Raw genomic sequence first — 201,785 nt, 5'->3', positions numbered from 1 at the left:
AATCCCCCAAGGCTCAAAACCCCGGAAACAAACAAGCATTCAGCTCATCTTCTTGATTTTCTTAGAACGAAAGACTTCGTCGCCAGCAGCGCCGCCGCCCTCGTTCAGTGAGCGGACTTATAAGAGAACCTCACCAAACAAGTCAACACACCAAATTCGAAAAAATAAAGAAATGTGATATCTGCATGATTCTAAAAGGAAATTTGAGAATTATCGTATAATTTAACGACTTTTAACGGTTTTCCGTCTTTGACCGTCAAGCTTGATGGGCCTTCCCCTATATAGGGTCTCCATATCGCAATAACAGGAACGAAGGCCTTGCGGATATCAGTCGGAAGACGGGCTGAAGCGGGCGACCAGCGCATGCGCATTTCCGGGATAGGTGAAGCGCACATGGGTAACTGCGCCCGAATTGCTCCAGGTGCGGCGCTCCACGACAAGACACGCCTGCCTGTCCGAAATACCGAGCAGGCGCGCGATCTCCTTCGACGGTGTTTCGGCGCTGATCCGGTGTTCGGCAGTGCTCCAGGGAACATGGCCGAGCAGCCAGGGGCCTGGCGCAATTTCGGTAAAGTCGGTTTCAGCCGCTTCCGGCACGGCCGTCAAATTGATGAGGCGCTGTTCGACACAGAATTCGCGCGCACCGGCAAAATGGATGCAGAGAACGTCGAGCAATGGCGTGCCGACGGAAACGTCGAGCCGCTCACGATCCGTGCTTTCTGCACTGCGCCTTTTGCGCGCCAGAATTTTGAAGCCATAATCGAGGCCAAGGGATTCGACCTCGGCTCCGATATCGTGAATTTGAAGAACGGCGGACTGAATCTGCGGCTGGCGCACGAAACTGCCGGATTTCTTCCGGCGTTCGATCAAACCGGCCTTGACGAGCTGACCCATGACCTTGTTCACGGTCATGCGTGAACAATGATATTGATCGGCTAGGTCGACCTCGAAAGGCAGCCGGTGTCCCGGCGGCCATTCTCCTGAAACGATCCGCCCCTCGATCTCGCTGAGGATACGCTGGTGCAGGGTCTGCCCGGCTGATGCTTTCGTCACGTCCGCAATGCCTTTCCCCGCTGACTTTTTCCTGTTACCGCCGCGCCCATATCAGCTATCGAGAAGTTCAGCCATGACCTTGTTGAAACGGTCGGATATTTCGCGGCGATGGATATGCCGGCCGGCCTGCACGCGCTTTTTGCCGCGCATCCAAACGGAATCGACGGAAACGCCGCCCGCGAATATCCACTGATCGAGAATCTGCGATATCGGAAGATAGGATACGGCGGAAATATCGAGAGCGACGAAATCGGCGCTTTTTCCTTTTTCCAGACCGTTTCGCGACGCCAGAGCCCTGCCGCCGCCCTCGAGCGCCTGCCGGAAGAGTTTTTCTCCCGTGGAGCGGCCGGCATCGGCGATGACATTGCGTACCCGATGCGAGAGACGTTGCGAATATTCGAGCGTTCGCAATTCTTCCGGCACGGAAATCAGAATGTTGGAATCGGATCCGACGCCATAATGGCCGCCCTCAGCAAGAAACGCCGGAGCCGGGAAGATGCCGTCGCCGAGATTGGCTTCGGTGATCGGGCAAAGGCCGGCAACGGCGCCGCTTTTTGCCATGCCGCGCGTTTCGGTTTCCGCCATATGTGTCGCATGGATGAGGCACCAGCGGCCATCGACCGGCGCGTTCTCAAGCAGCCATTCCACAGGTCTCGCGCCGGAAAAGGCAAGCGAATCTTCCACTTCTTTCGTCTGTTCCGCCACATGAATATGGATCGGCCCGCCTTTTGCCAGCGGCTCGATGGCTGACAGCTCTTCCGCGGTGACCGCACGCAGACTGTGCGGCGCTATGCCGAGGGTGGCGCCCGGCAGCCCGTCCACCACGGCCTGCGCGCCCTGCATCAGCTTTCCGTAACTGTCGAGCGAATGGATGAAGCGCTTCTGCCCGTCGATCGGCGCCTGGCCGCCGAAACCGGAATGAGCATAAAAGACCGGCAGTAATGTGAGGCCGATACCCGTCTGCGAGGCGGCTGCGCCGATACGCTCGGCCATTTCGGCGATATTGCCATAATGCGAGCCATCCCTGTCATTATGCAGATAGTGAAATTCGCCGACCCGTCCAAAACCGGCCTCGAGCATTTCCATATAAAGCTGGGCGGCAACCGCTTCGACATGGTCGGGCGTCATGGAGAGCGCGAACTTATACATGACGGTGCGCCAGCTCCAGAAACTGTCTTCGCCCGGGCCGCGGATTTCGGCAAGCCCCGCCATGGCCCGCTGAAAGGCATGGCTGTGGAGATTGGGCATGGCTGGAACGATGAGGGCATGCCGCTCATCCTGCGATTGCGGGGAAACACCGGTTTCGACGGATGAAATACTGCCCTCGTCGCAGACGATGCGGACATCCTTCGCCCATCCGCCCGCCAGAAGCGCTGCGCCCGCGTGAATTGCCTTCATGCCACCCTCTCCTTTGGTTTTATCCGGCAAGGCCATTTCAAACACGAAATTGCAGCTTGCCAAGCCGATTATTATGTATATACATTTAACTCACAAAGGAAAGGCGAAAAGCAAATGCCAGGCAACGAATCTGCAAACGGAACGGCGACGGGGAACGCCACGGCTTTGTGGCGCAACGCCCGGCTGGCAACCTTCAATCCCGCCATGGAAAGCATCGGCGCCATCGAAAATGCCGCCATTGCCGTGCGTAACGGCCGCATCGCCTTTGCCGGCCCGGAAAGCGATCTGCCTGCCGATCTCTCGAGGGCCGATGAGACGACCGATTGCGCCGGCCGCTGGATCACCCCAGCCTTGATCGACTGCCACACCCATCTTGTTTTCGGCGGCAACCGCGCCATGGAATTCGAGATGCGGCTGAATGGGGCGACCTATGAAGAGATCGCCAAAGCGGGCGGCGGCATTGTCTCTTCGGTGCGCGACACGCGCGCGCTTTCGGAAGATGTTTTGGTGGCGCAGGCTTTGCCGCGTCTCGACACGCTTCTTTCCGAAGGCGTTTCCACGGTCGAAATCAAATCCGGTTACGGTCTTGATATTGAAACCGAGCTGAAGATGCTGCGCGTCGCCCGCAGGCTCGAGACATTGCGGCCGGTGCGTATCGTCACCAGCTATCTCGCCGCGCATGCCACACCTGCAGACTATAAGGGGCGCAACGCCGATTATATTGGCGATGTCGTCCTACCGGGGCTGGAAAAAGCCCATGCGGAAGGCTTGGCGGATGCGGTTGACGGTTTTTGCGAAGGCATCGCCTTTTCCGTCGAGGAGATCGACCGGGTTTTCAAGACTGCGAAACAGTGCGGCCTTCCGGTCAAGCTGCATGCCGAGCAGCTTTCCAATCTTGGCGGCTCCGCGCTCGCGGCATCCCATAACGCCCTTTCGGCCGATCACCTCGAATATCTTGATGAGGCCGGTGCGAAGGCGCTGGCGAAAGCAGGAACCGTGGCAGTGCTTCTTCCCGGCGCTTTCTACGCGCTCAGGGAAAAACAATTGCCGCCAGTGCAGGCCCTGCGCGACGCCGGGGCCGACATGGCGCTGGCAACGGACTGCAACCCCGGCACTTCGCCGCTCACCTCCCTGCTGCTGACCATGAATATGGGCGCAACGCTTTTCCGCATGACCGTTGAAGAGTGCCTGACGGCGACGACACGCAACGCGGCAAAGGCGCTCGGCCTGCTTGCCGAAACCGGCACGCTGGAGGCTGGAAAATCCGCTGATTTTACCATCTGGGACATCGAGCGCCCCGCCGAGCTCGTCTACCGCATCGGCTTCAACCCGCTCCATGCCCGTATTTTCAAGGGACAGAAGGTTTCCTCATGACCATGAAGACCATCACGCTTCACCCCGGCAATGTGACCTTAGCCGATCTCGCCGAGATATACTGGGAGAACGGCAGCGCCAAACTCGACCGGAGCTTCGATAAAGGCATTGAAAAGGCGGCAGCCCGCATCGCTGAGATCGCTGCCGGCAATGCGCCGGTCTATGGTATCAATACCGGTTTCGGCAAACTCGCTTCCATAAAGATCGATGCGGCGGATGTGGCGACGCTGCAGCGCAATCTCATCCTGTCGCATTGCTGCGGGGTGGGCGCACCGCTTCCTGAAAATATCGTGCGGCTGATCATGGCGCTGAAGCTGGTGTCGCTCGGCCGCGGCGCGTCCGGCGTGCGGCTGGAACTGGTGCGGCTGATCGAAGCCATGCTGGAGAAGGGCGTCATCCCCGTCATTCCCGAAAAGGGTTCGGTTGGGGCTTCCGGCGATCTTGCGCCGCTCGCCCATATGGCGGCTGTGATGATGGGCGAAGGCGAGGCCTTTTATGAGGGCACACTTCTTCCCGCCGGCACGGCGCTGGCAAAGGCCGGACTGACCCCGGTGGTGCTTGCCGCCAAGGAAGGGCTGGCGCTGATCAACGGCACACAGACCTCAACGGCGCTGGCGCTTGCCGGCCTTTTCCGCGCCCATCGTGCGGCGCAGGCTGCGCTGATTACCGGTGCGCTTTCCACGGATGCCGCCATGGGGTCTTCCGCGCCTTTCCATCCCGATATTCACAGCCTGCGCGGCCATAAGGGCCAGATCGACGCAGGAGCGGCGCTTCGTAATCTGCTGGAGGGTTCGGAAATCCGCGTCAGCCATATCGAGGGCGATGAGCGGGTGCAGGATCCCTACTGCATTCGCTGCCAGCCGCAGGTGGATGGCGCCTGCCTCGATCTTCTGCGGCAGGTGGCCCGCACGCTGGAAATCGAAGCCAACGCCGTGACCGACAATCCGCTGGTGCTATCAGACAATTCCGTCGTCTCCGGCGGCAATTTCCACGCCGAACCGGTGGCCTTTGCCGCCGACCAGACGGCGCTCGCCATCTGCGAGATCGGTGCAATCGCCCAGCGCCGCGTGGCGCTGCTGGTCGATCCGGCGCTTTCTTATGGCTTGCCGGCCTTTCTTTCCAAAAAGCCGGGCCTGAATTCCGGCCTGATGATCGCCGAAGTCACCTCCGCCGCGCTGATGAGCGAGAACAAGCAGATGGCGCATCCGGCCTCGGTGGACTCCACACCGACTTCAGCCAATCAGGAAGACCATGTATCCATGGCCTGCCATGGTGCGCGTCGTCTGTTGCCGATGACAGACAATCTTTTTGCCATTCTCGGTATCGAAGCGCTTTCATCCGTGCAGGGTGTGGAGCTGCGCGGGCCGCTGAAGACGAGCCCCGAACTGCAAAAAGCGATTGCGGCATTGCGCGCGACGGTCCCTTCGCTGGAGGAAGACCGTTATATGGCGCCGGACCTGAAGGCTGCGGCGGAATTGATTGCCTCCGGCGCGCTGGTCGCGGCAATTTCGGACGGCATTCTGCCGAAGCTGGAGGTTTGAGATGCGTGCCCTCGACGTCAAGGAAGGTTCATCGCCGATCATTCTCGGCCTGCCCCACACCGGCACGGATGTGCCGGCGGATATATGGCAACGTCTGAACGACAACGGCAAGATTCTCGCCGATACGGACTGGCATATCCATGAGCTCTATGCCGGCCTTCTCGAGAATGCGACAACCGTAAGGGCGACCTTCCACCGCTATGTGATCGACGCCAACCGCGACCCGGCCGGGATGAGCCTTTATCCGGGCCAGAACACAACCGCGCTTGTTCCGCAGACCGATTTCGACGGCGAGTCGATCTGGAATGAAGGACAGGAACCCACCGAGGACGACATTGCCTACCGTCTGGAAAATTTCCACGCGCCCTATCACGCGGCCCTCGCCACGGAAATCGAGCGGGTGAAATCCATCCACGGCATCGCCATTCTCTATGATTGCCATTCGATCCGTTCGCATATCCCCTTCCTGTTCGAGGGCAAGCTGCCGGACTTCAACATCGGCACGGATATGGGCAAGACCTGCGATCCGGCCATCGAAAAGATCGCCGTCGAGGTGACCGCCGCGGCGCAGGGTTACGACAGCATTCTGAACGGCCGTTTCAAGGGCGGCTGGACGACGCGCCATTACGGAAAACCGCAAAGCGACGTGCATGCCATTCAGATGGAACTGGCGCAGTCCACCCATCTTCAAACCGAGCACCCGCCTTTTGCCTACGACACGGGTAAAGCCGAACGGCTTCGCGCCCATCTCAAGACCATTCTCACGCGCATGGAAAAATTTGCGCTCGATACGAAACGATAAGGGGAAAACACATGAACAATCCACGCCACAATATCCGCGATGTCCGCTCGCCGCAGGGCACTGACCTCAATGCCAAAAGCTGGATGACAGAAGCGCCGCTACGCATGCTGATGAACAATCTCGATCCCGACGTGGCCGAGCGCCCGCATGAGCTGGTGGTTTATGGCGGCATCGGCCGCGCCGCCCGCACCTGGGACGATTTCGACCGCATCGTCGCAACGTTGAAGGATCTGAACGAGGATGAAACCCTCGTCGTGCAGTCCGGCAAGCCAGTCGGCGTGTTCCGCACCCACAAGGATGCGCCGCGCGTCCTCATCGCCAATTCCAACCTGGTGCCGCATTGGGCGAACTGGGATCATTTCAACGAGCTGGATAAGAAGGGCCTTGCGATGTACGGCCAGATGACGGCCGGTTCGTGGATCTACATCGGCACGCAGGGCATCGTGCAGGGCACCTATGAAACCTTTGTCGAGGCTGGCCGCCAGCATTACGACGGCAACCTGAACGGCAAGTGGATTCTCACCGGCGGTCTCGGCGGCATGGGTGGCGCGCAGCCGCTCGCCGCCGTCATGGCCGGCGCCTGCTGCCTCGCGGTCGAATGCGACGAGACCCGCGTCGATTTCCGCCTGCGTACCCGTTACGTCGATGCGAAGGCGCATACGCTCGATGAGGCGCTGGCGCTGATCGACCAATGGACAAAGGCGGGTGAGGCAAAATCCGTCGGCCTGATCGGCAATGCCGCGGAAATCTTCCCGGAACTTGTCCGCCGCGGCGTCCGCCCCGATATCGTCACCGACCAGACCTCGGCGCACGATCCCATCCATGGCTATCTTCCCGCCGGCTGGACCGTTGCCGAATGGCGCGCCAAGCAGGAAAGCGACCCGAAAGCCGTTGCCGCTGCCGCACGCGCCTCCATGAAGGTGCATGTGCAGGCCATGGTCGATTTCTGGAACGCCGGCGTTCCGACGCTCGACTACGGCAACAATATCCGCCAGGTCGCCAAGGATGAGGGGCTGGAAAACGCCTTCGCTTTCCCCGGTTTCGTTCCGGCCTATATTCGCCCGCTTTTTTGCCGTGGAATCGGCCCGTTCCGCTGGGCGGCGCTTTCCGGCGATCCGGAAGATATCTACAAGACCGACGCCAAGGTGAAGGAGCTGCTGCCTGATAACAAGCACCTGCACAACTGGCTGGACATGGCGCGTGAGCGCATCGCATTCCAGGGCCTGCCGGCGCGCATCTGCTGGGTCGGCCTTGGTGACCGTCACCGTCTCGGCCTCGCCTTCAACGAAATGGTCAAGAACGGCGAGTTGAAGGCGCCAATCGTCATCGGTCGCGACCACCTGGATTCCGGCTCCGTCGCCTCGCCCAACCGCGAGACCGAAGCCATGAAGGATGGCTCGGATGCCGTTTCTGACTGGCCGCTCCTCAACGCGCTCCTCAACACCGCATCCGGGGCGACATGGGTTTCGCTGCATCACGGCGGCGGCGTCGGCATGGGCTTCTCGCAGCATTCGGGCATGGTCATCTGCGCCGATGGCACCGACGATGCCGCGCGCCGGCTGGAGCGCGTGCTCTGGAACGATCCGGCAACCGGCGTCATGCGTCATGCCGACGCCGGTTACGACATCGCCGTCGAATGCGCCAAGGAGCAGGGACTGCGCCTGCCCGGCATTCTCGGCAATTGATTGTTGTGCCGCGCGGTCCATCGCCGCGCGGCCTCCCCTTCCGCCAACCAAGCCGGGCGGGTAATATCCAACCCGCTCATCCGTCTGAAACTTTCGAGTCGATTTTCTCGTTGTTACTGTCGCTCAGGCATAACGGTTCATTTTTCGCGCCGACGATAACGCGGCGAGCTTTGATGGAGTGCGGACGACAGCATGGCACCACGGCGTATCTCATTCGGCCTTTCCCTTTTGATTGGTGCAATTTTTCCCGCTTTTTCTTTCGCCGCCGCTCCAGCCTCCGAAGCCCAAAAGGCTGCTCCGGTGAGAATCGATGTCGGCGGATACAAACTCAACAGCCTGTTGATTGAACCGCAGAAACAGGCAGACCTGCCGCCGATCGTTTTCCTGCACGGCGCAAGCGCAAGTCTTTATGATCCGCTGTTTTCCTTTGCGGATAAACTCGCTGGCCGCGCAAGACTGCTGTTCATAGACAGGCCGGGCCATGGTGGCTCCGACATTGGCGGCAAGGAGAATATCCTGCCGGATGGGCAGGCCGATGCCGTGGCTCAGTTGATGAGAAAGCGCGGCATCCACAAGGCCATCATCGTCGGCCACTCCTTTGGCGGCGCCATCACCGCGGCATTCGCGCTTCGTCACCCCGAGATGGTGTCGGGCCTGGTGTTTCTTTCTCCCGCGGTTTATCCTTGGCCTGGCGGCATTGCCTGGTATTACACAGCGGCAAGCGCCCCGGTAACCGGCCCGCTTTTTTCCACCTTCGTCGCGCCGCCCGCGGGTCTCCTCGCACTCGATCAGGCGACGCGTGGTGTTTTTGCGCCCAATAATCGTCCCCGTGAATATGTGGAAGCGACACGCGCATGGGCCGCATTGAGACCGCAGGCTTTTCGCCATAACGCGCAGGAAGTTGCCGCGCTGAATGCATGGGCGCGGAGCGCCTCGCCAAGTTACTCCGAAATCAAGGCGCCGACCATCATCATAACCGGCGACACGGACAATGTTGTTTCACCGGAAATTCATTCTCGCCAGCTTGCACGCACTATCGACGGATCGACATTGATCGTTGTGAAAAATCTCGGGCACAAGTCTGACTATGTCGCGCGTGATCTTGTCGTCGAGGCGATAGAGAAACTCGCCGGGAAAAAAGCTGATCTCCACGCGGCGCAAAAACAGCTTGAACGGCGTATAGCCAGCGACGGCAAATAGCGCCACCCTATCCAGCCGAATACACAGGGAATGCAAAAGATGAGATACCTACCAAAGGGCACCTACACATCCATGCCCTGGAAAAACGGCGGCGGCGTAACGACCGAGATCATCGTTCATCCCGCAAACGCCTCGATGGCGGATTTCGACTGGCGCATCAGCATGGCGGATGTTGCGCAAGATGGGCCCTTTTCCATATTTGACGGGATTGACCGCACCCTCTGCATCCTTGAGGGGAACGGCATGAGCCTCAGTATTGACGCATGCGAGCCCGTTTCGTTGACGATGGAAAGCGATCCCTTGCCCTTCGCTGCCGATGTTTCCGTATACGCCGTTCTGGGGAATGGTCCCATTGTCGATCTCAATGTCATGTCCCGTCGCAAACACTATGCGCACCGCGTCGAGAGACATCGCGGCGCGCTCACCGTTCACTCAACGGTGTCAACGGCGACGGTAATTTTTGCCGCTGATCCCGTCAGCGTCTCATCAGGCGGCAGAAACGTGAATTTGCAGCGACGCGACAGCCTCCTTCTGGAGCCAGGCACCGGATTCGCCATAGAGGGCGTTGAAAAGGATGCTCGTTTCTTCGTTGTGTCGTTTGATCAGGTGTGAAGCTGCCTCACCTCAATCCAGCCCCAGCGGATCGGCCACCCGCGGCCAAAGCTCAAGGCTCGCCTTCCGATAGGGCGTTCTTGCCGGATCGGTCGGATAGGATGTCGGGGCAGCAATATAAACGATCTCGGATGCGACCGGCGCAAACCCCGCATGGAAATGGTTGGTGGACTTGACCAGCAATACGTCTTTTTTTGCAAAATCGATGCCGAGATTGGAAAAGATATCCGGCTCATAAGTTTGTGTGCGGCTGGTAATGAGGATGATATCGATCTGCGTACCGAGCGGCCGGACGACAGCGGCACGGCCGAGCGTGACGCGGCTGTTGCGGAAACTCTGCCAGCCAGCCTCGGCCGTGCGCATTACTTTGATGCGGAAATCGAGCGGCTCGCCGCCTTCAGGGCTGGATTTGCCGCCGATGCGCAGATCGATCTCGGCCCCCTCGCCCGCCGCGTGACAGAAAGACACCGCAATCGGGTCCCAGATCGTCGCGACAGCGATTTTGTCCATGCCGCGCTCCACCATGCGCCGCAGAATATGGGTGGCGTCGCCGGCGACACCGCCGCCCGGATTGTCCCAGATATCCGATACGACGACCGGCCTGTCCGGATTATTGCTGCGAATGGCAAGAACCTGGTCGAGACCGGATTCCGTATCCAGCATCGGCATGGCGGTCGACTTGCGCATGGCATAAAGCTCATGGCCGAGCTTTTGGGCCAGCACATCGCCCTTTGCCCTGTCATTATCCGTCACGACAACGATGCGCGTTCCCATATCCGGCACGTCACCCGCCATGAAGCCGTGAATAACGGAAATCGACAGGATGCCATCCTTGCCTTCCAACGCCTTCAGCCGGTCGACGTAAGAGCGCATCGGTTCACGGCTGGTGGGATAAATGGTGATCATACGGCAATCGAAAGTGGAGATGACCGGCTTTATCTCCCCCCGAAGCGTGCGCAGCGCCATTTCCACCACATGCTCGCCGCGCTCTTCGAAATCCGTATGCGGAAACTCCAGAAACGTCGCCATAATATCGAGATTTTTGACCCGAAGCGCCGTCAGATGGCTGTGCGGATCGAATTCCGCCGCGATAAGTACATCCGGTCCGACTAATGCGCGGACCCGGGACAGGAAGTCCCCTTCCGGATCGTCATAACCCTGCGCCACCATGGCGCCGTGCAGACCGAGCACCACCGCATCGACCGGCAAGGCGGCGGTGAGTTCGGCGAGAATTGTATCCCGCAGCGTTTCATAGGTCTGGCGCTGGATAAGGCCGGCCGGTTCGGCCCAACAGGAGGTTCCCTCTATTACCGTGAACCCTTCCACCCTGCCGCGACGGCGCAAGATCGGCACTGGCGACGAGCAAAGCGTCGGCGTTTCTGGATGCTCGCCCGGCCCGGCATAAAAAGCCGCGCGAAAAGCATCCATATCCGTCGGGACAGGTGAAAACGTGTTGGTTTCGGTGGCGAGTGACGCCGTGAAGATGCGCATGTCTCTAGGTTCTCGTTACCGCAATCTGCCCATTGGCAGCTTTACCTCAGAATTTAATTAGCCGGGTAATTTACCAGACCGTGCCGCGCGCCGCGACCTGCTCAACCCGCGTCACGACGCCGTTTCGATGGAAGACCATCCTGTCGAAAAGATTGCTGACGACGCAGGTGTGGTTCGGGACAACCTTGACCATGTCGCCGACTTCAGGCCGGCCCGAGGCGCAGCCGGATAGATCGACAACCGCGTGTTCTTCCGAAAGCGAGGTAATTTTCGCACCTTCGTAGCTTTCAAGCAGCCCGTAATCGCTAAAACCCAGGAGATCCGAAGTCAGGGCCTTGGAACCGCAATCCAGCACGGCACGATCGGCTGTCGGTCGCGATACGACGGTGGCGAGAATATGCATGGCGAGATCGCCCGCCGTGCAATGTCCGGCGCGCAGCATGGCGCGATCATTATAGACATAGGTGCCGGCCCGGTGTTCGGTGGCGGAAGGAACCAGATGGGCGGCGTAAAAATCGGGAGAACCACCGCTGGACCGCACCGGACAACCCATGCCCTTTTCCGCCAGCAATGCCATCGTCTCGCGAAGAAAGTTTTCCACCGTCACGGCTCCGCCCGGTGCGGGATAGGTCAAAATGCCCCTGAATGTGAGGCCCGGTGCCGCGACGATTTGTTCCGCAAGCGCCAATGCCGCTTCCGGGGTCTGCACACCGCAGCGCTTGCCGCCCGTATCGCATTCGACCAGAACGGCGAGCGGTCTTTCCGGATCAAATGTAGCCGCAAGACCGGCAATCGTCACGGCGCTGTCGGCCACGACACTCAGCCTACCGATGCGCGCATTCAACACCTTCAGCCGCGAAAGCTTTGCTGCACCGAGAATATTATAGGTGATCAGAATGTCATCAAAACCGGCATCCGCAAAAACCTCCGCCTCACTGACTTTCTGGCAATTAATGCCGATGGCGCCGGCCTGAAGCTGTTGTTTGGCGACAGCGGGTATCTTGTGCGTCTTGATATGCGGCCGAAAGGCCTTGCCGTGATCATCCAGATAAGATTGCGCCCTGAGGATATTGGCGGCGAGCCTGTCCTCGTCGATGACAGGCATCGGCGTCGAAATCGCATTGAGGGGTGTGCCCGCATCAGGCCAGGGATAGGTCATCATCTACTCTCAAACATCGGCAAATTGGGCTTCATGCCAGCGGCTTATAGGCGATAACGTCCATTTCCACCTTGGCATCGACCATCAGCGGCGATTGCACAGTAGAGCGTGCCGGCGGATGATCGATGAAATATTTCTGGAAGACAGCGTTGAAGCTCGAGAAATCCCGGGCATCGTCCAGCCAGACATTGACCTTGACCACATCGGCCAGCGAACAATCGGCAAGCGCCAGAACATCCTTGATATTCGCAACCACCTGCTCGGTCTGTGCCACGATCCCGCCATTCACCACTTCGCCATCGACGGTTGGCACCTGCCCGGAAACATAAACGAAATCGCCGGCCCGGACGGCCTTGGCAAATGGCCGCCGCTGTCCGCCAGCTTGATTATCCGCCGTCTCATATCGTATCAGTTTCGTCTTTTGCATGAGTCCTCGCAAATAATTTTCATAATTCCAGAAATTTTTACGACACGTAGCCGATTTTATGATGCATTTCCATAATTAATGTAAATAATTTAACAATCGCGCACATTGCGCGCGAAATCCGCTGCCGTGCTTACCGCCGATACGTTATAGGGCAATGTATCGCTGATGGTCGATATATGGCGTGATTCATGGGGAATTGCATCATGTGCCCCCGTGGGCATTCGCACTGCGTTCCACTCGTAAAATTCGACATCCATGGAATTTCCAGCACATTATTCAGAAAGCAAGTTTGCCGCGGCTAACCTCTTAGGAGAGGTACTAGACACGTCTCGCTTCGGCTGGCCCCTCAACGAGCTCACCCCCTTGCGGAAAGCCGATCGTTCGGTGTCACTCTGTCCGTGATCTCTTGCGCGATCCTCTGCGCCTGAACACGAATATCCGGAACGGCAGTAATCTCCCAGAAGCGGCCCGGCGTCAGCGCACCGGTGGCGAAAAGACCGGGCCAGCTTCGTCCGTCCGGCCGCAGCAAACGAGACGGGCCATCAACTTCCACTCCAAGCCCCAAGGGATCGAGCAAAACAACACCGTCGCCGCGCATCGCTTCAAGAAGCCGCGAACGGCCAATGCCGGCCCGCTCCATTCCGGTACAATTGACGACCCAATCGACCTGCAGCTCCTTCAATATCTGCGTATGCCTGCGGCGGTAACGCACGGCGATCCCCTCCTCCGTTTCTTCTATGGAGCGAAGCTAACCCGCATGAAGTTCAACAACGCCATCTGAAAGCAACGTCACGAAAGCGGCAGACACTTCAGGTGAAATACGGTGCCGGTGGATATTCCACCACGGCAAGGCATGCCGAAGGAACCGGCTGCGCTCCGCCGGTGTAAGACGTTGCCAAAGTGATTGAGTTTGCGGCCGCAAGCCATCCATGACGGTACGCCACGGCGCCCCATCGCGCACCTGATTTCGCAGAGAGTGCAGCAACCCGCTGATCTCCATCGAGCCTTCAGGTAAATTCGGCTCCGCGGGCGGTGACGGCGGGCTGACATGCGGATGCGAAACCAGGCCACGACCCTTGATGTCCTTTTCCCCTCAGAGTCAAAACCTGATCGATCATCGTCAGGCCCGACCCCAGGATGCAGATACGATCCCCGGCTTTGATTTTGGACAACCATCCCGACTGCCAGCAGTGGCCTATGACACGTTGGGGCGCCTCTTCTTCCCTTGCGACAGTTTGCACCGGCAAACTCGCAGCGCCGACACCGAGACACAGAACGACATTCAGCGCGCGCAGCTGCTCACCATTGTCAAGTGTAAACGAGAATCCGCCCGTGCCATCCGGCCGACAGGCCGAAGCCTTGGCCCGAACGAAGTCCACCCGGGCTCGTTGCTCCCTATTTCTAAGCAAGCCAGCCAGCCTGTCACGAAGATAAAGACCATAGTCACCGCGTGAGGCGAACAGCAGGGGATTGTCAGCGATCCCGTTTTCCGCCAACCAATCGACAAAGTCATCAGCCCTGTCAGGGAAGGCACTCATTCGCCCGGCCGGTACATTCAGACGATGAAAGGGCAGTTCGGCGCGATAGGCGGTGCCGCGCCCGAAACCCGACCCGACGAGAGCGGCATCATAGGACATTCACTCCTCCAACCGGCGACAGCTTGAACAGTCAGACGACGGGTGTCGAACCCAACGATACTCTGGTCAACGAGTAGAGATTAACAGATGCGAATGCCTACCCTTCACTTTCTGGCGCCGCGATCATCAGAGACGTGGAAGGTCAGACTTAAGAAGTTAGCCGCGGCAAACTTCCGAACTGGGCGTAGATTTCGCATGCCAAAGACGTGATCAACGCCCGTCAATATGACCTCCAGGAAGAAGTTAGCCGCGGCTAACCGTCAAACCGTCACAAAAACCAAATGTGATTCTTCCACAATGCTTTAGCGGCACTTTCCAACCTGAGAAAAAAGCCTATTGCGCCGAAAAGAGAATCGGCGCTTATATCTCAGTTGCGGAAAAAACCGCCTTTTTCGAAAAAAACCGCTACTGCAATTTCGAGCGAAAGAAGACCGATGACACAGAGTGCCGATTTAAGACGTGCCGCAGGAGCACCCGACCTGACGAGTCTTATACAACAGCATTCGGCTGCGTTGTCAGCCCAATTGCAGGCTCATAATGCAAATACATTTTCACCGCACACCGAAAAGAGCATGCGCCATTTTTCGCCGGCAGAAACCGCACGGTTGATTGGCATCGGCGAGGCCTATCTTCGCCAGATCGCCGCCGAGCGTCCGGAGCTGGATGCGGCGCAGGCTTCCGGTCGTCGATCCTATTCCGTCGAGGACATGGACGAGATCAGAAAATTTCTCGATCAGGGCGCGCGTGGCTCGCGGCGTTATCTGCCGCATCGCCGTGACGGCGAAGAATTGCAGGTCATCGCTGTCATGAACTTCAAGGGCGGCTCGGGAAAAACAACGACATCGGCGCATCTGGCGCAATATCTCGCGCTGCGTGGTTACCGGGTGCTTGCCATCGATCTTGATCCGCAGGCCAGTCTTTCCGCCCTCTTCGGTCATCAGCCGGAGATCGATGTCGGTCCGAATGAAACGCTTTATGGCGCGATCCGTTACGACGATGAACGTCGGCCGATCGCTGAGATCGTTCGTGGCACCTATATTCCCAATCTCCACATCGTACCCGGCAATCTGGAGCTTATGGAATTCGAACACGACACGCCCCGCGCTTTGATGCGTCGCGCACCTGGCGATACGTTGTTCTTTGCCCGCATTGGCCAGGCGATAGCCCAGGCACAGAATTTCTATGACGTCGTGGTCATCGATTGCCCGCCGCAGCTTGGTTACCTCACGCTTTCAGCGCTGACGGCCGCCACTTCGGTTCTCGTCACTGTTCATCCGCAAATGCTTGATGTCATGTCGATGAACCAGTTCCTTGCCATGACCGGCGATCTCCTGGCGGAAATCGGCCGGGCAGGGGCGCGGTCCGACTATAACTGGATGCGTTACCTCATCACCCGTTTTGAACCGAGCGATGGACCGCAGAACCAGATGGTCGCGTTCCTGCGTTCTATTTTCGGTGAAAATGTCCTCATCCACCCGATGCTGAAGAGCACGGCCGTCTCGGATGCCGGACTGACCAACCAGACACTTTTCGAAGTGGAAAGAACCCAGTTCACCCGGTCCACCTATGACCGTGCGCTGGAAGCCATGAACAACGTAAACGCTGAAATCGAAGGACTGATTAAAAAAGCGTGGGGTAGGGCAGCATGAGCAGAAAACAAATATTCGCCAATCTCGGTACGCCGGGAGCCGAAAGCAACGAGACTGCCGCCGAGCGGTCGCGTCCGCGTATCCGGCCTATTCTCGGTTCTCCGGAACTCGTGACGGATGTTCTGAATTCCCCGGTCGGCATGATTGGCCAGTCGCTCAACGAAGTATCCGAACGCGCCAAGCGCGCAGAAGAGATCGAAAAGCAGCTCGCTGAAGGTCTTACGATCGTTTCGCTCAGCCCTGCCGATATCGATCCCTCTTTCATACCGGATCGCATGCCGGCCTCTGAAGAGGCGGATGCAGGCCTGGTGGAGGCCATTCGTGAACAGGGCCAGCAGGTTCCCATTCTGGTGCGCCCGCATCCCGAATTCCCCGGCCGTTATCAGGTCGCCTTCGGTCATCGTCGCCTGCGCGCCGTCTCCAGCCTCGGTATTCCCGTCAAGGCGGTCGTTCGCGATCTTAGTGACGAGCAGCTCGTCGTTGCCCAGGGACAGGAAAACAACGAGCGCCGTGACCTCACCTATATCGAAAAGGCGCGTTTTGCCCAGAAACTGCAGATGCGGTTTCCCCGCGATACGATCATGGCCGCCATGTCGCTGCACAAGGGCGATCTTTCCAACATGCTGTCCGTTGTCGGCCGCATTCCCGAGGATCTCGTCGACCTGATTGGCCCGGCCCCGACTATCGGCCGTCGTAACTGGATGGATCTTGCCGATCAGCTTTCCTCCTCGCAAGTCAAGGAAGCAGCCCGCGCATACGTCAAGGACCCACTGGTTGCCGCCCTGCCATCGGAAGAACGTTTCAAGTCGCTTCTGGATTTTCTGAAACCCAAGGCGCAACCCAAAAGGACCGGGGTCTGGTCATCGCAGACCGGCGGCCGGCTGGCGAAGGTAGTCGAAAGCGACCGCAAGCTGGATATCTCTATCGACAAGAACGAAGCCCCGGAATTTGCCGAGTTCGTTCTGGAACATCTTCAGACGCTGTTTGCCGAATACCGGTCCAAGCAGTGATTTTTAACTCGAACGACTAACAGGAGACGCATCACAAAAGAAAAAAGCCCCCGAACGTTGCCGCGCGGAAGCCTTTCTTTGATTTAAGCACCCGAAGAATCTCATTTCCGCGAATCATAGTCAAGAGTCTTGGCATCGAATTTTTCGGTGAGCGATTTTCTTTTGCCTTGTGAAAGGTGAAAGACATGGACAGCACATGTGTAACGACGCCCTTTGGGCGGCGAGCGATGTCGTTTGGCGTCCTCGCAACCCAGTTCGCCGCGCAGAAAAACAAGAAAATCGAAGCGGTCGACAAATGGAAACTCTATCGTTCGGTCTGTGAAGCCAGGCCATTGCTCGGCGTGACTGATCGATCGCTTGCGGTCCTGAACGCGCTTTTGAGCTTTTATCCGAAAAACGAGCTTTCCAGCGAAGCCGGATTGGTCGTCTTCCCGTCGAATACGCAATTATCACTCAGGGCCCATGGCATGGCCGAGCAGACATTGCGCCGGCATCTCTCGGCTCTTGTCGAGGCCGGGCTTATCATTCGCAAGGACAGCCCGAACGGAAAACGATACGCCCGCAAGCACAGGGGAGGGGAAATCAGCGAGGCTTACGGTTTTTCGCTGGCGCCGCTTCTTGCCCGCAAAGCGGAAATCGAGGAGCTGGCCGAACGCATCGTCAGCGAGCGGCTCGATCTTCAGCGGCTTCGTGAAAACATCAGCCTTTGCCGCCGCGATATCCAGAAACTCTGCGAAATGATTGCCGCAAGCGGTAAACTCGAAACCTCCGAAGGATTTCAGACCCGCTACAACGCCATTGCCCGCTCTCTCGGCCGCAACTCCAAGCCCGCGGAACTTCGGGAAATCGCCGGATTTTTGGCCTCTTTACGCGCGGAAGTGACCAACTATCTGGAAAATATTGAAAAACCGGAAAAAATGGGCGGCAATGACTGCCAAAATGAGCGCCTCATAAAGAATTCAGAATCCGAATCTATATCTGAACGGCAAGATTTGCGCGAACCGGCAACCGTTGCACCTGCCCGCACGGCAAGCAACCAGCCGGCATATGCGGCACCAGTCAGTGCCAAAGCGTTGCCGCAGTCAGCAGAACCTGTTCTTCATAAGCAATTTTTTGTTCCTGATATTGTTTTGGTTTTGAAGGCTTGCCCGGATATCTCGCTCTATGCCCCAGGCGGCGCAGTTACCGGATGGCGCGATCTCGAAGTGGCGACTTCGGTCATCAAAACCATGTTCAACATCAGCCAGTCGGCGTATCAGGATGCGCTTGCCACGTTCGGTCGACAGGGAACGGCAGCCATTCTCGCCTGCCTTTTGCAGAAAGCGGACCAGATAAGCTCGCTTGGCGGATATCTGCGTAATCTCACCCGCAAGGCGCAGGAAGGCGGCTTCGATGTAAAGACCATGCTTCTGGCGCAGTTGCGAGGGCGTAAGGACACCATGGAGGCGAACATGCTTTTGTGAGCTAACACGGGCCTCGGGAAATGGTCATCGCTTGCGAAAAAAGCAGACGGAAGATACATTAACGCCGTTCCCGCAGGTAGAAAGAGATTCGCACGAGGCTGCTGTAACGATCAATGCAGCTGGTGGATTTCTATGGTTAATGCAAGGTAATGAAAACTAAGTTCCATTTAGCTTTCGTTTGCGTTTTTCCGTGATTGGTTTCAATCCCTTGAGTCGAGGGCGTTTTTCGTCGAAATTGCGACGAGAAGAGCGGAAAAGTGCAATCTGTATGCGCGGAGCATATGGCGAACAGGCGAGTGGCACTGCATATAGCAGGGCATGGTCCATCTGACGTAGATGGTCTGTCAACAGACAAAGACACGTCCCCGAGACAGTGAAGTTGAACTTTCTGCAAGGTCCTGCGTTTGCGCTTCATTGCTTGAACGGATGGCTGATCTGATGAATTTTCCGGACGACATGGAACTGGCTGTCGCTCTTTATATGGCGGACAACGCCTTGCCGCGGGAAAGGGCTATCGAAAAGCTCCTACGGGCGGAGTTCGAAAACACCGGCCATCTGCCCGGCGACGAAGCGCGGCCGCCGGAGATCGTCGGTGGGCAACCGAGTGCCGAGTATGTTCAATACAGCTCCTACCTCGATGGGGATAACTGAAGAGCGGCGGAACCAAAGCTGGCGAGGGCTGTTTATGGCGCAGATAATTGACGCCAGGATATATGTCCCATGTTTCCAAGATCATTTGTTTTCTCAGCCGCACTCGCCGCGATGACAGGCCTGCCGGCGATTGCCCAGCCTCTCGAGGTCAGCACGCTTGCGGTTTCCGGCGCCGACCGGATTTCAGTGTCGCCGAACCCTACCGCCCCGCACTACATTACCGACGTGTCCGGGAAGAAAGTCCGTCTGGTTGGGCCACGCTTTTATCCTGACAGTGCGCGGGCGCTGGAATTTCCCGGCCGAAGGTCTAACCCGGCTGTATCGGACAGCGAAGAGGCTTTGTCGCAACAGTGAGGATGCGTGGTGACAGAACCGGTCGCGACGATCGACATCTGGCGGCGGAGGTGGAATGAGAACCAGGGGTGAACTTCAAGGTGGCATATCAGATGCGAAAAGCTGGATAAGGCAAGAGGGTCAGGACGCCGACACGGCCAGTTTCCCCGAACTGTTCTTCGATCTGGTCTTTGTTTTCGCGCTGATCCAGCTTTCCCACGCGCTGGCCAAGGATTTTGGGCCAACGGCGGCGCTTGAGGCCGGCATCCTGATATTGTCGCTCTGGTGGCTGTGGATACACACCACCTGGATCACAAACTTGCTGAACACGGAAAAGGAGCCAATCAGGATCCTGCTTTTCGTGCTGATGTTCGGCGGCGTTCTGCTGGCCATTGCGCTGCCGGAGGCATTTGCGGAACAGGGCCTCGTCTTCGCCCTGATCTACAGCGCAATGCAGGTCGGCCGAAGCCTGTTCGCCCTTTATGCGTTCAGGGGCGAAGACCGGCAGTCTTTTCTGGTCTTCGTGCGTGTGACGATCTGGCTTGCGGTTTCCAGCCTGTTCTGGCTGGCCGGAGGGCTCGCCGATCTGACGGACCGCATTCTCCTGTGGGGTATCGCACTTGCAATTGAATATGCCGGCCCCGCCTGCCGTTATGTCGTGCCGGGTGTAGCCTCGAGCGACGAGGACCGGCTGCATCTTTCCGGCGAGCATCTGGCGGAGCGATGTGCGCTCTTCGTCATCATCTGTCTTGGGGAAACGATCCTCACCACCGGGCGCACGGCAACCGAATATATGAATTCCGGCCTGACATTCATCGTCTTCTGCTCCGCTTTCATCAGTACCGTGGCGATGTGGTGGATTTATTTCCATCATGGGCAGGAAGAGGCCTCAAGGAAAGCCGAGAACGCTGAAGAAAAGACGAAGATCGCCCATAATCTTTTTAACTATGGGCATTTGCCAATCGTTGCCGGTATCATCCTGACGGCGGTGGGTGAGGATTTCAGCCTCTCCCACCCGCGAGAAGGCGCGACAATGCGGGAGGCGATCGCCATTCTCGGCGGTCCTGTCCTGTTTCTGGCCGGCAATATCGGCGTCAAGATCGCCGCCGCCTATCAGCGACCGGTCTCGCATTTTGCCGGCGTGACGGCGCTCTGCCTGCTTTTGCCGGTGCCGGGCATTCCGCTTTTCGCGTTGCAACTGGCGAGCATGGGCGTTCTTCTGCTTGTGGCGCTTTGGGAATACCTGGCGCTGGAAAGGGCGGTCGCCAATGCTTGATCGCTGATCAGGCGTTGACGAGATCGCGCGCCCTGTCGTTCCAGAGCCGAAGGCTGCGGGCATAGGCTTCCTCGAAGGACAGAGCCATATCGTTGACCAGCATCAGCGCGATGGCCGTTGTGGAGATGATGATGGTTTCCGCCCTTTCGTCCTTTGCGGCGCCCGTCCACACCGCCCGCCAATATTCGAAGGTTGTGAACATGGTCGGCATTTCAGCGGGCGGCGTCTCACGTGCGGGAACGATGAATTCCATATCCTTGCCCTTCGAAAGACCGAAAATCCGAGTGCTGCGAAACGGTGTGAATTGCGCGAAATCCCGCGTGTTGCTGAGAATGGCGAGGTTTTCCATTGAAAGCAGCCGTGCCGTGTCCCGATGAAGTTCCTGGTAGGAGGGGCGAGCGACACCGATGATCGTGCTTCTGGCGCGAAGCGGATTGAGAAGATGCACGACCGTATTGAGCGGCAGGCGCATCTCCAGAATGCCGTGGAGGCCGAGCAGGCTTTGAAACTGCAGGGACAGTCCGCCAATTGGAAGGTAGGCGATGCGTTCTGAAGCTGTGGCTTTCGCCGCCTGCGAAAGCGACCGGCAGAGGGGAATGCCGCAGGCCTGCGCTGCAAGTTCAAGCTTGCCGCCGTTTTCCCCCTGCCCCACATGCCCGTGCAGCAGGACGCTGTATCCCGCCATGGCGACAAGACGGGCGGAGTGGAGAAACCATGGCGCATCACGATGTTTCGGTGACATATAAGCGGGCCAGTCGAGGTCCACCGATGCAGGACCTTGCTGATCCCTTTTTATATGTCTCCACATGGCGTCGATAAAACCGGCCAGCTCCGCCGCGGTTACGCCGCGATACTGCATGGTGGCGAGCAGCGCGCCTATCTGTATCGGATCGGCATCGCCATCGAGAATGATCGAGAGTGCATCCATCGCTTCCACCTGGCTGAGCGGGCGGCTGTTGCCGATGCCCATCGCCGAGGTTGCGATATATTTGGCGAGCCTCTGCTGCGGATCGGCATTGTGGCCAATGCGCGCGAGACGGTCGGCGATGTTTTCCGGTGTCGGCTGACCTTCCAGAAGAACGCTGGGGCGAAGCGAAAGCGGCGGCGCCTTCATCAGTACGGGCCGCTCCCAACCGCTTGCACTGGCGCTGGCCGGGGCGGCGGGTTTTTCCTGCGAATAGTCCATAAGATTCTCGGCCTCCGCTGCCAGCGACCGGATGCGCAGGCGCATGCTTTCGGCAAAGGGGGTGGGACGAAGGCCCTGACCGGTGCGCAGAAAAAGCTGGTCGCCATATATGTCGCGCAGCTGCTGCAATATCCGGCTCATGGAAGATGTCGGCAGTTCCATGCCCGCCGCAGCACGGCTGACGCTGCCTTCTCTTAACAAAGCATCAAAAGCGACAAGTAGTTTCAGCTGCCCAAGCCTGTCGGGTTTTGTTGTGGAGGCCCGTTCATCTTTTCTCTTGCCGGTTGTCATCTTGCGATTTTTTACTCCCCCGCTCGTTCGTGGAGCCCTTTTTGCAATTTCTAGAATTTAGAATTGTTCGAAAACAAACGCATTGCGCCTGAACTCCCTCCTAAATAAGTGGGGTTAAATTCTCAAGTTAAATGCGGGGGCATAACATGGAATTGAAGTACCGCGGCCGCGAGAAGTCCGCGACGATAATAAAGGCCGGTCTTTCGGCAGCAATGGCTGGAACGGCGCTTTGCATCGCTCTTCCATCTTTTGCGCAGCAGGCGCCTGAAGGAAGCACGGTTCTCGAGCAGATTGTCGTCACCGCATCCGGTTTCGAGCAGAATGTGAAAGATGCGCCGGCCAGCATCACGGTTGTGACGCGTGAAGATCTTGAAAAGGGATCCTATCGCGATCTGACCGATGCCCTGCGCGAAGTTCAGGGCGTGTCCGTCACCGGCATTGCCAATGAAAAAGATATTTTCATTCGCGGATTGCCCGGCGCCTACACGCTGGTTCTGGTTGACGGCAAGCGGCAGAGCACGCGCGACGCCCGCACCAACGGCAATTCCGGCTTCGAACAGAGTTTCGTACCGCCGGTTTCGGCGATCGAGCGTATCGAAGTGGTGCGCGGGCCGATGTCCTCGCTCTATGGTTCGGACGCTATGGGCGGTGTCATCAACATCATCACCCGCAAGGTGGGAGATGTCTGGTCAGGTTCCGTCACCACCGAAGGCACGGTTCAGCAGCATTCCAAATTCGGCAATAGCGGCCAGGTCTCCTGGTATGCCAACGGACCGATACTTAAGGACCGGCTCGGTCTACAGCTTTGGGGCAGGGGCTTCACGCGTGGCGAAGACCGTATTCTGAGCGGCACCACGGGCGCCAAGGAATATGATTTCAACGGACGCCTGACATTCACGCCGAATGAAGATCACGACATCTATCTCGAAGGCGGCAAGACGCGGCTGCGCCGCAGCGCCGAGCCCGGCGATACGCTGGCGGCGACGGACGCCAACGGCACATACAATACCAATACGCGTGACCATTGGTCATTGTCGCATACCGGCCGCTGGGGGCCGACCACATCCGAATTCTCGTTCCAGCAGGAATGGGCGGAGCGTACCAACTTCACCAGAAATATCCGCACCGGCCGGGTGACCGAAAACCCGCGCTCGCCGGAAGTGCGCAACACCGTTCTCGATGGCAAGTTCACGACGCCGTTCGAATTGTTCGGCAACCACACGCTGGTGACAGGCGGACAATATTTCGAGGCGCGGCTGACGGACCAGAACCCGGGACGCCGCACCGGCCGCGACGAAACATTTTCGGCGACGCAATGGGCGCTCTTCCTCGAGGATGAATGGCGCATTGTCGATAATTTCGCGCTGACGGGCGGTCTTCGTCTCGATAATCACGAAAAATACGGCAATCATTTCAGCCCGCGTCTTTATGGCGTCTGGAGCGCGACAGAAGAGCTGACCATCAAGGGCGGCGTTTCCACCGGTTTCCGGGCGCCGGAAATCCGCCAGATCGCGCCGGGTTATGCCTATACGACGGGTGGCGGCGGTTGCAGCTATGGCCCCAGCGGCACCTGCGGCGTCATCATTGGCGACCCTAACCTCGAAGCGGAAAAGAGCACGAGCTATGAAGTGGCCGCGCTTTGGGACAATGGCGACGTCGCTCTCGGCGCCACCTATTTCTACACCGATTTCAAGGACAAGATTTCCAATGCGCTGGTGCTCAATCCGGATGGAACGCCGGCCCGCTGGAGCGAAGACCGCAACTATCGTCTCTGGTACAATTACAACATCGACGATGCGGTCATTCAGGGTGTGGAACTGACGGCGACCTGGTATGCAACGCCGGACCTGACGCTGCGCGGCAACTATACCTATACGCATTCCGAACAGAAAACCGGCGATTATGAAGGCTTCCCGCTGGCGCGCACACCGGAACATATGGCTAATCTGCGCGGCGACTGGGTAACCCCAATCGATGGTCTGGAAGCCTGGGCCTCGCTGAATTACCACGGATCGGAAATCAATGCCGGCCCGCGCATCGGCACCAACGGCACGCCGGTAACGATCAACGGCAAGGCCGGGCGTAAATATGACGCCTACACCACGCTGGATATCGGGGCGAAATATGCGGTCGCCGAAAATGTCGATCTCAAGGCCGCCATTTATAATGTCTTCGACAAGGATGTCGGCACCGACGATTTCAGCACCGTCATGGAAGGCCGCCGTTTCTGGATCAGCATGACAGCTAAGTTCTGATCCGTCGCCACATTCACGAAAATTGCAGGCGCCTTTGGGCGCCTCTTTTTTTGGGCTATCGCCTATTGACCTCAACTATGGTTGAGGAGTTATACCGGCTGCTCTTCACTATGTTTCCGTGTTTTCCGAGCGGAAATCGTTACGGAAGCAGGAGCCAGAATGGAAAATACCGTATTCAAGCACAGCCTGACGGTTGGGGAGGTTGCCCGCCGCAGCGGCATCGCCGTGTCCACCATCCATTTTTATGAGGCGAAAGGATTGATCGAGGGCTGGCGAACCGCCGGTAACCAGCGCCGTTATCATCGCGCTGTTCTGAGACGCATCGCCATCATCCGCATCGCGCAGCGCGCCGGGATACAGCTCAGCATTATCAGGGACGCGATGGCTGATCTGCCGCAGGATCGGGTGGCGACGACGGCCGATTGGCGCAGGTTCTCCCAATCGTGGCGGGAAATGCTGCAGCTTCGCATCAATAGCCTGATCATGCTGCGCGATCAGCTTACCGGCTGTATCGGTTGCGGGTGTCTTTCGCTGGATGATTGTCCGTTGCGCAATCCGAACGATGTTCTGGCCGATGACGGCGCAGGTCCGCGCCGCCTCGTTTCTGCGGAATGAACGGGATTTCCGGACCGGAACGGCTGAGCCTCACTCGGAATCGGCTGCAACCCAGACACTGACGCTGCCGCCATTGGTGGGAAAGACGCCCTTCCCGCTCTCATCGAGGGTAATCCGTTCTTCACGGTGCCCGAGAAAGTCGCGCCAGACCGCCCTGGCGTGATCGGGGCCGAGATCGATCTGCTTTTCCGCCGGCTCACCATTCGACATTATCACCACGCAGCCCGGCGCATCGGCGGTGCCGTGGCGGATAAAGGCGACGCAGCTGGCATCGTCGAAAATATCCGTCTGGGCTCCGTTGGCGAAACGGCTGCGGGCCTCTATGAGCTTCGGCAGGCATTCAATGGCGGGCATATCGATCTTATACTCGTTGCCGTCATTGCCGGTGTCGGTGTAGCTCGTGCCGAACAGATCGGGATAAAAGACGCAGGGCACCCCATCTTCGCGCAGCAGGATGATCGCATAGGCAAGAGGTTTGAACCAGGGTTCCACTGGCGCTTCCAGCGATTGCAACGGCTGTGTGTCGTGATTGTCGACCAGCGTAACGGCGTGGTCGGGAACGGCGGAGACAAGCGAGCCATCGAAGATGCCGCGCATATCGAAATCGCCGCCCTGTTTCGAGGCGTCGTGGAAGCTGTGGTGAAGGGCCACATCGAAAAGCATCAGCTGCTTGTCGACGAGTTCGAGATAGCTTTTCAGCGCCTCGAGATCAGGGTGCCAATATTCCGCCACGACGAAAAGATCGGGATCGACCGTTTCGCGCATATGGCCGACCCAGTCGCGAAAGAACCAGGCCGGGATATGTTTTGCGGCATCCAGTCGGAATCCATCCACCTGCACCTGCTCGGAAAGCCAGCGGCCCCAATATTTGAGTTCCTCGTAAACCGCCCGGTTTCTGAACTCGACATCCGCGCCAATCAGATAATCGAAATTGCCGTTTTCCTGATCGACTTCCTCATTCCATTCCCCATCGCCATATTCATTGACGAGGCGGAATATCCCGTCTTCAGTCGGCTCTTCGATGTGGTCGACACCGCTGAAGCACTTCAGGTCCCAGACGAATTTGGAATGTTGGCCGTTGCGGCCGGGAAAGGTGAAACGCGTATAGGCCAGCGCCTGAAAGTCTTCATCGTCGATCTCAGTACGGTCTTCGGGATTGACGCGGCGAACCCGCACCTTTTCCTTTTCATCCGCACCCATCTTCTGATTGAGAACCACGTCATGAATGACGCGGATGCCATTCTCTTTCAGGGTCTTGCCCGCGTGCTCAAGGGCGCCACGGTCACCATACTTTGTCGCGACCGTGCCCTTCTGGTCGAATTCGCCAAGGTCGAAGAGATCGTAGGTATCGTAACCCACCGAATAACCGCCGGCGGCACCCTTGTAAGCGGGCGGCAGCCAAACGTCGGTGATACCCATTTTCGCAAGGCTTTCGGCCTTTTCCGTCACCTCGCTCCATAACTTCCCTCCGTCCGGATAATACCAATGGAAGAATTGAAGCAAGGTGCGTCCGGCCATATTTCCCTCACGATGGTTAGCAGGTCGCGCCATAAACGGCCCGGCGGCGAAAGGGTTCCGCCGCCGGTGCCGCGCGATCTGCGATTGTGAGGCCGATGGTCCGCCCGTATATTAGCCGGCTATATCGAGAAGGGCAGCGCCCGCCGGCAGATAGTCGCCTTCCTTAACGATCAGACGGACTTTGCCGGCCATGGGGGCGACAATCTGCGTCTCCATCTTCATGGCTTCCATGACGGCGAGAAGATCGCCTTGCGAAACCGTGTCACCGTCTTTTACCTTGAAGGACTGCAAAGTGCCGGAAACCGGGGCGGTGATTTCGCCTTCCTTTTCCTTGGCGGCGGCGGTGCCGCCGGGAACAGCTGCGCTGTTGCCGCTAACCGCACCGAGGCTGGAGAGCAGCAGGCTGGGCAGACCGACCGATACACGTTTGCCGTCGATTTCCAGGAAAGTGCGGGTGACGGAGGGATCGTCGGCCGGTGCCGGGCGCTCCATGGCATCCGGCATGGCGGCGAAATCAGTCTCGATCCAGCGGGTGTGAACCTTGAAACCGTCAGTGCCGATGAAGTCTGCGGTCTCGATTGCGGCGCGATGGAAGGGCAGCACCGTGGCGATGCCTTCGATACGGAATTCCCTAAGCGCGCGGCGGGCGCGGCGCAGGACCTGATCGCGGTCGGCACCCGTGACGATCAGCTTTGCCATCAGCGAGTCGAACACACCAGGCACGCTGGAGCCGCTGACGACGCCGCTATCCATGCGAATGCCGGGACCGGATGGCGCGTCGAAAACCGAAATAGAACCGGGTGTCGGCAGGAAACCCCGGCCGGGATCTTCGGCATTGATGCGGAATTCCATCGAGTGTCCACGCGGTTCCGGCGTTTCGAGTACCCGCAGCTTATGGCCTTCGGCAATACGGAACTGCTCGATGACGAGATCGATGCCGGTGGTTTCTTCGGTAACGGGATGTTCCACCTGAAGCCGCGTATTGACCTCAAGGAAGGAAATCGTGCCATCGACGCCGAGCAGGAATTCGACGGTGCCGGCACCGGAATAACCGGCGGCGGCGCAGATAGCCTTGGCGGCCGTATGGATTTTCTGCCGCTGTTCGTCGGACAGGAAGGGGGCGGGAGCCTCCTCGATCAGCTTCTGGTTCCGGCGCTGCAACGAGCAGTCGCGGGTGCCGAGCACCAGCACATTGCCGTGCTTGTCAGCGATAACCTGCGCTTCGATATGACGCGGCCGGTCGAGAAATCGTTCTAGAAAGCACTCACCGCGGCCGAAGGCGGCGGTCGCCTCGCGCACGGCGGATTCGTAGAGATCGGCGATCTCTTCCATCTTCCACGCGACTTTCAGGCCGCGTCCACCGCCGCCATGGGCCGCCTTGATCGCGACGGGCAAGCCGTGCTTTTCGGCAAAAGCCGTGACTTCGACAGCGGATGCGACCGGGCCGTCGCTGCCGGCGACCAGCGGCGCGCCGACGCCGGTGGCGATGCGCCGCGCCTCGACCTTGTCGCCCAGCGCCTCGATGACGTGCGGATCGGGGCCGATCCAGATGAGACCGGCATCGAGAACGGCACGCGCAAATTCGGCGCGCTCGGACAGGAAACCGTAACCGGGATGCACGGCATCCGCACCGGCGCGTTTGGCAATCGCGATCAGCTTGGCCATATCGAGATAGGTCTCGGCAGGACGTATTCCCTCCAGCGCATAGGCTTCATCCGCCAGCCGGACGAAAAGCGCGTCCTGATCGGGATCGGCATAAACGGCGACCGATTGCAGGCCGTAATCGCGACAGGCGCGGATGATGCGCACCGCGATCTCGCCGCGATTGGCAATCAGCACTTTTTTCATCGCTTTTCTCCTCGGAATTATGCGTTTGTAGCCGCGATTTCGGCAAAGGGGCCGATCGGGCGGAATTTGATTTTGGCGTTGACGGGGATTTGCCCGGCAAGATCGAGATGATATTCCGCCACTGCACCGATGACGGGATAACCGCCGGTCAGAGGGTGATCGGCAAGGAAAAGAACCGGCTGGCCGCTGTGGGGAATCTGGATCGCGCCCGTTGCCGTGCCTTCGCTCGGCAATTCGGCGCTGTCCTTGCGTTCCACCGGCACGTCGCCGGCAAGGCGAATGCCGACGCGGTTCGACTGCGGCGTGACCTGCCAGAGCTGGCCGGTCAGGGTCTCGATACCCTTCTGCGTGAACCAGTCGGTGCGAGGGCCGAGAACAATGTCCAGCGTGACGACCTCACCCGTTGCCGGCGGTTCGAAGGCCGGAACCTCGTCGATCGATACGCTGGAAAGGCTGGTCTTCTCGCCCTTAAGCGAAAGGATGGCGCCTGCCCCCACCGGCTCCGGACCGACGACAGCCAATGTATCGGTCGCAAAACTGCCGAGCACCGGCTCGACATCGAAGCCGCCGCGCACCGCAAGATAACAGCGCATGCCCTTCGGCGGCTGCCCGAAGGTCACCACATCACCGGGTTCGAGTGACACCGGGCTATTGGCCTTGGCCGCGAAGCTGCGATCTGCCGTGGTAATCGTGACGGGGCAGGGCGCACCGGCAATACCAATGACGGTACGGCTCGTGCTTTTAAAGGAAAAGCCGCCGAGCGTCAGTTCGAGACACGACGTATTGGCGGTGTTACCGACGATGCGGTTTGCAGCGTTGAATGCACCACGATCCAGCGCACCGGAGGCCGAAACGCCCTGCCCGGTCTGGCCGAAACGGCCTAGATCCTGGAAGATGGCGGGCATGGGCGCGGCAAGCACTTCGAAATGCGGGCCGTCCTTTTTCGGTTCTTTTTTCTGAGGTACCGGTGCCGGAACATCGACCGTTCTGCCGGCCTTGTCCATGTCGAAGAAACGCACCCGGTACCCCGGCTGGAACAGCGCGCCGGGATCACGGTCTATATCCCACATCTTCACCGGCGTCGTGCCGATGATCTGCCAGCCGCCGGGGCTGTTTTGCGGATAGACGCCGCTGAAGGCGCCGGCCAGCGCCACGGAGCCTGCCGGAATACGGGTGCGCGGGCTTTGCCGGCGCGGCACATGCAGGGCCGGGTCGCCACCGACCAGATAACCGAAGCCGGGGGCGAAGCCGCAGAAGGCCACGGTGAACTCGCTTTGGGTATGGCGGCGGATGACTTCTTCGATGCTCATGCCGGTCAATTCGGCAACATCGGCGAGGTCCTCGCCATTATAGTGGACGGGAATTTCCACGAGATTGTCCGAAGGCGCGATTTTTGCGGAAAGATCGCGGCTTGCCAGCCGCGCGGCTAGCGCTTCGACGCCGATCGTTTCGGGGCGGAAACGGATCATCAATGTGCGGGCAGCCGGCACCGTTTCTTCGATACCTTCGACCGGATCGTTCTGAAGCGAGGCGAAAAGCGCCAGCGTTTCATCGAGATCGGCAAGTTCGACAAGAATAGTGGTGAGGCTGACGGGGAGAAAACGCATCATATCCTCACGCGTGATAGGCAGTGTCGGGAATGTCGGTGATGAACATGTGTCCCGGCGCATGGGTAATCGCAAAGGGCACGCCTGATGCCATCACGGCGGCCTGGGGTGTGACACCGCAGGCCCAGAACACCGGAACTTCGCCCGGCTCGATCCGCACCGCATCACCGAAATCAGGCTTTGAAAGATCGGTAATGCCGATCTCTTCGGGTGCGCCGACATGCACGGGCGACCCGTGTACGGCGGGAAAACGTCCCGAAATTGTTGCGGCATCGGCCACGCGCGACGCCGGGATCGGCCGCATGGAAACGACCATATTGCCCTTCAGCCGACCGGCCGGACGGCAGGGGCGGTTGGTGAGATACATCGGCACATTGCTCTTGTCGGTCATGTGGCGGATTTCGATGCCCGCTTCCACCATCGGCGTTTCGAAGGTGAAGCTGCAGCCGATCAGGAAGGCGACGAGATCGTCACGCTCCGCCCAGGCGGCGGTGGCGTCGGCCGTTTCCTCGACAAGCTTGCCGTCCCGCCAGATGCGGTAGAGCGGCAGGTCGGTTCTCAGATCGGCGCCGGGCGCCAGAAGCGTGGTGGGCGAACCGGGATCGGAGACATCCAGCACCGGGCAGGGTTTGGGATTGCGCTGCGCATAAAGCAAAAAATCGAAGGCCCAGTCGCGCGGCAGCACGATCATGTTCGCCTGTGTGAAGCCGGGTGCAATGCCGGAAGTTGGGGCGACGAGGCCGTCACGATAGGTCGCACGGGCCTTTCGTGCGGCGTCGGCGTTCGTGTGGTTGAGATAGGATGTCGGTATCGTCATCGGCTATCCTTTCAGAGACTGGATGCAAAAGAGCGGATGTCGATGCCATCAGCCTCGAAACGGCGGCGGATTTCCTGGGCGATCGCGACCGCACCGGGACTGTCGCCATGCACACAGATGGATTGCGCCTCGATTTTTATGACGCTGCCATCGATTGCCTCCAACGTGCCTTCGCGGGCAAGCTGCACCATGCGGTCGGCGATTTTTGCCGCGTCGTGCAGCACGGCCCCGGCTTCGCGGCGGGAGACGAGCTGGCCTTGAGGCGTATAGGCGCGGTCGGCAAAGGCTTCGGCAACGACGGCAAGACCGGATTTGCGGGCGAGATCGAGGATGGGCGCGTTGGCAAGGCCCATCAGCACCAGTGAAGGATCGATGGCCTTGATGCCGTCGATGACGGCCTGTCCCTGTTTTGCGTCATTGGCGATGCGGTTATAGAGCGCGCCATGCGGCTTGACGTAACGCACCGTGGTGCCGGCAGCGGCGGCAACACCCTTCAGCGCGCCGATCTGGTAGATGACATCGGCAATCAGTTCTTCCGAGGTGGCGTCCAGATCGCGGCGGCCGAAGCCGACGCGGTCCGGATAGGACACATGAGCGCCGACGACCACGCCTTTTTCCGCAGCGGCCTTGACGGTGCGGTAGATGCCGGCAGGGTCGCCGGCATGAAATCCGCAGGCAATGTTGGCGCTGGAAACGATGGCGAGCATCGCCTCATCATCTCCCATGCGCCACGCGCCGTAACTTTCGCCAAGATCGCTGTTGAGATCGATAGCGGCCATGTTTGCCTCCCTTTAGAGCATTTCCAGCAAAAGTGCGTAGCGGTTTTGCGTCCGGAAAATGCGTAAAAACAGATATGTAGAGCGTTTCCGCTTTTCTCCGAAATGCGGAAACGCTCCAGTTTATTACAGGCCGAGCAGGCCGAAGATGGTGCCAGCAGACTTGTAGCCCATGTACCATGTCAATGCGCAGGTCAGAACGCCAAGCCCGAGCAGGATGCGCGAGTAACGATGGCCGCCCATCAGGTCTTCGCGTTTCCACGCGGCAAACAGGAAGATGCTAAGGCCGATGGGCAGGATGAGGCCGTTCAGGCCGCCGACGAAGACCAGCATGGCGGCAGGCGGCGTGGTGATCAGCAGGTAGCAGACGAGCGAAACGGCGATGAAAATAATCGTCGCTATGTTACGGGCACGTTCGCTCATGTCCTGCTTGAAGACGGGCAGGAACGATACGGAGGTGTAGGCTGCGCCGATGACGCTGGTGATGGCCGCTGCCCAGAAGATGATGCCGAAGAGCCGGAAGCCGAGATCGCCCGCAGCCGACCGGAAAGCCTGTGCGGCAGGGTTGGCGGCCTGGCCGGACGTATCGATGATGACGCCGCTGGCGACGACGCCGAGAATGGCGAGGAACAGCACATAGCGCATGATGCCGGTGACGGCGATGCCGGTCAGCGCGGCGCGGTTGACGACAGGCAGGTTTTCAATGCCGACCATTCCCCGGTCCAGCAACCGGTGTGCGCCGGAATAGGTGATGTAGCCGCCCACGGTGCCGCCGACGATGGTGGTGATGGTCGCGAAATTGATCGTATCGGGCAAGAAGGTCTGGCGGAAGGCGTCACCCACCGGCGGTGCCGAAACGAACGCCACATAGAGCGTCAGCACGATCATCATGAGGCCGGCGAAGATAATGAACCGGTCGACTGCCAGCCCTGCACGCTTGGAAACGAAGATGGCGATGGAGAATATCGCGCTGATGGCGCCGCCGATTTTCGGGTCCAGCCCGAAAATGGCATTGAGACCAAGGCCGGTGCCGCCGATATTGCCGATGTTGAAGAACAGGCCACCGATGATGACGAGGATGGCCAGGAAATAACCGGCGCCGGGAATGGCGGCATTGGCGATATCGGATGCGCGCATACGCGTCAGCGTCACAATGCGCCAGATGTTGAGCTGGACGACGAAGTCGATGAGGATGGAGGCAAGAATGCCGAAAGCGAAGGCCGCGCCCAGCTGCGTGGTGAATGTCGCCGTCTGCGTGATGAAGCCCGGACCGATGGCGGATGTCGCCATCAGGAAAATCGCTCCCAGAAGAGATGCGCGTTTTGACATTTTTAGGTCGGCAGTCGGGGTGAGCTTTTTCTGCTCCATGGATTTTCTCCGCTCCTATCGCTATCCGCCCCTCGCGGATGCTTTATGGCAAGAGTTTGTCGTGTTCCGTGAAATTGTCAATATTGTTCAACAATAAATAATAATCGTTCTCTCATTTTGTCTATTTGTTGGACGTTATGCGCATGAATTCACCACGTTTTTTTCGTGCTTTGCTAATGCTTTGTGCTATGGGCAGAACATAGCCGTGTCTGAACATGCCTGTCACGGAATTCCCGATGCTGCATTGCTCTTCAGAAAGGAGCGCTATGACGGAAACGATAGAGGGTCTGCCGCTTGCGGATCGATTGGCAAAGGGTATTCGCACCCTGCTGATATCTGGTGAGCTGGCGCCGGGGCAGCGCCTTTCCGAGGCAGCCTTCAGCGAACGTTTCGACGTCTCCCGCAATTCGTTGCGTGAAGCCTTCCGGCTTTTGACCAAGGACGGGCTATTGCGCCATGAAGCCAATCGCGGTGTCTTCGTTGCCGTGCCCACCATGTCTTCGGTGATCGATATCTACCGGGTGCGGCGCATGGTGGAATGTGGCGCGTTGCGTCAGGCCTGGCACAAGCACCCCGCGATCAAGACGATGCGGGCAGCGGTCGAGGACGCCAAGGTCAAGCGTGAAGATGCCGACTGGCTGGGTGTTGGAAGCGCCAACATGAAATTCCACGCTGCGGTCGTCGATCTTCTCGACAGTGCCCGTCTCAGCGATTTTTACGAGCGTATCGCCGCCGAGCTCAGGCTTTGCTTCGGTTTGCTGAAAGATCCCGAACAGCTTCATTCCCCCTTTGTGGACATGAACAGCAAGATCCTGTCGCTGATGGAAGAAGGCAAGGCGCAACAAGCCGGTGAGGAGATGGAAATCTATCTCAATCTGTCCGAGCGTACGGTTCTGAAGGCGCTTGAACGCGCCGTCGAACACGCTTCCTGACATGACGGGCGGCAGGGGAGGAAACGACCCTTGCCGCTCCCGCCATTTTTTGCATCCGCAGCCGATTGCCAAGTTTGCTGCGCTGCGTCATCAATGACGACATGACGCTTCGCGACCTGACCATTCTCGTTATCGACGAAAACGCGATCCGCGCCTCCATCATCGAGGAGGGGCTACGCGAGGCGGGCTATTATCGCGTCACGGTCATCCATGAGGTGAATGGGGTGGCACGCACCATCGAGACGCTGCAGCCCGACGTCATTTTCATCGATCTGGAAAATCCCAATCGTGACATGATGGAGCATCTGTTCCAGCTCACCCGCACGGTTGGCCGGCCGATCGCCATGTTTGTCGATCGTTCCGACACGGCGTCCATCGAGGCGGCCGTCGAGGCGGGCGTTTCCGCCTATGTGGTGGACGGGCTGAAGAAGGAGCGGGTCAAGCCCATTCTCGATATGGCAGTCAGCCGCTTTAATGCTTTCAGCCGTCTGCAACGGGAACTTGCCGACGCCAAGTCGGCGCTTGAGGAACGCAAGGTCATCGAGCGCGCCAAGGGCATCCTGATGAAGATGCGTGGTCTTTCCGAAGAGGAGGCGTTTGCGCTTTTGCGCCAGACGGCAATGAACGAGAAAAAGAAGATTTCCGAGATCGCGCAAAGCGTGGTCACCGCGGCCGGTCTGTTGATGTGACGAACCGCCGGTCGGACAGTCAAGGAGTGCATGATATGGCGGCACCGGAAAAAACGGCCGGATCACACAGTGGAATAACGCAAGCCCAGGGCGCACCCGCAGTCGTCGGCAGCGACCGGCAGAAAATCCTGCGTGCCGGCTTTATTCCGCTTGTCGACGCATCCGTCCTGATTGCTGCGGCCGAATTCGGTTTCGCCGAACGCGAAGGCCTTTCGCTCGATCTCGTCAAGGATGTTTCCTGGGCGAATGTGCGCGACCGGCTGGCGTTTCGGCAATTCGATATCGCCCACATGCTGTCGCCGATGCCGGTCGCCTCCATGCTCGGGCTCGGCTCCAACCCGTCGCCGACGATCACGCCCTTTTCACTCGGACGGGGCGGCAATGCGATCACGCTCTCGACCCGGCTTTTTGAGCGGATGAAGGCTTTGACCGGGCTTTCCGAAACGGCGGGAGCGCTGGAAAACGCCGAGGCGTTGAAGCGGGTGCTCGATGATATGCGCGCCCGCGGCGAGCCGCCGCCGACGCTCGGCATGACCTATCCGTTTTCATCGCATAATTACGAATTTCGCTATTGGCTGGCCGCTGGCGGTATTCATCCCGATCATGATGTGAAGCTTGTGGTGGTTCCGCCGCCATTGACCTCGGATGCGCTCGCTGCCGGAGCCATTGACGGTTTCTGCGTCGGTGCGCCATGGAACATCGTCGCCGCCGAGCGTGGTGTCGGCCGGATCGTTGCCGCCAAGCAGGATCTGTGGCCTTCCGCACCGGAAAAGGTCATTGGCATGCGACCCGAATGGGCGGAAAACCAGCAGGAAACGGTTGGCCGGCTGCTGGCGGCGCTCGATGCCGCCGCGCGCTGGTGTGATGTTGCGGGAAATCACGATGATCTGAGCCGGGTGCTTGCTGATCCCCGCTATATCGGCGCACCGGAAGGCATCATCCGCCGTGTGCTTGCCGGTGAGTTCAGCATCGACAGCCAGGGCAACCGCCGGGTGATCGACAATTATTTCATCTTCCACGGCCGTCACGCCAATTATCCGCGCCAGAGCCAGGCATTGTGGATTTACAGCCAGATGATCCGCTGGGGGCAGGCCGAGTTTTCACAGGCAGGTGTGGAGGCCGCCCTGTCTGCCTATCGGCCGGATATTTATAGGGCGGCGCTGGGCGATGCCAATGCGCCTGATGATGCCGATATCCGCATCGAAGGGCAGGAGGCTGGCGACCGTTTTGTGGACGGCTTCGTTTTCGATCCCGCTGACATTACAGGGTATGTGAATGGTTTTGCCGTGCGCAGTTCGGCCCCTGTTTCCACCTCCCAAGGCGAAGCCTGAGAGCAGTTCAGCCGGGCTAGCTGCGCAAATTTCAAGCGCGGAATTTCTCCAGTTGCGCAAACGATAGACAAAATTGCGGCTGGTTAAAATTTAATCGTTTGACGAGACTTCCGAAATTCTGTTTTATTTACAATAATATAGCTTCCATATAGAAAACTGGCACGCCTCTTGCGTCTCTTTGTTTGCACCGGTCAACGGCGATCGGGGCGAGCAGGGCGCGGCATAGGCGCTTTCAAAGACATAGACGTCGCAAGGTTTTGCTGCCCGGAACACCTCCCGTTCCGCAGGCGCAAACACCGAGCGGCGTTTTTTTATTTTCAGGTTTTTTCGCAAGCGAAAACGTCACCCGCAAAGGTGGCCTAATAAGGGGAACATGCGAATGAAAGAGATAGTCTCCGGCGCTGTCAGCCGCCGCACGATATTGAAGACGACAGCCGCCGTCGCCCTCGTCAGCGCCGTGCGCGCGGCCTTTCCTTCCGGTGCTTTCGCAGCCACCGCTGAGCCCGAGGTGAAAGGCGCGAAAATAGGGTTCATCGCGCTGACCGATGCCGCCCCGCTCATCGTTGCGGCAGAAAAGGGCCTCTTCGCCAAACACGGCATGCCGGATGTCGAGGTTCTGAAACAGGCCTCCTGGGGTGCGACGCGCGACAATCTCGTGCTCGGCGGCGCATCGAACGGCATTGACGGCGCGCATATCCTGACACCCATGCCCTATCTCATGCATACCGGCAGGGTGACCCAGAATAATGTGCCGGTGCCGATGGCCATCCTCGCCCGCCTCAACCTCGACAGCCAGGGCATTTCCGCCGCCAGGGAATATGCCGAAACCGGCGTTCAACTGGATGCTTCCAAGTTAAAGGCGGCTTTTGAGAAAAAGAAGGCCGAGGGCAAGGAAATCAAGGCCGCCATGACCTTCCCCGGCGGCACGCATGATCTGTGGCTTCGCTATTGGCTTGCCGCCGGCGGCATCGACCCGGACAAGGACGTCTCCACCATTGTCGTTCCGCCGCCGCAGATGGTCGCCAATATGAAGGTCGGCAATATGGACGTCTTCTGTGTGGGCGAACCCTGGAACGAGCAGCTCGTCAATCAGGGCATCGGTTTCACCGCCTGTACCACCGGCGAACTCTGGAAGGGCCATCCGGAAAAGGCGCTCGGCATGCGCGCCGACTGGGTGGAAAAGAACCCTAACGCCACCAAGGCGCTGCTGATGGCCGTCATGGAGGCGCAGCAATGGTGCGATGAAATGGCGAACAAGGAGGAAATGTCCGCCATCCTCGGCAAACGCCAATGGTTTAACGTGCCACCGAAGGACGTTCTCGGTCGCCTCAAGGGCAATATCAATTACGGCAACGGCCGCGTGCTCGAAAATACCGGCCTGCAGATGAAGTTCTGGCAGGACCACACCTCCTATCCCTTCCGCAGCCATGACAGCTGGTTCATCGCGGAGAACATCCGCTGGGGCAAATTCGCGCCCGATACGGATGTGAAGGCGCTGGTCGCGAAGGTCAACCGCGAGGATATCTGGCGCGAGGCGGCCAAGGATCTCGGTGTTGCCGATCTTCCCGCCTCCACCTCGCGCGGCAAGGAAACCTTCTTCGACGGCAAGGTCTTCGATCCTGAAAACCCGTCGGCCTATCTCGAAAGCCTGTCCATCAAGGCGGCCTCCTGAGGAGGAGAGCCGGGTGCCGCTCCTCATCCGCCAGCAGTGCCACCCAACCGGCGCCGCTGAAGACCGGATGAGGGGCGAGCCCAGACCGCAACCGAAATCAAGAGGGAACGCCCATGTCCGCATTGGCCCGTAAATTCAACGAAGAGCCGCATCAGCCGGTAGCGCAGAAGGCAAATATCGTGTCGCTTGCGCCGAAACAGTCACCGCGCATCGATCTGCGCAAATGGAGTGCGGCGGCGGCCCGCAACACCATACCGCCATTCCTCGTACTCGCCATTCTGCTCGGTGTCTGGCAGCTTCTCTGTTCCGCGCCGGGCGCATCGCTGCCGCCGCCAAGCCAGGTCTTCGAGGAAAGCTACGATCTCATCGTATCGCCGTTCTTCGAGAACGGATCGCAGGATATCGGCCTTGGCTGGCGTGTGCTGGTATCGCTGGAGCGCGTGGCTTACGGTTTCGGCCTTGCGGCGATCGCCGGCATCATTCTCGGTGCCGTCATCGGCCAGTCGGTCTGGGCCATGCGTGGTCTCGACCCGATCTTTCAGGTGCTGCGCACCGTGCCGCCGCTTGCCTGGCTGCCGCTGTCGCTGGCCGCTTTTCAGGACAGCAACCCATCGGCCATTTTCGTGATCTTCATCACCTCCATCTGGCCTGTCATCATCAACACGGCGGTCGGCGTGCGCAACATTCCGCAGGACTACCGCAACGTGGCGCAGGTGCTGCGGCTCAACCAGCTGGAATTTTTCTTCAAGATCATGCTGCCTTCGGCGGCGCCCTATATCTTCACCGGCCTGCGTATCGGCATCGGCCTTTCGTGGCTCGCCATCGTTGCGGCTGAAATGCTGACCGGCGGCGTCGGCATCGGTTTCTTCATCTGGGATGCGTGGAACTCCTCGCGCCTGCCCGACATCATCGTGGCGCTGGCTTACATCGGCGTTGTCGGCTTCATGCTCGACAAGCTGGTGGCTGCTCTCGGCAAGGTCATCACCCGCGGCGCTGCGGCTAATTGAGAGGGCCAAAATTATGAATGTTTATCTGAAGCTCGATCACATCGACAAATATTTCGACAAGGGCGGCGCACGCGCCGAGGTGTTGAAAGGCATCAACCTCACCATCGGCAAAGGCGAATTCGTCTCGGTCATCGGCCATTCCGGCTGTGGCAAGTCCACCATGCTGAACCTCATCGCCGGGCTGACGAAAGTCTCCGCCGGTGCGGTGCTTCTCGAAAACCGGGAGGTCAACGAGCCCGGTCCGGAACGCGCTGTCGTGTTCCAGAACCACAGCCTGCTGCCCTGGCTTTCAGTCTATGAAAACGTCAATCTCGCCGTGGAGAAAGTATTCCGCAACACCAAGACACGGGCCGAGCGGCACGACTGGGTCATGCGCAATCTCGATCTCGTGCAGATGGCCCACGCAAAAGACAAGAAACCGTCTGAAATTTCCGGCGGCATGAAGCAGCGCGTCGGCATCGCACGGGCGCTCGCCATGGAGCCAAAAATCCTGCTACTGGACGAGCCTTTCGGAGCGCTCGACGCGCTGACCCGCGCCCATCTTCAAGACGCGGTGATGGAAATCCACGCGCGGCTCGGCAACACCATGGTCATGATCACCCATGATGTCGACGAGGCGGTGCTGCTCTCCGACCGTATCGTGATGATGACCAACGGTCCCGCCGCCCATATCGGCGAAGTGCTGGACGTGCCGCTGGCACGCCCGCGCAACCGCATCGAGCTCGCCTCCGACAAGACCTATCTCAAATGCCGCGAGGCCGTTCTGAAATTCCTTTACGAACGTCACCGCTTCATCGAAGCTGCGGAGTAACGACCATGACGCAAAAACTCGTCATCATCGGCAATGGCATGGCGCCGGGGCGCATGCTGGAGAACCTGTTCGACACCGCCCCCGGCCTTTACGACGTCACTATTTTCAACGCCGAGCCGCGCGTCAATTACGACCGCATCATGCTCTCGCCGGTTCTTTCAGGCGAAAAGAGCTATGAGGATATCGTCATTCATGATGACGAATGGTATGCGGCCCATAATGTGACGCTGCATAAGGGCGCTAAGGTCACCGGCATCGATCGTGGCAAGAAGACCGTCACCAGCGAAAACGGCATCACGGCCTCCTACGACAAGCTGGTGATCGCCACCGGCTCTCTGCCCTTCATCATTCCCGTTCCCGGCCATCAATTGCCGGGCGTGCTTGCCTATCGCGATCTCGACGACGTCACGAAAATGCTGGAAATCGCCGAGGGGAAAGGCCGCGCCATCGTCATCGGCGCCGGCCTTCTCGGGCTGGAAGCGGCCTATGGCCTCAAGCGTCAGGGCATGGATGTCACCGTCATCCATCTGATGCCGACGATCATGGAACGCCAGCTCGATCCGGCAGCGGCCTATCTTCTGGAAAAGGCGCTCAATGAGCGCGGCATCGACATCATCACCAAGGCCAACACCAAATGCATTCTGGGTGAAGACAAGGTCGAAGGCATAGAGCTGGAAGACGGCCGTGTTATCAAGGGCGATATGGTGGTGATGGCGGTCGGCATCCGTCCCGCCTCCGGTCTCGCAAAGGAAGCCGGCATCGCCGTCAATCGCGGCATCGTCGTGGATGACGGCATGATGACCTCGGATGCCTCGATCTACGCGCTCGGCGAATGCGCCGAACATCGCGGCATCTGCTACGGGCTGGTTGCACCGCTTTACGAATCGGCGCGGGTGCTGGCCGACCGGCTTCGCGGCGGTTCGGCCGAATATCACGGCTCCGTCACCAATACGAAGCTGAAGGTCACCGGCATCAACCTGTTTTCCGCCGGCGATTTCGCCGAAGGTGACGACCGCGAGGAAATCGTGCTGCGCGATGCCACGGCCGGTGTCTACAAGCGCCTGATCCTCAAGGACAACCGCATCATCGGCGCGGTTCTTTACGGCGAGACGGCGGACGGATCATGGTTCTTCGACCTGATGAAGAAATCCACCGACATTTCCGCCATGCGCGAAACCCTGATCTTCGGCCAGGCCTATCAGGGAGGGTCGCCGCTGGACCCTATGGCGGCCGTTGCAGCCTTGCCGGATGATGCGGAAATCTGCGGCTGCAACGGCGTGTGCAAGGGCAAGATCACCACGGCCATCACCTCCAAGGGGCTGACATCGCTCGACGATGTGCGCGCCCACACCAAGGCGTCCGCCTCCTGCGGCAATTGCACCGGCCTTGTCGAGCAGCTGATGACGCTGACGCTCGGCGACAGCTACAACCCCGCCGCCGTGCAGCCCATGTGCAAATGCACGGATCTCGGCCATGACGATGTGCGCCGGCTCATTGAGGCCAAGGGTCTGAAGACCATTCCCGCCGTGATGCAGGAACTGGAATGGAAGACCTCCTGCGGCTGCGCCAAGTGCCGGCCGGCGCTTAATTATTACCTCGTCTGCGACTTCCCGGACGAATATGCCGATGATTACCAGTCGCGCTACATCAATGAGCGCGTTCACGCCAATATCCAGAAGGACGGCACCTATTCCGTCGTGCCGCGCATGTGGGGCGGCGTCACCTCCTCCTCTGAGCTTAGGGCGATTGCCGATGTGGTCGACAAGTTCGATATCCCTATGGTGAAGGTAACGGGCGGCCAGCGTATCGACCTGCTCGGCATCGAGAAGGAGGATCTGCCCGCCGTCTGGGCCGATCTCGGCAAGGCCGGCTTCATTTCCGGTCAGGCCTACGCCAAGGGCTTGCGCACGGTAAAAACCTGTGTCGGTCAGCAATGGTGCCGTTTCGGCACGCAGGATTCGACCGGGCTCGGCATCCGCATCGAAAAATTCATGTGGGGCTCGTGGACGCCCGCCAAGCTGAAGCTTGCCGTTTCCGGCTGTCCGCGCAACTGCGCGGAGGCCACCTGCAAGGATATCGGCGTCATCTGCGTCGATTCCGGTTTTGAAATCCACTTCGCCGGTGCTGCGGGTCTCGATATCAAGGGCACGGAAGTTCTGGGTCTCGTCCATACCGAGGACGAGGCGCTGGAACATATCGTCGCGCTGACGCAGATGTATCGCGAACAGGCGCGCTATCTCGAGCGTATCTACAAATGGGCCAAGCGCATCGGTTACGACGAGGTGCGCCGCCAAATCATGGAGGATGCTGACAAGCGCCGGGCCTATTTCGAGCGCTTCGTCTTCAGTCAAAAATTCGCGCAGGTCGATCCCTGGTCGGAGCGTGTCTCCGGCCGCGACAAGCATGAGTTCAGGCCCATGGCGGCGATCGGTTTCAGCGAGGCGGCGGAGTGAGAACGATGGACAGCAACTGGATCGATATTGGCGATATCTCCGACATCCCGCTGCGCGGCGCGCGGTGCGTGAAGACACCGATGGGCAAGATCGCCGTGTTCCGCACGGCGGAAAATCAGGTCTTCGCGATCGAGGACCATTGCCCGCACAAGGGCGGGCCGCTCTCCCAGGGCATCGTGCACGGGGCTTCGGTGACGTGTCCGCTGCACAATTGGGTGATTTCGCTGGAAACCGGCAAGGCGTTGGGGGCGGATGAAGGGGAGGTACGGACGATTCCGGTGCGTAATCTGGATGGGCGGCTTTCTATTGCGCTTGAGACCCTGATGATCGCGGCGGAGTGAATGGAGATGGCGGCGAAGATACCCCCCTCTGCCCTGCCGGGCATCTCCCCCTCAAGGGGGGAGATCAACTGTGGCGCGGACGCCGATTCACAGCTTGCGATGTCGCCTGCAGCTATCAAGCGGGGAGCCATCCGCTTGTCGATCTCCCCCCTTGAGGGGGAGATGTCCGGCAGGACAGAGGGGGGTAAACGCCACGCGCCGAGAGGGCAAATAAGAGGGCAAAACCATGCCCGTTGAAACCAAAACCACCTGTCCCTATTGCGGCGTCGGCTGCGGCGTCATCGCCACCGTTGCCGATGACGGCGTCGTTTCCGTCAAAGGCGATCCGGACCACCTCGCCAATTTCGGTCGCCTGTGCTCTAAAGGTTCTGCTCTGGCCGAAACCATCGATCTCGACGGCCGCCTGCTTTACCCTGAAATCGCCGGCCGGCGGGCGGCATGGGGCGAGGCGCTCGATCTCGTCGCGTCCCGTTTTTTCGACGCCATTGCCGAACACGGCCCGGATTCGGTCGCCTTTTACGTCTCCGGCCAATTGCTGACGGAAGATTATTACCTGGCGAACAAGCTGATGAAGGGTTTCATCGGCTCGGCCAATATCGATACCAATTCAAGGCTCTGCATGTCGTCCTCCGTCGCCGGCCATCGCCGCGCCTTCGGCGCCGATACGGTGCCGGGCACCTACGAGGATATGGAGCTTGCCGATCTGGTGATCCTCACCGGTTCCAACCTCGCCTGGTGCCATCCCGTTCTTTATCAAAGGCTGGCGGCGGCGAAGGCGGCGCGGCCGGGGATGAAAGTCGTCGTCATCGATCCGCGCCGGACGATGAGCGCCGATATTGCCGATATGCACCTTGCCATCCGCCCCGATGGGGACGTGGCGCTGTTTACCGGCCTGCTGGCGCATCTTTTCGCCAGCAGCGCAATAGACCGCGGTTACGTTGAAAGCCATACGGCCGGTTTCGAGGCTGCCACGCAGGCCGCAAGTGAGCATAGCTTGCCGGAAATTGCCGAGGCCACCGGCCTGACCATCGCCGAACTGATATCCTTTTACGAATTGTTCGAGCGCACGGAAAAAACCGTCACCTGCTACAGCCAGGGCGTCAACCAGTCTGAAAGCGGCACCGACAAGGTCAACGCCATCATCAATTGCCATCTCGCCACCGGCCGCATCGGCCGGCCGGGCATGGGGCCATTTTCGCTGACCGGCCAGCCGAACGCCATGGGCGGGCGAGAGGTGGGCGGGCTTGCCAATATGCTGGCCGCCCATATGGCTATCGAAAGCGCCGAGGATCGCGGCCGTGTCCAGCGCTTCTGGGGATCGCCCGTCATCGCGCAAAAGCCTGGCCTGAAGGCGGTGGACATGTTCCGGGCGGTGGCGGACGGTCGCATCAAGGCGCTATGGATTATGGCTACCAACCCAGTCGTATCCATGCCGGATGCCGGTGCCGTCGAGACGGCGATAAAGGCCTGTCCTTTTGTCGTCGTCTCCGATGTCATGGCGAGTACCGACACGGCTCGCCATGCGCATGTGCTTCTGCCATCGCTCGGCTGGGGGGAAAAGGACGGGACCGTCACCAACTCCGAGCGCCGCATTTCTCGCCAGCGCGGCTTTCTGCCTGTGCCTGGCCAAGCCAGGGCCGACTGGTGGCAGATGGCGGAAGTGGGCCGGCGCATGGGCTTCGGCGCGGCCTTCGCTTTTCGTCAGCCATCGGAAATTTTTGCCGAACACGCGGCTCTTTCCGCTTTCGAAAATGCCGGTAGCCGTGATTTCGATATCGGCGGGATCGACCGGGATGGCTACGACGGGATGACTCCCTTCCAATGGCCGAAAGCCGAGGCCGGCAAGGCCGAGGTGACGCGCTTTTTCGCGAACGGCCGGTTTTATCATGAAGATGGCAAGGCAAGGCTGATCGCCACCGCCTTGCCGCAGACAGACAGGACATCGGCGGACTATCCGCTGACGCTGAATACCGGGCGCGTTCGCGACCAATGGCACACGATGACCCGCACCGGCAAAAGCGCCCGCCTCACCGCCCATATCGCCGAGCCTTTCGCCGAGTTTCACCCGCGCGATGCGCAGGCGCTGGGAATAGAAAGTGCTGATCTGGTGGAGCTGGAAAGCCCGCATGGCAAGGTGCTGCTGCGGGTGCTGGTGAGCGAAAGACAGGCGCGCGGCTCGGTCTTCGCGCCGATGCACTGGAACGATCAGTTTGCCGCGCGCGGGCGCATCGATACGGTCGTAGCGCCGGTGACGGATCCGCATTCCGGCCAGCCCGCTTCGAAGAATGTGGGCGTCCAGGCAAGACGTTTCGAGGCGAGCGCCTATGGTTTCGCCATCTGCCGCAGCCGACCGGATGCGCCGGGTTGCGCCTACTGGGCCGTCGCCAAGGCAGACGGTGGCTATCGCATGGAACTTGCCTTCGCGGAAGCGCCTGAAGACTGGACGCTCTGGGCGCGTCAGGTTTTCGGCATCGATGTCCGGATCGAGCCGCTGGGCTATAGCGACCGGCAGACGGGTGATCTGCGCCTTGCCTTTTTCGACGGCGATACGCTGCTTGCGGCGCTGTTCATCGCTCGGGAGCCTGTGGCGGTTGCCCGCAACTGGGCGATATCGCAGCTTTCCGAACGTCATGAGGATTTGCGCATGCGTTTTGCGCTGGTCGCCGGGCGACCGGGGGCGGGGCGGGCCGATCCGGGCGCAACTGTCTGCTCGTGCTTTAATGTCGGGGTGAATCAGATCACGTCCGCCATTCGTAATGGTTGTCACAGCGTCGAAGCCATCGGCAAAGCGCTGAATGCCGGAACCAATTGCGGCTCCTGCCGCGCCGAAATCAGGGGGATCATCGATGGATGCCTTAAAACCGCAGCGGAATGAACCGGCCCGCATGGAAAGACTGGCCAAGCTGCCGGTCTTCTGGGGGCTTGAGGGCAAGCGTGTGGTTCTGGCGGGCGGATCGGACGCGGCCGCCTGGAAGGCAGAACTGCTGCTTGCCTGCGGGGCGGAATTGCATCTTTATTGCGAGGCAAGCGAGCTTTCGGAAAGCTTTGCAGCGCTTGTCGCGAAAAGCCAGATGCTGATGTGGGATGACCGTCCGTGGGGTCCGGATATCTTCGAGGGCGCGGAACTGGCGCTGGCCGATTGCGAAACCGATGCGGAAGCCAAAAGATTTTACCATGCCGCGCGCGCGGCCGGCGTGCCCGTCAATGTCATCGACAAGCCGGAATTCTGCCAGTTCCAGTTCGGCTCCATCGTCAATCGCTCACCGGTGGTGGTGTCGATTTCAACCGATGGTGCAGCCCCCATTCTGGCGCAGGCCATCCGCCGGCGCATCGAGACATTACTGCCGCTTTCGCTGAAGGACTGGGGCGCGCTTGCCCAGACAATCCGCGAGCGCGTCAATCTGCGGCTCGCTCCCGGCGCGTCGCGGCGTTATTTCTGGGAAAAATTCGTCGATCGGGCCTTCACCGAAAGGCTGGATGAGGGCAGCGAGGAACGGCTGCTTGCGGATATCGGAATGCAGGCTGCGCGGGCAGGATTGGGGCGCGGCCTTGTGACGCTTGTGGGCGCAGGACCGGGCGATGCCGAACTGCTGACGCTGAAAGCGGTGCGCGCTTTGCAGGCGGCCGATGTCATACTGTTCGACGATCTCGTTTCAGCCGAGGTGCTTGAACTGGCGCGACGGGAGGCGAAGCGCATGCTGGTCGGCAAGCGCGGCGGCCGGGAAAGTTGCCGGCAGGAAGACATCAATGACATGATGATCCGCCTCGCCAAGGCCGGCAAACGGGTGGTGCGGTTGAAATCCGGCGATCCGATGATTTTCGGGCGCGCCGGCGAGGAGATCGCCGCGCTGGAAGCCGAAAATATCCCGGTCGAGATTGTGCCCGGCATCACTGCCGCAAGTGCGATGGCCTCGCGTCTGGGTGTTTCCCTGACCCATCGCGACCATGCGCAGTCGGTACGCTTCATCACCGGCCATTCCCGGCAGGGCAAGCTGCCGGAGAATATCGACTGGCAATCCCTGTCAAACCCTTCCGTGACCACGGTTTTTTACATGGGCGGGCGAACCGCAGCCAGCATAGAGGCCTGCCTGCTCGCTCACGGCATGCCCGCTTCAACGCCCGTTGCGGTCATGATTTCCGTCAGCCGGGCGAATGAGCAGCGATGGTGCGGCCCCCTGATGGAACTCGGTGCCGCCGTCAAGAGACTGGGCGTGAACGAACCTGTGCTGATCGGTATCGGCGATGTATTTGCTGTCGCCTCCTCGGCAATGTCCCGCTCCAACCTGTTGATTGAGAAAGTCGGCTAAATAATATCGTCAAGTGGCTTCAAGCCCTGCCTGCGGAACCGCATTTCGCTGTTTTGATACCGCCACCATCGCTACTGCAAAACCGTCCCTTGACATTGGTTTTTCGTTCGCTCTTCAATAAAACGAAAAAATTGAAAGAGGAGGGAGGGTGAAATGCTGCTCACACCGCGTCAGGAGGAAATCGTTGCGCTGGCGAAGGCCAATGGGCGGGTGCTGGTCGATGAGCTGGCGGCGCGGTTTTCGGTGACACCCCAGACGATCCGCAAGGACTTGAACGATCTCTGCGATACGCGGGTTCTGACCCGCATCCATGGCGGCGCGCTTTTTCCAAGCGGCAACGAAAACGTCAAATACGAGGCGCGTCGGGCGATAGCCTCTTCCGAAAAGCAGGCGATCGGTGCCGCCGCCGCCGCCCTCATCCCCAACAACTCGTCACTTTTCATCAATATCGGCACGACGACCGAAGCCGTGGGCGAAGCGCTGGCGGATCATCACGAGTTGATGGTCATTACCAACAACATCAATGTTGCCAACAGGTTGAGGGTCTTCCCCGGTATCGAGGTGGTGATTGCCGGCGGTGTCGTGCGCGGTTCCGATGGCGGTATCGTCGGCGAGGCGGCGGTGGATTTCATTCGCCAGTTCAAGGTGGATTTCGCCGTCATCGGCGTTTCGGCCATCGATGAGGACGGCGCCTTGCTGGATTTTGACTTTCGTGAGGTGAAGGTCGCGCAGGCAATCATCTCCAATGCGCGCCATGTCATTCTCGTGTCGGATTCGCTCAAATTCGAGCGCACGGCTCCGGTTCGTATCGGCCATCTTTCCCAGGTGCATACTTTCATCACCGATCATTGTCCGGTGGATTCGATCCGGTCCATCTGTGCCGATCATGACGTCCGGTTGATCGAAACCGAGATGCGCGAGTCCTGATCGGGACGATCTATCAATTTCGTTTGACATTCGTTTTGTCTTCGAATTAGATGTTCGTGCTTTCAATATGTCGATGGGGAGAGCGTCGATGAAAGCGCGGGAGGATTCATGTCTGACGAGGCAATTCACGATATTTTCGTGATCGGCGGCGGTATCAATGGCTGCGGCATCGCGCGTGATGCCGTCGGCAGAGGTTATTCCGTCGCACTTGCGGAAATGAACGATTTTGCCTCCGGCACGTCTTCCGCCGCTACCAAGCTCATACATGGCGGTTTGCGTTATCTCGAACATTACGAGTTTCGTCTCGTGCGCGAAGCGCTGATGGAGCGTGAGGTGCTGTGGGCTATGGCGCCGCACATCATCTGGCCCATGCGCTTCGTACTGCCGTTCCAGAAGGGCGGGGTGCGCCCGGCCTGGCTCGTGCGTCTCGGGCTATTTCTGTACGACCATCTCGGCGGCCGCAAGCTTCTGCCTGCGACCCGCTCGCTCGATCTGCGCCGCGATCCCGCCGGGAAACCTTTGAAACCGATTTTTGCCCGCGCCTTCGAATATTCGGATGGCTGGGTGGACGATGCCCGCCTGGTGGTGCTGAATGCCCGCGACGCTGCCAATCGCGGCGCGCTCATCCTCAACCGCACGCAGGTGTTTTCAGCCCGGCGCGAAGGCGCCTTCTGGCGAGTCGAAACGAAAAATGCGGCCGGAGAGGCCAAGACCTACCGGGCGCGCATGCTGGTGAATGCCGCGGGTCCCTGGGTGGACAAGGTGTTGTCCTCGGCATTCGGCAAAAACAATGTCCATAATGTCCGCCTGGTGCAGGGCAGCCACATCATCGTGCGCAAGAAATTTTCCGATCCGCGTGCGTATTTTTTCCAGAATCCGGACGGGCGGATCATCTTCGCCATTCCCTATGAACAGGACTTTACGCTGATCGGCACGACGGATCGCGACTATACCGCCGACCCCCGGGCTGTTAAGATCAGCGACGAGGAGATCAGCTATCTTTGCAATGCGGCGAGCGAATATTTCGCTGAACCGGTGAAGCCTGAGGATATCGTCTGGACCTATTCCGGCGTGCGCCCGCTATTCGATGACGGGGCATCGAAGGCGCAGGAAGCGACCCGCGATTATGTGCTGAAAACCGAAGGGGCGGAAGGCGGAGCGCCGCTTCTCAATATTTTCGGCGGCAAGCTCACCACCTATCGGCGGCTTGCCGAACATGCTCTTGAAAAAATCGGCGATGCGCTGGGTGAAAAGGGCGCGCCTTGGACGGCGGGCTCACATCTGCCGGGTGGGAATTTCGGCGCGGAGGCCTACAACGCGGAGGTTTCGGCGCTGCGGTCGCGTTACCCCTTTCTTAAAGAGCGTCATGCGGAGCGGCTTGTGCGCTGCTACGGAACGGATGCGGCGGTACTGATCGGCGATGCCACAGAGGCGGCGGCGCTGGGGCGGTATTTCGGCGGTACGCTCTACGAAGCTGAGGTTCGCTGGCTGATGGCGCAGGAATGGGCGCTGACGGCCGAGGATATTCTGTGGCGCCGCACCAAGCAGGGCCTCTTTTTTACCCCGGAAGAGGTGCGTGCGCTGGAGGATTATGTCGAAGACATTGCAGGTGGGCGCTTAAGGGCAATCTGACGATCCGGATAAAAGCGGAGGAGGCTTTGGATCACCATGCTTGAATTGCGAAACGTCTCGAAGATGGTTGGCGGTGAATATCATATTCACCCGACCGATCTGACGTTGCAGCGCGGAAGCCTGAACGTCCTGCTTGGACCGACACTTTCGGGCAAGACGACGCTGATGCGGCTGATGGCCGGGCTGGACAAGCCGAGCGCCGGCTCGATCTTTTTCAATGGCGAAGACGTAACGGGTTTTCCGGTGCAGAAGCGCAACGTCGCCATGGTCTATCAGCAGTTCATCAACTATCCGGCGCTCAGCGTTTATGAAAACATCGCCTCGCCCATGCGCGTTGCCGGCAAGGACCAGTCGACCATCGACAGGGAAGTGAGGAAAGCCGCCGAGCTTTTGAAGCTGACGCCCTATCTAGACCGTACGCCACTCAATCTTTCCGGCGGCCAGCAGCAGCGCACAGCACTCGCCCGCGCCATCGTCAAAAACGCCAATCTGGTGCTGCTTGATGAGCCGCTGGCCAATCTCGATTACAAGCTGCGCGAAGAGCTGCGCGAGGAGCTGCCGCGCATCTTCGCCGAATCCGGCGCCATTTTCGTTTATGCCACCACCGAACCTTCCGAGGCGCTGCTTTTGGGCGGCAATACCGCAACGCTCAACGAGGGCAGGGTAACGCAGTTCAGCCACACCATCGAGGTTTACCGGCGCCCGGTGGATATCGTCACCGCCGAAATTTTTGCGGACCCGCCGCTCAATACCATCGAGGTCGTCAAGGCGGGCGGCGCATTCACCCGTGCCGACCAGGCGGTAATTGCGGTGCCCGCGCATCTTGCCGCCGTGCCGGATGGACCTTTGACCATCGCTTTCCAGCCGCATCATCTTTTCCCGCAAGCGAAGGGCGAGGCCCGCCAGTCGATCCGGGCGCGGACGCTGATTTCGGAAATCGCCGGATCGGAAAGCTTCGTGCATGTAGAATTTTCGGGCCGGCGCTGGGTCATGCTGGCGCATGGCATTCACGACATCGAGCCGGACAGGGACATAGAACTGTTTCTCGATACAAAACACCTGATGGCCTTTGACGCGAATGGCCGCGCCATCGGCAAAGCGGCTTGAGGGAGATCGATCATGGCACGCATCACGCTCGATCACATCCGCCACGCTTATAACGCAAAGGCGCAGGCTGCCGGCGACTATGCGCTGAAGGAAGTCCACCATGAATGGGAAGACGGCGGGGCCTACGCGCTGCTGGGGCCTTCCGGCTGCGGCAAGACCACGCTGCTCAACATCATTTCCGGGCTGCTGCGCCCCTCCGAAGGCCGCATCGCTTTTGACGGAACCGACGTGACGGATTTCGCCACGGAAGACCGCAATATTGCGCAGGTGTTCCAGTTCCCGGTCGTTTACGACACGATGACGGTCTACGACAATCTGGCCTTTCCGCTGCGCAACCGGCATGTGCCGGAAGCCGAAGTCGACCGCCGGGTGCGGGAAATCCTGGAAATGACCGATCTTTCCGGCATGGCCAAACGCCATGCGCGTGGTCTGACGGCGGATCAGAAACAGAAGATTTCGCTGGCGCGCGGGCTGGTGCGGTCCGATGTCAACGCGATCCTCTTCGATGAGCCGTTGACGGTCATCGATCCGCACATGAAATGGGTGTTGCGCTCGCAGCTGAAGCGGTTGCACCGGCAATCCGGTTTCACCATGGTCTATGTGACCCACGACCAGACCGAAGCGCTGACCTTCGCCGACAAGGTTGTGGTCATGTATGACGGGCAGATCGTCCAGATCGGCACGCCGGCTGAGCTCTTCGAGCGGCCGGGCCATACATTCGTCGGTTATTTCATCGGCTCGCCCGGCATGAACGTGCTGCCCGCCAGTATCGCCGGCGCGACCGCAATGGTCGGCGGCCTCGACGTACCGCTGGCCGGTGCGCCAAAGGTTGAGGGAGGGCAACGCATCGAGATCGGCATCCGTCCAGAATTTGTCCGGCTGGAACGGGGCGGCATGCCCATCATTGTCGACAAGGTCGAGGATATCGGCCGGCAGAAGATCGTGCGCGCCCGGTTTGCCGGACAAAAGCTTGCGATTGTCGTTGCCGAAGACGAGGAAATCCCGGCTGAAGCGGGCGTTCGCTTCGATCCGGCCGCCATTGGCGTCTTCGCCGATTCCTGGCGTGTAAAGATGGGGGCCTGACCATGGAAAAGAGCTGGAACAACAAGGCATGGTTCATGGTGCTGCCGGTGCTGGTGCTGGTCGCCTTTTCCGCCGTCATTCCGCTGATGACCGTCGTGAATTATTCGGTGCAGGATACGTTCGGCAATAACCAGTTCTTCTGGGCGGGAACGCAATGGTTCGAGGACATTCTCCGTTCCGCCCGTTTCTGGGATGCGTTGGGCCGCAACCTTTTGTTTTCCTGCATTATTCTGGCGATTGAAATTCCGCTCGGCATCTTCATCGCGCTCAAGATGCCGAAATCCGGCATCGGCGTGCCCGTCTGCCTTGTCACCATGGCGCTGCCGCTGCTGGTGCCGTGGAATGTCGTCGGCACGATCTGGCAGGTTTTCGGCCGCAGCGATATCGGTCTGCTCGGCTATTACGCCAATCAACTCGGGCTCGATTACAACTATGTCAACGATCCGGTCGATGCGTGGATCACCGTGGTCATCATGGATGTCTGGCACTGGACGAGCCTTGTCGTGCTTCTGTGTTACGCCAGTCTCGTCTCCATTCCGGACGCCTATTATCAGGCGGCAAGGATCGATGGCGCGTCGCGTTTTGCGGTGTTCCGGTACATCCAGCTGCCGAAGATGAAGCGGGTACTGCTGATCGCCTTCCTGCTTCGTTTCATGGACAGTTTCATGATCTATACCGAGCCTTTCGTCGTCACCGGCGGCGGCCCGGGCAATTCCACGACCTTCCTGTCGATAGATCTCGTTAAGGTTGCGCTCGGCCAGTTTGACCTCGGGCCGGCGGCAGCCATGTCGCTGATCTACTTCCTCATCATCCTGCTGCTGTCTTGGGTGTTCTACACCGTCATGACCAGCCACGACGCGGAGACTTGAGACATGAGCGCCTCGAATGTCACCACAAGCGTGGAGCGCAACGGCATCGGCAGTTCGCCGGTGAGAGCGAATGCGACGGGGCGATCCGGACTTGCCGTCAATGCGCGGCGTCGCCGCCATGGGCCGTCGCGTTTTTCCTGGCTGGTCCCGACGATCTATATCCTGCTGCTGCTTGTTCCGATCTACTGGCTCGTCAATATGAGCTTCAAGACGAACACGGAAATCGTCTCGTCCATGACGCTTTATCCGCATGAGCCGACGTTGCAGAACTACCGGACGATCTTTACCGATTCGTCCTGGTATTCGGGCTATATCAATTCAATCATCTATGTCGTGATGAACATGGTGATTTCGGTCGCGGCTGCGCTGCCGGCGGCCTACGCCTTCTCGCGTTATCGTTTTCTGGGCGACAAGCACCTGTTCTTCTGGCTTTTGACCAACCGCATGGCGCCGCCCGCCGTCTTCGCGCTGCCCTTCTTCCAGCTGTATTCGGCTTTCGGGCTGATCGATACGCATATAGCCGTGGCGCTGGCGCATTGCCTGTTCAACGTGCCGCTGGCGGTGTGGATTCTCGAAGGCTTCATGTCCGGCGTGCCGAAGGAAATCGACGAGACCGCCTATATTGACGGCTACTCCTTCCCGAAATTCTTCGTGAAGATTTTCATGCCGCTCATCGCTTCCGGCATTGGTGTCGCCTGCTTCTTCAGCTTCATGTTCTCGTGGGTCGAGCTTCTGATCGCCCGCACGCTGACGACGACGGACGCAAAACCGATCGCTGCGACCATGACACGCACCGTTTCGGCCGCCGGTATGGACTGGGGCTTGCTTGCCGCCGCCGGCGTGCTGACGCTGATCCCCGGCGCGCTGGTGATCTGGTTCGTGCGCAATTATATCGCCAAGGGCTTTGCGCTCGGGAGGGTTTGACCATGATGAAGATGCCCGATTTTACCTGGATGGCGTGGACTTGGCAGACGGGTGCGTTTTTCGGCGCTATCGCCGTGCTGCTCGTCGGCATGTGGGTGTGGGAGCAACTCTCGCCCGGCGGCAATCCCCGCTTCGGCCTGTTGCGCTTCGAGACCACGCGGGGCGACAGGTTGTTCATCTCGCTGCTCGGCAGCGCCTTCATTCATCTCGCATGGCTCGGGCTGGTCGGCCCGAACCTGTGGTGGGCTCTCGCTCTATCCTTGGTCTACGCCATCGGCGTTTTCCGTTTTGTCTAGAGCAGGAAACGGTGCGGCGGAGGAAAACCGCACCCGTAGACTTCATGCAATCGCAAACCCTTGGGAGGACTGATATGCGACGGCATTTGATGACGACGACGGCGGCCATGCTGCTGGCAATGACGGGTTCCGCTTTCGCCGGAATGGAGGAAGCAAAGCAGTTTCTGGATAAGGAAATCGGCGACATGTCGTCCCTTTCCCGTGCGGATCAGGAAAAGGAGCTGCAATGGTTTGTCGATGCCGCGAAACCTTTTGCGGGCATGGAAATCAAGGTCGTTTCGGAATCTCTGACGACCCATGAATATGAATCCAAGGTTCTGGCCCCGGCCTTCACCGCCATTACCGGCATCAAGGTCACGCACGACCTGATCCAGGAGGGTGACGTTGTCGAAAAAATCCAGACCCAGATGCAGACCGGCCAAAACCTTTATGACGGCTGGGTCAACGATAGCGACCTCATCGGCACCCATTGGCGCTACCAGCAGGTGCGCAACCTGACCGACTTCATGGCCAATGAAGGCAAGGACGTCACCAATCCCGGTCTCGACCTTAAGGACTTCATCGGCAGCGCCTTTACGACGGCGCCGGACAAGAAGCTCTACCAGCTTCCGGATCAGCAGTTCGCGAACCTCTACTGGTTCCGTTACGACTGGTTCAACGATGAAAAGAACAAGGCCGATTTCAAGGCTAAATACGGGTATGACCTCGGCGTGCCGGTCAACTGGTCGGCCTATGAGGATATTGCCGAATTCTTCACCGGCCGGGATGTCGACGGCAAGAAGGTCTTCGGCCATATGGACTATGGCAAGAAGGACCCGTCGCTCGGCTGGCGCTTCACAGATGCCTGGCTTTCCATGGCCGGCAACGGCGACAAGGGCCTGCCGAATGGTCTGCCCGTCGATGAATGGGGCATCAAGGTCAACGACAAGTCGCAGCCGGTCGGCTCCTGCGTGGCGCGCGGCGGCGATACCAACGGTCCGGCTTCGGTCTACTCCATCGAGAAATATCTTGAATGGCTGAAGAAATATGCGCCGCCGGAGGCGCAGGGCATGACCTTCTCCGAATCCGGTCCGGTGCCGGCGCAGGGCAATATCGCCCAGCAGATCTTCTGGTATACGGCGTTTACCGCCGATATGGCCAAACCCGGCCTGCCGGTCGTGAACGAGGACGGTTCGCCGAAATGGCGTGTCGCACCTTCGCCACATGGCGTCTACTGGAAGGACGGCATGAAACTCGGTTATCAGGATGTGGGTTCGTGGACGCTGATGAAATCCACCCCCGACGACCGCGCCAAGGCCGCCTGGCTCTACGCGCAGTTCGTGACCTCCAAGACCGTGGATGTGAAGAAGAGCCACGTGGGCCTGACCTTCATTCGCGACACCACCATCCACCACAAGAGCTTCACGGACCGGGCCTCCAAGCTCGGCGGTCTCATCGAGTTCTATCGTTCGCCGGCCCGCGTGCAATGGTCGCCGACCGGCACCAACGTTCCGGATTATCCGAAGCTGGCGCAATTGTGGTGGCAGGCGATCGGGGATGCTTCGTCGGGTGCGAAAACCGCGCAGGCCGCGATGGACTCTCTCTGCGCTGAGCAGGAAAAGGTCATGAGCCGTCTGGAACGCGCTGGCGTGCAGGGCGATATCGGCCCGAAGCTGGCGGAAGAGCACGATATCGAATACTGGAACAAGGATGCCGTTTCGAAGGGCAATCTGGCGCCGCAGCTGAAGATAGCCGACGAAAAGGAAAAACCGGTCACCGTCAATTACGACGAACTGGTCAAAAGCTGGCAGAAGTGATTTCTGCGTAAAATCTGAAACCGGGGCGGCTTGCCGCCCCGGTCATTGCGTCTGAAAGGGAGTGGCATGATGGGCGGTTATATTCTGGCGATCGATCAGGGAACGACATCGACACGGTCGATGGTCTTTGATCGCGACATGCGGGTCATCGGTGTCGGGCAGCGAGAATTTCCGCAACATTTCCCGGCCTCGGGCTGGGTTGAACACGATGCCGAGGATATCTGGAGAAGCGTGCTCGAAACCATTCGGCTGGCGCTTGCCGATGCCGGCATCGCCGCCTCCGATATCGAGGCGATCGGCATTACCAACCAGCGCGAAACGACGGTACTGTGGGACAGGAACACGGGCGAGGCCGTGCATCGGGCCGTGGTCTGGCAGGATCGGCGCGCCGCGCCCATCTGCGAGGATCTAAAACGCCGGGGACTTGAGCCGCTGTTTTCGAAAAAGACCGGCCTGTTGCTCGATCCCTATTTTTCCGGCACGAAGCTGAAATGGCTTCTGGACAGCGTCAGCGGTCTTCGCGAAAAAGCCGTGAAGGGAGAAATCTGCTTCGGCACTGTCGACAGTTTCCTGATTTATCGCCTGACTGGCGGCCGCCGCCATGTCACCGACGCCACCAATGCCTCGCGGACGCTGATCTACAATATCGAAGAAAATACATGGGACGATGAGCTTCTGTCGATCCTCGACATTCCCAGCGCCATGCTGCCGGAAGTGCTGGATTGCGCCGCCGATTTCGGCGTGACCGACAAGTCGCTGCTGGGCGCGGAAATTCCGATCCTGGGTGTGGCCGGCGACCAGCAGGCAGCCGTCATCGGCAATGCCTGCTTCGAGCCGGGCATGATGAAATCCACCTACGGCACGGGCTGCTTTGCGCTCCTTAATACCGGCACGGATCGCGTCGCCTCGACCAACCGGCTGCTGACGACCATCGCTTACCGTCTCGACGGTGTCACCACCTATGCGCTGGAAGGCTCCATTTTCATTGCCGGTGCCGCCGTGCAATGGCTGCGCGATGAGCTTGGTTTCATCTCGGTCGCTTCCGAGGTTAGCGCACTTGCGGAAAAGGCCGACGCCCATCAGCGTGTCTATCTGGTTCCGGCCTTCACCGGTCTTGGCGCGCCCTATTGGGACGCGGAGGCCCGTGGCGCGATTTTCGGGCTGACGCGTGGCACCGGTCCAGCGGAATTCGCCCGCGCGGCGCTGGAAAGCGTCGCCTATCAGACCTTCGACCTGCTGGACGCCATGCGCAAGGACTGGGCGGGAGACAACGGCAAGACAGTGCTCCGGGTCGATGGCGGCATGGTCGCTTCGGATTGGACTATGCAGCGGCTGGCGGATATTCTTGCGGCACCGGTCGATCGGCCGGTTTTTCTGGAAACAACCATTCTTGGAGCGGCCTGGCTTGCCGCCTCACGCGCCGGCATCTGGCCGGACCGCAAGGCCTTCGCCGAGCATTGGCGGCGTGATCGCCGTTTCAGCCCCGCAATGGAAGAGGCCGAAAGGAAAGACGCCATTGCCGGCTGGCGCGATAGCGTCGGTCGCTGCCTGTCGCGACGGGAGAATTGAACAGGCTACACGAAACTGCCGGGTGCGATGCTCTTGCTGGAAACGAGATCGGAAAGCGCGCGCACCAGCTTCGCATCCGCGCCCTTGCTTGGTTGAAGCACGAATTCCACGTCCTCCAGCGGCGGTAGCACGCCTGAGGTAATTTCCTTCAGGCCTGCCGGTGCCATGCTGCGCGGCTGCACCAGAATGCCCATGCCCGCCCTTGCTGCCGCGGTCAGCCCGCTGAGACTGCCGCAGGTGCAGACGATCCGCCACGCGAGGCCGGCCCGGTGGAGCGCATCCTGCGCCGCCTTTCGGGTGATGCTCGGCGGCGGAAAGGCAATCAGCGGCAGCGCATCCGGCTGGTTCAGCATCCGCTCCGGGTCGCGCGCCAGCCACACGAGCGGTTCGCGGTAGAGAAAGTGCCCGAGCTTGTCGCCAAGACGGCGTTTGGCGAGCACCACATCCAGTTCACCATTGTCCTGCATCTGGTAAAGCACGCCGCTCAGCGAAACCGTCAGTTCCAGATCTACGAGGGGATAAAGGCGGATGAACTCTTCCAGAATGGCGGTTAGCCGGCTGGCGACAAAATCTTCCGACACACCAAGCCGCAGCCGTCCGCGCAGACGGTTCTCGCTGAAGAGTGAGGAGACCTTGCTGTCGATATCAAGCATATTGCGGGCATAACCCAGCAGCGCCTCACCTTCACCCGTCAGTTTTACCTGATGGGTGCTGCGCGCGATCAGCCGGCGGCCAAGTGCGGTCTCAAGCCTTTGAATATGCTGGCTGACGGTGGACTGGCCAATCCCCAGCCGTTCGGCCGCCAGCGTGAAGCTGCCGGTCTGGTGAAGCATCACGAAGCTGGCAAGATGTTGAAGGTTCAGCATTATCCTGAATCGCGATAACTGTTAATCTTTGCATCGGAATTCATGATGAGCGATAGTAACGCGCGTTTCAAGCAAAACCGATGCCGGAAAGACCTCCCATGACCCGCTTCCTACCTGATCGCTTCACCATGATGCTGGTGGCCACCGTACTTTTGGCTTCCATTTTGCCGATCAGCGGTGAGCCGGCGGAGTATTTCGGGCTGGCGACAAAACTCGCGATAGCGTTGCTGTTTTTCCTCCACGGCGCGCGGCTTTCCCGGGATGTGGTGATTGCCGGTATCCTGCACTGGCGCCTGCATCTGGCGATCCTTCTCGTGACCTTCGGCCTGTTCCCGCTGCTCGGCGTGGCGATCGGTTTCATTCCCGAGAATATTCTGCCTGCCCCGCTTTATATGGGCATGTTGTTCCTCTGCGTGTTGCCATCCACCGTGCAGTCCTCCATTGCCTTCACCTCCATGGCGGGCGGAAACGTGCCGGCGGCAATTTGTTCTGCCTCCGCTTCGAATATTTTCGGCATGTTCCTCACCCCGCTGCTGGTTGGCCTGCTGTTTACGGTGGGCGGCCATGGCGGTGGATTTTCGCTGGATGCGTTTCTGCAAATCTTTCTGCAACTGCTTCTGCCCTTTATCGTCGGTCAGGTTTTGCAGCCGTGGATCGGCGACTGGATCAGGGCGCGCAAGAAATTGCTGGCGCCGGTCGATCGCGGCTCCATCCTTATGGTCGTTTATCTCGCTTTTTCCGATGCGGTTATCGAAGGCATCTGGCACACATTTTCGCTCAGGGATATTGGCGTGGTCATCGTCATCAATATCCTGCTGCTGGCGCTTGTTCTGTGCGTGACGATGTTCGGCAGCCGTTTGCTGGGTTTCGACAAGGCCGATGAAATCACCATCACCTTCTGCGGTTCGAAAAAGAGCCTCGCCAGCGGCGTGCCCATGGCGGGCGCCATCTTCGCCGGCCAGAGCATCGGCGCGATCGTCCTGCCAATCATGCTTTTTCATCAGATTCAGCTGATGGTCTGCGCGGTTCTGGCTCAGCGTTACGCGCGCAAGGCCCATGAAAAAGCGGCGATGCCGGAACCGGTTGCCACGGAAGGTGCGGCTGCTTCCAGCCGCTGACGCGAGGGTTCTCCGCAAATAAAACGGCCCCATGAAGGGGCCGTTCGTTTTGCATGAAGGAAAGCTTAGTTGACCTGAGCCGGCGAAATCTGGGCTTCTATGGTCTTCGGCGCATCTGCGCTGTCGGACGAGATCGCAATGCGGCGCGGCTTCATGGCTTCCGGAATATTGCGGACGAGGTCGATGTGGAGCAGGCCGTTCTTCAGGGAAGCGGTCTGGACTTCGACGTGATCGGCAAGCTGGAAGCGACGCTCGAAAGCGCGCGTGGCGATACCGCGATAAAGAAACTCGCCTTCCGTGGATTTCTCATCCGCGGATTTCTCGGCTTTTACAGTCAGCGCATTGGCGCGGGATTCGATGCTGAGTTCGTTCTCATCGAAACCAGCGACGGCCATGGTGATGCGATAGGTGTTCTCGCCGGTCCGCTCGATATTGTAGGGCGGATAGGACTGGGCCTGCTCGGGCTGGCCGAGGCCGTCAAGCATCGAGAAAAGACGGTCGAAGCCGACGGTGGAACGATAGAGGGGGGAAAAATCAACGTGACGCATGGTGTCCTCCTTAAGAAGCGACTGTTTGCGGTTAAGCCCGGCATCCCGTTCTGGCGACGGCCGGACATGTGGCGCGGTCCCGTTCTGGCGACCGCATGAATGAGATGGGAATGGCTTGCCGCCGCGTCAAGGGGGCGTGAAAAGGCGAAAGCAACATGAACCATGGCTGAACGTCAGGTTCCGGCATCGTTCAGTTTGAGAGCCATAAAACATCGGTCATCGGAGACATTCTCCGTGGACAGAAGCAATAACGTCCCTTCTTCTTCTGTCTTATTCGCCGGAACCGCGACTGCTTTAACCGACGGTTCCGGCAATTTTTTCTTTGACCTTCCCGCGCCGCCGACCTATCCCGAAGAGGCAGAAAAGCCGGAAAAGACCGATGATCGAAGCCACATTGCGCGCCAGCGAAGACAACCCGGTTCCCGACAACCATACCGTCGGATATTTTACCGGCTATCGCGGCAAACAGCTTCGCTATGCGATCTTTCGCGCCAGCCGCCAGGTGGCCCGCGGAACCGTGGTTCTGCTGCATGGCAGGAACGAATGTATCGAGAAATATTTCGAAACGGTGAGCGATCTCACCGCCATGGGTTTCTGGGTTGCGACCTTCGATACGCGCGGGCAGGGCGGTTCCGAAAGATTGCTGAAAAAACCGGGCGCCGGGCATGTGCGAAGGTTCTCCGACTACCAGCGTGATATCGGCCTTTTTCTCGAACAGGTGGTGTTGCCGGATACGCGGCTGCCGTTCTTCATGATCGCGCATTCCACCGGCGCGCTTGCAGCGCTTGCCGCCGCGCCCGGCCTGTCGAACCGGATCGACCGTCTGGCGCTTTGCTCGCCCTTCATCGAGCTGGACAGCCAGCAATCCGTCCCCTCATCCGTCATTCGGGTGGTGGCGACGGCTCTAAGTCTCGTTGGCCTCGGGCGGGTTCAGCTCGGCAAGGATCAGCGCGAGCGGGATTTTGACGGCAATCCGCTCACCTCGGACTCCAGACGTTTTGCAAGAAATCTCTCGCTGCACAGGCAGTTTCCGGAGCTTTTCATCGGTGCGCCGACGGCGCGCTGGGTCTATGAGGCGCTGAAGACCATGGGACGGGTGGTCACTCAGGACCATCTGACGAATATCACCATTCCGACCCTCATTCTGGCGCCGATGCTGGATACCATTACGCCCTACAAGGCACAGGAAGAACTCTCACGAAATTTCCGGGCAGCGCAGCTTCTTCCGATCACCGGTGCGCGCCACGAATTGCTGCATGAGCGCGATGTTTTCCGCAAACAGGCGCTGGCGGCCATCGACGCCTTTTTCGCGCCGGAGTGATGGCCGCTTAAGCGGGCTGCCTAGAGTTTCGAGAGAATGGCAAGAGCTTCTTCGTGCACGGCCTTGGAGCCGGCCGCCAGAATGCGCCCGCCATTTTCCGGACGCCCGCCATCCCAGGTCGTCATGATGCCGCCGGCCTGCTCGATCACAGGGATCAACGCGCCGACATCATAGGGCTTCAAGCCGGATTCGATCACCAAATCGACGTGGCCGGCCGCAAGCAGGCAATAGGCGTAACAATCCACGCCGTAGCGGAAAAGGCGGACCTGATCCTGTACTTTTTCGTAGAAGGGCTTTTCTTCCGCAGTAAAGATGTGGGGTGTCGTAGTGAACAGCACGGCGTCCGATAGCGACGCACAGTCGCGCGTGTGGATTTTCCGCTCGCCATCCGGCCCGAAATACCAGGCCGCTTCGCCATCGGCGAAATAACGCTCCTTCGTGAAAGGCTGGTCCATCATGCCCATGGTGGCGCGGCCGGCGGACTGGAAACCGATCAGCGTGCCCCAGACAGGCACGCCGGAAATGAAGGCGCGTGTGCCGTCAATCGGGTCTATGACCCAGATGTGATCGCGGTCGAGACCAATATTGCCGTGTTCTTCGCCCAGAATGCCATGCTGCGGAAAACGCTGTTCGATAAGCGCGCGAATAGCTGTTTCTGCCGCCTGATCGCCTTCTGTCACCGGATCATAGCCGCCATCCTGCTTGTTGGTGACGGCAATGCCCGTGCGAAAGCGGGGGAGCGTTTCTGCGCTGGCGGCATCGGCAAGTTTGAAGAAGAAATCCCGGTCGGGCAGCATGCGAAACCTCATTGCCTGGATATTTGGTCTGAATTTTGTGGGGCAATGCATAGACCGGAATCACATCCGCCGTCCACTCATACGAATGGCGGTACCGGTGTTTCCATATTTTCAGCATAAGCCTAAAAAATATGCACATAAAAAAATGATTGACAATTGTGCAATTACTACGTAGCGTGATCCTGCAGTCTTTGACTGTAAATACCCTCCTTGGGTGTTTCCTCCCTAGACTTGACCGCGCCAAGGCGCGGTTTTTTTTGTCCGGCGGGCCGCCAGACGATACGGGATAAAAATTGAAATAGCGGATGATTCGCGCTGCTATTCGGCAGCGAGCGACGTTTCTATCGCGTATTCGGAAACGAAGGCGCCGAGCTGGCGCATGAAGATTTCAAGCGACGCCTGAATGGCGGGAAAATCGGCTTTTTTCAAAAGCGTTTTTTCATCCACGTAAAGCGCTCGGTTGACCTCGATCTGCAGTGCATGGAGAGAGCGGATTGGCCGGCCGTAATGTTCGGTGATGAAGCCGCCGGCATAGGGTTTGTTGCAGACCGCGACGAAACCCAGTTCCTCGAGAAAATGCAGCGCGGCGCGGGAGACTTCCTGGGATGCGCTGGTGCCATAGCGATCGCCGATGATCACATCCGGCCTCAGATTCGAGCCGGCGACGCGAATATTGCCCGGCATGGAATGGCAGTCAATCAGCACCGCCATTCCGAAATTGGCGTGGGTGCGTGAAAGCAGGCGGCGCAGACAGGCATGATAGGGCTTGTAAATCGTCTCGATCCGCGAAAGCGCCTCGTCGACGGGCAGGCGGTGGGCATAGATGTCCATATTCTCGGCGACGATGCGCGGCACTGTGCCCAGGCCGCCGGCGACCCGCATGGAGCCGATATTGGCGTAAGGCGGGAGCGTGCCGTCGAACATGCGGGGATCGAGTTCGTAGGGCTCGCGATTGACGTCCAGATAGGCGCGCGGGAAATTCGCTTTAAGAAGCGGCGCGCCGATCTCCGGCGCCGCCGCGAACAACTCGTCGACGAAGTGATCTTCGGAGCGGCGGATCTCATGCGAATCGAGCCTTGCCGATTCCAAGAAGGAGATGGGGTAGCAGCGGCCGCTATGGGGGGAATTATAGACGAATGGCAGGGTCTGAACGGCAGGTTCCGTTACTTCGAAGAGTTCATATTCACCCGTTACCCAGTCCATTCAGTGCCATTTACCATGTCGCAAACAATCGGGATGTTCATGTTGCCAGTTACGGTGCGGCAAGTCCATACTATCGCCCAAGCAGCGCTATACCGATTCACGTGTTCACAGGATATTTACCGTGAAAATCCTATAATCGGGCTAGGGTATCCCAAACATTGAGTAGTTACGGTCACTTATGATGAATCAGAAAATTCTTCTCGCTGAAGACGACAATGATATGCGCCGCTTTCTCGTCAAGGCGCTGGAAAAAGCCGGTTACAAGGTTTCTTCCTTCGACAATGGCGCCAGCGCCTACGACCGGCTTCGCGAAGAGCCTTTCTCGCTTCTGCTGACTGATATCGTCATGCCCGAAATGGACGGCATCGAGCTGGCGCGGCGCGCCACCGAACTCGACCCGGACCTGAAGGTGATGTTCATCACCGGCTTCGCAGCCGTCGCGCTGAATGCCGATTCGAAGGCTCCGAAGGATGCCAAGGTGCTTTCCAAGCCGTTCCATCTGCGCGATCTCGTGGATGAAGTGAACAAACTCCTTGTGGCGTAAGGCCTCTCAAAAAACCTTCACAAAACCGAAAAAAAGCAGTTGACGCATGAACCGGTTTTGTGGTCTATCCGCCGCCACGGAGGGCGTGTAGCTCAGCGGGAGAGCACTACGTTGACATCGTAGGGGTCACAGGTTCAATCCCTGTCACGCCCACCATCCGAATTTTGATATCATTGAGAAATCCCCTTCTGGGGATTTTTCATTTTTAGCGACTGACACGCTTCTGACACGTGAACTAGCCTTGGAACAGTGTAGGTCACAAGCCAAGCGACTCGAAATAAGCGTCTATGGCCATTCGACCTGCGCTCGAGTAATCCGGCGCGAGAAGCTTTGTCTGGCGTGCGACCGACAATTTGTGCCCGCGGTCGATCATTTCTTTGCGCCCAGCAATCCTGCCTTGCCGAGCGCACCGGATAAAAATCGTTCTCCAGTGTCCGTTCGCCGATCTCCGTGCAAACGCATTTTGTCACATGGCGTGCAGCGTTTTGACGTCGACGGTTGGACCCGCCGGTTCTGCTTTGGCTTCATCGCCGAAAACGCCTGTCGCCCCCTCGAGGAGCTGGTCTTTCCACTGTTTGATCTGGTTGGCATGCACGTCAAACTGCTGCGATAATTCCACCAGAGTCTGCTCGCCGCGGATCGTAGCGAGCGCCACCTTTGCCTTGAGAGCCAGGCTTTGGTTCCGGCGCGGTCGTCTCCTCGTGGTATCTCCTGTTCCTGGCATCTAAGCCGAAGTCAGGCAGAAATTCCACTTATTCTAGCGGTGCAGATTTCCCGAGCCATGTGTGGACGGCCCCGTTTTTGCAAGTGGAAAAAGTAAGTTTCGATGCGGTCGGGTGCAGCCATGTGTCAGGCCTCGACCTGCGGCGCACATGTGGCCGCGGGCCTTGATGAAGTCCGCAGATTGGATCCCAATCACCTCTATGCGCACGAAGCGCTTGGCTCGAAAGGGTTGTCCCAATCCCCGGTTCGACCGGTGCGTCATCAATACTCAGTCCTCATGCAAACCACTTCGAGAAGATATGCCTCCAATGTGGATAGGTATTACGCAACCGCCGCTGCGTAGGATTGCTTCCGGATCAGCAAGGCCCAGACGATGCTCGAGGCGCCCCGAGTGGAATAGCAACATTTGCTCCTCGGGATTTGCGGGACCGGTCCTTGTCAACCTCAGCACGCATTTCATCAGCTGTGGTCTTGTGTCCCTGTCGGCCTCGGATGCGATCGCGCGATGAAAGCTACAATATTTTCCTAATCAGCGCGGCTCAGTGAAATAGCGCCGGCGATCCGTCATCGAATTCCAGGCGTCTAACAACGTCCCCGCCGTCCAGCCTGGAACATATTGGGAACATACACCTGTTTGCAAGTTAAGTTTTTTATCATTGAAATCAAGGGCTCCACTTACAGATGTGATGGTCGCGGGTTCGATTCCAATCAAGACCGCTTACCTCGTAATCGCTCCGCCGTCGTTAACACTCACGGAACACACGTGTGTTGATCAGAGTCGAAGTCCGACGAGGGAGGTTGATTTACGTGGGATGAGGGTCGGAGCTGACAAGCGAATGCGGTCATCTGCAGATGCGGCACCGTGTGTCAGCAAGTCGAGTGCATTAGAGGCGATTTGTTCGAAAGGTACACGCACCGTTGTCAGTGAGGTCGGCAGATGACTGACGATTGGAATGTCGTTATAGCCAACTATTGACACATCATCCGGAACTGAAAGACCCAGGCGCGATAAGCTTGATAGGGCGCCAATTGCCGTATTGTCGTTGACGGCAAAAATCGCCGATGGCCTGTCTTTCAGCCGCATCAACGTTTCGCCTGCGTGCGCTCCTGCATCTATTCCGAAGGTTGAGGGTACGATCCAATCCGGGTGCACGGCGAGGCCAGCCTCGTCAAAGGCCTGGCGATAACCTTCGAGGCGCCGGCGGGCACTGGAGGCATAGGACGGGCCGGCAATCACTCCGATCTTACGATGCCCAAGATCGAGCAAATGTCGTGTCGCCAGATAGCCCCCTAGCCGATCGTCACCTATGGCCGAGAGATTTCTGCCATCGGTACGCAAGGCCAGTACAAAGGGAATGCCCCTCTCCACCAACGTATCTGCAAAATCGTCGCCCTCCCGCGCCGTCGAAAGGATCAGGCCGTCTACGCCCCGCTTCAAAAGCGATTCGGCGGCGAGACGATCTGCACCGGGCTGGTCGTCTGTCGTCGCTACGATAGCAAAACGGCCATTTCGGCTGCATGCTTTGGTCAGCGCTTCGTAAAGCATGGCCATGACGGTATCCGTCAGTCGCGGCACGATGACCCCGATTGTCTGCGTGCTCCCACGCCGCAAACTTGCGGCGGACACATCGCGTACGTAGCCCATGTCTTCTGCAATTTTTCGCACCCGGCGCGCTGTGTCGTTGTCCGAGCGCGGCAGCCGTTCGTCGAGTATGCGCGATACTGTGGACTTCGATACCCCCGCGGCCAATGCGACATCGATTATTGTCACCCGCGTCTGTCGGCTCGTCTCGTCCGTCTTTGTCTCAAAGTCGCTCATTACTGGCACCAATCAATATTCTGCACCGTGATCATGCACCAAAATGGGGATTGACTCCAACATATTCGGAAACGATAGTGGGAACGTTCCCGATAACGATCCCAACGCTGCTTTAGTAGTGGCAGCGAGCACAACAGGAGGAGATGTTCGATGCAAGCAATGGATTTGAGAGGTCTGAGCCCCGCTCCGGTAACCGTTTTCACCCGCGACGGTGAAGTCGACTACGCGGCCAATGCTCGCCTGGCCAAGTGGTTGGTCAGCATGGATGGCGTGAAGAGCCTAGTCATTCTTGGTCACGCTGGGGAGGGCACTTTCCTGACCGAGGAAGAGCGCCTGAAGCTCGTCAGAACCTACGTCGAAGCCGTCGATGGCGCGGTTCCGATTATCGCCGGCATTACTGGCGAAGGCACGAAGGTTGCAGCCGAAGAGGCAAAGAAGTGCAAGGCTGCTGGCGCAACCGGCGCGCTGGTCTATCCCAATCACGGTTGGCTGCGCTTCGGCTTCCAGAAAGGCGCGCCGCAGGATCGCTATAAGGCGATCTGGCAGGAATCCGGGCTTCAGTGCATCCTGTTCCAGTATCCGGATGCGACCAGGGCAAGCTACGACCTGGATACTCAGCTTGCGATCGCTACGCAGGATGGCGTTGTCGCGACCAAAAACGGCGTGCGCAATATGAAACGGTGGTACGTCGAGATTCCTGAGCTCAAGAAGGCAAATTCGAACCTTCAGATCCTCAGCTGCCATGACGAGTGGCTGCTTCCCACTATGTTCGATGTCGACGGTCTGCTTGTTGGATATGGCAACATCGCTCCAGAGCTTCTCATCGACCTGATTGCAGCCGGCAAGGCACAGGATTATTCCCGTGCTCGCGAAATCTTCGAGCGTCTGTTGCCAATCACTCGTGCCGTCTACCACCGCGGTTCGCATATGGAAGGCACCGTTGCACTCAAGCTCGGCCTCGTGCATCGCGGCGTGCTCGACCATGCAACGATCCGCGAGCCGCTGAAGAACCTGGGCGAAAAAGCGGAAGCTGAGATCTTCGCCGCGTTTGAAGCTGCCGGAATCGGTCGAGCCAAGGACTTGATCGCCGCCGAATAAGCACGCGGCCCCGTGCTCCTGGCGACGCGGGGCCAGTTCGCCCGTATTTGATGCAGGATCGACGCACAGCGTGAAGGAGCTGTATCAAGTTGGATGTCACGCCACCGCACGTTTCGGGAGGACGAAGTGTGTATGTGGCTCGAGGAGGAGGACACGCCTGTGCGTGAGCAAAATGATTCCGTGCTGCCGGCCATGCGCGCCGCAGCTGTCGAGAATTCGAAACCGTCTGCCTTGACCTGGAGCAAACGCCTGGCCCTTATAGGTCCGGCTTTCGTTGCTGGCGCCTGGCAGTTTGGTCCCGGCAATCTGACTTCGGCCGTGGAGGCTGGCAGCGCCTATGGCTATTCACTGATCTGGGTAATCGTCTTGTCGACGATCTTGATGATCGCCTTCACCGACATGAGCGTGCGTATCGGTATCATCGCCCGCGGCTCTATAATTCAAACGATCAAGGACACGTTGGGCAAGCCCGTCGGTGTGCTGGCCGGTATCAGTGTCTTTTTCATTACTCTTTGCTTTTCCGTCGGAAATGCCGCGGGTTCAGGTCTTGCGCTCTCCATGCTTTTTGGGGGCTCATCGATCCTGTGGACGCTCGTTTGCAGCTTTGCCGTCGGGTTCATCCTGCTGATGCGCAACGTATACAGCGTTGTGGAGCGCATCCTGCTTGCTCTCGTCGCGATGATGGCAATTGGCTTTGTCTGCAGTGCCATCCTCGCACGACCCGATTGGGTCGCCAGCGCGACCGGTGTCCTTCCAAGCTTCCCCCCAGGCGCCCAACTCCTGATTATCGCCCTTGTAGGAACAAACTTCTCCATCAATGCGGCGTTTTTCACCAGCTACGCTACGCGTGCCAAGGGGACGCGCGCCGACCAGTACCGGGACTCGACGGTCACTGACACGCTCCCGGGCATTATTGCGCCCGGCATAATGACCTGCCTCGTGATCATGGTCGCGGCCGCTGTGCTCGGCCATACGGGGGAGCGTGTGCAGACACTGATGCAGCTTGCCAATGTGTTTCAACCGTTGGCGGGGTCCGTCGGCAGCACGCTCTTTGTCCTTGGCTTCTTCGCCGCCGCCTTCTCGTCCATGCTCGCCAATTCAACCGCGGGCGGGACGCTACTCTCCGATGGCGTTGGTTGGGGCGGTTCGTTCGATGCCCTGCGGACGAAAATTCTGGTCGGATGCGTACTCGCCTTCGGCGCTCTGGTGGTCGTGCTTGCACCCGGGTCACGTGTCCAGTTGATTATCTTCGCCCAGGCAATGACGGTATTGGTGGCACCGTTCCTGGCGGGCCTGCTGATGATCATCTCCAATCGTCGGGAGATGGGCACGCTGCGCAACAAGCCTTTTCAGAACGTGCTCGGCGTCTGCGGTTTTCTGTCCATCCTGGCTGCAAGCGGACTTCTCATCTACAAGCTGTCGGGCATGCTTGGCAGTTGAAGGCGTCAACTGGTTCACTACATGCACGGGGTTGAGCCCCGTGCATGTTCACACTTATCAGCCTTCGGTGTCTGCTCCGAATTGTAGGCGTTGGATCTCATCCGCTTGTTCTTGATTACCGAGTTTTTGATCTGTCGGCGACTGCGTCGATTGCGACGAATTTTTAGATTGTCGTAGGCGCGCGAGAAAACTGCGGTGCCCCGCGTTTGTCTCCGTTCAAGACGGAGAACTGCTATTTCGGTGGCCGGGCTAACGTCCGCGACATCGCTAGATCAGGCGCTGCGGCGCAGCACCGCCCAGGGCTGGACGACGACACGCTACGCTTCTTAACGGCCCTCGATGGGGCGATGTCACGGTAACGCCTTGTGAGGAGCGGTTGCGATAGACGCACATGCATGAACACCTCGCCAGTCAGCTACAAGCGCCATCGCTCAACCGGGCTGATATCGCCGAGATCATGACCATAAAGCGAGCGCGCCTGGTGCGAGCTTGTCCTTGAAATATCATTCCTGCAACCGATAGCGCCGCTCAATGCGGCGCAGGATATTAAAGCTGGCAACGGAGCGGGGGCACGCGCTCCCCCTGCATCCAGGATAGCAGCGTCTTGCTATCGAATGTCTCATCCAGATGAACAATAGCGCGGTGGAGCTGCCAATATGTGTCACCGAAACGACGCATATGGTATCTCAATGCGTCCTGAAAGCTCGCCGGATCATTTGTCGCTTCAAATAGTGCTTCCGGGAAAGGGCCTTATTGCTTTTGGTGCAGGCCCGCGCTGTGTCGACGCAGACCGGGTAAAGGCACCGTCGGTTGCCGCGCATTGCGGCTTCCTGGTTGAGGATGCAGAAGCTGCCTTCCTGGCGGGCGCCATTTTGCCCGAGCTAACTGTCGACTTTGGCGGTCGTCGTTCTTCGGCTGTTGGTGGTGCGCCGAGCCAGCGGATGATTGCATCCAAGCCTGGCCGGAGCTGCTTTTTCAGTTCTGCCGTCAGCTGGGCTTCGATCCCACGGGCCTGACTGATCATCGTCCAGTCGATATGGCCATTCAGAAGCGGTGGCGATGTGCGGGGACCTCTTTTCTCGCCTGATCGATGAAGCGGGGCCTCATCGACTTCCCTCCTTGGCGAAAAAAGCCGTCGCCTTCTTCAGAATATCCCGCTCCTGACGCAAAATCTCATTCTCCCGCCGCAGCCGTTTGAGTTCAGCCGCCTTATCTTCATCGCCTTCACGACGTCCGGGATCATCCATAGCCACATCCCCGCTTCGGCTAAGCCATCGCGTCAGTGTCGACAGCCCGATTCCAAGATCATCAGCTATCTCGCGCCGCGTACGCCCGTTCGTTTCGGCCGCGCGAACAGCCTCACGCTCGTATTCTTTCGTAAAGGCCACTTTCTTCGTCATAACGGTTTCCTTTCAAGTCAAGAAAACCTCTCCACTTTTCCGAAGCAAGTCCATCGTGAAGCCGCGCGCCTCGACTGGAGAGCGACCTGTAGTGATTGCCACAGACGCCGAGTCAGTAAGGACGCGTATTAGTCATTATTGTTTGGAATGTTGAGCAGGTGTCCGCAGGCCTTGCAATGGACCGCGTCAACCTCGTGCCTTTGCAGTCCGCATTTTCCGCACGGAAAGAGTACCTTGCGGGGGCGCACGATCGACTGCGCCAACCTGACGAAGAGAGAAATACCGACAATCATCGTAACCACGGAGGTCAGTTTTCCGAGAGGTCCAGGAAGCGTAATGTCGCCGAAACCTGTCGTCGTCATCGTCGCGACTGTAAAGTAAAGGGCGTCGATGAAGCCGACTAAACCGCTCTGGTGATAGAAGAAGGTCGTGTAGACAAATCCTGTCACCATGAACAGGAAGACGAGGAAGTTAAGTGATGCGCGCGCAACGTCCTTGTAGTGATGGCAACCGAGCCGTTTCAGGATGACGGCGAAGAGCGGGCTTTCGCCCACGGCCCAGAGACGCATCGCCCTCAGGAAAGCAAAATTGAAAAGCGCGTTTGGAAACAACAACGTGGCAAGAATAACAAGATCAATCCAAGTCATCGGCCTCTTGAGGAGCGCGCCTAAAGAGCCAGTCGCGAATGCGCGTGCGAACAGTTCGGCAAGTATCCACACCGCGATCATGTAATCAATGATCAGATAGGAAGGCCCGCTGCGCAAAAATGGCCCGAAAATGAAGAACGAGATGATGCTGACATCGATAACAGCAAGCACAGCTTGCCAACGAAGTGCCCATGTGTCGCGCCCGCGCTCGATACGACGCAACTTCATCTGCAAGATTTCGAGACGAGACGAGACGGACCTTCTGGTTTTTGTCGTGAATATCATTTCTAACGGATAGGCGCGAGTGAAGACCGGGTCAATGCCAAGCAAAAGGCGCGTCATGCGGCAAGGCGGCAACCTTATTGAGGAAGAATATGGAGCCAAATCGTCGTTTCCGCATTCTCCAACAGCGGAAGATGTACAGTCTGTGATGATCTTTTGCCGAAACTTGGGGTAAAATCAAAGAGCATATTTAAAATCCATCTGCTCATACGCATAAGGGAAGGCCATTGCAGCTATGAAATCGTTCATCATCAATCCGCCGGTGTTCTACGGGTCGGTGATTGTCATCACCTTGTTCGTCGCCATCGGTATCGTGCTCCCCGGCCAGGCGGAAGCACTTTTTGGTATCATTCAAGGTTCCATTCTCGGCGCTTTCGGCTGGTTCTACCTGCTTTCTGTCGGCGTATTTCTGGCGGCGATGCTGCTATTGTGTTTCGGCAGGTTTGGCCAGCTCAAACTGGGACCGGACGATTCAGTTCCCGATTTCCGTTTCCTGTCGTGGATTGCGATGTTGTTTGCCGCCGGGATGGGCATCGGTCTCATGTTCTATGCCGTTGGCGAACCGATGACCCACTATATGGCGCCGCCGACCGCCGAACCGAAAAGCGTGGCGGCAATGCGCGAAGCGATGACTGTGACTTTCTTTCACTGGGGCATACACGCCTGGGCGATTTACGCCGTCGTTGGCTTGTCGCTCGCCTATTTCGGTTACCGCTACAACCTTCCGCTGACAGTTCGCTCAGGCTTGTATCCATTGTTGAAGAACAGGATCAACGGCCCGATCGGACACGCGGTCGACATTTTTGCGATTGTCGGCACCATGTTCGGCATTGCGACATCGCTAGGGGTCGGCGTCGCGCAGATCAATGCCGGCCTCAACCACCTTGTCGGCTTGCCGATCAGCACCAGCGTACAGCTTGTCCTGATTGTCGTGGTGACCGGTATGGCCACCATCTCGGTTGTGACAGGCCTGGATAAAGGCGTGAGAATATTATCGGAGACCAATCTGGTTGTCGCCGTACTGCTCATGCTTTTCGTGCTGATCGCCGGACCGACGACACAGCTCTTCCGGGACTTCGTGCAGAATCTCGGCCTCTATCTCGATACGATCGTCCTGCGAACCTTCAACATTTACGCCTACGAGCCCACGCCCTGGATCGATTCGTGGACGCTGTTTTATTGGGCCTGGTGGATTTCCTGGTCGCCGTTCGTGGGAATGTTCATCGCGCGGATATCTCGCGGAAGAACCGTGCGCGAATTTGTTGCTGCCGTGCTGTTCATCCCGGCCGGTTTTACATTCTTCTGGATGACGGTTTTCGGCAACACGGCAATGTTCATTGATACAGGTGTAGCCGCGGGCGCTCTGGGCGCCGCCATCTCGAACGACGTTTCCGTAGGCCTTTTCCGCTTCTTCGAATATTTGCCTCTTTCTGGCGTCACTTCGACACTGGCGGTTCTGCTGGTCTCCATATTCTTCATCACTTCGGCTGATTCCGGGGCGCTCGTGGTGGATTCCATCGCCGCTGGCGGTGAAACGGAAACGACAACGGGCCAGCGGATTTTTTGGTGTTCGATGGAGGGGCTCGTTGCCGCATGCCTGCTGATGGCGGGTGGTCTCACCGCGTTGCAGTCCGCAACCGTCGCCAGCGCATTGCCTTTTACCGTGGTAATGCTGGCCTTGGTCGTGTCGCTGTATCTTGGAATGCAGCAGGATTTAGCGCAGCGTGAGGTGCACAGCAGCCGAAACGTTGGGCCCGCGGAGCCCGCTTCTGGTCAGACCTGGCAACGAAGGCTCGCTCTGATGCTGAGCACCACGACGGAGAGAGAAGTTGCGATCTTCATCGATGACAAGGTCGCACCCGCGCTTGACAAGGTTGCTGCCGAACTTCAGTCGCGCGGGAGGCCGACGGAGGTAGATCGGGAGGGAGCCGGCGTTGTCACCCTTCGATCTCCTGCGTCTGACGTCCGTGACTTTATCTATGGTGTATCGGTCCAGAAACATCGGGTTGCAAGCTTCACCACCATCCGCGCAGGCGAGGCAGAGTTTCGATACGAAGCGAGAACCTTTTTCTCCAGCGGCAATAGCGGTTACGATCTGATGGGCATGTCGCAGGATCAGATCATCAGCGATGTCTTGATTCAATTTGAACGCTACCTGCATCTGGTCAACTCGCCGGAGTTTCAGCTCGTCCATGGCGCGCCGGAACACACGGCATAATGTTCGGATTGCACGAGTTTTGACCACCCGGCACAAGCGACGGTCCGGGTGGTCGCTTTTGAAGGGAGCTGGCGAGTGATGAAGTCAAAGTGGCGGTGGTGGCTGGGCCAGATCGTTCGACGGATATGGTTCAGGGCAACGCTTTTTTCCATGGCTGGTGTCGTGACTGCTCTGCTTGCCGTCGCGCTTTCGCCTTACATCCCGCAAGAACTGCCAACAAAAATAGGCGCGGACGCCGTTGACAAGATTCTCGGTATTATTGCCTCCAGCATGTTGACGGTAACGACTTTCTCATTGAGCACAATGGTTTCCGCCTATTCCGCGGCCACCACCAACGTCACGCCGCGAGCCACGAAACTGGTCATGGAAGACAGTACGACACAGAATGTGCTGGCTACCTTCGTGGGCTCCTTCCTGTTCAGTCTGGTCGGAATAATTGCGCTTACGACAGGTGCATACGGGGATCGCGGACGCCTCATCCTTTTTGTGGTCACCATCGGCGTGATCGTTCTCATTATCGTCACGCTGCTGCGCTGGATTGATCATCTTTCGCGACTTGGGCGAGTGACCGAAACCACGGAGCGGGTTGAACGGACAACGATTGAAGCACTGACGGCATGGGTGGAGACGCCAAATCTCGGCGGTCACAGATTGCTTGAGGGTGACCCGAGATTAGGGGAGCCCAATACGCCCATTCACCAGAACGAGGTTGGCTACGTTCAACACGTCGATGCGACACTTCTCTCCGAGATCGCCGAGGAGTTCGATTTTGACATTTTCATTGTCGCGATAGCGGGCAAGCTGGTTGCACCCAACACTCCGCTGGCCTGGGTTAACGGTGAGGTTCATGACAATGTTTACGAGCGTATCGCCTCGGCTTTTACTATTGGTAATGTCAGGTCGTTCGATCAGGATCCTCGCTTCGGGGCTGCGGTTTTGTCTGAAATTGCCTCCAGAGCGCTTTCACCGGCTATCAACGATCCCGGCACTGCGATTGATGTGATCTCCCGAGCGATACGCGTGCTGTCCGTCTGGGATTTGCAGGACAGCAAAACAAAGGTGGTGCATCCTCGGCTCTTCGTTACCCCAATTCGACTTGAAGACCTGTTTGATGACCTCTTCTTGCCCATCGCCCGAGACGGGGCGTCCATCATCGAAGTCGGGCTTCGATTACAGAAAGCCTTTCTTACCCTATCGAAATTCGGCGATGCGGAGTTCAAGAAGATTGCAATGCTGCACGCGGCGAGCGCTCTCAAGCGTTCTGAAGCAACTGCAATGATTGACGAAGACTTGGCCAGGCTACGAGATACGGCAGCGCTGCTGAACAAAAGCCAGTCGTAACCAGGATGTTTCGCCTGGCCTCTGCTTCCTGCGGAAGAACGAGAATTATAACCGAATGGCAAGACGTTCTCTTTGCGCCTTGGACTATGTTTTCCTGCAACTATTAAATTTACGGGGTGACGCCAAGATCGTCGCCATCAAGCAGCCGAACGGCGTCGTTCACGTCATAGACAAGGTCCTGCTTCCCGAAATGTAACCCTTTCGGCCGTGCAGATGGAAAGGGCTGGCTCCATTCAGGGGGCAGCCCTTTCATTCACGTTTTCATTGTCGCGACAAAGGCTCACATTGCGGGGAGAACGGTGATGTCGCGCAGCTCACCCTCGGCGCCGGTAATGGAACCAATTTCGGTCGCAGCGCCTGTCTCCAGATCGACGGTGTAAAGCATCTTGCCCGCGGCGAGATAGGCAGTGTTCTTGCCGCCTTCTTCTCCCTGGATATCAAAGGCATAGTTTGCCGGCATTTCCTTCAGGCCGAGCTTGCCGATCGCCTTCAATGTTCCGTCATTGGGTTTTGTCTGTTGGATCAGGGCACCGATGGTGGCATCGATATTGTACATTGCCGTTTTCTCGGGCTTGCCGGTCGAGTTGGTGTAGGCCGCGGCGACGATGTTTGGCGTTTCGCCCTTATGCATGTCGCCATCCTCGAAAGCGAGTGCGCCATCCACCGTGACGGCCCCGGTATCGGGATGCACGCGGTGATTTGTCGTGCCCGTCATGAAACGCAGACGGTCAGCGGCAGGATTGAAATCAACGACAACCGGCGCATCGGCAAGGGTAAGCATCTTGTCCATCTTGGCGACCTCGGTCGCAGCGCCGGTTTCGAGATCGATGGTGACAATGTTATGATCCGGCGTCACACCGACGACGGTCTTGTTGCCCGGACGAAAGTCGATGCCGACAAGCCTGTCTACACCAGTCACATCCATCGACTTTGTAACCGCGGGCTTCTCCGTATCGAACATGACGAGGGTCTTGTCTCCCATGAGGCCAAGGACCGGCGCTGAAACGGCAATGCCTGCCGATGCCGTCAGGGCCATTGAGGCGAGAAGAGTGAGGCGGATAGTGCGCATGTGTTTCTCCCGTGAATTGAGCCATTCGGAAGGCGTCGTTTGAACGCTTCCGTCTCTAGGACACGGGGGGCAACGCATTTGGATGCAGACAGGAAAAATTATTTTTAAAGTGCATCCATTAACCTGTCTGATGGGTATTATGCACAGTTGACGGTGCTTTCGATCACGAGTGGAAAGGATTCAAATGCAGACGGGCCCTGTGCCGAACGATCTCGACAGGGCGCTTGCAGCCTGCGCGAAAGGCGATAAAAGCGCCTTGCGCTTGATTTTCGATCGCGAGGCCGGACGTCTGGTCGCGGTCGCCCAACGCATTGTCAAGCGGCGCGAACTGGCCGAGGAGGTCGTTCAGGAGAGCTTTGTGCGGATCTGGACACATGCTCATCAATACCGTGCCGACCAGGGGTCGGCACGAGGGTGGATTTACGCAATCGTTCGCAACCGGGCACTCAATCTTGTCCGTGATACGAGACGCGAGCTCATCGTTGAGGATGTCGAGATGCTTCGCGATGGTGAAGAAGCAACGGAGGTGGTTGCAGTCTGGCAGAAACTCGACAGGAATTCGCGGCTCTATGAGTGTCTCGGAAGTCTCGACGAGACGAAACGCCAGGGAATCCTGATGGCCTATGTCGCGGGATACTCCCATGGGGAAATCGCCGGCAGGCTTCGCATTCCCCTGGGAACAACAAAATCCTGGATCAGGCGAGGGCTTATCGCTCTGCGGGAGTGCATGGCATGAAATTTGATCGCAAAGACATTCCCGATCTTGCCGACGACTACGTTCTGGGATTGCTGGACGCTCTCGAGGCCGAGGCTATTGAAGCTGCACTCGTGCATGATGATGCTCTGCGGGCGGCAGTCTCCAGAAGCCGCGAGCGTTTTCTTCCCCTCGATACCACTGTTGAACCTGCCGCAATCAAAGACGACCTGTGGGAAAAAATTGAAACCCGCCTGTTGCCGCAGACCGGCGCTGCATACGCTACGTCGCCCAAGACAGCAAACGACAATAGGTCTAACAGCTGGCGTGGCATCGCCCTCTCTGCCATTGCCGCGAGTTTCCTCCTGGCCGCGGGTCTGGCCTTCAGCCTTACCCGCCCGATCGATCCGCTCGTGATCGCCGTGCTCCTTGATGAGAACGGTCAGGTTAAGGCTGTTGTCGAGGATTTTGGAAACGAGAAGGCAACCGTGCGGATGCTGGCTGATTTTGCAGTGCCGCGCGACAAGACGATTCAGTTGTGGACCTTACCTTCGAAGGAGGTCGGCCCCGTTTCTCTCGGATTGATCGAGGGTGTGCGTTCAGCAAAGCTAGAAGGGCCGGCTCTGCCGGCTCCCAGAAGCGATCAGCTCTACGAAATCACCCTCGAGCAGGCGGGTGGTTCGCCAACCGGCAGGCCCACCGGGCCCATTCTCGCAAAGGGATTTGCTCGAATGCCGCGATAGGTGTGTTCAGTCCCCGAGAACCGCTCCTTCGCGTCTTGGATCGGCGCTACCGGCCAAACCCTGGGCGGTCAGCTCGATCGCATGCAAACCGGAATTCATCTCACCCGGTTTCACCTCGTAACCCAGCGCCTTCAGCGGTCCTGCCAGCTCCTCCGCGCTGGTGTCTGCCTCGATGTCGTAGGTGCCGAACCGGTTGATGAGATGCGGCTGGGCGACGATCGCCTCAACCGGCATGCCCCAGTCGATATAGGCGATCAGCGCCTGCGCCACATAGCCGATGATCTGGCTGCCGCCGGGCGAACCAATAGCGAGCAGCGGTTTTCCATCTTTCATCACGATAGTCGGGGCCATCGAAGAGCGCGGCCGTTTGCCGGGCTCGACTCGGTTGGCGATCGGCAGGCCGCCATCGTGGGTCTTGAAGGAAAAGTCCGTCAACTCGTTATTGAGCAGGAAGCCATTCGTCATCAGACGCGAGCCGAAACCGCTTTCGATCGTCGTCGTCATCGAAACAACGTTGCCCTGCCTGTCGACGATGACGAAATGGCTCGTCGAGGGCAACTCAAGCGCGGCATCCCGGCCGAAAAGCAGCGCATGGTCCCATTCCGGCTCGCCGGCCTTGACGACATCTTTGGCCAAGGCCTTTTCGCCGTCGAGCAAGCTTGCCCTTTCGCCTAGATAGGCCTTGTCGAGCAGGCCCTTGACCGGTAGCGGCACGAAATCGGCGTCAGCGACGTAACGCTCGCGGTCGGCGAAGGCAAGACGCTGCGCATCGCCGATAATGCGCCAGCTTTCGACATTTTTGGGCCCCAGCGACCTTAGATCGAAGTTCTCCGCCATGCCGAGTATCTGGCCAATGGCGATACCGCCAGAAGATGGCGGCCCCATGCCGCAAACATCAAGCCCACGATAGATAAAGCAGACAGGCTCGCGTTCGATGACGCGATAATTGGCAAGGTCGGAAAGCGACAGCACGCCGGCATTGTCGGCCGCCTCGCGCACGGTTTTGACAATGGCCTCGGCAATTTGCCCCTTGTAAAACGCATCTGCACCGCCTTTAGCGATCATTGCAAGCGTTTCGGCATAGGACGGATTTTTCAACGAAGTACCAGCCTGCAACGCGGCCCCGGCGGTGTCAAAGAAATAGGACCGCGCCTCTGGATATGTCTTCAGCCGGTCACCCTCGGACGCGATCAGAGAGGCAAGGCGAGGCGACACCTGAAAGCCCTCGGTCGCCAGCGTTTCCGCCGGTTTCAGCAGGCTCGCCCATTCAGCCTTGCCATAGCGTTTATGAGCTTCCTCCAGAAGTCGCACCGTTCCCGGCGTTCCGACGGAACGGCCGCCGATGACCGCGTTCATGAATTTAAGCGGCCGGCCATTTTCATCCAGGAAGAGTTTTGGCGTGGCTTCCATCGGTGCCGTCTCCCGGCCATCCAACGTCGTCAGCTTGCCGCTTTCTGCGTGGTAATAAACAAGGAAGGCGCCGCCGCCGAGACCGGAGCTCTGTGGTTCAACGAGGCCCAGCACGGTCTGCACCGCCACCATCGCATCTATGGCGTTGCCGCCCGCCGCAATCACGTCGCGTCCCGCTTTGGTCGCCAGCGGATTGGCTGCGGCGACCATGAAGTTCTTCGACTCGACACGTTTGGCGGTGGCAAGCCCGGTTGCCCTTTCCGGCGCCACCGTGTCGGACGCCTGCTGGGCGGAGGCGATTGCGGTGGAAAACATCAAGGCGAGAACAGCCTCACAGAGAAATCTCATTTTCATCGGCCTCATCCTTCAAAGCGGCGCAAACCATGAATGTGAGAAGGGCAAATCTCGCGGGGCGCTTAAGATCAACTCTCGGGCGACTGCCCTTCCCGGTCAAACATTCGATTTTAATGGCAGTGTGATCAGCCAATCTGGAACGACGATCTGCCGGCGCCGTTCAGCGTTCAAGTTCGTAAGAAAACACAACAGCCTCCGGGTTGGCCAGAATATTCGGCGCCAATGGAATGCAGCAAGCTCCCGCAAGTCCCAGTTCATTCTCACTATCGCCTTATGTCAGGCCTTCACCCCGTGCAGGATGAGGCGCTATCCCTTTATACCGCTCGCTGCGATACTGGAGATGAACAGTCTCTGCAGACAGAGATAAAAAATCAGCACCGGCAGCGTAATGATGGTCAGATAAGCCATGACTTCACCCCAGGGCGTGTTGAGCTGGAAAAAGTATTGCAGCCCGACCATGACAGGTCTGTATGTCTCGGATTGAGTGACAAGAAGCGGCCATAGATATTGCTGGCTGTACATGACGAGAAATTTCAAGATCGCAGCGGTTGCGATCACCGGGCCGCTGAGCGGCATCACCACCTGCGCATAAATCCGCAGCCAGCCGGCCCCGTCGATGCGCGCCGCCTCCAGCAACTCCTTCGGGAGATCCTTGAAATATTGCACGAAAAGAAAAATCGTCAGCCCGTCTGCGATCCATGGGATGATCTGCACATGCCAGGAGTTGAGCCATCCCCAGGTAAACCCGTTGCTGCCAATCCATGGCAGGCTGTTGACTTCCAGCAGCAACGGCACGGCAATGGTTTCAAAAGGAATGATGAGCGTGGCGAGGATGATCGAGAAGAGAACGTCCTTTCCGCGCCAGTTCAAGAAGGTGAAGGCGAAGGCCGCAAGCGAGCCAAGCAGCAGGGCGAGAAATACGGTAACGCCCGTCACCAGCACCGAATTGAATATGAAGGTCGCAATCGGCGCCCGGGCGAAAGCTGCTGTATAGTTTTCAAACGAAAGCTCGCCGACCGGCAGAAAGGCTCGTATCGACGTGGCGTCATTCAGCAGCTGGTCGTTCGGTTTTAGCGACGAGAACCCCATGAACAACAGCGGCAAAATGAATATCGCCGCGAAGGCGAGCAAAAGTAGATAGTTGCCGATGAGAAAGCCAAGGCTTTTGCGTTGTCCGGCCTGCATCATTGCTTCTCCCTTGTGAGGTATCGCTGGGTCAGCGAAATGCACAGAACAAGCAGGAACAGCACGACCGAAATTGCGGAACCGGCCGCAATGTCCTGCTGGCGGTATCCTCGCTCAACCGCTTGATAGACGATGCTTTGTGTAGAATCGCGAGGGCCGCCTTTGGTCATCACGTCGATCTGCGCAAAAAGCGCAAAAGCCTGCATGGTAATGACGATGACAATCAACACCGCCGTGTTGCGCAGCAGAGGCCAGGTTATCATGTGGAACCTCTGCCAGCGACTAGCCCCTTCGATGTCGGCTGCTTCGTAAAGATCCGGAGAGATGGTTTGCAGACCGGAGAGCCAGATGACCATGTGGAACCCGACGCCCTGCCAGACCGACATCACCAGAATGGCCCATAAAGCGGTATCGGTCCTGCCCAACCAGTCGACAGGTTGAAACAGTCCGAAGCTCATGTAGCCCAAAAGGCTGTTCAAGAGCCCGTTGTCGGCTGCATAGATAAACCGCCAGAGCAGCGCCACCACTACAACCGACAGCACCACCGGCATGAAGTAGATCGCGCGGAAAATCGTGACGCCGGGTATCTTCTGGTTCACCAGCAGGGCAAGAAACAGCGCCAGCGCCGCCTGAACCGGCGCGACGACCGCCACGAAAGCCAGCGTATTGACGAGCGCTGTTAAAAACACGACATCGCGCGCCAGAATGACGACTTGATCGTCGCCCCAGGTGAAGCTCTTATATTCCCGCATTCCTTCCAGATGGGGATAGTCGGGATTGTTGCGGGTGAAATTGCGAATTCGCGGATAGGAGACGGAGCCATCCGCATCCTGGCTGATGCTGCCGTCCGCCTCTTTTTCCGGCTCGAGCGTCAGCACGCCGATACCCAGCAGCCGGGTGTAATTTTCAACGCCGACAAACTCGGTCGGATTGGGAGATGTCAGCCGCTGGTTGGTGAAGGAAAAACCGAGCCCCAGCAAAAAGGGCGCGATCAGAAACAGCCCGATCAGCACCATCGCCGGGGCAGCCATGAACCAACCCGTGAAGCTGTCCCGGGTCAGTTTTCCCTTTGAAGAAAAGAGCGCCATCGATAACCTGCCCCTATTTGGGTCGGTAACCGGAATTGCGCTCTATATTATTGTTTATCTCGTCGGTTGCGTTATCCAGCGTATCGGCAACATCCGCGCCGTTGGCAATGTCGGAAAGAGCCTTGGAAAAGACCGGCGAGATGAAGGCGTAAGCCGGAGTGACCGGCCGCAATGTCCCCTGACGTTTGGACAGCTCGAAGAATACCTCAAGCGGGCCGCCCTGTTTGTAGTTCTTCGTCATCTGGGCAGCCGAAGACGTGGCCGGGATAAGACCGATCGCGTCGGAAAACTGCGCGAGATATTTGTCCTGTATGGCGAATTCGATGAAGGCCGATGCACCTTCGGGATGCTTGCTGGTGGCCGATACGCCAAACTGCCATGACCCGGCGCCGATCTTCGGGCCTTTCCCGAAATCGGGCGCAGGCAGGAACAACAGATCATCGCCGTATTTCTCCAGCGCCTTCACCGCAACCCAGTTGCCCATCCATTGCAAGGCGTGGCGACCTTCCAGAAATCCGGTTTCGTGATCGGCAGGCGATTGCGAGGTTCCCGGTGCGAGCTTCTTTTCGAACAGGGACTGCCACCATTCTCCGAACCTGACGGCGTTGTCTCCATTCAGCGCGCCCTCGGCGGTCTGGTTGTTTTCCTTGTTGATCAAGCTGCCGCCGAAACTCTCCAGAAACGGGCTGAAGGCATAGCTGTACCACTCGGTTTTATCGGCCATGCCAAGGTCCAGCGCATATTCGAACTTGCCGGTGGCTGCGAGTTTTTCAAGCGCCGCGTTGAACTCTTCGCCGGTCCAGGGCTGTTCCAGCGTTGGAATACGAATACCATTTTCATCGAGAACGGATTTGCGGGCGAATACAGCTACGGCTGCATCCCACAACCCGACGGAATAGAGCTTGTCTCCCCACTTGCCCACGGCGCCGGGCAGGAAGTTCGCAAGCTTTGCCTCATCGATCTTTAAAGGTTGCAGATAACCGGACCAGGCCCAGTTCGGCATGTTCGGCCCGTCGACATCCAAAATGTCAGGCAACTTGCTGGAAAGCGCAGCGGCGGTGACGGATTCGTTATATGCGGTTTGAGGGAACTCCTGAAGCGCTACCCTCCAGTCTGTCTGGGATGAATTGAAGTCCTCGATGATGCCGGTCAGGATCTTGCGCTCTTCAATGTTTCCGGCACCATGATACCACATCGTCAGCTCGGTCTGCGCCAGCGCAACGGTGGAAAAAAGCGTCGACAAGGCAGTGGCTGCCCCCACTAAAATGGCTTTTGCGATCATGGATAGTCCTCCTCCTGATGAAGGGTAACTTCAACATCCACAGATTGTTCCGCAAAAAAAATGCGTTCTGGCATTGCGTCGTCTCGAGAACGCGACAGGAAGAAGCTTTCCAGGCATGAACATCAAGGAGAAACAACAAGGGGCCGGGCCATGCCTGCGAAGGTCGACGTTGCCAGCACCACGCCCTGGAATTCAGGCGGCCGGGGTGTTCCACGATCAACGTTCGGTCAGTGTCGGCGCAATTTGACAAGGGCATCCAGCGCTATCCGGCCGCCGCCATAGACCACGAGGGTCAGCGCCATGGCAGCCCAGGGCAGATGGAAATTGGCCCAGCCATCCGGAACGGTAAGCTGGATCACCGCCGTCATCACCAGCAGACCCAAAGCGGCGTAACGGGTGAAAAGGCCAAGAACCAGCAGCACGGGCAGAACGAGTTCGGCAATGCCCGAGGCCGCCGCCATGACCAGCGGCATAGGGTAGGGGATCAGGTTGCCGAAGATATGCAACCTGAATTCCTGTTCGAACAGATATCTGGCGCCGGTCGATAACGTCAGAAATCCGTCCCATTTGGTCAGTCCCGATTTGAAGAACGGAATTGCCAAGCCAAACCGCAGTGCCAAAAGCGGCAATGATTGCGGAATGGAGGCGAGCAGGCATTCGGCGTGGCGATGAAGTGCTGCAAGCGAACCGCCGAGGCTGCGTGCGGAGGCAAGTTCTGTGGTCATGGAAGGTCCCCTTCACGGTGTTCAACGGCGCTAAATGCGCCAAGGCCGATCAGGCCAATCAAGGCCGATCCGAAATCAAAGGAAGATGTTGCGGCCAAAGCCGTCTCAGCCGCTTCGCCAAGGCTTGCGCCGGCAAAGAGACGCGCCGCGAAGGCAACATCTGCCGATGGCAGGACGTTGATCTCGACCTGCATGGCCGGCCGCACGACAAGCACCGTTTCGGCTCGCCAGTCGACAGGCGGTGTCACGGTTTCGCCCTGGTGGGCGTTCCAGATGCTGCCGGCCGGAAACGGCGATTGCACAAGCCGGGCCGAAGGATGCGGGATAAGCACCCTATCGAGAAGGTGTTCGGGTGAAAGGGCGGCGAGTTGGGAGACTTCGAGCGGCGCTCTGTCTGCCGCGTGATAGGCCGTGCTCCACGCCGCCTCGATCCGCGCCACATCCGCGAGATAGGCGAGAGACGATGCTGGCGGGAAAGTCGCAACAAAATCCGGGAAATCGTCACCGTACTGCATGATGAGCGGTGAGGCCGGTTTGCGGTCGGCGGCATAGGCACGGGCCATTCCGGCAAAGAACTCAACGCCAACCAGCCGTTTCGTCACTGGAAAACGTTGCCCCAACGCCGTCGTCAGCCCGACATAGACGTTGTTGCGATAGATGGCAAAACGCGAGGGATCGGCAGCACCGCGCGCGGTGGTGATGCCGTACGGTAGCGGTTGGCCCGGATCGAGCAGGGCGGAGGCAAAGGCGCCTTGGCTTTCGTAAAACCGCATGGTCACGCCGCCTGGCTGGATCGGCTTTTCAGGGCCGCTTCGTTCAACAGGATGTCAGCGCGCACCGCTTCTGCCTGAAGCGTCGCAAAGTCTGGCACGTCGTTGTCCCATTCGATCAGGGTTGGCAAAGCGCCGCTGCGCGATAGCGTGTGCCGGTAAAGCTCCATCACATCGGATCTGACGGCGGTGCCGTGGGCATCGATCAGCAGCCGGTCTCCAACGCTGTCGATGGTCTCGTCATAACCGGCAAGGTGGATTTCACCCACCAGCTCGACCGGGAAACGGTCGATATAGGCGACCGGATCGAGGCGATGGTTCACCGCCGAGACCATGACATTGTTCACATCGAGCAACAGCCCGCATCCGGTTCGGCTGGCAATGGCGGTGAGGAAATCCACCTCATCGATGGTGCTTTCGGAAAACAGCACATAGGTTGATGGATTTTCAAGCAGCATTTGCCGGCCCAGCCATTGCTGGGTCTCATCGACATGGTCGGCGACACGCGACAGGGTTTCGGCCGTGTAGGGCAAGGGCAGAAGATCGTTGAGGAAACCGGTCTCATGGGTCGACCACGCCAGATGCTCCGAAAAGCTCTGCGGCCGGTAACGATCGATAAGGTCGCGAAGCCGTCTCAGATGCCCGGTGTCGAGGTCACGGGCCGAACCGATCGACAGGCCAACGCCATGCAGCGACAGGGGATAAAGCGCTGCAACGGCTTCAAGATAACGGTGCGGCGGGCCACCGGCGCCCATATAGTTTTCCGCATGGACTTCGAAAAAACCGATATCCGGCCTTGCGTCGAGAATAGTGTCGTAATGTTCCGGCTTGAGGCCGAGGCCAGCACGGGGTGGCAGGACGGTGGCGCGGTCGGCTGAAACGGTCATTGCGGGTCTCCCGGTTTTGACGGATGAGGAGGAGGCCCGGCAAGCGGGCCTCCGGTGTCGCGGCTCAGCTTTTAGACGGCTCCAGCATGCCCTTGTGGCCATCCACGTTCATCGTGGTGCACGTGCCGGCGGGTACGGCCTTCCAGGCATTGCCCTGGTAATCCATGGTGGAGGTTCCGGCGCAGGTCGTGCCGGCGCCGGCAGCGCAATCATTCTGCCCCTTCAGGGCGATGCCGTAGCATTTCTCGTTTCCGGCCATCTTTTCCGGTGCCAGCGGCGCAGCAAAAGACACAGATGCGACAGCGCTTGCGAGTGAGCCTGCCAAAGCGAGGGTGAGCGTGGAACGGTTCATAAATGATCTCCTCTTGAATGTCCGCAGACCGTTCATCGGCCGCGTATGACTGTATTCGATCTTTCCGGGAGCGACGTTACAGCGTGAGGCGAACACGAAAGCGTGACCGCAATCTGTGACCAACGATTTTCGTCTCAACGTTCGGCGCGCGTCATCACGGCCTGCAGAGGGCGTCGGCGGTCGCAGTATTTGATTTTCCCGCTCTCTCAACCCGAACCCGGTTTTCGTCGAGCAACTCGACATTGAAAAAAATATCATGTCGTGATATAAAATCGGTTGGGAGACTGTATCATTCGGGGGGAACAGATGAGCGACGTCAGTGAGATTGCAAAATTGTCTTCGTTGCTTGAAACGCGACTTTTGCAACATGGCCTGATTGAAAGGCCGGGCGGTGCAGTTCGAACCCTACCCGCTGATTTTCTCGAAAAATTCGATGGGCTGATTGATAATTCAACGGAACTGGAAGGTCTTTTGCGGATTGGCTATGCGGCCAGGCAGGGCGAAACCCTATCGGCTCCGGTCGCGAGCGCCGCACGATTTATGATTCAGGAAGTGTGTGAAGCCCTCTTCGACCGGAATGAACTGCAAGCGTTTCGCCGGACACACTGATTGATGGGTGTGCGTGACATTTTGTGTTCTTCGGTTTCTCTCACTGTGGCTTTCGTCTTGTGCGCCCTGCTGAATTTGGTTGGTGCGCCAGCCGTTGCCCAGACTGACTGTGCCGCCGCCGCTGAAGCATTCATGCGTGGGACGTCGGACAGATTGCTGTCGGTAAGCTCCAGAGGCGATCAATGTGTCGTCACTTATCTGATGCATCGAAGAGACAAACGGCCGATTCGGGTATCGCAGGATTTATCATTGGGAAGGGCTGACATCCTTCAGGCCCGTGATGAGAAGGACTTCTCGCAAAATAACAACGTCGATGAGTAGCTGAATTACGACTGCGCCTCCTGAGATTGCGCGGTCGCCAGCCGATTGATCAGCGATCTATCTGCTTGGGAACTCCGGTGCGGCCGGTTGTCCCTCTTCAGTTTTGTCAATCGTTGTTGTCGGGCTAACATGTTTCTCGTCGCTTTATCCCGCCATACGTGACGCGCAACACCTAAATGTGACCAAAATGTGTTCAGTACGGCCGGGTCGCGTCTGCCGCTTTATGTCACCCCATGATATACTTCGCGGCTATCGGCTGAGGAGGATGTGGTCGTGTTTCATGCGGTGCCAACAACAACTCGGATATTGGCTGCAATCAAGGTTGCTGGCCGCGCGCTCGATGAAACCTACGGCTGGCTGGTCTTGTGGCTTCCAATCGCTCCGGTAATCATAGTTGTCGGTGCAACGATGATTGCCTTTACTGGTGATAGTGTAACGCCACTCTGGTTAAGGCTGTTGGCCGGCATCGTCACTGCGACAAGTATTTTTGTCATTATATTTGGTGGATTTTTCAGCGCGTTGTTTTTCGCAGGGGCGGCGTGGCGACTTGCGCGGTCGCCTCAGCCTGGCAAAAAATCGACCGGCTCCTCTCAGCTGGAGCTCGGTCGATGGTTTTGGGTGTCGGGCACTGTATTGACATTGCTGTGGCTGATTCCATTTGCGATTACCATGGAGAATATCGCTTCAATGGTCATATCGTCCGCGGTTGTGACGCAGCCTTTAGGTTAGTTCGTTCAGATCGCGCAGTTTCCCAAGGGATTCGACAAGCAGGTCTTGATTGGCCAAGAGTCCTTCCAGATGTATTCTGGCAAGCGTTCGTAAAATGTGTTCGCCCTTTGGGGTGAGGCTAATCAGAATGCTCCTTTTGTCTCTCTGTGACGGTGTTCTTTCCACCAGACCGGCCGCCGCCAACCGGTCGACCAATTGCACCGCCCCATGCGCCTGGATGAGCATCAGTTCCGAGAAATCCCGTATTCTCATTTTCCCTTCCGGTGCGGTCTTGATGACCAGCATGGCCTGGTATTGCTGAGAAGTGACGTCGGCTTTTGCGAGAGCAGCGTCACTGAGCGACAGGAAGCGCCGCATGGCAAGCCGAAAGCCGGCAAGTCCATCATAGAGAGTAGAGGGGAGTTCAGCGTCTTCCGCGACATCTCCAGCGAGGCTCATTCGTAAAACCCTTCCAATAATTCACGGTATGACACTACATTATTATGGTCCGATTTAGGAGGACTGTGCGCGCAGCAAACCCTATGAACACAGGCCGGAAATGACTTGGGGTCACTGCGGTTCCCGCGAACCCTAATCTGCCGTCGCGGCCATAAAAAGATGGCGAGTTGCAAGAAGGCTGGCGGCGGCTTGTCGCCGAGCGATCGATAGGGCTGCACGCGCATGTCCAACTATGTTTCCACCAGCGAGATCCGTGCAGCGTTTTCAAGCGCCATGTCAGAAATGTACCGTGAGGAGGTTCCTGCCTACGGCACGCCGATGGCACTCGTGGCACGCGTCAATGACGAGGCGCTGAAGCGCAATCCTTTCCGTGTCTTCGGATGCCGACTGTTTCGTAAAGGAGGTGCTGGAAACATTTCGTTGGCATGACAAGGCCAATGTCGATTTGCATATGCCTTTCGGAGAAGCCACGCGTTCCGAGGACTCCTATTACGTCGTTTATCCGGAGAGAAAGGCAAATAACCGCAACGTTGTGCTGTTCGGAGACTGGCTTATCAGGCAATCCCGAAAACATGCAGATCAAGAGGCCAATCTACCAGGCATTTGATATTCCATAAATCGTGATTTCGATGCTCGGAGCCGTCTGCGGCGCGGCGAATTGTCAGCACTTGCCTATCCCGGGTAACACTTCATTTAGTTATTTTGTGAAATCTAAAATACGCAGGTTCCAAGGTTTCATCGGCGGAGCCGGTAGAACAAGCGGACCCGGAACGACCCGCCCGGCGGTGACTCGAAAAAGGCCGTCCGCTTGTCGCCCTATGAGGGGCAACAGCTACCCGCGATGTTTCATTATATATTCTCCGGCCTCCCGCGAGGGCGGCTGGAGAAATGTTTGCCTTGAGGCCATTCATGTCTTTCCTGAACAATACCAAGATAAAAACAAAGGTCGTTTTTGTCATCGCGCTGATGAGCCTGATGTCGCTTTCCGGCATAGGCTACGTCAGCCTGCAATATAAAAGCACCGACAACGTCTATAGCGATTTCATCGGCCATGAGGCCCTTGCTGCGGTTCTGAACGCCAGAACCAGCGGAAACCTCAATGCGCTCGGCATGCAGATGCTTCGCGCCAGCCTTAACGACCCGACGAGCGCTGATTTCGAAGCCGCTGTCAAAACCTTCAGAGCCGACCGTAAGCAGCTTGAGGAACGTCAGAATAAGATCATGGAGCTGGTGCCGGCACGCACCGATGCCGCGCGCGATATCCTCAAGGGTGTTGTCGAAGTCGAGGAGATCGGCAATCAGGTCATCGCCCTCATGCAGGCAGGGCAACGCGCCGAAGCGCAGCAGATGGCGCTCAACGTGCTTCGGAAAATTGCCGAAGTCTCGCCAAAGATCAGCGCCGGCAATGAGCAGCTCATCCAGGTGATGAATGAGGGTAGAGAACGCCTTACCGCCAGCACCAATACGACGATCTGGACAGGCCTGATTACGCTCGCGCTCGTTTCGCTGGCCGTGATCGCACTTGGCCTGCTCATTTCCTCCCGGGGCATCACCACCCCGATTGCGCGACTTCGCGCGCGGATGGAATCGCTCGCGGCCGGCGATACGGCAAGCGAAATTTCCGGGATGGATCGCAGGGATGAAGTCGGCCAGATGGCGGCCGCGGTTCAGGCGTTTCGCGAGAGCGCAATCGAACGCCTCCGCCTTGAGACTGAGACGGAAGCCAACCGGTCGACTTCGGAAAAGGACCGGATCGAGCGTGAAAAACAGAAGGCCAGGGAGGCCGCCGACGTACAGTTTGCCGTCGACAATCTTGCCACGGCCCTTTCGAAAATTGCACAGGGCGACGTTACTTACCGGATCGTTCAGCCGTTCGTCTCCGGTCTCGACGGTATACGTGGTGATTTCAACCGGGCTGCGGAACAGTTGCAGTCGACCTTAAGCCAGGTGGCGCAGAACGCTCGCGGTATCGACGCCGGCGCTAATGAGATTAGGTCTGCGGCGGACGATCTGGCCAAGCGCACGGAGCAGCAGGCGGCTGCCGTTGAAGAGACTGCGGCTGCGCTGGAAGAGATCACCACCACGGTGAAGGACGCCACGAAGCGGGCGCAGGAAGCGGGTCACCTCGTCGGCCGCGCCAAAGTCGGCGCTGAAAAATCAGGAGAGGTGGTGCAGCAGGCCGTCGCCGCAATGGAGCAGATCGCAACATCCGCCAATGAGATTTCCAACATCATCGGCGTGATCGACGAGATCGCCTTCCAGACCAACCTTCTGGCGCTGAATGCGGGCGTGGAAGCTGCCCGTGCGGGTGAGGCGGGCAAGGGTTTTGCCGTTGTCGCGCAGGAGGTTCGCGAATTGGCGCAACGATCCGCCGGCGCCGCCAAGGAGATCAAGAACCTGATCACGACATCCAATGGTCAGGTTCAGCAAGGCGTGCAGCTGGTTGGTGAAACCGGCAAGGCGCTGGAACTGATCGTGACGGAGGTGCAGGAAATCAACCGGCACGTCGCTGCCATCGCGGAATCGGCGCAGGAGCAATCCTCCGGTCTTCAGCAGATCAATACGGCCGTGAACCAGATGGATCAGGACACCCAGAAGAACGCCGCCATGGTGGAGGAAAGCACCGCCGCCAGCCACGGGCTTGCACGCGAGGCCTCTTCGCTCAACGGGCTGATCGCCCAGTTCAAACTGTCCGAAGGCGGTTATGGCGAGATCTCCGCCCCCGTGCGCACGGCGTCGGTTGCCGACAGGCCCACAGCGTCTCCCGCGCGCGCTCTTGGCGGCAGGATAAGGGCTGCGTTTTCAGGCAATGCCGCGTTGAATACCGCCCCCGACAATTGGGAGGAGTTTTGATCCTTGCCCTGTCTTTACGGCGCCTTCAGCTGAGGCGCTGAAAGCGTGGCTCTAAAAATTGGTCCCGGTGATCGGAGGTTTCGGACTCCGATCACTGGCACCTTGCTTTGGGCAATATCAGCCGGCCCATCGCGGAGCAGGAATTGTGGCCGTCCCGACCGGAGAAAACGGCGGTGCGACCCTAGCCCAGCATCACCATATGCGCGGGTAACTGCTCTTCGAAGAATTTCGAGAAAGTCGCGATGCGGGGCGGCAGCGCCTGATAGGGCGGATAATAAAGCGTCAGCCAAAGTTCCGGCGGAGCCCAGTCAGGCAGGACATGAACGAGCCGGCCGCTGCGGATATGTTCGGCAATGTGAAATCCCGGCAGCATGGCCACACCGGCGCCTTCCGCCGCCATATCGGCCAGAACCTCGCCATTATTGGCGCTGAATGCGCGGCCGGCCGAGATGGCGATGCTCGATCCGCCGTCCGACAGGACCCAGTTCTCCCGCCGGCTTTCGCCGCTATAGGCAAGGCAATCGTCAGGGGTCAGTTCGCCCGGATGTTCCATCTGCGTGAACCGGCTGCCCGGGGCCGCCACCAATATTCTCGGTACGGCCCTGATCTTGCGCCAGATGGTGAATTTGTCCGATGGGGCCGACGAAATGCGGATTGCCAGATCGTAGTCGTCATCCACGATATTGATCAGGCCGTCCGAGAGCGAAATCTCGAAGCACATTTTCGGATAGAGTTCCCGGAAGCCGGACAGGATCGGCGGCAGCACCGTCTTGCCGAGCCATGTCGGCGCGCTAATCCTCAGCCGCCCCTCATCGGCCTTGTGCGCGTTGCGGACATCGCGCCGGGCATTCTCCAGCGCCTCGACCGCCGGCTGGATCTGTGCGGCGAAGACGGCGCCGTCGGTCGTCAACGACACCTGGCGGGTGGTGCGGACGAATAATTGCACACCGAGATCGTCTTCAAGCGCGGCAATTGCACGGGTGACGGCAGCCGCCGTCATGCCCAGTTCGCGGGCGACCTGCGCGAAGTTGCGCTTTTCGGCCGCCATCAGGAAGGTTTTGAGAGCTTTATAATCATTCATCGCTATTATTTCAAAAATCGCAATTCATTCGAGAGAAATATTGCAATTCTGCGAGGCGATCAAGCGGGTTACATCTTTATCCATCGAAACGGACACACCAAAGATGAAAGGCGCCGACGATGATCAAGGATATCAAGGGCCTGCACCACGTCACCTCCATGGCGTCGGATGCGCGGCAGAACAACAGTTTCTTCACCGATACGCTCGGCCTGCGCCGGGTCAAGAAAACCGTCAACTTTGACGAACCCAGCGTCTATCACCTCTATTACGGTGACGAGAAGGGAACACCGGGTACGGTCATGACCTATTTTCCCTTCGCCAACATGATGACCGGTCGTCCCGGTGTCGGCGAGGTGGGCGAGACGCAGTTTTCCATCCCGAAGGGTTCGCTGGGCTTCTGGAAAGAGCGTCTCATTGCCAAAGGCGCCGCCGGCATTCAGACCGACACGGTCTTTGGCGCCAATCGCCTGCGCTTCACTGGTCCCGATGGCGATGGCCTTGCACTGATCGAAACCGGCGATGACGCCCGTGCCGCCTGGCTGGCCGAGGGAATTTCGGAAGATAACGCCATACGCGGTTTCACCGGCGCACGCTTTAATTTGCATGACACTGCCGCAACCGAAGAACTGCTGCGTTTCATGGGTTATGATCGGACTGAAGTTGAAGGCAATGTGACACGTTTCGTCATTCCCGGCGGCAACGGGGCAGATACGATCGATCTTGCCGCCCTGCCCAAGACGCCCTTTGCCCGTCCGGGAGCAGGTTCTGTCCACCATATCGCCTTCGCGGTCGAAAACCGCGAGAAGCAGCTGGAAGTGCGCAAGGCGCTGATGGATACGGGCTATCAGGTCACCCCCGTCATCGACCGCGATTATTTCTGGGCGATCTATTTCCGCACGCCGGGCGGCATCCTGTTCGAGATCGCCACCAATGAACCCGGTTTCGACCGCGACGAGGATACCGCGCATCTGGGCGAAGCGCTCAAGCTGCCGAACCGCTACGAACCTTTCCGCAATCAGATCGAGGCGAACCTCGCTCCGCTTGCTGCATAAAGCGGGCTTTTGCTCCGCATCGACTGACTGAAGCATATCCAAGCCATTCAAGACGGCTGCCCCGCTGGCAGCCGACCGGCCAAGCCTTCTCAATTTCCATAGCCGCAGACCGGCAACAACCACCTGAACGGAGAACTGAAAATGTCCAAGCTCGAAGTCCTTACCCCCGCCAACAGCCAGCTCATCTTCATCGACCAGCAGCCGCAAATGGCTTTCGGTGTGCAGTCGATCGACCGGCAGACCCTGAAAAACAATGTCGTCGGCCTCGCCAAGGCGGCAAAGATTTTCAATATCCCGACAACCATTACCACGGTCGAAACGGAAAGCTTCTCCGGCAACACCTTCCCTGAACTGCTCGCGGTCTTCCCGGAAAACGACATTCTGGAACGTACTTCGATGAATTCCTGGGATGACCAGAATGTCCGCGATGCCCTGGCGAAGAATGCCGCCAACGGTCGCAAGAAGATCGTCGTCTCGGGCCTGTGGACGGAAGTCTGCAACACCACATTCGCGCTCTCGGCGCTCCATGATGTCGCGGATTACGAAATCTACATGGTGGCGGATGCGTCTGGCGGCACCTCCGCCGATGCGCACAAATATGCCATGGACCGCATGGTGCAGGCCGGTGTCATTCCCGTCACCTGGCAGCAGGTGCTGCTTGAATGGCAGCGCGACTGGGCACGCAAGGAAACCTACGACGCCGTCACCTCGCTGGTGAAGGAACATTCCGGCGCCTACGGCATGGGTATCGATTATGCCGTCACCCATGTCCATGGTGGTGAAGAACGCGTCAAGCACGGCAAGCGCATCGGCCCGAACCCGGCCAAGAAATAAGCTTTCAACCGCGCCGCGCCGGCAGGATCGCCATCCAGCCCGGTGCGGCTTTCATCCATCGAGGAGGTTCCCATGAAAGTCTATCTTCTGTCCCTTGGCGCCGGTCTGCTGGTCGGCATCGTTTACAGCCTGCTCAATGTGCGCTCTCCCGCACCGCCCGTCATCGCTCTCGTCGGTCTGCTCGGCATATTGGTCGGAGAGCAGATCATCCCCTTCGCGAAGACGATCGCCGGCAAGGAACCGGCCGCCGTTTCGTGGTTCAACCAGATCAAGCCGCACATGTTCGGCCATATGCCGAAGGGCGGCGCTGAAACAACTGGCCTTGCCGAAGTCAAGCGGCCGACCGAGCGGGAGAGAAGCTGATGACGACACGTCGTACCTTTCTTGGCGCGGCCTCGAGCCTTGCCTTTCCGAATCTGTTTTCACCGGCTAAAGCCGCTGATCCCATCAAGAGCGGAGGTTCTTCCATGCATCCAGATACGATCCTTCACAACGGCCGCGTCACGACGCTCGATCGCGGCAATCCGAATGCAACGGCAGTCGCCATCAAGGACGGACTGTTCCTGGAGGTGGGAAGCGACACCGAGATCATGGCCCTTGCCGGGCCGGACACGAAGATCATCGACCTGAAGGGAAAGCGGGTTCTGCCCGGCCTGATCGACAACCACACCCACGTCGTGCGCGGCGGCCTGAACTTCAACATGGAACTGCGCTGGGATGGCGTGCGCTCGCTGGCAGATGCCATGGACATGCTGAAGCGTCAGGTGGCAATCACGCCGGCCCCGCAATGGGTCCGCGTGGTTGGCGGCTTCACCGAGCACCAGTTCGTCGAAAAGCGCCTGCCGACCATCGAGGAAATCAATGCGGTGGCGCCGGATACGCCGGTCTTCCTGCTGCATCTTTACGACCGGGCACTGCTGAACGGCGCGGCATTGCGCGCTGTCGGCTATACCAAGGACACGCCGAACCCGCCCGGCGGCGAGATCACCCGCGATGCGAACGGTAATCCGACCGGCCTGCTGCTCGCCAAGCCGAATGCAGGCATTCTCTATTCGACGCTTGCCAAGGGGCCGAAGCTGCCGCTCGACTATCAGGTCAATTCCACCCGCCATTTCATGCGTGAGCTGAACCGGCTGGGTGTGACCGGTGTGATCGACGCCGGGGGCGGCTTCCAGAATTATCCTGACGACTACGAAGTGATCCAGAAACTGTCGGATGAGAACCAGATGACGGTTCGGCTGGCCTATAATCTCTTCACCCAGAAGCCGAAACAGGAGAAGGAGGATTTCCTCAACTGGACGTCATCGGTCAAATACAAGCAGGGTAACGACTATTTCCGGCACAATGGTGCAGGCGAAATGCTGGTCTTTTCCGCAGCCGATTTCGAGGATTTCCGTCAGCCGAGACCGGACATGCCGCCGGAAATGGAAGGCGAACTCGAAGACGTCGTCCGGATACTGGCGGAAAACCGCTGGCCCTGGCGTCTGCACGCCACCTATGACGAGACGATTTCGCGGGCGCTCGACGTCTTCGAAAAGGTCAATCGCGATATCCCGCTCGAAGGTCTGAACTGGTTCTTCGACCATGCCGAAACCATCTCCGATCGCTCCATCGACCGTATCGCCGCCCTTGGCGGCGGCATCGCCACCCAGCACCGGATGGCCTATCAGGGCGAATATTTCGTCGAGCGTTACGGCCAGGGCGTGGCGGAAGCCACACCGCCTATTGCCCGGATGCTGGAAAAGGGCGTGAATGTTTCGGCCGGTACGGATGCAACGCGCGTCGCCTCCTATAATCCGTGGGTATCGCTGTTCTGGATGGTGACGGGCAAGACGGTGGGCGGCATGCAGCTTTATCCGCGCGCCAACTGCCTCGACCGTGAGACGGCGTTGCGCATGTGGACCGAAAAAGTCACCTGGTTTTCCAACGAGGAAGGCAAGAAGGGCCGCATCGAAAAAGGCCAGTTCGCCGATCTCGTGGTGCCGGACAAGGATTATTTCTCCTGCGCGGAGGATGAAATCTCCTTCCTTACCTCCGAACTGACCATGGTCGGCGGCAAGATCGTCTATGGCGCCGGCGACTTCAGGACACTCGATGAAAGCAATATTCCGCCGGCCATGCCCGATTGGTCGCCTGTGCGAACCTTTGGAGGTTATGCCGCCTGGGGAGAGCCGCAGGGTGCTGGAAAGAACTCGCTCAGACGCGCAGCCATCACCTCTTGCGGCTGTGCCAGCGATTGCGGCGTCCATGGTCATGACCATGCCGGTGCCTGGACGTCGAAACTGCCGATTGCTGACCTCAAGGGGTTCTTCGGCGCGTTGGGCTGCTCCTGCTGGGCAGTCTGAGCCGATCTTAAAGACCCAACGGGCGGCGCATGCCGCCGTCCGTTGGCATGAAAATCGACCGCAAACTCAATATTGCGAAAATAACAATTATATCGAAACTATTGATGCAATTGTTGGCGGTAATCCTTTGCGCCAATATCGCTCCATCAGATGAACGCAGCGCCGCTCGAGCCGACCGGCCAGATCGCAGGAGCAAAAATGACCGAGCCATCTTCAACCCTTCGACTTCGCGGCTTCCTCGCAAATGTCGTTGCCGCCCCCACCACAAAGACCCTTGCGCTTCTCGCGCTTTGCTCGGCCTATATTCAGGGGCCGCTGACCAAGATCTTCGACTTCCCCGGCGCTATCGCCGAGATGAACCATTTTGGCCTTCAGCCGGCGGCCGCATTCGCCGTCGTCGTCATCCTGTTCGAGCTTACCGCCTCCGCATTGGTGGTGTCGGGCTTCCTGCGCTGGGCCGGTGCTCTCTCACTTGCAGGTTTCACGCTTCTGGCCACCTTCATCGCTTTGCGCTTCTGGGAAATGGCGCCTGGCATGAACCGCATGATGGCCACCAACGCCTTCTTCGAGCATCTTGGCCTTGCCGGTGCCTTCATCATCGTCGCCGCAATCGATCTCACGAAAGGAACAGGCAAATGAGTGCCGCAAAATCCTCCGCGAGCAGCTTTGCTCCCCTTGCTCAACCGGTTTTCGCCGTCCTCTGGGCGGCGACGGTGCTTGGCAATACCGGCAGCTTCATGCGCGATGTCGCCAGTTCATGGCTGATGACCGATCTTTCAGCCTCGCCGGCGGCCGTCGCCATGGTTCAGGCGGCAGGGACGCTGCCGATCTTTCTCTTGGCAATCCCGGCCGGCGTGCTGACGGATATTCTCGACCGCCGCAAATTCCTGATCGCGGTGCAGCTTCTGCTGGCCTCGGTCAGCGTCACCCTCATGGTTCTTGCTCACACCGGACTTCTATCCGTCAGCGCCCTGATCGGGCTCACCTTCCTCGGCGGTATCGGTGCGGCGCTGATGGGCCCGACGTGGCAGGCCATCGTGCCGGAACTGGTGAAGCGTGAGGATATCAAGAGCGCCGTGGCGCTGAACTCGCTCGGCATCAACATCGCCCGTTCCATCGGTCCTGCCGCCGGCGGCATTCTGCTTGCGGCCTTCGGTGCGGCCGTTACCTATGGCGCCGACGTTGCCAGCTATTTCATTGTCATCGCCGCCCTATTGTGGTGGCCGCGGGTGAAGAACGCCGACGATGCGCTGGCCGAAGGTTTCCTCGGCGCTTTCCGGGCAGGCCTTCGTTACACCCGCGCGAGCCGGCCACTGCATGTCGTCCTGCTGCGGGCTGCGATCTTCTTCGCATTTGCCAGTGCTGTGTGGGCGCTGTTGCCTTTGGTCGCCCGGCAATTGCTCGGCGGCGATGCGAGCTTCTATGGCATCCTGCTCGGTGCCGTCGGCGCCGGCGCCATTGGCGGCGCGCTGATCATGCCGAAGCTGCGCGGCCGTTTCGATGCCGATGCCCTGCTGCTGGGTGCGGCTCTCACCACTGCGCTCGTCATGGCGGGGTTGTCCTTCGCACCGCCAAAGTGGCTTGCCATCATCATCCTGCTCTTCCTCGGTGGCGCATGGATCACGGCGCTGACGACGCTGAATGGTGCCGCCCAGGCGGTTCTGCCGAACTGGGTGCGCGGCCGTGGCCTTGCCGTTTACCTCACCGTCTTCAATGGCGCGATGACGGTCGGCAGCCTTGGCTGGGGCGCTGTTGGTGAAGCGACAGGCGTTCCGGGTGCGTTGCTGATTGGCGCTGCGGGATTGCTGATTGCGGGCGTCGTCATGCACCGCCTGAAATTGCCTGCGGGCGATGCGGATATGGTGCCGTCCAACCATTGGCCCGAACCGCTCGTCGCCGAGCCGGTCGCCCATGATCGCGGCCCGGTTCTGATCCTGATCGAATATAATGTCGAAAAGCATCACCGCTCGGCCTTCCTGCATGCGCTGGACGAACTTTCCCAGGAACGTCGCCGCGATGGCGCCTATGGCTGGGGTGTGACGGAAGACTCCGCCGATCCGCAAAAGATCGTTGAATGGTTCATGGTGGAATCCTGGGCCGAGCATCTGCGCCAGCACAAGCGGGTTTCCCACGCTGATGCGGATTTGCAGGGCAAGGTGCTGGCTTATCATTCCGGGCTGGAAAAGCCTGTCGTGCGGCACTTCCTCACAATCAATCGTCCGGGGAAGGCATAAGACAGAAAGGGGCCGAAAGGCCCCTTTTTTGTTATTGCCGTTGCAACTATCCGGCTATTGCGTAATCCGCTCCAGCACGCGGCTCAGTGCTTCTTTCAGCGTCCTTGAACCTCCCTTGCCGTTAAAGTCCAGCAGCACTTGCTCGTTGAGGCCGCCTTTGGTGGCGAATTCGCGGCTGGTCTCGCTAAAATCAGCCTTGCTTCCGGCCAATACCGCCACCTCGGAGAGACCGGCGAAGAGGGGAGTAATATAGGAACGGGCCTTTTCTTCTGGCAGACCGTTTTCAGCCAACCATTCGGTCGTTGTCTGCATGATGCCGAAATAGGTGGCCATCAGCGCGCTGGCGGCGGCCAGAAGATCGTATTCCGCTTTCGTCTCGCATTCCACCGCATTACCAAGCACGTTGAAGATTGCAGCCGTATCCGTATCGGCGGGATAAATGGCGGTGACGCCCTTGCGCCGTGCGACGAAGGGCAGCGGGATCGCCTGGGCGAGACGCACATCCGCGCCGATCCAGTCCAGAAGCTTCTCGCGGCCGGTTGCGGCAACGACGCTGATGATTTTCTGCGCGTCCCGGAACCGGAGAGACCGAATGACTTCCTCAGCTATCTGCGGCCGGATAGCCAGCATGACGGTATCGCAGCCATCGACGATTGCCTGATTATCGCCGGAGACGATCACCTGTGGGAAATCGGCGGCAAGCCTGGCGGAAATATCGGCACTGCGTTGTGACACCATCACATGTGGAACGGCGGCGGGCTTCGCGAGCAGGCCACGCACCATCGCGTCGGTGATGGCGCCGGTTCCGATAAAGCCGATTTTCTGGGGAAGTGACATGAAGTCTCCGCTGCGGCGATTGGACCGAAAGAAGCATCGGCCGTTTCATTTTTCGTCCGATGCTAAATTTTCTGCCGGGAATTGTCGACAAGCAGGCGACGCCAATCTGCGGGACCATAGTGATTATGCTGGGCGGTGCTCGCGAAATGCCGCGGCGAGTGTGCGTAACGCTTCCCGAGATCTGCCGTCCGTCAGGGTCGAGAACATGATGATTTCCGTGGAAGGCAGTGGCGGCAGGCCAAAACGCTGGCTGACCTCCACGGTGCCGGGTGGCGCAAGACGGCAGGAGAAGGCGGAAACCGCAAGGCCCGCCGAGACGGCGGCGGTCACCATCGACGATGTGCCGCCGAGAAACACTTCCGTCCACGCAATCGCAGCCGCATCCAGGGCGCGGGTGGCGATGTCGCGCACGCCACAGGCGGGTGAGAGCGCTGCCAGCCGCAGCGGTTCACCCTGACGATATTCGAATTGCGGGGTCGCATACCAGCCGAAATGTTCCGGTCCGAGCACTTCGCCGTCGCGCCGGTCATCCTCGCGCCGGATGATTGCCGCATCGATCTCCCCACGGTCGAAGGCGTCCAGCAGGGATCGGGAATGATCCATGCGCACTTCAATCGTAAGCCCGGGGTCGTGGTCGTTGAGACGTGCAAGCAGGGTCGGAACCTCCGGTCCCGCAACGTGGGCGGCAATGCCAAGGCCGAAGCGGCGGCGCGGCGAGGAAAGACCCGCCAACGCCCGATCATGCGCGGCGAGAAACTCGCGGGCGGGGGCCAGAAACACCGCGCCCTGCGCTGAGAGCCGCACGGAGCGCGGCGTGCGTTCGAGCAGCCGCTGGCCGAGCCTATCTTCCAGCCGCTTGAGCTTGACGCTGATGGCGCCCTGAGTGGTACCGAGCGCTTCGGCAGCACGGGTGAAGCTCTGCATATCGGCGATGGTGACGAAGGCCTCGACGGCCTCAACATCCAGCGTGCTCATATCGATCATTCCAATTTGTTGTCTCTGAAATAGCCAATCATCCAATTCAGTTATGGTCAAGCTTTGTCTAGCGTACCTCCTCCACAGACCGGTTTTCGCAGTGGCGGACCGACCCATGAAAGGCTGAAGAATGACCCTTGCCGTTACCGCACCAGCAAACAGCAGAAGTGCCATGGCGCTCGCTGCCGTTTGCCTCTCCGCCCTGATGTTCGGGCTGGAAATTTCCAGCGTTCCGGCGATCCTGCCAACACTCGAACAGGTGCTGCATGCGGATTTCCGCCAGCTTCAGTGGATCATGAACGCCTACACGATCGGCGTGACGATGGTGCTGATGGCGACGGGGGCGCTGGCAGATCGCTTCGGTCGCAAACGTGTCTTCATCGCCAGCATCGCCGCTTTTGCACTCTCCTCTCTGGCCTGCGGAATGACGGAAAACGTCTCGGTGCTGATCGGCGCCCGTTTCCTTCAGGGGCTGAGCGGCGGAGCGATGCTGGTCTGCCAGATCGCCATCCTGTCGCATCAGTTCCGCACGGCACGCGAACGCGGCATGGCGTTCGGGTGGTGGGGTGTCGTCTCGGGCATGGGGCTAGGCTTCGGCCCAATCGTAGGCGGCGTCATCGTTGCGCTTTGGAGCTGGGAATGGGTTTTCCTCGTTCACGTCCTGCTCGGCGCGGGAACATGGCTGCTTGCCGCCGGCGGCGTTGGGGAATCGCGCGATCCGGAGGCGGCGCGTCTCGATCTTGCCGGCATGGTCACGCTTTCGGTCGCCGTTTTTTGCCTTGCCTTTTTCATCACCCAGGGACCCGTGCTCGGTTTTGTGGGCCCGGCGGCGCTCCTGATCCTTGGCATTTCTCTGGCAAGCTGCATCGCCTTCGTGATTGCTGAAAAGCTTAGTTCAAGACCGATGTTCGATTTCTCCGTCTTCCGCATCAGGCCTTTTTCGGGGGCGATCATCGGCTCTGCGGCGATGAATATCAGCTTCTGGCCATTCATGATCTATCTGCCGATCTGGTTTCAGGCGGGTCTCGGTTATGACAGCGTCACCGCCGGCCTCGGCCTGCTTGCCTATACGCTGCCAGCGCTGGTGATGCCGCCCTTGGCGGAGCGCCTGTCGTTGCGCTACCAGCCGCGCCTCGTCATTCCGGCCGGGCTGTTCACCATCGGCCTCGGTTTTATGCTGATGAAATTGGGAAGCGGCATCGAAAATGCGAGCTGGCTCACCATGCTGCCCGGCTGCATCCTCGCCGGTATCGGGCTGGGGCTGACCAATACGCCTGTTACCAACACCACCACGGGTGCGGTTTCTCCCGCCCGTTCCGGCATGGCCTCGGGCATCGACATGAGCGCACGGATGATTTCGCTCGCCATCAACATCCCGATCATGGGCTTTATTCTGGTCGAGGGCGTCCAGGCTTCGCTTTGGGCAAACCTGCCTTCCGGTGCGGATGTGCATGAAGTGCAGTCGCTGGCGGAAAAGATCGCGGCGGGAACTGCCGGCGCCTCGGCGCAGGGGATTTCGGAAGAACTCGTCCATCGCGCGCTTGCGGACGGGTTCGGGCTGGTCATGCTCTATGCCGGCATCAGCGTCTGGTTCCTTGCCGCCATCAGTTTTATGATCTTCGGTCCGGCGCGAAAACCCGCCCGAGGTTAGGGCGACGGCTGCCAGAGGGAAAGCTGTTTTCTTCGCCTCGTCATTAGCAGCGTTGCGCCTGCAAGCGCGGAAACAGGGCCGCAGCATGCTGGAATGGATCAGCTTTAGGGATGATGCCAGCTCGGGAAAATCTGCGATCCCGTGGCTTCTTTACCATCGTATCGCACACGCCTGTGCGAATCTATCACAGGCGTGTGCAACTGCCGATGTCTTATTTCACCTGGGCGACGACCAGCTTGCCGTTTTCGCGTTCGGCGACGAACTCGATATTGGCGCCTTCCTTGAGCTTGGCGAGGATCGCATCGTCCTTGACGCGGAACACCATCGTCATTGCCGGCATGTCGAGGTTCTTCAGTTCTTCATGGATGATGGTGACCTTCTTGGCTGCGGTATCGACCTTTTTGACCGTTCCCTTGGTGAATTCTTCCGCGAATGCACTGAGGGGAGCGGTGAGCAGGAGTGCCGTTGCAACGGCGATTTTTACGATGGTCTTCATGGTCAGATTCCTTTGTTGCCGGGTTACTTTGCAGAAACTTTGAGATCGCCGCGCATGCCGGCCTCGTAATGTCCGGGCTTCAGGCAGGCGAATTCGAACATGCCGTCATTGGTGAATTTCCAGATGATTTCGCCGCTTTCGCCGGGCGCGAGGCTGATCGCATTCGGATTGTCGTGCTCCATTTCCGGAGCCTTCTCCATGGCGGCCTTGTGCTCCAGATTGGCCTTCTGTTCGTCGAGAATGAATTCATGGTCCAGTTCGCCGACATTCTTCACGGCGAAGCGAACCGTTTTGCCCTTTTTGAATTCGAATTTGGCGGGCGTGAACACCATCTTTCCATCAGGCGTTTCCTTCATCGTCACCTGAATGGTCTGGGTCACCTTGGCCTTGTCGCCCGGTTCACCGATCGCCATCGCTTCATGGCCGCCGCCATGAGTGCCCGATGCAAGGGCGGGCGTGGCGAGAGCGGCAAGAAGCAGTGCAATTTTCAGTTTGGTCATTCCATATTTCCTTGATTTTGGTGGGGGATCTTGTGGGTGTGTGTGTCTGCGCGATCAGCCGTGTTTCATCGGTTTCGGCGTGATCTGCGTTTTGGGGTCATTGGTCTTGGTCGTATCCGGCAACGTGCCGGTCCATTCCCAGGCCTGGGTTCCGGGCGGGTTTTCGTACCAGCCGGGATCTGAGTAATCGCCCGCGGAGATGCCTTCGCGGACCTTCACCACGGAGAACATGCCGCCCATTTCGATCGGGCCGTGCGGCCCCCAACCCGTCATCATGGGTACGGTATTTTCAGGGATTTCCATTTCCATCGCGCCCATATCGGCCATGCCGGCGGTGCCCATCGGCATATATTCCGGCCGCACCTTGCGGATTTTCTCTGCGACAGTCTTCTTGTCGACGCCGATGAAGGTCGGGACGTCATGTCCCATGGCGTTCATCGTATGGTGCGACTTGTGGCAATGGATCGCCCAGTCGCCGACATATTTGGCGTCGAATTCGTAGGCGCGCATGGCGCCGACGGGAATGTCGATGCTAACCTCCGGCCAGCGCGCCTCGGGCCGCACCCAGCCGCCATCCGTGCAGGTCACCTCGAAATCGTAACCATGCATGTGGATCGGATGGTTGGTCATGGTCAGGTTGCCGACGCGCACGCGCACCCGGTCGTCCTTGGAAACCACCAGCGGATCGATGCCCGGAAACACCCGGCTGTTCCATGCCCACAGGTTGAAATCCGTCATCGTCATGATCTTGGGAACGGAGGCGCCCGGGTTGATGTCGAAGGCGTTGAGGAGGAACACGAAATCGCGGTCCACCGGCATGAAGGTGGGGTCCTTCGGATGGACAACGAAGAAACCCATCATGCCCATCGCCATCTGCACCATCTCGTCCGAATGCGGGTGGTACATGAAGGTGCCCGATTTCACGAGGTCGAACTCGTAGACGAAGGTCTTGCCGACAGGAATATGCGGCTGCGACAGGCCGCCCACCCCATCCATGCCGGACGGCAGGATCATGCCGTGCCAGTGGATCGTCGTATGTTCCGGAAGCTTGTTGGTGACGAAAATACGCACCCGGTCGCCTTCGACGGCCTCGATGGTCGGGCCGGGCGACTGACCGTTATAACCCCAGAGACGGGCGGTCATGCCCTCCGCCATTTCGCGCTCCACCGGCTCGGCGACAAGGTGGAATTCCTTGACGCCGTTGTTCATCCGGAAGGGCAGGGTCCAGCCGTTCAACGTGACCACAGGGTTGTAATCGGGGCCGGTGGTGGGCTTGACCGGGGCCTGGGTCGCAGCCGTTTCCATCACGGCCGCTTCCGGCAGGCTGGTGTTGGATGTTTTCGCCCAGGCCGCCGAGGAGACCATGGCTGCGCCGACACCCAGAAAGTTTCTTCTATTGAACATGGTGATTTCCTTTCTCAGTGTCCGCCACCGCCGCCAGCGGCGGCAACCTCGGTCTCCGCACCTGCCGCAGCACCCGTACCTCCCCCGTAGATGGCGGGAGCGAGGCCGGCCTGCGCGAGCCAGAAGTCGCGTTTGGCATTGATGGCCAGCAGGTTGGAACTGACCTTTTCCCGGCTGTCGGCCAGAAGCTCGAAGGTGTTGGTGATCATGCCATTATAGGTCAGCAGCGACTGCTCCTCGATTTTGGTGCGCAGCGGCACCACGCTGTTGCGGTAGTGTCGGGCGATGTCGTAATTTGAGCGATAGGCCTGATAGGCGGAGCGGGCTTCCGAGCGGACATTGACCGCCTTTTCCGCCAGCAGGTTCGCCGCGCGCATATAGGCGAGTTCGGATTCCCGCATGCGTGCCTGACCGGAATCGAAGATCGGAATGACGAATTCCAGCTCTGCATTGCCGGTTGTCTGCTTGTGTTTTTCGCCATCCTCCAGCTCGCGTTCGGTCTCGAAGCCGGAGCGGATTTCGAGATCGGTCACATATCGGGTGGCTTCGGTGAGCTTGAACGATCGGGCGGTTGCCTCCAGATCGAGCCTGGCCATCTGCAGGTCCACGCGGCGCTGCAGCGCCTCGGCCTCGATCATGTCCCGTTTGGCAAGCGCCTTCGGAAGCGGGGGCAGGCGGTTGGGAATGGTGTATTCGATGTCGGCGCCCCACAGTCCCATCAGCCGCGTCAGTTCCTCCTTGGCAAGGCGGGCCTCAAGCCGCGCCTTGGCGATCTGGCCCGTCAGTTCGGCGTAAAAGACCTGCTCGCGGGCTTGGCCCTCTTTGTTGAGCGAACCCGCTTCCCCAAGCTTGGCGGCAAGTTCCGAGGCGGCATCCGCCGCGGTCTGTGCCTGCGCCAGCTGGCTGACATTTTCCCATGCCGCCACTGCGGTTATCCAGGCGCGGCGGGTATCAGACGCCAGTTGCAGCGTCTTCAGCGCGGCGCCAAGCTGCGCCTTGCGGAAACCGGTATCGGCGATCTCGACATTTTTCTTGAGGGTGGCGAGCGCCAGAATATTGGTGACGACGACACCTTCGATCGCCTTGTAGGCCCTGAGACCTGGGGTGCCGATCCCCGTCAGCCCGATGCCGATCCGCGGATTGATCAGCATGGTCGATTGCCATGCGGTGGCGGCGGATTCGCCGAGATCGGCATAGGCCGCCTGAAGGCCTTTGTTATTCAGCAGCGCAACCTGCACCGCCGTCTCGACATCAAGGGTCTTGCTCGCTGCCATCAGCGATTTAACGCGGGCCTGCGTCGCCTGCGCCTCGGTCCGGTTCTGCACCCAGACCGCCTGTTTTCCCGTCGCCTCGGATGTTCTGGCCGAAACATTGGTGAAACCGGCGTCGCGCGACGCATAGTGGGCGGCCGTAACACAGCCGCCAAGAAGAAACGGCAGGCAAAGGGTGGCCGCGAGTTTCGCGCCCAGTTTGAAGGTAAGTATCGTCATGATGCGTCTCCTTTCGGAGCCTGCGCATCGTTCTGGTTCCGCCAGGGCTTCGGGTCCACCGGCGTGCGGTGCGCGTAACCCGCGACCGGGGTCTGATAGCGGATAGGGGCGGCGCCGAGCGACGGGTTTGCCGCGTCGTCATATGAGGCGGTCTCGTTCATCAGGGATGTGGCTGTGCAGCCGCCCAAAAGCAGGGGCGCTGCAACCACAATGTAAATTGGGTTCATGGTTATTTTCCGAACAGGAGATTCAACGGCGCGACGGCGCTAAAGCCGCTCACGCACGGTCACTGCCCAAAGGCGGGCTTTGCCTGTTCAGATATTCGGGGGACGGTGAAGCAGCGGAGTCTGGCCCAGCGCCTTGCTGTCATCGAGGAACGAGCGGATGCTGTTGACGACGGGTCTGCCAGTAGTGTCGTGGCTGATCAGGACCGCCATGCCGAGACAGAAATCGCCGCAGCATTGGGGCTTTGCGGTTTTTTGGGCGCCGCTATCATGCTCGGCGGTCATGTCGTTGTGATCATGACTATCGGACATCATGGTTGAACCGCCATGGTCCATCATCGCGCCGTGGTCGATCATGGCGGACTGATCGTGCTGCATTCCACCGGCTTCGGCAGGATGCATTGCGGCATCGACAGTGGAAACGCTATAGCCCGCCAGTGACAGGATCATCACCAGTCTGAACAACAGGGCCATTAATTTCGATGCTCGCAACATCTCACGCATGCTGGATAGAAAAGCTGCAGTCCTGTGATTTGTCAATGGATATACCTCATAACCATTGACGAAAGCCGTCATGTCGCATTCCCGCGCAGCGCGGGTGGCAAGCGTACGGGCGTAGCTTGCGGCCTATTCTCCCGTTGCGCGACATTGAAGAGGAGCGAGCGGATAGGGTCGCCCCTGTCCGTCGAGGGCGGAGCGTCCCGTCTGTTCGAATCCCAGCCGGCGATAACTCTATGGCCCCGACGATCCTGCTCCCGCATCTGTCGCCCATCTCTCCTGTCAAAAAATCTTTCTCGAAAAAAGTGCTTGCAAAACGGGGTTCGAGAAAAATAGATAAAACGAACTTCTATCTATTTATTTTGAGGGAAAGATCGACAGATGGGCCAGATCGTGACGCAAATCGACAGAAATCTAGCTCCAATTGCGAGTCCGGGAGATCGTTTGTCGCTTGAGGAAGCCATAATTATCTATAATTTGTCGTTTAACGATCTTCTGTTCCGCGCCCAGCAGGTGCATCGCTGTCATTTCGATCCCAACGCCATCCAGATGAGCCGGCTTTTATCCATCAAGACCGGCGGCTGCCCGGAGGATTGCAGCTATTGCAGCCAGTCCGCCCGCAACCCGACAGGCCTCAAGGCCTCCAAACTCATGGAAGTGGAGCGGGTGCTGGCTGAGGCGCGCAAGGCGAAGGAAGGCGGCGCGACGCGTTATTGCATGGGTGCTGCCTGGCGCAATCCCAAGGAGCGCGACATGGAGGCCGTGGTGGCCATGGTCGAGGGCGTGAAGGCGCTCGGCATGGAAACCTGCATGACGCTCGGCATGCTGACGCCGGAGCAATCCGAACGGCTGGCCGATGCCGGTCTCGACTACTATAACCACAACGTCGACACTTCCGAGCGGTTTTATTCTGAGATCATCACCACCCGCACCTTCGAGGACCGGCTGGAAACGCTGGCCAATGTCCGAGATGCCGGCATCAAGGTCTGCGCCGGCGGCATTCTCGGCATGGGGGAAACGGTGGAAGACCGGATCTCGATGCTGGTGACGCTCGCCAATCTACCGGTTCCGCCGGAAAGCGTGCCGATCAACATGCTGATCCCGATCCCCGGATCGAAGCTTGCCAATGCCGATCCCGTCGATCCCATCGATTTCGTCCGCACCATCGCGCTGGCGCGTATCCTCATGCCGCGTTCGCATGTGCGGCTTTCGGCCGGGCGCACGGAGATGAGCGATGAGACACAGGCGCTCTGTTTCCTGGCCGGCGCCAACTCCATCTTCATCGGCGAGACGCTGCTGACGGCGGATAATCCGGGTGAGGACCACGACACGGCGCTTTTCCGCCGTCTGGGCCTGAAGCCGATGGAATTGCAGTCTGGGGAGGCGGGAGGGTGCCGGTGAACCTTGCGGCGTTCTCCCCCTATGAGGCGAAGCTTGCCGGCCTGGAGCGCAAATCGCGGCTGCGCGCACTTGCTCCTCAACAGGGGGTCGACTTCACCTCCAACGACTATCTTGGGCTTGCCGATTCACCCCGGCTGAAGGCGGCAATCGCCGACGCCATCGGAAGGGGCGTGCCGGCGGGGGCCGGCGGCTCGCGGCTGCTGCGTGGCAACCATCCCGAACATGAGGCGCTGGAAGCGGAAGCGGCGGTGCTTTTCGGGGCGGAAAAAGCGATCAATTTCGGCAGCGGTTTTGCCGCTAATGTCGCACTGTTCTCCACATTGCCGCTGCGGGAAGACCTCGTTCTTCACGACGCCCTGATCCATGCCAGCGTCCATGACGGTATCGTGGCCGGCAAGGCGAAGGCGATCGCGGTGCCGCATAATCAGGTCGAGGCATTCGAACGGGAAATAATCCGCTGGCGGCAAGAGGGTGGCCGGGGCCGACCGTGGATCGCCGTCGAAAGCCTTTATTCCATGGATGGCGACCGTGCGCCGCTTTCGGCCCTGGCTGATCTTGCCGGGAAATATGAGGGCTTCCTTGTCGTCGACGAGGCCCATGCCACCGGTGTTTTCGGCCCCGGCGGGCGTGGCCTTGCCGCGGAGCTGGAAGGCCGGGACAATTTGGTGGCGTTGCACACCTGCGGCAAGGCGCTCGGTCTTTCCGGTGCGCTTTTGAGCCTGCCGGCGGTTCTCGCCGATTATCTCGTCAACCGCGCCCGCGGTTTCATCTATTCGACCGCACCTTCGCCGCTGATGGCTGCGGCGGTTCGGGAAGCCCTGCGCATCGTCGACGATGAACCATGGCGGCGCTTGCGGCTGGCGGAACTGGTAAACTTTGCCGGCGAGGAGCTTCGCTCCCGGCTCGGCGTTGCGCCCAGCGGCTCGCAGATATTACCGGTGATGATAGGCGACAATGCCCGTTCGCTGCGTATCGCCGCGCATTTGCGGGAGGGTGGTTTCGATGTGCGGGCGATCCGCCCGCCGACGGTGCCGGAGGGCACGGCGCGCCTGCGCATCGCCATCACGCTCAATGTGGATGAAAGCCAGATCGCCAATATGATCGGGCTGCTCGCCCTTTCGCTTGCGGAGGAGCGGAAATGAGCCCTCGTTTCGTCATCTCCGGCACCGATACGGGCATCGGCAAGACGGTTTTTTCCGCAGCGCTGACCCAGGCCCTGCAGGCATATTACTGGAAACCCGTGCAATCCGGGCTGGAGGAAGAAACAGACAGCGAGACGGTGGAACGGCTGGGTGGCGTGCCGCGCGGGCGTATTCTACCGGAGGCCTATCGCCTGAAAATGCCGGCTTCGCCGCATCTATCGGCCCGCGGCGAGAATATAACGATCGATCCCGCGCTGCTGCTGCCGCCGCAAACGGATGGACCGCTGGTGATCGAGGGGGCGGGCGGGCTTCTGGTGCCGCTGACGGACACGGTGCTCTTCGCCGATATCTTCGCCCGCTGGCAAATTCCGCTTGTGTTATGCGCAAGGACGTCGTTGGGCACCATCAACCACACGCTGCTCTCGCTCGAGGCGTCGCGGCACCGTGCCATTCCCGTGCAGGGCGTGGTTTTCATCGGGGACGAGAACCGGGAAAATGAGCGCGTCATCGCCAATATAGGCGCCGTTCGCCCGCTCGGCCGTCTGCCGCGCCTGCCGGAGATGACATCAGAGGCGCTGCATCGGGCCTTTGCGCGACACTTCAATCTCGCTGATTTTCTGGAGACGCCGGCATGAGCCGTTCCCCGATCTGGCATCCCTTCACCCAGCATGGGCTGGAACCGCCAATGAAACGCGTCGTTTCTGCGGAAGGCGCATTTCTCGTCGATGAGGACGGCAATCGCCTGTTCGACGCCATTTCCTCCTGGTGGGTCATCACCCACGGGCACCGGCACCCGGCGATCATGGCGGCCATCCGCGCTGCGACAGAGGCCTTCGACCAGGTCATTTTCGCCGAGTTCTCCCATGAACCCGCCGAAACGCTGGCGCGCGGGCTGATCGAGCTTGCGCCCGCCGGGTTAAGCCATGTGTTTTATTCCGATAGCGGCTCGACTGCGGTTGAGGTAGCGCTGAAAATGGCGCTGGGATATTTCCATAATCGCGGAGAAAAGCGCGACCGTATCGTGGTGATGGAGCACGGCTATCACGGCGACACTATCGGCACCATGTCGACCGGTGAGCGCGGTGTCTTCAATGCCGCTTACGAACCGCTGCTCTTCGGCGTCGACCGGCTGGCTTTTCCGGAAGCGGGCAACGAACAGCACACGCTGGACATGTTCGAAAACTTCTGCCGTTCAGGCCGTATCGCCGCCCTGTTGGTCGAGCCGCTGGTGCTCGGGGCGGGCGGCATGAAGATTTACGGCGCGGATGTTCTGGCCGGGCTGAAACAGATCGCCGAACGCCATGGCTGCCTCGTTATTGCAGACGAGGTGATGACGGGCTGGGGCAGAACCGGAACCATGTTCGCCTGCGAACAGGCCGGCATTGCGCCGAATATTCTGTGCACCTCCAAGGGCCTGACCGGCGGCTCCTTGCCGCTGGCGGCAACGCTGTGCAGTGCGGAGATTTTCGACGCGCATTTTTCGACGGATCGCCGCAAGACCTTCTTCCATTCCAGTTCCTATACGGCCAATCCGATCGCCTGTGCTGCGGCTGTCGCCAATCTTCAGGTCTGGCGGGATGAGCCCGTGCTTCAACGCATGGGGCAATTGCAACAGGTTCTGCACGACAATCTCCAGCGATTTGCAGATGACCGGCGTTTTACCGGTATTCGGCAAATTGGGACCATCGCGGCCCTCGATCTCGTGACGCCCGCCGGCGGGTATCTCGCCGAGGCGGGGCCGCGCATGCGGCAATTGTTCCGTAAGCGCGGGTTCGTTATCCGCCCGCTCGGCAATGTGCTTTACCTGATGCCGCCCTATTGTTCGACGGCGGAAGATTTAAGCAGCGTCTTTGACGCCATCGACGAGGTGGCCGGGATCGTCACCGAAACCGCTCCGCTAAAATCGCGCGCGCTCGGCATCGCGTGAGAACAGGGTGCGGCCATGTTCAACCTGTTCCAGAACCGTCTCCGAAAGTCCTGACAATGCAGACCCGTTCTTCCCGCATGGCCGGTTTTGGTCATGCCGTTCCGTCAAGATGTGTTGAAAATGTCGAGATTGAGACCAGTCTCGGGCTGGAAGCCGGCTGGATCGAGCGGCGCACCGGCATCCGCACGCGTTATTGGGCGCAAGAGGGCGACACGCTGAGCGGCCTTGCGGCGAGAGCCGGCCGCATGGCGCTGGAAGACGCCGAAATCGCCTCCGATGACATCGCATTGACGCTGCTTGCGACTTCCACGCCGGATCATCTTCTGCCGCCCTCGGCGCCGCTGCTCGCACACAGGCTGGGCCTTACCCGATCCGGCGCGATCGATCTTGCCGGGGCCTGTTCCGGCTTTCTTTATGCGCTCACGCTTGCGGATGGCTTTGTCCGCACCCACGGCCGCGCCGTGCTCGTCGTTGCCGCCAATATATTGAGCCGTCGTATCAATCCGGCGGAAAGGGCAAGCGCTGTCCTGTTCGCCGATGCCGCCGGCGCTGTCGTACTCAAGCCCTGCCGCCAGGCGCAGCGTGGGCTTTTGTCGGCCGATCTCGTTGCGGATGGCGGCGGTTACGATCTGATCCAGATAGCGGCGGGGGGCAGTAGCCAGCCCTTCTCAGCCGATACATCCACTGAGGAGGCGCTGATGACAATGCGTGACGGCCGCGAGGTTTTCTCCCGTGCCGTGACGCTGATGACCGAGACCGCGCAAAGGGTGTTGCATGAAGTCGGAATGACGGCAGTCGATATCGACCGTTTCGTGCCGCATCAGGCCAATGCCCGTATGTTCGACGCCGTCTGCGGCAATCTCGGCATTGACAGGCAAAAGACGGTCCGCACCATAGAAAGCTTCGGCAATTCTTCCGCCGCAACCATTCCGCTTTCGCTCTCCGTCACCAACGCCGAAAGGCCTCTCGCGGAAGGCGAAATCCTGCTTTTGACCGCCGCCGGCGCCGGTATGACGGGTGGAGCGGCCGTTTATCGCGCATGAACGATGCAGGGCACGGGATGTCGCGATGCTGTGCTGTATTCACAACTCAGGAAGCTGACTTTATTTGGAGAAATTTGGCTGGTGAACCTGGACCTTCATGGGGTGCGGAGGTGCTGGCGGGTTTCCACATCAAGGATGAGCTGCCTGATTTAGGCAGGTTGTTCAAGCTGGGCCGTGTGGTTTCGCGACATTAAGCGCATGATGCCGATGAAAGCTGCGACTGCAGCTGAACCGAGCAAGGCGGCGACCGACAAGGCCCATGCGACGCCGACCTCGTTCATCATGAAAGCCAAGACAAACGGTGCAGTCGACGAGATGACCAAACGGATCGAAAGGATTTGGCCTTGACGTTTTCCGTAACCTTGGCTTCCGAAGAGGACTAGCGGAAGAGTGCCTTGCACAATGCTGCTGAGGCCTGAACCCAGGCCGAAAACCACCGCAAACACCAGAGCACCTGGAACAGATGGAGCGGTGGCGATCAGAATAATGAGCGCCGCTGGCAACAGAACGGCGGAAATGAGTGCCAAGGTCAATTGAGACAGACCGCTCCCGAAAACCATATTAACGAAGCGGCTCAGAACTTGAGATGGACCAAACAGTGTGCCGACTATGACGGCCATGGCTCCAAGCCCGAGTCCGGAGAGAACGGGAACCATGTGTACGAGCAGCGCGGCGTTGACGAAACTCTCAAGCGCAAAGCCCGTCACCATCAGGACGAACGCAGCTGGTCGTATCGAAGGTTGCAGACCGGGAGCCACTTGCCTGGCCGGTTCTCCTCTCGCGCCCTTGCGGTTTCTTGTGACCTTGAACGACAGCCACGCGTGAAGTGGCAAGCAGACCGAGAGATTGAGCGTAGCGAAGACCATATAGACCTGCTGCCATGACATGTGAGCCTGTAGCGCTGTCGTAATCGGCCAGAAGATCGTTGAAGCGAAGCCGGCGATCAGTGTCAGGTAGGTGATGCTGCGCTGCGCGACCTGCGGCTTGATCTGGACGAGCAATGCGAAGGCCGCTCCATATTGCACCAGGTTGGATGCCGTCTCGATCGCGATCAGTGAGAGACCGAATGCCACCTTGCCGGAAGAGAGGGCGCAGGCCACCAGCGCCGCGGCGGCGATTGCCGAGCCGCCCGTCATGACACGGCCGGCGCCGAACCGATCGATCCATTTCCCCATCGTGGGCGCGGCGAGGCCCCCGATCAGGAGAGCGGCGGATAGCGCGCCGAAAATCCATTCCAACGACCAGTCCAAATCTCGCGCCATGGCGGGCGCGAGAATGCTGAAGCTGTAATAGAGACTTCCATAGCCAATGATCTGGGTCAGACCGAGGGCAAGGATCGCGGCGACAGGAACCTTGTTATCGCTCATCGAACCTGTACCAACGTGTTGTCGGCACGGGCAGCACCGTTGCATCCGCATCCCGTTTGCTGGGCCGCCTTCGCCGCCGCGTCGGCCACGCAGCAGGCATCAACATTCGCTGGCGCCGGGCCGCCGCAACACCCCCCGGACTTGCCGTCTTGCGTGCCGCTCACGCCAAGATCGACGCTGCAGACACCTGTCTTCGGCAATACCAAATGGACCTCGCGCGCCGCCTTGTGATCGCCGGCGATCTCCGCCGCCACGGAGCGCACCTGCTCGTATCCGGTCGCCATCAGGAAGGTGGGCGCGCGCCCGTAGGACTTCGACCCGACGATCGTAAAGCCAGGTTCCGGATGCGCGAGTTCGACGATGCCATGCGGAGGCACGTCGCCACAGGAGTGGAGATTGGGATCGATCAGCGGCGCAAGCGCCGGCGGCGCCTCGACGGTAGGATCGAGTGCGATACGCAGTTCGCGCAGGAACGAGTGATCCGGCCGGAATCCCGTGGTCACAATGATCCGATCGACGACGATCGAGTATCGCGCACCAGCGAGCATTGCCTCCACGCGCAGACTGTAACCTTCCTTCTGAATCCTGTTCACCGCGAACGGTGTCAACATGTTCAGGCGACCATCCTCCATGGCGCTCTTGGCGGCAAGGCCGAGCGCGCCGCGCTCCGGCAACTGATCGTTCAATCCGCCGCCTAGCAGGCGGTCGAGGCCACCACGACGAAGCGCCCAGAATATCTCCGTGCCCGGTTCTGCCTCCTGAACCTCCATCAGCGCCAGCGCCGCATTGATCGCGGAATGGCCGCCGCCAATCACGAGGACGCGCTTGCCCGCAAACTTACCCCTCTCTACGCCAGCGACATCGGGAATGCCATACGAGATGGAATCGGAAGCCGCCGTCTCGCCGGGGACGGGTAGGCCGTCGACGCCGATCGGGTTCGGTTGCGTCCAAGTGCCGGAGGCGTCGATCACAGCGCGGGCCCGAACCCGAGCTTCCTCGCCATCTTGGTCCCTGTATCTGACGAGGAAGGCCGAAACGTCGCGGCCGGCGGACGAGACTTTGTCCAGACCCTCGCGGGTGATCGCGGTGATGGTGGCGCCCAGCTTGAGGTTCCGCGCGATCTGCGGGAGTGCGGCGAGCGGCTGCAGATAGGCGCCAACAATGTCGGACCCGGTTGGCAGAGCATCTTCATCAGGGCCTTGCCATCCAGCGTTCTCAAGAAGGGAGCGGGCGGCTGCGTCAATATTGTATCTCCATGGAGAGAACATGCGGACATGTCCCCACTCGATCAGCGAAGCACCAACCGTGTCGCCGCGCTCGAAAACAATTAACGGGATGCCACGGATGGCGAGATGCGCTGCGGCGGCGAGACCGACCGGTCCAGCACCAATGACGGCCACGGGAAGTTCACCAGCATTCAACATGACAGTTCCTTCGATATTTCTAGTAATTTAGAATTATATGGGCAAAAAAAGGGATCATTCCGCGGCCTCCACGGTCTTCGATGAACAGTTGGCATCGGCACAGCATTCGTCAACGAGATAGCCGACTAGTGCCTGCATCTCCGGATAGTTGGCGCGGCAGATCAGCGTCGTCACCTGCCGTTCCTGGGTCACAAGGCCGGTATCGACCAGGCGCTTCAGATGATGGGAGAGCGTCGACGCCGCGATATCCAGCTTTTCCTGAATACGGCCTACGGGCAATCCATCCTCTCCGGCGCGAACAAGCGTCCGGTAGAGTTGGAGGCGGGTGATATTCCCGAGGGCTTCAAGCTGGGCGGCTGCCATTTCGATTTTCATGGAAATAAAATGACTCGCATTCACCACGACGTCAAGGCTATTTCGACAGATGTGGAAATAGCCTTGACGCGGTCAGATCGTAGCAGGAGGATGGCTTCATGCGCCCGTCGGCGTCGAATTCCTGAAAGGCCTCGGCGACCGACGACTGGTTGGGAACGGTGATCATGCGCATCCAGCGGCTGAGAACCCGGAGCTGGTTGATGGCGTTGAACGACTGCGATCCGCTCAACACCTGCATGAGCGCAAGTGTCTTGCCCTGCGTCGGCCGGACTGAGTCGACAGACAGCGGAATCCAGTCGATCTGCGCTATCGGCAGCAATGGTCGGAAGGTCATCCGATGGACAGCCAACCCAACAGTGCCATCGAGAACGGCTTGACCGCCCAGTTCACCAGCAGCGTTACGCCGATGCCGCACCAATCGACCGGACTGTATCTCGCCGTCAATAAAGCGGATCAAAGTGGCCGGCTCCGTATCCACGAAACGCGGCTTCAACGGCTAATTCATCGGTATCAACGCCGAGAGCGCACGATCATTGAATGAAGCGGATTGTAGCAGAATTCAGGCGGAATCTTGCCAGTCATCCGCGCGCGACAGGCGGAATTTCGCCCGCTGTCGTTCGGGACTCTTTTTCTTCACCGCAAATTCAATTAGTTAGAGTTGGCCCGTCTTTTGCTGCTTTGGCGTCACGCGGTTCCGTTCCGGTAACGGTCGCGTCGATCACAAATGAGTGGGAGGAACCCAGTGAACAGCATACTGAAACGCGCCATCATTTTGGCAATCGCAAGCACGTCCATCACCTTTTCCGGGACAGCGGCAAAGGCGGCGGATTTCATCAACATCCTGACCGGCGGCACATCGGGCGTCTATTACCCGCTCGGCGTTGCGCTCTCCAAGATCTACGGCGAGAAGATTGAAGGTGCTCGCACCCAGGTTCAGGCGACGAAGGCCTCGGTCGAGAACCTCAACCTGCTGCAGCAGGGTCGCGGTGAAATCGCCTTTGCACTGGGGGATTCGGTCAAGCTGGCCTGGGAGGGTAACACGGATGCCGGATTCAAGGCCCCGCTCGATAAGCTGCGCGGGATCGCGGCCATCTATCCGAACTATATCCAGATCATGGCGTCGAAAGAATCCGGTATCGCCACCCTTGCCGATTTCAAGGGCAAGAGCCTTTCCGTCGGCGCGCCGAAATCCGGCACGGAGTTGAATGCCCGAGCGATTCTTGCCGCTGCCGGCATGAGCTATGCAGACCTCGGCAAAACGGAATATCTGCCCTTTGCCGAATCCGTCGAGTTGATGAAGAACCGGCAACTCGATGCGACGCTGCAGTCTGCCGGTCTCGGCGTCTCCTCTTTCAAAGATCTGGCAACCTCCGTCGAGGTACAGATGGTCACGATACCCGAGGAAATCGCCACGAAGCTCGGCGCGCCCTACATCAGCGCAACTGTTCCAGCCGGCACATATCAGGGCCAGACTAGCGATGTGAAGACGGTTGCGGTCGTCAATTTCCTCATCACACATTCCGAGGTTTCCGACGAAACCGCCTACCAGATGACCAAGCAGTTGTTCGAGAACCTGCCGGCGCTCGAGGCGGCGCACAAGGCGGCAGCGAATATCCGCATCGAGGACGCGCTCAAAGGCATGCCTGTTCCCCTCCATCCAGGAGCTGAGCGCTTCTATAAGGAAAAAGGTCTGCTTTAACGGCGACGGGCGGCGTCCGGCGTCGAGGTTGCTGCTGCGGCCATTGCGCGTCGGCCTCTGGAAGCACGGCCCTCCAGCGGGCCAGCGCCGCCCACATTTGCTCGGATTTTCGGGAGGAATCCATGCTCGACAATACAAATGAACAAAATCATGCCGCGGAGCTTAACGGGCACGAGACTCTGACCCAGGCCTTTCCGAAGACCTGGGACGGACGACTCCTGTTTGCGATCGCGCTTGCCTTCTCCATTTTCCAGATCTCGACCGCTGCGCATCTGCTCGACTTGCCGAGTCAGATCGTCAGGGCAGTGCACGTCGGCTTCGTCACCGTGCTCGTATTCCCGTTGCTGGCGACATTCGCCGGGCGCGGCGCGCCCGCAAAGGCGTTTGCCTGGGTCCTTGCCCTGCTTGGCGCGGCGGTGGCCTTCTACCAGTGCTACGAATATGCCGAACTGCTCGTTCGTGCCGGCGATCCGCTTCCGCGCGATGTTGCCGTCGGCGTCCTGGCGATTGCTATCGTCTTCGCCGCCGCATGGGCGATCATGGGACCGGCCCTGCCAATCATATCCGGCGTCTTTCTCGCCTACAGCCTGTTCGGTGAATATCTGCCGCCGCCGCTTGATCATCGCGGCTATGGTTTCGCACAGGTGATAGACCATATGGCCTATGGTACGGAGGGCATCTACGGCATTCCGACCTTTGTGTCGTCGACCTATATCTTCCTGTTCATTCTCTTCGGCGCCTTCCTCGAAAAGGCCGGTATGATCCGGCTCTTCACCGATGTCTCACTAAGCTTCGTCGGCCACAAGCGCGGCGGTGCGGCGAAGGTGGCAATCATTTCCTCCGGCCTGATGGGCACGATATCCGGCTCCGGCGTTGCAAATGTGGTGACGACCGGGCAATTCACCATTCCCCTGATGAAGAAGTTCGGTTATCGACCGGCTTTTGCCGGCGGCGTCGAAGCGACGGCCTCGATGGGCGGGCAGATCATGCCGCCGGTCATGGGCGCTGTCGCCTTCATCATGGCAGAGACGCTCGGCGTCGAATATCACGAGATCGTCAAGGCGGCGATCATTCCGGCTATTCTTTATTTCGCTTCCGCCTTCTGGATGGTGCACCTCGAGGCCGGCAAGCGCGGGCTGCTCGGCCTGCCGAAGGCGGATTTGCCTTCGGCCAAGGCTGCGGTCGTCGAGCAATGGTATCTGATCCTGCCGCTCGCGGCGCTGGTCTGGCTGCTGTTCTCGGGCTACACGCCGCTCTTCGCAGGCACGGTCGGCCTTGCCTTCACGACCCTGCTGATCCTCGGCAGTTCGGTTGTCTTGGGTTTGCCCGCCGGCGTAATCCGAATCATCTTCTGGATCGGCCTTGGTCTCGTGGCGGCCGCCTTCTTCCAGTACGGCATCGGCGTGATCGTCGCCGCGCTGGCATTGCTCATCGGGGCCAACGCGTTCTCGAAGGGCGGCCGGGAGACGCTGGTGACCTGTCGCGACGCCCTTGCAGAAGGTGCGAAGACGGCCTTGCCGGTCGCAATCGCCTGCGCGCTTGTCGGTGTGATCATCGGAACGATGACGCTGACGGGTGCGGCCAACACCTTCGGCCAGTTCATCGTCTCGGTCGGCGGCCAGAGCCTCTTCCTGTCGCTGCTCCTGACCATGGTGACCTGCCTCGTGCTCGGCATGGGTATACCGACGATCCCTAACTACATCATCACCTCGTCGATCGCTGGCCCGGCGTTGCTGGAACTTGGCGTGCCGCTCATCGTCAGCCACATGTTCGTCTTCTATTTCGGAATCCTGGCGGACCTGACGCCGCCGGTCGCGCTCGCCTGCTTTGCGGCAGCGCCAATTGCGCGCGAAAGTGGACTGAAGATCGCGATGCAGGCGATCAAGGTGGCGGCGGCGGGTTTCGTCATCCCGTTCATGGCCGTCTATTCGCCGGCGCTGATGCTCCAAGACGGCGGAGCGATGGCCGCGGCCGTCGGCTATCCGCTCGCGGTCGCCTATATCGTCATCAAGACCGGCCTTGCGATCGGGCTCTGGGGTACGGCCGTGATCGGCTTCGTCGCCGTCCGGCTGTCGATTGCAGAGCGCGCGCTTGCGGCCGCGGCTGCTTTTACCCTGCTTGCGGCCCTTCCTTTGACCGATGAGGTGGGCTTCGGGCTTGCCGCTCTCTTCGTATTTCTGATCTGGCGGCGGGCGCGAACGGCGAATGGCAAGCCGGCGTCGGAGGCCGTGTGAGCACGCTGGTCTGCATCATTGCTGGCGGCAAGGCCGTTGCCTTGGCCGCCAGCGTCTTCACGCTCGGCTGGACGCATTCTGTCGAGAAAACCCAGTGGCAGGAGCGCTGGGCTGCCACATCGCAGGGCCTTCTTCTCGAGGAGGCGCGCGTCCAGGGCTCGGGCGCCGGTATGGAACCTGGAGAAAATGCCCATCGCGAAGGCGGCTGGTCAATCTGGACGCCGGACCTTCCGCCGATCCCCGAGTTGGTCCTGGCCGCTTCCGGGGCGACAATCTCCGGCTGGACGCTCTGCGATGTCGGTGGTTGCCGCGAGTTCGGGCGAGAGAAACAGGAGCCGATCGTCCTGCGGCCATGTGACGCCCCTCCGCCGTGAGGCCTGCTGCAGGGGTCCTTAAATCGCAAGGTATTTGAAGAGGGAACGATGCAGCAGTTCAGATCGCTCGCTTGCGGATCTGCTGTTCTCTCTGCAAGAAAGAGGCGCTACACTTGATGCATCGGACAATTCTTGCGGCACGACACGGTTTTCAGATCCGCAAAGGTCGCTGCAACACTTACAATCCGTCCTTGGGTCGCTTTCGATCTAAGGACACATCCGGAAGGCAGGTCGACTCGGCAATGGCGCGCAACATCGGCAGAATGACTGTCCTGATGCTGGTCGTGACCTGCATTGCGCCTTTTGTCGCCTACCATCTTGCGAGCAGTTCGGCGACCGGCGCCCTGGAAGGGCAGATTCAGCGAAGTCTTTTCCTGACCAACAGGGCGATTGCCACGGAGATCGAACGGTTTCGTTATCTACCACTTGTTATGGGCGAGGATGCCCGCATACGCGCCCTTGCAGAAAGCGAACCCAGCCCGGCTGTTCTTGATGCCGCCAACCGCTATCTCCAGACAGTCGTAAGGCAAGCCGGCGCCGCCGAGCTCTACGTGCTCGACGCCCGCGGGATCGCGCTTGCCGCGAGCAATTTCGCGACTGGTGAAAGCTTCGTCGGCCACGATTACAGCTTCCGCCCTTATTTCCAGGATGCGCTGCGTGCGGGCGAGGGACGTTATTACGCGATCGGCGTTACCACTCGCAAGCCTGGCTATTTTCTCACGTCGCGGATAGACGTGCCGGGTCGTCCGCCGATCGTCGCCGTCGTTAAGGCGGATCTGCTGCCGCTCGAATTGACCTGGGAGGCTGCGGGTGTCCAGACTGCGATCGCCGACCGCTGGGGCATCGTCTTTCTCTCTGGCAACCCGGATTGGAAATACCGGCCGTTGGCGGCACTTTCCGATGAGGCCGTCGAGCGGCTTGCCAAGGAACGGACCTACGAGGGGGCCGATCTCGCGGCGAGACAACCTATCCTCCCTTCGGGCGTAACCCCGTCGGCGGACAATACGGACGAGCGGGCGCTCCATGTGGAGGAGGGCGGGCAGCGGCTCCTGGCAAAATTCTCGCGCGTCGAGCCGGACGGTTGGCTGGTGCTGGCGGCAACGAGCACGGGTGACGCCGGCAAGATCGCCGGCTTCTGGGCGCTCGCGGCGCTGATCGCCGGCCTCATATCCACCGGCACGCTCTACTTCCTGCATCAGCGCGCGCTCATCATCCGGATGCGGCTGCGCCAGGGCGAAATCCTGGAACGCAAGGTGGCCGAACGCACGCAGGATCTCGCCCGCGAGATCGACATGCGCAAGCGGACAGAGGACGAGCTTCGCCGCGCGCAGGAAGGGCTCATCCATTCCGAAAAGATGGCTGCCCTCGGCCGGATGTCGACTGCGATCGTGCATGAGGTCAGCCAGCCGCTGGCGGCGCTTGAAGCCACATTGGCGACCGCCGGTGTTCTGGCGGAGAAAGAGGCCGCCGCGAAAGTGGGCGACCGGCTTCTCGATGCGCGCGCGCTGGTCAAGCGGATGCAACGAACGGTCAAGCACCTCAAGACATTTGGCCGTAAGGGGGCTTCCGACCTCGAAGCGGTCACCATCGACGCGGTCATAGGAAATGCTCTCGATCTTGCGGCTCCTCGGGCGAAGGCGCTTGGTGTCACGCCGGCGTTTGAGGCGAGGGGGCCGTCGCCGGTTGTCGTTGCCGTGGCGGTGAAGCTCGAACAGGTGACGCTCAATTTACTCCTGAACGCTCTCGATGCGGTGGAAGGCATACAGAACCCTTCTGTCACCATCCAACGGACTGCGCATGCCGGGCGGGTGAGCGTAGCGGTGATCGACAACGGTTCGGGTATCGCACCGGAGCACCGTGATCGTATTGCCGAGCCCTTCTTCACCACCAAGCTCACGGGTGAGGGCCTTGGCCTTGGCCTGTCCATTGCAACCGCGATTGTTCGGGAGTTCGGCGGTGAGATTCTTTATGCCGAAACGCCAGGCGGCGGGACAATGGCGACGATTTCGATGCCGGTGGGCAAGCGGCCCGCACATCCGCTCGAGGCGGCGCAATGACCCGCGGACATATTCTTCTTGTTGATGACGACCGCGACCTCCTGAAGGCGGCAACCGACTGGTTGGAGGTCAGCGGGTTTTCCGTATCCGCTTTCCATCGGCCTGAAGAAGCGTACCAGCAATTCTTTCGCGACGAGCCGGATGTCGTGTTGAGCGATATCCGCATGCCCAGCATAGACGGCATGACGCTTCTGAACTCTCTGATCAAGGCCCGCAGCGAGGTTCCTATCGTTCTGATGACTGGCCACGGCGACGTTACTCTGGCGGTCAAGGCGATGAAGCAGGGAGCGGAGGACTTTATCGAAAAGCCCTATGATGCCGAGCATCTGCTTTCGATCCTCGACAAGGCGGTCGAGAAGCGTCGGATGAAACAAGAAATCGCCCGCCTTCAGGGGTTGGTCCAGACGGGCGGCGGCGTCGAGATCGTCGGCGACAGCCCGGCGCTCCGGGACTTGCGCAGCCGCATCCAGATGCTGGCGAATGTCGATATCGACGTGCTGGTCGTCGGTGAAACCGGAACCGGCAAGGAGCTCGTCGCCCAGGCGCTCCACCAGCAAAGCCGCCGGGCGGGCGGTCCCTTCGTAGCGATCAATTGCGCAGCGCTGCCCGAAAGCATCTTCGAGAGTGAAATTTTGGGTCATGCGAAGGGCGCCTTCACCGGCGCGCTCGCCGACCGGCAAGGCAAGTTCGAGCATGCCGCGGGTGGAACCATCTTTCTCGATGAAATCGAGTCGATGCCCCTGGGACTGCAGGCAAAAATCCTGCGCGTGCTGCAGGAGCGCTTGGTCGAGCGACTGGGCGAAAACCGGCTGCGGCCGATCGATGTGCGGGTTATCGCCGCTGCCAAGAGCGACCTTTCCGGCGAAATCGCCGCCGGGCGGTTCCGCGAAGATCTGTTCTACCGGCTGGCGACCGTGGATGTGCGCATCCCGCCGCTCAGGCAGCGCCGGCAGGATATCGGCCTGCTCTTTGGTCATTTCGCTTCGCTTGCCGCCCATCGTTACGGCCGGGCCGAGCGGAGCGTATCCGCCGATCTCCTGGCGCGATTGCGGCAGCAGGAATGGCGAGGCAACGTCCGGGAGCTCAAGGCGTACGCCGAGCGCTTCGCTCTTGGGCTCGATGACGCCGCATCCGGAGGGGAAGTCCTGCAGCCCGGCGATCCCCTGACTTTGCCCGAGCAATTGGTCGCCTTCGAGGCTGACGTCATCGGCCGCGCGATCGATGACAGCAACGGCAATACGGCCAAGGCGGCCGCGAGGCTCGGCATTCCCCACCGCACGCTCAATGAGAAAATCGCCCGTCTCGGCCTGAGGGATCGGCCGGGAGAGCCCGCGGATGCGGGGTTAAAGCGATAGAAGCGCGCGAGAGAGATCATGCTGAAGGGCTTCCGGCACTAAAAAGCGTGCGATTGGCGATGCTCCTGGTTGGCCCGCGGCGGATTCGGATTCCTTCGATGCGAAGATAAAGTTGCCGCCCGCCTCAGTTGTGTAGGCCCAGCGTTTTTCTGAGCGCTTCCGACCAGACGGCATAGCCTGCGGCATTCAGGTGAACCAGATCGGGTAAATAATAACGGAACATCGGGAGGCCGTTCTCACCAATGAGGCCGGCGTTCGGGTCAAGCCATGTTGTGCGTTCGCTGCTATTGCACCAGTCGCGCGCCATCTGGTTGAAGAGATCGAATTCATGGCGGTATATCCAGCGTGCCGGACTGTGCTTGATCGCCACAACAAACACGTCCGCCTGCGGTAGCGCACGATAGATTCCATCCCGCAAATCGTGCAGGTGCCGGAGCGACGTCTGAGCCTTGAGGCCGTCGCTGGCAATATCGTTTTCACCGAAATAAAGCACCACTCTGTTTGGTTTTAAAGGAACCAGAAGCTGGTGCATGTAGTGGCTGGCGGAGAGGTAAGTGCCGCCGCCAAATCCCAGATTGACGATATCCAGCGAGCCGAGATCTTCGGCAATGGAACCCCAGCTTCGAAACGAGGATGAGCCATAAAAGGCGATCGGATTGTCTGGGAGGCCGATGCGCTGAAGGCGGACCAGAGCGGTAATGATATCGTTTTCGTGACGGCTGGTGCCGATATTGGCTGGGAAGTCGTACATGACGGTCCTAAAAACATGGGGTTTGAAAGCAGGATGCCGCCATTTGGGCATCCGGCGCTCGGCAGAGGTTACGAAATCGCTTGGCGCAAGACAGCCAGGGCACCCTTCGTGAGAGCATCGTCCGCCCCCATGGATGTCTTGAGCCCGAAAACATCTGCGGCAACCAGATAGAGATCGTTCAGCCCGTCATTGCCGACGATCGCTGCCTCGTCTCCCTCCGCATACCATCCGGCATCGCGGGCCTGCCGAAACTCCTGCCCGATGACCAATCCCCGCACATAGGAGTGCAACTGATCCGGCGAAAGCCGGCCGGCAAGCCCGCCAGTTCGCGCCGAAAACAGCAGCGACAGCATGGCGGCGGATCGTTTTGCCTCTTTCAGACCCCAGCGATAGGCCTGCGGATCATCGACCGGCGGCTGCGTGGAACCGCGCGCGATGAAAGAGTGATTGATCAGCAGATTAAAGATTTCACCGGTCACGAATGTCTGGAAACCGTCGATCCGACCCGCCTTTATCCGCGCCCATTTGCTGTGCGTTCCGGGGATGATGAGGGTGGCGTCTTCGCCGAGGCCATGGCCGACGATCTGGGTTTCTTCGCCGCGCATCACGTCGGGAAAGGGCTGGCGGGCGGGGTCGTTGAGACCCGGCAGAAAGACGAGATCGGAGCCGTTCGGCAGCGATTTGCACACCGTTCCGGCGGCAAGTTCCGCCGGGCCTGCTGGGCACGGCACATAAGCGACTTCGACCCAGCCGTTGCGGCTGGTAATCATGCCGAGCGCTGCGACGGGCAAGGCCCCGTGACGCGAAAACCAGGGCGCGAGTGCTGCCATCAGCGCCGCCTCGTGCTCACCCTTGCCGAGGCTCGAAATGCCGTCGGCGGTTTCCAGATGATCGAGTTCTTGACCACTTTCACCAACGAGCGCCGCCCTCAGTGATGTCGTTCCCCAATCAACGATGATCGATGTCGCCGGTGCTGGCATGTCTTGAACCTCCTCGTTCATTTCATCTTGGGGCTTGTAATAGGGTGCGAGTCTATGTAGTGTCAATTAGTGAATTCAAGGTATCAATATATGATACTTAATTGGGAGGAGAATGATGGTGGCTGGCCTCAAGGGGATTTTGCCTGTTCTGCCCACGCCTTTTCTGGCGGATGGCGGCATTGACGAAGCGGGTATGAAGCGGCTGGTGGTCTTTGCGCTCGACCAGGGCGTGGATGGTGTCGTGTTTCCCGGTTTTGCCAGCGAGGTGGAGACTTTGAATGCCGCCGAGCGTGCAGCGCTCTTGAAGATCGTCGTGGATGCGGTGGCCGGTCGGGTGCCTGTTGTGGCCGGCGCCAGTGCGGCCGACTGGCGTGAGGTGGTCGAGCACGGGCGGGCGGCATCGGCGCTTGGCATTCGCCACCTGATGGTGCAGCCGCCCAAATCCGTCGGCACGGATGCGCCGGCGCTGATCGAATTCCTCGGGCGAATCGTCGAGGCACTGCCCGAGGTTGAAATCATCCTGCAGAACGCGCCTGCGCCGCGCGGCTCCGACCTTTCGCCACAGGCGATTGTGGAGATCGTGGGCGCCTTGCCGCAGGTCGCCTACGTCAAGGAAGAAACGCTTCCCGCCGGTCCGGCCATCAGCCACATCATCGCCCACGCGCCTTCGACGCTGAAGGGCGTCATCGGCGGCGGCGGTGCGCGGTACATTCTCGACGAATATGCCCGAGGCGCTACGGCGGCGATGCCGGCGCTGGAGATTGCCGAGGAACATGTGGCCATCGACCGGGCGCTTGTCGCGGGGCGGCAGGAGGAGGCTCGGAGAATCTATATCCGAACCCTGCCGCTTCTGGTGTTGCAGGCTGTTTATCGCATGCGGCTGACCAAATATGTGCTCGCCCGTCGCGGCGTGATCGAAGGCGTCGGTGTGCGTGCGCCGACACCCGAGCTCGATGCGGCGGCGCTTGCCGATATCGATGCCAATCTGGTCGAACTCGGCCTTGTTGCCGCGGAGGCCGCATGAATAGCCCCATTGCAACAGTCGAAGTCTTCACGCTGACCCAGCCGCGCAAGGTGCCCTATCTTGGCGCACTCAGGGAAGGCGAGGTGGTCAATCCCAACGGCTACATCGTGCGCAAGGGCAATCGCACGGTCTACCCCACCTTCGACCGCAGCGTGTTGGTGCGCATGATGACCGAGGCCGGCACTGTCGGCTGGGGCGAGACCTATGGCATCGTCGCCCCCGGCGCGGTCGCCGCCCTCATCAATGATCTTCTCGCCGGTTTCGTGATCGGCCGCGATGCGTCCGATCCTTCGGCTGTTTATGACGACCTCTACGACATGATGCGGGTGCGCGGTTATACCGGCGGCTTTTACGTCGATGCGCTCGCCGCGCTTGATATCGCGCTCTGGGATATTGCTGGGCAGGAAGCCGGAAAATCCATCCGCGATCTTCTTGGCGGCGGGGTAGATACGTTTCCGGCCTATGTTTCCGGCCTGCCTGAAAAAACGCTGAAGGCTCGTGGAGAGTTGGCGAAATACTGGCAGGATCGTGGTTTCGATGCCTTCAAATTCGCAACGCCGGTGGCTGATGACGGCCCGGCGGCGGAAATCGCCAATCTCCGGCAGGTGCTTGGTCCACAGGCGAAGATCGCCGCCGACATGCACTGGAATCAGACGCCGGAGCGGGCGCTGGAGCTGATTGCCGAGATGAAACCGTTCGACCCTTGGTTCGCCGAGGCTCCGGTCTGGACGGAGGACATTGCCGGTCTTGAGAGGGTTTCGAAGAACACCGATGTTCCGATAGCCGTCGGCGAGGAATGGCGCACCCATTGGGATATGCGCGCCCGCATAGAGCGCTGCCGTATCGCCATTGTGCAGCCGGAAATGGGTCACAAGGGCATCACCAATTTCATCCGCATCGGCGCTCTTGCCGCCGAGCATGGCATTGATGTCATCCCGCACGCAACAGTCGGCGCCGGCATTTTCCTTGCCGCCAGCCTGCAGGCGTCATCGACATTGTCGATGCTGAATGGGCACGAATTCCAGCACTCGATCTTCGAGCCCAACCGCCGCCTGCTGGAGGGCGACATGGATTGCCGCGAAGGCAGATATCACCTGCCTTCGGGACCGGGACTTGGGGTAAGACCGTCGGAGGCGGCACTCGGTCTGATTGAACGCATCTGATTTGGTTTTTTGGAGGAGGAAACCATGACAAAAAGAATGAAAAAGCTGGCGCTCAGCACCGCGGCCGCCGTTTTGGTAACGATGGGGGCCGTTGCCCCTGCCATGGCCGATACCGTGCTGAAGTTCATTTCCTGGCAAACCGACGATGCCGGCACGGGCGAATGGTGGCGTTCCGCCATTGCCGCCTTCGAGAAACAGCATCCGGGCGTGAAGATCGAGTTCACCAAGGCGGAGCGCAGTTCCTACGCGGATACGATGACCACGCTTTTTGCAGCCAACCAGCCACCGCAGATCGTGCATCTGGCGTCTTTCGAATTCCAGATGTTTGCCGATAGCGGTTGGCTGGAGCCGCTCGATCCGTGGCTGAAGAAGGACGGTATCGACATGACGGGCTGGGCCGGCCAGCAGAAATGCGAATGGAACGGTGAAACCGTCTGCATTATGACCAACTATTTCGGTTTCGTGATGGCCTACAACAAGAAGCTTCTCGAAGAAGCGGGCGTTGCAGTTCCGAAGACCTATGACGAGTTTCTGGCCGCTGCAAAAGCCACGACCAAGGATCTGAACGGCGACGGTATTGTCGATCAGTTCGGAACAGGTCATGAGACCAAGGGCGGCCCAGGGCAATATCTCACGGAGATGCTGAACTACATTCTCGACGCCGGCGCCTACTGGACCGACAAGGACGGCAAAATCACCATCGACACGCCGCAGATGGTGGAAGGTTTGACCCGATGGAAAACCGTGATGAAAAGCGGCATCAGCCCGGTGGACATGAGCGCCAGCGACGTGCGCAAGCTGTTTGCCGATGGCAAGATGGCCATGCGGCTCGATGGGCCGTGGCTTTATGGCACAACCGAAAAGGGTTCGGCCAAGAGTGACATTGTTTATGCCGTACCGCCGCTTCATCCGCCGCTTGGCGGGTCTTCCAACGTGCTTGCCATGCCGGCCGATATTCCCGACGACCAGAAGGCATTGGTCTGGGATTTCATCAAGCTGACGATGACGCCGGAATTCCAGCGTAGTTACGCTATCCTCGGCGGCAACACCCCGCCCAGCCCGAAAGCGGATGTCTCTGGCGTCGAAAAGACCATCCCGCATTTTCCGGTGCTGATCGAGACAATGAAGGCCGCGTCTGAAGCCGGTATCGACCGCATTCCGACCGGGCTTGAGCTTTTCTACAACGAGTTCAGCAAGATGGTGATGGAAGAAAGCCAGCGGATGATCATTCAGGATCTCGATCCGGCGGAGGTGGCGAAAACCATGCAGGCAAAGGCCGAAGCCATCAAGGGTTGATCCCCCATTGTCCTGATCTTGTTGTCTTGCCATGGCCCGCAAAGGGCCATGGCCATCATCCGCATCCGGCAGGAGGACCATCCATGACCGAACCCGTTCGGGCTGGGCGTCGCAAGTTCTTTGATCTTGCGCGTCCCAGCCGGCAACATCTCCTCGGCTATATTCTGATCGCCCCCGCGGTCCTGATGGTTGCCGCCATCATTGTCTGGCCGCTCGTTTTGGCAATCGACCTGTCGTTCCAGCAGGTCAAGATACCGAGGCTCGGCGGCGCCAGCCGTCCGTTCTCCTTGACGAATTACAACTGGCTGTTTTCGTCGCCGGAATTCTGGCTGGCCTGCTGGGTCACGCTAAAACTGGTCATCGTCGTTACTGCCGGCAGCGTCGCAGTTGGCCTCAGTACGGCGCTTCTTGCCAATAACCGTTTCAAGGGCCGCACCGTCGCGCGGCTGGGGATGGCGCTGCCCTGGGCGGTGCCGGAAATCATCGCGGTCGTCATCTTTGCATGGATGTTCGACACCTCCTTCGGCCTTTTCGGCTGGCTGGCGATCAAGCTCGGTTTTACCGACCAGATGATCCCGTGGGTGAGCAGCTCCACGGCGGCCTTCTGGGCTGTTGCCATCACCATGGTGTGGAAGGGTTTTCCTTTCGTGTCGATCATGTGTCTGGCCGGTCTGCAGTCCATCCCCGCCGATTATTATGCGGCGGCGAAGGTCGATGGCGCGAGTGTGTGGCAGCGTTTCCGCTGGATCACCATGCCGCTTTTGATGCCGGTGCTGGGCGTGACGCTGGTGCTGACCCTGCTTTGGGTATTCCGCGACTTTTCCATCATCAAGGTTCTGACCGGCGGCGGGCCGCTGCGTTCAACCCAGACGCTGTCGATCATGACCTACGATCAGGCCTTCCAGTACCACAATTTCGGCCGGGCCGCCGCCGTCGGCGTGCTGACGCTGGTGATCTGCATCGTCGCGAGCCTCCTGATGCTCGGCCGACGCTCGAAATCGATCTATTGAGGAGGCTTTGATGAAACGGACATTTTTACAGAGCCTTGCCCTTTACGCGACTGTGATCTTCACGCTGATGATGATCCTGTTCCCGGTCTACTGGTTGCTGGTCACGGCACTTTCCACCACCGATGAGCTGTACCGCCTGCCGCCGACCTTCTGGCCGGACGATCCGCAGTGGGACATCTTCGCCCGTGTCTGGGCGGCAAAACCGATCCTGCTGTGGCTTTGGAATTCGATGCTGGCGGCCATCGGCTCGGTGGCGCTGTCGATGTTGGTCTCGGTCAGCGCCGGTTATGCGCTGTCGCGTTATTCCATGCGGGGCGGCGCGACCATGGGGCTCTTCGTCCTGACGGCGAAGATGCTGCCCGCGACGCTGCTCGTCATTCCGCTGTTTTCGATTTTTTCCAGCTTCGGCCTGATCGGCAGCCTGTGGACGCTGGTTCTGGCGCATTCGACAATGATCATTCCTTTCGCCACATGGATGCTGAAAGGCTATTTCGACACCATTCCGAAGGAACTGGAACAGGCTGCCATGGTCGACGGCTGCTCGCCCATCGGCGCGATGGTGCGTGTTGTGCTGCCGATCGCCACGCCGGGGCTTGCCGCTACCGCACTTTATGCCTTCGTGCTCAGCTGGGCAGACTATGCCTATGCGCGCACCTTCCTCGTCAACTCGCCGGACAACTGGACGGCCAATCTCGGCATCACCACGATGCAGGGCGAATACGTCACCTACTGGAACGACATTTCTGCCGCATCCGTGTTCATCGCGCTGCCGATCATCGCAATCTACCTGTTCCTTGAACGTTATTTGGTCGGCGGCCTCACCGCTGGCGCGGAGAAATAAGCATGGCCAATATTTCCATTCGCAACGTCAGCAAGTCCTACGGCGCGCTCAACGTGCTCAGGCCCTTTTCGCTGGAGATCGAGAACGGCGAGTTCGTGGTGCTGGTCGGGCCTTCCGGCTGCGGCAAGTCGACGATGCTGAAAATCCTCGCCGGTCTCGAACCGGCAAGCGAAGGCCAGATCTTCATCGGCGACAACGAAGTGACGGATCTGGCGCCGGGTGACCGCGACATCGCCATGGTGTTTCAGAACTATGCGCTTTATCCGCACCTCACCGTTCGCCAGAATATCGGCTTCGGTCTGAAGATGCGCGGCACGGACAAGGCCGAGATCGATCGCCGGGTTGACGATGCGGCGCGCATTCTGGAAGTGACCCCCTATCTCGATCGCAAGCCCAAGGATCTCTCGGGCGGCCAGCGCCAGCGCGTCGCACTCGGCCGCGCCATCGTGCGCCAGCCGCAGGCCTTCCTGATGGACGAGCCTCTTTCCAACCTCGATGCCAAGCTGCGCGTCCACATGCGTGCCGAAATCGGCGCATTGCACAAGCGCATCGGCGTCACCACCGTTTATGTGACGCATGATCAGGTCGAGGCGATGACGATGGCGGATCGCGTCGTCATCATGCAGGGCGGCGTCATCCAGCAGATCGCCGCACCTGACGAGCTTTTCAACAATCCGGCCAATCTTTTCGTTGCCGGTTTCATCGGCTCGCCGGGCATGAATTTCCTCAATGCGGAACTGCACGACGGCACAGTGACCCTCTTTGGGCAACAGGTCTCTCTGCCGGGGGTCGTGGACCGTCAGGGCGGCGTGATCGTGGGCCTGCGGCCGGAGCATCTCGTTCTGGGCGATGCGCCTGTTACCTTCGATGTCCGACCGACACTGGTTGAAAGCCTGGGATCGGAAAAATACGTGTATTTCGATGCGGAAGGCGCAAGGGTCGCAGATGGCGAAGAAGGCAAGTCAAAGGGGCTGATCGCGCGCGTCTCCCATACCGGCAACCTTCCCGGCAATGAGGCGCTCCGGCTCGGTTTCGATCCGGCCCAGCTTTATCTCTTCGACGCAAAGACCGGAGCACGGCTATGATCCTCGTCACCGGATCGACAGGTCGTGTCGGCCGTGCCGTTGTTGCCGCCTTGCGCGCGCAGGGCCGCACCGTTCGCGGTTTCGATCTCAGACCATCGGGAACCGGCGGCGAGGAGGTTGTCGGGTCACTTGAGGATGCGCGGGCGCTGTCCGACGCCATCGAAGGTGTGAGCGCCGTTCTGCATCTGGGAGCTTTCATGTCATGGGTCCCGGCGGATCGCGACCGCATGTTCGCCGTCAATGTCGAGGGCACCCGCCGGCTTCTGGATGTGGCTTCAGCGGCTGGCGTGCGGCGGTTCGTTTTCGCTTCGTCGGGTGAGGTCTATCCGGAAAACCGGCCGGAATTCCTGCCGGTCACCGAGGACCATCCGCTTTGCCCCAATTCGCCCTATGGTTTGACCAAGCTTCTCGGCGAAGAGCTGGTGCGCTTTCATCAGCGAAGCGGCGCCATGGAAACGGTGATCCTGCGTTTTTCGCATACGCAGGATGCGGCGGAACTGCTGGATGAGGAGAGTTTCTTTTCCGGTCCCCGGTTTTTCCTGCGGCCGCGCATTCGCCAGCAGCAGAATTTTGGAAACACTGTCATCGCCGAATTGCTTCAGTCCCGCGATATCGGTGAGCTGTCGCACATTCTGGCGCGCAATGAAAACGGCCGGCCGTTCCGCATGCACATAACCGATACGCGTGACATGGTGGCGGGGATTTTGCTTGCCCTCGATCACCCCGAGGCGGCGGGCGGCACCTTCAATCTCGGTGCCGATGAACCGGCCGATTTCGCCGTGATTTTGCCGAAGATAGCGGCGCTGACCGGCCTGCCCATCGTGACAGTCGATTTTCCCGGCGACGGCGTTTATTACCATACGTCCAACGAGCGGATCAGAAACACTTTGGGGTTTGAAGCTGAATGGACGATGGACCGGATGCTGGACGACGCGGCGGCCGCAAGGCGGCTGCGATTAGCGAAGGAGCAGAGGCGATGAAACCGGAGACACCGGGCGGCACGGCGGCGCTGGCCAAGGGGCTGACCCTGCTCGACATGGTCGCCGATGCGCCGGAACCGCTGCGTTTTGCCGAGCTGTTGCGTGCCTCCGGTCTGCCGAAGCCGACATTCGCGCGCATCCTGCGCACTCTCATCGCCTATGGCCTCGTCCGTCAGGATGAGGCCCGTGGCACTTATGTCCTGGGTCAGCGTTTTCTGGAAATGTCCCACAAGGTCTGGGAGAGCTTCGATCTCGTCTCGGCGGCGACGCCGGAACTCGAGCGGCTGGCGGCCGAACTGGGGGAAACGGTTGCATTGTGCCGGCTTGACGGCACCATGACGCAATATCTGGCGGAACGTTCGCCGAACGGTCTTTCGGTGCGCGTCGAGGTGGGACGCCGTGTTCCCCTGCATTGCACCGCACCGGGCAAGGCGCTGCTCGCCTTTCAGGACCCCGCCGTCGGCCGCGCCCTGCTGGATCGCCTGACGCTCGATCTGCAGACACCCAAAACCATCACCACCCTCGATGCGCTGCAGGCCGATCTGACGCTGACGCGGGCGCGGGGTTATTCGATTTCCTACGAAGAGCATCTGCCTGGGGTGAATTCGGTCGCCGCCCCTGTGATGGGGCGCGACAATACGCCGATGGGCGTGCTCGTTGCGCTCGGGCCGTCCTCGCGACTGGATTCCTCCAATATCCATCCCGCCGGGCGTGAATTGATTGCCGCCGCCCGCCGCATTACCGGCGCCGCCGGGGCCGTGGCGATCAGCTCGCGGCCCCGCCCGCGTTCGGCAACGGGCCGCCCCAGCGCCGAACTCAGTTGCATTCTGCCATGGGGTGCGCAGCTGGGGGAAAGCCCGGTCTGGCACGAGGGGGAAAACGCGCTCTACTGGGTGGATATCCTGCATCCGGCGGTGCACCGCTTCGATCCCGTCACTGGCCGCAACGAAACCTGCGAGACCGGCAAGCTGGTCAGCGCGGTCATTCCGGTCACCGAGGGACGGTTACTGGTGGCATCGCAGGACGGCGTCGAATGGCTGGATTTCGCCTCCGGCCGGCTAACCCCTTTCGTCAGCCCGGAGGCTGGCATTGCAGATAACCGCCTGAACGACGCCAAATGCGGGCCGGATGGCGCGATCTGGGTCGGCTCGATGCGTATCGACGCCTCCAAGCCCACGGGTGCGCTTTATCGGATCAATGCCAATGGCGCATCCGAGCGCAAGGAAGGGGGCATCATCGTCTCCAACGGTCTCGGCTGGAGCCCCGATGGCGGGACCTTCTATTTCGTCGACACCGTGCCCGGCCTTATCCACGCCTATGATTGCGATCCGGCGACGGGCGCCCTGTCGCAGCGCCGTGAGTTCGCCCGCATTCCCGTGTCAGACGGCCGGCCGGATGGGCTGGCCGTGGATGCGGAAGGCGGTGTCTGGTGCGCGATCTGGGATGGCTGGTGCGTGCGCCGTTATCTTCCGAACGGCAAGCTGGATCAGGTGATCGACATGCCGGTGCCGCGTCCTTCCAGCATCGCTTTCGGCGGGCCGGACCTGTCGACGCTGTTCATCACCAGCGCCCGCACGCGCCTGCCGGCGTCGACACTCGCCGACGCGCCGCTCTCCGGCGGCCTGTTTTCCTGCCGCCCGGGAATCGCCGGCGCGCACATCTCGCTGTTTGAAGGATAAAGGATGCGTCTCGAAAGCGTGTTTGGACTGAAAGGCCGCACGGCGCTCGTCACCGGTTCCAGCCGCGGCATAGGCGCCGCCATTGCCGAGGGGCTGGCGGGCGCGGGTGCCCATGTCATTCTTCATGGCGTGAAGCCGGGCGCCGCAGCAGCCGTGCAACAGCGGATTGTCGCAGGCGGCGGTACGGCGCAGGAACTGGCGGGCGATCTTTCCCAGCCGGGCGCCGGCCGTGATCTCATCGAGCGGGCCGAGGCGGTCGCACTGGTCGATATTCTTGTCATCAATGCCAGCGCCCAGATCAACGCCGTGCTGTCGGAACTGACGCCTGACGATCTGGCGTTTCAGCTGGCGGTCAATCTGGGCTCGACGGTGGATATGCTGCAGGCGGCTCTGCCGCGCATGGCGGCCCGCAAATGGGGCAGGGTGGTTTCCATCGGCTCGGTCAATCAGCTGCGGCCGAAGGGCATCGTTACCGCTTACGCCGCCACTAAGGCGGCTCAACACAATCTGATCCAGAGTCAGGCGCGGGACTACGCGCGCGACAATGTGCTGCTCAACACGCTCGCGCCCGGCCTCATTGACACCGACCGCAATGCCAACCGTCGTGATGAGGATCCCGAAGGCTGGGCCGAATACGTCCGGACGCTGAACTGGATGGGCCGTGCCGGGCAGCCGCAAGAAATGGTGGGTGCCGCGATCTTCCTGTCGTCGCAGGCCTGTAGCTTTATGACAGGCGAGACCATCGTCCTGACGGGTGGTTATTGACGGATTTGCCGGTGTAGCCGAATTGGATAATCGTTTGCGATCAGCGCTTGAATAAATCCAGATTTGGCAAGCTGTATGGCCGGATCAGTCGGTACCAGCTATCGATAAAGGTGCGCCGTTGAATCTCGTCTTGGGCCGCCAGCAGTGTGGGTCCAATGCGGATGGGCCTCCCCACTCCGGATTCGATCAGATCTTCAGGTCCCTCTACACCCTCGGGAAGTGGCGCATTCTCGGCGAAAAAGAAAGACGAGCGCGACGCGATGTCTCGGCTGCGATCAGAGAGGAGATAGTCGAGAAAGCGGCGCCCCAATACAGCGTCTCGTGCTGTCGAAGGTATCATCGCGCCGCGAGACAGCACCAGAGTGTAATCCTGGGGAATAACGATACCCAGCGCCGGATTGGATCGCATCGCGAAATAGGCGTAGGACCCAAGGACGTTGTAGGCAATACGAATCTCGCCCGTCGACAAGGCGCCGAGCACCTCATTGTTGCAGCAACGGATCACGGGCTCCACGCGGCTGATGCTCTCGAGCAGGCGACCATAGGTCGTTGGCGCCTGGCGCGAGTCGTAGAAGGCCAGAAGATAACCAATTCCAGAGGCGCTGATATCATAGGTGCCGATGCGTCCGCGATATTCATCCGGCTTGCGGCGCAAAAGATCGACCAGCGCCACGTGGCTGGTCGGAACGTCTTCTGGTGGAATCGCACGCTTGTCATAGGCAAATACGACAGGTTCGAAGGTAAAGCCAAACACTTCGTCACGCCAGTTGGCCCAGTTGGCAACCTTGGCGGTTTCACTGGACTGGTGCGGTTGTGCGCAGCCGTCATTTGCCAAACGAACGAGTTGATCAACGGAGGAAGACAGGATGATGTCGGCATTTTGCCTTCCGTCCGCGCAGGCAGCAGCGACCTCACGAAACAAATCATTGGTCACAAAGTCGAGGATCTCGACAGCGACCCCCGGCGCGGTCTCCTGGAAATCCAAAACGATTGGACGCATGGCTTCAAGATCCGTGGCCGCATGAATGAGAAGGCGCCCCGTTTCCTCCATTCCCTTCGCCGGGAACAACTCCCTATCCCCTTCCACTGCATGGGCGCTGGTAATGAGGCAGAAACATGAAATGGCTGCGATGGCGGAGTAAACGCTTTTCATGGCCGTTCCTGCTTGATCAGCGGCAGTTCCAAATAGACGGCAAACAAATCCGTTTCTGTCTTCTCGCGAAACCCAAGCCTCCCCCCCAGCGCGCGCGCTACTTCCGCAGCAATTGCAAATCCCAAACCAGACGCCGGTCCCTGGCTGCGCGTCGAGAAGAAACGTTCGGTGACGCTCTCCCAATCGGCTTGAGGAATGCCAGGACCGTCATCCTCGATGACGATCAACCCGAAGTCGCCACAATTTTCCACGCGCACTGCCAGCTGTGTCTCGGCTCCGTGCCGCAATGCATTGTCGATAATGTTGGCCACGGCCTCTCGAAGGCTTAACGTGTCGCCCATCACTTGAAGCTGTTGTTCATCCGGCTCGAAGGACACCACAATATCCGGATCGATCGTGATCGGTATTGCCTGGCGAAAGGCTGCACGGGCGACCTCGTTCAGGAACAGGGGTGCAAGTTGCGCAGAATCGACCCGATGGATCACCATGGCATGATTGAGGAGTTGGTTGGTCAAGCGTGAAAGCTCCGACGTTCTGTTGCGGACACGCTCCAGATGGCGCCGATCCTCCGGTGCAAGCCTTTCCTCATTGATGAGACTAACCTGCGCCGATAACGCTGTAAGGGGCGTTCGTATCTGATGCGCGCTGTCTGCGACGTAACGTTGCATCAAACGCACGCGTTCATCGAGCCTGCGGATGAAGTGGTTTATAGAGGCAACGAAGGGCCAAAGTTCGCCGGGGACCGACACGGACAAGGGTGTTAGGTCTTGCGGTTCGCGGCTTGCCAAAGCCTCGCCAAGCGTCTCGACCGGTCGCAGCGAATAGCGGATTGCAAAGGCAGTGCCGACGAGCGCAAGCAGGCTCATCAGGCTCACGATGAAAATCGCCCTCGTCATCAGTTCCGAGATGAGCGCACGGCGTGCCTCCGTCGTTTGGGCGACCATCATATAGGCCCATTTCGTTTCCTCATTGATCGTGATCGCGTGGGATAGCGTGACCATGCGAACATCGACGCCGCGATAGACGGCGTTTTCAATGAGCGGAGCGGGGCGGCTGTGCGAAATCTCCAGGGGAGTTCCAAGATCGCGATAACCTGTCAGCGTCTCCCCTTCAGTATCAAGGACGCGATAGAAGATGCGGTCGCGTTGCGCGAGCCCCAGAAGTTCAAACGCAGAGGTTGGAAGTTGAAAAGTGAGTTTGTCATCGGAGACGACGAGCCCTTCGCTCATCTGAAACGCAGCACCCAGCAGAAGCCGGTCATACGCTTCGTCGGCGGCAGCGCGCGCATAATACAACGCAGCTGTGATCATGGCTGCTGCGCCCAGGGCCAGCACGATGCCGACGCGGCGCATCAGGCGAGAGAAGAGGGAACCTCTATGCGCCAGCATCGGAAACCAGTTGGTAGCCCATGCCACGCACTGTCACGATGCGGGTCTGGGCGCCTTCGAGCTTTTTACGCAACCTGCCCACATAAAGCTCGATCGCATTCGGGCCTGCCGCCTCGTCGAAGCCAAACAGGCGGTCCAGCAGTTCCTCCTTGCTGAACACTTTTCCGGGGCGCGAAGCCAGCACTTCGAGCAGCGTCATCTCCCTCCGCTTCAACTGCACCTCCCGTTTGCCGACCCGAACGCTGCGATTGGTCCTGTCGAGACTGACATCGCCGCAGACGAGTATGTTCGTGGCGTCGCCGCCGCTACGTCGTCGCAGCAGCACCCGCGCGCGCGCCTCCAGCTCACGGAAATCGAACGGCTTTATCAGGTAATCGTCGGCGCCAAGATCCAATGCGCTGACCCGATCGTCGATCTCGGAACGAGCGGTCAATACGAGGACAGGCGCGGTGCTGCCAGATTTTCGCAACGCCTTCAGTATGGCAAAGCCATCCATGCCCGGTAGCATCACGTCGAGAATGATGAGGTCGTAGTCGGTGTAGGAAAGGACGTTGGACGCAGAAAGCCCATCCGAAATCCAGTCGACGGAATGCCCCGTCTGCTGAAATCGGCGGCAAATTGCCTCTCCAACATCTTGTGTATCTTCGACCAGAAATACCCGCACCTGAAAACCATCGCATAGCACTCTGTGCAGATCAAGATCGGCCCGATCCAGAGGTCAAGGCGGTCGCTAACGGCTTGACAGGATCGTGACAGGAACAGGCTTTATTTTCTGCGCGTCGACTTCAAGGGAGAGAACAAGTCGACCCGAGGAGGAATTCTGCACCGTCGCCGATAGCCAACCACTGTTCCGGTTGTGCTGGACCGATGCGAGCATTGCGGTCCTCCCGGTCTCAGGGATGAATGGGAGAGATCAATGATCCGTATGACGATGAAGACAATCGCCGCTGCCGCTTTCGGTACGCTCTGCATGACCATGGCCGCATCCGCCGAACCATCGAAGCCTGAATGCCTTGCTGGTGCAAAACCCGGCGGCGGCTTCGACCTGACGTGCCGATTGGCCGGCAATGCTCTTTTGGAGACCAAACAGATCTCCAGACCCATGGTTGTGACGTACATGGAAGGCGGCGTCGGGGCGGTGGCCTTCAACCATGTGATTGGCAAACGGGGCAAGGACGGCAATCTGATCACGGCTGCTTCGTCCGGTTCCGCCTTGCTGATCGCCCAAGGGAAATTCGGCAAATATGACGAAACGGGTGTGCGCTGGCTCGGGGCGCTCGGCGCCGATTACGGTGTTCTCGTCGTGGCCGCCGATTCGCCATACAAGACGCTCGGCGAACTTGTTGATGCATACAAGGCAAGCCCGAACGATTTTCCTATTGCCGGTGGTGGCGCCGTTGGCTCGCAGGATTGGATGAAGGGGTCGCTGCTCGCAAAGGCAGCCGGCCAGGACGCCAAGAAAATGCGCTATGTGGCTCTTGAAGGCGGCGGAGCGGTGCTGACTGCACTCGAAGGCGGCCATGTGAAGGTCGGTTCCGGTGATGCAGCTGAAATGGTCAAGCATCACGTTGCCGGCAAGGTTCGCATCCTGGCCGTGATGGCGCCGGAGCGTCTGCCGGGTGAGCTAGCGAGTGTGCCCACGGCCAAGGAGCAGGGATTCGATATCGATTGGCCTATCTGGCGTGGCTACTATGTCGGCAAGGATGTTTCCGACGAGGACTACAACTGGTGGGTCGACGCCCTCAAGAAAATGGCCGCCACCCCTGAATTTGCAAAGGAGCGCGAAGCGCGCGGTCTCTTCGAGTTCACCCTTCTCGGTCAAGATTTCGAGAACCGCGTCAAGGAAGATGTGGCGCGCTTCAAGGTTCTTGCCAAGGAATCCGGCATGTGAGGCAACCCTTGCCGGGCTCGATGCTTTCGCCCGGCAAGTTTCGATCTGAAGCGATCTCCGGACCACGGGATTGGTGCGAGAGCTTCGAAATCCGTCCAGCTTTTTACACATGGCGAGGGCTGAAAACAGCCTCGCCTATCATCCCCTTTTGTGAGGCTATAATGTCAGAAGCCCGTAACACCGAGCCGCGTAACGCCCGGCTGATTGGTCGCGTCTCGGCTGTCATTCTCCTGCTGCTTGCGATTGCCTATGGCTTTGGCGGAAGCGTCATCGACTACGCTTTCGCCTCCGATCCGCTCGGCCCCCGCGTTTTCCCGGTGGCCCTTGCCTTCATCCTCGGTGCGCTCGCAATCGTCTATTACCTTTCGCCCGGTTCGGTGGAAGGGTTTCCAGACGGGCCGCTTCTCACCAGGGTGCTCGCCATACCGGCTTTGGTCTTGATCGCTGCGCTGCTTTTTGAACCCGCCGGCTTTTTCGTCTCCATTCTCGTGCTGACCTTCGGCTCCGGTCTCCTCTTCGGTGCGCCGCTCAAAACGGCTCTGGCTGGTGCTGTGGGACATGCGCTGCTTTGGTGGTTCGTCTTCGACTTCTTGCTCGAAGTCTATCTGCCGGTCGGTTCCATGTTTGGTGGCTGAGCCAAGTCGCAATCCCGAAAGGTTCTTATCATGAATTTCGACTATCTCTGGCACGGCTTTGCCGTTGCTCTCACCGGGCAGAATCTTCTTATCGGTTTCATTGGCTGCTTCATCGGCACAATGGTTGGGGCACTGCCAGCCATTGGCCCGATCAACGGGATCGCGCTGCTGATGCCGATCGCGTATTCTATGGGGCTGCCGGCGGAAAGCACCATGATCCTGTTGGCCGCGGTTTATTGTGGCGCAGAATATGGCGGACGTATTTCCTCAATTCTGCTCAATGTTCCAGGTGATGCCGGCGCCGTCATGACGGCGATGGACGGCTATCCGATGGCCCGGCAGGGACGCGCTGGCGAAGCGCTGGCGCTTTCCGGAATTTCATCCTTTGTCGGAGGTATCATTGGCTCTATCGGTTTGGCGCTGTTTGCGCCCGTGCTATCCGGGCTTGCCATCGGTTTCGGTCCCGCCGAATATTTTGTGCTTATGGTCTTCGCCTTTGCAACGCTCGGATCCATGGTCGGCTCCCAGCCCACCAAAACGCTGATCGGCTGTATGCTCGGTTTGATGCTGGCAACCGTTGGCCTTGACGCCACCTCCGGCGCTTATCGCTTCACCTTCAACGAACCGGAACTGGGCGACGGTATCGAATTCGTCGTGCTCGTCATCGGTCTGTTCTCGATTTCCGAAGCAATGCTCATTCTGGAGCACCAGGGCAGGGGCGTCACGGTGATCCGCGAACTCGGGCGCACGACCGCTCGCTGGGCGGATGTCGTCAAAAGCGCCGGTGCGACGGTGCGCGGGTCGCTTATCGGCTTTGTCGTTGGCGTCTTGCCAGGGACCGGCGCGTCGGTATCTTCCGCTGTATCCTATACCACTGAAAAACGCATCTCGGACTCGGAAGGCACCTTCGGTAAGGGCGATGTGCGAGGACTGGCGGCGCCCGAGGCGGCGAATAATGCGACAGCCGCCGGCGCCTTCGTTCCCATGCTCACACTCGGTGTTCCCGGATCGGGCACCACCGCCGTGATGCTGGGTGCGCTGATGCTTTACAACATACAGCCAGGCCCAATGTTGCTTGCAGAGCGCCCCGAAGTCGTCGGCGGCCTCATTGCCTCGCTTTTTGTGGGCAACTTTATCCTGCTCGCACTCAACCTGCCGCTCGTTAACATATTCGCTCGCGTGCTGACGGTGCCGAACTGGTTGCTTGTTCCAGGCATCCTCGTCCTGTCGATCGTCGGCGTCTATTCCACGCACGCCTCGGTCTTCTCGATCGTGCTCATGCTGGCTATCGGCTTCCTGGGCTGGTTGTTGCGCAAGGTCGGTTTCGATATGGCGCCGATCATCCTTGGTTTCGTGCTGGGACGCGTCATGGAGGTGAACTTGCGCAATGCCCTCGCGATCTCCGGGGGAGACGTCTCCATCCTCTTCAGCAGCACCATCTCCATCGTCTTGTGGTGCATGGCGGCAGGTGTTGCCATCCTCCCATTGGTGCTGGCCCGCCGCGCGCGCAGGATCAAGGCCATGGCTCTTGCCAAAGAGTAAGGCGTGACAACGACCGTTGCCGTTCTGACGGCAACGGTCTTGACGGGATATCGGTCGCTATTGGTATCGCCCATCCCCGCAGCGCGGATGGGATGTCCCGCTTTATCTCAAGACCGACCAGCAGGACGAGGCCTCCCAAGGCCCTGAGAAGGACACGACGTCACGGCCTGATACTAGAAAAGGAGTGAGGGCGTTACCTCATCATTCCCATAAAAATATCCGCCGTCGTTGTTCCCATGGGCAGGATAATGTTAGGAAGGTCGGCTTAGCTGCGAGAGCGGCGGCCGTCCTTTCGTTTTTGGACGCCGCATGATCTTGCATATCGAATCCGTATGTCGCCGATATTGCGGATCACAATGGGGTGCCGGAGGGCTTGAAGATGGGCGGGTTGTCGGATTGGCTTGCGGATGCGCAGCCGATCAATCGCAAGAATGCCGCAGAAGCGGTGTTCGATGATATCCGTTCCGCCATCACTTCGGGGCAGCTTGCGGTCGGCACCCGGCTGCCTTCCGAAGCCCATCTGGCCGCCCGATATGGCGTCAGCCGACCGATTGTTCGCGAGGCTTTGCGGTCTCTCCAGACCCTGGGGCTGACACAGACCCGCACCGGAAGCGGCACCTATGTGATGACGCCGACGCCGCCTTCCGAATTGAATTACGGCGCCTATTCCGCCCGCGATCTGATCGAGGCTCGCCCTTTCATCGAGGTTCCCGCGGCCGGTTGGGCGGCGTTGAGGCGGACCGACGCCCAACTGGCGGTCTTGCTTGATCTTTGCGGCCGGATGGAAGCCGAAGAAAGGCCGCATCCCTGGGTGCTGCTGGATGGTCAATTCCATTGCGCCATTGCGGAAGCTTCGGCCAACAGGCTGTTCGCCAAGGTGGTGGCCGACGCCCGTGAGGCGCTGTCCCAACAGTCAGAGATGGTCAACCTTATGGCCGGTCGCCGCGTGGCCTCGAATTTCGAGCACCGCCGGATCGTCGAGGCGATCCGGCGGGGTTCAGCGCCTGAGGCGCGGCAGGCTATGGAGCTTCACCTTGGGCAGGTGAAACAGGTGGTGACGACGATCATTGGCGAAGATCGGCTTCGCCAGCTGTGAGGGCGGGCAGGTTGGCAAGGTGCCGCGGGCTCAGCGCCTGTTGCAATTGTGCGTTCGTTAGATAACCGCGTTCCAGAACCACTTGCGGCACCGTGCGGCCGCTGGCAAGCGCTTCCTTGGCCACTTCCGTCGCCGCATAATAACCGATCAGGGGGTTGAGCGCGGTGGCGAGGCCAATGGATTCTTCCACGCGCTGCGCCATGATCGCCGGATTGGCGACGATGCCGTCGACGCAGCGTTCCGCCAAGGTGCGGCAGGCGGCGCTGAGTTGGCTGATGCTCTGTGAAAGCGCGCGCACGATGATCGGCTCGAAAGCGTTCAGCTGCAACTGCCCGGCTTCGGCGGCCATGGTGATGGTGATGTCATTGCCGATCACCGCATAGGCCACCTGGTTGACCACTTCGGGAATGACCGGATTGATCTTGCCCGGCATGATGCTGGAACCCGCCTGGACGGAGGGCAGGGTGATCTCACCGATGCCGGCGCGCGGACCGGAGGAGAGCAGGCGAAGGTCGTTGCAGGTCTTCGACAGCTTGACGGCAACGCGTTTGAGCACGCCGGAAAGGTGCACGAAGGCACCGGGGTCCTGTGTGGCTTCGATCAGGTCGGCAGCCGTCACGAGCGGCCTTCCCGTCAGTTCCGCCAGATGCTGGCAGGCGAGCGCTGCATAACCGCGCGGTGCATTCAGCCCGGTGCCGATGGCGGTGGCGCCGAGATTGATTTCGTGCAGGAGTGCTGCGGATTCGATGAGACGCGCCTGATCTTCTCCCAGCATCACCACGAAGGTACGGAATTCCTGGCCGAGCGTCATCGGCACGGCGTCCTGCAATTGGGTGCGGCCGATCTTGATGAAGCCGGCAAATTCCTGCGCCTTGCGGTCGAAAGCGTCCTTCAGAACGCCCATGGAAGCCGCCAGATCATCGATCGCCTCGATCAGGCCGACATTGATCGCGGTCGGATAAGCGTCGTTGGTCGATTGGCTGAGATTGACATGGTCGTTCGGGTGAAGCCGGGCATAATCGCCTTTCTCGTGACCAAGCAGCTCAAGCGCGCGGTTGGCGATGACCTCATTGGCGTTCATGTTGGTGGAGGTACCGGCGCCGCCCTGGATTTCATCCACCACGAACTGCTCATGCAGCGCCCCGGCGCGGATTTCGCGGCAAGCCTCTGCAATGGCTTCCATGCGTTCGGCATCGATGAGGCCGAGCTCGTGATTTGCGCGTGCGGCCGCCTCCTTCACATAGGCCAGTCCCCGGACGAGATAAGGGTTGTGGCCTATGGTCACCCCGGTGATCTTGAAGTTTTCCACAGCGCGCGCCGTGTGCACGCCCCAATAGACATCCGCCGGAATTTCCTTCGTCCCGAGCAAATCATGCTCCTTGCGCGTCACGCTCACTTTTTCCTCCACTGGCTTTTAAGTGTTGTAATATCTGTAAAGCTGTCTTACAGATTTTTTGACCTTAAACTTGGTGGAGGAGAAGGTCAATCATGTCGAATGCCCTTGACGAGCGGCATTATCTGCCATTATGACGGCAAAAATCTGTCATGCAGCTTTACAGCATGTTTGCATTCGCTGGCCATATTTCCAGCATTGGGGACGACGCCAGTTCCACTTTGATTTCCGGCTTATTGCCGACTACAAGCGTTTTATCGGGAGGATAAATCCATGCATTCTGGAAAAACGGCACCCGCCGAACGTGAGGTCTTCGTCGAAGAGGATCTCGGTTATCATAAAGCCCTGAAGCCGCGACAAATCCAGATGATCGCCATCGGCGGCGCCATCGGCACGGGTCTGTTTCTGGGTGCCGGTGGGCGTCTCGCGCAGGCTGGTCCGGCGCTGGTTTTCGTTTATGCGCTTTGCGGCTTCTTCGCGTTTCTGGTGCTGCGCGCGCTCGGTGAGCTGATCATGCATCGCCCGAGCTCCGGTTCCTTTGTGTCCTATGCGCGCGAGTTCTACGGCGAGAAGATGGCCTTTGCAGCCGGCTGGATGTATTGGCTCAACTGGGCCATGACCTCGGTGGCCGATGTCACCGCCGTTGCGCTTTATATGAATTTCTTCAAGCAATACGTGCCGTGGCTTGCGGGTATCGACCAGTGGGTCTTCGCGATGACGGCGCTGGTGGTCGTGCTGGCGATGAACATGCTGTCGGTGAAGGTGTTCGGCGAACTGGAGTTCTGGTTCAGCCTGATCAAGGTGCTGGCTCTCGCGATCTTCCTCGTCGTCGGCATTTATTTCGTCATTTTCGGTACGCCCATCGAGGGCCACGTCACCGGCTTCAGCCTCATCACTGACAATGGCGGCTTTTTCCCCAACGGTATTCTTCCAGCCTTCGTCATCATTCAGGGTGTGGTTTTTGCCTATGCGTCGATCGAGTTGATTGGTACGGCAGCAGGCGAAACCGAAGACCCGCGCAAGGTCATGCCGCGCGCCATCCGCGCGGTGGTTCTGCGCCTCGTCGTCTTTTACGTCGGCTCCGTGCTGCTGTTCACGCTGCTTCTGCCCTATACCGCCTACAAGGCCGGCGAGAGCCCCTTCGTCACCTTCTTCGGCTCCATCGGTGTAGAGGGCGCTGACGTGATCATGAACCTCGTCGTGCTGACAGCCGTGCTCTCCTCGCTCAATGCCGGCCTGTATTCCACAGGCCGCATTCTCCACTCCATGGCAGTTTCCGGTTCGGCTCCGGCAGCGCTCGCAAAGATGAACAAGAATGGCGTGCCCTATGGGGGCATCGCGGTTACCGCCGTCGTTACCGTATTCGGCGTCGCGCTCAATGCCGTTGTCCCCTCCGCCGCGTTCGAAATCGCACTTAACCTGTCAGCGCTTGGCATCATCTGCGCCTGGGCCGTTATCGTGCTCTGCCAGCTGAAGCTCTGGCAGCTGTCGCAGCGCGGTGAGATCGTGCGTCCGGATTTCCGCATGTTCGGCGCGCCCTATACCGGCATCCTTACACTCATCTTCCTTTTCGGTGTCCTTGTGCTGATGGCGTTTGACTATCCTGTCGGCTCCTGGACCATCGCCTCGCTGATTGTCATCATTCCAGCGCTCATCATCGGCTGGTATCTGTTGCGTGATCGCATCTACCGCCTCGCGGACGAGCGTGCGGGAGCGATACAGTGAGCGGGCAGGGCGCAACGCCTCTGGTGGCGGTCATCGCCACCGGCGGCACCATCGCCAGCCGGCGTGGCGCCGATGGCGCAAGCCAGCCCAGCCTTTCGGGTGAGGACCTGCTGGCGCTGGTTCCGCAGATCAACGCCCGGCTTAAGCCGGTCGATTTGATGGCGAAGGATTCCTCAAGCCTGACATTGGCGGACATGCAGCGCATCAGTGATGCGGTGGGAATGGAGCTTGATGATCCCGCCGTTGCCGGCATCGTGGTTCTGCATGGCACCGACGCCATGGAGGAATCCTCGCTGCTCGTACATTTGCAGCGGGCCATCACAAAGCCGGTGGTCTTCACCGGCGCGCAGTTTACCGCAGACCATAAGGACGCGGACGGACCGGCCAATCTGGCCAAGGCCATAGAAACAGCGCTCGATCACGCGAATGCCGCAAAAGGTGTGCTCCTTTCCTTCGGCGGCCGCTGTCTGCCGGCCTGGGGGCTGTACAAGCTGAGCGCGGACGAGGCGGATGCCTTCCGCTCGGCCCGGCCAATGGTGGCTGCCGCAACGCTGCGGCTTTCCGCCCCGGTAACCGATCAGCGCGTCGATATCGTCGCCATTTATCCCGGCTGTGACGCCACCCATATCGATGCAAGCCTGCAGGTGGGCGCGAAAGGCATCGTTCTTGCCGCACTTGGTTCCGGCAATGCCAATCCGCGTATCGCCGAAGCCGTGAAGCGCTGCGCAGAACGCGGCGTTCCCGTCATCGTTTCCAGCCGCGTGCCGGAAGGGCGGCTCGTGGCAAGTTACGGCGGCGGTGGCGGCGGGCATGACCTTGTCGCAGCGGGCGCCGTGCATTCATCCACCCTTCGTCCCGGACAGGCCCGCATTTTGCTGGCCGCGCTGCTTGCCAGTAAAAGCCCGGCGGAAACCATCGTTTCCGCTTTCGGTGACAGCCGGCTTGCTTAGAGCACTTCCAGGAAAAGTGGACCCCGGTTTCCCGTCCGGAGATGCGTCAAGACTCTAAGTAGCGGTAGCGATGCCCGCAACCGGCGGGCATAAAATTCCTATAGGATTCCTATTTTATTCCATCTGTGGCCGTCTCGAACCTTTATGCGGTTCGGGTGCATTCTTCTGTTCGGGAAGGGATGGTGTTCCCTTTCCAGCCAGAAAGATTGAAAAGCGACGTCCCACATGACGGCGCTTTTCTTCCTGTACGGCTCCTCGATTAAAAAGGAGTCCCATCGATGATGGATGTTGTTCTGATTGGTGCAGCCACGGTGTTTTTCGCCCTCTGCTTTGCCTATACGCGTGCCTGCGACCGGCTTTAGACGGAGGCTGCGATGACATTCGACTATATCTTGAGCGGTGCTGTCACGGTCTTTATCGCCGCCTATCTCACCTATGCTCTCATTCGCCCCGAACGCTTCTGATCGGGAAGCGGCGGCTATTGAAAGTTAAAGTACCATGACCCTCAATGGATGGTTTCAGATTCTGCTGTTTTGCGGGATCATTTTTGCGCTGGTGAAGCCGCTCGGCTTCTATATGGCGCGCGTCTTTAATGGCGACCGCACCCTGCTGTCGCCGGTTATCGCACCCGTAGAGCGTGGCCTCTATGCCCTTGCAGGAACAAGCGAGCGCGAGGAACAGCACTGGACGACTTATGCTTTCTCCATGCTTCTCTTCAACCTCTTCGGCTTTGCCCTGCTTTACGCCTTGATGCGCTTTCAGGCCGTGCTGCCCTACAATCCGCAGGCGATGCCGGCCGTCGGGCCTGAATTGTCCTTCAATACGGCGGTCAGCTTCGTCACCAACACCAACTGGCAGAACTATGGCGGGGAAAGCACCCTGTCCTATCTGACCCAGATGGCCGGTCTCACCGTGCAGAACTTCGTCTCTGCCGCAACAGGCATGGCCATAGCCATCGGCCTCATCCGCGCTTTTTCGCGTGCTTCCGGCAAGGCGATCGGCAATTTCTGGGTGGATATGGTCCGCGCGACCCTCTACGTGCTTTTACCCTTCTGCATCGTGCTGACCCTCGTTTACGTCTGGCTCGGCGTGCCACAGACGCTCGGCGCCTATGTGAATGCGCAGACGCTGGAAGGCGCAAAGCAGACCATTGCCGTCGGGCCCGTGGCGTCGCAATTGGCGATCAAGATGTTGGGCACCAATGGCGGCGGCTTCTTCAGTGCCAATTCCGCGCACCCGTTCGAAAACCCCAACGCCATTTCCAACATGATCCAGATGGTGTCGATCTTCGCCATCGGGGCAGCCTTCACCAATGTTTTCGGCCGCATGGTCGGCAACCAGCGTCAGGGCTGGGCGATCCTCGCCGCCATGGGCGTGCTGTTCATCGCCGGCGTCGCCGTCACCTATTGGGCGGAAGCGGCTGGAAATCCGCTGATGCATGGCTTCGGTCTTGCCGGCGGCAATATGGAGGGCAAGGAGGCCCGTTTCGGCGTGGCGCTCTCGTCGCTCTTCGCGGTCATCACCACCGCGGCCTCGTGCGGTGCGGTCAATGCCATGCATGGCAGCTTCACGGCGCTGGGTGGTCTAATCCCGCTTATCAATATGCAACTGGGCGAAGTGATCGTCGGCGGTGTCGGCGCGGGTTTTTACGGCATTCTGCTCTTCATCGTCATCGCCATCTTCGTGGCAGGGCTGATGGTTGGGCGGACGCCGGAATATCTCGGCAAGAAGATCGAGGCCAAGGAAATGAAGATGGCGGTTCTGGCCATTCTCTGCCTGCCGCTCGCCATGCTTTTCTTCACGGCAATGGCCACTGTTCTGCCTTCGGCCGTGGCGTCGATAGGAACGGCGGGGCCGCACGGCTTCTCCGAAATCCTCTATGCCTATACCTCGGCGGCCGCCAATAACGGCTCCGCCTTCGGCGGGCTTACCGGCAATACGACCTGGTACAACATCACGCTTGGTTTCGGCATGTTGATGGGCCGTTTTCTGGTTATCATTCCAGCACTCGCCATTGCCGGTTCCTTGGTCGCCAAGAAGACCGTTCCGGCCTCGGCTGGCACCTTCCCGACGGATGGCCCGCTTTTCGTTGGTCTGCTGGTCGGCACGATCCTGATTGTCGGCGGCCTTACCTTCCTGCCTGCGCTGGCACTCGGCCCCGTTGCCGAACATCTGGCGATGGCGGTAGGCCAGGTCTTCTGAGGTGATGCCATGAACGACGACAAATCCCGAAGTAACCGCGTCGTTTCCATCCGGAAAGGCGCTCCCGGCAGGGGGAGCGCGACGCCCGGCGGCTGGTGCGCTTCCAATGTCATTCTCGCGATGATGGCGTCTCTTGTCGCCGCCGTCGTCGCTCTCGAAGTTATCACGGGCTGATCGATCTTTATCGGTCGCCCCGTTTCAAACGCTGGAGCCTCTTCATGAGCCAGTCCAAACAAGCGAGCATCCTTGATTCTCGCATTCTCGTTCCGGCCATCGCCGCCGCATTCAAAAAACTCAATCCGCGCACATTGGCCCGCAACCCGGTCATGTTCGTGGTCGCGACGGTGTCGGTGCTGACAACAGTGCTGTTCATCCGCGATTTCATCATGGGTGGCGACAATCTCGGGTTTTCCTTCCAGATCAATCTCTGGCTCTGGTTCACCGTATTGTTCGCCAATTTCGCGGAAGCCGTCGCCGAAGGGCGCGGCAAGGCGCAGGCGGATTCACTGCGCCGGACCCGCACCGAAACCCAGGCGAAACTGCTCACCGGCGATGACGGCAGCCAGTATAAGATGGTGGCGGGCGCCGGCCTGAAGGTGAACGATGTCGTTCTCGTCGAGGCCGGCGATATCATTCCCTCCGACGGAGAGGTCATCGAAGGTGTCGCCTCCGTCAACGAGGCGGCAATCACCGGCGAATCCGCTCCCGTCATCCGTGAATCCGGCGGTGATCGCTCTGCCGTCACCGGCGGTACGCAGGTGCTGTCGGACTGGATCAGGGTTCGCATCACGGCCGCTGCGGGCTCCACCTTCCTTGACCGGATGATTTCGCTGGTTGAGGGTGCTGAACGCCAGAAGACGCCGAACGAGATCGCGCTCAACATTCTGCTCGCCGGCATGACGCTGATTTTCGTGCTGGCCACCGCGACCATTCCGAGCTTTGCATCCTATGCCGGCGGTTCCATCCCCATCATCGTGCTGGTGGCGCTGTTCGTGACGCTTATCCCCACCACTATCGGTGCTCTTCTCTCCGCCATCGGCATTGCCGGTATGGACAGGCTGGTGCGTTTCAACGTGCTCGCCATGTCCGGCCGCGCCGTCGAGGCGGCCGGCGATGTGGATACGTTGTTGCTGGACAAGACCGGCACCATCACGCTTGGTAACCGGCAGGCAACCGAATTCCGTCCCGTTGCAGGCGTTTCCGAGCAGGAACTGGCCGATGCAGCGCAGCTTGCCTCCCTTGCCGACGAAACGCCGGAAGGCCGTTCCATCGTGGTTCTCGCCAAGGAAAAATACGGCATCCGCGCCCGTGACATGCAGAAACTGCATGCGAATTTCGTACCCTTCACCGCCCAGACCCGCATGAGCGGTGTCGATTTTGAGGGCTCCTCCATCCGCAAGGGCGCAGTCGACGCCGTTCTCGCCTACGTCAACGGCGGCGCTTCGCAACAGGGCAATGCGGCGGTTGCCGTCAAAACCGAAACGGACGCCGCACGCGGCATCCGGACAATTGCGGAAGAGATCGCCAAGACAGGCGGCACGCCGCTCGCCGTCGTGCGGGATGGAAAGCTGCTCGGCGTCGTGCAGCTGAAGGATATCGTCAAGGGTGGCATTCGCGAGCGTTTCGCGGAGCTTCGGCGCATGGGCATCCGCACCGTGATGATCACCGGCGACAATCCGATGACGGCCGCCGCCATCGCAGCGGAAGCCGGCGTCGATGATTTCCTCGCCCAGGCGACACCGGAAAACAAGCTGGAGCTTATCCGCGAGGAACAGGCCAAGGGCAAGCTTGTCGCCATGTGCGGCGATGGCACCAACGACGCGCCGGCGCTGGCGCAGGCCGATGTCGGCGTTGCCATGAATACCGGCACGGTGGCTGCACGTGAGGCGGGCAATATGGTCGATCTCGACAGCGACCCCACCAAGCTCATCGAGATCGTCGAAATCGGCAAGCAATTGCTGATGACGCGCGGTGCGCTGACGACGTTCTCCATCGCCAACGATATCGCAAAATATTTTGCCATCATCCCGGCAATGTTCCTGGCGCTTTATCCGCAGCTTGGCGTCCTGAACGTGATGGGGCTCTCGACACCGCAGAGCGCCATCCTCTCTGCCATCATCTTCAACGCGCTCATCATTATCGCGTTGATCCCGCTGTCGCTGAAAGGCGTCAAATATCGGCCGATCGGCGCGGGCGCGCTGCTGTCGCGCAATCTGGTCATCTATGGCTTCGGCGGCATCATCGTTCCCTTCATCGGCATCAAGGCCATCGACCTCACTATTACGGCGCTCGGTCTTGCTTGAGGAGTAAAGACAATGTTTAGACAGTTTCGTCCCGCACTGGTGCTGATCCTTGCCACCACGGCCATCACCGGCCTCGCCTATCCGCTGGGCATGACGGGCCTCGCACAGGCGATCTTTCCCGTTCAGGCCAATGGCAGCCTGATCGAGAAGAATGGCACTGTCGTCGGATCGCAATTGATCGGGCAGGCTTTCACCGGCGAGAAATATTTCCATGGCAGGCCGTCGGCCGCCGGCGACGGCTACAATGCTGCTTCGTCTTCCGGCTCCAACCTCGGTCCGACGAGCGCAAAGCTCATTGACCGGGTGAAGCAGGATTACGAGGCGGCGAAAACCGAAAATCCGACAGCTGAGGTGCCGGCCGATCTGGTGACGGCCTCGGGCAGCGGCCTTGATCCGCATGTTTCGCCAGAGGCCGCCTATTTCCAGGTTCCGCGTGTCGCCAGGGCAAGGGGCATGGATGAGGCCGCACTTCGCGCTATCGTAGAACGACATGTGGAAGGACCGGAACTCGGATTTATGGGAGAGCCGGTCGTGAATGTGCTGGCGCTCAACATGGCTCTTGACGCAGCCGGCTCATGAACTGAAATGGCTATGGCTTGTTCGCAAGCCATAGCCTCGACCACTGGTGGGTTCAATGCCTGACGATATCAGCAATATGCCAAGCCGACCATCGCCCGATGCGCTGCTGGAACACGCCCGGCGCGAGGCGCGGGGCCGGCTGAAGATTTTTTTAGGGGCGGCGCCCGGCGTCGGCAAGACCTATGAAATGCTGATGTCCGGCCGTGCGAAGCTCGCGGATGGTGTCGACACCGTCATCGGCGTTGTGGAAACGCACGGCCGCAAGGAAACCGAAACGCTGGTGCAGGGCTTCGAGATCGTTGCGCGAAAGCGCATCGACTATCGCGGCCAGACGCTGGAGGAGATGGATCTCGACGCCATTCTCGCCCGTCGTCCCGCCTTGGTTCTGGTCGATGAACTTGCCCACACCAATGCCGCCGGCAGCCGCCACCCCAAGCGCTACATGGACGTTCAGGAAATTCTGGCGCAGGGAATCGACGTCTATACGACGCTGAACATCCAGCATGTCGAAAGCCTGAACGATGTCGTTGCGCAGATCACCCGCATCCGTGTTCGTGAAACGGTGCCCGATAGCATCATCGACCGGGCCGACGATGTCGAAATAATCGATATTACGCCAGACGATCTGATCAAACGGCTGCAGGATGGCAAGGTTTACCTGCCCCGCACCGCCCGGCGTGCCATCGAGAATTATTTCTCGCGCGGCAATCTGACGGCGCTGCGGGAGCTTGCGCTCCGGCGCACCGCGCAACGGGTGGATGAGCAATTGCTCAACCACATGCAGTCCCACGCCATTTCCGGCCCTTGGGCGGCAGGAGACAGGGTTCTGGTCTGCCTTGACCATGGCAGCAACGGCCCGGGGCTGGTGCGTTATGCCCGCCGGCAGGCGGATCGCCTACGCGCGCCCTGGACGGCACTGCATCTCGATACGCCGCGTTCGCAACAATTGTCAGAGTTGGAGAAGGACCGGCTGGCCGGCGCGATGCGGCTTGCCCAGCAGCTCGGCGGCGAGACGGTGACCCTGCCGGCGCTTGATCTCACACGGGAAATCGTCTCCTACGCCAACGCCAATAATTTCACCCACATCATCATCGGCCGCCCGCGAAAATCCTGGTGGCAGCGGATTTTTCAGCGTTCGCTGACGCATGATCTGATCGACCATGCGGGCGATATCAGCGTTCATGTCATTTCCGGCGATAAAAAAGAAGAGAAACTGGGCCAGGCCGCAAAGCCGGCCTCGGCGCAATCGCATCCTTCTATACGACCCTATCTTAACAGCACCCTGTTCGTCGGTTTGGCGATCGTGGCCGGCATCGTGCTGGACCAGACACTCGATGTCAGAAATCTGGCGCTGGTGTTCCTGATGGCGGTTCTGGCCGCCGCCGTACGCGGCGGGCTGGGGCCAGCGCTTTATGCTTCCCTGCTCGGCGCTTTTGCATTCAATTTTTTCTTCCTCGAGCCGCGTTACACCCTGACTGTTCGCGATCCGGAAAGTGTCGTGGCGCTGCTGTTTTATCTCGGCGTGGCGCTTGTCGCCTCCAATCTCACGGCGGCCGTGCAAAGACAGGCCGCCGCCGCGCGGGCAAGAGCGCGAACGACGGAAGATTTATATCTGTTCTCCAAGAAGCTTTCGGTGACGGGAACGCTGGACGACGTGCTGTGGGCGGCTGCTTTCCAGATGGCCTCGATGCTGAAGGTTCGGATCGTTCTGCTTTTACCGGAAAACAATACGATCATGGTCAAGGCGGGATATCCGCCGGACGATACGCTGGGGGATGCCGATATTGCCGCCGCGCAATGGGCCTGGGAACATAACAAGGCCGCTGGCAGGGGCGCGGATACGCTTCCTGGCGCCAAACGTCTTTACCTGCCCCTGCGCACCGGCAGCGGCGCCGTCGGCGTGGTGGGACTGGACGATGACCGGCTCGGTCCGCTTCTGACGCCGGAACAGCAGCGGCTGTTCGATGCCCTGGCCGATCAGGCGGCGCTCGCTATCGAGCGAATCCAGCTTGTCTCGGATGTCGACCGGGCAAGGCTTGCGGCGGAAACCGACCGGCTGCGCACCGCGCTCCTGACGTCCATTTCCCACGACCTTAAAACACCGCTTGCGGCCATTCTGGGTTCGGCCGGAACGTTGAAGGATTTCGCCGAGGACATCCCGCCGGATGCGCGCGCCGAACTGCTTTCGACGATCATTGAGGAATCCGAGCGGCTGAACCGGTTCATCTCCAATCTTCTTGATATGACGCGGATCGGCTCGGGCGCGATGGAGCCGAATTACGGTCTGCATTTCTTGGGCGATATGGTTGGAACCGCGCTGTCGCGCGCCGCCAAAATCGTCGCCAGGCATGAGATTGTTCTGGATATTCCCTCCGACCTGCCGATGCTGAAGGTCGATCCCGTGCTTTTCGAACAGGTCCTGTTCAATCTCATCGACAATGCCGCCAAATACGCTCCCGAACATACCGCCATCGAGATTCGCGGCTGGCGGCAGGGCAAGAATATCTTCCTCTCCGTGGCCGATGCGGGACCGGGTATTCCACCTGACGATACGGAGCGGGTGTTTGACAGCTTCTACCGCGTGCGCAAGGCGGATCATGTGCAGGCCGGAACCGGCCTGGGACTATCCATCTGCAAGGGGTTTATCGAGGCCATGGGCGGTTCGATCCACGCGGAAAACAGGTCAGGCCGTACCGGTGCGCAATTTACCGTCAGTCTGCCGATTTCCTCCGGAGCTCCGGTGATCGATCATGATTAAGGCGCGATTGCCGACGACAAGCGATCATGCCGCTGAAGGAGATCGGGAATGACCAATTCCGCCGTTCGTATTCTAATCGTCGACGACGAACCGCCGATCCGCAAGCTTTTGCGTGTAGGGCTGTCGACCCAAGAATATGCGGTGAGCGAGGCGATGAATGCCAAGGTCGCCATGGAGTTGGTCAGCGAGGACAAGCCCGATCTCGTCGTTCTCGATCTCGGCCTGCCGGATATGTCGGGGCATGATCTTCTGGCGAAATGGCGCGGCGAAGGGCTGGCGCTGCCGGTCATCATCCTCTCCAGCCGCACGGATGAGGCGGGTATCGTCAAGGCGCTGGAGCTGGGGGCCGATGACTACATCACCAAGCCTTTCGGCATGAACGAACTCGTCGCCCGCATCCGTGTCGCCCTGCGCCATCGTCTGCAAAGCCAGGGGGAGAGGCCGGTGTTTCAGACCGGTGATCTTTCCGTCGATCTGGTCAGGCGTATCGTCAAGGTGGAGGACCGGGAGGTGAAGCTCTCACCCAAGGAGTATGACATCCTGCGGGTTCTGGTGCAGCATGCCGGGAAGGTTTTGACCCATCGTTTCCTGCTTGAACATGTGTGGGACGAATTGACCGACGTGCAATATTTGCGCGTCTATGTGCGCCAGCTTCGGCAGAAGATCGAAAAAACCCCGGATCAGCCGCGCTATATCCTGACGGAAACCGGTGTCGGTTACCGGCTGCAGGAGGTGTGAGGGCGCCGCAAGGCGACGCCCTGCGATAGTTTAAACGGCGGCGCAGATCGACAGGAATTCGTCCACATCGGCTTCTGTCGTGGCAAAGCTCGTGACCATGCGGATCAGCACTTCGTCCTTGCCGACATTTTCCGGCATATCGCGCGGCTCCAGCCAGTCATAGAACTTTGCACCCTTTGCCGTGGCGGCTTCTGCGGCGGCCTTTGGAAGAATAGCGAAAACTTCATTGGCCTGAGTCGGCCATGCAAGGCGGGCGCTGTTCAGCGAAGCGAAACCGGCACGCAGACGATTGGCCATGGCGTTGGCGTGGCTGGCGAGACCGAGCCAGAGGTCGTCCTGCAGATAGGCCTCGAATTGCGCGGCGATGAAACGCGATTTCGAGAAAAGCTGGGCGGTGCGCTTGCGCAGGAAGGAGAAATCCCTGGCGAGCGAGGGATCGAAGAAGACGATCGCTTCCGCACACCAGCAGCCATTTTTCGTGCCGCCGAAAGACAGGACGTCGACGCCGCGTTTCCAGGTCATTTCGGCGGGTGTGGTGCCGAGTGCGGCCAGCGCATTGGCGAAACGCGCGCCATCCATATGCAGCGGCAGGCCATTGTCTTTTGCGATTTTGGCGATGGCATCGATTTCATCGAGTGTGTAGACCGTGCCGGCCTCGGTCGCCTGCGTCATGGTGATGGCTGCGGCGCGGCCGTGATGCACGGCATCCTGCGGATAACGCGCAATACGCTCAATGAGGTTCTCCGGCAGCATCTTGCCGTTCGGCCCCTCGACGGCGACCATGCGCATGCCGGAAAAGAAATCCGGCGCGCCGCACTCGTCCTCGATCACATGCGCTTCGGAGTGACAGAAGGTCAGGCCGCCGGCGCGGGCGATGCTGGCCAGCGAGAGCGAATTGGCCGCCGTGCCGGTCGCGACGAAAAACACCGCGACTTCGCGTTCGAAAATCTCGTTGAAGCGCTTTTCGATGGAAAGATCGAGTTCGCTGGTGCCATAAGCCGCGGCAAAGCGTGTGGATTCCCGCGAAAGCCGTTCGTTGACGGCCGGATGGGCGCCAGCCCAATTGTCTGAAGCAAAAAACATCTCTGAAGGCTTTCCGATAGCTGAGGTTCTGTTCGGGCTGTTCGAAGCGATAACGGGGAAAGTTCTAGGTCGGAACATTGAGATTGGCAAATCCGGTAATGAAAGCAACGGGTCGACCTGCTTTGCGACAAGAAAGTTTCGCGCAATAGGTCAGTATCGAAACTTCGCTGCGAAATGCGGCTTTCACTAATTGGATTCGCACCCTTGCTAAATCCGCCCGTTTCTGCCAAAATCCTACTGAATTGAGACAGCTTTGCTGTCCTAAATTGACCAAAGCCGGGTTGAATGCGAGTTTTGCGGGAAGCGAAAATTCGTGTCGAGCCGGATCTTCGCATGAAACCATGCAAGTAATTTTGCAGGAGGGACACAAATGACGAACAAGCCGCAGGCGAACATCGCCGCCGCCACCCTGACCACAGACTGTCCCACCGCGGCTGCGGCCGCGCCCGTTTCTGCGAAAGCGCGTTTCGCGGGCGGTTTGCCGGAAAGGCAGGGTCTTTACGATCCGGCTAATGAACATGATGCCTGCGGCGTCGGCTTCGTTGCCCATATGAAGGGCCAAAAGTCGCACCAGATCGTCAAGGACGGCCTGTTCATCCTGGAAAACCTCACGCATCGTGGCGCTGTCGGCGCTGATCCGCTTATGGGTGATGGTGCGGGCATTCTGGTGCAGATTCCTGATCGTTTCTTCCGTGAGGAGATGGCGACGCAGGGCGTGACGTTGCCGAAGGCGGGTGAATACGCCGTCGGCCATATCTTCATGCCGCGCGATCCTTCCCGCATCGAGCACTACAAGAAGGTCATCGTCGACGTTATCGGCGAAGAGGGGCAGCAGTTCCTCGGCTTCCGCGATGTGCCGGTCGATAATTCCTCGCTCTCCAAGGCGCCGGATATCGCCGCGACCGAACCGCACCACGTGCAGGTCTTCATCGGCGCCGGCCGCGATGCCGCGAGCAATGCCGATTTCGAGCGCAAGCTGTTCCTGATCCGCAAGGTTCTCTCCAACCGCATCTATGACGAGGGCGGCGGCAAGGAAACGCAGGATTTCTATCCCGTTTCTCTCTCCTCCTCGACCATCGTCTACAAGGGCATGTTCCTCGCCTATCAGGTGGGCGCCTATTACAAGGATCTCGCCGATCCGCGCTTCGAATCCGCTGTCGCCCTCGTGCACCAGCGTTTTTCGACCAACACCTTCCCGTCCTGGAAACTGGCGCACCCTTACCGAATGGTCGCCCATAACGGCGAAATCAACACGCTGCGCGGCAACGTCAACTGGATGGCGGCGCGTCAGGCGTCGGTTTCCTCCGCGCTGTTCGGCGATGACATCTCCAAGCTCTGGCCGATTTCCTACGAGGGTCAGTCGGATACGGCCTGCTTCGACAACGCGCTCGAGTTCCTCGTGCGCGGCGGTTATTCCATGGCCCATGCCGTGATGATGCTGATCCCGGAAGCCTGGGCCGGCAACCAGTCCATGTCCGCCGAACGCAAGGCGTTCTACGAATATCATGCAGCGCTGATGGAACCGTGGGACGGTCCGGCTGCCGTCGCCTTCACCGACGGCAAGCAGATCGGCGCAACGCTCGACCGTAACGGTCTGCGCCCGGCGCGTTATCTCGTCACTGATGACGACCGTGTCATCATGGCGTCCGAAGCCGGCACGCTGCCGGTGCCGGAGGAGCGCATCGTCAAGAAGTGGCGTTTGCAGCCGGGCAAGATGCTGCTGATCGATATGGAAAAGGGCTCCATCGTTTCCGACGAGGAAGTGAAGCACGAGCTTGCCGCCAAGCATCCGTATCGTAGCTGGCTCGACCGCACCCAGCTCATCCTTGAGGATCTGAAGCCGGTGGAGCCGCGCGCGCTGCGCCGCGACGTGTCGCTGCTCGACCGTCAGCAGGCCTTCGGTTACACTAGCGAAGACACCAAGCTCCTGATGTCGCCGATGGCGACGACCGGCCAGGAAGCCATCGGTTCGATGGGTACCGATACGCCGATTTCGGCCATGTCGGACAAGTCGAAGCTGCTTTACACCTATTTCAAGCAGAACTTCGCGCAGGTCACCAACCCGCCGATCGATCCGATTCGCGAAGAGCTCGTCATGAGCCTCGTCTCGTTCATCGGTCCACGCCCGAACCTGCTCGATCACGAAGGGGCAGCCCGCGCCAAGCGTCTGGAAGTGCGCCAGCCGATCCTGACCAATGGCGATCTGGAAAAGATCCGTTCCATCGGCCACACGGAAGACCGCTTCGATACCAAGACGCTCGACTTCACCTATGATGTGGAGCGCGGTGCGGAAGGTATGCCCGAAATGCTCGACCGCCTCTGCGAGCGGGCGGAATCGGCCGTTCGTGGCGGTTACAACATCATCGTACTTTCCGACCGCCAGCTTGGCCCTGATCGCATCGCGATCCCGGCACTTCTGGCGACGGCCGCCGTGCACCATCACCTGATCCGCAAGGGTCTGCGCACCTCGGTTGGCCTCGTCGTGGAAACCGGTGAGCCACGCGAAGTCCACCATTTCTGCCTGCTCGCCGGTTATGGCGCGGAGGCGATCAACCCCTATCTCGCCTTCGATACACTTCTCGACATGCACAAGCACGGCGCCTTCCCGAAGGAAGTGTCCGACGACGAAGTCGTTTATCGTTACATCAAGGCTGTCGGTAAGGGCATCCTGAAGGTCATGTCCAAGATGGGCATTTCCACCTACCAGTCCTATTGTGGCGCTCAGATTTTCGATGCCGTCGGTCTGTCGTCGCAATTCGTCGAGAAATATTTCTTCGGCACCGCTACCTCCATCGAAGGTGTGGGCCTGACGGAAATCGCCGAAGAAACCGTGGCGCGCCACACGGCGGCTTTCGGCAAGGATCCGATCCTTGCCAATACGCTCGATATCGGCGGTGAATATGCCTATCGCATGCGCGGCGAAAGCCACGCCTGGACGCCGGATGCGGTTGCCTCGCTGCAACATGCGGTGCGCGGCAACAGCCAGGACCGCTACCGCGAATTTGCCGGCATGGTGAATGAGACGGCGTTGCGCATGAACACCATTCGCGGCCTGTTCAACATCAAGTCTGCGGAAGCGCTCGGTCGCAAGCCTGTTTCCATCGATGAGGTCGAACCCGCGGCAGACATCGTCAAGCGGTTCTCGACGGGCGCCATGTCCTTCGGCTCCATCAGCCGCGAGGCGCATACGACGCTCGCCATCGCCATGAACCGCATTGGTGGCAAGTCCAACACGGGTGAGGGCGGCGAAGAATCCGACCGTTATCTGCCGTTGCTCAATGGCAAGCCGAACCCGGAACGCTCTGCCATCAAGCAGATCGCGTCTGGTCGTTTCGGTGTGACGACGGAATATCTGGTCAATGCCGATATGCTTCAGATCAAGGTCGCGCAGGGTGCCAAGCCCGGCGAAGGCGGCCAGCTGCCCGGCCACAAGGTGGATGCGACGGTTGCCAAGACCCGCCACTCCACACCGGGCGTCGGTCTCATCTCGCCGCCGCCGCATCACGATATCTATTCCATCGAAGATCTGGCGCAGCTGATCTACGACCTGAAGAACGTCAACCCGGAAGCCGATGTTTCGGTAAAGCTGGTGTCGGAAGTCGGTGTCGGGACGGTTGCGGCCGGTGTCGCCAAGGCGCGCGCCGACCATATCACCGTTTCCGGTTTCGATGGCGGCACGGGTGCTTCGCCGCTGACGTCGCTGAAGCACGCGGGTTCACCATGGGAAATCGGCCTTGCCGAAACCCAGCAGACGCTGGTGCTGAACGGTCTTCGCTCGCGCGTCGCGCTGCAGGTGGATGGTGGTCTGAAAACGGGCCGCGACGTCATCATCGGCGCGCTTCTGGGTGCTGATGAATTCGGCTTTGCAACCGCGCCGCTGATTGCGGCCGGCTGCATCATGATGCGCAAGTGCCACCTGAACACTTGCCCCGTGGGCGTCGCGACGCAGGACCCGGTTCTGCGCAAGCGCTTCAAGGGCACGCCGGAACACGTCATCAACTACTTCTTCTTCGTTGCCGAAGAAGTGCGCGAAATCCTCGCCTCCCTGGGCGTGACCAAGCTGGACGAGATCATCGGCGCTTCGGAACTGCTCGAAAAGGATGAGATGCTGGCGCACTGGAAGGCAAAGGGGCTGGATTTCAGCCGCATCTTCCACAAGGTCGAGGCTCCCAAGGAAGCGACCTTCTGGACCGAACGCCAGAAGCATCCGATCGACGACATTCTCGACCGCAAGCTGATCGAGAAGTCTCTGCCGTCGCTGGAAAACCGCGAGCCCGTGGTCTTCGAAGTACCGATCAAGAACGTCGATCGTTCCGCCGGTGCCATGCTTTCGGGCGCGTTGGCGAAGCGCTGGGGCCATAAGGGTCTCAAGGACGATACGATCCATGTGACGCTGCGCGGTACGGCGGGCCAGTCCTTCGGTGCGTTTCTCGCTCGCGGCATCACCTTCGATCTGGTGGGTGACGGCAACGACTATGTCGGCAAGGGTCTTTCGGGTGGCCGCATCATCGTGCGTCCGCCGGAAAACACCCGTATCGTCGCGGAAAACTCGATCATTGTCGGCAACACCGTTCTTTACGGCGCCATCACCGGCGAGTGCTATTTCCGCGGTGTTGCGGGTGAGCGCTTTGCAGTGCGCAACTCCGGCGCGGTCGCGGTTGTCGAAGGTGTCGGCGACCACGGTTGCGAATATATGACGGGCGGTATTGTCGTGGTGCTCGGCGAGACGGGCCGTAACTTCGCGGCCGGCATGTCCGGCGGCGTGGCTTATGTTCTCGACGAGAAGGGCGACTTTGCCACCCGCTGCAACATGGCCATGGTCGAGCTGGAGCCGGTTCCGGAAGAAGACGACATGCTGGAAAAGCTGCACCATCACGGCGGCGACCTCATGCACAAGGGACGTGTGGACGTTTCCGAGGACATGACGCGTCACGACGAGGAGCGGCTCTACCAGCTGATTTCCAATCACTTCCACTACACCAACTCTGCACGCGCCAAGGATATACTCGACCGCTGGAGCGAGTTCCGTCCGAAATTCCGCAAGGTCATGCCGGTCGAATACCGTCGTGCGCTTGAGGAAATGGAGCGCATGCGCATGGGCGTGGCGGCGGAGTAATCCGCCACGTGAGGATACTACACCAACTGATCTCGCTGATAACAGCGGCCGCCGTTCCCATGGCGGTCACCTGGACGAGCGGCGAGACCGGATTTGAGTTCATCGTGCTGGGGGCGGCTATGGGTTTCGCTTACTGGTACTGGGGCCCGACAGGCGCTCCGCTTTGACGTGAGGATTTAAACGTGGGCAAGGTTACAGGTTTTCTGGAGATCGACCGTCAGGTGGGCAAGTATCAGCCCGCATCGGATCGTATCCGCCATTTCCGCGAATTCACCATTCCGATGTCGGATGCCGAGGTGCAGAAGCAGGCGGCACGCTGCATGGATTGCGGCATTCCCTACTGTCACGGCCCGACGGGCTGTCCCGTGCATAACCAGATCCCGGACTGGAACGATCTGGTCTATAATAACAATTGGGAAGAGGCGATCCGCAACCTCCACTCCACCAACAACTTCCCGGAGTTCACCGGCCGCGTCTGTCCGGCACCCTGCGAGGAGGCTTGCACGCTGAACCTCGAGGATGCGCCGGTCGCCATCAAGACCGTCGAGCAGGCGATTGCCGACAAGGCCTATGAGCTGGGCTTCATCGTGCCGAAGCCCGCGACGATCCACACCGGCAAGAAGGTCGCCATCATCGGTTCCGGTCCTTCGGGCATGGCGGCTGCGCAGCAGCTGGGCCGCGCCGGCCACGAGGTTCATGTCTATGAGCGCGAATCTAAACCCGGCGGCCTGCTGCGTTACGGTATTCCGGACTTCAAGATGGAGAAGAACTTCATCGACCGCCGTGTCGAGCAGATCAAGGGCGAAGGCGTCACCTTCCATTGCGGCGTCAATGTCGGCGTCGATGTAACGGTCGAAGCGCTTCTGGCCGACCACGATGCCGTGCTTTATTGCGGCGGTTCGGAAACCCCGCGCCCGGCCGGTATCGGCGGCGCCGATCTGCATGGCGTCTACGATGCCATGCCCTATCTCGTGCAGCAGAACCGCCGCGTCGGTCGCGAAAATATCGACAGCATTGGCTGGCCGGCCGATCCTATCCTTGCCGGCGGCAAGCATGTCGTCGTTGTCGGTGGCGGCGATACCGCATCTGACTGCGTCGGTACGGCTTTCCGTCAGGGTGCCGTGAAGGTCACCCAGCTCGACATCCGCCCGATGCCGCCGGAAAAGGAAGACAAGTTGGCGGTCTGGCCCTTCTGGGCGACGAAAATGCGTACCTCGTCCTCGCAGGCCGAAGGCGCCATCCGCGAGTTCCAGGTGGCGACGCTCGAATTCGTCGGCGAAGACGGCGTGCTGACAGGAGTGAAGTGCTGCCAGGTGGATGACCGCCGCAAGCCGATTGCTGGCACGGAATTCATCATCAAGGCCGATCTTGCGTTCATCGCGATCGGCTTTTCAGGTCCCTTCACGGACAGCGTGCTGAAGGAAATGGACGGCAAGCTGAAGCTCAACACTGACCGTCGCGGTTCCACCAATGTGATCGCCAATGAAACCGACTACAAGACTTCGGTCGACAAGCTTTGGGCGGCGGGCGACGTGCGCCGTGGCCAGTCGCTGGTGGTCTGGGCGATCCGGGAAGGCCGCCAGGCGGCGCGTGCAATCGATGAAGCGCTGATGGGTGCGACCGTCCTTCCGCGCTAAGCACTGACGGTAATACGAGCCGAAAAGGCCTGTTGCAGATGCAACAGGCCTTTTCTTTTGGTTGCGAAAATGAGGACTTTTCTTCAGCAATAGGGAAGGGTGATACGGAAGCAGGCGCCACCGGTGGAAGCATCGCTGATGGTAATTTCCCCACCGTGATAGCGGACGATTTCCTGCACGAGGTTGAGCCCAAGCCCGGTGCCGCGATCTTTCGGTCGCACGCGGTGGAAGGCATCGAAAACCAGTTCCCGGTCCTCTTCGGGAATGCCATTGCCTTCGTCGGCTATCTCGATCACCCGGTTTGCTGCCACCCTTATCGTGATCGTGCCGCGATTGCCGCCATGTTCGATGGCGTTTTGCACGATGTTCATCAGGGCGCGCTGCAACGAAGCGTGGTCTGCAAGGGCGAGGATCGGCTCTTCCTCCGGTTCGAAGGACAGCGCATATCCCTGTGATATGGCGAGCGGGGCCATGTCAGCGACGACCGATCTGCACAGGTTGACAAGATCAAGCGGGACCAGAGGGGCCTTCTGCCCGCCAAGGCGCTGCAAATCGAGCAATTGTTCGGCCAGCACGGCGATACGGCTGGCATCCGCCAATATTCTGCTGCGGGCCGGGCCGTCCAGTAGCGTTTCAACGCGGGTTTGGAGAATGGCGACGGGGGTTCGCAATTCATGGGCGGCATCGAGAATGAAGCGCTTGTGTCGTTCGTAGCCGTCGTCCAGTCGCTTCAACGCGCCGTTGACGGCGTGAACGAGAGGCTGCACTTCCTTCGGAATATCGCCATCCGGCAATCGGTATCCGCGCCTGTCGATATCGATGGTTTCCGCTGTGCGAGCAATGGTGGAAAGGGCGCGAAATTCCCTGCGGATGATCCAGGGGATGGTCACGACCGTCACGATGGACATGAGAATGAGGACAGGCATGATCAAGATGTTCGAAAACAACAAAACCGGTAACGTCATGCTGAACGGCCCGCCTTTGCCGATCATGACGAATTCTCCCGCCGGCCCCGAAGCGCGGCGAACGACGGCGATTCGCACCACGGCGAGGTAGGAATAGGACAGCGCCGCGTCGCGCACGTCTGAGACCCTGATGTCGCTCAATTGCTGATCCATATTGCTGAATGCCTCGGGCACCTGCCCGCCCTGCACGATCTCACCGTTTTCGCTGACCGCGACGAACCAGAAATCGGAGGTATTGCTGCGCAGCTTGACGAATTCGGGCGTTTCTTTGAGAACCAGCCGATTATCTTCATTCCGTATGATCGCGTTGGCGGTTGTCTGGGCCGCCTCCGGGCTGAGCAGCGCGCTGCCTGCACCGCCGCTCGACATATAGGTAACCATGGCGGCGGTGACGAAGAACAGGCTGCCGATCTGGAACAACAGCAGTTGAAGGGTCAGCCGGCGCTTGAGCGATTTTCTTCTGGCCAGCTTCACAAGGTCGCCCTCAGCAGGTAACCCACGCCGCGAATGCCATGGACCTCAAGGCCCGCATCCGCGGCCGCCAATTTGCGGCGCAAGCGGGAAATATGGGAATCGAGTGCATTGGACTGGATCTCATCGTCGAAATTATAAACGGCTTCCTCGAGCAATGAGCGCAGCACCGTCCTGCCCTGTCGCCGCAACAGGGCTTCGAGGATCAGCAGTTCGCGTCTGGTCAGCGGAAGGAATTCACCCTTGATGCGCACTTCGCGGGTTTCGAAGCAGAATTCCAGCCTGCCCAGTTTTGCCGTCATCGTCACGGCGCCGGCCGGCCGGCGCATCAGGGCGCGGATGCGCGCAAGCAGTTCCTCGACCGCGAATGGTTTGGCCAGATAGTCGTCCGCGCCGAGGTTCAGACCGTTCACCCGATCCACAAGCGCTCCCTGCGCCGTCAGCACGATGACGGGCGGGGTGAGGGGCAGGAGCCGCAAATCTTCGATAAGCTGGATGCCGTCACCATCGGGCAATTGCCGGTCAAGCACGACAAGGTCATGGACGCCGTCCATGATGGCGTGACGGGCAAGATCGAGCGTGCCGACCGTATCCACGATAATATCGAACCGGTGGAGCGCGGCGGACAGGGCTGCTGCCATTTCGCGTTCGTCTTCAACAAGCAGCAGGCGCATGAATTCCATCTCGGTATTGTCCGGTATCCCTTCCGGGAAGGGGCGCGGCGAAAGGCAAAAACGTCGACGCCGCTCGCGCTAAGGACAAGCGAGGCGTCGCCGCCAAATCGATGTCGCCATGCAAAAAAAGGGACTGGGGATGGCGGATGGCCAACCCCGCATTCCTGCAAAGCTGTACCTATCCTGTCATGTCCGGATTGCCTAAACATTACGCCCGCTACGGGGCGGTCGGGCCGCTCCGAAAGCCTCTATTGTTTTGTCTGCGCGGTATCGGGCGCCACACGATAGTCATCGATACGGCCTGCCGGCGCATCGGCCATCTCGCCGCGCTTGGTCAACCTTTCGCGTGGCGATTCCACCACGGAGACGCGTGTCGGCCCGGCGGCCAAAGGCGCATCGCCTAACAGCTTGTCGCCGCCGTCGAGATTGGGATCGGTGAGACTGATAGGCTGGGTGCGCACCTGCCCGGCATCGATGCCGAGTGCGGGCAGGGAGGTAAGTGCCGGTAGATTGCTGCCGTCCAGTTTCACAAGGTCCGGTCCGGCGCTATCGAGGTGTCTGCGCACGAATTTCTCAACGTAAAATGCAAGCTTGCGTTTGCCGGCCTGGGTCATGCCTATGCCATCAGCCTCGCGCAGGCGGGCCTGTTGGCCGTTCATGTCGTAACCGGTAATGACGAATTTTCCCGCCTCATCGACGAAACCGTCCCAGACGTCCACGAATTCACCGCCATATTTTTCGACATGGCTGCGATAAAGCCGGTTGAAACCGACAAGATCGGCCGAAAGCGACGGCGACTGGAAGGCAGGCAGGCCGACCCACAGCAGCGGCGCCTTCTGGCGTCCGGCAAGCGCCAGCAGCTCGTCGATCCGCCGTTCATATTCCTTGAACCAGACCTCCGTGCCGAACTTTTCCCTGGTGTCGCCGATCTGCATCTGCTGGCGATCGTTCGATCCGATCATGATGACAATGGTAGCCGGATTGGTTTCGCTGATAAACTGCGGAAGATTTTTGAACCAGTCGTAATAATCGGTACGCACGAGGCCGGAGGAGCCGTTGGCACGCACATCGACGGCGATTGCAGGCGAATTGGCAAAGGCATTGACCAGTTCGTCCCCCATGCCGCCGGCGAGAAAATCGCCTATGACCAGAACGCGCCGCGCATTTTCAAGCTTGGCGGCTGGCTCCGGCTTTGCGGTCCGCATCTGAACCACCGAGGGCGCTTTTCTGGTGGGTTGGGGGCGGGTGACCGATCTTTCGCGCGGAGCAGACGGAAAGTCGCGGCGGTTGCGGGGCTGGTAGTCGCGCCCGGATCCGCCGTCGCGGCCCACCGGTTTGCCAAAGAGCATTTCAAACAGTGTACGCCGTTGCTCCTGTGCGGAGCTTTCGGAAGGAACGAGCGGCACGGTAAGGACGGCTGAAAGAAGGACGGCCAAGAAACGCCAGCCGGTTCTTCCGTTTTTCACCTGAGGCTTCCCACTCATCACATCAACCCTTCCGGATATTTCGGCGGCGTTTCTTGATAGCCGCCGAATTCACCGGCACATTATTAATTACGCAAGGCTCTCAGCAACCGCTGCGACGGCTGGCCGTCGGTTTCCATACCCATGCGCGACTGGATGGCGCTGATTGCGGCTTTCGACCCGGAGCCGAAGTTCCCATCGACCTCACCGTTATAATAGCCGAGTTCCTTCATGCGGGTCTGCAGCTCGAATTTTTCGCGAATATCCAGCGTCCCATCGGGGCGTGGCCACTTCTGCTGCATGCCGCCATAACCGGCGATCTCATCCGCAAGCAGGCCGACGGCGAGCGCATAGCTGTCGGAGGCGTTGTATTTCTTGATGGTGAAGAAGTTTTTCATCATCAGGAAACCGGGGCCGTTTGCCCCGCCCTGCAACTTCAGCATGGCGCGATCGGATCCGCGGGTGAAGTTCTTGCCGTTCGGGCGGGTGAAGCCAAGCTTCGCCCATTCCGCAATGGTCTTGGTCTGCCCTTCATAACGGGCGCCGCCACGCGGAACGGCGGTTTCATAACCCCAGGTCCGTCCCGGCTGCCAGCCGTTCTTGGAAAGCAGATTGGCCGCGGTCGCCAGCGCGTCCGGAATGGAGCGCCAGATGTCGCGCTTGCCGTTGCCATCCGCATCCACCGCATAAAGCAGGTAGCTGGTGGGGATGAACTGGGTATGACCCATCGCGCCCGCCCAGGAGCCCGTCAGCTGTTTCGGCGTCACATCGCCCGCCTGGAGAATCTTCAAAGCGGCGATCAATTGCGTGCGCGCGAATTTGGCGCGTTTGGGGTCGGAATAGCCGAGTGTTGCCAGCGCCTGCGGAATATTGTGCAGCCGCTCAGGCTTTTCGAGAACCGCACCGTAATTCGATTCCATCGACCAGATGGCCAGAATGATATGCTTGTCGACATTGAAGTTACGCTCGATCCAGTTGAGGGTCGTTGCGTGCTTCATCTTCATCTCGCGGCCGATCCGCACTGTATACGGATTGACGCGGGAATCGAGATAATCCCAGATTTGCGTGGTGAATTCCGGCTGGAAGGTGGCCTTGCGCAGCGCGTCGGGATCCGGCTCGCTGACACCGGCAAAGGCCTTCTGATATGTCGCTCTGCTAATGCCTTCTTTTGCGGCTGTTGCGTAGAACTGGTTGATCCACTGACGGAATCCTTGATCGGCGCGGGCCGAAACGGGCGCCAGCGAGATTGCCAGGCCTGCAACCACCATGCAGCCGAATTTGCGGACATCGGAAAGGATCATCTTTGTCATCGTCTGTCTTTCGTTCTCTCGAATGTCATTTCGATTGCGAAAACGCATCGGGCGTCATCATGGATAACAAAAGAACGTCAACAAATTCTTTACCATTAATAGATGGTAGCGTCACCCTTTACAAAACGTTGTTATTTTTGAAATAACAACAGCGTGCGGGGATTGTGATCAAGCTTTATCTCTCAGGAGGGATATGTGGTAGAACAGAAGAAAATTCGGAAGGCCGTATTTCCGGTCGCGGGTCTCGGCACGCGTTTCCTGCCCGCAACCAAGGCGGTTCCGAAAGAAATGCTCACCGTCGTCGACAAGCCGGTCATTCAATATGTCGTCGATGAGGCGGCGGAAGCGGGCATTGAGCATTTTGTATTTGTCACCGGCCGCGGCAAGGCGGTGATCGAAGATTATTTTGATATTCAATTTGAACTCGAACAGATGCTGCGCGAGCGCAACAAGAATGCCGAGCTGACATTGCTGGCCGGCCTTCTGCCCAAGGCGGGCACCGCGAGCTTCACCCGCCAGCAGGTGCCGCTTGGTCTCGGCCATGCGGTCTGGTGCGCCCGCGATATCGTCGGCGACGAGCCTTTCGCCGTGCTTTTGCCCGACATGATCATGCATTCGCAGAAAAGCTGCCTGAAGGGCATGGTCGAACTATACGACCAGACCCAGGGCAACGTCATCGCGGTGCAGGAATGCGCTCCCGATCAGACGCATAAATACGGTATCGTCGGCGTGGGTGACGCCGTGGGCGAAGGTTTCAAGATCACGGAAATGGTCGAAAAGCCGGCCAAGGGTACGGCGCCGTCGAATTTCTATATCAACGGCCGTTACATCCTTCAGCCCGAGATTTTCGACATTCTCGAAAATCAGGAGCGTGGCGCCGGCAACGAAATCCAGCTGACGGACGGCATGCTGACGCTTGCCAAATCACAGCAGTTCTCCGGCTATCATTTCCGCGGCCAGACCTTCGACTGCGGCGCCAAGGATGGTTTCATTCTTGCCAACGTCGCTTTCGCGCTGGAGCGTGGCGATATTCGCCCTGCGATCGAAGAGCCGATCAAGGCCCTGATCGACGGGCTGAAGTAATCCACCAGAACAGAAACGGGATCCCGGCCTCAGCGCCGGGATTTCTTTTTGGCCGAAGCCTATCGCTTGAGGACAAGTCCTGCGCCGACACGTAGCTCGCTGCTGTCATAAACCGGTGTCCACTGGTAGCTGACGTCCGCCGTCAGGTCGAGATAGCGGTTCAACCCCCAGGTCAGGCCGGCGCCTGCGGTATATTCAACGGCATTTTCCATGTCTGAAGAGGGGAATGTGCGATGCACGACCTGTCCCGTCAGGCGGGCAACGAGGTTGCTGCGCAATTCGTGGGTCAGGCCGGCATCCAACCGATAGGAAACCCAGCCGCCCTGTGGTCCGCCGGCGAAGTCCTCTATCGTCGTGCGCAGACCGAGATTGACGTTCGTACCGCGCTGGGGTGACCAGTTGAGCTCGCCATCCAGCGTCAATGCGCCGATCGAGGCAAGGCGATCGTCGTCATATTGCTTGCGCAAATAACCGATGGCGGCCTCGCCGCGGGTCTTCTCGCCAAGATCGACTTCCGCGCCGACCTTCGCCCCATAGGCATTGGAGGAACGGGCATAGCCGGAATTGTCGAGACGCCTGTCATATTTGGTCGTCCCGGCATTCAGTTCCAGGAAGGGGATGAGCGCCGGCGACAACTCATAACCGATGCGTCCACGCAGGTTCGCGCCGTTCTGATCGCGGTCGCTGAGGCTGATCGGCCGGCCGTCGATGCCTTTCGCATCCGTATAGACCGTGCGCGACAGATCGAGCGCCGCCAGGCCGCGCAGCTTGCCGAAATCCCGCTCTATCGACGCGCCGGTGGTGAAGCGGTGCTCACCGCCCTGCACGGCAGCGCCGGTGAGAGCATTGGGGTCCGTCGTGTCCTCACGGCTGAATTCATAACCGGCCTTGAGATTGGCCGTCGTTTCTTCACCGAGATCGATGCGTAGATCGGCCTCTATCCTTGCCCGGGGCTCTTCGCCGTCCTTGTCGCTGCCGAAGTTCCTCTCCCAGGCCCCGTCGCCCGTCACCGTCAAAGCATGACGGGACCAGTCGCTGGTGAGCGTGCCGCGTATGCCTGTCGTCAGATAGTTGCGTCTGGAGGGGCCGCCGGTATTCGTCTGCTTTTCCGTATTGATCGTCTGGCTGATTGACGGTCGCAGCAGGAACGTGCCGAGCCGGATGCCGGGCGTCTGTCCGGGTTCGGTCGCTATCCGTGGGTTTTCGCCACCGTCTACCGTCGGCTCATAGGGGTTTTCGGCCTCGGCAGAGGGTTGGCTTGCGTCGTCCTGCTGTTCGTAAATAGGATCGCCGGGATTGGTGGAGGGACGCCAGAGTTGTGGTGCGGGCGTGGTCGTAGCTGTGGCCGTGACAGCGCCAGTGCCAGTGCTCACCCCACTGTCCGTCGCCGGTGTGGGTGAAGCTGCTCCGTCGACGGCAGAAGCGGCGCCCGGCAAGACAGGTATGGCTGTCGTTGCAGTCTGCGCGAAGACGCTTCCCTGCGGGTAAAAAATCGTGCAGGCGAGCAGCAGGGTTGCTGCTTTCCGCGACGTCGGCAGACGTGTGGCGGCGCCCTTCACGTTCATTCCTTTTCACCCGGCAAGTTTGGCCGATGCCGGATCGAAGGGCCACCAAGACATCCCCTCAGGCCCGATGAGTAATAGGCCGATGAAATGACGTGAAGAAACCAGGGACCAGACAGGCGACGCAAGTTTTAACATCGCTTTAACAATAGGTTTTTTATGGTTAACAGTTGATAAACATCGCCGGGATTTCGGTGTTATGGTAGGAGCGCAAAGCCAACGGCGCCGATCATCAGGCCCGGTGGGACGATTTCACCCGTCACCATGACTGGAAGAAAATGGTCAAGAATGCAAAATATTCCTAATATGAGAAGATTAAAACGTTTCAATTTGGTGCGGAATCGCCCTATGGTTTATATGGGCTGATCTTCTATTGCCCAGCAAGTGGTATTGAATTTTATTTTGTGTGACAGCATCGTTTCATGAATCCGGTTTTGAACACCAAGCAGCTCGGTTTTTATTGTTGGGATATTACCAATGACCGTTTCTATCTAGACGAAGTATGTGCCAAACTCTTTGGGATTCCGCTGCGACAGGCAATGCAGGGGATCAGCATTTTTCAGATGCTTGAAAAAGTGGATCTCGATCATCGAAACCGCGTGATCGAATCGGCATTGATCACCCTGAAGGCCGCAAGTTTTTATAATCAGGAATACGCCGTGCGCCGCAGCGACGGCTCGGTCTCATGGGTAAGGACGCTCGGGCGGTATCTGGTCGACGAGGAAAACATCCCCTTCAAACGGCTTGGAACGATGGAGGAGATTTCTCCGCCGGATCGGCGTCATTGACGAGGCGCCGCTTTACCGAAACCGTTGGAGATTTTCGGGCGGTATCTACTAAAACCCTGCGCCCGCCGGTGAAGAGTGGACTTATTTCGGTTGAAAGAGTAACAGTCGGCCATGATTACACGCGCCGTCAAATTGGTCGAAGACAACGCCATCGAATCCGCCGTGCGGACGATCTCAATGGAGCGGGCTGGCCTTGCCGCCCTCGAGGATGCTCTGAGGAACGGTCTTTCTGACCCATTCTGCAAGGCGATCGAGACCATCGGCCAGTCGAATGGCCGTCTCATCATTACCGGGGTCGGAAAAAGCGGCCATATAGGCGCAAAACTTGCCGCCACCTTCGCTTCCACCGGCACGCCCGCCTTTTTTGTGCATGCGGCTGAGGCCAATCACGGCGATCTCGGCATGATCGGCGGCGATGATGTGGTACTGGCCATTTCCAAGGGTGGTGAAAGCGCTGAATTGCGCAGCATCATCAATTATTCCCGCCGTTTCTCGATTCCGCTGATCGCGCTCACCTGTTCGGAAAATTCATCGCTGGCGCGGGCTTCCGACATCGTGCTGCTGGTTCCCAATGAGCAGGAAGCCTGCCCGCTCGGCCTTGCGCCGACGACCTCTACGTTGATGCAGCTTGCGCTGGGCGATGCCCTGGCCGTTGCGCTGCTGGAGGCGCGCAATTTCACTGCGGGTGACTTCAAGGTGTTCCATCCCGGCGGCAAGCTGGGGGCGAGCCTGACGCTGGTCGGCGATATCATGCATACGGGCGATCGCGTGCCGCTGGTCAACAAGGGAACGGCCATGCCGGAAGCAGTCGGTGTTCTCTCGCGCAAGCATTTCGGCTGTGTCGGCGTTCTGGACGAGGATGGCCGCCTGTGCGGCATCGTCACCGAGGGCGATATGGCGCGCAACCTGTCGCGCAACCTCGCCGAGATGACGGTCGATGACATCATGACCCGCACGCCGAAAACCGTCAAAAAATCCGTGCTGGCGACCAGTGCGCTGGCGACGCTGGAAAAATTCCACATTGGCGCGCTGATTGTCATCGATGAGGATAACCGGCCCATTGGGCTGGTGCATTTCCACGATCTCTTGAGAATTGGCGTGGCTTGAAGCTGTCGCCGATCTTGAACTTATCGGTCTAGCGGCTCGATTGTCAGCGTGCGTCCGCGTGCGGAAGCTATTCTTACCCGGGTGCCGGCCGGCATGTCTTCGCCGTTGACCGGCCACCATGTGTCGTCCAGCCTGATCCGGCCACGCCCTTCGACAATCGGTTCCTGAAGGGTCGCGGTGCGTCCGACAAGGCTTGCCTCCCGCTGGTTGAGGAAGGGTTCGTCGCTTGCAGCCCGGTTTCTTCCGAAATATTTCCGGCCGAGCAGGGCGAAAACGATGGAGAGCGCGGCAAACAGCACCAACTGCAATTGCCAGGCCCAGAATGCAGCATCCCACAAAAGCAGCGAGACCGCGCCGATAACCAGCGCGGCGAGGCCGATCCAAATCAGGAACACGCCGGGAGCGATGAGTTCGGCGGCCAGAAGCACGAAGGCGACGATCCACCAGCTCCACGGCCCCAGCTCAGTGGCAAGCTGTTGTAACATCGTCATTTCTCCGACGAAGAACCGAATGGATTACCAGGGATCGTGACGTTGATGCTCTGGCCGGAGGGTCGCGTCGGCGGCACGGAGCGGGACGCCGTGGAGGTGGCAGGCGCAGTCGGTGCGTCGCCCCTTTCGCCGAAAACCTCTTTCGCAATCGTGCCGATACCGCCGAGGGAACCGATCAGCGCCGAAGCCTCCATCGGCATCAGCACGATCTTGGAATTCTTCGCGGTGCCGATCTCGGCGAGCGCCTCGGTGTATTTCTGGGCGACAAAATAGTTGATGGCGTGGACATTGCCGGCGGCAATGGCTTCCGAGACCATGCGGGTGGCGTTGGCCTCGGCCTCGGCCAGACGTTCGCGCGCCTCGGCGTCGCGGAACGCCGCCTCGCGTTGGCCTTCGGCCTCAAGAATGGCGGATTGCTTTGCGCCTTCCGCGCGCAGAATCTGGGCGTTGCGGGCGCCTTCGGCTTCCAGCACCTGTGCGCGTTTTTCGCGCTCCGCCTTCATCTGCCGGGCCATGGAATCGACGAGATCCTTCGGCGGCGCGATGTCCTTGATTTCGATGCGGGTGACCTTGATACCCCATGGCCCGACGGCCTCATCGACCACGCGCAGCAGGCGATCGTTGATGGCGTCACGGTTCGACAGCAACTCGTCGAGGTCCATCGAGCCCATCACCGAGCGGATATTGGTCATGGTAAGGTTCTGGATGGCGTTTTCCAGATTGGCGATCTGATAGGCGGCCTGCGCGGCGTTCAAAACCTGGTAGAAGGCCACCGCATCGGCAGAAACGCTGGCATTGTCGCGGGTAATGACTTCCTGGGTGGCGATATCCAGCACCTGTTCCATCACATTCATGCGGGCGCCGATACGCTCGAAGAAGGGTATGATCAGGTTAAGGCCCGGTTCGAGCGTGCGGGTATAACGCCCGAAACGTTCAACCGTGTAGCGATATCCCTGCGGCACGGTCTTGATGCCGGCAAACAGCACCAGAATGACCAGAACCACTGCCGCCAGCACGACGATATCGAAACCGCCCAATGCAATCATCACTTTTCCTCCAGATCAGAACCATGCGGGCTTTAGCCCGGCTTCGTTATGGCAAGATTATACCCACCCTTGCAACTCCCGTCTCACAACCTTTTCGAGAACATTCATGCCCTCGGCACTGTCGTTCAGGCAGGGAATATGGGTAAATTTCTCTCCGCCATTATGCAGGAAAATCTCGCCCGCTTCACCGGCGATTTCTTCCAGTGTCTCAAGACAATCCGAAACGAAGCCGGGATTCATCACGGCGATGCGCTTGACGCCTTCCGACGCCAGCTTTTCCACGGTCTTGTCGGTATAGGGCTGCAACCATTCCTCCGGCCCGAAACGCGACTGGAAGGTGATCATGAAATTTTTCTCTGTACGCCCCAGCGCCTCGCGCAGCAGCCGGGCGGTTTTCTGGCAGTGACAATAATAAGGATCGCCTTTTTTGAAATAGGATTGCGGAATGCCGTGGAATGACGTGATCAGCATTTCCGGTTCCCAGTCCAGCGTCGCCAGATGGTTTTTCACCGAGGCGGCAAGCGCCTCGATATAGGCCGGATCGTCATGATATGGCGGGACGGTGCGGATGGCTGGCTGCCAGCGCAGCTTCATCAGGTGTTCGAAAGCCTTGTCGTTCACAGTTGCCGTCGTCGACGCAGCATATTGCGGATAAAGCGGGAAGAGCAGGATTTTTTCGCAGCCCAGTTCCTTCAGCGCGTCGATTCTCGAGGCGATGGAGGGCTGGCCGTAACGCATGCCCCAGTCGACCACAACATTTGGCAGGTCTTTCAGCGCTTCCGCCAGCAACTCGCCCTGGCTGCGTGTATAGGTGCGCAGATAGCTTTCGTTGCGCTCGTGGTTCCAGATTTCCTCATAGGCCTTGCCGACTTTCTGCGGGCGCTTGTTGAGGACAATGCCGTAAAGGATCGGATACCAGTAGAGACGCGACCATTCGATTACCCGCTTGTCGCTCAGGAATTCCGCCAGATAACGGCGCATCGACCAATAATCCGTACCGTCAGGCGTGCCGAGATTGACCAGCAGGACGCCGACCTTGCCAAATGCCGTGCGGGGATGGTTTGCGGGGAGTGCGGATAGTTCTGTCGCCATGAATGACACCCTGAAACTCTGACTGTTTGCGTGAGGAGCGGTTCGTTCCGGATCGGGCTGAAACGCTCCATCTTCTGTTGATGCGCGCCGAACGCCAACCGCGGCGGGGTTTGGGCCGACGATGCCCGAGCTATACGCTCGTGCGGTCAATTCGTTCACGTGTTCTAGACGAAATTTTTCAGGATTAAACTACCGGTGAAGGCTATTTCCCGGGGGGAGAAAGCCACGCGCGGTCCCTTGCAAAAATTTGATCCGTAACGATTTGTTTTAAAAGGAAAATAGGAAGCCGGCCCCGATATCCGAGGGCCGGCTTCCTGTCTGCGGCAAATTGCCCTGTCTGTTCCCGTTCGGCTTATTGAGCCGGTAGTTCCAGTTCCTCACCGATCTCGATGTGGTTCGGATGCTTCAGCGTGTTTGCCTTGGCAATTCTGCTCCAGAGAGCGCCGTCGCCATATTTCTCCGCTGCGATCTTCCAGAGCGAGTCGCCCTTTTCAACGACATATTTGCTGGCGGCAGCAGCGGTTGCGGCGGGCGTCGTCGTGGCCGGTGCCGTGGCGGCCGGTACTGTGGGAGCAGGTGCAGTGGCGGCGGGTGCCGCGGGAGCGGGGGCCGGTGTGGTGGCCGGCGCAGGTGCGGTTGCGGCCGGCGCGGGTGCCGCAGGCTTTGCCGGAGCGACATAACCGGCAGGCGTCACTTCGCTGATGCGGCCATCCGTGTAGGGCTTATAGGGGCTGTTGGCGGTGATGTAGGCCGCAACGGCTTCCTCAAGGTTGGGGCCGAAGTCATAGGCGTTGACTGCCTTGGTCGCAAAGACCTTGAAGCCGTCGCCGCCGGTGCGTACGTAATTATTGGCCGCGACGATATATGTCTTGGCGGGGTCGAGAGGCACGAAGGCGTCGCCTTCCTTGACCCCGACCGAAACGACCCGGCTGCCGGCCGGCTTGGAGCGGTCGAAGGAATATTTCAGGCCGGAAACCTGCATGAAACGACCGGCGCTGTCGTCGATCTGACTGACGCCGTTTTCGAGAGCGGCGCGAATATCCTCGCCCTTCAGCTGAAAGGTCGCGACCGTGTTCTGGAATGGCAGAACCGTCAGCACTTCGCCCATGGAGACATCGCCGGCATCGATGGAGGAGCGCAGGCCGCCGCTATTGGCGAAAGCGATGGTCACGCCCTGATCCTTGACGCGGGCGAGCGTCGCATCGGCCACCAGATTCCCCATGGAGCATTCCTTCACACGGCAAACCTTGCGGTCTCCCTCGATCGGGCCTTCCGAGGAGCCGACGACCTTCGATTTCAGAGTCTCGATCGGCGCCTTCAACTCATCGATGCGCTTTAGCGTGGCTTCATCGGGCTTGAAGGAGGAGTCGATCAGGATGGGATCGCCCTTGCTTTCCTTGACCACGCCGCTGTCGTCGAAGACCACTTTGAGGTCGCCCAGATATTTGCTGTACTGCCCGGCCTGAACGACCGGAACCTTGTAGCCACCGGGATTGTCGACGAGGGTTGGATAGGGGCCTTCGGCCTTCTGGTCGGTGTTAGAAAGCAGCGTATGTGTGTGGCCGCCGACCACGACGTCGACGTCAGGGATTTTGGCGATGAATTCGAGATCGCGCGGATAGCCGACATGGGTGAGGGCGATGATCTTGTCGACGCCGTCCTGCTTCAGCTTTTGCACCTGCTCGCTGATTTTCGCGACATCTTCGGCGATGGTGATATTGGGACCGGGCGTTGCCAGTTCTGCCGTATCGTTGGCGACAGCGCCGACAATCCCGATTTTCTGTCCGCCGACTTCGAGCACGATGGACGGCTTGACGCGGTCACCGATTTTCGAGGCGGCGGTGGCCACCACATTGGCGGTCACGACGGGGAACTGCACCTTGTCGAGGAAGCCGGCAAGCCCGTCTTCGCTGTCGTCGAACTCATGGTTGCCCACGGTCATGGCGTCGAACTTCATGGCGTTCAGAACTTCCGCTTCCACGGTGCCCTTGTAGGTGGTGTAGAACAACGATCCCTGGAAATTGTCGCCGGCATTGAGCAGGAGGACGTTCTTGCCGTCGGCCTTCAGGGCGTCACGGGTCTGATTGATTGCGGTCAGAAGGCGGGCGGCGCCTCCGAAGCATTCGTTTTTGCCTTCTTCCTCCGCCGAGCAGGTCGAGTCGAACTTGTTGATCGATTCGATACGGGAGTGAAAATCGTTGATGTGAAGAATGTTGAGCTCGTAATCGGCTAGAGCCGCTCCGGCAGAAAGCGTTATCGCCGAAACGCTCAGCATGCCCAGTCCCAAAATTTTCTTCATGGTCCCTCTCTCCTGTTCAAAGCGGAAGCCCGGGCCGGTCGATCATCCTCCAGCCGTGCTCATTTCCTAATCTGAAATCATGTCAGTCTTTCAAAGCGCGATGTTTCCATTTAGCGGCAATCGCCGCAAGCGAAATTATGACGGGTGCGCAATAAACGAAAACGCACGCTCAAGGCGTGCGTTTTAGAAGATCATCTTTTTGAAAAGATAACGTTATCAGCCCTGGCGCGTTAGCGAGAACTGGCTGTTCGTATCCGTCGTGCAGTTCAATTGTGACGGGGAGACGAGGGCGCAGTTTACGCGCGACTGCGTGTTGCGCACCAGCGAGGTCATGTTGATTTCGTAAAGCGTCGGCGAAATCGTGACATAGGTGCCGGAGGCCAGAAGCGTGTTGGTGTCGGTCGAACGGGTGGAGAAGGCGCCGTTCTGGAAGGTCGATACGATGCCGTTACGGTCGATCCAGCGACCGTCGACGGCCGGGCCGCGGGAAAGCGAAGGCGCCATCGAGGACTGCTGCGAGGGTCCCGGCGCGACGCATGAAGACACCGCTATGGCGGCTGAAAGCAAAGCAGCGCTTGTCTTGAAGTTCATGAGCCTGTTCTCCTGCGATTCGATGAAACTTTCTATGCTTCGACCATGCCGTGAAGCGTTTCTTATTTCAAGGCAACGTTGCTCGCTCTCCCCGGTTCCTGACGTCATTCAGGAAAGCCTCTGCGTGACAAATATGAGACTCCGTCCCGTCAGCGCACGAGGATGTTGCGAAACTGCCAGGGGTCGGACGTATCGATGTTGTCGGGAAACAGGCCGGGGCGGCCATCGGTCGGTTTCCAGTCGGTATAATGGCCCTCCACGGGTCCGAGATAGGGGCGCTGCACCTCGAGACAACGGCGGTAATCCATTTCATCCGCCTCGACGATGCCGGCTTCAGGATTTTCGATTGCCCAGACCATGCCGGCCAGAACCGCGGAACTGACCTGCAATCCGGTGGCATTCTGGTTGGGCGCAAGCAAACGCGCCTCCTGCAGGCTCAACCGCGACCCATACCAATAGGCATTCCTGTCATGGCCATAAAGAAGAATGCCGAGTTCATCGGCGCCGTCGACAAGCTCGTCTTCGGTAAGCACATGCTGGATGGGCTGAGGGGTGCCGCCATTGCCGAAAAGTTCATGCAGGGAAAGAATGGCGTCGTTGCAGGGATGATAGGCATAATGGCAGGTCGGCCGATACGTCACGTCGCCATCATCGTTGCGGACGGTGAAATAGTCGGAAATCGAAATCGCTTCGTTATGCGTGACGAGAAATCCATATTGCGGACCCAGACCCGGACACCATGTCCGCACCCGCGTATTGGCGCCGGGCTGGTCGAGATAGATCGCCGCCTTGCTTCCCTTTTTCTGTCTTTTCGCGTTTTTCGGCATCCAGTTTTCATGTGTTCCCCAGCCGAGTTCGGCGGGCTGAAAACCCTCCGCGATAAAACCTTCAACGGACCATGTGTTCCAGAAAGCGCCGAAGGGCTTGGGTTCCTTCGCCCGCTGGGTGTCGCGTTCGGCCACGTGAACGCCTTTGACGCCAAGCCGCTTCATCAGCTTTGCCCAGCCCTCTCGGTCATGTGGCTGTGGCTCCTCGATGTCGTGGCCGGTATCCTTGGCGAGATTGACGAGCGCCTGTTTCACGAACCAGGACACCATGCCCGGATTGGCGCCGCAGGTGGAAACCGCCGTCGTGCCGCCCGGCTTGCGCGCCCTTTCCTTCAACATGGTCTCGCGTAGCGAATAGTTGGTACGGGCCGCATTGTCGGCATCGGCGTCGAAATAAAACCCGGGCCAGGGTTCGACGACCGTGTCGATGTAAAGCATGCCATGCTTGCGGCAAATCCGCATCAGATCGACGGAGGCGGCATCGACCGAAAGATTGACGCAGAAGCCCTGGCCCTGAACGCCCTTGAGGAGCGGCTTCAAAATCTCGCGGTAATTTTCCTTGGTCAGATGCGTCTGGATATGGCGGATGTTCCTTTCGGCCAGAAAGGCGGCGATGTCCTCGCGCGGGTCGATGACGACGAGCCGGGTCCTGTCGAAATTGAAATGACGTTCGATCAACGGAAGAGTACCGCGCCCGATGGAGCCGAAGCCGATCATGATGATGGGGCCGTCAATATCGCCGTAAATCGGGTGGTTTGCATCCGTCATTCGTCAATTTTCCTTTTTCAGCCAATAAGTAAGCTAGATCACAAAAGCGTGCCACAATAAAGGGCAGGTGGATGACGGACATATGACGATGGTTATGACAGGACGGGCTCGGGCATCCTTTCCACCGCATTCTGCCTCTTCGCATTTTAGAGAGTGCGTTTATAATTAAGTTCTTCTTTTCCTCTCTATGTCCAAAGGCTTGGGGGCTTTGGCCGGATGACGACGGGGGAGTTTTCGCCATCGCAGGGGAGTTGCCCGTTGAATAATCTTATCGAGCGTGTCGCAGCGCTTCAGAGCCCCACCCCCGTTCTTATTGCCCTTTACGATTCCGAGGATCGGTTGCGCCATGCCAATCCGTCGTTTCGGGAAAGCTTTCAGCTTGCCGCCAACGATTTTCCGACCTGGGCGGACATCATGCGGTTGAACCATCGGCTGCGCAGCGGCGTCGTCGTCCGCAACAATGATTTCGAGGGGTGGCTGTTGTCGGCGCAATCCCGACGCGGCAAGCTGGCTTATCGCGCCTTTGAGATGGACATGTATGACGGCCGCTGGTTCTGGATGACGGAAACGGTGCAGCAGGATGGCTGGATGCTGTGTGTCGCAAGCGACGTTACCGAATTGCGCCAAGGTTACAGGACGCTAAGACAGGACAGGGATCTGGCGGTGCGCGCCTCGCAGACGGATGAATTGACCGGGACCGCAAACCGCCGCTTCGTCTTCGCCAAGCTGGCTCTGCAGGTGGAGCGGGTTACCAAGGGGCTGGAAACGCCCTTTTGCCTGTGCACGCTCGATATCGATTTCTTCAAGTAGATCAACGATCGTTTCGGCCATAAATGCGGGGATGCGGTGCTTCGCGATTTCGTCGGCATCGCCCATTCCGTCATCCGGCGGGTGGATTGTTTCGGCAGGATCGGCGGCGAGGAATTCATGCTCGTCCTGCCGCGCAGCACGGTGGCCGAGGGCCGGGAGATCGTCGAACGGCTGCTGCAGAAGGTGCGTCTTTCGAGACCCCTCTCTGAATTCCCGGATTTTTCCTACAGCTGCTCGGCCGGGCTGACGGTGTATCGCGCACCGGAAAGCACGGATGATGTTTTCATGCGGGCGGATCAGGCTCTTTATGCGGCCAAGGACAAAGGCCGCGACCGGCTTCTGGCGGTGACTGTTTAGACGAGTTCCGCCGCAATCAATCCATGCAGCGAATTGCCGACGAAGAGTTTCCGGCCAGCAATGTCGTCCGGTTTCAGCGACTGTCCGCGCGCCCTGCGGTCGCGGATCAGATCGGCGCGCAGCACCCCCGGCAGAATGCCGCTGTCGAGCGGCGGCGTCAGCAATTGCCCATCCGGCATTTCGACGAAAATGCTGGTCGACGATCCCTCGCACAACTCGCCGCGCTCGTTGAGGAGCAGAACCTCGTCGGCCTCTCCGGCTGAAAATTCGGCCCGCGCGGCGTCATAGGGCTCGCGGCGTGAGGACTTGTGACGATAGAAGGTGTCGGAAGAATCGAGCGTGGTCTGCCGGGCGATGCGAACCCGCCAGACGGTATCCTGCCGCAAGGGCTGGAAGTCGGCGGTTTCGACGTCGAGTTCGCCCTTGTAGTTCATGACCAGCCTGACGCAGAGCGGCTTTTCGCCGCCCACCTTCTTTTCCAGCACCTGAAGCGCATTGACCGGCGCGCGAAAACCGAGCGCGTCGGCCGAGCGCAGCAATCGGCGCATATGCTGGTCGATGCGCTGAAAGCCGGTCTGCGGCTCCCAGCGCAAGGTTTCCCTCAAGGTCAGATCGGCGGGTTTGCGTTTCATTACCTGTGCTCGTCGCCTGAATTGTTTACCGGTGTTTCCGCCGGCAATATCAACCGGCAAAGCTTGTCCGAAATAGGATAGCCCTGCCGGCGGAAGAGATTAAGCCTGTTTGTTATCCAGCGCTTCCAGCTCGTCGATCAGCCCTTCGATCATCGAAAGCCCCTTGTCCCAGAACGAGGGATCGGTCGCGTCGAGGCCGAAGGGTTTCAAAAGCTCCGAATGGTGTTTGGTGCCGCCCGCCTTCAGAAGCTCGAAATATTTCTCCTGAAAGCCCGTCTCGGCCTTCTGATAAACCGCATAGAGCGAGTTCACCAGGCAGTCGCCGAAGGCGTAGGCATAAACATAAAAGGGCGAGTGAATGAAATGGGGGATGTAGGTCCACCATGTCTCGTAGCCTTCGGAAATCCGGATCGCCGGACCAAGGCTCTCGGCCTGAACGGACAGCCACAATTCGCCGATCTGCCCGGAAGTCAGCTCGCCCTGCTTGCGGGCGGTATGCAGCTTGCGCTCGAATTCATAAAAAGCGATCTGGCGCACGACCGTGTTGATCATATCCTCGACCTTGCGGGCGAGCATGGCCTTGCGTTCCCTGATGTCTCTGGTGTCGTCAAGCAGCTTGCGGAAGGTCAGCATTTCCCCGAAAACGGAGGCTGTCTCGGCAAGCGTCAGCGGCGTGGCGCACATCAAGGCGCCCTGTTCGCCGGCCAGAACCTGATGAACGCCGTGACCAAGCTCATGGGCAAGCGTCATCACGTCACGCGGTTTACCGAGATAGTTGACCAGCACATAGGGATGGGCCGAAGGCACGGTCGGATGCGCGAAGGCGCCCGGCGCCTTGCCGGGGCGCGCGGGGGCGTCGATCCACTCTTCATCGAAGAAACGACGGGCAATATCGGCCATCTCCGGGGCGAAACTACCATAGGCGGAAAGCACCGTGTCCTTTGCCTCATCCCAAGGGATAATCGTGTTCGACGTATCGGGAAGCGGCGCGTTGCGGTCCCAATAATTCATCTGCTCCATGCCGAGCCATTTCGCCTTCATGGCGTAATAACGATGAGAGAGGCGCGGATAGGCTTTCTTGACCGCCGCGGCCAAAGCATCGACCACTTCGCGCTCGACGCGGTTGGCGAGATGACGGCTATCGGCAATATCCTCGAATTTGCGCCAGCGGTCGGAAATATCCTTGTCCTTGGCGAGCGTGTTGGTGATGAGCGTGAAGACGCGCAGATTGTCCTTGAAGGTGGCGCTCAGCGCCTGAGCCGCCTTCTTGCGGGTTTCCGGCTCCGGCTCCTGCAGCATGTTGAGCGTCACTTCCAGCGGCAGGCTCGCACCGTCTATGTCGAAACGCAGATCGGCCATCGTTTCATCGAACAGGCGGTTGAAGGCCGCTGCGCTGGTCATCGATTTTTCGAGGAAAAGCTGTTCCAGCTGATCGTCGAGCTGGTGCGGCTTGTCCTTGCGCAAATCCACCAGCCAGGGGCGGTAGTGACCCGCTACTGCGTCATTCGCCATGCAGGCGTCCATTGTGGCGTCATCGATGCGGTTGAGCTCAAGGGTGAAGAACAGGAGGTGGGAGGAAATATCCGTCAGCTTCGCTTGGGCATCGCCGTAAAGCTTGCCGTTTGCCGGGTTCGACGTATCGGAAAAATAGGTGAGCCCGGCAAAGGAGCCGATGCGGCCGATGAGATCATCCAGCGCTTCATATTCCTTGAGCGCCGCGCCGATGCCCTTGTCGCCCGTCGCCTTTGCGGCAGCTTCAAGCCTGCCCTTCCATTTCTCCTCGAAAGCCGCCGCCATCGACATCGCCTTGTCGAGATCGCCCTTGTATTCTGGCGAATCCCCCGATGGATAGAGGTCCGTCAGCTTCCAGCCGGGAAGGTCGCCAAGCGCCGGACCGGCGGTTTCGGCAAGGGAGAAGACGGGTTGCGGGGTCGGGCGGTTGAGGGTCATCGAACGTGTCCTTCTGATTATGCGTGCGAAGCATATGGGGACCTTGTTTCCCGCGGCAATGGATAAAATGCAAGCAATTCTCAAAACTGGATGTTCAAGTCTCCCATGCCAGAGTGCGGAATAAGGGACCGCATGAAGCAGGTCCATAAACCGGAAACCGGAGCTAAAAATGACCGCGCATGTTCTCGTGATAGACGATGATCCCGTCCAGCGCCGCCTGCTCAAAAATGCGGTGGAACGTTATGGGCATCTCGCCTTGCTTGCCGAAAACGGCAAGGCGGGGCTGGAACTGCTCAAGCAATATAGCGGCGAGATCAACGTCATTGTCCTCGACCTCATGATGCCTGAAATGGACGGGCTTACCTTTCTCAAAGCTATCGGCGAAGTCGGCACCGATGTTCCTGTCATCGTTCAGACCGGTCAGGGCGGCATCGATACCGTCGTGCAGGCCATGCGCGCCGGCGCTTTCGATTTCGTCGTCAAGCCGGTTTCGCCGGAAAGGATCGGCGCTGCCATCTCCAATGCGCTCAAGCTCGACAGGAGAGAGGCAAAAGCCCGCGCGGGAAGGCGCGGACGGAGCAATGCAGTGAATTTTACCGATATCGTTTCCGCAAGCCCGGCAATGCTGAGGGTTATCGAACTCGCGCAGCGCGCTGCCCAGTCCAGCATTCCCGTGGTGCTGGAAGGCGAATCCGGTGTGGGCAAGGAAATGGTCGCCCGCGCCATCCAGTCGGCCGGAGACAGGGCGAATAAGGCCTTCATCACCGTCAATTGCGGCGCCATTCCCCATAATCTCGTGGAAAGTATCCTCTTCGGCCATGAAAAGGGAGCCTTCACGGGCGCGACGGAAAAACATGTCGGCAAATTCATGGAGGCGGACGGCGGCACGCTGTTCCTCGATGAAATCGGCGATCTGCCGCTGGATGTGCAGGTGAAGCTGCTGCGCGCGGTCCAGCAAGGCGAAATCGAAACCGTCGGCTCCGCACGGGTGCAGAAGGTGAATGTGCGGCTGATTTCCGCCACCAACAAGAACCTCATCGAAGAGGTGAAGGAAGGCCGATTCCGCGAGGACCTTTATTATCGCCTCAACGTCTTCCCGATCACCATTCCGGCGCTGCGCCGCCGCAAAGAAGATATTCCCCATCTGGCGCGCGTTTTCGCCGAGCGCTTTTCGGCGGAACAGAAATTGCCCAATCCTGTTGGCCTTGACGCCAGCGCGCTGGCGCTGCTGACGGCCTATGACTGGCCGGGTAATATCCGTCAGCTCGAAAACGCCGTCTTCCGCGCCGTGGTGCTGTCGCAGGGCGAGGAACTGTCAGATTCCGATTTTCCGCAGATCGCCCTGCAACTGCCGGAATTTTCGACCGGCGACGACGCGGACGATGTCATTCGCTCGCCTTCAGGGGCGTCGCTGAAGCTTGCGGCCTATTCACCGCCCCCGCCGGCGGTTGCTGAAAGCCATGCCGTCATCGAGGAGCCATCGGATATTTCCACCACCATCTACCGGGGCGGAAACCTGATCTCCAGCATGGATGAATCGGGCAACATCCGCAAACTGGCAGAAATCGAGGAAGAACTCATCCGTTTCGCTCTGCGCTTCTATCGCGGCCAGATGAGCCAGGTCGCCAGAAAGCTCGGCATTGGCCGCTCGACGCTCTATCGCAAGCTGAAGGATTATGGCATCGATCCCGACGATCCCCTTCGAGATGCAGCCTAACGGCACAAACCCCGCATTTGGAGGCAGATCGCAAAATTCGTTAACTTCTGAGCAAGGATATCCGCTTACCGTCTATAAACCTCTTGTTAGTGGCTGATTCACTATATAGAGGAAGGTTGTATGTGTGTGGCAATTTTGCCATCGTGTCACCGTATTTGACGTTCATTTGAGGCAATGTGACAGAAATTGTCTTCCAGGCGGGGATCGAATTGCCATATCTGCATCGGAATAACGCGCTTTCGACCAAGGTCGCGCGCGGCTTGATCAAGGATATATGCACGAAGCTGTCGGCACGCGCTGTCACCTTTGCCTGCCTGATGCTCGCCGCAATGCCTTTCGTAGGTATTTCGGCGACCGAAGCCGCCGCCGAAACGCGCAGCCTCAAACTGTATTATATCCATACACGCGAAAAGGCGGTCATCACCTTCAAGCGCAATGGAAAATATGATCAGAAAGGTCTGCAGGAGCTGAACCGATTCCTGCGCGACTGGCGTCGCAACCAGCCGACACGCATGGATCCGCGCCTTTTCGATCTCGTCTGGGAAGTTTATCGCCGCAGTGGCGCGACTGACTATATCAACGTTGTTTCGGCCTTCCGTTCGCCCGAGACCAATGGTCTGCTGCGCTCACGCACGAAGGGCGTTGCGGAAAAAAGCCAGCATATGCTCGGCAAGGCCATGGACTTTTATATCCCCGGTGTGAAGCTTGCCCGTCTTCGCGAAATCGGCATGCAGATGCAGATCGGCGGCGTCGGCTTTTATCCGACCTCAGGCTCTCCCTTCGTGCACATGGATGTCGGCGGCGTTCGCGCCTGGCCGCGCATGAGCCGCCAAGAACTCGTCCGCATCTTCCCGAACGGCAATACGCTGCATCTTCCTTCCGACGGCAAGCCGCTTCCCGGTTATGAGCAGGCGCTTGCCGATTACAAGAAGCGCGTCAGCTCCTCCTCCATTCAGGTTGCTTCCAGCGCCGGTGCAGGCCCTGCCTCATCTGGCGGCGGCAAGCGCAAGACGCTGTTGCAGGCCCTCTTTGGCGGCGGTGACGAGGATGAAGATCCAGATAGCATCGCAGCGCCGGCGCCCGCAGAGCGCCCCGCCGTTGCTCGCCCGGCGGCTCCGGAGCTTGAACCCACGATTGCAGTTGCTTCGGCACAGACGCTTCCGGGTGTAAACGATGCGCCGCTGCCGACGGCCCGACCCGCCTTCGGCAATCAGCCGCCGGCCAATACCGGCCTTGCGACGGCGCTTTATTCTCCGGCTCGCAATGCCGCGCAGGATGCCCTGCAGGCGGCGACCACGCCGACGCCGGCTTCCGCGCCTGCCGAGCGCCAGCAATTTGCCGATCTGGCTGAGGTATCCGTTCCGGTGCCCACGCTTCTCGGCCCGCGCGGCATGAGAGGTGATGCGGAAGGATCGATCCTGACGGCTTCTGTAGAGGGTGCGACACCGGTTGCAACCGGCGAACTCGCCTCTGTTCCGGTTCCCGCCAATCGTCCGGCCGTGGCGGAAGCCCTGCTGGCGGCGGCCAATGCCGACCCTGAAGGTGAGGACGATCTCGCCGAGGCGCAACAGGGTACGCTTTCGCCCACGGTGGTTGCCGCTCTTGAACAGAGCGGTCAGGCCGCCCGGTCGCAGGTCCAGTCGGCCGCGATGCCAACAGCTGCGCCATTCCCGGCCGCCGTCAACCACAAGGTTACCGTTGCGCCCGTCGAAACGGCCAAGGCCGAACCGCAGGCTGGCTTCGGTGATGCTTTCGACCTGAAGCCTGCCATCAATGGCGGCCTCAGCGCCGGCCTTCCGACCAAGGGTTCGCGCCCGAGCAAACAGGATGCCGCCGTTTCCCAGCAGGCCATGGTGGGCGGTGGACGCCTGACGCAGGATCTTATTTCGGATTGGGCGCTCAACCAGAACAAGGGTACGACCGGACGCTCGGTAAAGGCGCCGCGTGTTGTCGCCAATCGCATGCTCAGCAACGATATGTCGGCTTCCGCGACCTCCGCGAGCTTCAAGCCCGGTGCCGCGGCCATCGAATCCAGCCGCTTCAGCACGCCGGTGAAGATGCACTGAGCCAACTTTCATAAGGAAGACGGCCGAGAGGCCAACAAAAAACCCGCCGTTACCGGCGGGGGTTTTTTTGGTGGATAGGTAAAACTTTTTACTGCTCCTTTTAACCCCCCTCTCGCCCCCCAGAAAAACGGAAAAATGCGTTTTCGCCCTTCTGTTCGAAAAAAAAAAGACGATCCCGACCAAGAAGAGCCAGACCTTCTCGACCGCCGAAGACAACCAGTCGGCCGTGACCATCCGCGTCTCGCAGGGAGATGAATTTGATTGGAGCGGAGTTCAGATTTGAGTGGCGATCGATCATAATAACAATATCATGATATTGTTATTATGATCGATCGCCACTCAAATCTGAACTCCGCTCCAATCAAATTCATCTCGCTCATATAGTTTCTGCGCATAACAATTCCCCATTCAAACCCGCAAATTCAACATAAAATTCATATATTTACGCGTAATCGGCCCGCAATCCGCAAATTGCAGGTCAGTAAAATCAGTTTTGCTCGCAGATTCTCATCCGCCCTCAGTCAAAATTACAAAATCTACCGGTGCACATATTTTATATGTTTGCATTGGTTATTGTATAAATATATGTTTATGGAAGCCGACCAGATCGCAACCGGCCTGCCCTCTTCGTATCGACCACCGAATTAGAACTCTCCTTATGGTTGCGTAAATACTGCTTCTTGAGCTTCCGATTTCGAAGCCTTGCCCTGGCATAAAGAGAACGTGCCAGCCTTCTCCTCATCAAGGCGGTATCCGCACGAGTAGCAAGAACGTACATTTCATAGAGACCCATTTTGAACACACCTTTCCTATCACGCGACGCAGTTGCGACCGTGTTGTGAGCTTCATCTCTTTTTCCATCTGCCTTTCAGCTCGATGGGCATTGCGACGGGGCACTGAAAATTGCCGCCTGTGGAAAATAAAGACACTTATCAGTGCCCCGCATCAGCGCTTTATGCCTGTCAGAGCGTGTCGTTCAGCCAGTGCGTTTCGGAGAAATAGAAAGGCCCACCACAAACCAGATTCCATCTCTCCTCCGGTCATGGCCAGAGGACTTTACCTGTCAGACCTCGAAATATGAGAGTGACGTCTTTCTCTCACAGCCGGCGCTGGCTCAGCTTCAAACCGGAATGTCTCCCGGTCCTTCGCTGAACAGAGACAGTATAGGTCAGACAAACAGGGCGGGGATGAGAGAGGGAAAAAGAAAGCTATCAACAATCGCACCACAAAAAATTCAGCTCATCACAAAAATATTAAACTATTGAAATAATTCATTTAATTAACCAATCCACCCACAGCAAAAACCGAAAAAATTCCCCATTCCCGAAATCGATCTCCACATTTCGCATCCGCCCTGTGTCGAAGAATGCATCCTTAGAGAAAAATGTTTCTATATCGCAACCTAATGTCGTAAAAGTTTCCTTTTACAATTAATTGGTTTAGTATACTAAGGGTATTGTATTCAAAAATATTGCATTCATTGATTGAGTAAACGAAGAACTCTTGCCCTAAGGCAAGGCATTTGAAGTGACATTTTAACAAGTCGACTAATTCCTACGAGAAATTTTCCATGCGACACGTCTGGGTCGGATTTTGCATATTTTCCGGCATCATCAATCTGCTCGGCTTAGCTGGCCCGTTGTTTATGCTGGAAATCTACGACCGCGTGATTCCAAGTCGCAGTATTCCAACGATGGTGGCACTACTGGCTTTGATTGCGGGCTTATATACTTTCTCGGGCTTCCTCGACATTCTTCGTGCGCGCATGTTAGCTCGAATGGCTGCAACAATCGACCTGCAGATTTCAAACCGTGTATTCGCCGCGATTGCAGGTTCACCTTTATTGATCAAGATGAACAATGACGTGCTTAAACCCGCGCAGGAGGCTGACCAGATCAAGGCCTTCTTAGCGGGACCGGGAGTGGCGGCATTATTCGATCTGCCATGGACACCAGTGTTTCTGGCGATCTCCTTCTTCCTACATCCATTGATTGGCTGGCTCGTCGCAGGAACAATGGCTACGCTCATCACGTTGACGCTGCTATCAAGCATGCTGACGAAACATCGCTCCGCAGAGAATACCGCGGCGCTCACACAACGGAACCGCTTGGGTGAAGCTGCATATCGAAATGCGGAGGCCATTGCGGCCATGGGCATGCTGGCTCAGGCGACTGACCGCTGGAACGCTGCTCATGACAACGCCAGTTCCATTCAACGTAAAACCGCCGATATCTCCGCCCTTTTTGCAGGCATATCAAGAGCAGTTCGGCAGATGGTACAGTCGGCCACTCTCGCGCTCGGCGCATGGCTGGTCATTCAGGGAGAGCTATCAGCCGGCGCAATCATCGCAAGCTCGGTTATCGCCGCAAGAGCCCTGCAGCCGATCGAACAGATTATTGGCGTCTGGCGCCACATGATCTCGGCGCGGCAGGCGTGGCAGCGACTAAAAGCGTTGTGGGCTCATTTTCCCAGTGTCCCAACAGAACGAACGACGCTGCCAGAACCGACACAAACGCTACTCGTAGAATCCGTGTCCGCTGCACCTCCCGGCGAGCGACAGCGCATGACTATACAAAATGTGAGTTTCAGAGCAGAGGCTGGAAGTGTTGTCGGTATCATCGGCCCGAGCGCTTCCGGCAAGTCTACCCTAGTTCGGGCAATCACCGGCGCTTGGCCCACAATACGTGGTCGCGTCTGCATTGACGGGGCAACGCTAGATCAATGGCCTGCTCACGAGCGTGGTCGCCATATCGGTTACATGCCACAAAGCTCAGACCTTTTCCCGGGCACTGTAGCGGAGAACATAGCTCGACTTAACCCCTTTGCCGATCATGCTGATATCATCGCCGCCGCACAGGCTGCCGGTGTACACGACATGATCGTATCCTTGATTGATGGTTATGAGACACAGGTCGGTGATGGTGGGACAAATCTCTCAGCCGGTCAGCGCCAGCGGATCGCCCTTGCTCGCGCCCTGTTTGGCAAACCTTTTCTAGTCGTACTCGACGAGCCGAACTCTAATCTTGATGTCGATGGTGACCGGGCACTGAGCGAAGCCATTGCCGGCGTCAAGGCCCGGGGCGGTATCGTCCTTGTGGTAGCGCATCGCAACAGCGTGATGTCCCAAATCGATTTCCTGCTCGTTGTGGAACAGGGCATTGCCCGCGCATTCGGGCAGAGAGATGCCGTCCTAAAATCACTACAGCAACAAACACCAAGACAGCGTCTCTCAACCGCCGCGGCCCTCACAGTTGTCGCTGGAGAGGATCCGTAACGATGGAGATCCATACAAAAACTGACCTCGTACGCTCCCTGCACCGGCACCTTGTCGTCGGCGCGGCCGCTATCATCTTCCTATTCGCCGGTGTCGGAGGATGGGCAATGAATACCGAACTATCCAGTGCGATCATCGCCCCAGGTATATTGAAGGTAGATGGAAACGCCAAGAAGGTGCAGCATCTGTCCGGAGGTATCGTCTCTGAACTTCTAACCAGAGAGGGGCAGACTGTTGAAATAGGTGATGTCTTGATACGGCTTGATGCAACCGTCGCAAAGGCGAACCTGATCACCACTTCCCACAAGCTCAACCAACTCTATGCCCGTCAAGCGCGACTGGAGGCAGAACGTGACACACAGCGGCTTGTCATTGTTCCTCCCGAACTTCTTTCACGGCTATCGCTTTCCGATGCAGAGCCGTTGATGGCCAGCGAGCGACGGCTTTTCGAGGATCGCCGTATCTCACGAGAAGGACAGAAGACCCGGCTGCGAGAGCAAATCAAGCAGCTTCAGCAGCAGATCATTGGCGTTGAAGAACAACGAAATGCGAAAACAGACGAGATCGGCCTCATAGAACAAGAACTCTCTGGCCTTCGCCGTTTGTACGCATCAGGCGCTATTCCATTGAGCCGCGTGAACAATCTCGATCGTAACGTAGCACGGTTACGCGGCGAGTACGGGCAGCTCGTGGCGTCTATTGCGTCAGCACAGACTCGCATCTCTGAAACAGAGGTGCAACTGCTACAGATCGATCAGCAAATGCATGCAGAAGTGGCGACGGAACTTCGCGACGTAAAAAACCAGCAGGTCGAGCTCCGCGGACAGGAGGTCACGGTTCTCAATGAGGTGAAGCTTCTCGATATCAAAGCGCCAATTGCGGGCGTAGTCCATCAGCTTGCTGTTCATACCATTGGCGGAGTAATCACCGCTGCGGAACCTCTGATGCAAATTGTGCCGCAGGAAAGCACGCTAACTGTCGAGGCGCGCATCGCGCCGCAGGATATTGACCAGCTCGCTGTTGGTCAGTCAACAACACTGCAGCTGACAGCGTTCAACCGTAATACGACACCGGAAATTGCGGGTTCCGTTATCCGCATTTCCGCCGACCTGGAAACCGACCAAATGACCGGCACAAGCTTTTATAAGGCAGGAATTGCCCTACGGGACGACGATACTCGGCGAACCGACGAAATAGGTCTGGTTCCCGGCATGCCCGTCGATGCCTTCATACGAACGGGCGACCGCAAAGTCATTTCATACTTCACCAAGCCCCTGCGCGATCACATGCAACGCGTGTTTCGGGAAGAATAGCGACGATATTCGCGGCATGTTTGCCGCGAGAGAGATACGGACGCAGCAGCCCCAGCCTGGAAAGCACAGCTGCCGCGCCCGTCCGAAACCGGCGAAATAGTTCGCCGGAAACCCAAGGAGTGTAACATGCCTACACGTAGTGGAAACGATTCAGCAAACACTATCGACCTGAGATATGAAACTCTCACCCCTTCGGCAGGTTGGCCTGCAAATCAAGCATGGTGGTCCGTTTACGCTCAAGGCGGCAATGATACGGTATATGGCAGTGCCTACAATGACTGGATCGACGGTGGCTCTGGCAACGACACCCTCCGCGGCTATAACGGCAACGACAATCTCGACGGCGGCGCGGGAGCCGACTACCTCTACGGTGGCTACGGCGATGATCGCCTTTCGGGCGGAGCCGATAACGACTATCTCTACGGCGAGGCTGGAGAGGATTGGTTGGACGGAGGCGATGGTAACGATCGGTTGGAAGGCGGCGCCAACAATGACGTCCTAGTCGGCGGTGCCGGAGCCGACGTAATGCTGGGCGGATCGGGAGATGATCAAATCTTCGGGGACGCAGGTGCTGATACTATGAATGGCGAAGCCGGCGATGATCGCCTTTGGGGTAACTCTGGAAATGACCTGTATCTATTTAATGGACAAGGCTGGGACACCATCAATGATGGGGTAACAAACGGTGGCACTGCTCGGACCGATACAACATTTGATACCAGCGACCGGTTGATCGTCAGTTATGCTACAAGCGACGTAAAGTTCTACACTTTCACGGATAACAAAAATCTTCTTATCACATCGGAGACTGATGCCAATGACGGCACGGTCGACAACGCAGTGATCCTTGAGAACTATTTTGCCGGTGGACACTACGTCGTGGAAATACTACAGACAAGTGACGGTGTACACTACCTTCCCGATTACTTCCCCCTCGCTGCCTAATTGCAGCAGGAGACCGAGAATTAAGGAAGGGGATCGGCGATCCGATCCCCTTTTTCTGATATATTATAGGAATAATCTCCTGTTCCTCTTGTACAGCCGCAAACTGGGTGCATCAGCTTAAATATCCCTCAAATACTTGGCCCGCTCCTTTTCATAGCGCGCATAATCTTGCTTCCAGCCTTCGATTTGCGCATATCGCGGATCAGCCTTCATACCCACATAATCAACCGTCACCCTGGTTTCTGGTATTGGAGGCAGCGAATTAAACTGCCTTTGTGTCAGGGCCGTACTGGCTTTCTGTATTCGCCCCCCAACCAGATTGGCGATCTGCTCTGCAATTTTTTGGGCTAAATCAGGCCCAGCTACGCCATCCAGACCTGCTAACAGGTTACGCAGTCGCTTACCTAAAGTGTCGTCGCTCCTCACGACTCCCTGGTTATCGATGGTCGCAACTACATTTCCAGCGATAACGACGTGCGCATAGGGTTTAAGGCCGGCATAATTGGAAAGATCAGGAGCTTCATGGGTGCTATACTCGCTTTCCAGGCTGCTCATACTAGTCTCGATAAGCTGTTTCTTTGCTCCCATAAATTCATTGTATTGATCCTGAGGCAGAGCAGAGATGTTCATGGGCTTAGCATTCGATAAATCGAACATGTACAAGCTGACCAGTTTTCCCTGAAGCTTGAGAGTGACCATCGAAACGCTAGAAGAATTGTCTCCGCCGGCCACCGACTTGCTTCTACTTTCTTGTTGTGACGCCATATATGTATTGGCGGTGCTGTTATCAGATTTTTCAGCCCTACCGTAGCGACCGGTGGAGCTATAATATGCTGTCGATCCAATCGTGGTCATGGCAAATCTCCTACATCTGCGGGCAAAATCTGCCAGATGAGGCTTGCGCCAACCTATCCGTGCTCAATTTAATAAATACAACTTTTTTTAGTAAAATAAGATAATCGTGAGTATGAGACGTCTTCGTATTCTGCGTTCAGCTTTGACTGTACAGACGTGATCCGACAGCCCTCACACCGTTCGCCCACACCACACGCTCTAACTAATTTGGATATTGCCTTACCAACGAACCTTCATCATAACTTCGCAAGCAGCAGCACAGTATGCGCAAGAACTCACCATTCTATAGTTGAGCCATCATAGGCAAAAAATTGACCTGTCTGGCTCTGGCCGAGACCGTCTATCGTTTCCAATAGGCGCACAGCCGATTGATCCGGGGTGAGCCGGTCTCTGCCCTTCGAAAACGGCTGGGAAAGGTCCGTATCGACTGTTCCGGGATGCAGCGCGACGATGATGGCTTGGCGGTTGGTGCGGGCAATTTCTATCGCTGCCGTTCGAATGATCTGATTTTGAGCGGCCTTCGCGGCGCGATAGGAAATCCAACCGCCCAGCCGGTTATCGCCAATCGAGCCAACACGCGCCGACAGCGAGGCACAGACGCTTCGCCTTTCCCGTTGCAAAAGCGGCGTGAAATATTTCAGCAGCAGTGCAGGCCCTATGGCATTGACCGCAAATTGCTTCGCCATGTGACCGGCGTCGATCGCCCGTATCGACTTTTCCGGACCGGCACCATCGATCACCAAAGCACCCGTTGCGTTGAAGATCAGATCGAATGAACCGCGCTGGTCTTCCAGACGGGCAGCGGCTTCACGGACCGTCGTCTCGTCGGTGATGTCGAGACCGTCGCGGCTGCGAGACAGAGGCAGGGCAAGCGCACAGCGAGGATCGGCCTTGAGGCGCGCAAGCAGTGCCGCGCCAATACCGCCGGACGCACCGATGACGATGGCTCTATAGCCGCTTTCAAACGAGGCTATCATGAACGCGCTCCGTCAGCGTTTATCTCTGGGCGGGAAATTCGAGCTTTTTGACATCGTAACCCAGCTCGCGCACTTTCATCATCATCCTCTCGAGCTTCGCCTTGGAGGGAACGTTGCGAGCATAAACCCAGACATCGTCTGTGGATGGATTGGCGCTGATGAACCAGGACTTGTCAGGTGATTTATAGAGCACCCAGTAATTGAACGTGATCAGGAGTGGGTAACGGACCCTCATCTTCGCCTTGGTAGACGCGAAGTCCAAGATCTTTCCAACACCGTTGATGGTTTTCAACTTGCCCCGCGGCGTGCCTTCGCGGCAGCCATCTTCGACCAGCACTTCATCGGCCGACTTCCCCTGCCGGTAGCTGGAATAGCCGGCGACGCATCCGTCCGTCAGAAGCATCGGCATGCGACCGATTTCCAGCCATGTGCCCCGATAGTGACCGGCATCAACGGCAACAGGCTTGGGGGCAGCAGTAGCGAGCGAGCCCGAGAATAGAAGTAGCGAGACTGTCAGCGCACCCACGACGCGCTTGCGATTTTTCTGCATAAACTCCTCCTGTCGATCAATCGGGTTCAGGTTTCAGTTCGCCGTGACATGCCGGCATATCGAAGCGCGATAAAGGCCATGAGACCGGCAGCGGAGAACGCATTCAGATTGAGAAGCGTTGCAAGATCATCTGCCGACCAGGATTGCAGCCCCGCGCCCAGAAATGTGCGCGAGCAGAAGAAGGCGATAAAGACAAGAATTGCCATCGCATATTGCCAGAGTTTCTCATTCGCACGGAACGAGATGGCCGCCAGCATAATGCATGCCGCAAAGAAAAATTCCGTGCCGGATGCGTGGCCGAATATCGCTGTTTCAAACAGGGTATCAAGCGTTCCCACAAGAGGAAGCGCCAGGCGCGCAGCCAGATGGGATTTCTTTGCCAGAAACGGGATAGCAAGGAAAAACGGCAGCGATAGCAGCGTAACGAGCGATGCCTCAGCAGCACCGGCATCGACGAGATACCAGACATAGAGCGGATAAAACGGCTTATTCAGGATGATGACCCAGACAATGGTCAGTGTCGCCTTCGTCAGGTCATCGGTTACGGCCAGGCCCGTCCGCCTATCGTCTCTTCCAAGTTCCATCAGGCCGTCTTCTCCGTTAGCGCCTAGTTGGCCGCTGGCCTAGATACGAAGAAGAGGCCCTTTTGGTTTCAGTGGCGGGACAAAAGTGCGATGGCGATTCCGGAAATCGACACGCAAAACGGATGTAGCGCTCGTCTATCCCTCATTTTTCGTTTTCTGGCCAAGTGGCGTCCTGCAACACTTAACGTCGCTTGGCGTTAGAGACGACACAAACTACCAGAAGCCACAGGGCTAGAAGGATGACACCGTGAACCTGCCGAAGATCAACCGCCTCGTGTTACAGAACCTGATCGCAGGCCTCAGCGATGGGCTGATATTGCTGGAAACCGAAGGAACGATCGCATGGGCCAACAAGGCAGCACTGGAGATGCACCGCATACAGACCGTGTCGGAGCTTGGCGCCGACGCCGAAAGCTACAGGCGCAATTTCACGCTTCGCTATCGCAACAATCATCTTCTCGACGAAGGTCAGTATCCGCTTGAGCGGCTACTTGCCGGAGAGACATTCGAAGATGTGACAGTGGAGATATCGCCAAGTGACAATGCGGCTGAATGCTGGGTCCATACCTTGCGTGGCCTTATTCTTGAAGATGACGGCGCAAAACCCGATGTGCTTGTATTGATCATTCGCGACGAGACCCCGCGCTTCGAGGCTGAAGCGCGATTCGAGAGCGCCTTTAACGCCAATCCGGCGCCGGGTCTGATCTGCCGGCTGGAAGACGAGCGTTTCATTCGCGTCAATCAGGGTTTTCTGGAAATGACCGGTTTCAACCGCGAGGAGATCATCGGGATCAGCGTTGAGGAACTGGGGTTGTTTTCCGAGTGCGAAACCGGTGAGGATGCGCTGAAGCGTCTGCATGAAGGCCGGGTCATTCGCCATCGCGAGGCGCTCATTCCCATTCCGGGCGGTGACAGGCTGGTGATCGTGGCAGGGGAAACAATCGCGGTTGCCGAAGAGCCCTGCATGCTGTTCACCTTCGCGGATCTCGACGGGCGCCGGAAGGCACAGAACGCGCTTCGCCAGAGCGAAGAAAGATTCTTCAAGTCCTTCCGTCTGTCGCCCGCGCCGGCGGCAATTTCCAGGCTGAGCGACTTCGTGCTGACGGAGGTCAATGATGCCTTTCTGACGCTTTGCGGTCACATGGAAGCCGAGGTGATCGGCAAAACCGCAAGCGAGTTGCGATTGTGGGACGATGTGGCAGCACGACGCGAAATCGAGAAACGGCTGAAGGACAATATTCCTATCCGAAATGAAAATCTGCGTATGAACCTCGCTGATGGCGGCTTAGCTGAGTGCATCGTTTCGGCAGAACGCGCAGAGATCAATGACCAGCTTTGCGTCATCTGGGCGATACAGGACGTTACGGAACGGCGAAGATCCGAAAACGAGCTGATCGAAGCCATCGAAAGTGTCATGGCCGACACCTCCTGGTTCAGCCGTACCGTTGTTGAGCGGCTCGCGGGGCTGCGGCAAAATTCGCGCGGCGCCACATCGACCGCATCGCTGAAGGATCTCACGGATCGAGAGGAGCAGATACTATCGCTAATCTGTGACGGTTGCAGCGACAAGGAAATGAGCGATCGGCTGAACCTCTCCAAACACACGATCCGCAACCATATAGCGTCTCTTTACGGCAAGATCGGTGTCAACCGCCGAACCGCGGCGGTAATCTGGGCGCGGGAGCGTGGATTTGTCGGCAGTAAAAAAAATAGCGGCTGAACCCGCAAATTAGGTCAGTTTGTACCAGTCGAACTAGTAGCTATTGCTCTGCCAGCGGCGATTTTGCCGGCCTATCTTTCCATCATGCCGTTACCAACAGCGGCACCCTCAAAACGATGGAAGGAACTCGTCATGGACAACAACCGTATCGAAGGTATCGCCCGTCAGGCAAAGGGCAGCATCAAGGAAGCGGCTGGAAAGATCACCGGCAACGACAAGCTTCAGGCGGAAGGCAAAGCCGAAAAACTGGCGGGCCAGGCGCAGGAGAAGCTCGGCCAGACCAAGGACGCCGTCAAAAAGGCATTCAAGTGAACCGCTGATGTTCAAGGTAGGAGGTTTCACCATGATGCTTGCTTGTGAACTGACCCCGGCCACAAACTGCCTCCCCCAGGACGTCAGCCTGTGTGCCGCCTTGCAAGCCGTGCTCGCCTATGCCGATGGACAGGAAGACAGCTCGATCTCCGTCACATCCGTCGAGGGCAGGATCGTGCTCTCGGGCGAAGTGGAAACACTCTCTGCCTTCGAACGGGCGGTCATCATCGCAGAATGTTTCGCATCGCGGCCGATCATCGCCGATCTGGCGATCCGGCAGCGCCCCCATACCTATCTGGATGCCTCTGCCCCACGCATCCAACTTGTAGAGAATAACAGGAGTGACAAACAATGAAGAAACTCGTTCTTGCAACTGCAATTGCAACTCTGGCCATCGCCCCACTCGCTTCCGCCGAAACGAAGCACAGCGGCAAGCGTGCAACAGAAACCGCGCAGAAGGAACGCGTCGGCACCCTGTCCTGTGAAATCGCCGGTGGCGTCGGCCTCGTCGTCGGCTCCAGCAAGGCGGTGAGCTGCGAGTTCCGTCAGCGCACCGGCAAGACGGAACGCTACACCGGCACAATCGGCAAGCTTGGCCTCGACATCGGTGTGACCGGCAAGACCTATATGAGCTGGATCGTGCTCAATACGGCGGCAAGCCGCGTTGGCGACGGCGCGCTGAGCGGTGATTATGTTGGCGCATCTGCCGGCGCCTCGGTCGGTGTGGGCGTGGGCGCCAACGCGCTGATCGGCGGTAACGCAAAGAACTTCGCGCTGCAGCCGATCAGTGCCGAAGTTGGTACCGGCGTGAACTTGGCTGCTGGCGTGTCCCACCTCCAGCTGAAGCGAGCGGGTTAATCCGTTCGTCTCCGCGGTCGCACGGGGTCGTCAACGGCAAGCGCGTCGCGTTCATCGCGGCGCGCTTTTTTAGAAGCGTGTGGCAGCCTGGAAAAATGCTTTTTGCCTCGGCCGTTCAAACCCTCCGTCGGGCTTTGAGGAATAACCCTCGGAGCGCGTGCCGCCTGCGAATAGATCGCCTCGCCCTCAACCACCATAAAAGTTTCTTCAAGTTCGCGGCCGGGGTAGTTGTAGGTGCCGGGCTCCGTCTTCCAGACGGCGACGATCGTACCGTTTTCGATGTCGTCCTGTCATATCGGACGGCGGCCGGAACCTCCAAAACCAATTTCCTGCCGCTCCAGAAGAATGACGTCAACGCCTGCCCTGGCCAGTTCGAGCGCGGTGGTCAGCCCGGTATAACCGGCACCGACAATGCAAATATCTGCCTGGATAAGACCTGAGAGTGGTTCCGTAACCGGTGCGGAAGCGCCCGTCGCATACCAGAGCGTGGCGCCAAAGGGCGAGAAAGAAGACATCAGCCCGCACTCTCAATTCAAATCGCTGAGGGCATCGAGCGCGTCGCGAAGTCCGTCGCCAATGAAGTTGGAACTCGTGACGTCGAGCGTGATGGCGACACCGGGTACTCTGGCGAGCCAGAGCGCCCTGTCGAGATATTGCTCGGCACCGTTCAACATGTTGCCCCAGCTTGGCAGCGGCAGCTGAATGCCGTAACCCAGAAAACTGATGTAGGCCTCAAGAAGAATGGCGCGCGCCACCGTCAACGTCGCCGCGACGATGGTGGGCCTGGCAGCATTTGGCAGTAGTTCCCGAAACAAGATCCAACCATTGAGCAGACCAAGCATGTGGGCTGCCATCACGACGTCTCGCTCACGCACGGAACGGACCTCTGCCTCGACCAAGCTTGCAATCTCCATCCAGGACTTATGCCTGAAGCCGGCCCGTCCGATCGTAACCGTCCGCTGCCTGCGCGCCTATTTTGCCTTTTCCAGATGACCACCAAAGGCATTGCGCATTGCCGAGAGCACTTTACCGGCAAATTCGGCCTCACCACGTGACGAGAAGCGCTCGAACAGCGCCGATGCCAGCACGGGAGCCGGTACGCCCGTTTCGACAGCCGCCTGCAGCGTCCAGCGCCCCTCGCCGGAGTCCGAAACCCGGCCACCATACTGGTCTAGATCAGGGTCCTGCTTCAGGGCCTCGGCCGTCAGATCGAGCAGCCATGAGCCGATGACAGACCCGTGCCGCCAGACCTCCGTCACGGCAGGAAGATCGATATCGAACTGGTAATATTCCGGATGGGCGAGAGGGGCCGTTTCCGCATCCGCCGCGCGGTTCTGCATACCGGCATTGGCAGCCTTCAATATGTTCAGACCTTCGGCGTAGGCCGCCATGACACCGTACTCGATGCCATTATGAACCATCTTGACAAAATGTCCCGCCCCTGACGGTCCGCAATGCAGATATCCCATCGGCGCCGTGCCGGTAACGGGATCGGCTACAATGCCCTGGCCAGCTCCGGGGGCGAGCGACGCAAAAATCGGATCGAGCCGTTGCACGGCAGCCACCGGGCCGCCAATCATCAACGAAAAGCCGCGCTCCAGCCCCCAGACGCCGCCGGACGTGCCAGTATCGATGAAATCGACACCATGGGTGGCAAACTCCGCCGCCAGATCAATAGCATCACGATAAAACGAATTGCCGCCATCGATGATTGTATCGCCCGCAGAAAGTTTCACTGCAAAGTCACGGGCGATTTTCGGCGTAATCGCAGCGGGAAGCATCAGCCAGACTGCACGCGGCGGTGAAAGCTTCGCAACGAGATCGTCCGGCGAGGTGGCACCGGTCGCACCTTGCCTCACCAGCGCAGCGACATTTTCGGGATTGACATCGAAAACCACGCAATCATGACCATGTTTCAAAAGGCGGCGCACCATATTTGCGCCCATCCGTCCAAGCCCAACCATTCCGATCTGCATGCTGAAACTCCTTCTTTCCTATGCGCTATGGGCGCTTCATTCACCGAGACGAACGGTAAAAGCCCCGTTTTACCAAACTCCCGCGTTCACCCAAAAGCAGGTGAAGACGATCTGGCTGCACGCTATGTCCTGCATGGGCCAGTCAAAAGTACGAGCGCAGAATGCAGTACCACGACGCATCATCATGCGGCGCATGTCCACATCGGATGCGGCCTTACCGGTAAGCTAGGTACTGGCGAAATGGCGCACAACTAAAGATTTGGTAATTTAATCCACACAGCACGTTGGACATTTTGGACTGCGGGACTAAGACGTAGCCATAGGGGATCAGACAGACCTGGCGAAATGATTGGTCAAACCCACAAATTGGACCCGCCGCACCCGATCGTGATACCGTGCGGCAAGATTTGGCATCACCATGCGACTTGGCACCATCACAAACCTGGCTTATGCCGTAACGCTGATACTGACGACAGTATCAGCCACCACATTCATTTTGTCGGCAAGAAGCGCCTCCCAAGAGCGCGCGGCAATCGAGTCTCATCTCGAATTAAACGATCTTGCCGAGGAATTGGTGATCATCGCGGACGAGCGCGCCGAGGAGGCGCGTCTTTACGTTATGCGAGGCGACGAGCAACATCTGGCAAAGTTCTATGTCGGCGAAGATCAGGAAAATCACCTCGAAGAAGCCGTGGATAAACTGTCTGCGCGCGGTGCCTTGCCGCAGGAAGAAGGATTGTTTCAGGATATACGCAAGAGCGCTGACACTCTGGACGCGATGGAACGAGAGGCCATCGCTTCTTATCGCTCCGGGCGCCAGAACGAAGCGCAACAGGTCCTGTTCGGTGACGAGTATTATCAACTGCATACAAGTCTGCTGAATACCGTTGCAAATGTGAGAGAGACGGTTGCGGCACGCACGCAGGCAACAGTTGATCAGGCCAAAAGCCGAAGTGATTTCTACGGGTCTATCGCCAAGGTGATGCTTGCCCTGACCGCACTGATGTTTTTGGCCGTATTGTACTTTGTCCTCAGCAGACGGGTTGCCGCGCCCCTTATCAGAATGAGTAATGTCGTCATGCGCCTTGCCCGGCAGGACTACAGTATAGAGGTACCAGACGAAGGGCGACGTGACGAAATTGGAGAAATGAACCAAGCCATTCGCATCTTCCGCAGCAACGGGCTGGAACGGGAACGGCTTGATGCAGAGCACCGCAGGAACCAACGCATCAAGGACCTAATCCTGCAAATGATGCATCGAATTCAGGCGTGCCAGAATCAGGATGAATTGTCCGACGTCGTTGCGAAATTCATGCCGCAGATTTTTCCCGCTATCGCGGGCCGGCTGCTTGTGCTCAAGGAAAACAGTACACTTCTCCAATCGACCGGAAAATGGTCCGACCCTTCGTTTTCCGTGTCTGATTTTTTGATCGATGATTGCTGGGCTCTGCGTCGCGGACGTCCCCACACCAACAATCCCGACGGGGACGACGTCGTCTGCCATCACCTCCAGGGAATGTTCGGAACCGGTCTCTGTATACCGCTGACCGCCTTGGGGGACACCGTCGGCCTGTTGTACCTCGAAATTCCCGCAAGAAATGAAGCGCTGGAGACAGAGCGACTTTATCTGGAACTCCTCGCCGAGAATATTGGTCTTGCCGTCGCAAACCTCCAACTGCGGCAGCGGCTGGTTGGCATGGCCAGACACGATGCCTTGACCGGTCTCCTGAACCGTCGGTCTCTTGATGAGGCGCTGAACAAGCATATTGAGAAGCCAGACGATTCACTGGCCTGTCTCATGCTGGATATCGACCATTTCAAGCGCTTCAACGACCGCTTTGGCCACGATGCCGGTGACGCGGTGATGCAATATGTTGCCCAGGTCCTTTCCGAAGCCGTCGGCGAACTGGGTGAACTATTCCGTTTCGGCGGCGAGGAATTCACTGTGTTGATGGCGGCTGCGGGTATTGAAGATGCCATCAAGGTTGCGGAGAGACTCCGGCATGCGGTTGAACGCGCGCCGTTCAACTATCGTGGTCGCCTGCTTGACCCGGTTACCGTATCTGTCGGTATTGCAACCGCACCGGCGGGAGGGACAGTGAGTAGCGTGCTGGAACGAGCAGACGCCGCACTCTTGAACGCCAAACAGAACGGTCGCAACAAATGGGTATCGTCCGACGCGATGTGAGCGAGGGGCTTGGCACCCCCAGTCCGTCAATAAACCGCCTCACGCCATGGGCATCGACCGCTCCTGCCAGCACCCGTTAGAAATCAAAATTGCACGCCTGTCCGACCGACGGCAGGCCATGATCTGGAAGGCTAAATGCCAAGGACAGCGAAAACGTGTCGTTCGCTCGTCTGGGCCGTGCCGTATGATGGCTTAACCACCGTAACAGGCTCCGTGAACCGAGAAAATCGAGATCAACGGCAATTACCATGAGGCCCGTATCCACTTGCGGGCCGAACGCCTCCATAATCCCGGCAACATTATCTGGAATGTCGCTCTATCAATTTACCGGCGTGATGCACGGCAGTCGCCTCAACCACATGGCCCGCATTCGCTTGAGAGTCAGACGATGAACCGGAGACAAGCGGGCCACGCACATTCACATCCGAACATTGTGCAACGCACAAAATACGGAGGAATAGGCATGAAATTCGGATTTTTAGATACATATCATCCGAAAAAATTCGTCTAAAACTCTCTCAACTCAAGGAGAGAGACCATGACGGACACGACATCAGATTTTGATGGGTCAACAATTGCCCTGGAGGCCACAAAAGAACCCGCATGGACAGCTGCGACCTGGTTCGCGGTTCTTTCGATGGCGGCCACCAGTTTTGCGCTGGTTTCGGCCGAGTTCCTGCCAGCGGGATTGTTGACGCCCATGGCGCGCGATCTCGGCAT

At 59.0% G+C, this 201,785-nt stretch carries 168 protein-coding genes, 1 tRNA gene and 12 pseudogenes; 106 read left to right on the top strand and 75 right to left on the bottom strand.

Going from position 1 to position 201,785, the window contains the following annotated elements:
• Window positions 1–327 precede the first annotated feature (327 nt).
• The gene (gene hutC / locus PL599_RS13270; RefSeq protein WP_137411264.1) at window positions 328–1,053 is read right to left on the bottom strand and encodes a histidine utilization repressor; all 726 of its coding nucleotides are present in this window, start codon (window positions 1,051–1,053) and stop codon (window positions 328–330) included.
• A gap of 51 nt (window positions 1,054–1,104) precedes the next feature.
• Window positions 1,105–2,451, bottom strand: coding sequence for a formimidoylglutamate deiminase (locus tag PL599_RS13265; RefSeq protein WP_269823900.1), 1,347 nt, complete (start codon window positions 2,449–2,451; stop codon window positions 1,105–1,107).
• Window positions 2,452–2,565: 114 nt separating this feature from the next.
• Here PL599_RS13265 and hutI point away from each other — a divergent pair, with 114 nt between their 5' ends.
• From hutI to PL599_RS13235, 6 genes are all read left to right on the top strand, one after another.
• A complete protein-coding gene (gene hutI / locus PL599_RS13260) occupies window positions 2,566–3,825 on the top strand; it encodes an imidazolonepropionase (protein WP_269823899.1) in 1,260 nt (419 codons plus the stop codon).
• Complete coding sequence (gene hutH / locus PL599_RS13255) at window positions 3,822–5,366, top strand: histidine ammonia-lyase (protein WP_137411267.1); 1,545 nt, start codon at window positions 3,822–3,824, stop codon at window positions 5,364–5,366. Before hutI ends, hutH begins: the two co-directional genes overlap by 4 nt.
• A 1-nt stretch (window position 5,367) precedes the next feature.
• A complete protein-coding gene (gene hutG / locus PL599_RS13250) occupies window positions 5,368–6,168 on the top strand; it encodes an N-formylglutamate deformylase (RefSeq protein WP_191218368.1) in 801 nt (266 codons plus the stop codon).
• 11 nt (window positions 6,169–6,179) lie between these two features.
• Window positions 6,180–7,853, top strand: a complete 1,674-nt coding sequence (gene hutU, locus PL599_RS13245) for a urocanate hydratase (RefSeq protein WP_269823898.1) — start codon at window positions 6,180–6,182, stop codon at window positions 7,851–7,853.
• A 192-nt stretch (window positions 7,854–8,045) separates the two neighbouring features.
• Window positions 8,046–9,053, top strand: coding sequence for an alpha/beta fold hydrolase (locus PL599_RS13240; RefSeq protein WP_269823897.1), 1,008 nt, complete (start codon window positions 8,046–8,048; stop codon window positions 9,051–9,053).
• A 39-nt stretch (window positions 9,054–9,092) separates the two neighbouring features.
• Window positions 9,093–9,665: a HutD/Ves family protein gene (locus PL599_RS13235; protein WP_142913565.1), complete on the top strand. Its 573-nt coding sequence runs from the start codon at window positions 9,093–9,095 to the stop codon at window positions 9,663–9,665.
• 12 nt (window positions 9,666–9,677) lie between these two features.
• Here PL599_RS13235 and PL599_RS13230 read toward each other — a convergent pair whose 3' ends face one another.
• The 5 genes from PL599_RS13230 to PL599_RS13210 form a co-directional block, all read right to left on the bottom strand.
• Window positions 9,678–11,156: a M81 family metallopeptidase gene (locus PL599_RS13230; protein WP_269823896.1), complete on the bottom strand. Its 1,479-nt coding sequence runs from the start codon at window positions 11,154–11,156 to the stop codon at window positions 9,678–9,680.
• Between the two features lie 70 nt (window positions 11,157–11,226).
• Window positions 11,227–12,315 carry a D-TA family PLP-dependent enzyme gene (locus PL599_RS13225; RefSeq protein WP_269823895.1) on the bottom strand — a complete coding sequence of 363 codons (1,089 nt, stop codon included), beginning with the start codon at window positions 12,313–12,315 and terminating at the stop codon, window positions 11,227–11,229.
• Window positions 12,316–12,346: 31 nt separating this feature from the next.
• Window positions 12,347–12,742 (bottom strand): RidA family protein, encoded by a 396-nt coding sequence (locus PL599_RS13220; protein WP_137411273.1) that lies wholly within the window; start codon window positions 12,740–12,742, stop codon window positions 12,347–12,349.
• A 355-nt stretch (window positions 12,743–13,097) separates the two neighbouring features.
• The gene (locus tag PL599_RS13215; protein WP_269823894.1) at window positions 13,098–13,454 is read right to left on the bottom strand and encodes a hypothetical protein; all 357 of its coding nucleotides are present in this window, start codon (window positions 13,452–13,454) and stop codon (window positions 13,098–13,100) included.
• 295 nt (window positions 13,455–13,749) lie between these two features.
• Window positions 13,750–14,379 (bottom strand): FAD/NAD(P)-binding protein, encoded by a 630-nt coding sequence (locus PL599_RS13210; RefSeq protein ID WP_269823893.1) that lies wholly within the window; start codon window positions 14,377–14,379, stop codon window positions 13,750–13,752.
• Between the two features lie 434 nt (window positions 14,380–14,813).
• On the opposite strand from PL599_RS13210, the gene repA reads away from it, so the two are divergent.
• The 6 genes from repA to PL599_RS13180 all read left to right on the top strand — a co-directional run bounded on the left by repA (window position 14,814) and on the right by PL599_RS13180 (window position 20,761).
• Complete coding sequence (gene repA, locus PL599_RS13205; protein ID WP_077983221.1) at window positions 14,814–16,028, top strand: plasmid partitioning protein RepA; 1,215 nt, start codon at window positions 14,814–14,816, stop codon at window positions 16,026–16,028.
• Window positions 16,025–17,038, top strand: a complete 1,014-nt coding sequence (gene repB, locus PL599_RS13200) for a plasmid partitioning protein RepB (RefSeq protein WP_142913562.1) — start codon at window positions 16,025–16,027, stop codon at window positions 17,036–17,038. Before repA ends, repB begins: the two co-directional genes overlap by 4 nt.
• Window positions 17,039–17,223: 185 nt before the next feature.
• Complete coding sequence (repC, locus tag PL599_RS13195; RefSeq protein ID WP_173991291.1) at window positions 17,224–18,501, top strand: plasmid replication protein RepC; 1,278 nt, start codon at window positions 17,224–17,226, stop codon at window positions 18,499–18,501.
• Between the two features lie 438 nt (window positions 18,502–18,939).
• Window positions 18,940–19,152 (top strand): hypothetical protein, encoded by a 213-nt coding sequence (locus PL599_RS13190; RefSeq protein ID WP_137411275.1) that lies wholly within the window; start codon window positions 18,940–18,942, stop codon window positions 19,150–19,152.
• Between the two features lie 69 nt (window positions 19,153–19,221).
• On the top strand, window positions 19,222–19,506 hold the full coding sequence (locus PL599_RS13185; RefSeq protein WP_077983224.1) for a hypothetical protein: 285 nt from the start codon (window positions 19,222–19,224) through the stop codon (window positions 19,504–19,506).
• A 55-nt stretch (window positions 19,507–19,561) separates the two neighbouring features.
• Window positions 19,562–20,761, top strand: a complete 1,200-nt coding sequence (locus PL599_RS13180; RefSeq protein WP_269823892.1) for a low temperature requirement protein A — start codon at window positions 19,562–19,564, stop codon at window positions 20,759–20,761.
• Between the two features lie 7 nt (window positions 20,762–20,768).
• On the opposite strand, the gene PL599_RS13175 is transcribed toward PL599_RS13180, so the two are convergent.
• On the bottom strand, window positions 20,769–22,238 hold the full coding sequence (locus tag PL599_RS13175) for a glycosyl transferase family protein (protein ID WP_269823891.1): 1,470 nt from the start codon (window positions 22,236–22,238) through the stop codon (window positions 20,769–20,771).
• Between the two features lie 146 nt (window positions 22,239–22,384).
• Here PL599_RS13175 and PL599_RS13170 point away from each other — a divergent pair, with 146 nt between their 5' ends.
• Both PL599_RS13170 and soxR read left to right on the top strand, forming a co-directional pair.
• A complete protein-coding gene (locus PL599_RS13170; RefSeq protein WP_269823890.1) occupies window positions 22,385–24,493 on the top strand; it encodes a TonB-dependent receptor plug domain-containing protein in 2,109 nt (702 codons plus the stop codon).
• Window positions 24,494–24,652: 159 nt separating this feature from the next.
• Window positions 24,653–25,108, top strand: a complete 456-nt coding sequence (soxR, locus tag PL599_RS13165) for a redox-sensitive transcriptional activator SoxR (RefSeq protein ID WP_003519761.1) — start codon at window positions 24,653–24,655, stop codon at window positions 25,106–25,108.
• Between the two features lie 30 nt (window positions 25,109–25,138).
• Here the strand turns inward: soxR and amyA are convergent, their stop codons facing one another.
• From amyA to PL599_RS13135, 6 genes are all read right to left on the bottom strand, one after another.
• Window positions 25,139–26,626, bottom strand: a complete 1,488-nt coding sequence (gene amyA, locus PL599_RS13160) for an alpha-amylase (RefSeq protein WP_271359095.1) — start codon at window positions 26,624–26,626, stop codon at window positions 25,139–25,141.
• A 111-nt stretch (window positions 26,627–26,737) separates the two neighbouring features.
• Window positions 26,738–28,474 carry an acetyl/propionyl/methylcrotonyl-CoA carboxylase subunit alpha gene (locus PL599_RS13155; protein ID WP_269823888.1) on the bottom strand — a complete coding sequence of 579 codons (1,737 nt, stop codon included), beginning with the start codon at window positions 28,472–28,474 and terminating at the stop codon, window positions 26,738–26,740.
• 17 nt (window positions 28,475–28,491) lie between these two features.
• Complete coding sequence (locus PL599_RS13150; protein WP_269823887.1) at window positions 28,492–30,081, bottom strand: 5-oxoprolinase/urea amidolyase family protein; 1,590 nt, start codon at window positions 30,079–30,081, stop codon at window positions 28,492–28,494.
• 7 nt (window positions 30,082–30,088) lie between these two features.
• The gene (locus tag PL599_RS13145) at window positions 30,089–30,898 is read right to left on the bottom strand and encodes a putative hydro-lyase (protein ID WP_142913555.1); all 810 of its coding nucleotides are present in this window, start codon (window positions 30,896–30,898) and stop codon (window positions 30,089–30,091) included.
• 11 nt (window positions 30,899–30,909) lie between these two features.
• Window positions 30,910–31,677 (bottom strand): LamB/YcsF family protein, encoded by a 768-nt coding sequence (locus PL599_RS13140; RefSeq protein ID WP_173991284.1) that lies wholly within the window; start codon window positions 31,675–31,677, stop codon window positions 30,910–30,912.
• A gap of 123 nt (window positions 31,678–31,800) precedes the next feature.
• A complete protein-coding gene (locus tag PL599_RS13135) occupies window positions 31,801–33,042 on the bottom strand; it encodes an NRAMP family divalent metal transporter (protein WP_077983236.1) in 1,242 nt (413 codons plus the stop codon).
• Between the two features lie 266 nt (window positions 33,043–33,308).
• Between PL599_RS13135 and PL599_RS13130 the strand changes: the two genes are divergently transcribed.
• The 19 genes from PL599_RS13130 (at window position 33,309) to glpK (ending at window position 56,788) form a co-directional block, all read left to right on the top strand.
• A complete protein-coding gene (locus tag PL599_RS13130; RefSeq protein WP_077983237.1) occupies window positions 33,309–33,974 on the top strand; it encodes a GntR family transcriptional regulator in 666 nt (221 codons plus the stop codon).
• 101 nt (window positions 33,975–34,075) lie between these two features.
• On the top strand, window positions 34,076–34,663 hold the full coding sequence (locus PL599_RS13125) for an ANTAR domain-containing response regulator (protein WP_077983262.1): 588 nt from the start codon (window positions 34,076–34,078) through the stop codon (window positions 34,661–34,663).
• A gap of 35 nt (window positions 34,664–34,698) precedes the next feature.
• Window positions 34,699–35,994, top strand: a complete 1,296-nt coding sequence (locus PL599_RS13120) for a CmpA/NrtA family ABC transporter substrate-binding protein (protein ID WP_269823886.1) — start codon at window positions 34,699–34,701, stop codon at window positions 35,992–35,994.
• Window positions 35,995–36,373: 379 nt separating this feature from the next.
• Entirely contained in the window at window positions 36,374–37,666 is a 1,293-nt protein-coding gene (locus PL599_RS13115) for a CmpA/NrtA family ABC transporter substrate-binding protein (protein ID WP_077983239.1), read from the top strand.
• Window positions 37,667–37,779: 113 nt separating this feature from the next.
• Window positions 37,780–38,673 carry a nitrate ABC transporter permease gene (gene ntrB, locus PL599_RS13110; protein ID WP_077983240.1) on the top strand — a complete coding sequence of 298 codons (894 nt, stop codon included), beginning with the start codon at window positions 37,780–37,782 and terminating at the stop codon, window positions 38,671–38,673.
• A gap of 13 nt (window positions 38,674–38,686) precedes the next feature.
• Entirely contained in the window at window positions 38,687–39,484 is a 798-nt protein-coding gene (locus PL599_RS13105; protein WP_269823885.1) for an ABC transporter ATP-binding protein, read from the top strand.
• Window positions 39,485–39,489: 5 nt separating this feature from the next.
• A complete protein-coding gene (gene nirB, locus PL599_RS13100) occupies window positions 39,490–41,937 on the top strand; it encodes a nitrite reductase large subunit NirB (protein WP_269823884.1) in 2,448 nt (815 codons plus the stop codon).
• 5 nt (window positions 41,938–41,942) lie between these two features.
• On the top strand, window positions 41,943–42,278 hold the full coding sequence (gene nirD, locus PL599_RS13095; protein ID WP_003519747.1) for a nitrite reductase small subunit NirD: 336 nt from the start codon (window positions 41,943–41,945) through the stop codon (window positions 42,276–42,278).
• Window positions 42,279–42,504: 226 nt separating this feature from the next.
• Window positions 42,505–45,153 carry a nitrate reductase gene (locus PL599_RS13090; RefSeq protein ID WP_269823883.1) on the top strand — a complete coding sequence of 883 codons (2,649 nt, stop codon included), beginning with the start codon at window positions 42,505–42,507 and terminating at the stop codon, window positions 45,151–45,153.
• A complete protein-coding gene (gene cysG, locus PL599_RS13085; RefSeq protein ID WP_170985596.1) occupies window positions 45,125–46,585 on the top strand; it encodes a siroheme synthase CysG in 1,461 nt (486 codons plus the stop codon). Before PL599_RS13090 ends, cysG begins: the two co-directional genes overlap by 29 nt.
• Before the next feature lie 153 nt (window positions 46,586–46,738).
• A complete protein-coding gene (locus tag PL599_RS13080) occupies window positions 46,739–47,512 on the top strand; it encodes a DeoR/GlpR family DNA-binding transcription regulator (protein WP_142913548.1) in 774 nt (257 codons plus the stop codon).
• A gap of 108 nt (window positions 47,513–47,620) precedes the next feature.
• Entirely contained in the window at window positions 47,621–49,144 is a 1,524-nt protein-coding gene (locus PL599_RS13075) for a glycerol-3-phosphate dehydrogenase (RefSeq protein WP_269823882.1), read from the top strand.
• Between the two features lie 36 nt (window positions 49,145–49,180).
• Window positions 49,181–50,251: an ABC transporter ATP-binding protein gene (locus PL599_RS13070; protein WP_269823881.1), complete on the top strand. Its 1,071-nt coding sequence runs from the start codon at window positions 49,181–49,183 to the stop codon at window positions 50,249–50,251.
• A 12-nt stretch (window positions 50,252–50,263) separates the two neighbouring features.
• Window positions 50,264–51,334, top strand: coding sequence for an ABC transporter ATP-binding protein (locus tag PL599_RS13065; RefSeq protein WP_137411291.1), 1,071 nt, complete (start codon window positions 50,264–50,266; stop codon window positions 51,332–51,334).
• 2 nt (window positions 51,335–51,336) lie between these two features.
• Window positions 51,337–52,203: a carbohydrate ABC transporter permease gene (locus tag PL599_RS13060; protein WP_269823880.1), complete on the top strand. Its 867-nt coding sequence runs from the start codon at window positions 51,337–51,339 to the stop codon at window positions 52,201–52,203.
• A 3-nt stretch (window positions 52,204–52,206) separates the two neighbouring features.
• The gene (locus tag PL599_RS13055) at window positions 52,207–53,127 is read left to right on the top strand and encodes a carbohydrate ABC transporter permease (protein WP_077983252.1); all 921 of its coding nucleotides are present in this window, start codon (window positions 52,207–52,209) and stop codon (window positions 53,125–53,127) included.
• A 2-nt stretch (window positions 53,128–53,129) separates the two neighbouring features.
• Complete coding sequence (locus tag PL599_RS13050) at window positions 53,130–53,423, top strand: DUF2160 domain-containing protein (RefSeq protein WP_077983253.1); 294 nt, start codon at window positions 53,130–53,132, stop codon at window positions 53,421–53,423.
• 74 nt (window positions 53,424–53,497) lie between these two features.
• The gene (locus PL599_RS13045; RefSeq protein WP_077983254.1) at window positions 53,498–55,219 is read left to right on the top strand and encodes an ABC transporter substrate-binding protein; all 1,722 of its coding nucleotides are present in this window, start codon (window positions 53,498–53,500) and stop codon (window positions 55,217–55,219) included.
• Between the two features lie 69 nt (window positions 55,220–55,288).
• Window positions 55,289–56,788: a glycerol kinase GlpK gene (gene glpK, locus PL599_RS13040; protein WP_077983263.1), complete on the top strand. Its 1,500-nt coding sequence runs from the start codon at window positions 55,289–55,291 to the stop codon at window positions 56,786–56,788.
• A gap of 5 nt (window positions 56,789–56,793) precedes the next feature.
• On the opposite strand, the gene PL599_RS13035 is transcribed toward glpK, so the two are convergent.
• Window positions 56,794–57,654, bottom strand: coding sequence for a LysR family transcriptional regulator (locus PL599_RS13035; protein WP_271359089.1), 861 nt, complete (start codon window positions 57,652–57,654; stop codon window positions 56,794–56,796).
• 98 nt (window positions 57,655–57,752) lie between these two features.
• Here PL599_RS13035 and PL599_RS13030 point away from each other — a divergent pair, with 98 nt between their 5' ends.
• On the top strand, window positions 57,753–58,772 hold the full coding sequence (locus PL599_RS13030) for a bile acid:sodium symporter family protein (protein WP_077983256.1): 1,020 nt from the start codon (window positions 57,753–57,755) through the stop codon (window positions 58,770–58,772).
• A 65-nt stretch (window positions 58,773–58,837) separates the two neighbouring features.
• Here the strand turns inward: PL599_RS13030 and hspL are convergent, their stop codons facing one another.
• Window positions 58,838–59,320 carry a heat shock protein HspL gene (hspL, locus tag PL599_RS13025; RefSeq protein ID WP_003519731.1) on the bottom strand — a complete coding sequence of 161 codons (483 nt, stop codon included), beginning with the start codon at window positions 59,318–59,320 and terminating at the stop codon, window positions 58,838–58,840.
• Window positions 59,321–59,699: 379 nt separating this feature from the next.
• On the opposite strand from hspL, the gene PL599_RS13020 reads away from it, so the two are divergent.
• The gene (locus PL599_RS13020) at window positions 59,700–60,641 is read left to right on the top strand and encodes an alpha/beta fold hydrolase (protein ID WP_077983611.1); all 942 of its coding nucleotides are present in this window, start codon (window positions 59,700–59,702) and stop codon (window positions 60,639–60,641) included.
• A 20-nt stretch (window positions 60,642–60,661) separates the two neighbouring features.
• On the opposite strand, the gene hisN is transcribed toward PL599_RS13020, so the two are convergent.
• Window positions 60,662–61,438: a histidinol-phosphatase gene (hisN, locus tag PL599_RS13015; RefSeq protein WP_077983610.1), complete on the bottom strand. Its 777-nt coding sequence runs from the start codon at window positions 61,436–61,438 to the stop codon at window positions 60,662–60,664.
• Window positions 61,439–61,756: 318 nt separating this feature from the next.
• Window positions 61,757–62,641 carry an N-formylglutamate amidohydrolase gene (locus PL599_RS13010; RefSeq protein ID WP_137411295.1) on the bottom strand — a complete coding sequence of 295 codons (885 nt, stop codon included), beginning with the start codon at window positions 62,639–62,641 and terminating at the stop codon, window positions 61,757–61,759.
• A gap of 181 nt (window positions 62,642–62,822) precedes the next feature.
• On the opposite strand from PL599_RS13010, the gene cpdR reads away from it, so the two are divergent.
• Both cpdR and PL599_RS13000 read left to right on the top strand, forming a co-directional pair.
• Window positions 62,823–63,185: a cell cycle two-component system response regulator CpdR gene (cpdR, locus tag PL599_RS13005; protein ID WP_003497910.1), complete on the top strand. Its 363-nt coding sequence runs from the start codon at window positions 62,823–62,825 to the stop codon at window positions 63,183–63,185.
• A gap of 81 nt (window positions 63,186–63,266) precedes the next feature.
• Window positions 63,267–63,341, top strand: a tRNA-Val gene (locus PL599_RS13000).
• 166 nt (window positions 63,342–63,507) lie between these two features.
• Here PL599_RS13000 and PL599_RS12995 read toward each other — a convergent pair.
• Both PL599_RS12995 and PL599_RS12990 read right to left on the bottom strand, forming a co-directional pair.
• Window positions 63,508–63,909 (bottom strand): annotated as a pseudogene (locus tag PL599_RS12995) (transposase); the annotation flags it as partial.
• Between the two features lie 771 nt (window positions 63,910–64,680).
• Complete coding sequence (locus PL599_RS12990; protein WP_173991274.1) at window positions 64,681–65,727, bottom strand: LacI family DNA-binding transcriptional regulator; 1,047 nt, start codon at window positions 65,725–65,727, stop codon at window positions 64,681–64,683.
• Window positions 65,728–65,877: 150 nt separating this feature from the next.
• On the opposite strand from PL599_RS12990, the gene PL599_RS12985 reads away from it, so the two are divergent.
• Together PL599_RS12985 and PL599_RS12980 are read left to right on the top strand one after the other, a co-directional pair.
• Window positions 65,878–66,825 (top strand): dihydrodipicolinate synthase family protein, encoded by a 948-nt coding sequence (locus PL599_RS12985; RefSeq protein ID WP_165691241.1) that lies wholly within the window; start codon window positions 65,878–65,880, stop codon window positions 66,823–66,825.
• A gap of 132 nt (window positions 66,826–66,957) precedes the next feature.
• Window positions 66,958–68,265, top strand: a complete 1,308-nt coding sequence (locus tag PL599_RS12980; protein ID WP_269823877.1) for an Nramp family divalent metal transporter — start codon at window positions 66,958–66,960, stop codon at window positions 68,263–68,265.
• Between the two features lie 418 nt (window positions 68,266–68,683).
• On the opposite strand, the pseudogene PL599_RS12975 reads toward PL599_RS12980, so the two are convergent.
• The 3 genes and pseudogenes from PL599_RS12975 to PL599_RS12965 all read right to left on the bottom strand — a co-directional run.
• Window positions 68,684–69,331: pseudogene (locus PL599_RS12975) on the bottom strand (hypothetical protein); the annotation flags it as partial.
• Window positions 69,322–69,665 (bottom strand): annotated as a pseudogene (locus tag PL599_RS12970) (helix-turn-helix domain-containing protein); the annotation flags it as partial. The pseudogenes PL599_RS12970 and PL599_RS12975, both read right to left, overlap by 10 nt.
• Window positions 69,666–69,793: 128 nt before the next feature.
• On the bottom strand, window positions 69,794–70,540 hold the full coding sequence (locus PL599_RS12965; RefSeq protein WP_244634994.1) for a potassium channel family protein: 747 nt from the start codon (window positions 70,538–70,540) through the stop codon (window positions 69,794–69,796).
• 289 nt (window positions 70,541–70,829) lie between these two features.
• Here PL599_RS12965 and PL599_RS12960 point away from each other — a divergent pair, with 289 nt between their 5' ends.
• From PL599_RS12960 to PL599_RS12950, 3 genes are all read left to right on the top strand, one after another.
• Window positions 70,830–72,812 (top strand): BCCT family transporter, encoded by a 1,983-nt coding sequence (locus tag PL599_RS12960; protein WP_077983606.1) that lies wholly within the window; start codon window positions 70,830–70,832, stop codon window positions 72,810–72,812.
• Between the two features lie 78 nt (window positions 72,813–72,890).
• Entirely contained in the window at window positions 72,891–74,153 is a 1,263-nt protein-coding gene (locus tag PL599_RS12955; protein ID WP_269823904.1) for a DUF2254 domain-containing protein, read from the top strand.
• Between the two features lie 55 nt (window positions 74,154–74,208).
• Entirely contained in the window at window positions 74,209–74,349 is a 141-nt protein-coding gene (locus PL599_RS12950) for a hypothetical protein (protein ID WP_161596373.1), read from the top strand.
• Window positions 74,350–74,433: 84 nt separating this feature from the next.
• On the opposite strand, the gene PL599_RS12945 is transcribed toward PL599_RS12950, so the two are convergent.
• Window positions 74,434–75,222, bottom strand: a complete 789-nt coding sequence (locus tag PL599_RS12945) for a DUF4394 domain-containing protein (protein WP_077983604.1) — start codon at window positions 75,220–75,222, stop codon at window positions 74,434–74,436.
• Window positions 75,223–75,406: 184 nt separating this feature from the next.
• Between PL599_RS12945 and PL599_RS12940 the strand changes: the two genes are divergently transcribed.
• Window positions 75,407–75,958 carry a sigma-70 family RNA polymerase sigma factor gene (locus tag PL599_RS12940; RefSeq protein WP_077983603.1) on the top strand — a complete coding sequence of 184 codons (552 nt, stop codon included), beginning with the start codon at window positions 75,407–75,409 and terminating at the stop codon, window positions 75,956–75,958.
• Window positions 75,955–76,659, top strand: a complete 705-nt coding sequence (locus tag PL599_RS12935; RefSeq protein ID WP_077983602.1) for an anti-sigma factor — start codon at window positions 75,955–75,957, stop codon at window positions 76,657–76,659. The genes PL599_RS12940 and PL599_RS12935 overlap by 4 nt, the downstream gene beginning before the upstream one ends.
• A gap of 6 nt (window positions 76,660–76,665) precedes the next feature.
• Here PL599_RS12935 and ggt read toward each other — a convergent pair whose 3' ends face one another.
• From ggt to PL599_RS12895, 8 genes are all read right to left on the bottom strand, one after another.
• On the bottom strand, window positions 76,666–78,423 hold the full coding sequence (ggt, locus tag PL599_RS12930; protein ID WP_269823875.1) for a gamma-glutamyltransferase: 1,758 nt from the start codon (window positions 78,421–78,423) through the stop codon (window positions 76,666–76,668).
• Window positions 78,424–78,729: 306 nt separating this feature from the next.
• On the bottom strand, window positions 78,730–79,611 hold the full coding sequence (locus PL599_RS12925) for a carbohydrate ABC transporter permease (protein WP_137411299.1): 882 nt from the start codon (window positions 79,609–79,611) through the stop codon (window positions 78,730–78,732).
• Window positions 79,608–80,696: a carbohydrate ABC transporter permease gene (locus PL599_RS12920; RefSeq protein ID WP_137411300.1), complete on the bottom strand. Its 1,089-nt coding sequence runs from the start codon at window positions 80,694–80,696 to the stop codon at window positions 79,608–79,610. The genes PL599_RS12925 and PL599_RS12920 overlap by 4 nt, the downstream gene beginning before the upstream one ends.
• A gap of 13 nt (window positions 80,697–80,709) precedes the next feature.
• The gene (locus PL599_RS12915; protein WP_269823874.1) at window positions 80,710–81,978 is read right to left on the bottom strand and encodes a sugar ABC transporter substrate-binding protein; all 1,269 of its coding nucleotides are present in this window, start codon (window positions 81,976–81,978) and stop codon (window positions 80,710–80,712) included.
• Between the two features lie 227 nt (window positions 81,979–82,205).
• Entirely contained in the window at window positions 82,206–82,703 is a 498-nt protein-coding gene (locus PL599_RS12910) for a DoxX family protein (RefSeq protein ID WP_077983597.1), read from the bottom strand.
• Window positions 82,700–83,482, bottom strand: coding sequence for an HvfC/BufC N-terminal domain-containing protein (locus PL599_RS12905; RefSeq protein ID WP_269823873.1), 783 nt, complete (start codon window positions 83,480–83,482; stop codon window positions 82,700–82,702). Before PL599_RS12905 ends, PL599_RS12910 begins: the two co-directional genes overlap by 4 nt.
• On the bottom strand, window positions 83,479–84,360 hold the full coding sequence (bufB, locus tag PL599_RS12900) for an MNIO family bufferin maturase (protein WP_269823872.1): 882 nt from the start codon (window positions 84,358–84,360) through the stop codon (window positions 83,479–83,481). The genes PL599_RS12905 and bufB overlap by 4 nt, the downstream gene beginning before the upstream one ends.
• Before the next feature lie 64 nt (window positions 84,361–84,424).
• Window positions 84,425–84,712, bottom strand: a complete 288-nt coding sequence (locus PL599_RS12895; RefSeq protein ID WP_080794706.1) for a BufA1 family periplasmic bufferin-type metallophore — start codon at window positions 84,710–84,712, stop codon at window positions 84,425–84,427.
• 306 nt (window positions 84,713–85,018) lie between these two features.
• Between PL599_RS12895 and PL599_RS12890 the strand changes: the two genes are divergently transcribed.
• Both PL599_RS12890 and PL599_RS12885 read left to right on the top strand, forming a co-directional pair.
• Window positions 85,019–85,321, top strand: a complete 303-nt coding sequence (locus PL599_RS12890; protein ID WP_137411304.1) for a hypothetical protein — start codon at window positions 85,019–85,021, stop codon at window positions 85,319–85,321.
• 594 nt (window positions 85,322–85,915) lie between these two features.
• Window positions 85,916–86,371 (top strand): hypothetical protein, encoded by a 456-nt coding sequence (locus PL599_RS12885; RefSeq protein WP_269823870.1) that lies wholly within the window; start codon window positions 85,916–85,918, stop codon window positions 86,369–86,371.
• Here the strand turns inward: PL599_RS12885 and PL599_RS12880 are convergent.
• Window positions 86,363–86,809 (bottom strand): MarR family winged helix-turn-helix transcriptional regulator, encoded by a 447-nt coding sequence (locus tag PL599_RS12880; RefSeq protein WP_080794712.1) that lies wholly within the window; start codon window positions 86,807–86,809, stop codon window positions 86,363–86,365. The two genes, PL599_RS12885 and PL599_RS12880, sit on opposite strands and share 9 nt — an antisense overlap.
• A 222-nt stretch (window positions 86,810–87,031) precedes the next feature.
• On the opposite strand from PL599_RS12880, the pseudogene PL599_RS22795 reads away from it, so the two are divergent.
• Together PL599_RS22795 and PL599_RS12870 are read left to right on the top strand one after the other, a co-directional pair.
• Window positions 87,032–87,263 (top strand): annotated as a pseudogene (locus PL599_RS22795) (2-oxoadipate dioxygenase/decarboxylase family protein); the annotation flags it as partial.
• Window positions 87,264–87,718: 455 nt separating this feature from the next.
• Window positions 87,719–89,662 carry a methyl-accepting chemotaxis protein gene (locus tag PL599_RS12870; RefSeq protein WP_269823869.1) on the top strand — a complete coding sequence of 648 codons (1,944 nt, stop codon included), beginning with the start codon at window positions 87,719–87,721 and terminating at the stop codon, window positions 89,660–89,662.
• 181 nt (window positions 89,663–89,843) lie between these two features.
• Here the strand turns inward: PL599_RS12870 and PL599_RS12865 are convergent, their stop codons facing one another.
• The gene (locus tag PL599_RS12865; protein WP_137411308.1) at window positions 89,844–90,743 is read right to left on the bottom strand and encodes a LysR family transcriptional regulator; all 900 of its coding nucleotides are present in this window, start codon (window positions 90,741–90,743) and stop codon (window positions 89,844–89,846) included.
• A gap of 119 nt (window positions 90,744–90,862) precedes the next feature.
• Here PL599_RS12865 and PL599_RS12860 point away from each other — a divergent pair, with 119 nt between their 5' ends.
• From PL599_RS12860 to PL599_RS12835, 6 genes are all read left to right on the top strand, one after another.
• Complete coding sequence (locus PL599_RS12860; RefSeq protein WP_077983586.1) at window positions 90,863–91,795, top strand: VOC family protein; 933 nt, start codon at window positions 90,863–90,865, stop codon at window positions 91,793–91,795.
• 141 nt (window positions 91,796–91,936) lie between these two features.
• A complete protein-coding gene (locus PL599_RS12855; protein WP_137411309.1) occupies window positions 91,937–92,629 on the top strand; it encodes a hydrolase in 693 nt (230 codons plus the stop codon).
• A gap of 72 nt (window positions 92,630–92,701) precedes the next feature.
• The gene (locus tag PL599_RS12850; RefSeq protein ID WP_137411310.1) at window positions 92,702–92,992 is read left to right on the top strand and encodes a XapX domain-containing protein; all 291 of its coding nucleotides are present in this window, start codon (window positions 92,702–92,704) and stop codon (window positions 92,990–92,992) included.
• Window positions 92,992–94,974 (top strand): amidohydrolase, encoded by a 1,983-nt coding sequence (locus tag PL599_RS12845; protein ID WP_137411311.1) that lies wholly within the window; start codon window positions 92,992–92,994, stop codon window positions 94,972–94,974. The genes PL599_RS12850 and PL599_RS12845 overlap by 1 nt, the downstream gene beginning before the upstream one ends.
• 198 nt (window positions 94,975–95,172) lie before the next feature.
• The gene (locus PL599_RS12840; protein ID WP_142913532.1) at window positions 95,173–95,613 is read left to right on the top strand and encodes a DoxX family protein; all 441 of its coding nucleotides are present in this window, start codon (window positions 95,173–95,175) and stop codon (window positions 95,611–95,613) included.
• On the top strand, window positions 95,610–97,208 hold the full coding sequence (locus PL599_RS12835) for an MFS transporter (protein WP_077983581.1): 1,599 nt from the start codon (window positions 95,610–95,612) through the stop codon (window positions 97,206–97,208). Before PL599_RS12840 ends, PL599_RS12835 begins: the two co-directional genes overlap by 4 nt.
• Before the next feature lie 54 nt (window positions 97,209–97,262).
• Here the strand turns inward: PL599_RS12835 and PL599_RS12830 are convergent, their stop codons facing one another.
• Together PL599_RS12830 and PL599_RS12825 are read right to left on the bottom strand one after the other, a co-directional pair.
• Entirely contained in the window at window positions 97,263–98,045 is a 783-nt protein-coding gene (locus PL599_RS12830) for a pyrroline-5-carboxylate reductase (protein WP_269823868.1), read from the bottom strand.
• A gap of 123 nt (window positions 98,046–98,168) precedes the next feature.
• The gene (locus PL599_RS12825; RefSeq protein WP_162520545.1) at window positions 98,169–99,020 is read right to left on the bottom strand and encodes a LysR family transcriptional regulator; all 852 of its coding nucleotides are present in this window, start codon (window positions 99,018–99,020) and stop codon (window positions 98,169–98,171) included.
• A gap of 130 nt (window positions 99,021–99,150) precedes the next feature.
• On the opposite strand from PL599_RS12825, the gene PL599_RS12820 reads away from it, so the two are divergent.
• The gene (locus tag PL599_RS12820) at window positions 99,151–100,671 is read left to right on the top strand and encodes an MFS transporter (RefSeq protein WP_269823867.1); all 1,521 of its coding nucleotides are present in this window, start codon (window positions 99,151–99,153) and stop codon (window positions 100,669–100,671) included.
• Between the two features lie 211 nt (window positions 100,672–100,882).
• Here the strand turns inward: PL599_RS12820 and PL599_RS12815 are convergent, their stop codons facing one another.
• The 7 genes and pseudogenes from PL599_RS12815 to PL599_RS12785 form a co-directional block, all read right to left on the bottom strand.
• Window positions 100,883–101,167: a copper-binding protein gene (locus tag PL599_RS12815; RefSeq protein WP_142913527.1), complete on the bottom strand. Its 285-nt coding sequence runs from the start codon at window positions 101,165–101,167 to the stop codon at window positions 100,883–100,885.
• A gap of 23 nt (window positions 101,168–101,190) precedes the next feature.
• On the bottom strand, window positions 101,191–101,667 hold the full coding sequence (locus PL599_RS12810; RefSeq protein WP_173991220.1) for a cupredoxin domain-containing protein: 477 nt from the start codon (window positions 101,665–101,667) through the stop codon (window positions 101,191–101,193).
• A 54-nt stretch (window positions 101,668–101,721) separates the two neighbouring features.
• On the bottom strand, window positions 101,722–103,071 hold the full coding sequence (locus tag PL599_RS12805) for a multicopper oxidase family protein (protein ID WP_269823866.1): 1,350 nt from the start codon (window positions 103,069–103,071) through the stop codon (window positions 101,722–101,724).
• Between the two features lie 14 nt (window positions 103,072–103,085).
• Window positions 103,086–104,561: a TolC family protein gene (locus PL599_RS12800; protein WP_269823865.1), complete on the bottom strand. Its 1,476-nt coding sequence runs from the start codon at window positions 104,559–104,561 to the stop codon at window positions 103,086–103,088.
• Window positions 104,558–104,788, bottom strand: a complete 231-nt coding sequence (locus tag PL599_RS12795) for a hypothetical protein (RefSeq protein WP_173991214.1) — start codon at window positions 104,786–104,788, stop codon at window positions 104,558–104,560. The genes PL599_RS12800 and PL599_RS12795 overlap by 4 nt, the downstream gene beginning before the upstream one ends.
• Window positions 104,789–104,875: 87 nt before the next feature.
• Entirely contained in the window at window positions 104,876–105,289 is a 414-nt protein-coding gene (locus tag PL599_RS12790) for a hypothetical protein (protein WP_077983572.1), read from the bottom strand.
• Between the two features lie 123 nt (window positions 105,290–105,412).
• Window positions 105,413–105,514, bottom strand: a pseudogene (locus PL599_RS12785) (acetyltransferase); the annotation flags it as partial.
• Between the two features lie 150 nt (window positions 105,515–105,664).
• Here PL599_RS12785 and bioB point away from each other — a divergent pair.
• Genes bioB through PL599_RS12760 form a run of 5 tightly spaced genes read left to right on the top strand, consistent with a single transcriptional unit; the run spans window position 105,665 to window position 110,796 of the window.
• A complete protein-coding gene (gene bioB / locus PL599_RS12780) occupies window positions 105,665–106,684 on the top strand; it encodes a biotin synthase BioB (protein ID WP_269823864.1) in 1,020 nt (339 codons plus the stop codon).
• Window positions 106,681–107,826, top strand: a complete 1,146-nt coding sequence (locus PL599_RS12775) for an 8-amino-7-oxononanoate synthase (RefSeq protein ID WP_142913521.1) — start codon at window positions 106,681–106,683, stop codon at window positions 107,824–107,826. The genes bioB and PL599_RS12775 overlap by 4 nt, the downstream gene beginning before the upstream one ends.
• On the top strand, window positions 107,823–108,461 hold the full coding sequence (gene bioD / locus PL599_RS12770) for a dethiobiotin synthase (protein WP_269823863.1): 639 nt from the start codon (window positions 107,823–107,825) through the stop codon (window positions 108,459–108,461). The genes PL599_RS12775 and bioD overlap by 4 nt, the downstream gene beginning before the upstream one ends.
• Entirely contained in the window at window positions 108,458–109,753 is a 1,296-nt protein-coding gene (locus PL599_RS12765; RefSeq protein WP_269823862.1) for an adenosylmethionine--8-amino-7-oxononanoate transaminase, read from the top strand. The genes bioD and PL599_RS12765 overlap by 4 nt, the downstream gene beginning before the upstream one ends.
• Before the next feature lie 56 nt (window positions 109,754–109,809).
• Window positions 109,810–110,796 (top strand): beta-ketoacyl-ACP synthase III, encoded by a 987-nt coding sequence (locus PL599_RS12760; protein WP_269823861.1) that lies wholly within the window; start codon window positions 109,810–109,812, stop codon window positions 110,794–110,796.
• Between the two features lie 149 nt (window positions 110,797–110,945).
• On the opposite strand, the gene arsK is transcribed toward PL599_RS12760, so the two are convergent.
• The 5 genes and pseudogenes from arsK to PL599_RS12735 all read right to left on the bottom strand — a co-directional run.
• Complete coding sequence (arsK, locus tag PL599_RS12755) at window positions 110,946–112,163, bottom strand: arsenite efflux MFS transporter ArsK (RefSeq protein WP_269823860.1); 1,218 nt, start codon at window positions 112,161–112,163, stop codon at window positions 110,946–110,948.
• Window positions 112,160–113,587, bottom strand: coding sequence for an NAD(P)-binding domain-containing protein (locus PL599_RS12750; protein WP_269823859.1), 1,428 nt, complete (start codon window positions 113,585–113,587; stop codon window positions 112,160–112,162). The genes arsK and PL599_RS12750 overlap by 4 nt, the downstream gene beginning before the upstream one ends.
• Before the next feature lie 54 nt (window positions 113,588–113,641).
• Window positions 113,642–113,962, bottom strand: a complete 321-nt coding sequence (locus PL599_RS12745; RefSeq protein WP_191216867.1) for an ArsR/SmtB family transcription factor — start codon at window positions 113,960–113,962, stop codon at window positions 113,642–113,644.
• A 76-nt stretch (window positions 113,963–114,038) separates the two neighbouring features.
• Window positions 114,039–114,269 (bottom strand): annotated as a pseudogene (locus PL599_RS12740) (NAD(P)H-dependent oxidoreductase); the annotation flags it as partial.
• Window positions 114,258–114,379: pseudogene (locus PL599_RS12735) on the bottom strand (arsenical-resistance protein); the annotation flags it as partial. The pseudogenes PL599_RS12735 and PL599_RS12740, both read right to left, overlap by 12 nt.
• Window positions 114,380–114,716: 337 nt before the next feature.
• Between PL599_RS12735 and PL599_RS12730 the strand changes: the two are divergent.
• The 5 genes from PL599_RS12730 (at window position 114,717) to PL599_RS12710 (ending at window position 121,681) form a co-directional block, all read left to right on the top strand.
• Entirely contained in the window at window positions 114,717–115,661 is a 945-nt protein-coding gene (locus tag PL599_RS12730; RefSeq protein WP_077983564.1) for a TAXI family TRAP transporter solute-binding subunit, read from the top strand.
• 122 nt (window positions 115,662–115,783) lie between these two features.
• Window positions 115,784–117,895 (top strand): TRAP transporter permease, encoded by a 2,112-nt coding sequence (locus PL599_RS12725; protein WP_269823858.1) that lies wholly within the window; start codon window positions 115,784–115,786, stop codon window positions 117,893–117,895.
• The gene (locus tag PL599_RS12720; protein ID WP_269823857.1) at window positions 117,892–118,269 is read left to right on the top strand and encodes a DUF1850 domain-containing protein; all 378 of its coding nucleotides are present in this window, start codon (window positions 117,892–117,894) and stop codon (window positions 118,267–118,269) included. The genes PL599_RS12725 and PL599_RS12720 overlap by 4 nt, the downstream gene beginning before the upstream one ends.
• A gap of 242 nt (window positions 118,270–118,511) precedes the next feature.
• Entirely contained in the window at window positions 118,512–120,326 is a 1,815-nt protein-coding gene (locus PL599_RS12715; RefSeq protein WP_271359087.1) for an ATP-binding protein, read from the top strand.
• Window positions 120,323–121,681, top strand: a complete 1,359-nt coding sequence (locus PL599_RS12710; RefSeq protein WP_269823855.1) for a sigma-54-dependent transcriptional regulator — start codon at window positions 120,323–120,325, stop codon at window positions 121,679–121,681. Before PL599_RS12715 ends, PL599_RS12710 begins: the two co-directional genes overlap by 4 nt.
• Window positions 121,682–121,805: 124 nt before the next feature.
• Here the strand turns inward: PL599_RS12710 and PL599_RS12705 are convergent, their stop codons facing one another.
• Both PL599_RS12705 and PL599_RS12700 read right to left on the bottom strand, forming a co-directional pair.
• Complete coding sequence (locus PL599_RS12705) at window positions 121,806–122,432, bottom strand: GDSL-type esterase/lipase family protein (RefSeq protein WP_269823854.1); 627 nt, start codon at window positions 122,430–122,432, stop codon at window positions 121,806–121,808.
• Window positions 122,433–122,500: 68 nt separating this feature from the next.
• Window positions 122,501–123,412, bottom strand: a complete 912-nt coding sequence (locus PL599_RS12700) for a 2-dehydro-3-deoxygalactonokinase (protein WP_269823853.1) — start codon at window positions 123,410–123,412, stop codon at window positions 122,501–122,503.
• Between the two features lie 115 nt (window positions 123,413–123,527).
• Between PL599_RS12700 and PL599_RS12695 the strand changes: the two genes are divergently transcribed.
• The 9 genes from PL599_RS12695 (at window position 123,528) to PL599_RS12655 (ending at window position 133,255) form a co-directional block, all read left to right on the top strand.
• Entirely contained in the window at window positions 123,528–124,436 is a 909-nt protein-coding gene (locus PL599_RS12695) for a dihydrodipicolinate synthase family protein (RefSeq protein WP_269823852.1), read from the top strand.
• On the top strand, window positions 124,433–125,599 hold the full coding sequence (locus PL599_RS12690; protein WP_269823851.1) for a mandelate racemase/muconate lactonizing enzyme family protein: 1,167 nt from the start codon (window positions 124,433–124,435) through the stop codon (window positions 125,597–125,599). The genes PL599_RS12695 and PL599_RS12690 overlap by 4 nt, the downstream gene beginning before the upstream one ends.
• 24 nt (window positions 125,600–125,623) lie before the next feature.
• Window positions 125,624–126,895, top strand: a complete 1,272-nt coding sequence (locus PL599_RS12685) for an ABC transporter substrate-binding protein (protein WP_077983616.1) — start codon at window positions 125,624–125,626, stop codon at window positions 126,893–126,895.
• Window positions 126,896–126,978: 83 nt separating this feature from the next.
• On the top strand, window positions 126,979–127,905 hold the full coding sequence (locus PL599_RS12680) for a carbohydrate ABC transporter permease (protein WP_077983557.1): 927 nt from the start codon (window positions 126,979–126,981) through the stop codon (window positions 127,903–127,905).
• 10 nt (window positions 127,906–127,915) lie between these two features.
• A complete protein-coding gene (locus tag PL599_RS12675; RefSeq protein ID WP_137411340.1) occupies window positions 127,916–128,746 on the top strand; it encodes a carbohydrate ABC transporter permease in 831 nt (276 codons plus the stop codon).
• 2 nt (window positions 128,747–128,748) lie between these two features.
• Window positions 128,749–129,831 (top strand): ABC transporter ATP-binding protein, encoded by a 1,083-nt coding sequence (locus PL599_RS12670; protein WP_137411341.1) that lies wholly within the window; start codon window positions 128,749–128,751, stop codon window positions 129,829–129,831.
• Window positions 129,828–130,811, top strand: a complete 984-nt coding sequence (locus PL599_RS12665; protein WP_269823850.1) for an NAD-dependent epimerase/dehydratase family protein — start codon at window positions 129,828–129,830, stop codon at window positions 130,809–130,811. The genes PL599_RS12670 and PL599_RS12665 overlap by 4 nt, the downstream gene beginning before the upstream one ends.
• Entirely contained in the window at window positions 130,808–132,490 is a 1,683-nt protein-coding gene (locus PL599_RS12660; protein ID WP_269823849.1) for an SMP-30/gluconolactonase/LRE family protein, read from the top strand. The genes PL599_RS12665 and PL599_RS12660 overlap by 4 nt, the downstream gene beginning before the upstream one ends.
• A gap of 3 nt (window positions 132,491–132,493) precedes the next feature.
• Entirely contained in the window at window positions 132,494–133,255 is a 762-nt protein-coding gene (locus PL599_RS12655) for an SDR family NAD(P)-dependent oxidoreductase (protein WP_142913507.1), read from the top strand.
• Between the two features lie 40 nt (window positions 133,256–133,295).
• Here PL599_RS12655 and PL599_RS12650 read toward each other — a convergent pair whose 3' ends face one another.
• Genes PL599_RS12650 through PL599_RS12640 form a run of 3 tightly spaced genes read right to left on the bottom strand, consistent with a single transcriptional unit; the run spans window position 133,296 to window position 136,460 of the window.
• Entirely contained in the window at window positions 133,296–134,408 is a 1,113-nt protein-coding gene (locus PL599_RS12650) for an ABC transporter substrate-binding protein (protein ID WP_142913506.1), read from the bottom strand.
• Window positions 134,405–135,823, bottom strand: a complete 1,419-nt coding sequence (locus PL599_RS12645) for a sensor histidine kinase (protein ID WP_244614269.1) — start codon at window positions 135,821–135,823, stop codon at window positions 134,405–134,407. Before PL599_RS12645 ends, PL599_RS12650 begins: the two co-directional genes overlap by 4 nt.
• Window positions 135,783–136,460: a response regulator transcription factor gene (locus PL599_RS12640; protein ID WP_077983549.1), complete on the bottom strand. Its 678-nt coding sequence runs from the start codon at window positions 136,458–136,460 to the stop codon at window positions 135,783–135,785. Before PL599_RS12640 ends, PL599_RS12645 begins: the two co-directional genes overlap by 41 nt.
• A gap of 252 nt (window positions 136,461–136,712) precedes the next feature.
• Between PL599_RS12640 and PL599_RS12635 the strand changes: the two genes are divergently transcribed.
• From PL599_RS12635 to PL599_RS12620, 4 genes are all read left to right on the top strand, one after another.
• The gene (locus PL599_RS12635; protein ID WP_077983548.1) at window positions 136,713–137,687 is read left to right on the top strand and encodes a Bug family tripartite tricarboxylate transporter substrate binding protein; all 975 of its coding nucleotides are present in this window, start codon (window positions 136,713–136,715) and stop codon (window positions 137,685–137,687) included.
• A gap of 161 nt (window positions 137,688–137,848) precedes the next feature.
• The gene (locus PL599_RS12630) at window positions 137,849–138,322 is read left to right on the top strand and encodes a tripartite tricarboxylate transporter TctB family protein (RefSeq protein WP_137411346.1); all 474 of its coding nucleotides are present in this window, start codon (window positions 137,849–137,851) and stop codon (window positions 138,320–138,322) included.
• 30 nt (window positions 138,323–138,352) lie between these two features.
• Window positions 138,353–139,864: a tripartite tricarboxylate transporter permease gene (locus PL599_RS12625; RefSeq protein WP_142913505.1), complete on the top strand. Its 1,512-nt coding sequence runs from the start codon at window positions 138,353–138,355 to the stop codon at window positions 139,862–139,864.
• A 379-nt stretch (window positions 139,865–140,243) separates the two neighbouring features.
• Window positions 140,244–140,960, top strand: coding sequence for a FadR/GntR family transcriptional regulator (locus PL599_RS12620; RefSeq protein WP_269823834.1), 717 nt, complete (start codon window positions 140,244–140,246; stop codon window positions 140,958–140,960).
• Here PL599_RS12620 and PL599_RS12615 read toward each other — a convergent pair.
• Window positions 140,929–142,356, bottom strand: coding sequence for an aspartate ammonia-lyase (locus PL599_RS12615; protein WP_244614267.1), 1,428 nt, complete (start codon window positions 142,354–142,356; stop codon window positions 140,929–140,931). The genes PL599_RS12620 and PL599_RS12615 overlap by 32 nt on opposite strands.
• A 270-nt stretch (window positions 142,357–142,626) precedes the next feature.
• Here PL599_RS12615 and PL599_RS12610 point away from each other — a divergent pair, with 270 nt between their 5' ends.
• The 9 genes from PL599_RS12610 (at window position 142,627) to PL599_RS12570 (ending at window position 153,608) form a co-directional block, all read left to right on the top strand.
• Window positions 142,627–144,078 (top strand): amino acid permease, encoded by a 1,452-nt coding sequence (locus tag PL599_RS12610; RefSeq protein WP_269823833.1) that lies wholly within the window; start codon window positions 142,627–142,629, stop codon window positions 144,076–144,078.
• The gene (locus tag PL599_RS12605) at window positions 144,075–145,028 is read left to right on the top strand and encodes an asparaginase (protein ID WP_269823832.1); all 954 of its coding nucleotides are present in this window, start codon (window positions 144,075–144,077) and stop codon (window positions 145,026–145,028) included. The genes PL599_RS12610 and PL599_RS12605 overlap by 4 nt, the downstream gene beginning before the upstream one ends.
• Before the next feature lie 374 nt (window positions 145,029–145,402).
• Complete coding sequence (kdpF, locus tag PL599_RS12600; RefSeq protein WP_003506089.1) at window positions 145,403–145,492, top strand: K(+)-transporting ATPase subunit F; 90 nt, start codon at window positions 145,403–145,405, stop codon at window positions 145,490–145,492.
• 34 nt (window positions 145,493–145,526) lie between these two features.
• Window positions 145,527–147,230 (top strand): potassium-transporting ATPase subunit KdpA, encoded by a 1,704-nt coding sequence (gene kdpA / locus PL599_RS12595; protein ID WP_142913486.1) that lies wholly within the window; start codon window positions 145,527–145,529, stop codon window positions 147,228–147,230.
• Window positions 147,231–147,239: 9 nt separating this feature from the next.
• Window positions 147,240–147,404, top strand: coding sequence for a hypothetical protein (locus tag PL599_RS12590; RefSeq protein ID WP_269823831.1), 165 nt, complete (start codon window positions 147,240–147,242; stop codon window positions 147,402–147,404).
• 44 nt (window positions 147,405–147,448) lie between these two features.
• The gene (kdpB, locus tag PL599_RS12585; RefSeq protein WP_269823830.1) at window positions 147,449–149,533 is read left to right on the top strand and encodes a potassium-transporting ATPase subunit KdpB; all 2,085 of its coding nucleotides are present in this window, start codon (window positions 147,449–147,451) and stop codon (window positions 149,531–149,533) included.
• 12 nt (window positions 149,534–149,545) lie between these two features.
• Window positions 149,546–150,112: a potassium-transporting ATPase subunit KdpC gene (kdpC, locus tag PL599_RS12580; protein ID WP_269823829.1), complete on the top strand. Its 567-nt coding sequence runs from the start codon at window positions 149,546–149,548 to the stop codon at window positions 150,110–150,112.
• 55 nt (window positions 150,113–150,167) lie between these two features.
• Window positions 150,168–152,870 (top strand): sensor histidine kinase, encoded by a 2,703-nt coding sequence (locus PL599_RS12575; protein WP_142913485.1) that lies wholly within the window; start codon window positions 150,168–150,170, stop codon window positions 152,868–152,870.
• A gap of 48 nt (window positions 152,871–152,918) precedes the next feature.
• The gene (locus PL599_RS12570; protein WP_077983515.1) at window positions 152,919–153,608 is read left to right on the top strand and encodes a response regulator transcription factor; all 690 of its coding nucleotides are present in this window, start codon (window positions 152,919–152,921) and stop codon (window positions 153,606–153,608) included.
• Window positions 153,609–153,638: 30 nt separating this feature from the next.
• On the opposite strand, the gene PL599_RS12565 is transcribed toward PL599_RS12570, so the two are convergent.
• Window positions 153,639–154,691: a threonine aldolase family protein gene (locus PL599_RS12565; RefSeq protein WP_077983514.1), complete on the bottom strand. Its 1,053-nt coding sequence runs from the start codon at window positions 154,689–154,691 to the stop codon at window positions 153,639–153,641.
• Window positions 154,692–155,061: 370 nt separating this feature from the next.
• Between PL599_RS12565 and gltB the strand changes: the two genes are divergently transcribed.
• The 3 genes from gltB to PL599_RS12550 are packed head-to-tail and all read left to right on the top strand — an operon-like array spanning window position 155,062 to window position 161,444.
• A complete protein-coding gene (gene gltB, locus PL599_RS12560; RefSeq protein ID WP_269823828.1) occupies window positions 155,062–159,807 on the top strand; it encodes a glutamate synthase large subunit in 4,746 nt (1,581 codons plus the stop codon).
• 8 nt (window positions 159,808–159,815) lie between these two features.
• Window positions 159,816–159,974 (top strand): hypothetical protein, encoded by a 159-nt coding sequence (locus PL599_RS12555; RefSeq protein ID WP_269823827.1) that lies wholly within the window; start codon window positions 159,816–159,818, stop codon window positions 159,972–159,974.
• A 15-nt stretch (window positions 159,975–159,989) separates the two neighbouring features.
• The gene (locus tag PL599_RS12550; RefSeq protein WP_077983512.1) at window positions 159,990–161,444 is read left to right on the top strand and encodes a glutamate synthase subunit beta; all 1,455 of its coding nucleotides are present in this window, start codon (window positions 159,990–159,992) and stop codon (window positions 161,442–161,444) included.
• An 83-nt stretch (window positions 161,445–161,527) separates the two neighbouring features.
• Here the strand turns inward: PL599_RS12550 and PL599_RS12545 are convergent, their stop codons facing one another.
• The 4 genes from PL599_RS12545 to PL599_RS12530 all read right to left on the bottom strand — a co-directional run bounded on the left by PL599_RS12545 (window position 161,528) and on the right by PL599_RS12530 (window position 166,327).
• Window positions 161,528–162,883 (bottom strand): sensor histidine kinase, encoded by a 1,356-nt coding sequence (locus PL599_RS12545; protein WP_142913482.1) that lies wholly within the window; start codon window positions 162,881–162,883, stop codon window positions 161,528–161,530.
• On the bottom strand, window positions 162,880–163,554 hold the full coding sequence (locus PL599_RS12540; RefSeq protein WP_269823903.1) for a response regulator transcription factor: 675 nt from the start codon (window positions 163,552–163,554) through the stop codon (window positions 162,880–162,882). Before PL599_RS12540 ends, PL599_RS12545 begins: the two co-directional genes overlap by 4 nt.
• A gap of 248 nt (window positions 163,555–163,802) precedes the next feature.
• Complete coding sequence (locus PL599_RS12535) at window positions 163,803–165,038, bottom strand: SGNH/GDSL hydrolase family protein (RefSeq protein ID WP_333782295.1); 1,236 nt, start codon at window positions 165,036–165,038, stop codon at window positions 163,803–163,805.
• A 65-nt stretch (window positions 165,039–165,103) separates the two neighbouring features.
• The gene (locus tag PL599_RS12530) at window positions 165,104–166,327 is read right to left on the bottom strand and encodes a lytic murein transglycosylase (RefSeq protein WP_077983613.1); all 1,224 of its coding nucleotides are present in this window, start codon (window positions 166,325–166,327) and stop codon (window positions 165,104–165,106) included.
• 195 nt (window positions 166,328–166,522) lie between these two features.
• Between PL599_RS12530 and galU the strand changes: the two genes are divergently transcribed.
• A complete protein-coding gene (galU, locus tag PL599_RS12525; RefSeq protein ID WP_077983509.1) occupies window positions 166,523–167,410 on the top strand; it encodes a UTP--glucose-1-phosphate uridylyltransferase GalU in 888 nt (295 codons plus the stop codon).
• A gap of 59 nt (window positions 167,411–167,469) precedes the next feature.
• Here galU and uppP read toward each other — a convergent pair whose 3' ends face one another.
• The gene (uppP, locus tag PL599_RS12520; protein ID WP_269823825.1) at window positions 167,470–168,975 is read right to left on the bottom strand and encodes a polysaccharide biosynthesis protein UppP; all 1,506 of its coding nucleotides are present in this window, start codon (window positions 168,973–168,975) and stop codon (window positions 167,470–167,472) included.
• A 419-nt stretch (window positions 168,976–169,394) separates the two neighbouring features.
• On the opposite strand from uppP, the gene PL599_RS12515 reads away from it, so the two are divergent.
• Entirely contained in the window at window positions 169,395–169,760 is a 366-nt protein-coding gene (locus PL599_RS12515) for a PAS domain-containing protein (protein WP_137411377.1), read from the top strand.
• A gap of 111 nt (window positions 169,761–169,871) precedes the next feature.
• Window positions 169,872–170,867, top strand: coding sequence for a KpsF/GutQ family sugar-phosphate isomerase (locus PL599_RS12510; RefSeq protein ID WP_137411378.1), 996 nt, complete (start codon window positions 169,872–169,874; stop codon window positions 170,865–170,867).
• Between the two features lie 20 nt (window positions 170,868–170,887).
• Here PL599_RS12510 and PL599_RS12505 read toward each other — a convergent pair whose 3' ends face one another.
• The 6 genes from PL599_RS12505 to PL599_RS12480 all read right to left on the bottom strand — a co-directional run bounded on the left by PL599_RS12505 (window position 170,888) and on the right by PL599_RS12480 (window position 177,981).
• Window positions 170,888–171,352 (bottom strand): NfeD family protein, encoded by a 465-nt coding sequence (locus PL599_RS12505; RefSeq protein WP_269823824.1) that lies wholly within the window; start codon window positions 171,350–171,352, stop codon window positions 170,888–170,890.
• Between the two features lie 2 nt (window positions 171,353–171,354).
• Complete coding sequence (locus tag PL599_RS12500; protein WP_077983504.1) at window positions 171,355–172,404, bottom strand: SPFH domain-containing protein; 1,050 nt, start codon at window positions 172,402–172,404, stop codon at window positions 171,355–171,357.
• Window positions 172,405–172,461: 57 nt separating this feature from the next.
• Window positions 172,462–173,496 (bottom strand): ferrochelatase, encoded by a 1,035-nt coding sequence (gene hemH, locus PL599_RS12495; RefSeq protein ID WP_077983503.1) that lies wholly within the window; start codon window positions 173,494–173,496, stop codon window positions 172,462–172,464.
• Window positions 173,497–173,848: 352 nt separating this feature from the next.
• A complete protein-coding gene (locus PL599_RS12490) occupies window positions 173,849–175,795 on the bottom strand; it encodes a 5'-nucleotidase C-terminal domain-containing protein (protein ID WP_271359084.1) in 1,947 nt (648 codons plus the stop codon).
• A gap of 216 nt (window positions 175,796–176,011) precedes the next feature.
• Window positions 176,012–176,386: an outer membrane lipoprotein Omp10 gene (gene omp10, locus PL599_RS12485; RefSeq protein ID WP_077983501.1), complete on the bottom strand. Its 375-nt coding sequence runs from the start codon at window positions 176,384–176,386 to the stop codon at window positions 176,012–176,014.
• Window positions 176,387–176,535: 149 nt separating this feature from the next.
• On the bottom strand, window positions 176,536–177,981 hold the full coding sequence (locus PL599_RS12480; RefSeq protein WP_269823822.1) for a homospermidine synthase: 1,446 nt from the start codon (window positions 177,979–177,981) through the stop codon (window positions 176,536–176,538).
• Between the two features lie 258 nt (window positions 177,982–178,239).
• Here PL599_RS12480 and PL599_RS12475 point away from each other — a divergent pair.
• Window positions 178,240–179,148, top strand: a pseudogene (locus tag PL599_RS12475) (diguanylate cyclase domain-containing protein).
• Here the strand turns inward: PL599_RS12475 and PL599_RS12470 are convergent.
• Both PL599_RS12470 and PL599_RS12465 read right to left on the bottom strand, forming a co-directional pair.
• Window positions 179,145–179,780 (bottom strand): aminotransferase class IV family protein, encoded by a 636-nt coding sequence (locus PL599_RS12470; protein ID WP_077983498.1) that lies wholly within the window; start codon window positions 179,778–179,780, stop codon window positions 179,145–179,147. The pseudogene PL599_RS12475 and the gene PL599_RS12470 sit on opposite strands and share 4 nt — an antisense overlap.
• Before the next feature lie 99 nt (window positions 179,781–179,879).
• Window positions 179,880–181,730 carry a M3 family oligoendopeptidase gene (locus tag PL599_RS12465; RefSeq protein ID WP_269823821.1) on the bottom strand — a complete coding sequence of 617 codons (1,851 nt, stop codon included), beginning with the start codon at window positions 181,728–181,730 and terminating at the stop codon, window positions 179,880–179,882.
• A 169-nt stretch (window positions 181,731–181,899) separates the two neighbouring features.
• On the opposite strand from PL599_RS12465, the gene PL599_RS12460 reads away from it, so the two are divergent.
• The 6 genes and pseudogenes from PL599_RS12460 to PL599_RS12435 all read left to right on the top strand — a co-directional run bounded on the left by PL599_RS12460 (window position 181,900) and on the right by PL599_RS12435 (window position 191,045).
• Entirely contained in the window at window positions 181,900–183,447 is a 1,548-nt protein-coding gene (locus tag PL599_RS12460) for a sigma-54-dependent transcriptional regulator (RefSeq protein ID WP_269823820.1), read from the top strand.
• Between the two features lie 176 nt (window positions 183,448–183,623).
• Window positions 183,624–185,513, top strand: a complete 1,890-nt coding sequence (locus PL599_RS12455; RefSeq protein ID WP_271359083.1) for a DUF882 domain-containing protein — start codon at window positions 183,624–183,626, stop codon at window positions 185,511–185,513.
• 88 nt (window positions 185,514–185,601) lie between these two features.
• Window positions 185,602–185,766 (top strand): annotated as a pseudogene (locus PL599_RS12450) (Hsp70 family protein); the annotation flags it as partial.
• A gap of 1,317 nt (window positions 185,767–187,083) precedes the next feature.
• Complete coding sequence (locus tag PL599_RS12445; protein WP_269825424.1) at window positions 187,084–188,787, top strand: type I secretion system permease/ATPase; 1,704 nt, start codon at window positions 187,084–187,086, stop codon at window positions 188,785–188,787.
• Window positions 188,788–188,789: 2 nt separating this feature from the next.
• A complete protein-coding gene (locus tag PL599_RS12440; protein WP_269825423.1) occupies window positions 188,790–190,100 on the top strand; it encodes an HlyD family type I secretion periplasmic adaptor subunit in 1,311 nt (436 codons plus the stop codon).
• Between the two features lie 126 nt (window positions 190,101–190,226).
• The gene (locus tag PL599_RS12435; RefSeq protein ID WP_269825422.1) at window positions 190,227–191,045 is read left to right on the top strand and encodes a calcium-binding protein; all 819 of its coding nucleotides are present in this window, start codon (window positions 190,227–190,229) and stop codon (window positions 191,043–191,045) included.
• Window positions 191,046–191,162: 117 nt separating this feature from the next.
• Here the strand turns inward: PL599_RS12435 and PL599_RS12430 are convergent, their stop codons facing one another.
• From PL599_RS12430 to PL599_RS12415, 4 genes are all read right to left on the bottom strand, one after another.
• The gene (locus PL599_RS12430) at window positions 191,163–191,900 is read right to left on the bottom strand and encodes a hypothetical protein (protein WP_269825421.1); all 738 of its coding nucleotides are present in this window, start codon (window positions 191,898–191,900) and stop codon (window positions 191,163–191,165) included.
• Window positions 191,901–192,175: 275 nt separating this feature from the next.
• Window positions 192,176–192,877: an SDR family NAD(P)-dependent oxidoreductase gene (locus PL599_RS12425; protein WP_269825420.1), complete on the bottom strand. Its 702-nt coding sequence runs from the start codon at window positions 192,875–192,877 to the stop codon at window positions 192,176–192,178.
• A gap of 19 nt (window positions 192,878–192,896) precedes the next feature.
• Window positions 192,897–193,427 carry a lipocalin family protein gene (locus PL599_RS12420; protein ID WP_269825419.1) on the bottom strand — a complete coding sequence of 177 codons (531 nt, stop codon included), beginning with the start codon at window positions 193,425–193,427 and terminating at the stop codon, window positions 192,897–192,899.
• 26 nt (window positions 193,428–193,453) lie between these two features.
• Window positions 193,454–194,011, bottom strand: a complete 558-nt coding sequence (locus PL599_RS12415) for a hypothetical protein (RefSeq protein ID WP_269825418.1) — start codon at window positions 194,009–194,011, stop codon at window positions 193,454–193,456.
• Between the two features lie 247 nt (window positions 194,012–194,258).
• Between PL599_RS12415 and PL599_RS12410 the strand changes: the two genes are divergently transcribed.
• The 4 genes from PL599_RS12410 to PL599_RS12395 all read left to right on the top strand — a co-directional run bounded on the left by PL599_RS12410 (window position 194,259) and on the right by PL599_RS12395 (window position 196,901).
• Window positions 194,259–195,731, top strand: coding sequence for a helix-turn-helix transcriptional regulator (locus tag PL599_RS12410; RefSeq protein WP_269825417.1), 1,473 nt, complete (start codon window positions 194,259–194,261; stop codon window positions 195,729–195,731).
• A gap of 132 nt (window positions 195,732–195,863) precedes the next feature.
• A complete protein-coding gene (locus PL599_RS12405) occupies window positions 195,864–196,043 on the top strand; it encodes a CsbD family protein (protein WP_077984902.1) in 180 nt (59 codons plus the stop codon).
• Between the two features lie 7 nt (window positions 196,044–196,050).
• Window positions 196,051–196,398 carry a BON domain-containing protein gene (locus PL599_RS12400; protein WP_269825416.1) on the top strand — a complete coding sequence of 116 codons (348 nt, stop codon included), beginning with the start codon at window positions 196,051–196,053 and terminating at the stop codon, window positions 196,396–196,398.
• Entirely contained in the window at window positions 196,395–196,901 is a 507-nt protein-coding gene (locus tag PL599_RS12395) for a DUF992 domain-containing protein (RefSeq protein ID WP_269825415.1), read from the top strand. The genes PL599_RS12400 and PL599_RS12395 overlap by 4 nt, the downstream gene beginning before the upstream one ends.
• A gap of 302 nt (window positions 196,902–197,203) precedes the next feature.
• Here PL599_RS12395 and PL599_RS12390 read toward each other — a convergent pair.
• The 3 genes and pseudogenes from PL599_RS12390 to gnd form a co-directional block, all read right to left on the bottom strand.
• Window positions 197,204–197,416: pseudogene (locus PL599_RS12390) on the bottom strand (FAD-dependent oxidoreductase); the annotation flags it as partial.
• A 12-nt stretch (window positions 197,417–197,428) separates the two neighbouring features.
• Window positions 197,429–197,821, bottom strand: a pseudogene (locus PL599_RS12385) (ABC transporter permease); the annotation flags it as partial.
• 51 nt (window positions 197,822–197,872) lie between these two features.
• The gene (gnd, locus tag PL599_RS12380) at window positions 197,873–198,877 is read right to left on the bottom strand and encodes a phosphogluconate dehydrogenase (NAD(+)-dependent, decarboxylating) (RefSeq protein WP_269825414.1); all 1,005 of its coding nucleotides are present in this window, start codon (window positions 198,875–198,877) and stop codon (window positions 197,873–197,875) included.
• A 418-nt stretch (window positions 198,878–199,295) separates the two neighbouring features.
• Here gnd and PL599_RS12375 point away from each other — a divergent pair, with 418 nt between their 5' ends.
• Window positions 199,296–201,065 (top strand): diguanylate cyclase, encoded by a 1,770-nt coding sequence (locus PL599_RS12375; RefSeq protein WP_271359082.1) that lies wholly within the window; start codon window positions 199,296–199,298, stop codon window positions 201,063–201,065.
• A gap of 538 nt (window positions 201,066–201,603) precedes the next feature.
• Window positions 201,604–201,785: pseudogene (locus tag PL599_RS12370) on the top strand (MFS transporter); the annotation flags it as partial.

The sequence above is a fragment of the Agrobacterium sp. ST15.16.055 genome, from assembly GCF_027956555.1.
Classification (GTDB): domain Bacteria; phylum Pseudomonadota; class Alphaproteobacteria; order Rhizobiales; family Rhizobiaceae; genus Agrobacterium; species Agrobacterium salinitolerans.
This window is presented reverse-complemented; position numbering and strand designations above follow the sequence as displayed.

Excerpts from the sequence above, each read along its gene's own strand:
- glpK (WP_077983263.1), top strand. The coding sequence starts at position 55,289 with ATGGGCGGTTATATTCTGGCGATCGATCAGGGAACGACATCGACACGG.
- PL599_RS12675 (WP_137411340.1), top strand. The coding sequence starts at position 127,916 with ATGAAACGGACATTTTTACAGAGCCTTGCCCTTTACGCGACTGTGATC.
- PL599_RS12800 (WP_269823865.1), bottom strand. The coding sequence starts at position 104,561 with ATGACGATACTTACCTTCAAACTGGGCGCGAAACTCGCGGCCACCCTT.
- PL599_RS12940 (WP_077983603.1), top strand. The coding sequence starts at position 75,407 with ATGCAGACGGGCCCTGTGCCGAACGATCTCGACAGGGCGCTTGCAGCC.
- PL599_RS12375 (WP_271359082.1), top strand. The coding sequence starts at position 199,296 with ATGCGACTTGGCACCATCACAAACCTGGCTTATGCCGTAACGCTGATA.
- ntrB (WP_077983240.1), top strand. The coding sequence starts at position 37,780 with ATGTCCGCATTGGCCCGTAAATTCAACGAAGAGCCGCATCAGCCGGTA.
- PL599_RS12850 (WP_137411310.1), top strand. The coding sequence starts at position 92,702 with ATGAAAGTCTATCTTCTGTCCCTTGGCGCCGGTCTGCTGGTCGGCATC.
- PL599_RS12920 (WP_137411300.1), bottom strand. The coding sequence starts at position 80,696 with ATGGCGCTCTTTTCTTCAAAGGGAAAACTGACCCGGGACAGCTTCACG.
- PL599_RS12895 (WP_080794706.1), bottom strand. The coding sequence starts at position 84,712 with ATGAACCGTTCCACGCTCACCCTCGCTTTGGCAGGCTCACTCGCAAGC.
- PL599_RS13045 (WP_077983254.1), top strand. The coding sequence starts at position 53,498 with ATGCGACGGCATTTGATGACGACGACGGCGGCCATGCTGCTGGCAATG.
- hutG (WP_191218368.1), top strand. The coding sequence starts at position 5,368 with ATGCGTGCCCTCGACGTCAAGGAAGGTTCATCGCCGATCATTCTCGGC.
- soxR (WP_003519761.1), top strand. The coding sequence starts at position 24,653 with ATGGAAAATACCGTATTCAAGCACAGCCTGACGGTTGGGGAGGTTGCC.
- repA (WP_077983221.1), top strand. The coding sequence starts at position 14,814 with ATGACACAGAGTGCCGATTTAAGACGTGCCGCAGGAGCACCCGACCTG.
- PL599_RS12480 (WP_269823822.1), bottom strand. The coding sequence starts at position 177,981 with ATGACGGATGCAAACCACCCGATTTACGGCGATATTGACGGCCCCATC.
- kdpB (WP_269823830.1), top strand. The coding sequence starts at position 147,449 with ATGAGCCAGTCCAAACAAGCGAGCATCCTTGATTCTCGCATTCTCGTT.
- PL599_RS12425 (WP_269825420.1), bottom strand. The coding sequence starts at position 192,877 with ATGATAGCCTCGTTTGAAAGCGGCTATAGAGCCATCGTCATCGGTGCG.
- PL599_RS12910 (WP_077983597.1), bottom strand. The coding sequence starts at position 82,703 with ATGACCACAGAACTTGCCTCCGCACGCAGCCTCGGCGGTTCGCTTGCA.
- PL599_RS12705 (WP_269823854.1), bottom strand. The coding sequence starts at position 122,432 with ATGTACGACTTCCCAGCCAATATCGGCACCAGCCGTCACGAAAACGAT.
- kdpA (WP_142913486.1), top strand. The coding sequence starts at position 145,527 with ATGACCCTCAATGGATGGTTTCAGATTCTGCTGTTTTGCGGGATCATT.
- PL599_RS12725 (WP_269823858.1), top strand. The coding sequence starts at position 115,784 with ATGCTCGACAATACAAATGAACAAAATCATGCCGCGGAGCTTAACGGG.
- PL599_RS12665 (WP_269823850.1), top strand. The coding sequence starts at position 129,828 with ATGATCCTCGTCACCGGATCGACAGGTCGTGTCGGCCGTGCCGTTGTT.
- PL599_RS12820 (WP_269823867.1), top strand. The coding sequence starts at position 99,151 with ATGACCCTTGCCGTTACCGCACCAGCAAACAGCAGAAGTGCCATGGCG.
- PL599_RS13050 (WP_077983253.1), top strand. The coding sequence starts at position 53,130 with ATGATGAAGATGCCCGATTTTACCTGGATGGCGTGGACTTGGCAGACG.
- PL599_RS12440 (WP_269825423.1), top strand. The coding sequence starts at position 188,790 with ATGGAGATCCATACAAAAACTGACCTCGTACGCTCCCTGCACCGGCAC.
- PL599_RS12465 (WP_269823821.1), bottom strand. The coding sequence starts at position 181,730 with ATGACCCTCAACCGCCCGACCCCGCAACCCGTCTTCTCCCTTGCCGAA.
- PL599_RS12535 (WP_333782295.1), bottom strand. The coding sequence starts at position 165,038 with ATGAGTGGGAAGCCTCAGGTGAAAAACGGAAGAACCGGCTGGCGTTTC.
- PL599_RS12660 (WP_269823849.1), top strand. The coding sequence starts at position 130,808 with ATGAAACCGGAGACACCGGGCGGCACGGCGGCGCTGGCCAAGGGGCTG.
- PL599_RS12515 (WP_137411377.1), top strand. The coding sequence starts at position 169,395 with ATGAATCCGGTTTTGAACACCAAGCAGCTCGGTTTTTATTGTTGGGAT.
- PL599_RS12865 (WP_137411308.1), bottom strand. The coding sequence starts at position 90,743 with ATGAATGATTATAAAGCTCTCAAAACCTTCCTGATGGCGGCCGAAAAG.
- PL599_RS12845 (WP_137411311.1), top strand. The coding sequence starts at position 92,992 with ATGACGACACGTCGTACCTTTCTTGGCGCGGCCTCGAGCCTTGCCTTT.
- PL599_RS12765 (WP_269823862.1), top strand. The coding sequence starts at position 108,458 with ATGAGCCGTTCCCCGATCTGGCATCCCTTCACCCAGCATGGGCTGGAA.
- PL599_RS12855 (WP_137411309.1), top strand. The coding sequence starts at position 91,937 with ATGTCCAAGCTCGAAGTCCTTACCCCCGCCAACAGCCAGCTCATCTTC.
- PL599_RS12715 (WP_271359087.1), top strand. The coding sequence starts at position 118,512 with ATGGCGCGCAACATCGGCAGAATGACTGTCCTGATGCTGGTCGTGACC.
- kdpC (WP_269823829.1), top strand. The coding sequence starts at position 149,546 with ATGTTTAGACAGTTTCGTCCCGCACTGGTGCTGATCCTTGCCACCACG.
- PL599_RS12950 (WP_161596373.1), top strand. The coding sequence starts at position 74,209 with ATGGCAAGACGTTCTCTTTGCGCCTTGGACTATGTTTTCCTGCAACTA.
- PL599_RS13190 (WP_137411275.1), top strand. The coding sequence starts at position 18,940 with ATGAATTTTCCGGACGACATGGAACTGGCTGTCGCTCTTTATATGGCG.
- PL599_RS13125 (WP_077983262.1), top strand. The coding sequence starts at position 34,076 with ATGACGCTTCGCGACCTGACCATTCTCGTTATCGACGAAAACGCGATC.
- PL599_RS12745 (WP_191216867.1), bottom strand. The coding sequence starts at position 113,962 with ATGAAAATCGAAATGGCAGCCGCCCAGCTTGAAGCCCTCGGGAATATC.
- nirD (WP_003519747.1), top strand. The coding sequence starts at position 41,943 with ATGGACAGCAACTGGATCGATATTGGCGATATCTCCGACATCCCGCTG.
- PL599_RS12445 (WP_269825424.1), top strand. The coding sequence starts at position 187,084 with ATGCGACACGTCTGGGTCGGATTTTGCATATTTTCCGGCATCATCAAT.
- hspL (WP_003519731.1), bottom strand. The coding sequence starts at position 59,320 with ATGCGTCACGTTGATTTTTCCCCCCTCTATCGTTCCACCGTCGGCTTC.
- PL599_RS13210 (WP_269823893.1), bottom strand. The coding sequence starts at position 14,379 with ATGTCCTATGATGCCGCTCTCGTCGGGTCGGGTTTCGGGCGCGGCACC.
- PL599_RS13185 (WP_077983224.1), top strand. The coding sequence starts at position 19,222 with ATGTTTCCAAGATCATTTGTTTTCTCAGCCGCACTCGCCGCGATGACA.
- PL599_RS12880 (WP_080794712.1), bottom strand. The coding sequence starts at position 86,809 with ATGAGCCTCGCTGGAGATGTCGCGGAAGACGCTGAACTCCCCTCTACT.
- uppP (WP_269823825.1), bottom strand. The coding sequence starts at position 168,975 with ATGAACGTGAAGGGCGCCGCCACACGTCTGCCGACGTCGCGGAAAGCA.
- ggt (WP_269823875.1), bottom strand. The coding sequence starts at position 78,423 with ATGAAAATGAGATTTCTCTGTGAGGCTGTTCTCGCCTTGATGTTTTCC.
- PL599_RS13155 (WP_269823888.1), bottom strand. The coding sequence starts at position 28,474 with ATGAAAAAAGTGCTGATTGCCAATCGCGGCGAGATCGCGGTGCGCATC.
- hutU (WP_269823898.1), top strand. The coding sequence starts at position 6,180 with ATGAACAATCCACGCCACAATATCCGCGATGTCCGCTCGCCGCAGGGC.
- gnd (WP_269825414.1), bottom strand. The coding sequence starts at position 198,877 with ATGCAGATCGGAATGGTTGGGCTTGGACGGATGGGCGCAAATATGGTG.
- PL599_RS12685 (WP_077983616.1), top strand. The coding sequence starts at position 125,624 with ATGACAAAAAGAATGAAAAAGCTGGCGCTCAGCACCGCGGCCGCCGTT.
- PL599_RS13140 (WP_173991284.1), bottom strand. The coding sequence starts at position 31,677 with ATGGCCGCTATCGATCTCAACAGCGATCTTGGCGAAAGTTACGGCGCG.
- PL599_RS13020 (WP_077983611.1), top strand. The coding sequence starts at position 59,700 with ATGATCGAAGCCACATTGCGCGCCAGCGAAGACAACCCGGTTCCCGAC.
- PL599_RS12860 (WP_077983586.1), top strand. The coding sequence starts at position 90,863 with ATGATCAAGGATATCAAGGGCCTGCACCACGTCACCTCCATGGCGTCG.
- PL599_RS13115 (WP_077983239.1), top strand. The coding sequence starts at position 36,374 with ATGAAAGAGATAGTCTCCGGCGCTGTCAGCCGCCGCACGATATTGAAG.
- PL599_RS12625 (WP_142913505.1), top strand. The coding sequence starts at position 138,353 with ATGAATTTCGACTATCTCTGGCACGGCTTTGCCGTTGCTCTCACCGGG.
- PL599_RS12655 (WP_142913507.1), top strand. The coding sequence starts at position 132,494 with ATGCGTCTCGAAAGCGTGTTTGGACTGAAAGGCCGCACGGCGCTCGTC.
- PL599_RS12915 (WP_269823874.1), bottom strand. The coding sequence starts at position 81,978 with ATGATCGCAAAAGCCATTTTAGTGGGGGCAGCCACTGCCTTGTCGACG.
- PL599_RS13065 (WP_137411291.1), top strand. The coding sequence starts at position 50,264 with ATGGCACGCATCACGCTCGATCACATCCGCCACGCTTATAACGCAAAG.
- PL599_RS12700 (WP_269823853.1), bottom strand. The coding sequence starts at position 123,412 with ATGCCAGCACCGGCGACATCGATCATCGTTGATTGGGGAACGACATCA.
- PL599_RS13030 (WP_077983256.1), top strand. The coding sequence starts at position 57,753 with ATGACCCGCTTCCTACCTGATCGCTTCACCATGATGCTGGTGGCCACC.
- PL599_RS13170 (WP_269823890.1), top strand. The coding sequence starts at position 22,385 with ATGGAATTGAAGTACCGCGGCCGCGAGAAGTCCGCGACGATAATAAAG.
- PL599_RS12965 (WP_244634994.1), bottom strand. The coding sequence starts at position 70,540 with ATGAAGTTGCGTCGTATCGAGCGCGGGCGCGACACATGGGCACTTCGT.
- PL599_RS12840 (WP_142913532.1), top strand. The coding sequence starts at position 95,173 with ATGACCGAGCCATCTTCAACCCTTCGACTTCGCGGCTTCCTCGCAAAT.
- PL599_RS13035 (WP_271359089.1), bottom strand. The coding sequence starts at position 57,654 with ATGCTGAACCTTCAACATCTTGCCAGCTTCGTGATGCTTCACCAGACC.
- PL599_RS12830 (WP_269823868.1), bottom strand. The coding sequence starts at position 98,045 with ATGTCACTTCCCCAGAAAATCGGCTTTATCGGAACCGGCGCCATCACC.
- PL599_RS12690 (WP_269823851.1), top strand. The coding sequence starts at position 124,433 with ATGAATAGCCCCATTGCAACAGTCGAAGTCTTCACGCTGACCCAGCCG.
- PL599_RS12415 (WP_269825418.1), bottom strand. The coding sequence starts at position 194,011 with ATGGAACTTGGAAGAGACGATAGGCGGACGGGCCTGGCCGTAACCGAT.
- PL599_RS13150 (WP_269823887.1), bottom strand. The coding sequence starts at position 30,081 with ATGCGTTTTCTCCCCGTCAGCCTCACCACTATTCTTGTCGAACTTGCC.
- hutI (WP_269823899.1), top strand. The coding sequence starts at position 2,566 with ATGCCAGGCAACGAATCTGCAAACGGAACGGCGACGGGGAACGCCACG.
- PL599_RS13135 (WP_077983236.1), bottom strand. The coding sequence starts at position 33,042 with ATGGAGCAGAAAAAGCTCACCCCGACTGCCGACCTAAAAATGTCAAAA.
- kdpF (WP_003506089.1), top strand. The coding sequence starts at position 145,403 with ATGACATTCGACTATATCTTGAGCGGTGCTGTCACGGTCTTTATCGCC.
- PL599_RS12505 (WP_269823824.1), bottom strand. The coding sequence starts at position 171,352 with ATGTTACAACAGCTTGCCACTGAGCTGGGGCCGTGGAGCTGGTGGATC.
- arsK (WP_269823860.1), bottom strand. The coding sequence starts at position 112,163 with ATGAGCGATAACAAGGTTCCTGTCGCCGCGATCCTTGCCCTCGGTCTG.
- bufB (WP_269823872.1), bottom strand. The coding sequence starts at position 84,360 with ATGACCGTTTCAGCCGACCGCGCCACCGTCCTGCCACCCCGTGCTGGC.
- PL599_RS12925 (WP_137411299.1), bottom strand. The coding sequence starts at position 79,611 with ATGATGCAGGCCGGACAACGCAAAAGCCTTGGCTTTCTCATCGGCAAC.
- PL599_RS12870 (WP_269823869.1), top strand. The coding sequence starts at position 87,719 with ATGTCTTTCCTGAACAATACCAAGATAAAAACAAAGGTCGTTTTTGTC.
- PL599_RS12620 (WP_269823834.1), top strand. The coding sequence starts at position 140,244 with ATGGGCGGGTTGTCGGATTGGCTTGCGGATGCGCAGCCGATCAATCGC.
- PL599_RS12470 (WP_077983498.1), bottom strand. The coding sequence starts at position 179,780 with ATGAAACGCAAACCCGCCGATCTGACCTTGAGGGAAACCTTGCGCTGG.
- PL599_RS13090 (WP_269823883.1), top strand. The coding sequence starts at position 42,505 with ATGCCCGTTGAAACCAAAACCACCTGTCCCTATTGCGGCGTCGGCTGC.
- PL599_RS12610 (WP_269823833.1), top strand. The coding sequence starts at position 142,627 with ATGCATTCTGGAAAAACGGCACCCGCCGAACGTGAGGTCTTCGTCGAA.
- PL599_RS13130 (WP_077983237.1), top strand. The coding sequence starts at position 33,309 with ATGACGGAAACGATAGAGGGTCTGCCGCTTGCGGATCGATTGGCAAAG.
- PL599_RS12575 (WP_142913485.1), top strand. The coding sequence starts at position 150,168 with ATGCCTGACGATATCAGCAATATGCCAAGCCGACCATCGCCCGATGCG.
- PL599_RS13175 (WP_269823891.1), bottom strand. The coding sequence starts at position 22,238 with ATGACAACCGGCAAGAGAAAAGATGAACGGGCCTCCACAACAAAACCC.
- PL599_RS13225 (WP_269823895.1), bottom strand. The coding sequence starts at position 12,315 with ATGACCTATCCCTGGCCTGATGCGGGCACACCCCTCAATGCGATTTCG.
- PL599_RS13220 (WP_137411273.1), bottom strand. The coding sequence starts at position 12,742 with ATGCAAAAGACGAAACTGATACGATATGAGACGGCGGATAATCAAGCT.
- repC (WP_173991291.1), top strand. The coding sequence starts at position 17,224 with ATGGACAGCACATGTGTAACGACGCCCTTTGGGCGGCGAGCGATGTCG.
- PL599_RS13240 (WP_269823897.1), top strand. The coding sequence starts at position 8,046 with ATGGCACCACGGCGTATCTCATTCGGCCTTTCCCTTTTGATTGGTGCA.
- bioD (WP_269823863.1), top strand. The coding sequence starts at position 107,823 with ATGAGCCCTCGTTTCGTCATCTCCGGCACCGATACGGGCATCGGCAAG.
- PL599_RS12565 (WP_077983514.1), bottom strand. The coding sequence starts at position 154,691 with ATGTTTTTTGCTTCAGACAATTGGGCTGGCGCCCATCCGGCCGTCAAC.
- PL599_RS12980 (WP_269823877.1), top strand. The coding sequence starts at position 66,958 with ATGTGGCTCGAGGAGGAGGACACGCCTGTGCGTGAGCAAAATGATTCC.
- PL599_RS13055 (WP_077983252.1), top strand. The coding sequence starts at position 52,207 with ATGAGCGCCTCGAATGTCACCACAAGCGTGGAGCGCAACGGCATCGGC.
- PL599_RS12680 (WP_077983557.1), top strand. The coding sequence starts at position 126,979 with ATGACCGAACCCGTTCGGGCTGGGCGTCGCAAGTTCTTTGATCTTGCG.
- PL599_RS12540 (WP_269823903.1), bottom strand. The coding sequence starts at position 163,554 with ATGCGCCTGCTGCTTGTTGAAGACGAACGCGAAATGGCAGCAGCCCTG.
- PL599_RS13105 (WP_269823885.1), top strand. The coding sequence starts at position 38,687 with ATGAATGTTTATCTGAAGCTCGATCACATCGACAAATATTTCGACAAG.
- PL599_RS13145 (WP_142913555.1), bottom strand. The coding sequence starts at position 30,898 with ATGACGATACCGACATCCTATCTCAACCACACGAACGCCGACGCCGCA.
- PL599_RS13060 (WP_269823880.1), top strand. The coding sequence starts at position 51,337 with ATGGAAAAGAGCTGGAACAACAAGGCATGGTTCATGGTGCTGCCGGTG.
- hemH (WP_077983503.1), bottom strand. The coding sequence starts at position 173,496 with ATGGCGACAGAACTATCCGCACTCCCCGCAAACCATCCCCGCACGGCA.
- PL599_RS12695 (WP_269823852.1), top strand. The coding sequence starts at position 123,528 with ATGGTGGCTGGCCTCAAGGGGATTTTGCCTGTTCTGCCCACGCCTTTT.
- PL599_RS12935 (WP_077983602.1), top strand. The coding sequence starts at position 75,955 with ATGAAATTTGATCGCAAAGACATTCCCGATCTTGCCGACGACTACGTT.
- PL599_RS12890 (WP_137411304.1), top strand. The coding sequence starts at position 85,019 with ATGAGCGACGTCAGTGAGATTGCAAAATTGTCTTCGTTGCTTGAAACG.
- PL599_RS13265 (WP_269823900.1), bottom strand. The coding sequence starts at position 2,451 with ATGAAGGCAATTCACGCGGGCGCAGCGCTTCTGGCGGGCGGATGGGCG.
- PL599_RS12810 (WP_173991220.1), bottom strand. The coding sequence starts at position 101,667 with ATGACCAAACTGAAAATTGCACTGCTTCTTGCCGCTCTCGCCACGCCC.
- PL599_RS12945 (WP_077983604.1), bottom strand. The coding sequence starts at position 75,222 with ATGCGCACTATCCGCCTCACTCTTCTCGCCTCAATGGCCCTGACGGCA.
- cysG (WP_170985596.1), top strand. The coding sequence starts at position 45,125 with ATGGATGCCTTAAAACCGCAGCGGAATGAACCGGCCCGCATGGAAAGA.
- PL599_RS13080 (WP_142913548.1), top strand. The coding sequence starts at position 46,739 with ATGCTGCTCACACCGCGTCAGGAGGAAATCGTTGCGCTGGCGAAGGCC.
- PL599_RS12395 (WP_269825415.1), top strand. The coding sequence starts at position 196,395 with ATGAAGAAACTCGTTCTTGCAACTGCAATTGCAACTCTGGCCATCGCC.
- hisN (WP_077983610.1), bottom strand. The coding sequence starts at position 61,438 with ATGCTGCCCGACCGGGATTTCTTCTTCAAACTTGCCGATGCCGCCAGC.
- PL599_RS12790 (WP_077983572.1), bottom strand. The coding sequence starts at position 105,289 with ATGCGTGAGATGTTGCGAGCATCGAAATTAATGGCCCTGTTGTTCAGA.
- PL599_RS13120 (WP_269823886.1), top strand. The coding sequence starts at position 34,699 with ATGGCGGCACCGGAAAAAACGGCCGGATCACACAGTGGAATAACGCAA.
- PL599_RS12760 (WP_269823861.1), top strand. The coding sequence starts at position 109,810 with ATGCAGACCCGTTCTTCCCGCATGGCCGGTTTTGGTCATGCCGTTCCG.
- bioB (WP_269823864.1), top strand. The coding sequence starts at position 105,665 with ATGGGCCAGATCGTGACGCAAATCGACAGAAATCTAGCTCCAATTGCG.
- PL599_RS12460 (WP_269823820.1), top strand. The coding sequence starts at position 181,900 with ATGACCGCGCATGTTCTCGTGATAGACGATGATCCCGTCCAGCGCCGC.
- PL599_RS12990 (WP_173991274.1), bottom strand. The coding sequence starts at position 65,727 with ATGAGCGACTTTGAGACAAAGACGGACGAGACGAGCCGACAGACGCGG.
- PL599_RS13010 (WP_137411295.1), bottom strand. The coding sequence starts at position 62,641 with ATGGACTGGGTAACGGGTGAATATGAACTCTTCGAAGTAACGGAACCT.
- PL599_RS12710 (WP_269823855.1), top strand. The coding sequence starts at position 120,323 with ATGACCCGCGGACATATTCTTCTTGTTGATGACGACCGCGACCTCCTG.
- omp10 (WP_077983501.1), bottom strand. The coding sequence starts at position 176,386 with ATGAACTTCAAGACAAGCGCTGCTTTGCTTTCAGCCGCCATAGCGGTG.
- PL599_RS12400 (WP_269825416.1), top strand. The coding sequence starts at position 196,051 with ATGTTCAAGGTAGGAGGTTTCACCATGATGCTTGCTTGTGAACTGACC.
- PL599_RS12960 (WP_077983606.1), top strand. The coding sequence starts at position 70,830 with ATGAAATCGTTCATCATCAATCCGCCGGTGTTCTACGGGTCGGTGATT.
- PL599_RS12650 (WP_142913506.1), bottom strand. The coding sequence starts at position 134,408 with ATGAAAAGCGTTTACTCCGCCATCGCAGCCATTTCATGTTTCTGCCTC.
- PL599_RS12805 (WP_269823866.1), bottom strand. The coding sequence starts at position 103,071 with ATGTTCAATAGAAGAAACTTTCTGGGTGTCGGCGCAGCCATGGTCTCC.
- PL599_RS12750 (WP_269823859.1), bottom strand. The coding sequence starts at position 113,587 with ATGTTGAATGCTGGTGAACTTCCCGTGGCCGTCATTGGTGCTGGACCG.
- PL599_RS12405 (WP_077984902.1), top strand. The coding sequence starts at position 195,864 with ATGGACAACAACCGTATCGAAGGTATCGCCCGTCAGGCAAAGGGCAGC.
- PL599_RS12590 (WP_269823831.1), top strand. The coding sequence starts at position 147,240 with ATGAACGACGACAAATCCCGAAGTAACCGCGTCGTTTCCATCCGGAAA.
- PL599_RS13230 (WP_269823896.1), bottom strand. The coding sequence starts at position 11,156 with ATGCGCATCTTCACGGCGTCACTCGCCACCGAAACCAACACGTTTTCA.
- PL599_RS12795 (WP_173991214.1), bottom strand. The coding sequence starts at position 104,788 with ATGAACCCAATTTACATTGTGGTTGCAGCGCCCCTGCTTTTGGGCGGC.
- PL599_RS12430 (WP_269825421.1), bottom strand. The coding sequence starts at position 191,900 with ATGACCACGATTGGATCGACAGCATATTATAGCTCCACCGGTCGCTAC.
- gltB (WP_269823828.1), top strand. The coding sequence starts at position 155,062 with ATGACGAACAAGCCGCAGGCGAACATCGCCGCCGCCACCCTGACCACA.
- PL599_RS13180 (WP_269823892.1), top strand. The coding sequence starts at position 19,562 with ATGAGAACCAGGGGTGAACTTCAAGGTGGCATATCAGATGCGAAAAGC.
- amyA (WP_271359095.1), bottom strand. The coding sequence starts at position 26,626 with ATGGCCGGACGCACCTTGCTTCAATTCTTCCATTGGTATTATCCGGAC.
- repB (WP_142913562.1), top strand. The coding sequence starts at position 16,025 with ATGAGCAGAAAACAAATATTCGCCAATCTCGGTACGCCGGGAGCCGAA.
- PL599_RS12985 (WP_165691241.1), top strand. The coding sequence starts at position 65,878 with ATGCAAGCAATGGATTTGAGAGGTCTGAGCCCCGCTCCGGTAACCGTT.
- nirB (WP_269823884.1), top strand. The coding sequence starts at position 39,490 with ATGACGCAAAAACTCGTCATCATCGGCAATGGCATGGCGCCGGGGCGC.
- PL599_RS12490 (WP_271359084.1), bottom strand. The coding sequence starts at position 175,795 with ATGAAGAAAATTTTGGGACTGGGCATGCTGAGCGTTTCGGCGATAACG.
- PL599_RS12635 (WP_077983548.1), top strand. The coding sequence starts at position 136,713 with ATGATCCGTATGACGATGAAGACAATCGCCGCTGCCGCTTTCGGTACG.
- PL599_RS12670 (WP_137411341.1), top strand. The coding sequence starts at position 128,749 with ATGGCCAATATTTCCATTCGCAACGTCAGCAAGTCCTACGGCGCGCTC.
- PL599_RS12630 (WP_137411346.1), top strand. The coding sequence starts at position 137,849 with ATGTCAGAAGCCCGTAACACCGAGCCGCGTAACGCCCGGCTGATTGGT.
- PL599_RS12530 (WP_077983613.1), bottom strand. The coding sequence starts at position 166,327 with ATGACAAAGATGATCCTTTCCGATGTCCGCAAATTCGGCTGCATGGTG.
- PL599_RS13070 (WP_269823881.1), top strand. The coding sequence starts at position 49,181 with ATGCTTGAATTGCGAAACGTCTCGAAGATGGTTGGCGGTGAATATCAT.
- cpdR (WP_003497910.1), top strand. The coding sequence starts at position 62,823 with ATGAATCAGAAAATTCTTCTCGCTGAAGACGACAATGATATGCGCCGC.
- PL599_RS12835 (WP_077983581.1), top strand. The coding sequence starts at position 95,610 with ATGAGTGCCGCAAAATCCTCCGCGAGCAGCTTTGCTCCCCTTGCTCAA.
- PL599_RS12955 (WP_269823904.1), top strand. The coding sequence starts at position 72,891 with ATGAAGTCAAAGTGGCGGTGGTGGCTGGGCCAGATCGTTCGACGGATA.
- PL599_RS13235 (WP_142913565.1), top strand. The coding sequence starts at position 9,093 with ATGAGATACCTACCAAAGGGCACCTACACATCCATGCCCTGGAAAAAC.
- PL599_RS12435 (WP_269825422.1), top strand. The coding sequence starts at position 190,227 with ATGCCTACACGTAGTGGAAACGATTCAGCAAACACTATCGACCTGAGA.
- hutH (WP_137411267.1), top strand. The coding sequence starts at position 3,822 with ATGACCATGAAGACCATCACGCTTCACCCCGGCAATGTGACCTTAGCC.
- PL599_RS12570 (WP_077983515.1), top strand. The coding sequence starts at position 152,919 with ATGACCAATTCCGCCGTTCGTATTCTAATCGTCGACGACGAACCGCCG.
- PL599_RS12815 (WP_142913527.1), bottom strand. The coding sequence starts at position 101,167 with ATGAAGACCATCGTAAAAATCGCCGTTGCAACGGCACTCCTGCTCACC.
- PL599_RS12825 (WP_162520545.1), bottom strand. The coding sequence starts at position 99,020 with ATGAGCACGCTGGATGTTGAGGCCGTCGAGGCCTTCGTCACCATCGCC.
- PL599_RS12510 (WP_137411378.1), top strand. The coding sequence starts at position 169,872 with ATGATTACACGCGCCGTCAAATTGGTCGAAGACAACGCCATCGAATCC.
- PL599_RS12500 (WP_077983504.1), bottom strand. The coding sequence starts at position 172,404 with ATGATTGCATTGGGCGGTTTCGATATCGTCGTGCTGGCGGCAGTGGTT.
- PL599_RS12420 (WP_269825419.1), bottom strand. The coding sequence starts at position 193,427 with ATGCAGAAAAATCGCAAGCGCGTCGTGGGTGCGCTGACAGTCTCGCTA.
- PL599_RS13075 (WP_269823882.1), top strand. The coding sequence starts at position 47,621 with ATGTCTGACGAGGCAATTCACGATATTTTCGTGATCGGCGGCGGTATC.